The 224,448-nt window shown below is 72.7% G+C and carries 221 protein-coding genes and 1 pseudogene (2 of these 222 cut by a window edge); 99 read left to right on the top strand and 123 right to left on the bottom strand.

Annotation, left to right across the window (positions count from 1 at the left end; all coding sequences use genetic code 11):
* The 10 genes from CLV63_RS06700 to CLV63_RS06660 form a co-directional block, all read right to left on the bottom strand.
* A protein-coding gene (locus CLV63_RS06700; protein ID WP_106581995.1) for a MurT ligase domain-containing protein crosses the window boundary here: on the bottom strand, positions 1–983 show its 5' portion. 274 nt of this gene lie to the left of the window's left edge; the window shows 983 of its 1,257 coding nt (coding positions 1–983); its start codon is at positions 981–983; its stop codon lies beyond the left edge, outside the window.
* A 171-nt stretch (positions 984–1,154) separates the two neighbouring features.
* Complete coding sequence (locus tag CLV63_RS06695) at positions 1,155–3,098, bottom strand: hypothetical protein (RefSeq protein WP_245928619.1); 1,944 nt, start codon at positions 3,096–3,098, stop codon at positions 1,155–1,157.
* Positions 3,099–3,260: 162 nt separating this feature from the next.
* Positions 3,261–4,100 carry a DMT family transporter gene (locus CLV63_RS06690; RefSeq protein ID WP_106581994.1) on the bottom strand — a complete coding sequence of 280 codons (840 nt, stop codon included), beginning with the start codon at positions 4,098–4,100 and terminating at the stop codon, positions 3,261–3,263.
* A 175-nt stretch (positions 4,101–4,275) separates the two neighbouring features.
* Entirely contained in the window at positions 4,276–4,584 is a 309-nt protein-coding gene (locus CLV63_RS06685) for a DUF1416 domain-containing protein (RefSeq protein ID WP_106581993.1), read from the bottom strand.
* Positions 4,581–5,420 (bottom strand): sulfurtransferase, encoded by an 840-nt coding sequence (locus tag CLV63_RS06680; protein WP_106581992.1) that lies wholly within the window; start codon positions 5,418–5,420, stop codon positions 4,581–4,583. The genes CLV63_RS06685 and CLV63_RS06680 overlap by 4 nt, the downstream gene beginning before the upstream one ends.
* Positions 5,421–5,485: 65 nt before the next feature.
* Entirely contained in the window at positions 5,486–5,914 is a 429-nt protein-coding gene (locus CLV63_RS06675; RefSeq protein WP_106581991.1) for a DUF4395 domain-containing protein, read from the bottom strand.
* A gap of 103 nt (positions 5,915–6,017) precedes the next feature.
* The gene (locus CLV63_RS35225) at positions 6,018–6,107 is read right to left on the bottom strand and encodes a putative leader peptide (RefSeq protein ID WP_394339747.1); all 90 of its coding nucleotides are present in this window, start codon (positions 6,105–6,107) and stop codon (positions 6,018–6,020) included.
* Between the two features lie 87 nt (positions 6,108–6,194).
* On the bottom strand, positions 6,195–6,656 hold the full coding sequence (locus CLV63_RS06670; protein WP_394339746.1) for a TlpA family protein disulfide reductase: 462 nt from the start codon (positions 6,654–6,656) through the stop codon (positions 6,195–6,197).
* Positions 6,657–6,662: 6 nt separating this feature from the next.
* Positions 6,663–7,352: an LmeA family phospholipid-binding protein gene (locus CLV63_RS06665; RefSeq protein ID WP_106581990.1), complete on the bottom strand. Its 690-nt coding sequence runs from the start codon at positions 7,350–7,352 to the stop codon at positions 6,663–6,665.
* A 218-nt stretch (positions 7,353–7,570) separates the two neighbouring features.
* Positions 7,571–8,746 carry a putative quinol monooxygenase gene (locus CLV63_RS06660; RefSeq protein WP_106581989.1) on the bottom strand — a complete coding sequence of 392 codons (1,176 nt, stop codon included), beginning with the start codon at positions 8,744–8,746 and terminating at the stop codon, positions 7,571–7,573.
* 228 nt (positions 8,747–8,974) lie between these two features.
* Here CLV63_RS06660 and CLV63_RS06655 point away from each other — a divergent pair, with 228 nt between their 5' ends.
* A complete protein-coding gene (locus CLV63_RS06655) occupies positions 8,975–9,847 on the top strand; it encodes an HAD family hydrolase (protein WP_106582112.1) in 873 nt (290 codons plus the stop codon).
* Positions 9,848–9,865: 18 nt separating this feature from the next.
* Here CLV63_RS06655 and CLV63_RS06650 read toward each other — a convergent pair whose 3' ends face one another.
* The 5 genes from CLV63_RS06650 to hemL all read right to left on the bottom strand — a co-directional run bounded on the left by CLV63_RS06650 (position 9,866) and on the right by hemL (position 14,279).
* Positions 9,866–10,879, bottom strand: coding sequence for an NAD-dependent epimerase/dehydratase family protein (locus CLV63_RS06650; RefSeq protein ID WP_106581988.1), 1,014 nt, complete (start codon positions 10,877–10,879; stop codon positions 9,866–9,868).
* An 87-nt stretch (positions 10,880–10,966) separates the two neighbouring features.
* Positions 10,967–11,065: a 30S ribosomal protein bS22 gene (locus tag CLV63_RS06645; RefSeq protein ID WP_078760640.1), complete on the bottom strand. Its 99-nt coding sequence runs from the start codon at positions 11,063–11,065 to the stop codon at positions 10,967–10,969.
* 219 nt (positions 11,066–11,284) lie between these two features.
* Positions 11,285–11,914, bottom strand: coding sequence for a histidine phosphatase family protein (locus CLV63_RS06640; RefSeq protein ID WP_106581987.1), 630 nt, complete (start codon positions 11,912–11,914; stop codon positions 11,285–11,287).
* 82 nt (positions 11,915–11,996) lie between these two features.
* Positions 11,997–12,932 carry a LysR family transcriptional regulator gene (locus CLV63_RS06635; RefSeq protein WP_106581986.1) on the bottom strand — a complete coding sequence of 312 codons (936 nt, stop codon included), beginning with the start codon at positions 12,930–12,932 and terminating at the stop codon, positions 11,997–11,999.
* A 54-nt stretch (positions 12,933–12,986) separates the two neighbouring features.
* Entirely contained in the window at positions 12,987–14,279 is a 1,293-nt protein-coding gene (hemL, locus tag CLV63_RS06630) for a glutamate-1-semialdehyde 2,1-aminomutase (protein WP_106581985.1), read from the bottom strand.
* A gap of 102 nt (positions 14,280–14,381) precedes the next feature.
* Here hemL and rraA point away from each other — a divergent pair, with 102 nt between their 5' ends.
* Positions 14,382–14,861: a ribonuclease E activity regulator RraA gene (gene rraA, locus CLV63_RS06625; protein ID WP_245928618.1), complete on the top strand. Its 480-nt coding sequence runs from the start codon at positions 14,382–14,384 to the stop codon at positions 14,859–14,861.
* 33 nt (positions 14,862–14,894) lie between these two features.
* On the opposite strand, the gene CLV63_RS06620 is transcribed toward rraA, so the two are convergent.
* From CLV63_RS06620 to CLV63_RS06580, 9 genes are all read right to left on the bottom strand, one after another.
* Positions 14,895–15,095 carry a hypothetical protein gene (locus CLV63_RS06620; protein WP_106582110.1) on the bottom strand — a complete coding sequence of 67 codons (201 nt, stop codon included), beginning with the start codon at positions 15,093–15,095 and terminating at the stop codon, positions 14,895–14,897.
* A 69-nt stretch (positions 15,096–15,164) separates the two neighbouring features.
* On the bottom strand, positions 15,165–15,827 hold the full coding sequence (locus CLV63_RS06615) for a bifunctional DNA primase/polymerase (RefSeq protein WP_106581984.1): 663 nt from the start codon (positions 15,825–15,827) through the stop codon (positions 15,165–15,167).
* Between the two features lie 84 nt (positions 15,828–15,911).
* Entirely contained in the window at positions 15,912–16,895 is a 984-nt protein-coding gene (gene hemB, locus CLV63_RS06610; RefSeq protein WP_106581983.1) for a porphobilinogen synthase, read from the bottom strand.
* A gap of 154 nt (positions 16,896–17,049) precedes the next feature.
* The gene (locus CLV63_RS06605) at positions 17,050–18,717 is read right to left on the bottom strand and encodes a bifunctional uroporphyrinogen-III C-methyltransferase/uroporphyrinogen-III synthase (protein WP_106581982.1); all 1,668 of its coding nucleotides are present in this window, start codon (positions 18,715–18,717) and stop codon (positions 17,050–17,052) included.
* 118 nt (positions 18,718–18,835) lie between these two features.
* On the bottom strand, positions 18,836–19,807 hold the full coding sequence (gene hemC, locus CLV63_RS06600) for a hydroxymethylbilane synthase (protein ID WP_106581981.1): 972 nt from the start codon (positions 19,805–19,807) through the stop codon (positions 18,836–18,838).
* Positions 19,804–21,258, bottom strand: a complete 1,455-nt coding sequence (locus CLV63_RS06595) for a glutamyl-tRNA reductase (protein ID WP_106581980.1) — start codon at positions 21,256–21,258, stop codon at positions 19,804–19,806. The genes hemC and CLV63_RS06595 overlap by 4 nt, the downstream gene beginning before the upstream one ends.
* Before the next feature lie 161 nt (positions 21,259–21,419).
* Positions 21,420–22,136 (bottom strand): redox-sensing transcriptional repressor Rex, encoded by a 717-nt coding sequence (locus tag CLV63_RS06590; RefSeq protein WP_106581979.1) that lies wholly within the window; start codon positions 22,134–22,136, stop codon positions 21,420–21,422.
* A gap of 381 nt (positions 22,137–22,517) precedes the next feature.
* Positions 22,518–22,748: a glutaredoxin family protein gene (locus tag CLV63_RS34440; protein WP_245928632.1), complete on the bottom strand. Its 231-nt coding sequence runs from the start codon at positions 22,746–22,748 to the stop codon at positions 22,518–22,520.
* 143 nt (positions 22,749–22,891) lie between these two features.
* Positions 22,892–23,152 carry a MoaD/ThiS family protein gene (locus CLV63_RS06580; RefSeq protein ID WP_106581978.1) on the bottom strand — a complete coding sequence of 87 codons (261 nt, stop codon included), beginning with the start codon at positions 23,150–23,152 and terminating at the stop codon, positions 22,892–22,894.
* 627 nt (positions 23,153–23,779) lie between these two features.
* Here CLV63_RS06580 and CLV63_RS06575 point away from each other — a divergent pair.
* The 7 genes from CLV63_RS06575 to pstB all read left to right on the top strand — a co-directional run bounded on the left by CLV63_RS06575 (position 23,780) and on the right by pstB (position 31,725).
* Positions 23,780–24,553 carry a winged helix-turn-helix transcriptional regulator gene (locus CLV63_RS06575; protein ID WP_245928616.1) on the top strand — a complete coding sequence of 258 codons (774 nt, stop codon included), beginning with the start codon at positions 23,780–23,782 and terminating at the stop codon, positions 24,551–24,553.
* Between the two features lie 409 nt (positions 24,554–24,962).
* The gene (locus CLV63_RS06570; RefSeq protein ID WP_106581977.1) at positions 24,963–26,024 is read left to right on the top strand and encodes a hypothetical protein; all 1,062 of its coding nucleotides are present in this window, start codon (positions 24,963–24,965) and stop codon (positions 26,022–26,024) included.
* A 77-nt stretch (positions 26,025–26,101) separates the two neighbouring features.
* Positions 26,102–27,061, top strand: a complete 960-nt coding sequence (gene mshD / locus CLV63_RS06565) for a mycothiol synthase (RefSeq protein WP_106581976.1) — start codon at positions 26,102–26,104, stop codon at positions 27,059–27,061.
* Positions 27,062–27,498: 437 nt separating this feature from the next.
* Positions 27,499–28,611: a phosphate ABC transporter substrate-binding protein PstS gene (pstS, locus tag CLV63_RS06560; RefSeq protein ID WP_245928615.1), complete on the top strand. Its 1,113-nt coding sequence runs from the start codon at positions 27,499–27,501 to the stop codon at positions 28,609–28,611.
* A gap of 223 nt (positions 28,612–28,834) precedes the next feature.
* Positions 28,835–29,797 carry a phosphate ABC transporter permease subunit PstC gene (gene pstC / locus CLV63_RS06555; RefSeq protein ID WP_106581974.1) on the top strand — a complete coding sequence of 321 codons (963 nt, stop codon included), beginning with the start codon at positions 28,835–28,837 and terminating at the stop codon, positions 29,795–29,797.
* A complete protein-coding gene (gene pstA / locus CLV63_RS06550) occupies positions 29,798–30,892 on the top strand; it encodes a phosphate ABC transporter permease PstA (RefSeq protein WP_106581973.1) in 1,095 nt (364 codons plus the stop codon).
* 53 nt (positions 30,893–30,945) lie between these two features.
* Positions 30,946–31,725 (top strand): phosphate ABC transporter ATP-binding protein PstB, encoded by a 780-nt coding sequence (gene pstB, locus CLV63_RS06545; protein WP_106581972.1) that lies wholly within the window; start codon positions 30,946–30,948, stop codon positions 31,723–31,725.
* A gap of 27 nt (positions 31,726–31,752) precedes the next feature.
* On the opposite strand, the gene CLV63_RS06540 is transcribed toward pstB, so the two are convergent.
* Together CLV63_RS06540 and CLV63_RS06535 are read right to left on the bottom strand one after the other, a co-directional pair.
* Positions 31,753–32,751: an inorganic phosphate transporter gene (locus CLV63_RS06540; RefSeq protein WP_106581971.1), complete on the bottom strand. Its 999-nt coding sequence runs from the start codon at positions 32,749–32,751 to the stop codon at positions 31,753–31,755.
* A gap of 78 nt (positions 32,752–32,829) precedes the next feature.
* Positions 32,830–33,447, bottom strand: a complete 618-nt coding sequence (locus CLV63_RS06535; RefSeq protein WP_106581970.1) for a DUF47 domain-containing protein — start codon at positions 33,445–33,447, stop codon at positions 32,830–32,832.
* A gap of 303 nt (positions 33,448–33,750) precedes the next feature.
* On the opposite strand from CLV63_RS06535, the gene CLV63_RS06530 reads away from it, so the two are divergent.
* The 3 genes from CLV63_RS06530 to purM all read left to right on the top strand — a co-directional run bounded on the left by CLV63_RS06530 (position 33,751) and on the right by purM (position 36,949).
* On the top strand, positions 33,751–34,224 hold the full coding sequence (locus CLV63_RS06530; RefSeq protein ID WP_106581969.1) for a sterol carrier family protein: 474 nt from the start codon (positions 33,751–33,753) through the stop codon (positions 34,222–34,224).
* Between the two features lie 108 nt (positions 34,225–34,332).
* Positions 34,333–35,781 (top strand): amidophosphoribosyltransferase, encoded by a 1,449-nt coding sequence (gene purF / locus CLV63_RS06525; protein WP_245928631.1) that lies wholly within the window; start codon positions 34,333–34,335, stop codon positions 35,779–35,781.
* 97 nt (positions 35,782–35,878) lie between these two features.
* Entirely contained in the window at positions 35,879–36,949 is a 1,071-nt protein-coding gene (purM, locus tag CLV63_RS06520; RefSeq protein ID WP_245928614.1) for a phosphoribosylformylglycinamidine cyclo-ligase, read from the top strand.
* A gap of 270 nt (positions 36,950–37,219) precedes the next feature.
* On the opposite strand, the gene CLV63_RS06515 is transcribed toward purM, so the two are convergent.
* Positions 37,220–37,477: a DUF3073 domain-containing protein gene (locus tag CLV63_RS06515; RefSeq protein ID WP_106581966.1), complete on the bottom strand. Its 258-nt coding sequence runs from the start codon at positions 37,475–37,477 to the stop codon at positions 37,220–37,222.
* A 238-nt stretch (positions 37,478–37,715) separates the two neighbouring features.
* Between CLV63_RS06515 and CLV63_RS06510 the strand changes: the two genes are divergently transcribed.
* Both CLV63_RS06510 and bldC read left to right on the top strand, forming a co-directional pair.
* Positions 37,716–38,690, top strand: coding sequence for a hypothetical protein (locus CLV63_RS06510; protein WP_245928613.1), 975 nt, complete (start codon positions 37,716–37,718; stop codon positions 38,688–38,690).
* A gap of 682 nt (positions 38,691–39,372) precedes the next feature.
* Positions 39,373–39,576 (top strand): developmental transcriptional regulator BldC, encoded by a 204-nt coding sequence (bldC, locus tag CLV63_RS06505; protein WP_106581964.1) that lies wholly within the window; start codon positions 39,373–39,375, stop codon positions 39,574–39,576.
* 465 nt (positions 39,577–40,041) lie between these two features.
* Here bldC and CLV63_RS06500 read toward each other — a convergent pair whose 3' ends face one another.
* The 7 genes from CLV63_RS06500 to CLV63_RS06470 all read right to left on the bottom strand — a co-directional run bounded on the left by CLV63_RS06500 (position 40,042) and on the right by CLV63_RS06470 (position 46,686).
* Positions 40,042–40,833, bottom strand: a complete 792-nt coding sequence (locus CLV63_RS06500; protein WP_106581963.1) for an ABC transporter ATP-binding protein — start codon at positions 40,831–40,833, stop codon at positions 40,042–40,044.
* Entirely contained in the window at positions 40,830–41,654 is an 825-nt protein-coding gene (locus tag CLV63_RS06495) for an ABC transporter ATP-binding protein (RefSeq protein WP_106581962.1), read from the bottom strand. Before CLV63_RS06495 ends, CLV63_RS06500 begins: the two co-directional genes overlap by 4 nt.
* Entirely contained in the window at positions 41,651–42,568 is a 918-nt protein-coding gene (locus tag CLV63_RS06490) for an ABC transporter permease (protein ID WP_106581961.1), read from the bottom strand. Before CLV63_RS06490 ends, CLV63_RS06495 begins: the two co-directional genes overlap by 4 nt.
* Before the next feature lie 109 nt (positions 42,569–42,677).
* Positions 42,678–43,505, bottom strand: coding sequence for a pentapeptide repeat-containing protein (locus CLV63_RS06485; protein ID WP_245928612.1), 828 nt, complete (start codon positions 43,503–43,505; stop codon positions 42,678–42,680).
* A gap of 128 nt (positions 43,506–43,633) precedes the next feature.
* Entirely contained in the window at positions 43,634–44,611 is a 978-nt protein-coding gene (locus tag CLV63_RS06480) for an ABC transporter permease (RefSeq protein WP_245928611.1), read from the bottom strand.
* Positions 44,612–44,635: 24 nt separating this feature from the next.
* The gene (locus CLV63_RS06475) at positions 44,636–46,228 is read right to left on the bottom strand and encodes an ABC transporter substrate-binding protein (RefSeq protein WP_245928610.1); all 1,593 of its coding nucleotides are present in this window, start codon (positions 46,226–46,228) and stop codon (positions 44,636–44,638) included.
* A gap of 95 nt (positions 46,229–46,323) precedes the next feature.
* Positions 46,324–46,686 carry a YkvA family protein gene (locus CLV63_RS06470; protein ID WP_106581959.1) on the bottom strand — a complete coding sequence of 121 codons (363 nt, stop codon included), beginning with the start codon at positions 46,684–46,686 and terminating at the stop codon, positions 46,324–46,326.
* 272 nt (positions 46,687–46,958) lie between these two features.
* On the opposite strand from CLV63_RS06470, the gene CLV63_RS06465 reads away from it, so the two are divergent.
* The 3 genes from CLV63_RS06465 (at position 46,959) to CLV63_RS06455 (ending at position 48,913) form a co-directional block, all read left to right on the top strand.
* Positions 46,959–47,825, top strand: a complete 867-nt coding sequence (locus CLV63_RS06465; protein WP_245928609.1) for an N-acetylmuramoyl-L-alanine amidase — start codon at positions 46,959–46,961, stop codon at positions 47,823–47,825.
* 75 nt (positions 47,826–47,900) lie between these two features.
* Positions 47,901–48,176 carry a hypothetical protein gene (locus CLV63_RS06460; RefSeq protein WP_106581957.1) on the top strand — a complete coding sequence of 92 codons (276 nt, stop codon included), beginning with the start codon at positions 47,901–47,903 and terminating at the stop codon, positions 48,174–48,176.
* A 59-nt stretch (positions 48,177–48,235) separates the two neighbouring features.
* Positions 48,236–48,913, top strand: a complete 678-nt coding sequence (locus tag CLV63_RS06455) for a DivIVA domain-containing protein (protein WP_106581956.1) — start codon at positions 48,236–48,238, stop codon at positions 48,911–48,913.
* A gap of 13 nt (positions 48,914–48,926) precedes the next feature.
* On the opposite strand, the gene CLV63_RS06450 is transcribed toward CLV63_RS06455, so the two are convergent.
* On the bottom strand, positions 48,927–49,955 hold the full coding sequence (locus CLV63_RS06450) for a DUF418 domain-containing protein (protein WP_211301184.1): 1,029 nt from the start codon (positions 49,953–49,955) through the stop codon (positions 48,927–48,929).
* 170 nt (positions 49,956–50,125) lie between these two features.
* Entirely contained in the window at positions 50,126–50,785 is a 660-nt protein-coding gene (locus tag CLV63_RS06445) for a TetR/AcrR family transcriptional regulator (RefSeq protein WP_106581954.1), read from the bottom strand.
* Between the two features lie 21 nt (positions 50,786–50,806).
* On the opposite strand from CLV63_RS06445, the gene CLV63_RS34970 reads away from it, so the two are divergent.
* From CLV63_RS34970 to CLV63_RS06420, 5 genes are all read left to right on the top strand, one after another.
* Positions 50,807–51,280: a DUF6504 family protein gene (locus CLV63_RS34970; protein ID WP_281260701.1), complete on the top strand. Its 474-nt coding sequence runs from the start codon at positions 50,807–50,809 to the stop codon at positions 51,278–51,280.
* A gap of 258 nt (positions 51,281–51,538) precedes the next feature.
* A complete protein-coding gene (locus tag CLV63_RS06435) occupies positions 51,539–52,186 on the top strand; it encodes an ABC transporter permease (protein WP_106581952.1) in 648 nt (215 codons plus the stop codon).
* Complete coding sequence (locus CLV63_RS06430; protein WP_245928608.1) at positions 52,179–53,384, top strand: ABC transporter ATP-binding protein; 1,206 nt, start codon at positions 52,179–52,181, stop codon at positions 53,382–53,384. The genes CLV63_RS06435 and CLV63_RS06430 overlap by 8 nt, the downstream gene beginning before the upstream one ends.
* Positions 53,385–53,387: 3 nt before the next feature.
* Positions 53,388–54,182: an ABC transporter permease gene (locus CLV63_RS06425; protein WP_106581950.1), complete on the top strand. Its 795-nt coding sequence runs from the start codon at positions 53,388–53,390 to the stop codon at positions 54,180–54,182.
* A 28-nt stretch (positions 54,183–54,210) separates the two neighbouring features.
* Complete coding sequence (locus tag CLV63_RS06420) at positions 54,211–55,215, top strand: glycine betaine ABC transporter substrate-binding protein (protein WP_106581949.1); 1,005 nt, start codon at positions 54,211–54,213, stop codon at positions 55,213–55,215.
* Positions 55,216–55,328: 113 nt separating this feature from the next.
* Here CLV63_RS06420 and CLV63_RS06415 read toward each other — a convergent pair whose 3' ends face one another.
* From CLV63_RS06415 to CLV63_RS06405, 3 genes are all read right to left on the bottom strand, one after another.
* Complete coding sequence (locus CLV63_RS06415) at positions 55,329–56,039, bottom strand: hypothetical protein (protein WP_106581948.1); 711 nt, start codon at positions 56,037–56,039, stop codon at positions 55,329–55,331.
* Positions 56,040–56,205: 166 nt separating this feature from the next.
* Entirely contained in the window at positions 56,206–56,760 is a 555-nt protein-coding gene (locus CLV63_RS06410) for an NUDIX hydrolase (RefSeq protein ID WP_106581947.1), read from the bottom strand.
* 27 nt (positions 56,761–56,787) lie between these two features.
* Positions 56,788–57,615, bottom strand: a complete 828-nt coding sequence (locus tag CLV63_RS06405; protein ID WP_106581946.1) for a DUF11 domain-containing protein — start codon at positions 57,613–57,615, stop codon at positions 56,788–56,790.
* A 413-nt stretch (positions 57,616–58,028) separates the two neighbouring features.
* On the opposite strand from CLV63_RS06405, the gene CLV63_RS06400 reads away from it, so the two are divergent.
* The 12 genes from CLV63_RS06400 (at position 58,029) to CLV63_RS06345 (ending at position 71,035) form a co-directional block, all read left to right on the top strand.
* Complete coding sequence (locus tag CLV63_RS06400) at positions 58,029–58,646, top strand: YigZ family protein (RefSeq protein WP_106581945.1); 618 nt, start codon at positions 58,029–58,031, stop codon at positions 58,644–58,646.
* A gap of 214 nt (positions 58,647–58,860) precedes the next feature.
* The gene (locus CLV63_RS06395) at positions 58,861–59,043 is read left to right on the top strand and encodes a DUF397 domain-containing protein (RefSeq protein WP_106581944.1); all 183 of its coding nucleotides are present in this window, start codon (positions 58,861–58,863) and stop codon (positions 59,041–59,043) included.
* Between the two features lie 58 nt (positions 59,044–59,101).
* The gene (locus tag CLV63_RS06390; protein WP_245928607.1) at positions 59,102–60,130 is read left to right on the top strand and encodes an ADP-ribosylglycohydrolase family protein; all 1,029 of its coding nucleotides are present in this window, start codon (positions 59,102–59,104) and stop codon (positions 60,128–60,130) included.
* On the top strand, positions 60,127–61,068 hold the full coding sequence (locus CLV63_RS06385) for a PfkB family carbohydrate kinase (protein WP_281260698.1): 942 nt from the start codon (positions 60,127–60,129) through the stop codon (positions 61,066–61,068). The genes CLV63_RS06390 and CLV63_RS06385 overlap by 4 nt, the downstream gene beginning before the upstream one ends.
* A gap of 87 nt (positions 61,069–61,155) precedes the next feature.
* Positions 61,156–62,634 carry a hypothetical protein gene (locus tag CLV63_RS06380; RefSeq protein WP_106581942.1) on the top strand — a complete coding sequence of 493 codons (1,479 nt, stop codon included), beginning with the start codon at positions 61,156–61,158 and terminating at the stop codon, positions 62,632–62,634.
* Positions 62,635–62,726: 92 nt separating this feature from the next.
* Positions 62,727–64,634, top strand: coding sequence for a methylmalonyl-CoA mutase family protein (locus tag CLV63_RS06375; RefSeq protein ID WP_106581941.1), 1,908 nt, complete (start codon positions 62,727–62,729; stop codon positions 64,632–64,634).
* Positions 64,631–66,886, top strand: coding sequence for a methylmalonyl-CoA mutase (gene scpA / locus CLV63_RS06370; RefSeq protein WP_394339745.1), 2,256 nt, complete (start codon positions 64,631–64,633; stop codon positions 66,884–66,886). The genes CLV63_RS06375 and scpA overlap by 4 nt, the downstream gene beginning before the upstream one ends.
* Positions 66,887–67,121: 235 nt before the next feature.
* On the top strand, positions 67,122–67,694 hold the full coding sequence (locus tag CLV63_RS06365; RefSeq protein WP_106581940.1) for an HdeD family acid-resistance protein: 573 nt from the start codon (positions 67,122–67,124) through the stop codon (positions 67,692–67,694).
* A 251-nt stretch (positions 67,695–67,945) separates the two neighbouring features.
* A complete protein-coding gene (gene meaB / locus CLV63_RS06360; protein WP_106581939.1) occupies positions 67,946–68,974 on the top strand; it encodes a methylmalonyl Co-A mutase-associated GTPase MeaB in 1,029 nt (342 codons plus the stop codon).
* A gap of 315 nt (positions 68,975–69,289) precedes the next feature.
* Complete coding sequence (locus CLV63_RS06355) at positions 69,290–69,661, top strand: STAS domain-containing protein (protein WP_106581938.1); 372 nt, start codon at positions 69,290–69,292, stop codon at positions 69,659–69,661.
* Positions 69,662–69,780: 119 nt separating this feature from the next.
* Positions 69,781–70,431 carry a class I SAM-dependent methyltransferase gene (locus tag CLV63_RS06350; RefSeq protein ID WP_106581937.1) on the top strand — a complete coding sequence of 217 codons (651 nt, stop codon included), beginning with the start codon at positions 69,781–69,783 and terminating at the stop codon, positions 70,429–70,431.
* Positions 70,424–71,035, top strand: coding sequence for a DUF5956 family protein (locus CLV63_RS06345; protein WP_106581936.1), 612 nt, complete (start codon positions 70,424–70,426; stop codon positions 71,033–71,035). The genes CLV63_RS06350 and CLV63_RS06345 overlap by 8 nt, the downstream gene beginning before the upstream one ends.
* 87 nt (positions 71,036–71,122) lie before the next feature.
* Here CLV63_RS06345 and CLV63_RS06340 read toward each other — a convergent pair whose 3' ends face one another.
* The 5 genes from CLV63_RS06340 to CLV63_RS06320 form a co-directional block, all read right to left on the bottom strand.
* Positions 71,123–72,163 carry an alcohol dehydrogenase catalytic domain-containing protein gene (locus tag CLV63_RS06340; RefSeq protein ID WP_106581935.1) on the bottom strand — a complete coding sequence of 347 codons (1,041 nt, stop codon included), beginning with the start codon at positions 72,161–72,163 and terminating at the stop codon, positions 71,123–71,125.
* A complete protein-coding gene (locus CLV63_RS06335) occupies positions 72,160–72,639 on the bottom strand; it encodes a PTS sugar transporter subunit IIA (RefSeq protein ID WP_245928606.1) in 480 nt (159 codons plus the stop codon). Before CLV63_RS06335 ends, CLV63_RS06340 begins: the two co-directional genes overlap by 4 nt.
* Positions 72,629–72,940 carry a PTS lactose transporter subunit IIB gene (locus CLV63_RS06330; RefSeq protein ID WP_106581933.1) on the bottom strand — a complete coding sequence of 104 codons (312 nt, stop codon included), beginning with the start codon at positions 72,938–72,940 and terminating at the stop codon, positions 72,629–72,631. The genes CLV63_RS06335 and CLV63_RS06330 overlap by 11 nt, the downstream gene beginning before the upstream one ends.
* A 108-nt stretch (positions 72,941–73,048) precedes the next feature.
* Entirely contained in the window at positions 73,049–74,143 is a 1,095-nt protein-coding gene (mtlA, locus tag CLV63_RS06325; protein WP_106581932.1) for a PTS mannitol transporter subunit IICB, read from the bottom strand.
* 156 nt (positions 74,144–74,299) lie between these two features.
* The gene (locus CLV63_RS06320) at positions 74,300–75,061 is read right to left on the bottom strand and encodes a DeoR/GlpR family DNA-binding transcription regulator (RefSeq protein ID WP_106581931.1); all 762 of its coding nucleotides are present in this window, start codon (positions 75,059–75,061) and stop codon (positions 74,300–74,302) included.
* Between the two features lie 201 nt (positions 75,062–75,262).
* Here CLV63_RS06320 and CLV63_RS06315 point away from each other — a divergent pair, with 201 nt between their 5' ends.
* The 3 genes from CLV63_RS06315 (at position 75,263) to CLV63_RS06305 (ending at position 77,282) form a co-directional block, all read left to right on the top strand.
* The gene (locus CLV63_RS06315; protein WP_106581930.1) at positions 75,263–76,015 is read left to right on the top strand and encodes a helix-turn-helix transcriptional regulator; all 753 of its coding nucleotides are present in this window, start codon (positions 75,263–75,265) and stop codon (positions 76,013–76,015) included.
* 22 nt (positions 76,016–76,037) lie between these two features.
* Positions 76,038–76,511 carry a DUF3291 domain-containing protein gene (locus tag CLV63_RS06310; protein ID WP_106581929.1) on the top strand — a complete coding sequence of 158 codons (474 nt, stop codon included), beginning with the start codon at positions 76,038–76,040 and terminating at the stop codon, positions 76,509–76,511.
* Positions 76,512–76,607: 96 nt separating this feature from the next.
* The gene (locus tag CLV63_RS06305; RefSeq protein WP_211301183.1) at positions 76,608–77,282 is read left to right on the top strand and encodes a superoxide dismutase family protein; all 675 of its coding nucleotides are present in this window, start codon (positions 76,608–76,610) and stop codon (positions 77,280–77,282) included.
* 37 nt (positions 77,283–77,319) lie between these two features.
* Here CLV63_RS06305 and CLV63_RS06300 read toward each other — a convergent pair whose 3' ends face one another.
* Together CLV63_RS06300 and CLV63_RS06295 are read right to left on the bottom strand one after the other, a co-directional pair.
* The gene (locus tag CLV63_RS06300; protein ID WP_106581928.1) at positions 77,320–78,051 is read right to left on the bottom strand and encodes a YidC/Oxa1 family membrane protein insertase; all 732 of its coding nucleotides are present in this window, start codon (positions 78,049–78,051) and stop codon (positions 77,320–77,322) included.
* 175 nt (positions 78,052–78,226) lie between these two features.
* On the bottom strand, positions 78,227–78,529 hold the full coding sequence (locus tag CLV63_RS06295) for a DUF6412 domain-containing protein (RefSeq protein WP_245928605.1): 303 nt from the start codon (positions 78,527–78,529) through the stop codon (positions 78,227–78,229).
* 222 nt (positions 78,530–78,751) lie between these two features.
* Between CLV63_RS06295 and CLV63_RS06290 the strand changes: the two genes are divergently transcribed.
* The 4 genes from CLV63_RS06290 (at position 78,752) to CLV63_RS06275 (ending at position 81,431) form a co-directional block, all read left to right on the top strand.
* A complete protein-coding gene (locus CLV63_RS06290) occupies positions 78,752–78,952 on the top strand; it encodes a DUF5957 family protein (protein ID WP_106581927.1) in 201 nt (66 codons plus the stop codon).
* An 89-nt stretch (positions 78,953–79,041) separates the two neighbouring features.
* Positions 79,042–80,226 (top strand): sensor histidine kinase, encoded by a 1,185-nt coding sequence (locus tag CLV63_RS06285; RefSeq protein WP_106581926.1) that lies wholly within the window; start codon positions 79,042–79,044, stop codon positions 80,224–80,226.
* A 46-nt stretch (positions 80,227–80,272) separates the two neighbouring features.
* Positions 80,273–80,938 carry a response regulator gene (locus CLV63_RS06280; protein WP_106581925.1) on the top strand — a complete coding sequence of 222 codons (666 nt, stop codon included), beginning with the start codon at positions 80,273–80,275 and terminating at the stop codon, positions 80,936–80,938.
* 160 nt (positions 80,939–81,098) lie between these two features.
* The gene (locus CLV63_RS06275) at positions 81,099–81,431 is read left to right on the top strand and encodes a hypothetical protein (RefSeq protein ID WP_106581924.1); all 333 of its coding nucleotides are present in this window, start codon (positions 81,099–81,101) and stop codon (positions 81,429–81,431) included.
* Positions 81,432–81,445: 14 nt separating this feature from the next.
* On the opposite strand, the gene CLV63_RS06270 is transcribed toward CLV63_RS06275, so the two are convergent.
* Together CLV63_RS06270 and CLV63_RS06265 are read right to left on the bottom strand one after the other, a co-directional pair.
* A complete protein-coding gene (locus CLV63_RS06270) occupies positions 81,446–82,039 on the bottom strand; it encodes a bifunctional 4-hydroxy-2-oxoglutarate aldolase/2-dehydro-3-deoxy-phosphogluconate aldolase (protein WP_106581923.1) in 594 nt (197 codons plus the stop codon).
* A 61-nt stretch (positions 82,040–82,100) separates the two neighbouring features.
* Positions 82,101–83,108, bottom strand: a complete 1,008-nt coding sequence (locus CLV63_RS06265; RefSeq protein ID WP_106581922.1) for a sugar kinase — start codon at positions 83,106–83,108, stop codon at positions 82,101–82,103.
* Between the two features lie 233 nt (positions 83,109–83,341).
* Here CLV63_RS06265 and CLV63_RS06260 point away from each other — a divergent pair, with 233 nt between their 5' ends.
* Positions 83,342–84,076: an IclR family transcriptional regulator gene (locus CLV63_RS06260; protein WP_106581921.1), complete on the top strand. Its 735-nt coding sequence runs from the start codon at positions 83,342–83,344 to the stop codon at positions 84,074–84,076.
* A 58-nt stretch (positions 84,077–84,134) separates the two neighbouring features.
* Here CLV63_RS06260 and CLV63_RS06255 read toward each other — a convergent pair whose 3' ends face one another.
* Positions 84,135–84,551 carry a C40 family peptidase gene (locus tag CLV63_RS06255; protein WP_106581920.1) on the bottom strand — a complete coding sequence of 139 codons (417 nt, stop codon included), beginning with the start codon at positions 84,549–84,551 and terminating at the stop codon, positions 84,135–84,137.
* Between the two features lie 276 nt (positions 84,552–84,827).
* The gene (locus tag CLV63_RS06250; protein ID WP_245928604.1) at positions 84,828–85,427 is read right to left on the bottom strand and encodes a TetR/AcrR family transcriptional regulator; all 600 of its coding nucleotides are present in this window, start codon (positions 85,425–85,427) and stop codon (positions 84,828–84,830) included.
* Positions 85,428–85,665: 238 nt separating this feature from the next.
* On the opposite strand from CLV63_RS06250, the gene CLV63_RS06245 reads away from it, so the two are divergent.
* On the top strand, positions 85,666–87,339 hold the full coding sequence (locus CLV63_RS06245; protein WP_106581919.1) for an MDR family MFS transporter: 1,674 nt from the start codon (positions 85,666–85,668) through the stop codon (positions 87,337–87,339).
* A gap of 92 nt (positions 87,340–87,431) precedes the next feature.
* Here the strand turns inward: CLV63_RS06245 and CLV63_RS06240 are convergent, their stop codons facing one another.
* A complete protein-coding gene (locus tag CLV63_RS06240) occupies positions 87,432–87,881 on the bottom strand; it encodes a GNAT family N-acetyltransferase (RefSeq protein WP_106581918.1) in 450 nt (149 codons plus the stop codon).
* 163 nt (positions 87,882–88,044) lie between these two features.
* Entirely contained in the window at positions 88,045–89,367 is a 1,323-nt protein-coding gene (locus CLV63_RS06235) for a hypothetical protein (protein ID WP_211301182.1), read from the bottom strand.
* Positions 89,368–89,763: 396 nt separating this feature from the next.
* On the opposite strand from CLV63_RS06235, the gene CLV63_RS06230 reads away from it, so the two are divergent.
* Both CLV63_RS06230 and CLV63_RS06225 read left to right on the top strand, forming a co-directional pair.
* Entirely contained in the window at positions 89,764–90,324 is a 561-nt protein-coding gene (locus CLV63_RS06230) for a gamma carbonic anhydrase family protein (RefSeq protein WP_106581917.1), read from the top strand.
* A gap of 277 nt (positions 90,325–90,601) precedes the next feature.
* A complete protein-coding gene (locus tag CLV63_RS06225) occupies positions 90,602–90,829 on the top strand; it encodes a hypothetical protein (protein ID WP_106581916.1) in 228 nt (75 codons plus the stop codon).
* Positions 90,830–90,895: 66 nt separating this feature from the next.
* Here the strand turns inward: CLV63_RS06225 and CLV63_RS06220 are convergent, their stop codons facing one another.
* Positions 90,896–93,019, bottom strand: coding sequence for a (Fe-S)-binding protein (locus CLV63_RS06220; protein ID WP_106582100.1), 2,124 nt, complete (start codon positions 93,017–93,019; stop codon positions 90,896–90,898).
* A 517-nt stretch (positions 93,020–93,536) separates the two neighbouring features.
* Between CLV63_RS06220 and dnaK the strand changes: the two genes are divergently transcribed.
* The 5 genes from dnaK (at position 93,537) to clpB (ending at position 100,574) form a co-directional block, all read left to right on the top strand.
* The gene (gene dnaK, locus CLV63_RS06215) at positions 93,537–95,399 is read left to right on the top strand and encodes a molecular chaperone DnaK (RefSeq protein ID WP_106581915.1); all 1,863 of its coding nucleotides are present in this window, start codon (positions 93,537–93,539) and stop codon (positions 95,397–95,399) included.
* 31 nt (positions 95,400–95,430) lie between these two features.
* A complete protein-coding gene (gene grpE, locus CLV63_RS06210) occupies positions 95,431–96,189 on the top strand; it encodes a nucleotide exchange factor GrpE (RefSeq protein WP_106581914.1) in 759 nt (252 codons plus the stop codon).
* Between the two features lie 133 nt (positions 96,190–96,322).
* Positions 96,323–97,486, top strand: a complete 1,164-nt coding sequence (dnaJ, locus tag CLV63_RS06205) for a molecular chaperone DnaJ (protein WP_106581913.1) — start codon at positions 96,323–96,325, stop codon at positions 97,484–97,486.
* A 7-nt stretch (positions 97,487–97,493) separates the two neighbouring features.
* Entirely contained in the window at positions 97,494–97,910 is a 417-nt protein-coding gene (locus CLV63_RS06200) for a heat shock protein transcriptional repressor HspR (protein WP_106581912.1), read from the top strand.
* A gap of 48 nt (positions 97,911–97,958) precedes the next feature.
* Positions 97,959–100,574, top strand: coding sequence for an ATP-dependent chaperone ClpB (clpB, locus tag CLV63_RS06195; protein ID WP_106581911.1), 2,616 nt, complete (start codon positions 97,959–97,961; stop codon positions 100,572–100,574).
* Between the two features lie 72 nt (positions 100,575–100,646).
* On the opposite strand, the gene CLV63_RS06190 is transcribed toward clpB, so the two are convergent.
* On the bottom strand, positions 100,647–101,441 hold the full coding sequence (locus CLV63_RS06190) for an ABC transporter ATP-binding protein (RefSeq protein ID WP_106582099.1): 795 nt from the start codon (positions 101,439–101,441) through the stop codon (positions 100,647–100,649).
* Between the two features lie 13 nt (positions 101,442–101,454).
* Positions 101,455–102,366 (bottom strand): ABC transporter permease, encoded by a 912-nt coding sequence (locus CLV63_RS06185; protein ID WP_106581910.1) that lies wholly within the window; start codon positions 102,364–102,366, stop codon positions 101,455–101,457.
* 190 nt (positions 102,367–102,556) lie between these two features.
* On the opposite strand from CLV63_RS06185, the gene CLV63_RS06180 reads away from it, so the two are divergent.
* The 3 genes from CLV63_RS06180 (at position 102,557) to CLV63_RS06170 (ending at position 105,575) form a co-directional block, all read left to right on the top strand.
* Positions 102,557–103,213, top strand: a complete 657-nt coding sequence (locus tag CLV63_RS06180) for a TetR/AcrR family transcriptional regulator (protein ID WP_106581909.1) — start codon at positions 102,557–102,559, stop codon at positions 103,211–103,213.
* A 131-nt stretch (positions 103,214–103,344) separates the two neighbouring features.
* Positions 103,345–105,168: an acyl-CoA dehydrogenase gene (locus CLV63_RS06175; RefSeq protein ID WP_106581908.1), complete on the top strand. Its 1,824-nt coding sequence runs from the start codon at positions 103,345–103,347 to the stop codon at positions 105,166–105,168.
* Positions 105,169–105,359: 191 nt separating this feature from the next.
* Complete coding sequence (locus CLV63_RS06170; protein ID WP_106581907.1) at positions 105,360–105,575, top strand: DUF6458 family protein; 216 nt, start codon at positions 105,360–105,362, stop codon at positions 105,573–105,575.
* Between the two features lie 133 nt (positions 105,576–105,708).
* On the opposite strand, the gene CLV63_RS06165 is transcribed toward CLV63_RS06170, so the two are convergent.
* Together CLV63_RS06165 and CLV63_RS06160 are read right to left on the bottom strand one after the other, a co-directional pair.
* Positions 105,709–107,031 (bottom strand): MFS transporter, encoded by a 1,323-nt coding sequence (locus tag CLV63_RS06165; RefSeq protein ID WP_245928603.1) that lies wholly within the window; start codon positions 107,029–107,031, stop codon positions 105,709–105,711.
* Positions 107,028–107,696, bottom strand: coding sequence for a GntR family transcriptional regulator (locus tag CLV63_RS06160; RefSeq protein WP_106581906.1), 669 nt, complete (start codon positions 107,694–107,696; stop codon positions 107,028–107,030). The genes CLV63_RS06165 and CLV63_RS06160 overlap by 4 nt, the downstream gene beginning before the upstream one ends.
* A gap of 239 nt (positions 107,697–107,935) precedes the next feature.
* On the opposite strand from CLV63_RS06160, the gene CLV63_RS06155 reads away from it, so the two are divergent.
* Entirely contained in the window at positions 107,936–108,385 is a 450-nt protein-coding gene (locus CLV63_RS06155; RefSeq protein WP_245928602.1) for a hypothetical protein, read from the top strand.
* Positions 108,386–108,464: 79 nt separating this feature from the next.
* Here the strand turns inward: CLV63_RS06155 and CLV63_RS06150 are convergent, their stop codons facing one another.
* From CLV63_RS06150 to iolC, 6 genes are all read right to left on the bottom strand, one after another.
* Positions 108,465–110,096, bottom strand: a complete 1,632-nt coding sequence (locus CLV63_RS06150; RefSeq protein ID WP_106581905.1) for an OmpA family protein — start codon at positions 110,094–110,096, stop codon at positions 108,465–108,467.
* 182 nt (positions 110,097–110,278) lie between these two features.
* On the bottom strand, positions 110,279–111,772 hold the full coding sequence (gene mmsA / locus CLV63_RS06145; protein ID WP_106581904.1) for a CoA-acylating methylmalonate-semialdehyde dehydrogenase: 1,494 nt from the start codon (positions 111,770–111,772) through the stop codon (positions 110,279–110,281).
* A gap of 115 nt (positions 111,773–111,887) precedes the next feature.
* Positions 111,888–113,759, bottom strand: coding sequence for a 3D-(3,5/4)-trihydroxycyclohexane-1,2-dione acylhydrolase (decyclizing) (iolD, locus tag CLV63_RS06140; protein ID WP_106581903.1), 1,872 nt, complete (start codon positions 113,757–113,759; stop codon positions 111,888–111,890).
* Positions 113,749–114,669: a 5-deoxy-glucuronate isomerase gene (gene iolB, locus CLV63_RS06135; protein WP_106581902.1), complete on the bottom strand. Its 921-nt coding sequence runs from the start codon at positions 114,667–114,669 to the stop codon at positions 113,749–113,751. Before iolB ends, iolD begins: the two co-directional genes overlap by 11 nt.
* Positions 114,670–114,754: 85 nt before the next feature.
* The gene (locus CLV63_RS06130) at positions 114,755–115,636 is read right to left on the bottom strand and encodes a Cgl0159 family (beta/alpha)8-fold protein (protein WP_106581901.1); all 882 of its coding nucleotides are present in this window, start codon (positions 115,634–115,636) and stop codon (positions 114,755–114,757) included.
* Positions 115,637–115,653: 17 nt separating this feature from the next.
* Complete coding sequence (gene iolC / locus CLV63_RS06125; protein WP_106581900.1) at positions 115,654–116,622, bottom strand: 5-dehydro-2-deoxygluconokinase; 969 nt, start codon at positions 116,620–116,622, stop codon at positions 115,654–115,656.
* 121 nt (positions 116,623–116,743) lie between these two features.
* Between iolC and CLV63_RS06120 the strand changes: the two genes are divergently transcribed.
* Positions 116,744–117,532 carry a GntR family transcriptional regulator gene (locus CLV63_RS06120; RefSeq protein ID WP_342751363.1) on the top strand — a complete coding sequence of 263 codons (789 nt, stop codon included), beginning with the start codon at positions 116,744–116,746 and terminating at the stop codon, positions 117,530–117,532.
* A gap of 40 nt (positions 117,533–117,572) precedes the next feature.
* On the opposite strand, the gene CLV63_RS06115 is transcribed toward CLV63_RS06120, so the two are convergent.
* From CLV63_RS06115 to CLV63_RS06100, 4 genes are all read right to left on the bottom strand, one after another.
* On the bottom strand, positions 117,573–118,952 hold the full coding sequence (locus CLV63_RS06115) for a dihydrolipoamide acetyltransferase family protein (RefSeq protein WP_106581899.1): 1,380 nt from the start codon (positions 118,950–118,952) through the stop codon (positions 117,573–117,575).
* Between the two features lie 181 nt (positions 118,953–119,133).
* Positions 119,134–120,135, bottom strand: coding sequence for an alpha-ketoacid dehydrogenase subunit beta (locus tag CLV63_RS06110; protein ID WP_106581898.1), 1,002 nt, complete (start codon positions 120,133–120,135; stop codon positions 119,134–119,136).
* A 2-nt stretch (positions 120,136–120,137) separates the two neighbouring features.
* On the bottom strand, positions 120,138–121,247 hold the full coding sequence (gene pdhA, locus CLV63_RS06105) for a pyruvate dehydrogenase (acetyl-transferring) E1 component subunit alpha (RefSeq protein WP_106581897.1): 1,110 nt from the start codon (positions 121,245–121,247) through the stop codon (positions 120,138–120,140).
* A 399-nt stretch (positions 121,248–121,646) separates the two neighbouring features.
* Positions 121,647–122,273: a sigma-70 family RNA polymerase sigma factor gene (locus tag CLV63_RS06100; RefSeq protein WP_106581896.1), complete on the bottom strand. Its 627-nt coding sequence runs from the start codon at positions 122,271–122,273 to the stop codon at positions 121,647–121,649.
* 401 nt (positions 122,274–122,674) lie between these two features.
* Here CLV63_RS06100 and purS point away from each other — a divergent pair, with 401 nt between their 5' ends.
* The 6 genes from purS to CLV63_RS06070 all read left to right on the top strand — a co-directional run bounded on the left by purS (position 122,675) and on the right by CLV63_RS06070 (position 128,544).
* Positions 122,675–122,917, top strand: a complete 243-nt coding sequence (purS, locus tag CLV63_RS06095) for a phosphoribosylformylglycinamidine synthase subunit PurS (RefSeq protein ID WP_106581895.1) — start codon at positions 122,675–122,677, stop codon at positions 122,915–122,917.
* A gap of 100 nt (positions 122,918–123,017) precedes the next feature.
* A complete protein-coding gene (locus tag CLV63_RS06090; protein ID WP_106581894.1) occupies positions 123,018–123,461 on the top strand; it encodes an ATP-binding protein in 444 nt (147 codons plus the stop codon).
* 147 nt (positions 123,462–123,608) lie between these two features.
* A complete protein-coding gene (gene purQ / locus CLV63_RS06085) occupies positions 123,609–124,292 on the top strand; it encodes a phosphoribosylformylglycinamidine synthase subunit PurQ (protein ID WP_106581893.1) in 684 nt (227 codons plus the stop codon).
* A gap of 15 nt (positions 124,293–124,307) precedes the next feature.
* Positions 124,308–124,808 (top strand): hypothetical protein, encoded by a 501-nt coding sequence (locus tag CLV63_RS33460; protein ID WP_170134159.1) that lies wholly within the window; start codon positions 124,308–124,310, stop codon positions 124,806–124,808.
* Positions 124,809–124,891: 83 nt separating this feature from the next.
* Positions 124,892–127,210, top strand: a complete 2,319-nt coding sequence (gene purL / locus CLV63_RS06075; protein ID WP_106581892.1) for a phosphoribosylformylglycinamidine synthase subunit PurL — start codon at positions 124,892–124,894, stop codon at positions 127,208–127,210.
* 215 nt (positions 127,211–127,425) lie between these two features.
* Positions 127,426–128,544 (top strand): baeRF2 domain-containing protein, encoded by a 1,119-nt coding sequence (locus CLV63_RS06070; protein ID WP_106581891.1) that lies wholly within the window; start codon positions 127,426–127,428, stop codon positions 128,542–128,544.
* Between the two features lie 117 nt (positions 128,545–128,661).
* Here CLV63_RS06070 and CLV63_RS06065 read toward each other — a convergent pair whose 3' ends face one another.
* The 5 genes from CLV63_RS06065 to CLV63_RS06045 form a co-directional block, all read right to left on the bottom strand.
* A complete protein-coding gene (locus tag CLV63_RS06065) occupies positions 128,662–129,636 on the bottom strand; it encodes a glycine betaine ABC transporter substrate-binding protein (protein ID WP_106581890.1) in 975 nt (324 codons plus the stop codon).
* Positions 129,629–131,599 (bottom strand): ABC transporter permease, encoded by a 1,971-nt coding sequence (locus CLV63_RS06060; protein WP_106581889.1) that lies wholly within the window; start codon positions 131,597–131,599, stop codon positions 129,629–129,631. Before CLV63_RS06060 ends, CLV63_RS06065 begins: the two co-directional genes overlap by 8 nt.
* A gap of 2 nt (positions 131,600–131,601) precedes the next feature.
* Complete coding sequence (locus CLV63_RS06055) at positions 131,602–132,738, bottom strand: quaternary amine ABC transporter ATP-binding protein (protein WP_106581888.1); 1,137 nt, start codon at positions 132,736–132,738, stop codon at positions 131,602–131,604.
* A 51-nt stretch (positions 132,739–132,789) separates the two neighbouring features.
* Positions 132,790–134,331, bottom strand: a complete 1,542-nt coding sequence (locus CLV63_RS06050; RefSeq protein WP_106581887.1) for a GMC family oxidoreductase — start codon at positions 134,329–134,331, stop codon at positions 132,790–132,792.
* Between the two features lie 76 nt (positions 134,332–134,407).
* Positions 134,408–135,931: an aldehyde dehydrogenase family protein gene (locus CLV63_RS06045; protein WP_211301180.1), complete on the bottom strand. Its 1,524-nt coding sequence runs from the start codon at positions 135,929–135,931 to the stop codon at positions 134,408–134,410.
* A 330-nt stretch (positions 135,932–136,261) separates the two neighbouring features.
* Here CLV63_RS06045 and CLV63_RS06040 point away from each other — a divergent pair, with 330 nt between their 5' ends.
* Positions 136,262–136,906, top strand: coding sequence for a class II aldolase/adducin family protein (locus tag CLV63_RS06040; RefSeq protein WP_106581885.1), 645 nt, complete (start codon positions 136,262–136,264; stop codon positions 136,904–136,906).
* 3 nt (positions 136,907–136,909) lie between these two features.
* On the opposite strand, the gene CLV63_RS06035 is transcribed toward CLV63_RS06040, so the two are convergent.
* From CLV63_RS06035 to CLV63_RS06020, 4 genes are all read right to left on the bottom strand, one after another.
* Positions 136,910–137,536 carry a hypothetical protein gene (locus CLV63_RS06035; protein WP_211301179.1) on the bottom strand — a complete coding sequence of 209 codons (627 nt, stop codon included), beginning with the start codon at positions 137,534–137,536 and terminating at the stop codon, positions 136,910–136,912.
* A complete protein-coding gene (locus CLV63_RS06030) occupies positions 137,533–137,733 on the bottom strand; it encodes a helix-turn-helix transcriptional regulator (RefSeq protein ID WP_106582096.1) in 201 nt (66 codons plus the stop codon). Before CLV63_RS06030 ends, CLV63_RS06035 begins: the two co-directional genes overlap by 4 nt.
* A 115-nt stretch (positions 137,734–137,848) precedes the next feature.
* Positions 137,849–138,700: an ABC transporter permease gene (locus CLV63_RS06025; RefSeq protein ID WP_245928601.1), complete on the bottom strand. Its 852-nt coding sequence runs from the start codon at positions 138,698–138,700 to the stop codon at positions 137,849–137,851.
* Positions 138,697–139,668 carry an ABC transporter ATP-binding protein gene (locus CLV63_RS06020; RefSeq protein WP_106581883.1) on the bottom strand — a complete coding sequence of 324 codons (972 nt, stop codon included), beginning with the start codon at positions 139,666–139,668 and terminating at the stop codon, positions 138,697–138,699. Before CLV63_RS06020 ends, CLV63_RS06025 begins: the two co-directional genes overlap by 4 nt.
* A 170-nt stretch (positions 139,669–139,838) precedes the next feature.
* On the opposite strand from CLV63_RS06020, the gene CLV63_RS06015 reads away from it, so the two are divergent.
* Entirely contained in the window at positions 139,839–140,273 is a 435-nt protein-coding gene (locus tag CLV63_RS06015) for a VOC family protein (RefSeq protein ID WP_106581882.1), read from the top strand.
* A 109-nt stretch (positions 140,274–140,382) separates the two neighbouring features.
* Here CLV63_RS06015 and CLV63_RS06010 read toward each other — a convergent pair whose 3' ends face one another.
* Positions 140,383–141,150 (bottom strand): alpha/beta fold hydrolase, encoded by a 768-nt coding sequence (locus CLV63_RS06010; RefSeq protein ID WP_106581881.1) that lies wholly within the window; start codon positions 141,148–141,150, stop codon positions 140,383–140,385.
* 234 nt (positions 141,151–141,384) lie between these two features.
* On the opposite strand from CLV63_RS06010, the gene CLV63_RS06005 reads away from it, so the two are divergent.
* From CLV63_RS06005 to CLV63_RS34965, 3 genes are all read left to right on the top strand, one after another.
* Entirely contained in the window at positions 141,385–141,693 is a 309-nt protein-coding gene (locus CLV63_RS06005) for a type II toxin-antitoxin system prevent-host-death family antitoxin (protein WP_106581880.1), read from the top strand.
* Positions 141,690–142,217, top strand: coding sequence for a type II toxin-antitoxin system RelE family toxin (locus CLV63_RS06000; protein ID WP_245928600.1), 528 nt, complete (start codon positions 141,690–141,692; stop codon positions 142,215–142,217). Before CLV63_RS06005 ends, CLV63_RS06000 begins: the two co-directional genes overlap by 4 nt.
* Before the next feature lie 335 nt (positions 142,218–142,552).
* Positions 142,553–143,590 carry an SURF1 family protein gene (locus tag CLV63_RS34965; RefSeq protein ID WP_106581878.1) on the top strand — a complete coding sequence of 346 codons (1,038 nt, stop codon included), beginning with the start codon at positions 142,553–142,555 and terminating at the stop codon, positions 143,588–143,590.
* On the opposite strand, the gene CLV63_RS05990 is transcribed toward CLV63_RS34965, so the two are convergent.
* Together CLV63_RS05990 and CLV63_RS05985 are read right to left on the bottom strand one after the other, a co-directional pair.
* Positions 143,560–143,970, bottom strand: a complete 411-nt coding sequence (locus tag CLV63_RS05990) for a DUF3817 domain-containing protein (RefSeq protein ID WP_106581877.1) — start codon at positions 143,968–143,970, stop codon at positions 143,560–143,562. The two genes, CLV63_RS34965 and CLV63_RS05990, sit on opposite strands and share 31 nt — an antisense overlap.
* Before the next feature lie 119 nt (positions 143,971–144,089).
* Positions 144,090–145,727, bottom strand: a complete 1,638-nt coding sequence (locus CLV63_RS05985) for a glycosyltransferase family 2 protein (RefSeq protein ID WP_211301177.1) — start codon at positions 145,725–145,727, stop codon at positions 144,090–144,092.
* Between the two features lie 357 nt (positions 145,728–146,084).
* Between CLV63_RS05985 and CLV63_RS05980 the strand changes: the two genes are divergently transcribed.
* The 3 genes from CLV63_RS05980 to CLV63_RS05970 all read left to right on the top strand — a co-directional run bounded on the left by CLV63_RS05980 (position 146,085) and on the right by CLV63_RS05970 (position 148,721).
* Positions 146,085–146,801, top strand: a complete 717-nt coding sequence (locus tag CLV63_RS05980; RefSeq protein ID WP_106581876.1) for a WbqC family protein — start codon at positions 146,085–146,087, stop codon at positions 146,799–146,801.
* 143 nt (positions 146,802–146,944) lie between these two features.
* Entirely contained in the window at positions 146,945–147,658 is a 714-nt protein-coding gene (locus tag CLV63_RS05975) for a PIG-L deacetylase family protein (protein WP_106581875.1), read from the top strand.
* A gap of 73 nt (positions 147,659–147,731) precedes the next feature.
* Entirely contained in the window at positions 147,732–148,721 is a 990-nt protein-coding gene (locus tag CLV63_RS05970) for an NAD-dependent epimerase/dehydratase family protein (RefSeq protein WP_106581874.1), read from the top strand.
* A 32-nt stretch (positions 148,722–148,753) separates the two neighbouring features.
* Here CLV63_RS05970 and CLV63_RS05965 read toward each other — a convergent pair whose 3' ends face one another.
* A complete protein-coding gene (locus CLV63_RS05965; RefSeq protein ID WP_106581873.1) occupies positions 148,754–149,125 on the bottom strand; it encodes a DUF202 domain-containing protein in 372 nt (123 codons plus the stop codon).
* Positions 149,122–149,532, bottom strand: a complete 411-nt coding sequence (locus CLV63_RS05960) for a YidH family protein (protein WP_106581872.1) — start codon at positions 149,530–149,532, stop codon at positions 149,122–149,124. Before CLV63_RS05960 ends, CLV63_RS05965 begins: the two co-directional genes overlap by 4 nt.
* 235 nt (positions 149,533–149,767) lie before the next feature.
* Here CLV63_RS05960 and trxA point away from each other — a divergent pair, with 235 nt between their 5' ends.
* Positions 149,768–150,166, top strand: coding sequence for a thioredoxin (gene trxA / locus CLV63_RS05955; protein WP_106581871.1), 399 nt, complete (start codon positions 149,768–149,770; stop codon positions 150,164–150,166).
* Between the two features lie 43 nt (positions 150,167–150,209).
* Here the strand turns inward: trxA and CLV63_RS05950 are convergent, their stop codons facing one another.
* The 4 genes from CLV63_RS05950 to CLV63_RS05935 all read right to left on the bottom strand — a co-directional run bounded on the left by CLV63_RS05950 (position 150,210) and on the right by CLV63_RS05935 (position 153,148).
* Positions 150,210–150,935, bottom strand: a complete 726-nt coding sequence (locus CLV63_RS05950) for a spermine/spermidine synthase domain-containing protein (protein WP_106581870.1) — start codon at positions 150,933–150,935, stop codon at positions 150,210–150,212.
* A 49-nt stretch (positions 150,936–150,984) separates the two neighbouring features.
* Positions 150,985–151,839, bottom strand: coding sequence for an ATP phosphoribosyltransferase (hisG, locus tag CLV63_RS05945; RefSeq protein WP_106581869.1), 855 nt, complete (start codon positions 151,837–151,839; stop codon positions 150,985–150,987).
* Between the two features lie 111 nt (positions 151,840–151,950).
* A complete protein-coding gene (locus CLV63_RS05940) occupies positions 151,951–152,214 on the bottom strand; it encodes a phosphoribosyl-ATP diphosphatase (protein WP_106581868.1) in 264 nt (87 codons plus the stop codon).
* A gap of 127 nt (positions 152,215–152,341) precedes the next feature.
* Positions 152,342–153,148 (bottom strand): SDR family NAD(P)-dependent oxidoreductase, encoded by an 807-nt coding sequence (locus CLV63_RS05935; RefSeq protein WP_106581867.1) that lies wholly within the window; start codon positions 153,146–153,148, stop codon positions 152,342–152,344.
* 142 nt (positions 153,149–153,290) lie between these two features.
* Between CLV63_RS05935 and CLV63_RS05930 the strand changes: the two genes are divergently transcribed.
* A complete protein-coding gene (locus CLV63_RS05930; RefSeq protein WP_106581866.1) occupies positions 153,291–153,983 on the top strand; it encodes a class I SAM-dependent methyltransferase in 693 nt (230 codons plus the stop codon).
* Positions 153,984–154,127: 144 nt separating this feature from the next.
* On the opposite strand, the gene CLV63_RS05925 is transcribed toward CLV63_RS05930, so the two are convergent.
* The 7 genes from CLV63_RS05925 to CLV63_RS05895 all read right to left on the bottom strand — a co-directional run bounded on the left by CLV63_RS05925 (position 154,128) and on the right by CLV63_RS05895 (position 161,733).
* Positions 154,128–155,831 (bottom strand): ATP-binding cassette domain-containing protein, encoded by a 1,704-nt coding sequence (locus CLV63_RS05925; RefSeq protein ID WP_106581865.1) that lies wholly within the window; start codon positions 155,829–155,831, stop codon positions 154,128–154,130.
* The gene (locus CLV63_RS05920; protein ID WP_245928599.1) at positions 155,828–156,982 is read right to left on the bottom strand and encodes a DUF1611 domain-containing protein; all 1,155 of its coding nucleotides are present in this window, start codon (positions 156,980–156,982) and stop codon (positions 155,828–155,830) included. Before CLV63_RS05920 ends, CLV63_RS05925 begins: the two co-directional genes overlap by 4 nt.
* Positions 156,983–157,290: 308 nt before the next feature.
* The gene (locus CLV63_RS05915) at positions 157,291–157,962 is read right to left on the bottom strand and encodes a response regulator transcription factor (protein WP_106581864.1); all 672 of its coding nucleotides are present in this window, start codon (positions 157,960–157,962) and stop codon (positions 157,291–157,293) included.
* Positions 157,962–159,497: a sensor histidine kinase gene (locus CLV63_RS05910; RefSeq protein WP_394339750.1), complete on the bottom strand. Its 1,536-nt coding sequence runs from the start codon at positions 159,495–159,497 to the stop codon at positions 157,962–157,964. The genes CLV63_RS05915 and CLV63_RS05910 overlap by 1 nt, the downstream gene beginning before the upstream one ends.
* Complete coding sequence (locus CLV63_RS05905; protein ID WP_106582092.1) at positions 159,490–159,804, bottom strand: hypothetical protein; 315 nt, start codon at positions 159,802–159,804, stop codon at positions 159,490–159,492. The genes CLV63_RS05910 and CLV63_RS05905 overlap by 8 nt, the downstream gene beginning before the upstream one ends.
* 235 nt (positions 159,805–160,039) lie before the next feature.
* Positions 160,040–160,873, bottom strand: coding sequence for a class I SAM-dependent methyltransferase (locus CLV63_RS05900; RefSeq protein WP_106581863.1), 834 nt, complete (start codon positions 160,871–160,873; stop codon positions 160,040–160,042).
* Positions 160,870–161,733, bottom strand: a complete 864-nt coding sequence (locus CLV63_RS05895; protein ID WP_281260695.1) for an SURF1 family cytochrome oxidase biogenesis protein — start codon at positions 161,731–161,733, stop codon at positions 160,870–160,872. The genes CLV63_RS05900 and CLV63_RS05895 overlap by 4 nt, the downstream gene beginning before the upstream one ends.
* Before the next feature lie 362 nt (positions 161,734–162,095).
* On the opposite strand from CLV63_RS05895, the gene CLV63_RS05890 reads away from it, so the two are divergent.
* Positions 162,096–162,479, top strand: a complete 384-nt coding sequence (locus tag CLV63_RS05890; protein ID WP_106581862.1) for a hypothetical protein — start codon at positions 162,096–162,098, stop codon at positions 162,477–162,479.
* Between the two features lie 113 nt (positions 162,480–162,592).
* Positions 162,593–164,326, top strand: coding sequence for an ADP-ribosyltransferase (locus CLV63_RS05885; RefSeq protein ID WP_106581861.1), 1,734 nt, complete (start codon positions 162,593–162,595; stop codon positions 164,324–164,326).
* A gap of 571 nt (positions 164,327–164,897) precedes the next feature.
* Here the strand turns inward: CLV63_RS05885 and CLV63_RS05880 are convergent.
* From CLV63_RS05880 to CLV63_RS05855, 6 genes are all read right to left on the bottom strand, one after another.
* Positions 164,898–166,001 carry a chaplin gene (locus CLV63_RS05880; RefSeq protein WP_106581860.1) on the bottom strand — a complete coding sequence of 368 codons (1,104 nt, stop codon included), beginning with the start codon at positions 165,999–166,001 and terminating at the stop codon, positions 164,898–164,900.
* 610 nt (positions 166,002–166,611) lie between these two features.
* The gene (locus CLV63_RS05875; protein ID WP_245928597.1) at positions 166,612–168,066 is read right to left on the bottom strand and encodes a catalase; all 1,455 of its coding nucleotides are present in this window, start codon (positions 168,064–168,066) and stop codon (positions 166,612–166,614) included.
* Between the two features lie 95 nt (positions 168,067–168,161).
* Positions 168,162–168,614: a Fur family transcriptional regulator gene (locus CLV63_RS05870; RefSeq protein WP_106581858.1), complete on the bottom strand. Its 453-nt coding sequence runs from the start codon at positions 168,612–168,614 to the stop codon at positions 168,162–168,164.
* A 138-nt stretch (positions 168,615–168,752) separates the two neighbouring features.
* Positions 168,753–169,814, bottom strand: coding sequence for an adenosine deaminase (gene add, locus CLV63_RS05865; RefSeq protein ID WP_106581857.1), 1,062 nt, complete (start codon positions 169,812–169,814; stop codon positions 168,753–168,755).
* 96 nt (positions 169,815–169,910) lie between these two features.
* On the bottom strand, positions 169,911–171,368 hold the full coding sequence (locus CLV63_RS05860) for an aldehyde dehydrogenase (NADP(+)) (protein WP_106581856.1): 1,458 nt from the start codon (positions 171,366–171,368) through the stop codon (positions 169,911–169,913).
* A 96-nt stretch (positions 171,369–171,464) separates the two neighbouring features.
* Positions 171,465–172,826: a GH1 family beta-glucosidase gene (locus tag CLV63_RS05855; protein WP_245928596.1), complete on the bottom strand. Its 1,362-nt coding sequence runs from the start codon at positions 172,824–172,826 to the stop codon at positions 171,465–171,467.
* Positions 172,827–172,978: 152 nt separating this feature from the next.
* Here CLV63_RS05855 and CLV63_RS05850 point away from each other — a divergent pair, with 152 nt between their 5' ends.
* Positions 172,979–173,725 (top strand): TetR family transcriptional regulator, encoded by a 747-nt coding sequence (locus CLV63_RS05850; protein ID WP_394339744.1) that lies wholly within the window; start codon positions 172,979–172,981, stop codon positions 173,723–173,725.
* A gap of 315 nt (positions 173,726–174,040) precedes the next feature.
* Complete coding sequence (locus CLV63_RS05845; RefSeq protein WP_394339749.1) at positions 174,041–174,919, top strand: prolyl oligopeptidase family serine peptidase; 879 nt, start codon at positions 174,041–174,043, stop codon at positions 174,917–174,919.
* A gap of 9 nt (positions 174,920–174,928) precedes the next feature.
* On the opposite strand, the gene CLV63_RS05840 is transcribed toward CLV63_RS05845, so the two are convergent.
* The gene (locus CLV63_RS05840; protein WP_106581854.1) at positions 174,929–176,293 is read right to left on the bottom strand and encodes an FAD-dependent oxidoreductase; all 1,365 of its coding nucleotides are present in this window, start codon (positions 176,291–176,293) and stop codon (positions 174,929–174,931) included.
* Positions 176,294–176,516: 223 nt separating this feature from the next.
* On the opposite strand from CLV63_RS05840, the gene CLV63_RS05835 reads away from it, so the two are divergent.
* Positions 176,517–177,140, top strand: a complete 624-nt coding sequence (locus CLV63_RS05835; RefSeq protein ID WP_106581853.1) for an HD domain-containing protein — start codon at positions 176,517–176,519, stop codon at positions 177,138–177,140.
* Positions 177,141–177,160: 20 nt separating this feature from the next.
* Here CLV63_RS05835 and CLV63_RS05830 read toward each other — a convergent pair whose 3' ends face one another.
* From CLV63_RS05830 to CLV63_RS05820, 3 genes are all read right to left on the bottom strand, one after another.
* Entirely contained in the window at positions 177,161–177,925 is a 765-nt protein-coding gene (locus tag CLV63_RS05830) for a sulfite exporter TauE/SafE family protein (RefSeq protein WP_106581852.1), read from the bottom strand.
* A gap of 156 nt (positions 177,926–178,081) precedes the next feature.
* Positions 178,082–179,104, bottom strand: coding sequence for an SPFH domain-containing protein (locus CLV63_RS05825; RefSeq protein ID WP_106581851.1), 1,023 nt, complete (start codon positions 179,102–179,104; stop codon positions 178,082–178,084).
* Positions 179,105–179,437: 333 nt separating this feature from the next.
* A complete protein-coding gene (locus CLV63_RS05820) occupies positions 179,438–180,223 on the bottom strand; it encodes an ABC transporter ATP-binding protein (RefSeq protein ID WP_106581850.1) in 786 nt (261 codons plus the stop codon).
* Between the two features lie 328 nt (positions 180,224–180,551).
* On the opposite strand from CLV63_RS05820, the gene CLV63_RS33455 reads away from it, so the two are divergent.
* The 5 genes from CLV63_RS33455 to serB all read left to right on the top strand — a co-directional run bounded on the left by CLV63_RS33455 (position 180,552) and on the right by serB (position 184,633).
* The gene (locus tag CLV63_RS33455) at positions 180,552–180,722 is read left to right on the top strand and encodes a hypothetical protein (RefSeq protein WP_170134158.1); all 171 of its coding nucleotides are present in this window, start codon (positions 180,552–180,554) and stop codon (positions 180,720–180,722) included.
* 356 nt (positions 180,723–181,078) lie between these two features.
* Positions 181,079–181,855 (top strand): hypothetical protein, encoded by a 777-nt coding sequence (locus CLV63_RS05815; protein WP_106581849.1) that lies wholly within the window; start codon positions 181,079–181,081, stop codon positions 181,853–181,855.
* A gap of 112 nt (positions 181,856–181,967) precedes the next feature.
* Positions 181,968–182,627, top strand: a complete 660-nt coding sequence (locus CLV63_RS05810; protein ID WP_245928595.1) for a DUF1707 SHOCT-like domain-containing protein — start codon at positions 181,968–181,970, stop codon at positions 182,625–182,627.
* 86 nt (positions 182,628–182,713) lie between these two features.
* Entirely contained in the window at positions 182,714–183,325 is a 612-nt protein-coding gene (locus CLV63_RS05805) for a DUF1707 SHOCT-like domain-containing protein (RefSeq protein WP_106582087.1), read from the top strand.
* A gap of 84 nt (positions 183,326–183,409) precedes the next feature.
* Complete coding sequence (gene serB / locus CLV63_RS05800) at positions 183,410–184,633, top strand: phosphoserine phosphatase SerB (protein WP_106582086.1); 1,224 nt, start codon at positions 183,410–183,412, stop codon at positions 184,631–184,633.
* Positions 184,634–184,655: 22 nt separating this feature from the next.
* Here serB and CLV63_RS05795 read toward each other — a convergent pair whose 3' ends face one another.
* From CLV63_RS05795 to CLV63_RS05775, 5 genes are all read right to left on the bottom strand, one after another.
* On the bottom strand, positions 184,656–185,129 hold the full coding sequence (locus CLV63_RS05795; protein WP_106581848.1) for a SixA phosphatase family protein: 474 nt from the start codon (positions 185,127–185,129) through the stop codon (positions 184,656–184,658).
* A gap of 194 nt (positions 185,130–185,323) precedes the next feature.
* Entirely contained in the window at positions 185,324–187,771 is a 2,448-nt protein-coding gene (locus tag CLV63_RS05790) for a sodium-translocating pyrophosphatase (RefSeq protein ID WP_106581847.1), read from the bottom strand.
* Between the two features lie 444 nt (positions 187,772–188,215).
* On the bottom strand, positions 188,216–188,719 hold the full coding sequence (locus tag CLV63_RS05785; RefSeq protein ID WP_106581846.1) for a DUF309 domain-containing protein: 504 nt from the start codon (positions 188,717–188,719) through the stop codon (positions 188,216–188,218).
* A 32-nt stretch (positions 188,720–188,751) separates the two neighbouring features.
* The gene (locus CLV63_RS05780; RefSeq protein WP_106582085.1) at positions 188,752–189,651 is read right to left on the bottom strand and encodes an alpha/beta fold hydrolase; all 900 of its coding nucleotides are present in this window, start codon (positions 189,649–189,651) and stop codon (positions 188,752–188,754) included.
* 69 nt (positions 189,652–189,720) lie between these two features.
* Positions 189,721–190,161, bottom strand: coding sequence for a phage holin family protein (locus CLV63_RS05775; RefSeq protein ID WP_211301176.1), 441 nt, complete (start codon positions 190,159–190,161; stop codon positions 189,721–189,723).
* A 179-nt stretch (positions 190,162–190,340) separates the two neighbouring features.
* Here CLV63_RS05775 and CLV63_RS05770 point away from each other — a divergent pair, with 179 nt between their 5' ends.
* Positions 190,341–190,910 (top strand): GNAT family N-acetyltransferase, encoded by a 570-nt coding sequence (locus CLV63_RS05770; RefSeq protein ID WP_106581844.1) that lies wholly within the window; start codon positions 190,341–190,343, stop codon positions 190,908–190,910.
* A 50-nt stretch (positions 190,911–190,960) separates the two neighbouring features.
* Here CLV63_RS05770 and acs read toward each other — a convergent pair whose 3' ends face one another.
* On the bottom strand, positions 190,961–192,937 hold the full coding sequence (gene acs / locus CLV63_RS05765) for an acetate--CoA ligase (RefSeq protein WP_106581843.1): 1,977 nt from the start codon (positions 192,935–192,937) through the stop codon (positions 190,961–190,963).
* 174 nt (positions 192,938–193,111) lie between these two features.
* Between acs and CLV63_RS05760 the strand changes: the two genes are divergently transcribed.
* A complete protein-coding gene (locus CLV63_RS05760; protein WP_106581842.1) occupies positions 193,112–193,912 on the top strand; it encodes an oxidoreductase in 801 nt (266 codons plus the stop codon).
* 776 nt (positions 193,913–194,688) lie between these two features.
* Here the strand turns inward: CLV63_RS05760 and CLV63_RS05755 are convergent.
* The gene (locus CLV63_RS05755; RefSeq protein WP_106581841.1) at positions 194,689–195,435 is read right to left on the bottom strand and encodes a class I SAM-dependent methyltransferase; all 747 of its coding nucleotides are present in this window, start codon (positions 195,433–195,435) and stop codon (positions 194,689–194,691) included.
* 168 nt (positions 195,436–195,603) lie between these two features.
* Between CLV63_RS05755 and ssd the strand changes: the two genes are divergently transcribed.
* The 8 genes from ssd to CLV63_RS05715 all read left to right on the top strand — a co-directional run bounded on the left by ssd (position 195,604) and on the right by CLV63_RS05715 (position 201,567).
* Positions 195,604–196,701, top strand: coding sequence for a septum site-determining protein Ssd (gene ssd, locus CLV63_RS05750; protein WP_106581840.1), 1,098 nt, complete (start codon positions 195,604–195,606; stop codon positions 196,699–196,701).
* A complete protein-coding gene (locus CLV63_RS05745) occupies positions 196,698–197,912 on the top strand; it encodes a TadA family conjugal transfer-associated ATPase (RefSeq protein WP_106581839.1) in 1,215 nt (404 codons plus the stop codon). The genes ssd and CLV63_RS05745 overlap by 4 nt, the downstream gene beginning before the upstream one ends.
* A 166-nt stretch (positions 197,913–198,078) precedes the next feature.
* Positions 198,079–198,816 carry a type II secretion system F family protein gene (locus CLV63_RS05740; RefSeq protein ID WP_106581838.1) on the top strand — a complete coding sequence of 246 codons (738 nt, stop codon included), beginning with the start codon at positions 198,079–198,081 and terminating at the stop codon, positions 198,814–198,816.
* Positions 198,813–199,559, top strand: coding sequence for a type II secretion system F family protein (locus CLV63_RS05735; protein WP_342751360.1), 747 nt, complete (start codon positions 198,813–198,815; stop codon positions 199,557–199,559). The genes CLV63_RS05740 and CLV63_RS05735 overlap by 4 nt, the downstream gene beginning before the upstream one ends.
* A 234-nt stretch (positions 199,560–199,793) precedes the next feature.
* Positions 199,794–200,066, top strand: a complete 273-nt coding sequence (locus CLV63_RS35125) for a DUF4244 domain-containing protein (RefSeq protein WP_342751359.1) — start codon at positions 199,794–199,796, stop codon at positions 200,064–200,066.
* Positions 200,044–200,418: a TadE family type IV pilus minor pilin gene (locus tag CLV63_RS05725; RefSeq protein WP_106581837.1), complete on the top strand. Its 375-nt coding sequence runs from the start codon at positions 200,044–200,046 to the stop codon at positions 200,416–200,418. The genes CLV63_RS35125 and CLV63_RS05725 overlap by 23 nt, the downstream gene beginning before the upstream one ends.
* A complete protein-coding gene (locus CLV63_RS05720) occupies positions 200,415–200,816 on the top strand; it encodes an Rv3654c family TadE-like protein (protein ID WP_106581836.1) in 402 nt (133 codons plus the stop codon). The genes CLV63_RS05725 and CLV63_RS05720 overlap by 4 nt, the downstream gene beginning before the upstream one ends.
* Before the next feature lie 25 nt (positions 200,817–200,841).
* The gene (locus tag CLV63_RS05715; protein ID WP_106581835.1) at positions 200,842–201,567 is read left to right on the top strand and encodes a hypothetical protein; all 726 of its coding nucleotides are present in this window, start codon (positions 200,842–200,844) and stop codon (positions 201,565–201,567) included.
* 506 nt (positions 201,568–202,073) lie between these two features.
* Here the strand turns inward: CLV63_RS05715 and CLV63_RS05710 are convergent.
* A complete protein-coding gene (locus CLV63_RS05710) occupies positions 202,074–204,359 on the bottom strand; it encodes a DEAD/DEAH box helicase (protein WP_394339743.1) in 2,286 nt (761 codons plus the stop codon).
* Positions 204,360–204,579: 220 nt separating this feature from the next.
* Between CLV63_RS05710 and CLV63_RS05705 the strand changes: the two genes are divergently transcribed.
* The 4 genes from CLV63_RS05705 (at position 204,580) to CLV63_RS05690 (ending at position 206,711) form a co-directional block, all read left to right on the top strand.
* Positions 204,580–204,927 carry an STAS domain-containing protein gene (locus CLV63_RS05705; protein WP_106581833.1) on the top strand — a complete coding sequence of 116 codons (348 nt, stop codon included), beginning with the start codon at positions 204,580–204,582 and terminating at the stop codon, positions 204,925–204,927.
* Between the two features lie 18 nt (positions 204,928–204,945).
* The gene (locus tag CLV63_RS05700) at positions 204,946–205,509 is read left to right on the top strand and encodes an ATP-binding protein (protein ID WP_106581832.1); all 564 of its coding nucleotides are present in this window, start codon (positions 204,946–204,948) and stop codon (positions 205,507–205,509) included.
* Between the two features lie 158 nt (positions 205,510–205,667).
* On the top strand, positions 205,668–206,093 hold the full coding sequence (locus CLV63_RS05695) for a DNA-binding protein (protein WP_106581831.1): 426 nt from the start codon (positions 205,668–205,670) through the stop codon (positions 206,091–206,093).
* A gap of 147 nt (positions 206,094–206,240) precedes the next feature.
* On the top strand, positions 206,241–206,711 hold the full coding sequence (locus CLV63_RS05690; RefSeq protein ID WP_106581830.1) for a VOC family protein: 471 nt from the start codon (positions 206,241–206,243) through the stop codon (positions 206,709–206,711).
* 64 nt (positions 206,712–206,775) lie between these two features.
* Here CLV63_RS05690 and CLV63_RS05685 read toward each other — a convergent pair whose 3' ends face one another.
* From CLV63_RS05685 to nth, 3 genes are read right to left on the bottom strand one after another with little or no spacing between them, the layout of a single operon-like run.
* A complete protein-coding gene (locus CLV63_RS05685) occupies positions 206,776–207,954 on the bottom strand; it encodes a MarP family serine protease (RefSeq protein WP_106581829.1) in 1,179 nt (392 codons plus the stop codon).
* 16 nt (positions 207,955–207,970) lie between these two features.
* Positions 207,971–208,654, bottom strand: a complete 684-nt coding sequence (locus CLV63_RS05680) for an NUDIX hydrolase (protein ID WP_106581828.1) — start codon at positions 208,652–208,654, stop codon at positions 207,971–207,973.
* A gap of 22 nt (positions 208,655–208,676) precedes the next feature.
* A complete protein-coding gene (gene nth / locus CLV63_RS05675) occupies positions 208,677–209,447 on the bottom strand; it encodes an endonuclease III (protein WP_106582082.1) in 771 nt (256 codons plus the stop codon).
* Between the two features lie 278 nt (positions 209,448–209,725).
* On the opposite strand from nth, the gene CLV63_RS05670 reads away from it, so the two are divergent.
* A complete protein-coding gene (locus tag CLV63_RS05670) occupies positions 209,726–210,409 on the top strand; it encodes a Crp/Fnr family transcriptional regulator (protein WP_106581827.1) in 684 nt (227 codons plus the stop codon).
* A 63-nt stretch (positions 210,410–210,472) separates the two neighbouring features.
* On the opposite strand, the gene CLV63_RS05665 is transcribed toward CLV63_RS05670, so the two are convergent.
* The 9 genes from CLV63_RS05665 to CLV63_RS05625 all read right to left on the bottom strand — a co-directional run bounded on the left by CLV63_RS05665 (position 210,473) and on the right by CLV63_RS05625 (position 219,163).
* Complete coding sequence (locus CLV63_RS05665; RefSeq protein ID WP_106581826.1) at positions 210,473–211,738, bottom strand: M20 family metallo-hydrolase; 1,266 nt, start codon at positions 211,736–211,738, stop codon at positions 210,473–210,475.
* Positions 211,728–212,837, bottom strand: a complete 1,110-nt coding sequence (locus CLV63_RS05660) for an S-methyl thiohydantoin desulfurase domain-containing protein (RefSeq protein ID WP_106581825.1) — start codon at positions 212,835–212,837, stop codon at positions 211,728–211,730. The genes CLV63_RS05665 and CLV63_RS05660 overlap by 11 nt, the downstream gene beginning before the upstream one ends.
* Positions 212,830–214,497: a urocanate hydratase gene (locus tag CLV63_RS05655; RefSeq protein ID WP_106581824.1), complete on the bottom strand. Its 1,668-nt coding sequence runs from the start codon at positions 214,495–214,497 to the stop codon at positions 212,830–212,832. Before CLV63_RS05655 ends, CLV63_RS05660 begins: the two co-directional genes overlap by 8 nt.
* 11 nt (positions 214,498–214,508) lie before the next feature.
* On the bottom strand, positions 214,509–215,354 hold the full coding sequence (locus CLV63_RS05650) for an IclR family transcriptional regulator (protein WP_106581823.1): 846 nt from the start codon (positions 215,352–215,354) through the stop codon (positions 214,509–214,511).
* On the bottom strand, positions 215,314–216,693 hold the full coding sequence (locus tag CLV63_RS05645; protein WP_106581822.1) for a dihydroorotase: 1,380 nt from the start codon (positions 216,691–216,693) through the stop codon (positions 215,314–215,316). The genes CLV63_RS05650 and CLV63_RS05645 overlap by 41 nt, the downstream gene beginning before the upstream one ends.
* Positions 216,694–216,791: 98 nt before the next feature.
* Positions 216,792–217,604 (bottom strand): MBL fold metallo-hydrolase, encoded by an 813-nt coding sequence (locus CLV63_RS05640; protein WP_106581821.1) that lies wholly within the window; start codon positions 217,602–217,604, stop codon positions 216,792–216,794.
* 47 nt (positions 217,605–217,651) lie between these two features.
* The gene (locus CLV63_RS05635; RefSeq protein WP_211301190.1) at positions 217,652–218,479 is read right to left on the bottom strand and encodes an NUDIX hydrolase; all 828 of its coding nucleotides are present in this window, start codon (positions 218,477–218,479) and stop codon (positions 217,652–217,654) included.
* Positions 218,480–218,528: 49 nt separating this feature from the next.
* The gene (locus CLV63_RS05630; protein WP_106581820.1) at positions 218,529–218,990 is read right to left on the bottom strand and encodes a RidA family protein; all 462 of its coding nucleotides are present in this window, start codon (positions 218,988–218,990) and stop codon (positions 218,529–218,531) included.
* A gap of 2 nt (positions 218,991–218,992) precedes the next feature.
* Positions 218,993–219,163 carry a DUF4177 domain-containing protein gene (locus CLV63_RS05625; protein ID WP_106581819.1) on the bottom strand — a complete coding sequence of 57 codons (171 nt, stop codon included), beginning with the start codon at positions 219,161–219,163 and terminating at the stop codon, positions 218,993–218,995.
* Between the two features lie 44 nt (positions 219,164–219,207).
* Between CLV63_RS05625 and CLV63_RS05620 the strand changes: the two are divergent.
* Together CLV63_RS05620 and CLV63_RS05615 are read left to right on the top strand one after the other, a co-directional pair.
* Positions 219,208–220,284, top strand: a pseudogene (locus CLV63_RS05620) (ArsA-related P-loop ATPase); the annotation flags it as partial.
* Positions 220,281–221,444 carry an ArsA family ATPase gene (locus tag CLV63_RS05615; protein ID WP_106581817.1) on the top strand — a complete coding sequence of 388 codons (1,164 nt, stop codon included), beginning with the start codon at positions 220,281–220,283 and terminating at the stop codon, positions 221,442–221,444. The pseudogene CLV63_RS05620 and the gene CLV63_RS05615, both read left to right, overlap by 4 nt.
* 75 nt (positions 221,445–221,519) lie before the next feature.
* On the opposite strand, the gene CLV63_RS05610 is transcribed toward CLV63_RS05615, so the two are convergent.
* On the bottom strand, positions 221,520–221,861 hold the full coding sequence (locus CLV63_RS05610) for a WhiB family transcriptional regulator (protein ID WP_106581816.1): 342 nt from the start codon (positions 221,859–221,861) through the stop codon (positions 221,520–221,522).
* Between the two features lie 520 nt (positions 221,862–222,381).
* Here CLV63_RS05610 and CLV63_RS05605 point away from each other — a divergent pair.
* Positions 222,382–224,448: the 5' portion of a penicillin-binding protein gene (locus CLV63_RS05605; protein WP_106581815.1), read on the top strand. It continues 318 nt past the right edge of the window; only the first 2,067 of its 2,385 coding nucleotides appear in the window; its start codon is at positions 222,382–222,384; its stop codon lies off the right edge, out of view.

Below are 224,448 nucleotides of genomic sequence, written 5' to 3'. Positions count from 1 at the left end.
ACGGACAGGATCACCGGCACCGGGGCGGGGTCGAGGACGGCGAAGGACTCCAGCCAGCCGGCCGGGTTCTTCGACAGCAGCAGCCGCACCTCGACGCCCTGCGTGTGGACCGAGGTGTAGCGGCCGGCGACGGAGGTGATCTCGCGCAGCCGCGGCAGCGCGACCTCGGGGGTGATGCCGTACGCCGCGGCGGTGGCCAGGGCGATGGCGGCGTTGGCGCGGTTGGCGTCGCCGGGGAGGTTCAGCGCCAGGGTCATGGCCGCGCCGCCGGGGCCGGTGACGGTGTCGCGGGCGTTGTCGACCGCCCAGACGGTCTCGGGGCGGCGGAGCCCGCACTCGGGGCACTCCCAGTACGGGTCGGGCTCGCGCTTGAGGTGCCCGCCGCACTCGGGGCAGCACCAGGAGTCCTCCTTCCAGCGCTGCCCGGCCGACACCCAGGTGGCGTTGCGGGCGCCCAGGCCCGCCCACGCGACCAGCGGGTCGTCGGCGTTGGCGATGACGTGGGTCTCGCTCAACTGGAGCGCTTCGCGCCACTTCTTCGCGAGCAGGTTGATCTCGGAGGCGCGGTCCATCTGGTCGCGGCTGAGGTTCATCAGCACCACGACGGCGGGCCGGGTGTCGCGCAGGACGCCCGGCAGGTACTTCTCGTCGACCTCCAGCACGCCCACGGTCGCCTCGGGGTTGGCGCCGAGCGCCGTGATGTGCCCGGTGGGCATGTTCGCGCCGTGCTCGTTGGTCGCGATGTCGCCGAACTCGCGCAGCGCCGAGGCGATGAGGCGGGTGGTGGTGGTCTTGCCGTTGGTGGCGCTCACCAGCGCGAGACGCTTGCCGCGCGCCAGCTTGGTGAGCAGCTCGGGCTCGACCTTGAGCGCGATCTTGCCGCCGATGACCGACCCGTCGCCGCGCCCGGTGGCGCGTGACAGCGACGCCGCACCCTTGCCGAGGGCCGCGGCGAACTGGGCACGCAGAGGAAGTTCGCTCATGATCTCTCCACACGCAATCCGCTGGGACAGTGCTGCCAGAAAAAACAGTGCTGCCGGAAAAGAAGTGCCGCCAGACTCGCACCCGGAAGCCGCGGCAGGGGGCCGCGGGCCGCTCGGATGGTCGTGGCCCAGCCTATTGCCCTTGTGCCGGTATCGGTACACCGCACGCCGTCACGCGCTGCTGCGCCGCCAGTCGAGCCGCTCCGGCGGCGGCCCGATGTTCGCGGGCGCGCCGTCGTCGGGGCCGGGCCCCGGCGGCGCGGCCGGCGCCTCCTCGCGCTTCTCGGCGACGGTCGCCAGGGTCGCCGTCGGGAGGGTGAGGATGCCGGGGTTGGCGTCGGCGACCACGGCGGTGCCGCCGTCGAGGACGACCATGGCGGTCGGCGGGAGGGAGCGGAGCCCGAGCGCGTCGAGGCGGAGCCCGCGGACCCGGCCGGCGGCGCCGGAGTCGGCGGCGTCGTCGATCTCGGCCGCCTGCGCCGTGGCGCGCCCCCACGTGGAGACCGCGCGCAGGTTGCGGGCGAGGTCGAGCGGGGCCACCGACCGGGCGACGTAGCGGGTGGGGATGGGCATGGTGATGCTGGACGCGGGGTCGCCGACGTAGCTGTCGGCGATGGCGTCGCTGAGCGCCTCGCCGATGACCTCGGTCAGGCGGTGCACCGGCGGCGCGTGCTCCCCGCCGAGCTGGGCCGCCGCACGCTCCGCCGACTCGGTGTCGGGCTGGCGCATCAGCACGGGCATGCGCTCGGCCGAACCCGGCCAGACGGTGCGGTCGTCCGGTATCCGGCGGTACATCAGCACCACGCCGAACCCGGCCCTGCGCGCCGCGCCCTCCAGGAGTTCGAGGTGCCAGTGGGGCAGGGTGTCGGCGCCGCAGATGACGATGGTGTGCCCCCACGACAGGGGCTGGTCGCCGCGCCGCGCGCGCAGCTCCAGCAGCTCGCTGAGCGCGGCCACGGTGTAGGTGCCGTAGGCGCGCCCGGCGACGTCGCCAGCGCTGCGGTCGGTGGCGATCACCTTGACCTGCGCGTACGGCTCGTCCTCTGCGCGGCTGCCGAGGCCCTCGAACGGGGTGAGCCGCTGCTCCAGCCGCCAGGCGCGCTCCAGTACGGCGCGGTCGTCCCCGCACTCGGCCTGCACCCGCGCCCGCTGGTCGGCGCTGAGGAGCAGCAGCGACGGGTCGTCCTGCTCCGCCGCGCCCTCGCCGGACGCCGAGACGAGGGCCCGCAGGGCCCCGATGATCTCGGCGACCCCCGCCTTGGGGCCGAGGATCCGCAGCAGCCGGTCGAACAGCTCGTTGTCGTCGGCAAGGTCGGACTTGGGGTCGAGCGCGGAGATGACCTGCGCGAGGATCGCGGCCCGCTGCCGGGTGTCGAGGTTGAGGCCGAGGTTCATCCGCGGCAGGTCCACGGGCAGCACCCAGATGCGCGGCATGACGCCGCTCTTCTGGGTGAGGGCGACGAGGTCGGCCGCCACCGCGCGGCCGGAGAGGTCGACCACGGTGAGGTCGCCGCCGGAGCGCAGCAGCGAGCCGCCGATCGAGGTGACGGCGGCCGACCAGCCGGCGTCGCTGCCGCCGAACACGTCGACCTGCCCGGTGCCCTTGGGGACGCCCAGGCCGAACCACCGGGGCTGCGCCTCAAAGGTGCGCTTGCGGGTCTGCCACTCGTTGTGCCGCCTGGCGTGCTCCTCCTGGAGCTCGCGCAGCTCGCGGTCCTTCTCGGCGCGCGCGTCGGTGAGCCGGCGCTCCTCGGCCGTGAGCCGTTCGCGGACGACGTGGCGGCCCTGCGACAGCGCGACCAGCACCGGGATGGCGACCAGCAGGCACGCCAGGCTGCCCAGCACAGCGAGGATGCCCGGCAGGATCCGCAGCGGCCACAGCAGCAGGAAGACGGCGGCCAGGACGCCCAGCGCGCCCAGCAGGATGGTCAGCGGGCGGTTGGTGTCGGCCTCGGTGCGACGCTGGGTCTCGATCCACTCGCTGCTGACGCCTTCGCGCTCGGCCGGTGCGGGGCGCCGCGGCGGCGGCCCGGGCTCGGGCACCAGCACCTCGTGCCGCCAGCCGATGAGAGTCGACTCGGAGCGCTTCGGTCCCTGCGACCGCGCGTCGGCCACGACATCTCCTCCTGTCACCCCCGCGCGCCTCGGCGGGGCGGCGCCGCGGGCACCGCCCTCACGTGCGTCATCCGGTACCTGGGCATGTTGTCAGGCGGTAGGCGAGTTGTCACGACTTTGCGGTATTTCCCCAGGTGGCGACGGCCGCCGACGGCGCCCGACTCACAGGCTCAGCAGCACGATCCCCACCGTCACCACGACAGCGGAGACCGCCCTGATCCGGCCGAACCGCTCGTTCAGGAACAGCCAGCCGATCACCGCCCCGAACACGACGCTGGTCTCGCGCAGCGCCGCGATCCCGGCGAGCGCGCCCTGGGTCTGCGCCCACAGCACGAGCCCGTACGCGAGCGTCGACAGCACCCCGCCGGTGACCCCCACCGCGAGCACCGGGCGGACCTGGGACCACAGCGCGCGCCGCCGCACGGCGGCCGCGGCGAGGAGGAAGAACGGGCCTTCCAGCAGCATCAGCCAGGCCGTGTACGCGATCGGGTCATGGGATGACCGCACCCCGAAACCGTCGACCACGGTGTACGTCGCGATGATCAGGCCGGTGGTGACGGCGGCGGCCAGCGCCGGCAGCTGCGCGCGCCCGGGCCGCCCCCCGGCGAAGACCAGCGCGGTCAGCCCGGCGCAGACCACCAGGACCCCGCTGAGCTGCATGGGCGACAGCGACTCGCCGAGGAAGGCCGCCGCCCCCAGCGCCACGGCCCACGGGGCGATGCCGCGCGCCAGCGGATAGACCTGCCCGAAGTCGCCGAGGCGGAAGGACAGCATCAAAAAGCCCTGGTAGAGGATGTGCAGCAGCCCCGACACCAGCAGGTAGGGCCAGGCCGCCGCCGCGGGCAGGCCCGCGAACACGGCGAGCACCGCGCCGCACACCGCCTGCGCCGCACCGATCAGCGCGAACCCCACGAGGCGGTCGGTGATGGCGTGCGCGATGGCGTTCCACACCGCGTGCAGCAGCGCGGCGGTCAGCACCGCACCGAAGATCAGAGTCGTCATTGGGGGCGTTCATGGATCCGGGCGTCCCCGGACGGGCCGGGGCGAACCCGTTCACCCTACGCCGCGCCGAAAAGGGAGTTTCGGGCCGCCCGCCGTACGGCGCGCACGGCGCGCACGGCGCGGCGCCGGTACCGGACCCCCTCCCGGTACCGGCGCCGCATCCCGGCGTCCGGGGTCAGGCCAGCACGGCCAGCTCGGCGATCGCGCCGGTCTGCGCCCGCACCGCGTACTCGCCGGTGAAGCCCTTGGACGCGAGGACCCGCACGGTCCAGTCGCCGTCGGCGGCGAAGAAGCGGAACGTGCCCTCCGCGCCGGTGGCGACCTCGCCGACGAAGTCGCCGGAGTCGTTCAGCAGTCGGGCGTAGGCTCCGCTCAGCGGCTCGCCGTCGCGGGTGACCACGCCCTGGATGACCGCCTGGTCGCCGTCGGCGTCGGCGAGGGCGACCCCGCCGACCGGCGCTCCGCAGCCCGCTCCCGTGCTCATGCGCCCTCCCCGAGCTCCACCGGGACGCCGATGAGCGAGCCGTACTCGGTCCACGAGCCGTCGTAGTTCTTCACGTTCGGGACGCCGATCAGCTCGCGCAGCGCGAACCAGGAGTGCGAGGAGCGCTCGCCGATGCGGCAGTAGGCGATGATGTCCTTGTCGAGGTCGACGCCTGCCTCGCTGTAGAGTCCGCGCAGCTCCTCGTCGGACTTGAACGTGCCGTCCTCGTTGGCGGTCTTGGACCACGGGATGTTGCGCGCGGTCGGGATGTGCCCGGGGCGCTGCGAGGTCTCCTGCGGCAGGTGCGCCGGCGCGAGGAGCTTGCCGGTGAACTCGTCGGGCGAGCGGACGTCGACCAGGTCCTTGGTGCCGATGGCGGCCACCACCTCGTCGCGGAACGCCCGGATCGAGGTGTCCTGCTCCTTGGCGGTGTACTGGGTCGCCGGGCGCTGCGGGACCTCCTCGACCAGCGCGCGGGAGTCGAGTTCCCACTTCTTCCTGCCGCCGTCGAGGAGCTTGACGCTCTCGTGCCCGTACAGCTTGAAGTACCAGTAGGCGTAGGCGGCGAACCAGTTGTTGTTGCCGCCGTAGAGGACGACGGTGTCGCCGTTGGCGATGCCGCGCTCGGAGAGCAGCGCCTCGAATCCGGTCCGGTCGATGAAGTCGCGGCGGACGGGGTCCTGGAGGTCCTTCTTCCAGTCGATCTTGACGGCGTTGCGGATGTGGCCCTTGTCGTATGCCGAGGTGTCCTCGTCGACCTCGACGAGAACCACATTCGCATCGTCCAGGTGAGCCTCCACCCAGTCGGCGTCCACGAGGACGTCGGAGCGGCTCATGGGGAACCTCCTTGATTCGTTCTGCTTCGCAGGGGTTGTTCGATGGACGGGTATGGGGGGCCGGTTCAGGCGGCCGCGGCGCGGTCGCCCGGGAGCGCGCGCCGGAGGAGCAGGTACACCTCGCAGCCCAGGCACAGCCCGAACGCGGCGTTCAGGAAGGCGGCGAAGAGCGCGGCGGCGACCGCTGCGGGGCCCAGCACCGGGACGCCCGCGAGGAGGCCGACGAGGCCCGCGACGCTGAACGCCGCGCCGACCGCCTGCGCGAACCGCGGCGGCCCCGGCGCCTCGGACTCCGGCGGCGGCCCCAGGCGGGGGCGCAGCAGCCGGGCGTACAGGAGGCCGTAGGGCGAGTAGCGGACACCGGCCACCGCCCCGACGAGGAACACCGCGGCCTGCGCGGCGAGCAGCCATGCGCTACCCGTGATCAGTACGGCGGCGAGTACGGCGGAGGTGAGGGCTGCGGCGAAGCGCTGCCCGCGGGGATCGACCTGCATGTGGGTTTCCCAGCGACGAGTCCGTTGTGCGGAATCGGGGACGGCCGCGCGCGTGCGGCGGAAAGGCGTCCGGCGGGGGTCGACGGCGACCCGGCGGTCTGGCCTATCGGGAAACGTGACAGATGGCGCTGGCGACGCGGAGCAGATCGACCGCGCGTCGCTTCGTCAGCAGCTCTTCTGTCGGGTGGGTCACGTGTCCGATGGTACGAGGTCGGCGACCGGATGTCACGGGTGTGCAGACTCACATTCGCCCGGGCCCGCGGCCTGCGGGCCGAGCGGATCAGTCGACGGCGGCGCCGATCGCCGCGATCACGTCGGCCCTGCGGGGTTGGCCCGACGCACGGGTGCGGATGCGGCCGGCGGAGTCGAGGACGAGGACGGTGGGCGTGCGCATGATGTCGAGGGCGCGGACGAGGTCGAGCCGCGCCTCGGCGTCGACCTCGATGTGGGCGACCCCGTCGACCATCGCCGCGACCTCGGCGAGGACCCGCCGGGTCGCGCGGCACGGCTGGCAGAACGCCGAGGAGAACTGCACCAGGGTGGCCCGTTCGCCCAGCGGGGCGCCGAGATCGGTACCGGTCGGCATCGCCGCCTCCTCCCCTTCGTCGGCGGCGCTCCCCGCGGCCCGCCGGAACCGGCCGTTCGCCCGCCGCCACAGCAGACCGGCGGCCGTCGCGGCGACCAGGGTCGCCGCGAGGACGGCCGCCCCCGCGCCCCCGCTGATCGCAGCGCCGTCGAGCACGGTCGGCTACCCCTGCGGTCCGGCCCCGATGAGCGGGACGTCCTTGGCGGTGCCGGAGAGCTGGACGCCGTTGGGCAGCGCCTCGATGTCCTTGACCTGCAAGTCGAAGGGCAGCTCGCCGAGCGGGAACGAGAACTTGAGGCGCTCCTGGGCCTGCTCCGCGCCGATCTGCCCGCCGTCGACCTTGAGCTTGCCCGGTGTGACCGTGACGGTGTCGCCGTCGACCGAGACCTTGAGCTCGCCCTCGATGGGGACGCTGTACCCCAGCACCGCGAGGTCGCCGGAGATGCGCGGGGTGCCGTTCTCCGTCTCGATGACGATGCCCTCGGGCATGCGCTTCTGCAATTCGCTGTAGGGCAGCATGACCTTGGCGTCGAGGGTGCTCGCGGTGGCCTTGGGCTCGGTGAGCAGGTCGCCGAGTGGCGCCTTGACGCCGCGCGCCGTGGCGTCGATGCGCTCCAACTGGATGTCCTGGACGGTGAGGGCGCCCGTGACGACCTGGATCTCGGAGTACTCGCCCGAGAACGCCTGGGTCAGGAACGGGAAGCCGCCGATGACGACCTCGGGCTCGGACGCGGTCTGGTACTGCGCGTCGACCTGCTTCGCGACCTCGCTCTGGGCCGCGTAGAGCAGGAGCCGGTCGGCGGCCACGACGACCAGCAGCAGCAGGATCAGGAAGACGATGAACTTACGCATCGGGCTTGCAGCACACTCCTGTTGGGCACCACTGAGGACTCCGAGCGGTGGTCAGAGCCGTGAGTTGGGTGGCTTCGGCCGCGGTGCGAACCTCCGAGCCGGGCGAACAACTAGGAAGCGTACTGGAAAGTTCCACTTCCGCCGTTTTTCCGCCGACTCTTCCCAGCCAACTTTGAGGAAACGTCCGCACAGCGCGGCAGGACCCGCCGGGTCGTCGGTCAGCGCGGCAGCAGCATGCCGGCCAGCGTCTCGGTCGCCGCGGCGCCCGACACCGCCAGCTCGATCACGTTCGTCGCCGCGACGGCGGGCGCGCTCCTGCGGCCGAACTCCAGCACGTGCGGCTGCTGCTGGTGCTCGTTGTAGGCGAGTTCGTCGCGGTAGATGGCGTAGACGATGCGCTGCGAGGGCGCGCTGGGCACCGTGTGGCAGGCGAAGAGCAGGGTGTCGGGCTCGTAGCGCCCGACCTCGCGCACGATGTCGTCGGCGCACTCGTCGAACAGGTCGGCGCGGCCCTCGGAGAGCGTGTAGATGGTGATGACGCTGCTCATCCGGGCGGCGCCGCCACCGGGCGCGGGCGCTTCGTCGTAGGCGTCGTAGTCGTCGTACTCGGCGGCCCTGCGGCGCTTGCGTCGCACGTCGTCCTCCTCGTCGTCCGGTTCGTCGAAGTCGGTCTCGGGGTCGGCGCCGTGGCCGCCGCGTGCGCGGCGCCCGCCGGACCGGCGGGACCGGCGCTCCTGCGGCGGGTTCGTCGCCTGCATGAACGCGGCCCACATGCAGCCGAGCGCCCCGACGACGGCGATCTGGCCGAGGACGCCCATGCCGAAGCGGGCGACCAGGATCTCCAGCAGCGCCGCAGCGGCGACCAGGCCGAGGACCATGAGCTCGTGCCGCGACGTGCGCGGGGCGTCGCGCATGCGCCGGGCCACCACGATGGCACACGCGGCGAGCGCGATGGCGACGAAGGCGTGCACGAGCCCGGCGCCGAACCGGGGCAGGATGTCGTAGTGGTCGCCGAACGCCGGGTAGCCGCTCGTGAAGCTGCCGCGGAGCCGGTCGAGGGAGAACACCACCAGCGGCACGATCGTCAGCGTGGTGACGACCAGGCGGGTGCCGAACCGGGCGCGCGCGGAGCGGACCGCGTACTCCACCGCGCCCCACGCGATCAGCACCGGGCCGAGCAGCGCCACCCCGATCTGGAAGATGCGGAAGGTCGCGGCGGAGAAGCCGAGGAGCGCACCGGGGAACGCCGCGCTCAGCGCGACGGTGACGCCCACCACCGATGCCACCCAGGCCCACATGGACAGCTGCGGGCTCCGGTAGCAGCGTGCAGTAAGCGCCGCGGTGGCGCTCCAGGCCACCAACGCGCAGACGAATGCCAGTCCTACCTCGACCATCCCGCTAATGATGCTGCACTCCGCACCCCCGCCGTGCACACTCCCCCCATTAGGGGCGCGAATCCGGGCCGGCGGAGGACGCCGCGCGGCACCCTTCACCCTGTCGTAAGCGCGTGATATCGCTGCGTTCGGCCGTTGCGCACCTGCGGCGTGTGAGTTACCTCACGAGCGCCGCGGTACTCACACGACGCGCTCGGCGCGGGGCCGCTGGGCCTTAGGCTCATGGTCATGTGGGGTCATCTCCGTCGTCGCGACCACGGCCGCGCGGTCCTCGCCGGAGAGGCCTCCGCCGCGGTCGCCGAAGCCGCGCTCGCGCCGCTGGAGCGCGGAGCGGGGGCGGGCGCCGCGGCGTTCTTCGACGTCGACAACACGCTGATGCGCGGCGCGTCCATCTACCACTTCGCGCGCGGCCTGGCCTCCCGCGACCTGTTCACCACCCGCGACCTCGCGCGGTTCGCCTGGGGGCAGACCGTCTTCCGCGTCACGGGCAGCGAGCAGGCCGGCCACATCAACGCCGCCCGCGAGGCCGCGCTGGCGTTCGTCGCCGGGCACAAGGTCGCCGACCTGGTGGAACTCTGCGAGGAGATCTACGACGACACGATGGCCGACCGCATCTGGGAGGGCGCCCGCGTCCTCGTCCAGCGCCACCTCGACGCCGGGCAGCGGGTGTGGCTGGTGACCGCCACACCGGTGGAGCTCGCCGACATCATCAAGCGGCGGCTCGGGCTCAGCGGGGCCCTCGGCACGGTGGCCGAGTCCGTCGACGGGGTCTACACCGGCCGCCTCGTGGGCGACCTGCTGCACGGCCCCGCGAAGGCCGAGGCGGTCCGCGCGCTCGCCGCGCACGAGAAGCTCGACCTGGACGCCTGCACGGCCTACAGCGACTCCCACAACGACCTGCCGCTGCTGTCGGCCGTGGGCCACCCCAACGTGGTCAACCCCGACGACCTGCTGCGCGCGCACGCCGTGGCGCGCCGGTGGCCGGTCCACGAGTTCCGCAGGCACCGCAGGGCGCTGCGCGTGGGGGTGCCTGCGGCGGTCGCCGGTGCGCTGGTCGGCGGGGTCGCCGTGGGGATCGCGCGGCGGCGGCGCGGCGGCTGAGGCGCGGGGCGCCCCGGGTCAGCGGCTCGCCGCGGCGCGGAACCGGTGCGTGACCCGGCCCACCATCCGGGCGGGGGCCTTGGCCGGGAACCCGCGTTCGGCGACGAAGGAGTCGAACGCCTCCTCCGAGCTGTGGCGGGGCCGCCACCCCAGCGCGTCCTGCAACTTGGCGGAGTCGAGGACCCGGCCGTAGCACAGCAGCCGGAGCTGCTCCGGCGAGTAGTCGAGCACGGCCCTGCGCGCCAGCCCGCCGAGCATGCGCAGCCCGCGCGCCGGAACGGGCATCTCGGGGCGCCCGGCGCGCCGCAGGCACTGCGACAGCGGCATGGCACCCGGCGCGGCGACGTTGAACACGCCCTCGGCGTCGCCGAGCGCCATGCGGCGGATGACCTCGACGCCGTCGTCCTCGTGGATGAACTGCATCCTGGGGTCGTAGCCGAGGACGGTCGGCACGATCTTCAAGCCGAAGTACCTGGTCAGCGGGGTGTCCACAACGGGGCCCATGAAGCTGGCGAAGCGCAGCACCGCGACCGACAGGTCGGGGCGCCGCCGCGCCAGGCCGCTGGTGTGGCGCTCGACCTCGACGGCGTCCTTGGCGTACCCGGACCTCGGCGCCTCGCGCGCCTCGGACTCCTCGGTGTGGAGGGCGGGGTCGCGCGACGACGAGCCGTACACCGCCGCCGTGGAGCGCACGACGAGCCGCCGCACCGTGGCCGAGCGCTGGCAGGCGGCGAGGAGCTGCATCGTCCCGAGGACGTTGTTCTCCTTCATCGCGGCCCGGCCGCCCGCGCCCGCCGGCGACGCGGCGAGGCTCAGGTGCAGAACGGTGTCGGCACCGGAGTCGCGCACGACGGCGTCGAGGCTGCTGTCGTGCAGCTCCGCGCGGACGAACTCCAGCCGCCCCAGCGGGCGCCGGGGCGGGGCGGAGTCGACGCCGATCACACGATCGACGCCGGGATCCGCGTGGAGAGCGGTCGCGACCCGGGCTCCCAGATAGCGGGAGACACCGGTCACCAGCACGACGCGGCCCATACCGACACGCCTCCTTAGGCGGGTTCGCACGACATAGGGGGTGTGGCTACGCGTCGCGTGGGTCGGCGGCTCCGCGCAGCGGCGGGCCTACTTCTTGTTGCGGCGCGCGATACGGGTCTTCTTGAGCAGCTTGCGGTGCTTCTTCTTGGCCATGCGCTTGCGCCGCTTCTTGATGACAGAACCCACAGGATCACCTTCTCGCACGTACAAAAGAGACACGACGGCCACGCGCCTGGGGTGAAAGCCCGGACCGACCGCCAAAGAGCGGGGCGGCGCCGATGCCGGCGGTAGCCGACGGCACCGTGCGCGCACAGCGCGCCACAAGGGACGCCGCACCCAGAGATCCAGCCTACCGTTACTCGCCTGCCCGGCTGGACGCCCGCGACCCCCGGGCGCCCCCGGCGGTCACCGGTGGGGGCGCCGGTGCGGGTAGAGGCCCCTGGCGGGCTCGCTGTAGCCGACGCTGACGATCTTCTCGTCGGCGAAGGTCAGCGTGGTGACGCTCGCGAGGTTGCACTGGCGGCGGTCGGGCCGGTGCCACAGCCGCTTGCCCTCGGCGGCCCGGCGCGACATCCAGATGGGGAGCTGGTGGCTGACGCACACCGCCTCGCGCCCCCATGCCTGCTTGCGGACCTCCTTGATGACGGCCACCATCCGCCGGACGATGGCGCCGTAGGGTTCGCCCCAGGACGGCGTGAACGGGTCGTAGAGCCGCCCCCAGTAGCGGGGGTCGGCCACCGAATGCGTCCGGAACGCCTTGCCCTGGAACCGGTTGCCCGCCTCGATCAGCCGGTCGTCGAGGCTGACGGACAGCCCGAACCCCGCCGACACCGGCTCGGCGGTCTCGCGGGCCCGCTCCAATGGCGAGGAGTACAGGTGGGCGATGTCGCGCCCGGCGAACCACTTGGCGGACATCTCCGCCATGTTGTGGCCGCGCTCGCTGAGGTGGTATTCGGGGAGCCGCCCGTAGAGGATCCCCGCGGGGTTGTGCACTTCGCCGTGTCTCAGCAAGTGGACGACAGTGGTCGTGGGCATCGTGCGGGTCCGCTTCCCTTCCGATCTCCGCACCGGACGCGCCGCGGGCCCTGCCGTACAGGGCCCCGGCGCACCGGGCCGGTCAACTCACGGCGCCGCTGTGGCCTGCGGGCGCCCCCATTACGGTATCGACTCCCCCGCGCAGTGCCGCGACCATGGCCTGGACGGCGGGCCGGCGCGCCGACTCGCCGCGCCACACCGCGTAGATGTGCCGGACCAGGGCGGGCCGCACCGGGACCGCCACCACACCGGGCGGCAGCGGCCCGCGTCCCAGCCGCGGCAGCACCGCGGCGCCCAGCCCGGCGGCGACGAGGGCGAGCTGGGTGGGGTACTCGCTCGCATAGTGCGCGACCTTCGGCTCGATGCCGGCCCGGCGCAGGGTGTCGGCGAGCCAGGCGTGGCAGATGTCGCCGGGCGGCGCGCCGATCCAGTGGGCGGCGGCGAGCTCGCGCAGCGCCAGCGCGGCGCGGCCCGCCATGGGGTGGCCGGCGGGCAGCGCGATCTCGGCGGCGTCGTCGGCCAGGTGCTGCCGCTGCACACCCTCGGGGAGCGGCAGCGGGGAGTTCGCCCAGTCCTGCACCACGGCGAGGTCGAAGTCGCCGCGCTGCACAAGGGGGACCGCCACCTTGGGGTCGCACTCGTGCAACTGGACCGTGAGCTGGGGGTGCTGGGCGGCGACCGTGCGCAGCACCGAGGGCATGAGCCCGCGCGCGACCGTGGCGAACGCGCCGATGCTCAGCCCGCCGACGACGCAGCCGCGCTGCGCCTCCAGGTCGGCCTCCGCCTCGGTGACCAGGGCGAGGATCTGTTCGGCGTGCCGGACCAGCAGGTGGGCGGCGTCGGTGAGCCGGACGCCGCGCCCGGCGCGTTCGAGCAGCCGGGAACGGGTCTCGCGCTCCAGCTTGGCGATCTGCTGGGAGACGGCCGAGGTGGTGATGCCGAGGGTCTCGGCGGCGGCGCTCACCGAGCCGTGCTCGGAGACGGCGTTGAGCGCGCGCAGCCGATCCAGATCCAGCATGCACCGATCCTAAAGCGTCCGTTAACGGTCCGCCATAGGACCGCGTAGCAGCACTCAGCCGACCTCGGCCGCCGCCCGCGCGGCCTTCGGCAGCGCCGCGACCACGCGGTCGAGCGCCGCGTCGTCGTGCGCGGCGGAGAGGAACCACGCCTCGAACGCCGCGGGCGGCAGGTAGACGCCCTGGTCGAGCATCGTGTGGAAGAAGGCGGTGAACCGGCCGAGGTGCTGGTCGCGGGCGCCGTCGAAGTCGGTGACCGCGGCGTCGGTGAAGAACACCGTGAACAGGCTGCCGCCCTTCTGGATCCGGTGGGCGACCCCCTCCTTCGCCAGCGCGTCGCCGACGGCGGCCGAGACGCGCTCGGCCGCGGCGTCGATGTGCGCGTAGACCTCCGCCGTCGCGTTGCGCAGCGTCGCCAGGCCGGCGGCGGTCGCCAACGGGTTACCGGACAGGGTCCCCGCCTGGTAGACGGGGCCGAGCGGGGCGAGCCGGTCCATCAGGTCGGCCCGGCCGCCGAACGCCGCGGCGGGCAGGCCGCCGCCCATGACCTTGCCGAACGTGACGAGGTCCGCCGCGACGCCGTCGAGCCCGAACCAGCCGGACCCGCTCACCCGGAACCCGGTGAGCACCTCGTCCAGGATCAGCAGCGCCCCGTGCCGCGCCGTGATCTCCTTCAGCCGCGCGTTGAACCCGTCGCGGGGCGGCACGACGCCCATGTTCGCCGGGCACGCCTCGGCGATGACGCAGGCGATCTCGTCGCCGGACGCGGCGAACGCGGCCTCGACCGCCTCGATGTCGTTGTAGGGCAGCACGATCGTGTCGGCCGCGCTCGCGCCGGTGACACCGGGCGAGTCGGGCAGCGCCAGCGTCGCCACCCCCGAACCGGCCGCGGCGAGCAGCGCGTCGACGTGCCCGTGGTAGTTGCCGGCGAACTTCACGACCTTGGCGCGCCCGGTGGCGCCCCGCGCCAGCCGCACGGCGGACATGGTGGCCTCGGTGCCGGAGTTGACCAGCCGCACCTTCTCCGCCGCGGTCCGCGCCACCAGCTCCTCGGCCAGCTCCACCTCGCCGGGGGTGGGCGCGCCGAAGGAGGTGCCGTCGGCAGCGGCGGTGTGCAGCGCGTCGACGACGGCGGGGTGCGCGTGGCCCAGGATCAGCGGCCCCCACGAGCAGACGAGGTCGACGTACTCGCGGCCGTCGGCGTCGGTGAGGTAGGGCCCGCGGCCCTTCGTCATGAACGGCGGTGTGCCGCCGACGGACCCGAACGCCCGCACGGGCGAGTTGACGCCGCCCGGGATCGCGGCGGAGGCGCGCTGGAAGAGTTCGGCGGAGATCTGATGAGTACCCACGGGCCCCAGTGTCGCAGCAGTCCCGGGCCCCCGTCCGCCGCCCCGCGCCGGACCGGACTACCGTTGCGGGTCCGCGCCCAGCACCCGACCGAGGAGCAGCCCGTGCCGGAGTTCGCAACAGCCGACCTGATCGACGACCACGGCGACGCCCTGGTGAGCTGCGAGGTCCAGTTCCGCGACCTCGGCGCGCGCGCCGCGTTCCACGGTCCGGTGCGCACCGTGGCCTGCCGCGAGGACAACGGCCTGGTGAAGGAGCTGCTGAACGGCCCGGGCGGCGGCGCCGTCCTGGTGGTCGACGGCGGCGGTTCGCTGCGCACGGCGCTGATGGGCGACCGGATCGCCGAGGCCGCTGTCGCCAACGGGTGGGCCGGGGTGGTCGTCAACGGCGCGGTCCGCGACACCCGCGCGCTGGCGACGCTCGACCTCGGGATCCGGGCACTCGGCAGCAACCCGCGGAAGTCGGCGAAGGCGGGCGCGGGGTCCGTGGACACCCCGGTGGTCATCGGCGGGGCGCGGTTCGTCCCCGGCCACTGGCTCTACGCCGACCCCGACGGCATCGTCCTCAGCGAAACCGCCCTCTGACCGTCGGAGGGAGGCGGCAGCCGGGCCGGGACATCACCAGGCGTCCGGCTCGTCGGAAAGGTCCTCGTCGCGGAGCCGCACGGAATCGGCGCGGGCCTGTTCGAGCCACGCCTCGCGCTCCAGCAGGCGCAGGGCGCGGCGGATGACGTCGCCGGGACGTTCGCCCGCACGCGTCGCAGCGTTGATGAGCCGCCGGTCCTCCGCCGTAGGGCGGAAGCGGATCGTTGTCGTCACCATTCGACGCTACCGAGGCGGTGGACCCGCTGTCGATGAACCGCCGCACGGGCCGGGGCTTCGGGCGGGTCAGCGGCCGAATTCTTCGCAGGCGTCGGCGAGGATGTCGAGGGCGACGATGGGGTCGGGCAGCTCGACCGGTGCGGATCCGTTGCGGGGCGGGCGGATCCAGGTGGCGGTGGCGCCCGAGGGGAGTCGGGAGGGCGGGGCGAGGACGTAGCTGTTGCGGCAGTGCCAGCGCAGGCCGGGGGTCTCGATGCTGGTCTCGGGGACGCAGTCGAGGTGGCAGGACCACCACTCGTCCTCGTCGGCGGGGGCGCCCCTGGTGGCGACGTAGAACAGGTAGCGGCCGCCCACCGCCGACACCGGCCCGGCGGCGACCCGGGAGCGGCCCATGCGGGCCAGCGCCATGACACCGGCGCCGGCCGGCACGTCGAAGACGTCGAACACCCGGCCGGTGGGCAGGATGATCCCCGCGCCGGGGGTCGCGGCCCACCACAGGGCGATCTTCTCGTGGTCGGTGGTCGCCTCCAGGCCCCATACCGCCGACTGCGGGTGCGCGGCGGGATCGGGACAGCCCATGCGGTCGCACGCGCACGCGCGCTCGCCCTCGCCGCCCGGTTCGACGCCCCGGCACACCGGCCAGCCCAGCGCCGCGTAGTCGAGGGCGGCGTCGAGCATGCCCGTGGCGGAATGGCGGCGGCGTTTGCGCCGGCTGAGTACGTCGGCCATTGGTACCCCCTTGTCGTTCCCGTCCCGCGGATCTGTGTCGGCTTCTCCCCGATCCGCGGTCCAGGCCCGGGGAGGCATTCCCCGTCAGCGCAGCATTCGCGCGGCCTCACACGCCCAGTAGGTGAGGATCTGGCGCGCGCCCGCTCTCCGGTAGGAGGTGAGCGTCTCGATGATGACCCGTTCGCGGTCGAGCCACCCGTTCTGCGCCGCCGCCTCGACCATGGCGTACTCGCCGCTGACCTGGTAGGCCGATACGGGTACCCGGACAGAGTCGGCGACCTTGGCGACGATGTCGAGGTAGGCGAGCCCCGGTTTGACCATGACCATGTCGGCGCCTTCGGCGAGGTCCAGTTCGACCTCGCGCAGCGCCTCCATGGCGTTGGCGGGGTCCTGCTGGTAGCTCGACCGGTCGCCGAACTGCGGCGCGCACTCGGCCGCGTCGCGGAACGGCCCGTAGAACGCCGAGGAGTACTTCGCGGCGTAGGCCAGGATCGCGACGTCGGTGTACCCGGCTTCGTCGAGCGCGGTGCGGATGGCGCCGACCTGGCCGTCCATCATCCCGCTGGGCGCCACGACCTGCACGCCCGCCGCCGCCTGGGCGACGGCGATGGAGGCGTAGCGCGCGAGGGTGGCGTCGTTGTCGACGGCGCCGGTGGGGGTCAGCAGGCCGCAGTGCCCATGCGAGGTGTACTCGTCGAGGCAGAGGTCCGCCATGATCACGATGTCGTCGCCGAACTCGCCGCTGAGATCGCGCAGCGCCTTCTGCACGATGCCCGCGGGGTCGTCGGCGGCGGACCCGGCGGCGTCCTTCGTTTCGGGGATGCCGAACAGGATCAGCCCGCCGACGCCCGCCTCGACCGCCTCGTGGGCCGCCTTGCGGAGGCTCTCCCTGGTGTGCTGGAACACCCCGGGCATGGACGCCACCGGGACCGGTGCGTCGATGCCCTCCTTGACGAACAGCGGCAGGACGAGATCCGCCGGGCGCACGCGCGTCTCGGCGACCAGCCGGCGCATCGCGGCCGTGCCGCGCAGCCTGCGCGGCCGTGCCGCGGGGAAACGGGCGGTCATGGTGGATCACTCCTTGTCGTGGATCCTCGCCGGGTACAGCGGTGCCGCCGCCCTGTGCGCCCGCCCTCCGAAGGGGACGGATCGGACCAATGCGCCAAGTGGTATTCGGACCAGCCTAGACAGGGCATCGGCGGCGTACTGCGGCGGGTGCGGTTCAGACGGTCTTGCGGCGGCGTCCGCGCCGCTTCTGGCTCGGCCGCAGGACCGGTTTGCCCTCGGCGAGGGCGTCGGCCCGTTGGACAGAACCGTACTCGGAAAGCGCGGCCGCCAGGGCCGAAACCGAGGTCTTCGGCGCGACGACGTCGACGCGGAGGCCGAACTCCTCGGCGGTCTTGGCGGTCTCGGGCCCGATGACGGCGATGACGGTCGTCTTGTGCGGTTTGCCCGCGATACCCACCAGGTTACGCACCGTCGAGGACGACGTGAACAGGACGGCGTCGAACCCGCCGCCCTTGATGGCCTCGCGGACGGGCTCGGGCGGCGGCGCGGCGCGCACCGTCCGGTAGGCGGTGACGTCGTCGACCTCCCAGCCCAGGGCGCTGACACCCTCGGAGAGGGTCTCGGTGGCGATGTCGGCGCGCGGCAGCAGGACCCGCTCGATCGGGTCGAGTTCGGCGTCGTAGGGCGGCCAGACCGCCACCAGCCCGGCGCCGGACTGGTCGTCCGCCGCGGGCAGCAGGTCGGGCTGGATGCCGAACGCGCGCAGCGACGCGGCGGTCTGCTCGCCCACGGCCGCGACCTTCACCCCGGCGAACGCACGGGCGTCGAGCCCGTACTCCTCGAACCGCTCGCGGATGGCCTTGACCGCGTTGACGGAGGTGAACGCCACCCACTGGTAGCGGCCGGTGACCAGGCCGCGCACCGCCCGCTCCATCTGCTGCGGTGTCCGCGGCGGCTCGACCGAGATGGTGGGCACCTCCTCGGGCACCGCGCCGTAGCCGCGCAGCTGCTCGGACAGGCTCGCCGCCTGCTCCTTGGTCCGCGGGACGAGCACCCGCCAGCCGAAAAGGGGGCGCGACTCGTACCAGGAGAGCTTCCGCTGCTCGGCGACCCCCGGCCCGACGACCAGCAGCGCGGGGGTGGTCACGTTGTGGCCCTTGGCGTCGGCCGACTTCAGGTCGGCGACGAGGCGCTGGAGGGTGGACACGACGGTGGTCTGCTCGGTGGTGGCACCCATGCGGGTCACCGCGACCGGGGTTGACTGCGGGCGGCCGGCGGCGACGAGGGCCTTGCACACCTGGTCGAACCCCGGCCCGCCGTGCCCGCGGTCGGCGTCGTCGGCGTCGGGGAACAGGACGACCAGTGTGGTGTCGGTGTCGCCGTGGACGCTCCAGTCGACGTCGCGGCCCTTGGCGTCGAGCACGCGGACCTCGGAGACACCCTCGGGCATCAGCGGGATCCCGGCGTACGCGGGCACTGCGGACACCGCCGACAGGCCCGGGACGACCTCGTACTCGACCCCGGCGTCGCGGCAGGCGGCCGCGAGGAGCGCACCGCGGCAGCCGAACATCGGGTCGCCGCTGTACAGGCGGACCACCCGCAGGCCGTCGCGTGCGTGGCCCACGACGACCGCGTCGATCTCGCCGCCGCACTCCGCCGGCTCGATGACCGTGACGTCGGGCCGGCAGTGCGCGAGCAGCGCGGTCCGGTGCTTGGCGAGTTCGGGGCCCGGCTCGCGGATGGTGAGCACGACGTCGGCACGCGCCAGCAGTGCGGCGCCCCGCAGCGTCAGCAGCTCCGCGTCGCCGGGGCCCGCGCCGACCAGCGCCACGTGCCCGTCGGTGCCCGGCCGCGACTCGCGATTCTCACTCTGCGGGTTCAAGATGCCTCGTTTCTTCCTCGGGTTCCGGTCGGCGGCCGGCCCGCCGGTCCGGCGGGCCGCGATGCCTCGTGCGGTCCCTCTCTTCTCCCGGGTCAGCGCTCCTGAGCGCGCGGACCGGCTACTTCTGCGCCGCGGCGTCGGCCACGATCCGGTCGGCGCCCTCGGCGATCATCTCGCGGGCCAGCTCCCGCCCGAGGTCGGCCGCCATCAGCCGCGACTCGTCGGCGCCGGTGGGCCGCTCGGTCTCCAGGCGCACGCTGCGCTCGCGGCGCACGGACTCGGAGCCGTCGACGGCGACGACCGCGGCGCGCAGCCGCAGCAGGTCGTCCTCGATCTCGGCGAGCGCCCCCACGGGGGCGGCGCAGCCCGCTTCGAGCTCCGCGAGCACCGTGCGCTCGGCCGTGACCGCCGCCCGCGTGGCGGCGTGGTCGACGGTGCCGAGGTAGCCCAGGCGGTCGGCGGCGTCCTCGGCGGCGCACTCCACGGCGAGCGCGCCCTGGCCGGGCGCCGGCAGCATCCGGTCGGGGCCGAACACGTCGGTGACGTCGGCGGACCTGCCCACCCGCGCCAGGCCGGCGTAGGCGAGCACGACGGCGTCGAGCTCGCCGCCCGCGACCTTGCCGAGGCGGGTCTCCGCGTTGCCGCGAATGGGGACGTAGACGAGATCGGGGCGCAGCGCCGCGAGCTGGGCGACCCGGCGCGGGGAACCCGTGCCGACGGTCGCGCCCTCGGGCAGGTCGGCGAATGCCAGGCCGTCGCGGGCGCACAGCGCGTCGCGGGGGTCGTCGCGCGCCGGGACGGCGGCGAGGGCCAGCCCTTCGGCCGCCGCAGTGGGCAGGTCCTTGAGGGAGTGCACCGCGAAGTCGATGCTCCCGGCGTGCAGCTCGTCGCGCAGCGCGTTGACGAACACCCCGGTGCCGCCGAGCTGGGTCAGGTGCGCCTTGGTGACGTCGCCGAAGCTGGTGATGAGCACGAGTTCGACGGGCACCCCGGTGCGTTCGGTGACCAGGTCGGCGACCACCTGCGACTGGGTGGTCGCCATGGTGCTCCGGCGGGTGCCGAGCCGTGCTGCCGTTGTTGCAGAGGTCAATTCCGCTCCTTCGCGGCCTCGGGGGGCACCACATCGGCGGTGTGCGGGTCGAGGTCGAACAGTTCGCGCAGGGCTGCCTCGTAGGAGCCGCCGTCGGGGCCCGCCGCGAGCTCCTTCACGCGGACGGTGGGCTGGTGCAGCAGCTTGTCCACGACCCTGCGGATCGTCCGGCCGACCTCGTCCCTGGAGCGGTCGTCGAGTTCGGGCAGCCGCCCGTGCAAGCGGGTCAGCTCGGTGTCGACCACCCGCTGCGCCTTGCTGCGCAGCGCGACGACGGTCGGCGCCACCTGCTCGACGCGGCGCACGGTCCGGTACTCGCCGACCTCCTCCTCGACGATGTCGCGCACGACCGACAGCGCGCCGATGCGCCCGGATGTGTCGTCGGCGCCTTCGGCCGCCGCGCGCCGCAGGTCCTCGATGTCGACCAGGTGCACGCCGGGGACGGCGCGCACGGCCTCGTCGACGTCGCGGGGCAGCGCGAGGTCGAGCAGGACCAGGGGGCGGCCGCCGCGGCGCGCCGCGGCGGCCGCGACGTCCTCGGCGCCGAGCACCAGGTCCTGGGCGCCGGTGCAGGAGATGACCAGGTCGGTCTCTGCGAGCACGTCGGCCGCCTGCTCGATGGGGATCGCGCGGCTGCTGATGGGTTCGTACGCCTCGGTCAGGCACTCGGCGAGCCGCGCGGCGCGCTCGAAGGTCCGGTTGGCGACGACCACGGTGCCCGCCCCCTGCCGGGCCACGGTGTTGGCCGACAGCGCGCTCATCGACCCGGCGCCCAGCACCAGGACGCGCATGCCGGTGAGCGCACGCGGTTCGGGCAGCGCGGCCGCGATGTCCTCGGTCGCCATGGGCGCCGCCATCGCACCGGCGGGGCAGCCTGCGGCGGCGACGACCGCGCCCGCGGCCCCGGCGGGGCGTGCGGCGAGGTGGCGCTCCGCGACGGCGAGGCCGAGGCCCACCATGTCGGCGCCGGCCTGGTCGAGGTGGGTCTCGGTGTGCGCGCGCTTGCCGACGCGCAGGGCGCGCTGCCCGAGGTCGTTCAGCACCCGCCCGATGGACCCGGCGTGCTGGGCGTCCTTCATGGAGTTGCGCACCTGGCCGAGGATCTGCCCCTCGCCGACGACCATCGAGTCGAGCCCGCAGGCGACGGAGAACAGGTGCTGCACGGCGCGCTCGTCGTAGTGGACGTAGAGGTGGCCGGTCAGCTCGGCGAGGGAGACGCCGGTGTTCCACGCCAGGATCTCGGTGATGGCGGCGAGGCCGGGGTGGAACGAGGAGACCTCGGCGTAGACCTCCACCCTGTTGCAGGTGGAGACGATCAGCGCCTCGTTGACCGAAGGCGCGCCGGCCATGTCGGACATGGCTTTGAGCCGGGTCTCACCACTCATCGCGACGCGCTCCAGCAGCGCCACGGGTGAGCTCCGATGGCTCAGTCCAACGGCGAGGACACTCATCTGCACTCCCAAGCAGGAAACACCGCGGCGCGGCGGCCCGCGATGCGCGTTCGGGCCCCGCGCGCACCTGGTCTACGCACGTTCGCGCGGCCAGGGGCCGCGCTCCTCATTCTCGACTCTCTCGACCACCGTCGGGCGGGCCGCTCGCCCGCCGACTGCTTCTACTGTCCCCCGGCCGGACCGGGCGGCGCGTCCAGGGTCCCGATCCGCTCGGGGCCCTCCCGCCCGTCGGCCTTGCGCTGCTCGTGGAAGGCCAGGATCTGCAACTCGATGGACAAATCGACCTTACGCACATCGACCTCCGGAGGCACATTGAGCACCACCGGGGCGAAGTTCAACACACTGGTCACGCCGGCCCCCACGAACCGGTCGCACACCGCCTGCGCCGCCTGCGCCGGGGTCGCGATGACCCCGATGGAGACGTTCTCAGCCTCCACAACACCTTCGAGTGTGTCGATATGCCCCACCGAGAGGCCCGCGACCCGGTCGCCGACCAGCGCCGGCTCGGCGTCGAGCAGGGCGGCGATGCGGAAGCCGCGGGTGCCGAAACCCCCGTAGTTCGCGAGGGCGCGGCCCAGGTTGCCGGCCCCGACGATCGCCACCGACCAGTCCTGGGTGAGACCAAGCTCACGGGAGATCTGGTAGACGAGGTATCCGACGTCGTAGCCGACGCCCCGGGTCCCGTACGACCCCAGGTGCGACAGGTCCTTGCGGAGTTTCGCCGAGTTCACCCCCGCGCGCGAGGCCAGCTCCTCCGACGACACGGTGGGCGTCCCGCTCTCGCTGAGCGCTTGGAGGGCCCGCAGGTAGACCGGGAGCCTCGCGACGGTCGCCTCCGGGATCCCCCTCTCGCGAGGGCGGGGTTCACGACGGGTCACGTGTGCTGGCTCCTGGACCTGGGGGTGTCGGCGGGGGCCGGTCACCCCGAACGCCGCCCCGATCGGTGATCGGTTCGGCGCCGGCCCTGCGCCCGCGCAAAGGAGGGCCCACGGGCCCGCGTTGGGCTTCCCGGAACGAATTCCTCCTCAGGCTACGCCCTTGTGAACACGCGCACAAAGTGGGGCCATGGCAGGCCGGGCGCACACCGTTTCACATGCGGACACACCAGGACCCCGGGACCAGGCGGCAGGCCGGGCCCGCACCGCTTCACACGCCGGCACACCAGGACCCCGGGACCAGGCGGCAGGCCGGGCCCGCCGTTCCACACGCGGGCACGTCGGGACCCCCGGATGCCTACGGCAGCCGGCCGCCGCGGGGCATCACCGCGAGGCGTCCAGGGCGGCCCGGAGCCGCGGCTCGCTGACGCGCCAGTGCGCGTGCTCCTCACCGTCGACGAAGACGACCGGGATCTTCTCCCAGTACTCCAGCTTCTCCTCGTCGTCCGCCATGGTGAGGTCGCGCACCGTGTACTCGGCGCCGTACTCCGCCGCGACCCGCGCGATGACCTGGAGGGCTTCGTCACACAGGTGGCAGCCCGGCTTGCCGAGCATCGTGATCCGGGGCCCGTCGGCAGCGGAGCCCTGCTCCCGCCCCGCGTCCTCGCCGCGCTTCCGCACCGCGCCTTCGCCGTACTGCTGCCCCGCGTCCTCGCCGCGCTGCCCATCGCGTCCGCCGCGCCGCAGCCACATGGTCGTCATCCCCCCGCGAATGGCGGCAGCACCTCGACGCTGCTGCCGTCGGCCAGCATGATCTCCCCGTGGGGTCGGCGCCCCGCCGGGACCTCGTCGACGAGGAACGACGACCGCCGCAGCACGTCGAGGAGGCGCCCGTTGGCGCCGTGCCGGGAGCGGACGGCGTCGAGCGCCTCGGCGAGCGTGGCGCCGTCAACGGTCTCCTCGGCGGTTCCCGCGGCCTCTTTCGCCGCGGCCCAGTACCGGATGGTGGCACTCGCCATCGCACGGCCGCCCTTCGATCGGCGCGGGCCGCCGTCGGCCCGCCAACGCCACGCTAACCCCAGGCCCGCCCGCACCGCGCGCGAGGCCGTACCCAAGCCCCTGATGACCTGAATGCCGGGCTGCCACGTCCCGGCGTCCAGGCGATCGCGGACAGGGGGTGGGCTGCCGCGGCGCGGCACTTTGCGGAGCGGGCGCAGACATCCGGGGGCGAGAGCATCCTTGCCCAGGTCCGCTGTAGGCACGGACGCTCTCGGCATCCGCCCCCGGCATGCAACCGAGGCCACAACCCACACCAAGGCCGAATCCCGCCCCCGAAGTCAACGGCATTGCGCGCCGCTCGCGCTCCGCGCGGAGCGGCAGCCTTCCACGTCGCGCCGGGCTGAGGGGGGTGTTGAATCGCGCCGCCCCGTTGGATCGACGGGGACAGGTGGTGCGGCGCGCCGACCATGCCTCGTATCTACGGCCCTGACCAGCGTGAACGGCATCAATTACCGAGGGTGGCCGGTGAGGGGGCGGCGGCGGTCGATATCCTGGGGTCACTCGGAGGCGATTTCGCAAGATCATTCTTCGCCGGGGGCAAAGGCGCCTTCGACCAGCCGCGTCACGCGGGCGATGGGAAGAGACCCATGAGCCATTTGCTGTTACTCACCAACTCGACCGAGCCGTCCGACCACGTCCTGCCGGCGCTCGGGCTGCTGCTCCACTCGGTGCGGGTCGCACCCGCCGAGGTGGGGGCCCTCCTCGCACCAGGCGGTGAGCGCCCGGCCGCGGCCCCCGTCGACGCCGTCCTGGTCGACGCCCGATCCGACCTCGCCGCGGCCCGCAACTTCTGCCGGCTGCTCAGCACGACGGGATTGGACTGCCCGCTCATCCCCGTCCTCACCGAGGGCGGCGTCGCCGCGCTCACCGGCGACTGGCAGGTCGACGACTTCCTGCTGGCGACGGCCGGGCCCGCCGAGGTCGAGGCCCGCCTGCGGCTGGCCGTCGGGCAGGCCGACACCGGCACCGACGACCCCGACGAGATCCGGCGCGGCGACCTCGTCATCGACGAGGCCACCTACATCGCCCGGCTGCGCAGCCGCATCCTCGACCTCACGTTCAAGGAGTTCGAACTGCTGAAGTTCCTCGCGCAGCACCCCGGCCGGGTCTTCACCCGCGCCCAACTGCTCCAGGAGGTCTGGGGCTACGACTACTTCGGCGGCACGCGCACGATCGACGTCCACGTGCGGCGGCTGCGCGCCAAGCTCGGCAGCGAGCACGAGTCGCTCATCGGGACCGTGCGCAACGTCGGGTACCGCTTCGTCGCCGACACCTCCGGCAAGGGCGCCGCCGCACCGGAGCCCGGCGCCGGGCAGGTGCCCGCAGAGGGGCACGCCCCGAACGCGGCGCTGCGCGCCTGACCCGCGGAGTCGACGGCGGCGCGGCCGACCGGTCGCCCCGCTGACGCGGGGAGTGTTCCGGACGGGCGTTCGGGCGCCCCCTACTGCGCCGCTGCCCGATGGCCGCGCAGTGGGGCCCCGAGCCCGAAACGGCTATGGCACCACGACCCAGCCGCATCCGGTCGGCCGCGCCGCCGAACGCGGGTTTGCCGCGCCGAACCGCCGGTGGGCCGCGTTGCCGCGCGGTGAACGGCGCCGGTCCGCGCCGCGAAAGGGCGGGAATCGCCGCCGCCCGGGGGTCGTGCGATCGCAGCGGAGCGCCTAGGATTTCGAGGGACTTGGTACGGTGCGGACACTGTCCGTTGTGGGCGGGCCCGCGCGAACCGCGGTGGCCGACCGCGAACGACAACGGGGAAGGGTCGGGTCAGAAATGTCGAGCGGCGAGTCCATCTCCCGGCGGGCGCCCCTGAACACCTTCGTCGGATTCGTCGGACTCCCGCTGGGCGCCGCGCTCGGCATCACCCTTGCGGGCACCGTCCTGACCGCCCCCGCCGCCGCCGACACCACGACGTCCGAGCCGCCCACACCGCCGACCGCCGTCATCACCCCCGACGAGGCGTCGGTCGAGAAGGGCGCCACGGCAGGCGCCGAACTCCGTGTCACCAACCCCAACGCCGCCGAGCTCTGCGTGCGCGGCGACCTCTCCGCCTCGCAGGGGATCGAGGGGGCCGCCTTCCCCGCAGGCCAGCGCGTCCCGGTCGGCAAGGCCGTGGAGATCGAGGTCTCCGGCCCCGCCGCGAAGGCGGGCAGCATCGAGTTCACGGCCGCGGTCGAGTACGCCCCGTTCGCCGACGACAAGTGCGGCGACTTCCAGCAGCTGACCGTCGAGCCCGTAGCGACCAAGGTCACCGAGCCCGAGCCCACGGACCCGCCGTCGTCGAAGCCGCCGCCCTCCTCGAAGCCCCCGCCGTCGTCCAAGCCGCCGCCGTCGTCGAAACCGCCCTCCTCGAAGCCCCCGCCGTCGTCGAAGCCGCCGTCCTCCTCGTCGCCCGGCAAGGGCGACAAGGACGAGAAGAAGGGCGGCGACAAGGGCTCCGCCGACCGCGGCGACCGCAGCGACCGCTCCACCGGCGGCCCGTCGCGCGACCGGTTCACGCCGCCGGGCGACACCTCGCTGCGCGACTCCGAGGCCGACCGTCCCAGCCTCCCCGACGACCTCGCCGACCTGCCCGGCGTCGACCCCACCTCGGAGGACGACCTCGCCGCGCTGCCGTCGGTGACCCCCGGCGACGGCGGCGACGACAAGGAGACCGCCACCAACGTGTCCGACGACGCGGCGGCCCCCGCCGTCTCGCCGAGTGTGCTGCTGCTCTTCCTGCTGCTGCTCGCGCTGTTCTCCGCGCCCTTGGCGCCCATGCGCCGCGTCCGCACCGGCGGGCTCTACAAGGGCCGCCGCCGCAGGGCGTGGTGGCGCAGCGGCCCGGCGGAGTGACCGGTCCCGGCGGCCCCGCGCCCGGCGCGGGGGTCCGCACCGCGCTCCGGCGAGGTGCCGCCCGTAGGCTCGAATCCATGAGCCATGTGCAGATCACCGAGTCGCTGTCCCCGCAGCAGGCCGAGGACGTCGCGGCCCTCGCCGAGGAGGCGCGCGGCAGCGACGGCACCGCCCCGATCTCCGAGCAGGGCCTCCTCCGGGTGCGGTACGGCGCCGATCCGGGAGCGGTCCGGTTCCACCTGCTGTACGAGGAGGCGGGCGACGGCCCCGACGTCCTCCGCGGTTTCGGCGGCATCGAGCGCTCCCCGGGCGAGCCCGACTCCGCGGAGCTGGTCGTCGCGCCGGAGCACCGCCGCCGCGGGCTCGGCGGCTGGCTGCTGCGCTCCCTTGTCGAGGACGCCGCCCCTGAGGGCATGCGGGTGTGGGCGCACGGCGACCTGCCGGGCGCCAAGGCGCTGGCGGCCGCAGCGGGCCTGGGCCGGGCGCGCAGCCTGTGGCGGATGGTGCTGCCGCTGCGCCCGTCCGCACCCGTCGCGGAGCCGCCCGTCAGCCCCGAACTGGACCGCCGGGTCGAGATCCGCCCGTTCCGGGTCGGCGCCGACGACCAGGCGTGGCTGACCGTCAACGCGCGCGCGTTCGCCGATCACCCCGAGCAGGGCGGCATCACCCTCGCCGACCTGCGCCAGCGCCAGGCCGAACCGTGGTTCGACCCCGAGGGCTTCTTCGTCGCCGAGGACGTCGAGAGCGGTGCGCTGGCCGGCTACCACTGGACCAAGACGCACGCCGACGGCGCCGGCCTCACCGACGGCGCGCCGGCGGGGGAGGTCTACGCCGTGGGCGTCGACCCCGACTGGCACGGCATGGGGCTCGGCCGGACACTCACCGCGACCGGGCTGCGCCACCTGGAGCGGCAGGGGCTCACCCTCGTCCTGCTGTACGTCGACGAGGACAACCGGGCCGCGGTGCGGCTGTACGAGTCGCTGGGGTTCACCCTCGCCGACGCCGACGTGATGTACCGGACCCCCGGCACTCCGTAGGGCGTGGACTTTCGGCGTTGCGGGCCGGGGTCCGGCGGTCGAGTGGCGGGATGTGCTTCGGCCGTCGCTGCTGCGCAGCAGCGACGGCCGAAGCACACCGGCTCGATGACAGCACGGCCCGACCCGCCACATCGACCACGGACCAACCGAAACTCCACCAGCGCCCCCACCTGCCGATCCGTTCGGATTCGGAGCGTGTTCGGCCGCGATCCGCGGGTGATCCGCGCAGCTCAAGACCGAACATTGCACGCATATCCGACATCGTTCACCGCACCGTCACCAATGGGTCCGATGGTCTTCCGCGAACCACGGTCCGCCGTTCACCACGCGTTCACCCTCACTGGGATGGCTGGACACCTCGCTTCCCTACCGTCGATATCGGCGGGTCCAGCACGGATCCGCCCAAACGTGTCGAAGTCAGAGGAAGGTCCTGGGCTGTGAAGCTCTCAAGGTTCAGCACTTTCGCGGGGGTTGCTCTCGCCGGTGCTCTCGCGCTCTCCGCCTGTGGCAGCGACCAGGCCGTCGACCCTGAGGGCGGCGGCGCCGCGGCGAAGGGCGCGGACTGCGTCGACGGCGGCGGCACGCTCAGCGGAGCGGGCGCCAGCTCGCAGGAGAACGGCATGGCCGCCTGGGTCGCCGCGTACACCGGCGCCTGCGAGGGCACCACGGTCAACTACGACGCCGTGGGTTCCGGCGCGGGCCGCTCGCAGTTCACCGACGGCTCCGTGGCGTTCGCCGGGTCCGACTCCTCGCTCGACGAGGACGAGACCAAGGCGGCGACCGAGCGCTGCGGCTCGGAGGTCGTGAACCTCCCCGCCTACATCAGCCCGATCGCCGTGGCCTTCAACCTCGACGGCGTCGACAAGCTGAATCTCAAGCCCGACGTCATCGCGCAGATCTTCGACCAGAAGATCACCAAGTGGAACGACGAGAAGATCGCGGCGGACAACCCCGACGCCGACCTTCCCGACACCGAGATCGTCCCGGTCAACCGGTCCGACGAGTCCGGCACCACCGAGAACTTCGTCTCCTACCTCTCCGAGGCGGCGGGCGACTCCTGGAAGCACGAGGTCAGCGGCGACTGGCCGGTCAAGGGCGGCGAGGCCGCCCAGGGCTCCAGCGGCGTGGTCTCCGCCATCGAGGGCGGCACCGGCACCATCGGCTACGTCGACGCCTCGCACGCCAAGGACCTGGGCACCGTCGCCGTCGGCGCGGGCGAGGAGTTCGTGGAGTACAGCCCCGAGGCCGCCGCGAAGATCGTGGACGCCTCGCCGGCCCGTGAGGCGAACACCGAGAACGACCACGCGATCGAGCTCGACTACAAGACGGACGAGGCGGGCGCCTACCCGATCGTCCTGGTCAGCTACGAGGTGGCGTGCATGGAGTACGAGGAGCAGAGCGACGCCGACCTGGTGAAGAGCTTCCTCGGCTACGTGATCAGCGAGGAGGGGCAGAAGGTCAGCGCCGACGAGGCGGGCTCGGCCCCGATCTCCGACGCCCTGCGCGAGAAGATCCAGGGGTCGCTCGACAAGATCAAGGCCGGCGCCTGATCGGCACCGCGCCGAAGTCGGCAGGGGTAGGGCCCACACCAGGTGTGGGGGCCCTGCCCCTACCGCCGTTTGCGCACCCGGTGCCCTGGACGGCTGCGAGCCGGGTACTGAGCGCATGCGGACAAGCTTCACAATGTAACCGGCGCCGCCTGCCGGCGGACCCGCGCGAATCGTCGCGCCCTTCACCAGGGCGAAACGTGAATATTCTTGACCGGAGTCTCACATGACCACCACGGACCCGTCTACGACGGCCCGCGAACCACAGGGGAAGCGCCGCCTCGGCGACCTCCTCTTCGCAGGTTCCGCCAAGGGCTCGGGGATCCTGATCCTGCTGATCCTCGCCGGCGTGGCGGCCTTCCTCATCGGGCAGTCCTTCGACTCGCTCAGCGCCAATACCGCGAACTTCTTCACGACGAAGGAGTGGGACGCGAACACCCGCGACGCCCCCGCGTTCGGTGTCGCGGCGCTGGCGTTCGGCACCGTGCTCGCCGCCGCGACAGCGCTGGTCATCGCGACCCCGATCGCCGTGGGGATCGCACTGTTCATCGTCTACTACGCGCCGCGCCGGCTCGCGTCGATCCTCGGCTACGTCGTGGACCTCCTCGCCGCGATCCCCAGCGTGGTCTACGGACTCTGGGGTATCGGCTGGCTGGTCAAACAGCTCGGGCCGTTCTACACGTCCCTTGAGCAGTACCTCGGCTGGATCCCGATGTTCGCCGGCCCGGTCTCGACCACCGGCCGCACCATGCTGAGCGCGAGCATCGTCCTCGCCGTGATGATCCTGCCGATCATCACCGCGATGTCGCGCGACGTCTTCCAGCAGGTCCCCCAGGCGCACCGCGAGGCGTCGCTCGCGCTCGGCGCGACCCGGTGGGAGATGATCCGCATGGCCGTCATCCCCTTCGGCCGCCCCGGCATCATCGGCGGGGCCATGCTCGGCCTGGGCCGCGCGCTCGGCGAGACCATGGCCGTCGCCATGATCCTGTCACCGCAGCTCGTCATCTCCTGGATGGTGCTGCAAAGCGGCAACCAGACCATCGCCGCGCACATCGCGCTCCAGTACCCCGAGGCCACCGGATACGGGGTGTCGGCGCTGATCTCGGCCGGGCTGGTGCTGTTCGCGATCACGCTGGTCGTCAACATGGGCGCCCGGTTCATCGTCGCGCGTCGCAAGGAGTTCGCGTAAATGACCACCACGACTAAGGGATCCGCGACCGAAATGCCCGGCGACGGCCCGCCTCCCTCGCAGAAGTCGCTGCTCACCGGCTCGCTGCCGCGCTACGCGGCCCCCGCGCTGCTCGCGGCGACCGCGGCCCTCGCAGCGGGGGTCCTGCTCGCGTTCGGCGCGCTGGGCATCGCCCAGTTCGCGGTGTTCACCGTGATCGCCTACGCCGTGGTGATCTCCATCGCCTCCCGCGTGGTGGAGAACCGGCGCCAGGCCACCGACCGGCTGGTCACGACCATCGTCTACGCCTGCTTCGGGCTGGCGATGGTGCCGCTGGTCTCACTGCTGTGGACGGTGCTGTCGGAGGGCCTCGCGCGGCTCGACCTGTACTTCCTGACCGTCTCCATGAACGGCGTCACCCCCAGCATGGACGCCGGCGGCGTGTACCACGCCATCGTCGGGACCATCGCCATCACCGGCCTGGCCGCGGTCATCTCGATCCCGATCGGGCTGCTCACCTCCATCTACCTCGTGGAGTACGGGCAGGGGCGCCTCAAGCAGGCGATCACGTTCTTCGTCGACGTCATGACGGGAATCCCCTCGATCGTCGCCGGGTTGTTCGTGGTGGCGCTGTGGATGATGATCTTCGGCCCCGGCAAGACCAACGGCGCCGCCGGTGCCATCGCCCTCTCCGTGCTCATGATCCCGGTCGTGGTGCGCTCCTGCGAGGAGATGCTGCGGCTGGTGCCCAACGAGCTCCGCGAGGCGTCCTACGCTCTGGGGGTGCCCAAGTGGCTGACCGTCGTCAAGGTGGTGCTGCCGACCGCGATCGCGGGCATCACCACGGGCGTCATGCTGGCGCTCGCCCGGGTCATCGGGGAGACCGCCCCGCTGATCCTGACCGCGGGCTCCTCCGCCGTGGCGATCAACTGGAACCTGTTCAACGGGCAGATGATGAGCCTGCCGGTGTTCATCTACTCGCAGGTCCGCATGGGCGGCGCCATCAACTACGAGCGGGCCTGGGCGGCGGCACTCGCACTGATCGTGGTCGTCATGCTGCTGTTCTTCCTCGCCCGGCTCGTGTCCCGGTTCTTCGCACCGAACCTCAGCCGATGACCGCCCGGCCCACCAGAGAACCAGTCAGCGATTCACCAGAGGATGTAAGCCCAGTGGCCAAACGCATTGACGTCTCCGGACTGCACGTCTTCTACGGCGACTTCAAGGCCGTCGAGGACGTGTCGATGACCATCGAGCCCCGGTCGGTGACCGCGTTCATCGGCTCCTCCGGGTGCGGCAAGTCCACCTTCCTGCGCACGCTCAACCGCATGCACGAGGTGACCCCGGGCGCCCGCGTCCAGGGCAAGGTCATGCTGGACGACCAGGACGTCTACGGTCCCGACGTCGACCCGGTCGCGGTGCGCCGCGAGATCGGCATGGTCTTCCAGCGGCCCAACCCGTTCCCGACGATGTCCATCTACGACAACGTGATCGCCGGCGCGAAGCTGAACAACCAGCGCATGCCGAAGGCGAAGGCCGACGACCTCGTCGAGCGGTCCCTGCGCGGGGCGAACCTGTGGGAGGAGGTCAAGGACCGGCTCACCAGGCCGGGAGCGGGCCTCTCAGGCGGCCAGCAGCAGCGGCTGTGCATCGCCCGCGCCATCGCCGTCGAGCCGGCCGTGCTGCTCATGGACGAGCCGTGCTCGGCGCTCGACCCCATCTCCACGCTGGCGATCGAGGACCTGATCGCCAAGCTCAAGGAGAACTACACCATCGTCATCGTCACCCACAACATGCAGCAGGCCGCCCGGGTGAGCGACGTCACGGCGTTCTTCAACCTGGCGGGCACCGGCAAGCCGGGCCGGCTGATCGAGATGGGCGAGACCAACAAGATCTTCACCAAGCCGGAGAAGAAGGAGACGGAGAACTACATCACCGGCCGGTTCGGCTGACCGCCGCGCGGCCCGGCGCCGCGTGGCTCAGCCCACCAGCATGCGCACCAGGCCGTAGGCGATCCCGGCCAGGACCCCCGACGCGGGGATGGTGAGCAGCCACACCAGCACGATGTCGCCCGCGACGCCCCATCGCACGGCCGAGAGGCGGCGGGTGGCGCCCACGCCCACGATCGCCGAGGTGATCGTGTGCGTGCTGGAGATCGGCACGTGCCAGATGAACGACGTCGCCGCCGAGATCACCGCGACGGTGCTCTCGGCGGCGAAGCCCTTGGGGGCGTCCAGCTGGATCACCCGCCGGCCCAGCGTCCGCATGATGCGCCAGCCGCCCGCCGCCGTGCCGAGCGACATCGCCAGCGCCGCCGCGACGACCACCCAGAACGGGACGTCGTAGTCCTGCTGGTAGCCGGTCGTCACCAGGGCCAGGACGACCACGCCCATGGTCTTCTGGGCGTCCTGGAGGCCGTTGCCGAGTGCCATGGCGGCGGCCGAGACGCTCTGCGCCAGCTTGAACCTGCGGTTCACCTGCGCGGGCCGCGCATTGCGGAACAGCCACAGGATGCCCAGCATCACCAGGAAGCCGAGTGCGCCGCCGATCAGCGGCGACAGCAGCATCGGCAGCCCGAAACTCCAGCCGACGCCGGCCCAGTCGACCGTGCTCGCCGACGCGACGGCGGCGCCCACCAGGCCGCCCACGAGCGCGTGGGACGCCGATGAGGGCATGCCCTTGTACCAGGTGACCACATTCCATGCGACGGCCCCCACCAGCGCGGAGAAGAGCACGTAGAGGCCCTCGACGCCCATGGGCGGCACGATGATCTGCTGCCCGATGGTGCGCGCCACGCCCTCGCCGAGGAACGCGCCGACCATGTTCATGAAGGCCGCCATGACCACGGCGGCGCGCGGGGTGAGCGCACGCGTGGTGATGGAGGTGGCGACGGAGTTGGCGGCGTCGTGGAAGCCGTTGGTGTAGGCGAACAGCAGCGCGGCGGCGACGACGGCGATGAGCGCGGGCGTGTCAGGCACGGGAGGTGCGGTCCGGATCGTGAGAAGGGCTGTGGCGGCCCCCGGCCGACCGGGGCCGCTCCGGGAGCACTGCTGCTGTCAGGACTCTTTCACGGCGATGCTCTCGACCGTGTTGGCGACGTGTTCGAACGCGTCGGCCGCGGTCTCCAGCTCCTCGATGACGTCCTTGAGCTTGAGGACGGTCAGCGCGTCGTACTCGCCGCTGAACAGGTGGGCCAGCAGCCGCCGGTAGATCTGGTCGGCCTGGTTCTCCAACTGGTTGATCTCGATCCAGTAGCTGGTGAGATCCTTCATCGAACGCAGGCGCGGCATCGCCTCGGCGGTCAGCTCGGCGGCGCGTTCGAGCACCTCCACCTGGTCGATGATGCCTTTGGGGAGGCGGTCGAGCCGGTAGAGCCCGATGAGGTCGACGGCGGCCTCCATGGAGTCCATCACGTCGTCGAGGCAGGACGCCAGCCGGTAGATGTCCTCCCGGTCGAACGGGGTGACGAAGCTCTCGTTGAGCCGCCGCATGATGGCGTGCGTCCGCTCGTCGCCCGCGTGCTCGCAGGCGTGCATCTTCTCGGTGATGGCCTCCCGGTCGGCGTCCTCACTGATGAGTTCCACCAGCAGACGCGCTGCGATCACGAGATTGTTCGCGGAGTCGGCGAACATCTCGTAGTAGCTGTCATCGCGCGGAGTCAGGCGCAGACGCACATCTCTCTCCCGAAGTGCGGTGATCGTCCGTGAGGATGCTAGTAGCACCATTCGGGCAAACGGGTCGCAGGTCGGCCCGAGGACATCGGACCGCGGCCATGGGGCGAGCAGCGCTGATCGCCGGGACATTTCACTGATTGTTCACCTCTCCACCGGGCCGACTTAAGCCGACATGGCGGTGCATTCATCCTAACCGCCACCCCCGGCGCGGCACATGCCTCCTTCGTCACCTGCGGCGACGGAGGAGTCCCCGCCGCATGCTCCGATCACCCGGCCCCAAGGGTGCCCCACTAGCCTTGCCGTGTGCCGCCCAAACCCTCAGCAGCCCAGCGGCGGCGCGCCGCGCTGCGCGCCGCACTCGACGCCCAGCGCGGTGCGCTCGGCGAGCCGCCCTACGCCGGGCCCGAGCAGGCCGAGCTGACCGGCTGCGCCGAGGCGGTGCTGCGCGCGGCCGAGGCCGGGCTGACCCCGCTGCGGCCCGCCGTCCAGGCCGCCGTCCGCGGGACCCTCGCCGAGCTCGCCCAGAGGGCGCCCGGCCACGCATTGGAGGTCCGCGTGCCGCCCTTCGGCGCCGTGCAGATCCTCGCCGGGCCCCAGCACACGCGCGGCACGCCGCCGGGCGTCGTCGAGACCGCCCCGCTGGTCTGGCTCGCCCTCGCGCTGGGGCACCGGACCTGGGCGGCGGCCCTCGCCGCGCACGAGGTGACCGCCAGCGGGGTCCGGGCCGACCTCGCGCCCCTGCTCCCCCTCTGGCAGCCCCGCTCCGCACGCCCCTGAACTGGCCGCCGGCTGCCGCGCACGGCCGGGACCTGGGGCGCGGTGACCCGACCCCTGCCGCCACCCAGTAGGCTGGCAGGCGTGTCGCAACCCGACGGCCGGCTCAGCATGGACACCGATCCCCACGAGCGCAGTCCGCAGGACGCGTGCGGGGTGTTCGGGGTCTGGGCTCCCGGCGAAGAAGTCAGCAAGCTCTCCTACTTCGGCCTGTACGCACTACAGCACCGCGGGCAGGAGTCCGCGGGCATCGCCCTGAGCGACGGCGAGCGCATCGTCGTCTACAAGGACATGGGACTCGTCTCCCAGGTGTTCAACGAGGCCACCCTCGACTCCCTGCGCGGCTACCTCGCCATCGGGCACTGCCGCTACTCCACCACCGGCGCGCCGGTGTGGGAGAACGCACAGCCCACGTTCTACACGGCACGTGAGGGCGGGCTCGCCCTCGGCCACAACGGCAACCTCATCAACACCCCCGAGCTCGCCGCGATGCTGCCGGACCACCGTTCGGCCGCGACCACCGACACCGAGGTCCTGACCAGCCTCCTCGCGGTCCACCCGGACCAGACCACCGAGGAAGCGGCCATGGCGCTGCTGCCGAAGGTCAAGGGCGCGTTCTCGCTGGTGTTCATGGACGAGACCACCCTGTACGCCGCGCGCGACCCGCAGGGCATCCGCCCGCTCGTGCTGGGCCGGCTGCGCAGCGGCTGGGTGGTCGCCAGCGAGACCGCCGCGCTCGACATCGTCGGCGCCACCGTTGTCCGCGAGATCGAGCCGGGCGAGCTGCTCACCATCGACGAGCGCGGCGTCGCCTCTCACCGCTTCGCCCCGGCCGCGCCCAAGGGCTGCCTGTTCGAGTACGTCTACCTCGCCCGCCCCGACACCTCGATCGCCGGGCGCAACGTCAACAGCACCCGGGTCGAGGTCGGCCGCAGGCTCGCCAAGGAGCACCCCGCCGACGCCGACATCGTCATCCCGGTGCCGGAGTCCGGCACCCCCGCGGCCGTCGGCTACGCCGAGGCCAGCGGCATCCCGTTCGCCCAGGGCCTGGTGAAGAACTCCTACGTCGGGCGCACCTTCATCCAGCCCAGCCAGACTCTGCGCGAACTGGGCATCCGGCTCAAGCTCAACCCGCTGCGCGACGTCATCGAGGGCAAGCGGCTGGTCGTGGTCGACGACACCATCGTGCGCGGCACCACCCAGCGGGCACTGGTGCGGATGCTGCGCGACGCCGGCGCGGCAGAGGTGCACGTGCGCATCTCCAGCCCGCCCGTCCTGTGGCCCTGCTACTACGGGATCGACTTCGCCACCAAGGCCGAGCTCATCGCGGGCAACATGACCGAGGAGCAGGTCCGCGCCTCGATCAACGCCGACTCCCTGGCCTACATCGACCTCGATCAGCTCGTGTCGGCCACCGAGGTCCCCAAGAGCCGGCTGTGCCGGGCCTGCTTCGACGGCGTGTACCCCATCGAGGTCGATGAGGACTCCCGCGGCAAGGACCTGCTGGAGAAGTCCTGCGGGACCCCCCGCGAAAGGCCGCTGTCGGCCGTCCCGCGGTAGCGGCGGCCGCACCCCGGGGCCGCCGTGCCCCGGTCCAGCAACGGGCCCGCCGCGCGCGCGGGCCGAGTCAGCCCACCAGACCCGAGGATCCGCAGCCGTGCCAGAGAACACCGAGACCGATTCGCGCCCCGCGGACGACGCCTACGCCGCCGCGGGGGTCGACATCGGTGCGGGCGAGCGCGCCGTCGACCTGATGAAGAGCCACGTGGCGCGCACCCGCCGCCCGGAGCAGATCCCCGACGCCAGCGGGTTCGCCGGCCTGTTCCAGCTCGACCTCGCCGCGTACCGGGCGCCGGTCCTGGCGACCTCCACCGACGGGGTCGGCACCAAGATCATGCTGGCGCAGGCCCTCGACCGGCACGACACCATCGGCATCGACCTGGTCGGCATGGTCGTGGACGACCTCGTCGTCAGCGGCGCCGAACCGCTGTTCATGACCGACTACATCGCGTGCGGGGCCGTGGTCCCCGAACGCATCGCCGCCATCGTCGGCGGCATCGCCGAAGGCTGCCACCAGGCCGGGTGCGCGCTCATCGGCGGCGAGACCGCCGAGCACCCCGGCGCAATGCGGCCGCACGAGTACGACCTCGCCGGTGCCGGAACCGGCGTCGTCGAGGCCGATTCCGTCCTCGGCCCGCAGCGCGTGCGCGAGGGCGACGCCGTGGTCGCGATCGCGTCGTCCGGGTTGCACTCCAACGGCTTCTCCCTGGTCCGGCGGATCATCGACCGGGCGGGGACCCCGCTCACCTCGCACGTCCCCGAACTGGGCGTGGAGCTCGGCGCCGAACTGCTCACCCCCACGCGGGTCTACGCCAAGGACTGCCTCGCGCTCACCGCGGCGGTCGAGGTGCACGCCTATGCGCACATCACGGGCGGCGGGTTCGCCGCCAACCTGGCCCGCTCGCTGCCGGACCACCTCGACGCCGTACTCGACCGCGGGACGTGGCGTCCGCAGCCGGTGTTCGGCTACCTCGCCGAGCAGGGCGGCATCGGGCGGTCCGACATGGAGGCGACCTTCAACATGGGCGTCGGCATGGCGGCGGTGGTCGCCGGCGGCGACGCCGACCGCGCGGTCGGTTTCCTCGCCGAACGCGGTCTCACCGCCTGGGTCGCCGGCGCGGTCACTCCGGGCTCGGGGCGCGCCGTGCTCAGCGGGGCGCACGCGTGAGAACGCCCGCTGGGGTCCCGCGCGCCGGGGCCGCCCGCGCGGCCCGCGTTCGGCTGCGGGCGCCGGCGCACGTGAAACGGCCGGTGGGGTCCGTGGACCGCACCGGCCGTTGCCGCCTGCTGCTCGCCGACCCGGCTCAGCGGGCCGCGCGAATCACCCTTGGCAGGGTGGGGGAGACTGCGGAGTGTCCCGTGGGCGCCGACCGGCGCCCGCCGCGCACCGCCATGGTGCACGTCGGCCCGGAACGGCCCACAGGATCACGACCTACCGCTACCGACCGTCGCGATCGGCGCGGTCCCCCGGCTCGTCGCCGCCCGCGTACTCGTCCGCGTAGTCCGAGTATCGGTCGACCAGGGTGTCGTAAGGGTCTTCAAAGCCGTCATCAGTGGGCCCAGACGGCTCCGACGACTGCTTCTCCTCAGCGACACCCAGCTCCGACCGCAGCGAATCAAGATCGGTACCACCGGCGTTGTACTTCAACCGCCGGGCGACCTTCTGCTGCTTGGCCTTGGCTCGGCCGCGCCCCATTGGCTCGACCCCCTCAACGATTGGGTTTTGAAAACCCCAGATCACTAGCAAAAACCGCAATGCCGGGCTGACGGCCGCCACCGCACTGACGACAGGCGCCAGCTTACGTACGGATACAACCGTACCTGGTTTGGAACCGACCTGCCTACGCCGCCCGGCGCGGCGGACGGCGCCTGATCGGCCCGGCCCCGCCGGCGGCCGGTTCCGCTCACCCGATCGGCTCCCGTGTGCACGCCGCGTGTGGAACGATTTCCGGGTGCTGCCCTACACCGCCTACCTCCGCGTGTACCTTCCCCTCGACGCCTTCTCCAGCACCGACCGCGCCTACTGGGCGCACTACGCCGACTCCCCGCACCGCCCCAGACGCGTCCACACGATGGCGGCCGAGCACGCCGAGAGCCTGCGGCGGCTGGTCGCCACCCCGCCCGTCGCGGCGCCCCACGAGGAGAGCCGGCACGCCTACGTCCGCCGATCAGGGTCGGAGCTCTTCATCTGCCCGTGGCAGACCCGGCTCCGCTCGTGGCTGGCGTTCCGCGACTTCCACCGGGCGACCTCCGCGCGGCTGCGGTCCGCGTACCTGCCCGACCATGTCGCGGCGTCGGTCGACGCCGACTTCCGGGGGTGGTGCGAGCAGGGCGGCAGCCCGCATCCGCAGACGCTGAGCAGCAACTGGCGCATCCCGCTCGCCTGGTTCGCGCCGTTCGCCGAGCGGGAGCGCTGCCTGGTCCTGCGCTCCGGGCGGCCGCACCGGCCCGGGTCGCCGCCCGCTTCGGCCGGTGACCCGGACCGGGTGCCCGACGACGTGCGGACCGCGCGGCCCCCCGGCGGGGTCCACTACGAGCTCGACGAGCCGAGCCCGGCGGCGACCCGCGTACTGCTCTACGTCACCGACGCGGCGGGTGCCCGCCGCCGGCTGGAGCACGCGGCGGCGGCGATGCGGCGGGGCACCGACGAGGTCTCGCTGCTGCCCGGCCTCACCCGGCTGGAGGACTGGCTGGCGACGGTGGCGCACCCGCGCGCCCTGCTGGAGCTCGACTACGGCGGCCTGGTGCGGCTGTTCGGCGACGACGAGCTCGGCACCGACCATTCCGCGGCGGAGCTCGCGGCCGCCATCCGCGCTGTGGAGAGCGGGCAGGACGAGGTCGTGCTGGCGATGCTCCGGCGGCTGCGGCACCGGTGGAGGTCGGCTCAGGCCCTCGAACGCGCCAACTGACGGTCAAGGTCGGGCCAAGGCGACTCGTCCCGGTTCGGCGCGTTCCGCCCGACCCTCGACGTGAGAGTGTCACATATCACATTCCGACCGAGAGTACTTGGGCGTTCGCTGTGCGTACCTGCGACGGGACGGCCGATGGGCGTCCCGACTGACATCAACTTTACCGAAATTGGGCATAACAGCTGATAGATACCGACATAGACTGTATTCGTCCGGCCACGCAGCGCACGCTGTGTAACCGGAAACCCGCGCCGCGCCGGGGGTGTGCGTGTCGCGCAAGAAAAGACGGCCGATCCGGCGGGTGACATCGGGGTCACCGCACGGAGCCGCGAACGCGCTGGTCGACGCCGTACCAGCCGGGGGAGCGAATCGGGCGAACGCCATTTTCAGGCGCACCCCTCATAGCACTTTCGGTTCGCCGGATCGAGAAAAACAGGGCCGGAGGACGAAGTTTTGACCGAATACGCCACATGCCACTAAACGTGTCGCTAGAATCACTCAGCGTGACGCACTGCATGAGCGACTTTGGGACCTCCTACGCAACAAAGTGGCTTTGAGTGGTCGCACAATCACCTCGGGTGATGCCAATATAGACCTACGAGGGCAATATTGGACATCCGGGAGAAGTCCCAGGATAAGGCTTACGGATCGGCACACAGATCCAGGAGGAGAGGCCGTACACATGTCAACTCGCACGCCCGAGGCGGAGCCACTGTTGACCCCTGCCGAGGTTGCCACCATGTTCCGCGTGGACCCCAAGACCGTCACTCGCTGGGCGAAAGCGGGCAAACTGACCTCGATCCGGACTCTCGGCGGCCACCGCCGCTACCGCGAGACGGAAGTCCGCGCGCTACTGGCAGGGATCCCCGCCCAGCGTTCGGAGTAGCCTCCCCGGCCGGTGCTTTTCTCCGGGGGGATCGAGCGGGGCGACCCGCCGTCAAATAGCACGAGGGCGGGTCGACGGCGACCCGCCCTCGGGGCGTTCACGGCCCGGTGCGGTGCCCTCACCCCTCCGCCGGCGCGATCTCGAGCGTCGCGCCGTGCTGCACGGCGCGGAGCGTGCACAGGAATCCGGGCCCCGGCGTCCGGAAGCGAGGCCGCCCGGGGGCAAGAGCGCCCCACGTAGAGGCCGCCCGGAGGCAAGAGCACCCTTGACCCGAGGGAACGGTGCCTAGGCTGCCGGTTAGCCTTGCCCAGGTCCGCTGGGAAAAGGACGCTCTCGCCCGTCACCTCCGGCATGACGTCAGGGCCACGACCCTCCCCTCTCTGCATCTCTGCACCAGGCCAAGGCCGCGCGGCGGGGGCACCTCCTCCGACGCGGCGGCGGGGCCGCCGGTTGCCGGAGCGGGGTTCAGGGTGTGGCCCGCCGCAGCCGGTCGAGGTGCGGGCCCACGGCCCCCGCGGTGTCGGCGGCGACGTCCTCCACAATGCGCCCCTCGTCCATGACCACGATCCGGCGGGCGAGGCGGTGGGCGACCCGGAGGTCGTGGGTCACCACGACAAGGGCGCGGCCCTCCCCCGTCGCCGCCTCCAGGGCGTCCAGGACCCGCCGCGCGGCGAGGGTGTCCAAGCCGCTGGTGGCCTCGTCGGCGAGCAGCACCGCCGGGCGCACCGCCAGCGCCCTGGCGATCGCGACCCGCTGGCGCTCCCCGCCGGAGAGGGTCACCGGCCGCCGCGGCGCCAGCCCCGGGTCCAGGCCGACGCGCTCGAACAGCTCGGCCACCGCCGCGGCGACGGCGGCCCCGCCGCTCCGGGCGCCGCGGAACCCGCGCGGGGCCCCGGGGAGCGCCTCGGCGACCACCTCGCCGGCGGTGAAGCGCGGATCGAACGAGCTGAGGGCGTCCTGCGGGACCCACCCCACACGGCGCCGCAGCTCCCGGCGCCGCCGTTCGGGTGCCGCCCACACGTCGGTGCCGTCGAGCAGGACGGTCCCCCGGTCCGGGCGGTCGAGCGCGGCGAGCACGCCGACGAGGGTCGACTTGCCCGCGCCGCTGCGCCCCACGACGGCGACGGCCTCCCCCGCGCCGATGGCGAGGCCGACCCCTCGCAGCGCCGCTGTGCGCCGCCGCCCGGCGCCCAGGGTGCGTTCCACCCCGCTGCACGACAGCAGCGGCGCGCCGTTCCGCGTGCGGCCCGCGCTCATGCCCCGGCCCCCTCGTCGCCGCCGACCAGGGCGCGGGTGAACGGGTGGGCCGGCGCGGCGAGCAGCGCGGCGGCGCGGCCGTGCTCGACGATCCGGCCGCCGTCGAGCACGGCGATGCGGTCGGCCCAGCGTCCCGCCACGTCCAGGTCGTGGGTGACGAGCAGCAGCGCGCACCCGGCGGCGACCGTTTGCCCGCGCAGCAGGTCGAGGACCTCGGCGCGGGTCACCGCGTCGAGCGCCGAGGTGATCTCGTCGGCGATCAGCAGGCGCGGCGCGAGCACCGTCGCCAGCGCGATGGCGACGCGCTGCGCCTGCCCGCCCGACAGTTCGAACGGGTAGGCCGTCCACAGCCCTGTGGACGGAACCAGGCCGACACGGGCCAGCGCCGCGGCACCGGCGGCCCTGCGCTCGGACCGCGGCACACCGTGCGCCGCCAAGGTCTCGGTGAAGTGGCCGCCGACCCGCACCGTCGGGTTCAGCCCGGCCTGCGCCTCCTGGAAGACGGCGCCGACACGGGCGCCCCGCACCGCGCGCAGCCGCCGCCGCGAGAGCGCCAGCAGGTCCACCGGGGCGCCGTCGCCGGTGTCGAGGAGGGCGCTGCCGCGCGCCAGCACCCCGCGCGGCGCCAAGCCGATCAGGCTGCGCGCGGTCAGGGTCTTGCCGCTGCCGCTGCGCCCGACCAGGGCCGTGACCTCGCCAGGGTGGAGGTCGAGGTCGAGTCCGTCGACGATACGCCGGACGGCTCCGCCGCCCGTGGCGGCCTCGACCACCAGGCCGCCGACCCGCAGCAGTGGCGCCCCCGGCGCCGCGCGGCGGCTCACCACGTCCGGCCGGCCGCGGCCGCGTGCCGGTCGAACGCGGTGGCGAGCACGTTGACGGCGATGATGGCCGCGACGATCGCCGCGGCGGGGACCGCGACGGCGTACCACTGCCCGCTCAGCATCTGCGAGCGGGCGTCGGCGAGCAGCCCGCCCCAACTCGGCCGGTTCGCCGGGACCCCGATGCCGAGGAAGCTCAGCGTCGACTCGGTGAGGACCGCGTGGCCGACCTCGAACGCCGCGATCGCGGCGATGGGCGGCAGCGCGCCCGGCAAGAGGTGCCGGGTGAGGACCCGGGTACGGGAGAGCCCCAGTCCGCGGGCCGCGCGCACGAACGGGCGCTCGCGCAGCGCCCCGACCTCCGCCCTGGCGATGAGGGCGACGGGCATCCACGCCGTTGCGGCGATCGCGGCGACCACCGTGCCGAAGGACGACCCCGCCACGGCGGCGATCGCCATGGCGACCAGCACGAGCGGGAGGGCGAGGAGGGCGTCGGCCGTGCGGGTGATGAGGGCGTCGACGGGACGCGGCGCGACGGCGGCCAGCCCGCCGAGGAGGGTCCCCAGCACGACCGTCGCCGCGCCCGCGACGACCCCGACCAGCAGCGAGGACCGCGCACCGAAGAGCATCCGCGCCGCGAGGTCGCGGCCCAGCGCGTCGGTGCCGAGCGGGTGCCCCGGCGTCCCCGGCGGCAGGGACACCGCACTGGTGTCGGTCGCAACGGGGTCGTGCGCCGTGAGCCACGGCGCGAGCAGCGCGGCCGCCGCCATGAGCGCGAGCGCCGCGCATGCCGCCGCGATGGCGGCACCGCCCGCGCGCCCTGCCGCGGGCAGGCGCACCGCGAGCAGCCCGCGGGGGCCGCCGCGCACCGTTGCGGCGGCGGTGCCCCGTTGGCGCGGCGGTTCGCGTCCGACCATCGGCGCCGGCGACCTCCTCTGTTCGGCACACCGGCCCGCGGCCACCGGTACGGCGAGCGCCACTCTACGCGTGGGCCGGGCGCCGCCTCGTGCACGGGACCGCGCCGCGCTACCAGTGCGCGGGGCGGGCGAGCGCGGGCGGCAGCCGCGTCGCGGCGTCGCCCTTCGCGGCGTTGACCTGGGACTGGGTGAGGAACATGCTCGCGGTGAGGTCGGCGCCGCTCAGATCGGCGTCGCGGAGGTCGGCACCGATCAGGTCGGCCGACCTGAGGTCGGCACCCGTCAGGTCGGCGGCGATGAGCAGCGCGCCGCGCAGGTTCGCGCCGCGCAGATCGGCCCTGCGCAGGCGGGCGCCGAGCAGGTCGGCGCCCCGGTGGTCGCGTTTGCGGCCCGGCACCCCGGCGCGGGCGAGTTCGCTGCTGCGCAGCAGCAGGACGTTGACGTCCGCCCGCTCCGCGGCGACGGCCGCATCGGCGACGTCGTCGGCGCTCCCCCTGGCGATGCCGTCGATGCGGGCGAAGGCGCTGCGGAGCTCCCCGTGGACAGGGCGCGCCTGCGGCAGCTCCAGCGCCTCGGCGAGGTAGTAGAGGAGCTCGTGGAGCTGCCGCATGAGCGGGAACACCGCGAACATCCGCCCTGCGGTGCCGGGGGCGCCGCGCCAGTCCGTCCCGTGGAAGGTGACCTGCGAGACGCGCTGCCCGGCGCCGAAGCAGTCGAACACCGCGCAGCCGCGGAACCCCTCCTCGCGCAGCCGCGCGTGGATGCCGCAGCCGAAGCCGTCGGTGAGGTTCCCGCACGGCCGCCCGGTGTCCTTGTCGACGGCGAAGTCCGCCGAGGCGGCGAAGGGCAGCGCGACGCAGCACAGCCCGAAGCAGCTGCCGCAGTCGGCCCGCAGCTCGGGGGCTCCGGGGGCGGGAACAGGGTGGTCGTGGGACAACGTCGGTGCTCTCCTGCTTTCCACTGGACCGGTGGACCACCCCATTCTCCTCACGGCCGCACCCGCCGGGACCGGCACCCCGGCGCGGGCGCGCACGCTCCCGGCCCTCGGGACCCGAAGCCGCCCTGCTAGCCCTTGCCGCCGAGGTGGATGCGGGGGTCGAGGCGGGCGGTGGCGACCTCTCCCGCGAACGTCGCCAGCACGATGAGGCCCCCGGTGACCATCACCACCGCGACCAGGACCGGCAGGTCGTGCCCGCGTGCGGCGTCGAGCGCGAGCCGGCCCATCCCCGGCCAGGCGAACACCAGCTCCACCGTGTAGGCCCCGGCGATGAGGTGCGCCGCTCCGGCCCCGAAGCGGGCGGCGAACGGCACGAGGCCGGGGCGCAGGATGTGCCGGGTCCGCACCCGCCACGCGGGGAGCCCGCGCGCCTCGGCCGCCGCGACGTGCACCGAGTCGCGCACCCGCGCGACCCCGGTCTGCACGAGGCGCACGTACACGCCGAAGTGGTGGCCGAACGCGAGGGCCGCCGCCGGGAGGACGAGGGCGCGCAGGACGTCCCCCGGCGCGGGGTCCGCGCCCGGCCGGCCGAGCCCGCCGGAGGGCAGCCAGCCGAGCCAGACGGAGAACACGAAGAGCAGCGCCAGCGCCCCGACGAACCCGGGGAGCCCGCCGAGGGCGAACATCGCGAGCTCGATGCAGCGGCGCAGCGCGGTACTGCGGGTGAGCCCTGCGGTCAGCCCCAAGGCGATGGCGCCGCCGCAGGCCAGGACCAGTGCGGCGCCGGTCAGCAGCAGGGTCCACGGCAGGGCCGCGGCGATCTCATCGGCGACGGGGCGCCCGCTCGCGTACGACAGGCCGAGGTCGCCCCGCACCAGCCCGCCGACCCAGGACGCGTAGCGGGCGGGCAGCGGCGCGTCGACGCCCATCGCCGCCCGCTGTTCGCGCACCGCGGCCTCCGGCACCGGCCGCCCGCCGGAGCGGGCCTCCAGCACCGCTCTGGCCGGGTCGCCCGGCGCGAGTTCGAGCAGCACGAAGCTGCCGACGGACAGGGCCGCGACGACGAGCAGCGCCGCACCGGCGCGGCGCAGGGCGAAGATCGCCACGTCGAACTCCTCACCTGCGGCCGGTCAGTCGGCGCGGGTCCAGTCGTGGACGTTCCAGAAGAAGCCGTAGCCGTGGTGCGCGAGTGTGCGTTCGCGCGGCCCTTCGAGGTCGGCCGGGACCGCGTTGACCGCGTCGAGGTAGGACACCCAGACGTAGGGCGGGTCGTCCACCAGCTCCCGCTGGAGGTCGGCGTAGGCGTCCCGCCGCTCCTCGGTGCCGCCGGTGCGGCGGCCGCGGTCGAGGGCGCCGTCGACCTTCTTGTTCGCGTAGCTCCCGTAGTTCGACCCGCCCTTGCCGAGCGCCTCGGTGGAGTGGAACGGCCCGTACAGGGAGCCATCGGGGTCGTAGGGGGTCCCCCATCCGATGAGGAACGCCTGGACCTCCGCCCAGTCGACGGAGTCGCGCGGGGTGGGCTCCGCCGTCACGTCGAAGCCCTGCTCGCGGAGCTGGGTGGCGAGCACCTCGATCATCGCCGCCCGCAGGCCGTCCTCGGCGAAGGTGGTGAGCTCGAACTCGACGGGGCCGTCGTCGCCCGTCCAGATCCCGTCGCCGTTCCGCCGGTACCCCGCGTCCGCCATGATCGACTCGACCCGGTCGGGGTCGAAGCCGTACCCGTCGCCGCCGGTGTGGAAGGCGCTGCGGTCGAGCGGCCCGGACGCGGGCGCGCCGTAGCCGTGCAGCACCGTCGTGACGACGGCCTCGCGGTCGACGGCGTGGTTCATGGCCCGGCGCGGCGCCGGGTCGTCGAACATCCCGTCGGCCATGTTGAACAGGATGCCGCGGTAGTCGGCGGTCGGGTAGACCGCCAGCCGGGTGCCGTCGTCCCCGGCGGCCTGGGCGGCCTGGGCGGCCTGGCGGGGTTCGAGGGAGGCGGCGTCGACCTCGCCGTTGCGCAGCCGGATGAGGCGGGTCGCGGCGTCGGGGACGTAGGCGACGACCACCTCGTCGAGACCGGGCGGGCCCTCGTGGTAGTCGGCGAAGGCGCGGAGCTCGGCGTACTCCCGGTGCTCCCAGCGCTCCAGACGGAACGGCCCGGTGCCCACGGGGGCGCGGCCGAACTCCGGGTCGTCGATCCCCTTGTCCGCCAGCAGGTGCTCGGGGAGGATCCCGTTGGACAGGCTGTCGAGCAGTGCGGGAGCGGGTTCGGCGAGCTCGATCACCACGGTGCGGTCGTCGGGCGCCGTGACCTTCTCGACGCCGGCGAACTTGTGGCTGGTGGGCAGTCCGCCGTCGCGGACCTCCCGCACGGTGAACACGACGTCGTCGGCGCCGAACTCCGCCCCGTCGTGCCAGGTGACGTCGTCGCGCAGGGTGAAGTTGTAGGTCCGGCCGCCGTCGCCGACGTCCCAGCTCTCGGCGAGCGACGGCACGATCCTGTTGTCGGCGTCGTGCGCGGTCAGGCCGCGGAACACCATTTCGGTCACGGGGTCGAGGTGCTCGTCGACGAGCACGGGGTTGAGCTGCTCGGGTTCGTCGCCGAGCGCGTAGGTGAGCGAGGCGCCGGCCCCGTCGTCCGATGCGCCGCCGGTGCAGCCGGCCGCGGCGGCGAGCACGGCGGCACCGGCGGCAGCGGCGGCCCATGGGCGGATCCGGCTGCTGCGGCGTTGTTCGCTCAACGGGTCTCCCGGGGGTCGGAGGGCGGCGCCGCCCGCCGTCCGACCTTACGCACCGGACCCGGGGGAGTGCCTCCCCCGGGTCCGGTGTGCGGCGCTCAGCCGACCACGTTGCCCTTGACGTATTGGGGGCCGTGCTGCTCCCAGGCGAGGAAGCGCTCGGTCTCGCCCATGAGCCCCCCGGCCAGCCACACGGCGACCACGATGTCGTCGCCGAACCCGAGGAACGGAACGAACAGCTCCGGTACGAGGTCGATGGGCGACGCGATGTAGAGGACAGCGACCAGGTACATCAGCAGCCGCGACGTGGTCAGTTCCGGGTAGTGCCCCCGGAACCGCGAACCCAGCATCCGCGGGAGGGCCCCGGCGCGCGCCGCGAGCGAGGGGCGCCCGGGCTTGGTGCTGTCGTGCACGACGTTCCAGGCAGCGGCGCCGGCCGCGGCGCGGTTGGTCTTGCGCATGGTCTCACCTCGAAAGGAGTTCTCGTGGAACGGCGGCCGGTCCCGCCGTCTTGAGATATGACGCGTTTCCTGCCTGATTCGTTCCCCGGATCCGCCGCCGCACACCGCGACCCGTTCCGGGCGAGGCAACGGGGACCGCCGCACTGCGGTGCCGCGCCGCCCCGTGGCGTAGGTTGTGGTGACCCCGCCCCCGACGAGCCGAGGACGTCGACCCGCCCATGTTCTTTGGCAGTGCAGGCGAAGGCAGTGCAGGCACAGACGCACGCGGTCCGGTGCCGCGCACGGCGGCGGTCCTCGCGGCGGCGGCGGCCCTCGCCCTGTGCGCGGCCTGCGCCGGCGCCGGCGCCGAGGGCGGCCCCGCGCCGCCGTCGCCCGCACCGGGCGCCGACCCCGACGACAACCGGGGCGCCTCCCGGCCCGGCCCCAGCCCGCAGGGCGGCGGCGCGCCCGGCAGCGGCGGCACGAAGAGCGAGGGCCCCCTCGCGGGGACGACCGTCGCCATCGACCCGGGCCACAACGGCGGCAACGCCGACGCCGCCGAGGAGATCGCCGAGCCCGTTCCCGCCGGACCCGCCGAGAAGGAGTGCGACACGGTCGGCGCGAGCACCAATGACGGATACCCGGAACACCGCTTCACCTGGGACTTCGCAAAGAAGCTCGGAAAGCGGCTGGAAGCCGAGGGGGTGAAGGTCGTCTACACCCGCACGGACGACAAGGGCGTCGGCCCGTGCATCGACGAACGGGCCGAGATCGGCAACCGCGCCGAGGCCGACGCCGCCATCTCCATCCACGCCGACGGCTCATCCGCCGACGGCAGCGGCTTCCACGTCATCGCCCCGGGCCGCATCGACGGCCACACCGAGGACATCGTGAAGCCGTCGCGGACCCTCGCCGAGGACGTCCGCGACCAGTTCCACGAGCTGTCCGGCCAGCCCTACTCCGACTACCTCGGCGAGGACGGCATCGACGTCCGCACCGACCTCGGCGGGCTCAACCTGTCGACCGTCCCCAAGGTGTTCCTCGAAGTCGGCAACATGCGCAACGCCGAGGACGCCGCGAAACTCACCGACCCCGAGTGGCGCGTCCGCGCCGCCGACGCCACCGCGGCCGGCGTCATCCGCTACCTCGTAGGCGACTGATCCGACCGCTTCGGGCCCCATATGGGCCCCCGCGGTCCTTTCGCACGGTATGCGCCCAGTGCCAGACTCCCGCCTATGGCACCTCCCCTGAACGACTTCTTCCCCGAGGAGAACGCCCCGGCGGCCTTCGACGTCGTCCTGCGCGGCTACGACCGCGAACAGGTCGACATCCTGATGGCGGACATCCAGGCCGCGCGCGACCCCGCGCCGGACGAGGCCCCCGCCGCGCCCGCCGTCACCGCCGAGGAGGCCCTCCGGCGGCTGGCGGCGCTCGACGTCGTCATGCGCGGCTACGACCGGCGCCAGGTGGCGCAGCTCGTCGAGCGGTTCGCCGCCGGGCGCCCGCACTGAAGGTCCCCCAACGGCGCGTGGAGTGCGGCGTTCGGTCCCGTTCCAGGCACAATGGGCACATGCCACTGACGCCCGAGGACATCCGCGCCACGCGGTTCCGCTCGGCCCGCATGCGCCGCGGCTACAACCAGGAGGACGTCGACCTCCTCCTCGAACGCGTCGAGGCGACCCTGCGCGCCCTCGACCGCGGAGAGGACCCGGGTCGGCGGGGCGTCACCGCCGCCGCCATCGAGAGCTCCTCGTTCCGGTCGACGTTCATGACGACGGGCTACGACGAAGGCCAGGTGGACGACCTCCTCGACGAGATCGCCGCCGAGCTGCGCGCCCGCGAGTCCGGTGAGCGGGGCGCAGCCGATCCCGCGCACGGCGACGGCCCGGACCCGGCGCGCGGCGACCGGCCCCGCACCGCGACCACCACCAGCGGCGCCGACGAGGCCCGGCCGACCGGTATGACACCCGCCGACGTGCGCAACAGGTACTTCGACACGACACGGATGCACACCGGGTACGACGAGGAGGAGGTCGACTCCTTCCTCGACCACGTCGAGGCCACCCTGGTGACGCTGCGGGACGGCAAGGACGCGCCCGGCGCGACCGAAAGCGGCATGCTGACGGCGGCGCGGGTCCGCGCCGAGCGGTTCACCACGACCCGGCTGCGCCCCGGCTACGCGCCCGACCAGGTCGACGCGTTCCTCGACGAGGTCGCGGCGGAACTGGAGCGGCACGGGCTGAACTGAACGCGCGGCGCGCTCACCCGCGCTCCGGCGGGGTACCCCACCAGGTGACCCTGCGCAGGACCCATTCCAGCGGCCCGTAGCGGTTGGACCCCAGCCACCAGGCGCTGTACAGCGCCTGCACCGCGAGGATCCCGGCGCAGAGCAGCGCCATGAGCAGGTAGTCGTGCGAACCGGCCAGCCCGACCAGTGGGACGGCGACCAGCAGCAGCAGGGTCGCCGCGATGTAGTTGGTGAGGGCCATGCGGCCCAAGGGCTCCAGGACCGCCGAGAGCGCACCGCCGAGCACCGGCACCTTCAGCAGCAGGATCAGCAGCCCGCTCAGCGCGATCGCCAGGAGCAGGCCCGCTGCCGGCTGGATGTCGTAGAACACGGGGGCCATCGGATCGCGGCCGTAGCGGGCCAGCAGCACGGCCGCCCCCGCGCCGCCCGCGACCAGCCCGACCCACGCCGGCCACGCCTTTTCGGCCAGTTCGCGCACGACGCCGTAGCGGACCACCGCCATGCCGAGCAGGAACAGGCCGGGGATCAGCCCGACCCCGCCGTGGACGGCCGTCACCCCCAGCACGGTCCCGACGACGCCGGCCCCCAGGACCAGCCATCGGGGGATGAACGACGCGGGGAGGAGGACGACGATGCCGACGATCGCGTACGGCAGCAGCGCCTCGCCCGGCTGGAGCAGCTGGTGCGCCGCGCCGAGGAGGCCCAGGGCGACCAGCCTGCGCAGCAGCACCAGGCGGGGGCGCGCGGAGCGCCCCTCGGCGTTCGCCAGGATGACGGCGAACCCGATTCCGAACAGGAAGCTGAAGATCGGAAAGAAGCGGCCCTGGACGGCGAGGTCGACGACGGTCCGCCCGATCGCGCGCTGCCCGGCGTCGTCCCGGTACGCCATGGCCGCCATCGCCGGGGCGTTGGCGAAGATGATCCCGCACAGGGCGAACCCGCGCAGCGCGTCGAGGGCGCGCACCCGGCCGGTGCCCGCGCGCTCCCCGCCGGACCCGTCCGGCTCAGCAGCGCCGCCCGCGTCCTCCGTATGCGCTCGCACACCGCCCTGACCTGCCACGTCTCCCCCGATCCCCGGATCCCCCATCAATCGACCATAACGGGACCGGGGGCCGTGCTCCGCGACGGCGCGGCGTCCGCGGGAATGTTCTGCACGTGCGTCGGGGACCGCGGGAATGTTCTGCACGTGCGTCGGGGACCGCGCACGCGGATCTACCGCCCGGCGTCCGGAACCGCGCCGCCCCCGCCGGGCTGCTGCGGGCGCAGCGCGGCGAGCAGCAGGTCGGCGTAGTAGCGGCCGACGTCGTCCCCGCTCAGCTCGCCGTCGGCGCGGAACCACATGCCGAGGTGGTGGACCGCGCCGAAGAACTGGTTCACGACGATGTCGGCGGGGATGTCGGAGCGCAGGCGCCCGCTGCTCCGGCCCTCCTCGACCATGGCGCGGAACCGCTCGTGGTAGGCGCGCCGCTCCTTCCGGACCATGGCCTGCCGGTCGGCGGAGAGCATGTGCAGGGAGCGGAAGAAGATCAGGGCGTCGTCGAGGTGCTCGACGGTGGTGCGGACGACGTCGGCCGCCGCGCCGTGCAGCCGCTCCTCCAGCGGGGCGCCGGAGTCGGCGTAGGCGGCGAGCCGGTCCATCTGCTTGGCGAGGACTCGCTGGTAGATCGCGAACAGCAGGTCGTCCTTCGAGCTGAAGTAGTGGTACATCGCACCCTTGGTGACGCCGGCGGCGCCGACCAGGTCCTGGACCGATGTGCGCTCGAAGCCCCGCTCGGCGAAGAGCCGGGTGGCAGCGGCGAGCAGGCGCTCGGGCACGGGGGCCGAGAGCACGGGGGCGCCCGGGACGTGCTCGCCCCGATCCGGTTCGGCCATGGCCCGCGCTCCTCACCTGCGATGCGGCGGGTCCTCTCCCGTGGACCGGCCGTCCCGCGCAGGATAGTGCACCCGTCGCGGCCGGCCCGTCGGCTCCGGCGCGCCGCGCGCGCCCGCCGGCGCCGGGACCCTAGGGTGGTGCCGCGTTCCGGCGGGGACGAGGGGCGCATCCGCATCGGAGCGCACGGTCGGCGCGGTCGCTGGATAATCGAACACGAGTTCGATTACACTGTTCGTGTGAGCCTCTTCAACGAACGGATCGACGTCCGATCGACCACCGGCGGGCACCCCGCACTCTTCGCCTGGCGCGGGCACATGTACCGGGTCCGCCGGGTCATCGGCACCTGGCACGACCCCGGCGCCCGCACCGCACGCGACACCCCTGTCACCCTCGTCCGGGTGGCCGCGGAGTCCGACCACGGCGAGAGCAACATCGCCGACATCACGCTCGACTCCGCCACCGAGAAGTGGACCCTGCGCCGCGTGTGGACCTGACCCCCGTCCCGTGATCCGCGGCCCGCCGCAGCGCACCGCGGTATCACGGGACGGTCACCATTTGGCCGATTCCCGCCCACAAGCCGCGCCGGGCCCCCTGTCCGACCCGTCCGGGCATGTCATGCTGACGCGCATGGAACCGTGCACAGCGCGTCCGGACCCCGCAGGCCCCGCCGCACCCCGTGGCGGCGCCGCGCACCGCGCGCCGCACGGCAGGCGCCCCGCCGCGCTGCCCGCCCTTGCCGTGGGGGCCCTCCGGTGAACTTCTTCGGCTACCTGGCGGGCAACTACACCGAGGTGCTGGGCCTCACCGGGCAGCACGTGCTCCTCGTCCTCACGGGCCTGGCCCTGGCGACCCTCATCGGCGTCCCCCTGGCGGTCCTCACCTACCGCACGGCGGCACCGCGCACCGCGGTCGTCGCTGCGGCGGGAATCCTGCTGACCATCCCGTCCTACGCCCTGTTCGGCCTGCTCATCACGCCGCTGGGATTGGGCACCGCGCCTTCGGTCACGGCGCTCACCATGTACGCCCTGCTGCCCGTCATCCGCAACACCATCGTGGGGCTGCGCGAGGTCGACCCCGCCGTGGTCGAGTCGGCGCGGGGCATGGGGATGAGCCGCCGGCAGGTCATGCGCGAGATCGAGCTGCCAATCGCCTGGCCGGTGATCATCACCGGGCTGCGGGTCGCCACCCAGCTCCTGCTCGGCATCGCCGCCATCGCGGCCGCGGTCAACGGCCCGGGGCTGGGCCGCCTCATCCTCCAGGGGCTCGACAGCGCCGGCACCCCGTTCGCCGTCTACCTCGCACTCGAAGGCATCCTCGGCATCGTCGTCCTCGCGATCGCCCTCGACCTGTGCTTCGCTGCGCTCAACCGCTTCACCACCTCCAGGGGGATCCGTGCCTAGTGCAGCAGCAGCCGACCACCCGATGATCCGCCTGGAGCGGCTGACCAAGCGCTACCCCGGCCAGGACGCCGCCGCCGTCGACGAGCTCACCCTCGACGTCCCCCGCGGCGAGATCGTCTGCCTGGTCGGCCCGTCCGGCTGCGGCAAGACCACCACGATGAAGCTGATCAACCGCCTCATCGAACCCACCTCCGGGCGCATCTACCTCGACGGCGAGGACGTCACCGAGGCAGACCCCGACCAGTTGCGCCGCACCATCGGCTACGCCATCCAGCAGACCGGCCTGTTCCCGCACCGCACCGTCGCCGAGAACATCGCCACCGTCCCCCGCCTGCTCGGCTGGGACAAGGCGCGCACCACGGCACGGGTCGAGGAGCTCCTCGACCTCGTCGGGCTCGACCCCGACACCTACCGCGGCCGCTACCCCAAGCAGCTCTCCGGCGGCCAGCAGCAGCGGATCGGGGTGGCGCGCGCCCTCGCGGGCGACCCCGCGGTGATGCTCATGGACGAACCGTTCGGCGCCATCGACCCGCTCACCCGCGAGGCGTTGCAGAACGAGTTCCTGCGGATCCAGTCCGAGATCAAGAAGACCATCGTCTTCGTCACCCACGACATCGACGAAGCCGTGAAGATGGGCGACCGCATCGCGATCTTCGCGGGCGACGGCCGGGTGGTGCAGTACGACACCCCCGAGAAGGTCCTCAGCGAACCCGTCGACGACTTCGTCGCCGACTTCATCGGCTCCGGCGCCTTCGTCAAGCGCCTCACCCTGACCCGGATCGGCGACATCGACCCGGCGGCCGACTGGCCGGTCGTCACCGCCTCCGACGACGCCGAGGCCCGCCTCTCCGTCCTGGCGGCGGCCGAGTCCGGCTTCGCCGTGGTGCTCGACGCCGAGCGGCGCCCCACCGGGTGGCTGGCCGCCTCACTGAACCGCGGTGACGACCGCCTCCTCGGCACCGGCCTGCCCCTGCTGGGCCCCGCGGGGCCGGACCACACCCTCTTCGACGCACTGAACGGCATGCTCGCCAACAGCACCGACGTCGCCGTTGTCGTCGACGACGACGGGCGCTACCGCGGCACCCTCACCCTGGCCGCCATCCAGACCCTGATCCACGCCGCGCCCGCGCGCACCGGCGCCGCCGGGCCGGGCGGCGGCACGGCCGGGCGCACCCCGTCCGAGCGGGAGGTGCGCTGAGCGATGGCACTCGTCGCGCCCCTGCCCGAGACCGCCCCGAGCGCCGCCGACACCACGGCGGCGTCCCGCGCGGGGCGGTGGCTGCGCTACGCGGGCACACCCGCCGCGCTGCTGCTGGTCCTCGGCGCGCTCGCCCTCTACGTCGGCGGCCAGGACCTCGACCGCATCGAGGAGCGCAGCCTCAACGCCGAGTACCTGCTCAGCCGCTTCACCCAGCACCTCGCCCTGACCGCCGTCGTGGTGGTGCTGATCCTCGCCGTCGCCATCCCGCTGGGGGTGCTGCTCACCCGCCCGGGCGCGCGGCGCTACGCCGGAGGGGTCCTCGCCGTCGCCAACGTCGGGCAGGCCACCCCCACCCTCGGGCTCATCGTGCTGTTCGCCGTGGCGTTCGTGAGCTGGGGCGTCCACACCATCGCCGTCGTCGCCATCCTCGTCTACGGCATCCTGCCGGTGCTGCGCAACACCATGGTCGGCCTGGACCAGGTCGACCGCGCCGTCATCGAGTCGGCCCGGGGCATGGGGCTCACCCGGCGCCAGGTGCTCTGGGCGGTCGAACTGCCCCTGGCGGTGCCGGTGATGCTGGCCGGCATCCGCACCGCCCTGGTGATCACCGTCGGCACCGTCGCCCTCGCGACCTTCATCGGCGCGGGCGGGCTCGGCGACGTCATCTCCAACGGCATCGCCTCCTACCGCGACCTCGTGCTGCTCTCCGGCAGCGTGCTCGTCGCGGTGCTGGCCCTTGCCGTCGACTGGGTGGCCGGCATCGTCGAGGACGTCCTGCGCCCGCGGGGCGTGTGACATCCGACCGGACCGAAAAGGAACCGCGATGACCGTCCTGCCCCTCGCTCCGCGCCACCGCGCCGCAGCAGCGGCGGGCGCAACGGTGCTGGCCCTGGCCCTGCTCGCGGGCTGCGGCGCCGACCCCGCCGAGCGCCTGCCCGACGCCGCGGACGTCGACCTTGAGGGCGGTTCGATCGCCGCGGACGTCGACCTGTCGGGCGCCTCGCTGACCGTGTCGTCCAAGGAGTTCACCGAGAACGTCATCCTCGGCAAGATCACCCTGTACGCGCTGCGGGCCGCCGGCGCCGAAGCCGAGGACAAGACCGGCCTCATGGGCTCGACCATCGTCCGAAAGGCGCAGCTCGACGGGGAGATCGACCTCTACTGGGACTACGCCGGCACCGGGTGGACCCAGTACCTGAAGGAGGACGAGGTCATCACCGACGGCACGGAGCAGTTCGAGCTCACAGCGAAGCGCGACCTCGCCGAGAACAGCGTCGAATGGCTCGGCCCGGCGAGGTTCGGCAACCAGTACGCCATCGCCCGCGCCTCCGACGCCCCCGGCCCCGTGGGCGAGGTCGACGACCTCGCCCGGCTCGGCCGGCTCGCCAGGGAGCAGCCCGACCACGCGACCTTCTGCGGCGCGGCCGAGTTCATGGACCGCGAATGGGAGAGGTTCCAGGCGTCCTACGACGCGCCGTTCGACGTCGCGAACGTCTACCAGATGAGCCTGTCGCTGAACTACGTCAACGTCGCCAAGGGCAGCCCGTGCACCTTCGCCGAGGTGACCACCACAGACGCCCGGCTGGAGTCGCTCGACCTGAAGGTGCTCGACGACCCCGAGGGGTACTTCACCACCCAGCTCGCCGCCATGACCGCGCGCGGCGAGACCGTCGAGGAGCACCCCGAGCTGCGCACGCTCGCCAAGGACCTCGGCGACGCGCTCACCGAGGACGCCATCATCGAGCTCAACGGGATGGTCGACCTCGACGGCGCGACCCACGACCAGGCGGCGCTGTACTTCCTGGCGGAGAACGGCTTCATCGGCTGAGCGGCGCCGCCGGGACCGGGGCGGCGCCGCGGGCCACGGTGCGCAGGCTGCGGTGCGCGGTTCGCAGGTCGCGGGCCGCAGACCGCGATCCGTCAGGGCGGTTCGGGGCTCCGTCAGGACGGTTCGGGCTCCGGGCTCCCCGACCCGCCGCCCTCGCCCATGCAGCCGGCCGCGGTGTCCCCTTCCTCCTGCGGGTCGATGGAGAACGAACCGCTGGTCCACGTGCCGTCGTCGCCCTTCTCGAAGATGCCGCTCGCGGCGACGATCCCGGGCTTCAGCATGTCGGGCTCCCAGTCGGTCGGCCCGCCGACCTCGACCTCCTTGCCCGTCTCGGCGTCCTGGACCTTGAACATCCGCTGGTCCACGCAGAAATCGACCTGCACGGTGTCCTGGGTGTAGGCGCCCACCAGGCCGTTGTAGAAGCGCACCTCGCCCTTCGGCACCGCCCCGGCCTCGACGAACGTCTGCACGGACGCGCCCAGCGTCTCGGGCGAGGGCGCGTCGTTGCTGAACCGCTCCTTGAGGAACGCCGGGTCGGCGTCCTTCTCGTAGACGGCGGTGAACAGGTCGCCGTAGAGGGCGAAGAACTCGCCGAGCGCCTCCTCCTGGGTCTTCCCCCCGGGCTTGTCGATCTCGATGATGGGGGTCACCCCCTTGGGGAACTCCTTCTCCCACCCCGCTCCGGCGCCGCCCTGCGCGCCTGCCCCGGCCTCCTTCTGCCCGCCGGAATCGCCCCCGCCGCCGCCCGGCAGCGCCCCGCACGCCGCCAGCACCGCACTCGAACCCACCGCTGCCGCCGCCAGCGCCAGCCCCCGCTTGCTCATATCCTTTTCCAGTCTTCCCGTCGTGGACGGCATGCGCCGCTGCTGTTCCGGACCGCGATGGCATGCATCCCGTACGTCATCGCCGCCCGCAGATCCTGTGACTCGTGGGGCCCATGTACGGTTCCGCACGGCGCCCAAATCGCGCGGGGCGCGGAAAGGACGCAGGTCAGCCGCCGGACCCGCCGGGGCGCGCAACGGGCGGGGCGGGAGCGGGAGCGGCCTCAGGGACGGCCCTTGGGGCGGGATCGGCGTCGGGGGCGGCGAACCAGGCCGCGCCCTCGGCGAAGGCGCACCGGATCCGGCGCAGGACCGTGCCGCTCAACGGGGGCAGGCCGTCGAGCGGGAACCAGCCGACGTCGAGGCTCTCGTCGCCGTCCACCCTGGCCTCCCCGCCGACTGGGCGGCAGCGGAACGCGATGTCCATGAACTGCACCCGGTCGCCGTTGGCATAGGTGAACGGCTCCTCGCTGGAGACGCCGCCGATCCGCTCGCACACCACCAGCACACCGGTCTCCTCCTCGACCTCGCGGACCAGCGCCGCGGCGGGCTGCTCGCCGGGTTCCACGATGCCGCCGGGGGTCGACCATGCGCCGTCGTCGGCGCGCCGGTGCAGCAGCACGCGCCGCTCCGCGTCGACGACGACCGCAGTCACGCCGATAAGCCAGAGGAGGTCCTGCCCGATGTGCGCGCGGAGGCGGCGGATGAAGTCCGGGGTCGGCATGGTCCCGACGCTACCGAGGCCGGCGGGTCACCTGCGCCGCGAACCGAACAGCATCCGGATGGTGGCGCCCGCGACGAGCAGGCCGAAGGCGAGCGCGACCAGTCCGAGGAGGGTCCCACCGGTCAGCGGCAGGGTACGGGTGCCGTCCGGAGCCGTGTGCCCCGCGGCGCCGGGGAACACCGCCGGGGCGGGGGACGAGTGGGACGCCGCGGGCGGGGCGGGCACGGCGGCCGCGCCGTGCGGGGCCGCCGTGCCCGACACGGCCGGGCTCGGCGACGCGACGGGCAGCGACGCGTCCACGATGGTGGCGACCTCCGCGGTGCCGCGCGCGGTACCGCGCCCCTGCTCCCCCGTGTGCGGGTCGTCCTTGGACGCGGCCGTGAACTGGGCGAAGGCGGCACGCACGCTGCCGGACGCCGCGTGGTCGATGTCGCCGTAGACGGTCCAGGACGCGGTGGCCCCGGGGTTCAGCTCCGACCGCGTGCACACGTACCCGCCGCGCTGCACCGTGCAGGCGGGGTCGGATTCGGCGGCGGCGATGGACAGGCCGGGCGAAACGTCCTCCAGGCGGACGGCGGCGTCGACCGCCCGGCGGCCGGTGTTGTGCGCCTGGACGGTGTAGCCGACGCGCGCACCGCGCGCCGCGTGCACGGGGGTTCCGGTCGCCTCGATGCGCAACGCCGAAGTGGTGGCCTCCGCGGAGGCAGGAGACCCGGCCGCCGCGACCGAGAAGCGCGCGGCACCCGCCGTCGACGCGGCTGAGGAGGTCACGGCGCTCGCCGCCGACGCGTTGCAGTAGACGAGCAGCGCGGGCCCGACCAGCAGGACCGCCCAGTTGCGCGCGCGTATGCCCACAGCTCCCGAACCTCCGCGGCGGCACCGGTTGCAGTGGTGTGCGGCACGGGACCGGTGGATTTTCGGTCGACCCACCGCCAGGTTTTCCCCGTCTCCGCTTCCGGGCGCCCGATGTGAATGTAAAGCCGCCTCCGTGTCCGGTTCATGAATTGACGCGCAGAGGGCGCCAGATTTTACGCACCCTTGGGGCTCCGGCTGCTCGTGCAGCCGGAAGGGCTCGACGCGGCGTGACCGGTGGACCGGACCGAGACGGGACCGGGGTCGACGAAATGGGGTGGAACTGAGTCGGTAGGCCGGGGTGAGACCGGGGTCGGTGGGTCAGGGTGGGACCGGGGACCGGGGGCCGGGTGAGGCGGACCAGGGAGAGCGGGGCGGACCGGTACCGGCGGGGCGGCATACGATCGGTGGCGGTTATGAGGACGATCAGCCGCGACGGCGAACACGAGACCGAGATCCGCAAGTCGCGCTTCCTGTGCGCCGTGGCACGCGTGGACAGCGAAGCGGCCGCCCGCGCCTTCATCGCCGAGCGGCGGCGGCTGCACTGGGACGCCAACCACAACTGCACGGCCTACGTCCTCGGCGACAACGGCGACGTCCAGCGGTCCAGCGATGACGGCGAGCCGGGCGGCACGGCCGGGGTCCCGATGCTGGAGGTGCTGCGGCACCGCGGGATCACCAACACCGCCGCCGTCGTCACCCGCTACTTCGGCGGGGTGAAGCTGGGAGCGGGCGGCCTGATCCGCGCGTACGGCGGAGCGGTCGCCGCCGCGATCGACGCGGTCGGCGTGCTGGAGCGGCGCACCATGCTGCTCGTCACCGTCCACGCCGGTCACGAGCAGGCAGGCAGGATCGAGAACGCGCTGCGGGGGTCGCGGTTCGCCGTCCGCTCGGTCACCTACGGCGACCGGGTCCACATCGAGGTCGGGGTCGCGGAACCCGACCTCGCCGACCTGACCCGCTCGATCGCGGAACTCAGCGGCGGCGAGGCCGACCACGAGGTGACCGGCACCATGATCACCGAAGTTCGCTGAACTTGAGGATCGGAATCGGTCTACCGCAGGTGGAGTCCTGGTTTTTCAAGGGGCGGCCCCTCCGCGGTGCGGCCTTGTCACCGAGCCGCGTTCCGGTGACCTGGGGAAAGTAGCACCAACGGCGGGCGGAGGGCCCGCCCCCACCTGCCGTTGGTACTGGCCCTACCCGAGGCTGGAACACTGGACGTGCTGCACACGCTCAGGAGGGAATCCAATGGAACTTGACTGGCACAAGTCGAGCCATAGCGGTGCCAACGGCGGTGACTGCGTCGAGATCGCCGAGACTCCGGACATCGTCCACATGCGTGACACGCGGCACCGCGAACTCGGTCACCTGGCGTTCCACACCGATGCGTTCACCGCATTCATCGCGGACGTACGGGCCGAGCACCGGTAGTGCGCCTCTCCCAGGCCACCGGCGCCCTCCGGTCGCGTTGCGAAATCGGACCGCGCCGGTGACCTCTGCCGACACTCGGGACCGTGCGCTGGGCGCCCTCTACGGGCTCGCTGTCGGCGACGCCCTCGGCATGCCCACCCAGTCCTTCGGCCGCGCCGACATCGCGCGCCGCTTCGGCCCCATCGAGGGCTTCGAGGACGGCCCCGCCGACCAGCCCATCGCCCCAGGGCTCCCGGCCGGCACGATCACCGACGACACCGAGCAGGCCGTGCTCGTCGCCGAACTGCTCATCGAAGGGTGCGGCCGGATCGACGCGCACCGGTTCGCCGAACGGCTGACCGCGTGGGAGCGGGGCATGGCCGCCAAGGGCTCGGCCGACCTCCTCGGCCCTTCCACCAAGCGCGCCATCGACGCCATCGCGGCGGGCACGCCGCCGGAGGAGGCCGGCCGCTCCGGCACCACCAACGGCGCGGCCATGCGCGTCGCCCCCGTCGGGGTCGCCACACCGTGCGAACCGATCGACGGCCTCATCGCACGCGTCCGCGACGCCGGGCTCGTCACCCACAACACGACGCTGGGCACCGCGTCGGCCGCCGCTGTCGCCGCGGCCGTGAGCACCGGTGTCGCGGGCGGCGGGCCCGCCGCGGCGCTTGACGCGGCCGAACGCGCCGCAGAGGCGGGTGCCCGTTACGGGCACCCGGTCGCCGACGACGACATCGCCGCCCGGATCCGCCACGCGCGCGCGGACGTCGCAGGCCGCAGCGAGGCCGACGCGCTGGACCACGTCCATGCCGCCATCGGCACCGGAGTCGCCTCCCAGGAATCCGTGGTCGCCGCCTTCGCCCTTGCCGAACTCCGCGCCGACGACCCGTGGGCCGCCGTCCGGCTCGCCGCGGGAATCGGCGGCGACACCGACACCATCGCCGCCATCGTCGGCGCCGTCCTCGGCGCCTGCCACGGCACCGCCGCGTTCCCCGCCGACGCCGTCGCCACGGTCCGCCGCGTCAACGACCTCGACCTCCGGCCGCTCGCCGACGCCCTGCTCGCCCTCCGCGACGCCCTACCGGACGCAGGAGGCGCACCGTGAGCCGCCTGGTGCACTGCGGTGCGGTCATCACCGACCTCGTCATGACCGTCGACGCCGTGCCTCCCGTCGGCGGCGACGTGTTCGCCCGCTCGGCGACGGCGACACCGGGCGCCGGGTTCAACGTCATGGCGGCCGCCGCCCGCAGCGGCATGCGGGTCCTCTACGCCGGAGCCCACGGCACGGGCCGCAACGGGGACATGGCCCGCGCCGCGATGGCGGCCGAGGGGATCGGTGTGGCACACCCCCGGCGCACCGACATGGACACCGGGTTCTGCGTGGCGCTGGTCGACGCCGACGCCGAGCGGACCTTCGTCACCAGCCTCGGCGCGGAGGGGCACCTGGCGGCCGGCGACCTCGCGCGGGTCGCGACCGCGCCCGGCGACTTCGTCTACCTGGTCGGTTACTCCCTGGTGGCCGGCCCGTACCGCACCGACCTCGTCGAATGGGCCGAGGCGCTGCCCGAAGGCGTCCGGCTGGTGTTCGATCCGGCCCCGGTCGTGGCGGACATCCCGGCCGACCTGTGGGGGCGGGTGCTCGGCCGGGTGGACCTCCTCACCCTGAACGCGCGCGAGGCCCGCCTCATCACGGGGCTCGCCGACACCGGCGACGCCCTCGCCGCCCTGGTCGGCGACGCGCCGCGCGGCGCCATCGTGGTGCTGCGCGACGCCGCGGCGGGCTGCCTTGTCGCCGCACCGGGGCGGGAGCCGGTCCGCGTGCCGGGCCGCGCCGTCGCACCGGTGGACACCAACGGGGCCGGCGACGCCCACGTAGGCGCGTTCCTCGCGGCCCTCGCCCGCGGCGCCGACCCGGTGGCGGCGGCGCGGCGCGCGAACGCCGCGGCGGCGATCTCCGTCACCCGCACCGGCCCGGCGACGGCGCCGGACACGGGCGAGATCGACCGGTTCCTCACCGAGCGCGCCGGTCCCGTGCCGTTCTAAACCCGACTGCTCTGAAGTGCGTATCCAGGTACCTGCCGTGCGTTCTAGGATGCGCGTACACATAGTCGGCTGAGGGAGAGACGGGCCATGCGCACCTGGCGTCGGGCCCCACTGGTGCTCGCCAGCGCGCTCGCGCTGCTGCTCGGCGCCGCGGCGTGCACCGGCGACCCCGCCCCCGACCCGCCCGACGAGTCCCCGCGCCCGCTGCCGACCCGGTACGAGGGCACCGCACCCCCCGGCATCGGCCCCCGCCCCGTGCGCTTCCTGCACGGCCCGGGCGGTGAGGGGCCCGACCTGCTCGACGACCCCATGGGCGTGCGCGTGCAGTCGGTGGGCGACGCCTTCCTGATCAGCTCCAACAGCGAGGACCGGCACGTACTCCAGCGCGCGGCCGACGGCGGCACGCTGTGGGAGGGCGACCGGCAGGTCGAGCGGTTCAGCACCGCTCCCGACGGCGGCGACGCCCTGGTCCTCAGCGAGCACACCGCGAAGAAGGACGCCGAGAAGCAGCGCACCACCACGACCGTCATCGACACCGGCGGCGAGACCGTGTGGCGCGGTTCCGACCCCCGCGACACCTACCTCGACGGCGTCGTCGTCCGCCGGCCTAAGGGATGGAGCGCCGAAAAGCCCTACGGGGCGTTCACGGTGTCCGCGGCCGACGGCGCGGAACTGGCGGACTTCGAGTTCACCGAGCCGCCCGACGAGGAGGCCGAGGAGGGCGCCGAGGAGGAGCCCCCCGGCGACGTGCCTGCGGAGGACCGGTTCGGCGTGCCGGTCGGCGCGCACGGCGACGTGCTGTTCCTCGCCGATGGCGCGGGCCGCCTCCAGGCCAGGGACCTCGCCGACGACGGCGCACTGCTCTGGGAGGGTTCCGCCGCCGATCCCGACATCGCCGCGGCCCCGCAGGCCGCACCGAGACTCGTCGGCTTCTACGACCTTCCCGGCGACGGCCCGGGCACCGGCACCCCGTCGGCGTCCGGCACCCCCGCCGAGGACGGCGGCGGCGACCCCGCCGCACGGGCCGTGCTGGTCCGCTGGGCCGGGGCCGAGGACCCGTCCGTGCTGTCACTGCACGACCTGCGCAGCGGCGACCTCCTCTGGTCGCTCGCGGAACCCGGCGCCAACCCCTCGGGCGCGGAGATCTCCCCCGGGCCGGTGCCCGGCACCATCGAGGACCCCGCTACCGGCACCGTGCTGCTGCCGCAGGGCAGCGGCGAGACCCCGATGATCGCGCTCGACGTCGCGGCGGGCGAGATCCGCTGGCAGTTCGACGACGACGCCGAACGCGCCCTCTCCCCGGCGTTCTCCCTCGACGGCAATCTGTACGGCGACACCCGCGGCGCAGAGGACGGCGACTCCCAGACGGTCCTCGACACGGTCACCAAGGACGTCGTGTCCGACGACCTCCCCGGCTACGTCGAGGCCGCCACCGACGACGGCTACGCGCTCGTCATCCAGGACCGGCAGCGCTTCGTGTTCCCGCCGCCCGGCGCCCCCGGCGAAACCCCCGCCACGCCCGGCGGAACCCCCGGCGGCACGCCCGGCACGACGACGGGCCGGTAGCCGCGGCGTCCGCTGCGCGGCGGCAGGACCCGGCCTGCTTCTCCGCACCCTGGTGTCGACGGAACCGAACGCCGTTCTCTACGATCGCGGTTATGAGGCTGCCGGAGGACGACGAGGCCACTGCGGGCGACGTGCCGGACCTCGGATCGGGGTTCGCCGGTGCCGACATCGGCGCGTGGCGCGCGCTGGTCGCCGGCGTGCTGCGCAAGAGCGGCGTCGACCCCGACGCGGCGGAGCACCCGGAGGAGCTGCTCGCGCACACCACCTACGACGGCATTCGCATCGACCCGCTCTACACCCGCGACAGCGAGGCGGGCGAGTCGGGGATGCCGGGGCTGAGTCCGTTCACCAGGGGCGGCCGCGCGCAGGGCGCCGGGCCCTACGGCTGGGACGTCCGGGCCGAGCACCGCGACCCCGATCCCGCCGCGACCCGCACCGCGGTCCTCGCCGACCTGGAGAACGGCGCCACGTCGCTGTGGCTGCACGCCGGGGCGGCGGGCCTGCCGGAGTCCGCCCTCGCCGCGGCGCTGACGGACGTCCACCTCGGGCTGGCGCCGGTCGTGCTCGACGCCGGGGCCGACTACGCCGGCGCCGCCGGCGCACTGCTCACCGCGCATGACGACGCCGGTGTGCCGCCCGGCGAGGTCCGCGCCCACCTCGGGATCGACCCTCTCTCCGCGGCGCTGCGCACGGGGGACGCCCCCGACGTCGCCCTCGCGGCGCGCGTCGCAGCGGGCCACGCCGACCGCTACCCGAACGCCACGCTGATGACCGCGGACGCCACCCCCGTCCACGACGCCGGCGGGTCGGAGGCGCAGGAGCTGGGCGCGTCGATGGCGGCCGGTGTCTGCTACCTGCGCGCGCTGACAGCGGCCGGGCTGGGCCTCGGCGACGCGGCGGCCCGCGTGGAGTTCCGCTACGCGGCGAGCGCCGACCAGTTCCTCACGATCGCCAAGCTGCGGGCGGCCCGCGCCATGTGGGCGCGGGTCGCGTCGGCGTGCGGCCTGACCGGGTCGGCGGCCGCCATGCGGCAGCACGCCGTGACCTCGGCGGCGATGATGAGCCGCCGCTCGCCCTACGTCAACATGCTGCGCACGACGCTCGCGTGCTTCGGCGCGGGGGTCGGCGGCGCCGACGCGGTGACCGTGCGGCCCTTCGACCACGCGCTCGGCCTGCCCGACGCGTTCTCCCGGCGCATCGCGCGCAACACCCAGTCGCTGCTGGTGGAGGAGGCGCACCTGGCGCGCGTCATCGACCCGGTGGGCGGGTCGTTCTACGGCGAACGCCTGACCGCCGACCTGTACGCGCAGGGCTGGGCGTTCTTCCAGGCGCTGGAGGCCGCCGGCGGGCTCGCGGCCGCCGAGGGCCGGGCGCTGCTCGGCGCCCGCGTCGAGGACGTGTGGCGGGACCGCCGCGCCCGCCTCGCCGACCGCACCGACCCGCTGACGGGTGTCAGCGAGTTCCCCGACGCCGCCGAGGCGCCGCTGCGGCGCCGCCCGGCGCCGAAGCCGCCCGAGGGGCCCGGCGGGCTGCCGCGCCGCCGCTACGCCGAGGAGTTCGAGGCGCTGCGCGACCGCTGCGACGCCCACGGCGCGTCGACCGGGGCACGGCCCCGCGTCTTCCTGGCGACGCTCGGCCCGGTCGCGGCGCACAACGCGCGCGCGATGTTCACGGCGAACCTGCTCCAGTCCGGCGGGATCGAGCCCGTTCCCGCGGGGGCGACCGAGGACGCCGGCCAGGTGGCCGCGGCGTTCGCCGAGAGCGGCACCGGCGTCGCCGTCCTCTGCGGCAGCGACCGGCTGTACACCGAACGCGCCGCCGAGACGGTCGCGGCGCTGCGGGCGGCGGGCGCGCGGCGGGTCCTGCTCGCGGGCGACCCGGATACCGTGCCCGATGCGGGGAACGACCGTCCACAGGCTGTGGACGGCGCCGTCGCCGCCGGCGGCGACGCGATCGGCCTGCTGACGGAACTCTGCGACTCCCTGGGGGTGGCCACGTGACCGCCGAGACCACCGGGTCCGCGCGCGCGCCGCGCACCGCCGACCCCGCCATTCCCGACTTCGCCGGTGTCGCGCCCGGATCGCCGTTCGCGGCGGCCGACCGCGCCGCGTGGCACGCCGCCGTCGAGGACGCCACCGGCAAGGGGCCCGACGCCCGCGGCTGGGAGACCCCCGAGGGCATCGAGGTCGCCCCGCTGTACACCGCCGCCGACCGCGCGGGCCTCGGCTTCGTCGACGGCTACCCCGGCCTCGCGCCCTACCTGCGCGGCCCGTACCCCACCATGTACGTCAACCAGCCGTGGACCATCCGCCAGTACGCCGGGTTCTCCACGGCCGCCGACTCCAACGCGTTCTACCGCCGCAACCTCGCCGCCGGGCAGAAGGGCCTGTCGGTGGCGTTCGACCTCGCCACCCACCGCGGCTACGACTCCGACCACCCCCGCGTGGCCGGCGACGTCGGCATGGCGGGGGTCGCCATCGACTCCATCTACGACATGCGCCAGCTCTTCGACGGCATCCCGCTCGACCGCATGAGCGTGTCGATGACCATGAACGGCGCGGTGCTGCCCGTCCTCGCGCTGTACATCGTGGCAGCGGAGGAGCAGGGGGTGCCGCCGGAGAAGCTCGCGGGGACCATCCAGAACGACATCCTCAAGGAGTTCATGGTCCGCAACACCTACATCTACCCGCCGCGGCCCTCGATGCGGATCATCTCCGACATCTTCGCCTACACCTCCCAGCGCATGCCGCGGTTCAACTCCATCTCCATCTCCGGCTACCACATGCAGGAGGCCGGGGCGACGGCCGACCTCGAACTCGCCTACACCCTCGCCGATGGCGTCGAGTACATCCGCGCGGGGCGCGGGGCGGGCCTCGATGTCGACACGTTCGCGCCGCGCCTGTCGTTCTTCTGGGCGATCGGGATGAACTTCTTCATGGAGGTCGCCAAGCTGCGCGCCGCCCGGCTGCTGTGGGCCCGGCTCGTCAAGGAGTTCGCGCCTGCCAATGCCAAGTCGCTGAGCCTGCGCACCCACAGCCAGACGTCCGGCTGGTCGCTCACCGCCCAGGACGTCTACAACAACGTCGTGCGCACCTGCGTCGAGGCCATGGCCGCCACCCAGGGGCACACCCAGTCGCTGCACACCAACGCCCTGGACGAGGCGCTCGCGCTGCCCACCGACTTCTCCGCGCGCATCGCCCGCGACACCCAACTCGTGCTGCAACAGGAGTCCGGCACCACCCGCGTCATCGACCCGTGGGGCGGCAGCCACTTCGTCGAACGCCTCACCCAGCAGCTCGCCGGGCGCGCGTGGGCGCACATCCGCGAGGTCGAGGACGCCGGCGGCATGGCCCGCGCCATCGAGGCCGGCATCCCCAAGATGCGCATCGAGGAGGCGGCGGCACGCACCCAGGCCCGCATCGACTCCGGCCGCCAGCCGGTCATCGGCGTCAACAAGTACCGCCCCGACGCCGCCGACGACATCGACGTCCTCAAGGTCGACAACACCCGGGTGCGCACCGAGCAGCTCGACAAGCTGCGGCGGCTGCGCGAAGAGCGCGACGACACCGCCGTGCGGGACGCGCTCGACCGGCTCGGCGCCGCCGCCGCGGCCGAGTCCGACGGCGCGACACTGGAGCACAACCTGCTCGCAGCGGCGGTCGACGCCGCACGCGCCAAGGCCACCGTCGGCGAGATCTCCGACGCCATGGAGCGGGTGTTCGGGCGCCACTCCGGGCAGATCCGTACCATCCAAGGCGTGTACCGCGACGAAGCAGGGGCCTCCGCCGACACCGCCGCGGCCCTGACCGGCATCGCCGAGCGGGTCGACCGGTTCGAGGACGACGAGGGCCGCCGCCCCCGGATCCTCATCGCCAAGATGGGCCAGGACGGCCACGACCGCGGGCAGAAGGTCATCGCCACCGCGTTCGCCGACCTCGGCTTCGACGTCGACGTCGGCCCGCTGTTCCAGACCCCCGAGGAGGTCGCGGCGCAGGCTGCGGAGTCCGATGTGCACATCGTGGGTGTGTCGTCGCTGGCCGCGGGGCACCTCACCCTCGTGCCCGCGCTGCGCGACGCCCTCGCCGAGCTCGGCCGCCCCGACATCATGGTGGTGGTGGGCGGGGTCATCCCGCCGGGCGACTTCGCGGCGCTGCGCGAGGCCGGCGCGGCCGCCATCTTCCCGCCGGGCACCGTCATCGCCGAGGCGGCGGTCGGCCTGCTCGACACCCTCGCCGAACGGCTCGCGCACTGAGGTGACCGGCGGGCGCCCGCTGAGCGGCGCCGATCCCCGCCCGGCGGGCCGCGGCCGGGCGCCCGGTGCGTCCCGTGCTCTCCGGGCGCCCGGTGCGCCCCGGCGGCGGTCCGTCCCTTCGGCGCGCGGAGCCTTTACCTGCCGCTGCCGTTTCCATACCCGGCGCCGACGACATCCGCCCGGCAGCAGGGTAGGCCACCGCGCAGGTTCCTATTCCGAAGCCGAAGGTGGCCCTATGCTCGCCGTCCTCGCCCGCCACTGGTGGGCGCTCGTCATCAGGGGCGCCGCCGCCGTACTGTTCGGCGTGCTCGCCCTGGTCTGGCCGGACCTGACCCTCATCGCCCTGGTCATCCTCGTGGGCGCGTTCGCCCTGGTCGACGGGGTGTTCCTGCTGGTGCACACGTTCAGCGGCGAACGGTCCGGGTCGCGGTGGCTGCCCGCCGTGCAGGCCGTCGTCAGCATCGTCTTCGGCCTGCTCGTGCTGTTCTGGCCGGAGCTGTCGGCGCTCACCCTCGCGCTGCTCATCGGCGCGTGGGCGCTGGTCGGCGGCGTCGTCCAGATCGCGTCCGGCATCCGGCTGCGCAAGGAGATCACCAACGAGTGGCTGCTCGTCCTCAGCGGCGCGCTGTCGGTCCTGTTCGGCCTGGTGATGCTCGTCGCGCCGGGCGCGGGGGCGCTCGCGCTGGTCTGGGTCATCGGCATCTACGCGATCATCCTCGGCATCGCACTGATCATCCTGGGTGTGCGCCTGCGCGGCCGGGTCGGCACACAGGACGCCGCGGCCACCACGGACACCACGCCCGTCTGAGCCCGCGTCCCGCTCATGGGAGCCGGAGGGCCGCGCACCGATCGGTGCGCGGCCCTCCGGCGTTCCGCGTGCGCCCGGTCGGCGGCCCGGTCGGGCGATGCGGTCGGCGACCCGGTCGGGCGATGCGGTCGGCGACCCGGTCGGACGGTGCGGTCGGGCGGTGCGGATGGTGCCGCGCGGACGATCGGGTTGGATGATGGGGGCGGACGGGGAGACGCCGCCTCCGCAGCCGCACCGACCGGAAAGCAGCGATGACACGCAGCATCGACATCGACGCCTACGCCGAAGGGGTCCTCGCCGGCCACCGGCCGACGTTGGCGCGCGCGATCACCCTGGTGGAGTCGCGCCGACCGGACCACGCCGAACTCGCCCAGCGGCTGCTCGTCGCACTGCTCCCGCACAGCGGCACGGCGCACCGGGTCGGCATCACGGGCGTGCCCGGTGTGGGCAAGTCCACGTTCATCGACGCCCTCGGCGGCCGGCTGACCGCGGCGGGGCACCGGGTGGCCGTCCTCGCGGTCGACCCGTCGTCGACCCGCACGGGGGGCAGCATCCTCGGCGACAAGACCCGCATGGCGCACCTGGCGGTCGACCCGAACGCGTTCATCCGCCCCTCGCCGACCGCCGGCACCCTGGGCGGGGTCGCCCGCGCCACCAGGGAGACCATCATCCTGATGGAGGCGGCGGGGTTCGACGTCGTGCTCGTGGAGACCGTGGGGGTGGGGCAGTCCGAGGTCGCCGTCGCCAACATGGTCGACTGCTTCTGCTTCCTGACCCTGGCCCGCACGGGCGACCAACTCCAGGGGATCAAGAAGGGCGTGCTCGAACTCGTGGACGTGGTGGCGGTCAACAAGTCCGACGGCCCCCACGAGGCCGACGCCCGAGGCGCGGCCCGCGAGCTGTCCCGCGCGCTCCGCCTCCTGCAACCCCTCAGCCCGTCGTGGACGCCCCCGGTGCTCACGTGCAGCGGCCTGACCGGCAGCGGGCTGGACGACGTGTGGGCGGCGGTCCTCGACCACCGCGCCGCCCTGTCGGCCGACGGCGAGCTCGCCGAGAAGCGCAGCGGCCAGCAGGTCGACTGGATGTGGGCCCGCGTCCGCGACACCCTCATGGCGCGCCTCACCGCCCACCCCGGGGTCCGGGCGGGCACCGCTGCGGTCGAGGAGGCGGTGCGCTCCGGCGAACTCACGGCTACCCTGGGCGCCGAACGACTGCTCGCCGAATTCTCCGCCGCCGATGGCGATCGGCCGCCGCGGAGCCGACCCGACCGCGCACCCTAGGAGGGTGTGCAGCAGACCACACGCCCAAGTCGGCCTGAAATGACCGGCACGGGAGAAAATAACTGGCGCATTGGCATTCCCGTGCGTCTGATCGGCTAATACCGTGTGTGTTCAGAGCCTTACGGGACACAGCAGCAACCGCCGCAGGGCGCCCGGCACAGGGCGCTCAGGCCCGTCCCAGCTTGTGCTGGCACAGTACTGGTGGCTGCCGCGCGGCACGCCGGAGGCGGCCGGGCACCCGAGCCGGGTGTGCCGACGGTTCGGGCTGATAGAAGGGGACCCCTCAACATCCAGGTGGGGCTGGGAGGAGTTAACGTGCACAGGCTTGGGCTGAACACCCGGGTCGAGAACCACAGCGTGATCGTGCAGGTCGAGGGCGAACTCGACATCGCGACCGCTGAGGACCTCCAGATCAATGTCCAGGACGCGGTCGAGAAGCACGGGCCGTGGCTGATCCTCGACCTGTCGGGGCTGGCCTTCATGGACTCCAGCGGATTGAACGCCATCATCACCGCCTATCGGGACGTGACCGAGCGCGGCGGCAGCCTTTCGCTGGCCGCGCCGAACGAGCGCGTCACGAAGGTCGTCCGGCTCGTCGGGCTGCACCGCCAGGTCCCCGTGCACGGCACGGTGGCCGCCGCGGTGATCGCCATGGAGGCGCTGGAGGCGAAGAAAGAGGCGGGCTGACCCCCCGCGGGACCGACCGAATCGACACCGGGATGGCAGTGCGCCGCACATCTGGCGCACTGCCATCCCGGTGTCGCATCCGCCCCCACCCGTCCGGCCCCCTGACGAGAGAGCCGCCCATGCCCCTCGACCTGTCCTGGAACCACAACACGCACTACCACCCCTGGCTGCTGCGGCAGGTGCCCGCCGGCGCCGAGCGCGCACTGGACGTCGGCTGCGGTTCGGGGCGGTTCGCGCGTGTCCTCGCCGGGCAGGTGGCCCAGGTCGACGCGTTCGACCCAGCCCCGGCGATGATCGAGGACGCCACCGAGCGGACCCCCACCCGACTGGGGATCGACTACACCGTCGCGCGGCTGGCGGAGATGGACCTCGAACCGGGGCGCTACCACTTCATCTCGGCGGTCTCCAGCCTGCACCACATGCCCTGCACGGAGTCCCTCGACGCCCTCGTCAAGGCGCTCGCCCCGGGCGGCGTCCTCGCCGTCGTCGGGCTCTACCGCCCCGAGGGCCCGGTCGACGCCGCGACCACCGCAGCGGCCCTCCTCCCGCAGTGGACGATCGGCGCGGGGCTGGCCGCGGCGCGGGCGGTCACGGGGGTGCGCGACCCGTCGCACGCGACGAAGTCGGGCATGCCCGTGCGCGACCCCGACATGAGCCTGCGCGAGATCGGCGTGGCCGCCGCACTGGCCCTCCCCGGCGCCGTACTGCGCCGCCGCCTCTTCTGGCGCTACACGCTGTCCTGGCGCTCTCCGGGCGGCACCGATGCCTGACCGCCGCACCCCGTGGCACCCGCCGCAGGCGGTCCCCCGCGTCGGACACCGCACATGCGACCACGACCCCGATCCGTCCTGGTCCGACTGCGCCGTCCTCGACGGCCCGCCGGAGCGCTGGTGCCCCAAGGACGCCGACGATCGGGCCGACGACGGCTCGTGCGCGCGCGAGGAGGCCCGCTACCTGGAGTACAGCGAGTCGGGCTGGTCGATGATGATCCTCTGGGCCGCCGGCACCGAGCACATCGTCCGCTGCCTGGAGACCCGGCCGCCCCCGCCCGTTCGCGTCACCCACGTGCGCGAGGACGGCACGGAGCAGCGCTGGGAACTGGAGCGGACCCGGCACGACCAGGCCGACATCGACCTCTTCGTCGACACCGTCCTCGGCGAGGCCGGCGTCCCCGCGCAGCCGAGCGGGTACCGCTGGTTCCTGCGCCTGCCCGACTCCTGCCGGGGAGCGGACGACTTCGCCGCGCGCCTGCGCGCGGCGCTCGGGCCCGGCAGGCTCCAGACGGGCCCGCCGAGCGAGGACCTCGCCGCGTTCCGCCGGGCGTTCGCCGTCCTCTACGGCGGCGCGCCGCCGGATCCGGGCGGCGCGGGCTGAACGGCAGCGGCCCCGGTGCCGGAGGGGGTCCCTCCGGCACCGGGGCCGCGGCGCTCGAACCGATCGGGGCGCGATACGGCGGCCGGTTCAGGGTTCGATCGTGACCTTGATGGCGCTGCCCGCGATGACCGTGTCGATCGCCGTCAGGACCTCGTCCAGCGGCAGCCGCTCGGTGATCAGGTCGGTCACCGGCACCTCGCCCGAGGCGATGAGGTCGAGCGCGCGCCGGTTGTGCGCGGGGCTCGACCCGTTCGCGCCCACGATGGTCAGCTCCCGGTAGTGCACCAGGTTGGAGTCGCAGGCGATGACGGGGTTGTCCTTGGGCAGCCCGCCGAAGAAGCTGATGCGGCCGCGGCGCGCCGCCATTTGCAGCGCCTGCTCCTGCGCCGCACCTGCCGCGGCGGCGGTGATGACGACATCGGCGCCGCGCCCCTCGGTGAGCTTCTCGATCTCCGCCACCGGGTCGGTCTCCGCCGCGCACACAGCGGCGTCGGGACGGACGCGGTCGGCCGCCATGTCGAGCCGGCCCCGGTTCAGCTCCACCAGGAACACCCGCGCGGCCCCCTTGGCGCGGGCCATGCGGACGTGCAGGCAGCCGATCGGACCGGCGCCGACCACGACCACGTCGTCGCCCGGCCCGACCCCCGCCAGCTCCTGCCCGTTCAGGACGCAGGCCAGCGGTTCGGCCACCGACGCCTCGGCGTGGCCGACCCCCGCGGGGATCCGGTTCACGCCGTCGACGGCCAGCACCTTGGCCGGCACGATCATGTACTCGGCGAAGCCGCCGTCGTAGTGGTAGCCCATCGACTCCTGGTTCGGGCAAATGGTCTGCCACCCGCGCACGCAGTCCGGGCAGGTCCCGCACGGGATCGCGGCGATCACCTGCGCGCCGTCGCCCGCGGCCCAGCCCTCGACGCCGTCGCCGACACCCACGACCTCGCCCGCGATCTCGTGGCCGATGACACGGGGCGGCGCGATGTGGTGGTGCCCGAACCTGCTGATCTTGGCGTCGGTGCCGCACGTGGAGCAGGCGCGCACCCGCAGCTTCAGCTCGCCGGGGCCCGCTTCGGGCTCGGGAGCGTCCTCGATACGGATGTCGCCGGGTGCGTAGAACCGCGCGACCTTCATCGGCTTGCCTCATTCCTGGGTTCCGCCGGATCGTTCTCCGGCGCTGGCGTGAGCAGTTGGATCACGGCGTCGACGCTGGTCGTCGTGCGCAGCAGGGCTGCCTGCTCCGGGACGGAGAGCGTCGTGGCGAGCGCCGACAGGACACCGATGTGCTCCTCGCCGCTCGCGGCGATGCCGATGGCGACCCGCACGTCGGAGCCGTCCCAGTCGACCCCGTCGGGGAACTGGACGACGGCGAGCGCGGTGCGCCGGACCAGCGACCGCGCCTCGTTCGTGCCGTGCGGGATGGCGACGCCTTCGCCGATGTAGGTGGCGATGGTGTGCTCACGCTCGTGCATGGCGGGGAGGTAGCCCTCCTCGACGGCGCCGAGCTCCAGCAGGAGCCGCCCGCACTGGTCGATGGCGTCGGCCTTGTCGGCCGCCGCGGCGCCGAGGCGGACGGCCTCGGCGCTCAGCCGCAGCCTCTCAGCCGTCAATGTCGGCACCGTCCCTGATCGCGGCTTCGAGCTTGGTGAACGCGGGGTCGCCGAGGAACATCTGGAAGGTCACGACGGGGGTGTCGGGCGCGCTCTTGCGCGCCCGCCCGGCGAGTCCGGCCTGGGTGACCACGACGTCGGCGTCAATGGGGATGGCGTTGACCGCCGTGTGCTCCACGGTGACCCCGTAGGGCTTGAGGGACTGCGCGAGCTGGGTCTTCAGCAGCGCGCTGCTGCCCATGCCCGCGTCGCAGGCGATGACGACCTTCCGCACGTCCGAACCGTTGATCGTGTTACTCATGGCTGGGCCTCCCGGAGTGGTGGGCCCCGCCCGGCGGTCGGGCGGAGCGTAGGTGGGTACGAGGGGTGGGATGGGATCGCGGCGGGTCCGGTTCGCCGCTGCGTCGGATCATGTCTCGGCGCTCTCCCGCTCCTTCGCCTGCTCCTCCTTGCGGGCCTGCCGGCCGAAGCCCAGCAGCAGCGACGCCACGAGGAAGGACACCGTGGCCGCGGCGATGACGCCCGCGACCACCGGGACGAACCCGCCCCTCGGCGTGACCGCCAGGACGGCGATGATGCTGCCCGGCGAGGCCGGTCCGACCAGGCCGGCGCCGGTGAGCATGAAGACGGTGACACCGGTCATCCCGCCGGCGATGGCGGCGAGGATCAGTTTCGGCTGCGCCAGGAGGTACGGGAAGTAGATCTCGTGGATGCCGCCGAAGAAGTGGATGATGATCGCGCCCGGTGCGGTGGCGCGGGAGATCTTCGGGCCGAAGAACCAGCAGGCGAGCAGGATCCCCAGGCCGGGGCCGGGGTTCGCCTCGAACAGGAACGTGATGGCCTTGCCGGTCTCCTCGGCGCTCTGCACGCCCAGCGGGCTGAGGACGCCGTGGTTGATGGCGTTGTTCAGGAACAGCACCTTGGCCGGTTCGATGATGAGCGACACGAGCGGGATGAGCCGCATGTCGACCAGCCAGGCGACGCCGGTGCCCAGTCCGCCGGTGATCGCGGCGACGACCGGGCCGACGACCTTCAGGCCGAACAGCGCCATGATCCCGCCGAGGATCCCGGCGCTGAAGTTGTTGACCAGCATCTCGAAGCCGGCCCGGATCTTCGGCTGCACGGCCGCGTCGAAGAGCTTCATCAGCAGCGCGGACAGCGGGCCGATGACCATCGCGCCGAGGAACATCGGGCTGTCCGAGGCGACGATGACGCCCATGGTGGCGATCGAGCCGACCACGCCGCCCCGCTGGCCGTGGACCAGGGTGCCGCCGGTGTAGCCGATCAGCAGCGGCAGCAGGAACCGGATCAGCGGGTCGACCAGCTCGGCCATGGACTCGTTCGGCAGCCAGCCGGTCGGGATGAACAGCGCTGTGATCAGACCGAACGCGAGGAACGCCCCGATGTTGGGCATCACCATGGCGGCGAGGTACCCGCCGAACCGCTGGATCGAGGCGCGGGCCCGTTCCTTGAAGGCCGGGCGCGGCTCGTCGGTGGTGGTCATGTGCTCTCTCCTCAGGGGAGGTCCGCGGTGCCCGGCCGGGGAGCCGGGGTACCGCGAAGGGGGTGGTGGCCGTGCCCTGGGGTCGTTGCCGCGGGGCCGGGCGGGAGGGAAGGGGAGAGGACGGCGACGCTGCGAAGCCGGGGGCCGACCGTCCGATCAGACGGTGACCACCCGGGGTCCTCGCGCTCGGAGGTCCTCCGCGAGCTCGGGGGCGAGCCCGTTGTCGGTGATCAGGCAGTCGACGTCCTCGACCGAGGCGAAGCGGGTGAAATGGTCGTTGCCGACCTTGGTGTGGTCGGCGAGCAGCACCGCACGGCGCGAGGACCGCATCATGGCGCGCTTGACCATCGCCTCGGCGCTGTCCGGGGTGGTCAGCCCCCGTTCGGCCGAGACGCCGTTGGTGGCCATGAAGGCGACGTCGATGTAGGTCTCCTCCAGCGCCTGGAGCGCCCACGCGTCGACGGTGGCCTGGGTGCGGGCCCGGAGTCGACCGCCGAGCAGCATCAGGTTGATGTTGGTGCGCGGGGTGAGCGTGAAGGCGATGGAGAGGGAGTTGGTGACCACGGTGAGGTCGCGGTCGGTCGGCAGGCGTTCGGCGAGCCGGCCGGTCGTCGACCCGGCGTCGAGCAGCACCGAGCCGTCCTCGGGCAGTTCGAGCAGCGCGGCCTTCGCGATGCGCTCCTTCTCCGCTGTCATCACGGAGTCGCGAACGGTCAGGGTCGGTTCGAAGCCGAGCCGTTCGACGGTGATCGCCCCGCCGTGGACGCGGCGCAGGACGCCGTGCCGTTCGAGGGTGGTCAGGTCGCGGCGGACGGTCTCGTAGGTGACCTCGAACTCGGCTGCCAGCGCCGCGACGTCGACACGGCCCTCGGCACGGGCGCGTTCGAGGATGGACCTCTGGCGCTCCTCCGCGTACATGTTGCATCACCTGTGTTTCACGTGGTTTTGGTTGATATTAAGAGAGTGATCCAGTCCACACAAGACCTTTGACCACATTTCTCTTTGTTTTGATTGGCTTCTGTTGGTAAGTGAGTCGGACCTGGGGTTTTCCGGCGCTCCAGAGACGCGTGGGGAGCCGCCGCACGACGCGCCGACACGGCACGTCGGCACAATAGGCCCATGACCGAATCCGGGATCAGTGCGGTGGGCGCACTGGCCGACCCGCTGCGCCGGGCCCTGTACGAGCACATCGCCTCCCAGGGCAGCGAGGTGAGCCGCGCCGAGGCGGCCCGCGCCACGGGCGCCGCGCGCAACCTCGTCGGCTTCCACCTGGACAAGCTGGTCGAAGCGGGCCTGCTCGACGTGGCGCTGCGCAAGGTCTCGGGACGGGACGGGCCGGGCTCCGGCCGCCCCGCGAAGCTGTATCGGCGTGCGGACCGCCAGCTCAGCGTGCACCTGCCGCCGCGCGACTACGAGACGGCCGCGCATCTGATGGCGGCGGCGGTCGAGCGGCACGGCGCCGATACCGCCCTGTACGCGAGCGCCCGCGAGGAGGGCGTGCGACGCGGCCGCGCCCTCCCCGCCGAAAGCGGTCGGGCGGCCGTCGCCGACGCGGCGGCGTATCTGGCGGCACACGGCTACGAACCCGCCGCCGATCCGGCCGAGGACCCGGCCGGCAACCGGGCCGGCGACACGCCAGGCGACCCCGTCCCGCCCGCCGAGATCCGATTGCGCAACTGCCCCTTCCACACCCTTGCCACGGCGTTCCCGCCGCTTGCGTGCGGGATGAACCTGGAGCTGATCCGGGGCCTTTTCGAAGGAGCGGGGATCACCGACGCGACCGCGCGCATGGACGCGGCACCGGGCCGGTGCTGCGTCCTGGTCTCACCTACCGGCGGGCCTTCCAAAACAAAAAATATTGACATGGAATGACCGCCATGATGAGCTGCCGTCCATGACAGGACACCACCTCGCCCAGATCAACATCGGACGGTTGATCGGACCCCTCGACGACCCCCGCCTCGCCGGGTTCGTCGCCCTGCTGGAACCCGTCAACGCCCTCGCCGACTCCAGCGACGGGTTCGTCTGGCGCTACCGGAGCGAAGGGCTGCCCGACGCCACGACCGAGCGCCCTTTCGGCCCCGACCTGCTGCTCAACTTCTCGGTCTGGGAGTCGCCGGATGCCCTCTGGGAGTTCACCTACCGCAGCGGCCACCTCGACGTCCTGCGCAGGCGGCGCGACTGGTTCGCGAACCTGACCGAGGCCTACGCGGCACTGTGGTGGATCCCGGCCGGGCACATCCCGACCGTCGCCGAGGCCGGCGAGCGGCTGCGCCTGCTGCGCGAGAACGGTCCGACCCCGGCGGCGTTCACGTTCCGGGACCGGTTCCCCGCGCCGGGCCCGACCGAGGCGACGCTCTCGTCCTGACACGGATTCCGCCCGGCTGCCCGTCCGCAGGCGATTGGTGACGTAGAGTCATGGTTCGATGACGTGAGGTACCCGAGCTACGCCATGAGGACGCCTGTGTCGAACCGAGCCCTGCCCCGCCTTCTGCTGATCCTGCTGGCCGCGGCACCGCTGCTGCTCGGCGGCACCGCCTCCGCCGCGGTGGGGCCGGCCCCCGCTGCGCCGCCGAACCCCGTCCTGGTCGCGGGGACCTTCACGGCCTACTCCGCCGGCGCCACCGCGGTCACCTACGACAAGGCGGTCCCCGAAGGCGCGCGGGCCTCGGTCCTCGTCGCCACCGACCTGCCGCAGTGGGCGGAGCGCGAGTCCGGGCGCCCGGGCGCCGAGGGCGCAGAGGAGCACGAGGCGATGCGCGAACTCGCCCGGCACAAGGGCAGCGGCACCGGCTTCGTGCTGCACGTCGGCGGGCTCGAACCCGACCGCGACTACGGCGCGCACCTGCACACGAAGCCGTGCGGTCCCACCGGCGACGACGCCGGGCCGCACTACCAGCACGAGGTCGATCCCGTTCAGCCCTCGACCGACCCCGAGTACGCCAACGCCGAGAACGAGGCGTGGCTCGACTTCCACACCAGCCCGTTCGGCGACGCCATCACGGGCACCGCCGTCGAGTGGACGCCGCGCCCCGGCCAGGCCGGCTCCGTCGTGATCCACGAGGAGCACACGCACACCCAGCCCGGCCACGCCGGCATGGCGGGCGCCCGGCTGGCCTGCATCAACGTGCCGCTCTGAGCGGCCGGGCCGGCCGCGCGGCCGGCCCGGAACGGCGTCACCCGGGAACGAGGCTCCGCAGCGCCGTGTTCTCGGCGAGCGTCCAGGCCGTCGACGCCGCCAGGTACAGCCCGGCCGCCAGCGGGACGAACGCGGCGACCGCCACGGTCAGGAACGGCAGGTAGCCGATCACCCGGGAACCGGGCACCTCGGGGCCGCCGGCCGCGCGCGCCCGCGCCATGGCCGGGAGGGTCAGCACCCGCCGCGACAGCGCCGCCACCCCCGCGAGCACCGCCATGAGCAGCACGAACACCAGGGCCTCCGGCCCGGCGCCCGCGCCGAGGACGTCCCCGAGCGACGACCCGAGCGGGACCCCGGCGAGCGTGTGGGCGAGCAGCGTGTTCGGTTCGCCCGCGACGGTGGTGCTGATGAAGACCCCGTAGACCGCCACGAACACCGGCGTCTGGGCGAGCATCGGCAGGCAGCCGGCGAGCGGCGAGGTGCCCTCGCTCAGGTAGAGCTTCTGCTGCTCGGCGGCGAGCCGCTGCGGGTCGGCGCCGTGCTCGCGCCGCAGCGCGTCGAGCCGCGGCGCCAGCCGTGCGCGCGCCTTCTCCCCTTTGACCCGCGCCCAGCTCAGTGGGAGCAGGACCAGGCGCACGGCGACGGTCAGGCCCACAACGGCCAGCGCGGCCGCCGCCGGCCCGGCCGCCGGGGTGAGGAGGGCGGTGATCGAGGTGACGACGGCATAGGCGAGCGCGACCGCCGCGGCGATCGGTCCGAATGTGTACATGGCAGGACCCCTGATCCGGTGGTGGACTGTCCGGTACCGGACGGCCCGGGTGAACCGTTGACACCGAAGAGGCGGCCGCGAGGCCTGGACTGCCGGGCACGGGCGTGCCGGTACCGCGCTGCGCGTGGGGGAACGCGCGAACCGCGGAATGGGGGTGCGGGGGGCGGCGCCCGTGCTACGCGGCCGCCGGGGCGGCACCGGGCGCTCGGGGCCGCGGACGGCCGGGGGCGCCGGGATCGCACAGCAGGACCGGCCCGGTGCGCTCGGAGCGGCGCAGCATGGCCAGACCGTTGCAGGGGACCGCACCGTCGGCCGGTGTCCGCGCCGCGCAGGCGCGCACCGCCAGCCGGCCGAGGACCGCGCCGATGGCGACCGCGGCGAGGAACGCGAACGCTCCGGGCGCGGGGGCCGACGCCAGGACCTCCGCGGCGTCGACGGCGGCGGAGAGCGCGTAGGCCATGCCGTAGCCGGCGATCACGGCGCCCTCCCTCCCGTCGCGGAACCCGCCTGGCCCCTACGGTACCCGGCGGCCCGGGCCGCCGCCCGGGCCCTCCACCCGCGGCCGTAGGCGGCGCCGCGGGAGTACGACCGCCGGTGTACGCCAAGTGCCATCCGCCGCCGGATTCGGGCCGCGGTACCCCGCCCCTAGCGTCGTGGCACGCGGGTCGGTCCCGCACTCACCGGAAAGGCAGGTCATGTCATGCGCACAGTGGGCATCGTCGCCGTCTCGGCCCTCATCGGCCTCGTCGTCGGCTTCCTCCTCGGCGAGGTGATCGCCATCGTCGCCTACCTCGGGTTCGGCGCCCGGCCGACGATGGTCCGGTTCCTCGCCCCCGCCATGGCGGTGCTCTTCGCGGTCGCCGTCCCTTTCGTCAGGAGCAGGACCAAGGACACGGACTGACTCCGGCCCCTGGGGCGGTCCCGGCGGTACCGCATCATGGGGGTACGGGGCGGCGGACGGACCGGCGGCCCCCGCGAGGAGGCCGGACGATGGCGCACAGCGCACTGCGGCTGCGCCCGGCGACCGCCGACCTCGTCCTCGCCGGCGCCGTCACGGCCGGCCTGGTGGCACTCGACCTGCTGTTCGCGACCCTGCGCACGGCCGGCTTCCACGGCGACGCCTTCGCCATGCTGGCCTTCGGCGGCCTGTCCCTCGCCGCGACCACGCGGATGCCGATGTTCACCGCCGTCATCGTCGGCGCCACCACGCCGCTCTACTACATGCTCGGCCCGGTCGACGGGGCGTGGGGCTGGCTGGCGTTCCTCGTCGGGATCTTCCGCCTCGCCGCAGCGGGGCAGCGGTTCGCGGCGGTCTCCGGAACCGCCGTGGCGCTGCTGCTCTTCACCGCGGGCGAGGTGTTCGGCCCGTTCAACCTCGGCCGCGCACTCAGCCTCATCGCCTGGATCCTCGTCGTGGTCTCCGCCGGGGAGATCACCCGCAACCGGCGCGCGTACCTGCGCGAGGTCGAGCACCGCGCCGCCGAAGCCGAGCGGACCCGCGAGGAGGAGGCCCGGCGCCGCGCCACCGAGGAGCGCCTGCGCATCGCCCGCGAACTGCACGACGTCCTCGCCCACCAGATCTCGCTGATCAACGTGCAGGCCGGGGCCGCGCTGCACCGCCGCGACCCGGAGCAGGCGTACGCGGCTCTGGACGCCATCAAGCACGCCAGCAAGGACACGCTGCGCGAGCTCCGCTCGACCCTCGGGGTGCTGCGGCAGGTCGACGCGGCCGACGAGGCCGCGCCCGTCGCCCCGGCCCCGTCGCTGGAGCGGATCGGGGAACTGGTGCGGCACACCGGGCAGGCGGGGCTCCCGGTCCGGTTGACCGTCGAGGGCGACCCCGTTCCGTTGCCCGCGAAGACCGACCTCGCCGGGTACCGCATCGTCCAGGAGGCGCTGACCAACACCCTGCGCCACGCCGCGGACGCGCAGGCGTCGGTGCTGGTCCGCTACGACCCCGACGGGGTTGCGGTGTGGATCGACGACAACGGTCCGGCCTCGCCGGACGCGCCCCCGGCCGACGGCAACGGCCTGCGCGGCATGCGCGAGCGCGCGGCGGCAGCGGGCGGCGAGCTGACCGCCGGGCCGCGGCCGGGCGGCGGGTTCGCGGTGCGCGCGCGGCTTCCGCTCGACGCCGGGCCCGCGCACGGCCCGGCCACCGGACCGCACCCGTGAGCCGCCGCACTGGACGGCGGCACCGGGCCCCACGACGAGGAGGACGATGATCCGGGTACTCCTGGCCGACGACCAGACCCTGGTCCGCGCCGGCTTCCGGTCGATGCTCGACGGCGAGGACGACATCGAGGTCGTGGCCGAGGCCGGCGACGGCGCGCAGGCCCTCGAGCTCGCCCGCGCCGAGCGCCCCGATGTGGTGCTGATGGACGTGCGGATGCCGGGCGTCGACGGGCTGGCCGCGACCCGGCACATCGCCGCCGACCCGCGGCTGTCCGACGTGCGCGTCGTCATCCTGACGACCTTCGACCTCGACGACTACGTCTACGGCGCGCTGCGCGCGGGCGCCAGCGGCTTCCTGGTGAAGGACACCGAACCGACCGAGCTGATCCACGGTGTGCGGGTGGTGGCGCGCGGCGACGCGCTCCTCGCGCCGTCGGTCACCCGCCGGCTGATCGGCGAGTTCGCGGCGCGCATCAGGGAGCCCGTCGCGGCGCCGGAGCTGAACGCCCTCACCGCACGGGAGCGCGAGGTCCTCGGCCTGGTCGCGGGCGGCCTGTCGAACGAGGAGATCGCCGACCGCCTGGTCCTCAGCCCGGCCACCGCGAAAACGCACGTCAGCCGGGTGCTGACCAAGCTCGGGGCGCGCGACCGCGCGCAGCTCGTCGTGCTCGCCTACGAGTCGGGCATGATCCGGCCGGGCTGGCTCGACTGAGGCGCCGCCGTGCAGCAGGGCCGCGGCGGGAGTGCCGAGCGGAACGGAACAACGACACACCGGCGTGGATTGCAGCCGAATCCGGCACGGCTGTAGCTAAATGGCTATAGCTGAATGACAGAGAGTGACCACTCCGCCGCGCTGCCAGAGGATGCCTGCCGTGCCGATCCGCCCTGCGAACCTCGCCACCATGTCCGCCACCATCGCCGCAGTCGTGCGTCCCGAGGCCGGGGCCGACGCCGTCGCGCCGACAGCCCTCGGCCCGGTGACCATCACCTACGAGTCGGGATACCGCCAGGTCGTCGAGGCGGCCGGCGCCACTGAGCTGGCCGACGGGCACGGCGGGATCGTCGAACTGGAGGCCGGTACACGCACGGGCTATGAGCTGTACGCCGACGCGGCGTGCAGCCGGGCGAAGCGGCTGCGCGCCGGCAACGGCCCGGCGCGCTTCCTCGCCCCGCTGCACGCCCACACCATCGTCCTGGGCGACTAGACCGCCATGGCCTGCTAGCGCTCGACCAGGCCCGCGAGCAGGTCGATCTGGGCGGGGTCCGCCAGCGCCGAACCGACGGCGGCGACCTTCGCGCCCGCGGCGAGGTAGTCGGGCGCGCTGTGCGCGTCGATCCCCCCGGTCGCGACCAGGTTGACCTGCGGGAACGGTCCGGCCATGCCCGCGAACCAGGCGGTGCCGAGCGAGGTGGCGGGGAACGCCTTCAGCCAGGTCAGGCCGTGCCGCAGGGCCTGCTGGACCTCACTGGCCGTCGCGACACCGGGCAGGTGCGGCATTCCCGCCGCGGCGGAGGCCGCGGCGACGGCCGGGTCGAAGCCCGGCGCGACGGTGAACGAGGCGCCCGCCTCGGCGACGGCCCGGACCTGCTCGACCGTGATGACGGTGCCCGCGCCGACGGTGCGGCCGCGCTCGGCGCCCGCGGCGATCGCGGCGCGCAGGGACGGCACGGCGTCGGGCGTCTGGACGGGCACCTCCACCAGCTCCATGCCCAGGTCCCAGGCGCGGGTGGCGAGCTCGACCGTCTCGCGTTCGGGCATCCCCCGCAGGATCGCCATGACCTGCTGCGTCCCGAAGATCTCGTCGAATCCCATGATCACGTCCTTAGAGTCTCAAAGCGGTCGGCGGCGCTTTCCGGCCGCCGTACCCGGCCGGTCAGGCCGCGGGGCCGGGCAGCGCGAGCCCCGGCCAGTCGGCGTCGGCGGCGGCGATCAGCCGCTCGCGTTCCGCCGACGGGGGCAGCACGGCGAGGTCGCTGACGCTTTGGAGCGTTGCGGCGGCCGCGATGTGCCCGAGGCGCAGCCGGTCGCGCGCCGGCCGGCCGTCGAGCAGGCCCGAGAGGAACCCCGCGGCGAAGGCGTCGCCCGCGCCGACCGGCTCGACGACGTCGACGGCCAGCGCGGGCACGAAGGTCCGCTGCTCGCCCTCGTAGCACGTGGCGCCGATATCGGCGTCCTTGACGACGAGGCAGCCGACGTCGGGCAGCAGCGCCCGGACGGCGTCGTCGGTCGCCGTGCCCCACAGCGCCTCGGCCTCGTCGCGGCCGATGAACACGATGTCGGCGGCGCGGGCGAGCGGCAGCAGCGCCGTCCCCGCCGGGCCGGCGGCCCAGAGCGCCGGCCGGTGGTTGACGTCGAAGCTGATCGGGCCGGCGTCCGGGGCGCGCTCGGTGAGCAGGGACTCGACCAGCGCGGCGCAGTCGGCGGAGAGGACCGGCGTGATTCCGGAGAGGTGGGTGATGCGCGCGCCCGCGGCCCGGATGCCGTGCGCCAGGTCCGGCGCCATCGCCGACGCCGCCGACCCCGCCCGGTAGTAGTGGACCCGGGTCCGTTCGCGGCCGGGGTCCTTGAGGTACAGGCCGGTCGGCCGGTCGGGGTCGACCGTGACCGCGCCGGTGTCGACGCCGCGCCGGGCGAGCTCCGCTGTGATGATGCGGCCGAACGGGTCGTCGCCGACGCGGCTCAGCCACGCGGCGCGGTGGCCGAGCTGGGCGACGCCGCAGGCCACATTGGATTCGGCGCCGCCGATCTCGATGTCGAGCGCGGGGCGGTCGACGAGCGGCGCTCCCGATGGGGGTGCGAGCAGCACCATGGTCTCGCCGACGCTGAGAACGTCGGGACGGGTCGCCGGGCCGCCGTGCCCGGGTCCACCGCTGCCCGCCATACCGCCTCCCGATCCTGTGCACATGTTGCAACGTAAGATGCAATTATTACACAGAAGGGGCGCCGCCTCCGAGGGGCCCTGACGTCCGCGGCAGCCGATGCCGCCGGGGAAAGCGGTCCGCACGACGGCGGTCCCGAGTATTTCATGCAATCAAAAATGCAGCATGTGCAACGATTGGGCGTGCGCGCGGCGGCCGCCGCGCACCCGGCCGCCGACCTTCTACTGGGGATGTCATGTCGCAGACCGTGCAGCGGGCGATCGTCATCATCGAAACGCTCGCCGAGGACCCACGCACCCTCTCCGAAATGGCCGACGTCCTCGGTGTGCACCGGTCGACGGCGCTGCGGCTGCTCCAGACCCTTGAGGGCAGCGGTTTCGCCCGGCGGCGCGGCGACGGTCGCTACACGGTGGGCACCCGGCTGATCTCCATCGCCCAGCAGACCCTGGAGGGGCTGGACCTGCGCGGGCTCGCGCACCCGCACCTGCGGCGGCTGAACTCCGCCTGCGGGCACACCGTCCACCTCGCGCAGCTCATCGGCGACGAGGTCATCTACGTCGACAAGATCGACGGGACGGAGGGGGTGCGCATGTACTCGCGGGTCGGCCGCCCCGCCTCCTTGCACGCCAGCGGGGTCGGCAAGTCGATCCTCGCGCAGCTGCCCCCCGAGCGCGCCGCCGGCCTGCTCGACGGCGCCGAGCTCACCGCCCACACCGAGTCCACGTTCACCGACCGCGCCGCGCTGGAGGCCGAGCTCGACGCGATCCGGCGCCGCGGGTGGGCGGTCGACGACGGGGAGTTCGAGGACTTCATGAACTGCGTGTCGGCCCCCATCGCCGACAGCACCGGGCAGGTCGTGGCGGCCCTGTCGATCACATCGCTGCGGGTCATCGCCCCGCTGGAGACGCTGCGCGCCCTGGTCCCCGACCTGCTGCACACGGCCGAGGCGATCTCGGCGGAGCTGGGGTGAGGTACGCGGCGGCACCGCGCCGGCACCACCGCGTACCCGAGCTGTCAGGTCAGTAGCGCTAGGCCACCCGGCGGGCGCCGACCATGCTGCCGTTGTAGTGCCCGGCCATCCGCTCGACCTTGATCCGCTTCCCCGAGCTCGGCGCGTGCACCATCTTGCCGCCGCCGACGTACATCCCGACGTGGCTCGGGCCGCGGTAGAAGAACACCAGGTCGCCGGGCCGCAGGTGCGACCGCGCCACGGAGCGGCCCTGGCGGTACTGCGCCTGCGTGGTCCGGGAGAGCGACACTCCCGCCGACCGGTACGACCGCTTGACCAGCCCGGAGCAGTCGTAGGACGACGGCCCGTTGCCGCCGTACCGGTAGGGCTTGCCCAACTGCGCCTTCGCGAAGTCGACGGCCTTCGTGGCCTTCGCCTGGGCGGCCGCCGCCGGTGCGGCGCCGCCCAGGCCCGCGACCGAAAGGGCCGCGCACATGGTTAAGGCGAGCGCCGCTCGGCGTATCCGCCAAAGTCTGTCCCCTACGCCGCCATTCGCGAATTCCGGCAATGTTCTCATGATCATTCCCCCGTTGATGTCAAATCCGGAGCCCAATAAATGGTCGGCTCGGATATTCCTGAACAGGGAAGCACAACTCCAGCCCGGAAAAGAAAAAAAACCGGGGAAGCGGCGTGTCGAGGGGAAAATAAAAGTCACGTAATGGAAATGTGCCCACCAACGGGGCGCACCGGGTCCGCCGCCCGGCCGCGGACGCTACCGGGCGGGCCCGCCCTCCAGGCAGGCGGCGATTACGGCGGTCAGGCGGTCCACGAGGTCCGCCGGGTCGTGGTCGAGCAGCGCGCCACCGCTCTCGACGCGCTTGAGCGTGCCGACACCGAGCAGCAGCGAGACCACCAGCGACGCCCGCGTCCCCGCGTCGGGGCCGCCGATGAAGGCGGCCAGCGGCTCCAATATCGCGCTCTTCACCCGCTCCTTGTGGACCTGCCGCAGGTCGGGGTCGCTCGCCGAGTGCTCCAGCGCGCGCTGCAACGGGGTCCCCTCGCCGAGCGAGCGGTACACCACGTGCTCCGCGAGGCGGCGCGGCAGCCCCGCGCGGTCGCCCTCGAAGATCTTGGGGAACACCGCCTCCTCGGCGATGACCTCGGCGAGGAGGCCGCGCTTCGCGCCGAAGTAGCGGTTGATGAGCGCGACGTTCACGCCGGCGGCGGCGGCGATCCGGCGGGACGACACCTGGGCGTACCCCTCGGCGGTGAAGAGTTCGCGGGCGCTGTCGAGGATGCGCTTCCTGGTGGCCTCCCGGTCGCGGCCCCGGGCGCGGTCGGGTCCCGGACCGGCGTCCACCTCGTTCGTCACTGCCGCCCCCTGGGTCGTGTCGTGTCGCCCTGCCGAATGCCGCCGCTCCCCGGCGCCTGCCGTCGGCGCCTCCCATGGTTCGCGGTCCCCGAACTATAGCCCCCCGATTTGACAAGTCAACACTGTTTACTTATACCGGTAGTAGTCCTGATTTCCCCACTCCGCACCAAATGTGCGGGGCGGTGTGTCCGGGTACGAGTGTTATGGGGGTTCAGTGACCGAGCCGGGGGAGCCGACAATGCGTCGAGAGGGCCGGACACCGCCGGAAGCAGAAAGCGCCGCCGACGGCGGCGCCGTCGCGGCCGTGCCGCAGCCGCCCGCAGAGCAGGCGGACGGGCATGCAAACGGGCGGACCGACGCGCAGGCCGACGCGCAGGCCGACGCGGCGGCGGACGCGGCGGCGGACGCGCCCGCCGAACGGCGGTACACGCACCGCCAGATCATCGAGATCCTCGTCGGCCTCATGCTGGCGATGCTCACGTCGATGCTCACGACGTCGATCGTCGGCACGGCGCTGCCGACGATCATCGGGGAGCTCGGCGGCCAGGACAAGCTCTCCTGGGTGGCGAGCGCCACCCTGCTCACCATGACCGCGTCCACCCCCCTGTGGGGCAAGCTCTCCGATATCTGGGGGCGCAAGCTGCTCTTCCAGATCGCGCTGGTCATCTTCATCACGTCGTCGGTCGCCGCCGGGTTCGCCACCGACATCTACTGGCTCATCGGCGCGCGGGCGATCCAGGGCATCGGCGCCGGCGGGCTCGCGGCGCTGCCGCAGATCATCCTCGGCGACGTGGTGGAGCCCAGGGAGCGCGGGCGCTACTCCGGCTTCCTCGGCGCGGTCTTCGGCGTGTCGACGGTCGCGGGCCCGCTGCTCGGCGGCTTCCTGGTCGACAGCCCGCTCGGCTGGCGCTGGTGCTTCTTCATCACCGTGCCGCTCGCCGTGGTGGCCTTCATCGTGATCCAGCGGATGCTGAAGCTGCCGCAGCGCCCGCGCGGCGACGCCCGCCTCGACTGGTGGGGCGCCACCTGCATCGTCGGCGCGGCGAGCGCGCTCATGCTGGTCCTCAGCCTCGGCGGCAAGGAGTTCGCCTGGAACTCGGTGCCGACCTACCTGTTCTTCGCCGCGGCCGCCGTCCTCGCCGCACTCGCCGTCGCCGCCGAGATCCGCGCGCACGACCCGATCCTGCCGCCCCGGCTGTTCCGCAACCGGACCTTCATCTTCGCGTCGCTGACGTCGATGGCGATCGGCATGTCGATGTTCGGCGTGATGATCTACTTCCCGCAGTACCTCCAGATCGTGCGCGGGATGAGCCCCACCGCGTCGGGCCTGATGACACTGCCGATGGTGCTCGGCCTGCTCGCGGCGTCGATCTCGTCGGGGTTCCTGGTGAGCCGCACCGGGCACTGGAAGGTGTTCCCCGTCGTCGGGACGCTGCTGGTCGCCGCCGGCTACCTCACCCTCACCCGGGTCGAGGAGGACTCCGGCCTGGCGCTGGTCGGCGCCGGGGTGTGCGTCATCGGGCTGGGGCTGGGCCTGTCGATGCAGATCCTCATCCTCGCCACGCAGAACGCACTGGAGCGGGCCGACATGGCCGCGGCGACGTCAGCGGTGTCGTTCTTCCGCAACCTGGGCGGCGCGGTGGGGGTCGCGGCGTTCGGCGCGATCATGACCCACGAGCTGCGCACCGGGCTGGCGCCGCTGATGGCGAAGGCCGGCCCCGGTGCGGCGGACGCCGCCGCGGGGTCGCCCGAGGCGATCCAGGCGCTCCCCCCGCAGACGCAGCAGCTGATCGTCGGGGTCTACGGCGACGCGATGCACGCCGTGTTCATCGCGGGCATCCCGATCGCGCTGGTGGGGTTCGTCATGGTGCTGTTCCTCAAGCAGGTCCCGCTGCGCTCCGGCCGGGACTGAGGGCCGGGGCGGCCGGGACTGAGGGCCGGGGCGGCCGGGACTGAGGGCCGGGGCGGCCGGGCGCGCGGCCTCGTGCGGCGTGTCCGGCCGGTTCACAGGTGCCTGCGGAACCCCTCGGCGGTGTTGTCGAAGCCCAGCGCGCGGTAGAACGCGTGGGCGGCGTGCCGTCCGTCGTGGGAGATGAGCTCCACCCGGTAGCAGCCGGCCTGCGCCGCGCGGTCGACGGCCTCGTCCATCAGCGCGCGGCCCACGCCGGCCCGGCGGCAGGCTGCGTCGACCACCACGTTGTCGATGACCGCCCAGGGCTGGGCGTCGTGGGTGAGGTTCGCGAGCACGATCAGGTCGAGCGTGCCGATGATCTGGCCGCGGCGCTCGGCCACCAGGACGGAGCGGTCGGGATCGGTCTCGATCCGGGTCCAGGCGCGGACCGCCGCGGAGGACATGCGGACCGTGCCACTCTGCGCGGGGGTGGTATCGCCCAGATCGCGCAGGAGTCGCAGGATCGCACCGAGGTCAGACCGTATGGCCGAGCGGATAATCATGGCTTTCGGCATCGTAGCCGACCGGGTCGGGCGGCGGCCGACAAGGGCGCCATGACTGGTCAGGACGCCACAAAACACCGGCATGGCCGACGCGCGGCCGGGGGCCGGACACGGGGTCCGGCCCCCGGCGCACCGAACAGGCAGCACCCGGGAGTGGCGCGGATCAGGGTTTGATGATGCGCACGCCTTCCTTCTCCTTGTCGGCCGCGTCGGCGGCGGCGTTCGGCCCTTCGGATTCCGGCCGCTGGTACATGCCGGTGATCCCGGGGTCGTTCGCGATGGTCGGGTCCTCATCGGCGGCCGGGCCGTTGTAGTGGAATCCCTGCGGCCGGTTCGGCGCCGGACGGCCCTGCTGCTGCGGGGTGTCGGACGCCCGTGCCTGCTCGGCGGTGATCTGGCCGGGTTCGAGGTTGACGGTGGTGTCGTCGACCTCGGGCGCGGCACCCTTGGCCGGGGCCGGCTTCGCGGGCCCCTGCTTCGGCTGCTCCGGCTTTGCCGCGGCCGGCTTGGGCTGCTGCTCCGGCTTCGCGGCGGCGGGCTTGGGCTGCGGGCCCTTGGCGGGGCCCGCTGCGTTGCCGCCCCGTGCGGGAGCCTGCGCACCCTGCTGCGGCCCGCCGCCGGTCTGCGCCGCGTGCGGCCCGGTACCGGCGTGCTGCGGCGCCTGCGGACCCGTGCCGTTCTGCGGCGGCTGCGGCGGCTGCGGGCCGGTGCCCGCGGGTGCCTGCTGGGCCGGCCGTGCCTGCCGCCCGGCCGACGGTGCCGACGCGGCCGGCTTGGCCGGGGTCCCCGGCTGCGCCGGTGCGGCGTTGTCCTCCGGGATCGGTGCCGGGCCGGGGTCGAGCGGACCGGAGTTGGTCTCGGCCTCCAGCAGCTCGGCGAGCGTCACGCGCATGTCGGTGAGCCGGCGGACCGCTTCGTTGTGGGTCGCGGTCAGCGTTGCGAGCCGGCGGTCGGCCGTGGTGTTGATCTTCTTGGCCCGGGCGTCGGCGTCGGCAACGCGGCGCTCCGACTCCTCCTTGGCCTGGTTGCGCACCTGGTCGGACTCTGTCTTGGAGGTGCTGAGCATCTCCTGGGCCTCGTTGCGCGCACTCTTGATGACGCGCTCGGCGTGCTCCTCGGCGTCCTTCATCCGCTTCTGGGCGTCGCCTTGGGCCTTGTTGCGGATCTCCTCGGCCTCGCGGCCGACCTTGGAGCGCTTGTCCTTGGCCTCTTCCTCCGCGATGCGCAGGATCTCGGCCATCCGCTCACTGATCTGCTCGTGCTCGGGCTTGACCGCGGCCTGCTCCTTGGCGTTGGCGAGGTCGCGGCGCAGCTGCTCCAGCTCGTCGTGCGCGCGCGCCAGCCTCTCCTGGAGGTCGCGGATCTGGTTGTGGTTGCGGACGACGTACTCGTCCACCTGGTCCTTGTCGTAACCACCCTTGCGCACGGTCGTGAAGGCGTCGCGGCGCAGGAGGTTCGGCAGTATCTCTGGGCTGTGCTCGTTCATATCCTAATCAACCAGGTCGGCTGCTGTTCGGACGGGTGCCTCGATCCCCTGCCTATCATTCCAATAACGCCCCGAAAACACATGTGTGACATGCATTTCGACTGAAGTCACCGTGTGAGCGGCAACATCCGGTTCCGTCCGGCAGGTTTGCGAGTTCGCGTGCGAAGTGTGACGCACTGACTACGTTGTGCTGAATAACGCTAGTACTCCCCCGCTCGCGCCTCAATAGTCCTCGTCGCAGCGGGGAGCGCACCGGTCCCTCGACGGTCGCACGACACGCCTCTACTAAGGTATGCGCGTCATCGCACAGGTGTGGGCGGTATAGGCCATTCGATGGTTCGGACACGGGGCCGTCCGGCGTCCGCCGCCGGCACCGCCCCGAGGGGAAGGACGGCCATGGACGGCCCTTACATCGGCGACGCGCCGTTCGGCACCCCCGACATCAGCGCCGATGCGTGGATCGCGCCGGGCGCCGTCGTGGTGGGGCGGGTGCGCATCGGGGCCGGGAGCAGCGTCTGGTACGGCGCCGTGCTGCGCGCCGACACCGAGGAGATCGTCGTCGGCGAGCACTGCAACATCCAGGACCAGTGCGGCCTGCACTGCGACCCCGGTGTCCCCACCGTACTCGGCGACCGGGTGAGTCTCGGCCACAAGGCCATGGTGCACGGCGCGGTGGTGGAGGACGGCGCGCTCATCGGCATCGGCGCGGTGGTCCTCAATGGGGCGCGGGTCGAGAAGGGCGCGCTGGTCGCCGCGGGGGCGCTGGTCCCGCCCGGCAAGACCGTCCCGGCGGGCACCATGTGGGCGGGGATCCCCGGCGCGGTGGTGCGCGAACTCACCGACCGCGACCGCGCGTCCTTCGCCGACACCCCGGAGAAGTACGCCGGTTTCGCGCGGCTGCACCGGGACGTCCGGCCGCGCGCGGCGGGCCCGGGCGAATCCGAGAACGGCAAATAACCATTCATGGCCCGGCAATGGCGGGGCCATGGCCTATTCGCCCGAGCTGACCAGTCATGCTTCCGTAATGTCATGAATGGGACCGACCGCAGAACTAGAACGTCGGATGGCTCCAGAATGGTCCCTATGGGTCATGCGCTTTCCGTGTCCCGCCCGTAGCCTGATATTCGGACGGTCCGTCGACCATTGCCGCCCCTCAGGTCGGCACCGCCCTCGTTTCCCATGACCAGGTTCCGCGACGCCGTCCCACCGGCTCCGCGCGCAATTCGCGAAGGGGGTGTGCCACCTGGAGACCTACGCCGGCGCATTCCAGCACGACCACGTCGCCCTCGCAGAGATCGAGCTGTACGTCGAGGTCCTCACCGCCGTCGCGACCGCCGATGAGCGCCTGAGCGCCGAGGAGCTCGACCGCGTCCTGGGGGTGCCGCCCCGCCCGCCGCTGCGCGAGACGCACACCCCGAGCGGCCGCGTCATCCGCCGCCGCCGCGCACTCCAGCAGCTCTGACGGCCGACACGCGGCAGGGGGGCGCCCGCCGTGCACGGCGGGCGCCCCCCTGCCGTCGTCCGGCGGCTACTCCTCGGCAGCGGGGGCGGCGGGGGCGGCAGGCGTCTTCATCGAGCGGAGCAGCAGCTGGGAGACGTCGACCACCTCCAGCGACTCCTTCGCGAGCCCCTGGGACTTCTTCTCGTTGATGGCGTCGCCCAGCATCACCTGGCAGAACGGGCACGCGGTCGACACGGTGTCGGGGTCGGTCCCCAGCGCCTCGTCCACCCGCTCGGTGTTGATGCGCTTGCCCAGCCGCTCCTCCATCCACATCCGGGCGCCGCCGGCACCGCAGCAGAACCCGCGCTCCTTGTGGCGGTGCATCTCCTTCGTGGTCACGCCGGGCACCTGCGCCATGATCTCGCGCGGCGGCGTGTAGACCTTGTTGTGCCGGCCGAGGAAGCACGGGTCGTGGTAGGTGATGTTCTCCTCGATGCGCTGCACCGGGGTGAGCCGGCCCTCGTCGACCAGCCGGGCCAGCAGCTGGCTGTGGTGGACCACCTCGTACTCGCCGCCCAGTTGCGGGTACTCCTTGCCGAGCGTGTTGAAGCAGTGCGGGCACGAGGCGACGATCTTGGTGACGCCCGCGTCGTTCAGCGTCTCGACGTTCTGCTGGGCGAGCATCTGGAAGACGTACTCCATGCCCAGGCGGCGGGCCGGGTCGCCGGTGCACGCCTCCATGCCGCCCAGGACCGCGAACCGGACCCCCGCCATGTCGAGGAGCTCGGCGATGGCCTTCGTGGTCTTCTTCGCGCGGTCCTCCAGCGCACCGGCGCAGCCGACCCAGAAGAGGTACTCGGTGCCTTCGGGGAGGGTGTCCTCGACCACGGTGACCTCGACCGGGTCGTCCTGCGCGGCGAGCTCGGCCACCCAGTCCAGCCGCCGCTCCTCGGCCATGCCCCAGGGGTTGCCCTTGTTCTCCAGGTTCTTCAGCAGCGTCCCGGCCTCGGACGGGAAGCTCGACTCGATCATCACCTGGTAGCGGCGCATGTCGGTGATGTGGTCGATGTGCTCGATGTCCACCGGGCACTGCTCGACGCACGCGCCGCAGTTGGTGCAGGACCAGAGGACGTCGGGGTGGATGACGCCGTTCTCCTCCTCCGTGCCGACCAGCGGGCGGCTCAGCAGGGCGAGGACGTCGTCGTGGATGCCGGGGGTCTCGGCCGTGGTGCCGGCCATGGCGTAGGGCGCGGTGGCGTAGGCGTGGTCGCGCAGGTCCATGACGAGCTTCTTGGGCGACAGCGGCTTGCCGGTGTTCCACGCGGGGCACTGGGACTGGCAGCGTCCGCACTCGGTGCAGGTGCTGAAGTCGAGCAGGCCCTTCCAGGTGAAGTCCTGGACCTTGCCCGCGCCGAAGGGGTCCTCGTCGGGGTCGGCCTCTTCGAAGTCGAGCGGTTCGCGGCCGGTCTTGTCCATCATCGGCTTGAGCGGCCCCAGCGCGGGGCCGCCGGCGGGGTCGCGCTTGAAGTAGATGTTGAAGAACGCCGCGAACCGGTGCCAGGCCACGCCCATGGTGAGGTTGCGGGCCAGCACGATCATCCACACCATCGAGATGATGATCTTCAGTGCCGCGGCGACGAGGATCCCGGTCGCGAGCGCGGCGGCCCCCATGCCGGAGAACGCGAGCACCAGCGGGTAGGTCAGCAGGTAGTGGGCATTGTAGGAGTCGATCCCCTGGAGCACGCCCTCCATGCCGCGCAGGCACAGCACCAGCACGGGGATCGCCACGATGACGGCCTCGACGAAGTAGGCGCGGGGCATGTTCGACCCCTCGAAGCGCGAGGCGCGGCCGAGGCGCCGCGGGTGCGCCAGCTGCCGGATGGCGACCAGGACGGCGATGCCGATCAGGGTCGCGATGGAGAACAGGTCGATCACGAACTCGAACGGCGCGAAGTGCCCGATGAGGGGCAGCACGAACGCCGGATCGAACAACTGGCCGTATGCCTGGGCCAGCGTCGGGATCAGCAGCAGGAAGCCGAAGGCCACCCACCAGTGCGCCGCGCCGACGATGCCCCATTTCAGCATCCGGGTGTGCCCGACGGCCTCGACGACCGTGGTCCGCAGCCGCGGCCAGAACGGCCCGAACCGCTCGGGTGCCGGGCGGCCGGTCCGGATGCGGCGGACGATGCCCGCCACCGCGTGGACGAACATGCCCCACCCGGCCACGGACACGGCCAGGGTGATGATCACCAGGCCCCATTTCACAGCATCCACGAGCCGCGGCCTCCCTGTTTCGATCTCGACGTCGGCCGTCCGGTGCGCCGCACCGGCGTGACTCGACATGTTACTAGTGGGTAATCACGCCGCGGAAACCGCCTCGGCCGGGGAGCGGCACCCCGGGCCGCTCGCCGCCCCGGTCCGCACACCGGCCGGTGAGGGCGCCGGCCCCGCCCCGCCATCATGCAGCCCCGCCACCGCGCCCGCGACCTCCCACCCCGGCGCCGCGATCCCCGCCCCTAAGGGACGGGTCAATGCTTCCCCCGAGATCACCCCCGATTCGCGGAAATCCGGGCAACGCCCCTCGCCCACCGGGAACAACGCCTGCGATCCTTTCGTTATCGGAGAGTGTCAGCAGCATTGAGTCGGGTCGACTCAAGTGATTTGACAGAACAGCGGACCCGAAGCAATATTGCGCGTGAACGACTCAACCTTGACGGAGGACTAACTCATGGCACGTGCGGTCGGTATCGACCTGGGGACCACCAACTCGGTCGTCACGGTCCTGGAGGGCGGCGAGCCCGCGGTCATCGCCAACGCCGAGGGCGCGCGGACCACCCCGTCCGTCGTCGCCTTCGCCAAGAACGGCGAGGTGCTCGTCGGCGAGGTCGCCAAGCGCCAGGCCGTCACCAACGTCGACCGGACCATCCGGTCGGTCAAGCGTCACATCGGTCTCGACTGGAAGACCGAGATCGACGGCAAGACCTTCAACCCGCAGCAGATCAGCGCCTTCGTGCTCCAGAAGCTCAAGCGCGACGCAGAGGCCTACCTCGGCGAAGAGGTCACCGACGCCGTCATCACGGTGCCGGCCTACTTCAGCGACGCCCAGCGCCAGGCCACCAAGGAGGCCGGGACGATCGCCGGGATGAACGTCCTGCGCATCATCAACGAGCCCACCTCCGCCGCGCTCGCCTACCACCTGGAGAAAGAGGGCGAGGCGACCATCCTCGTCTACGACCTCGGTGGCGGCACCTTCGACGTCTCCCTGCTCGAAGTCGGCGACGGCGTGGTCGAGGTCAAGGCCACCAACGGCGACAACCACCTCGGCGGCGACGACTGGGACCAGGCCGTCGTCGACTGGCTGGTGGAGCGCTTCAAGAACAGCAACGGCGTCGACCTCGCCAAGGACAAGATGGCGCTCCAGCGCCTGCGCGAGGCCGCCGAGAAGGCCAAGATCGAGCTGTCGAGCTCCAGCGAGTCGGCCATCAACCTGCCCTACATCACGGCATCGGCCGAGGGCCCGCTGCACCTCGACGAGAAGCTCAGCCGCGCCGAGTTCCAGCGCCTGACCTCCTCGCTGCTGGAGCGCACCAAGGCGCCGTTCCAGCAGGTCATCAAGGACGCCAGCATCGGCGTCGACAAGATCGACCACGTCGTCATGGTGGGCGGCTCGACCCGCATGCCCGCGGTGGTCGACCTGGTCAAGGAGCTCACCGGCGGCAAGGAGCCCAACAAGGGCGTCAACCCCGACGAGGTCGTTGCCATCGGCGCCGCGCTCCAGGCCGGCGTGCTCAAGGGCGAGGTCAAGGACGTCCTGCTGCTCGACGTCACCCCGCTGTCGCTGGGCATCGAGACCAAGGGCGGCGTGTTCACCAAGCTCATCGACAAGAACACGACCATCCCGACCAAGCGGTCCGAGACCTTCACCACGGCCGACGACAACCAGCCGTCCGTGCAGATCCAGGTCTACCAGGGCGAGCGCGAGATCGCGCAGTACAACAAGAAACTCGGCGTCTTCGACCTCACCGGTCTGCCGCCGTCGCCGCGCGGGGTCCCGCAGATCGAGGTCACCTTCGACATCGACGCCAACGGCATCGTGAACGTCACGGCCAAGGACCTCGGCACCGGCAAGGAGCAGTCGGTGACCATCTCCGGCGGCTCGGCCATGAGCAAGGACGACATCGACAAGATGGTCCGCGACGCCGAGCAGTACGCCGAGGAGGACCGCAAGCGCCGCGAAGAGGCCGAGGTCCGCAACAACGCCGAGTCCCTCGTCTACCAGACCGAGAAGGTCATCCAGGACAACGACGAAAAGATCCCGGCCGACGTCAAGACCGAGACCCAGGACGCCGTCGGCGAGCTCAAGGCCGCCCTTGAGGGCACCGACATCGAGGCCATCCGCTCGGCGAGCGAGAAGGTCGCGCTGGCGAGCCAGAAGATCGGCTCCGCCATCTACGGCCAGGCCGGCGACGCCGCGGGCGGCGCGGGTGCCCAGCCCGGACCCGACGACACCGCCGGTGCGCAGGCCGACGACGACGTGGTCGACGCCGAGATCGTCGACGACGAGAACGGCAAGCGCGACGGCCAGTCCTGAGCCGGTTGACTGAGGCGAGGAGGCAGAGCGCATGCCGGAGAACGAGAACGGCGAGTCGAAGGAGGGGCCGGTGATCCGCGACAAGCGGCGGGTCGACCCCGAGACCGGCGAGCTGCGCCAGGACGCCCAAGCGGCGCCCGAGGCGGCGGCCGAGGACGCCGGCGGTCCCGGCGCGGCCGCCGACCCCGACACCGGGGAGCTCGCCGAGGCGCTGACCCAGCTCAACGAGCGGACCAGCGACCTCAAGCGGCTCCAGGCCGAGTACGCCAACTACCGCAAGCGGGTCGACCGCGACCGGGTGGCTGTACGCGAGCAGGCGGTCGGGCAGGTCCTCAGCGAGCTGCTCCCCGTGCTCGACGACATCGGCCGGGCGCGGGAGCACGGCGAGCTCAACGGCGGGTTCAAGTCCGTCGGCGAGTCGCTGGAGGCCGTCGTCACGAAGCTGGGGCTGAAGCGGTACGCCGACAAGGGCGACCTCTTCGACCCCAACGTGCACGAGGCCCTCACGATGATGCCCACTCCCGGAGTGGAGGCGTCGACCGTCATCGAGGTCTTCCAGCCGGGCTACCAGATCGGCGAGCGGGTGATCCGCCCGGCCCGCGTGGTCGTCAGCGCACCGGCCGACGACGACCCCGCCGAGGACGTCGCCGCCGGCGCCGAGGACGTCGCGGACGCACCGGCCGGCGAGCCGGGTCCCGCCGAAGGCGCGGCCGACACCGCGCCCCCGGCGTCCGAGGCCGCCGAGCCCCGGGCGGCCGAGCCGCCCGGCCCGGCGGAGCAGGACAGGTAGCGGCAGTCCGGGCCCCGGGCGCGCCCATACCGCGCCCGGGGCCCTCCACAGGTACGCGGGACACCTGGCGGGGTAACCCGTATGCACGACCCGCTGACGAGACCGAGCGCGAACCGGGAGAAGGCATCCGTCGATGAGCACCAAGGACTACCTGGAGAAGGACTACTACAAGGTCCTCGGAGTCTCGAAGACGGCCGCCCAGGACGAGATCAAGTCGTCCTACCGCAAACTCGCGCGCAAGTACCACCCCGACGCCAACACCTCCGACCCCGGCGCCGAGGACCGCTTCAAGGAGATCTCCGAGGCGTACAACGTCCTCTCCGACGAGAAGCGGCGCAAGGAGTACGACGACGCCCGTTCGCTGTTCGGCGGGTCCTACCGGCCCGGCGGCGGCACCGGCGCGGGCGGCTTCGACCTCGGCGACCTGTTCGGGCACAGTGGCGGGCAGACCGGCACCGCCGGGGGCGGCGAGCGGCTCAGCGACCTGTTCGGGGGGCTGTTCGGCAGCCGCGGCGGGCGCGGCACCACCACCGCGCGGCGCGGCGCCGACGTCGAGACCGAGACCACCCTGAACTTCACCCAGGCGGCGAACGGCGTCACCCAGTCGTTCCACCTCACCAGCGACGCCGCCTGCCCCACGTGCCGCGGCACCGGGGCCAAGGCCGGCAGCACCCCGCGCGTCTGCCCCAAGTGCTCCGGCACCGGGCACGAGAACAAGAACCTCGGCGGCTTCTCACTGTCGGAGCCGTGCACCGAGTGCAAGGGGCGCGGGCTCGTCGTCGACGACCCCTGCGCCACCTGCCAGGGCAGTGGGCGCGGCAAGAGCACGCGCACGATCCAGGCGCGGATCCCGGCCGGCGTCAGCGACGGCCAGCGGATCCGGCTGAAGGGCAAGGGGGCACCCGGCGAACGGGGCGGCCCCGCCGGCGACCTCTTTGTGGTGGTACATGTGCAGCCGCACCCCCTGTTCGGCAAGTCGGGCGACAACCTCACCATCACCGTCCCGGTGACCTTCCCCGAGGCGACGCTGGGCGCCGACGTCCGCGTCCCGACCCTGAACGGGACGCCGATCACCGTGAAGATCCCGCCGGGCACCCCCAACGGGCGCACGCTGCGGGTCCGCGGCAAGGGGTCGCAGCGCCGCGACGGGACGCTCGGCGACCTGCTGGTCACCGTCGAGGTCGACGTCCCGCGGAACCTGAGCGGCGAGGCGCGCGAGGCGCTGGAGAAGTTCCGCGCGGCGACCTCCGACCACGACCCGCGCAGCGACCTGAATGCACGGGCGAAGGGAATGTGAGGATCCGATGACCACCCCGGCCTTCGGCGAGGACACCCCGGTCTACGTCATCTCCGTTGCGGCCGAACTGTCCGGGCTGCACCCGCAGACCCTGCGCCAGTACGACCGGCTCGGGCTGGTCTCGCCGGGGCGTGCGACCGGGCGCGGCCGGCGCTACTCGCTGCGCGACATCCACATGTTGCGCGAGGTCCAGCGCCTCTCCCAGGAGGAGGGCATCAACCTCGCCGGCATCAAGCGCATCCTCGAACTCCAGCGCGAGGTCCACGACCTGCGCGACCAGGTCTTCCACCTGCACAACGAACTTTCGGCCGCGCGCAGCGCGGTCAGCCGCCGCATGTCGGGGACGTCCCACGGCGGTGAGCTGCTGCCGGTCCGCAGCACCCGGGTCACGATCTTCCGCAGTACCAACCCTCCCGAGCAGTAGACCGGTGGCGGCACGGCCACCACGATGAACCGAGCCTGAGGGGGGCACATGGACTACAAGTTCACCCGCAAGAGCCAGGAGGCGCTCACCGCCGCGATGCGCCGCGCCACCAGCGGCGGCAGCCCGCAGGTCGAGCCCGTGCACCTGCTCGCCGCGCTGCTCGCGCAGAGCGAGGGCATCATCCGCCCCCTGCTCAAGGAGGTGGGGGTCGCCCCGGAGGCCGTCGACCGGGCGGTCGAGGAGGCGCTCGCCGCGCTGCCCAAGGTGTCGGGGACGGCCGCAGCCGCCCCGTCGAGCGCGCGCCAGCTCGTCATGTCGCTGAACACCGCGGCGCAGCGCGCCAAGCAGATGGAGGACGAGTACGTCTCGACCGAGCACCTGCTGGTGGGCCTGGCCGCCGACGGCGGCGCGGCCGCCACGATCCTGAACGAGGCCGGCGCCACCCCCAAGGCGCTGCTCGACGCGTTCGAGCGGGTGCGCGGGCACGGCAAGGTCACCTCGGAGAACCCCGAGGAGACCTACCAGTCGCTGGAGAAGTACGGCGTCGACCTCACCGACGCCGCGCGCGACGGCCGCCTCGACCCGGTGATCGGCCGCGACTCCGAGATCCGCCGCGTCATCCAGGTCCTGTCGCGGCGCACCAAGAACAACCCCGTCCTCATCGGCGAGCCCGGCGTGGGCAAGACCGCCGTCGTCGAGGGCCTGGCCCAGCGGATCGTTGCGGGCGACGTGCCCGAGTCGCTGCGCGGCAAGCGGCTGATCGCGCTCGACCTGTCGGCGATGGTCGCCGGCGCCAAGTACCGGGGCGAGTTCGAGGAGCGCCTCAAGGCGGTGCTCACCGAGATCAAGGAGAGTGACGGCCAGGTCGTCACCTTCATCGACGAGCTGCACACCATGGTCGGCGCCGGCGCCGCCGAGGGCGCCATGGACGCCGGCAACATGCTCAAGCCCATGCTGGCGCGCGGCGAGCTGCGCATGGTGGGCGCCACGACCCTCGACGAGTACCGCGAGCGCATCGAGAAGGACTCCGCTCTGGAGCGGCGCTTCCAGCAGGTCCTCGTCGGCGAGCCGTCCGCGGCCGACACCATCGCGATCCTGCGCGGCCTCAAGGGGCGCTACGAGGCGCACCACAAGGTGCAGATCGCCGACGCCGCGCTGGTCGCCGCCGCCACGCTGTCCGACCGCTACATCACCGCGCGGTTCCTGCCCGACAAGGCCATCGACCTCATCGACGAGGCGGCGTCGCGGCTCCGCATGGAGATCGACTCCCGCCCGGTGCAGATCGACGAGCTCCAGCGCGCCGTCGACCGGCTGAAGATGGAGGAGATGGCGCTCTCCAAGGAGTCCGACCCCGCCAGCGTGCAGCGCCTGGAGCGGCTGCGCGCCGACCTCGCCGACAAGCAGGAGCAGCTCACCGGCCTGGTCGCGCGCTGGGAACAGGAGAAGGCCGGGCTGAACCGGGTCGGCGAGCTCAAGGAGCGCCTGGACGAGCTGCGCACCACCGCCGAGCGCGCGCAGCGCGACGGCGACTTCGCGGCGGCGTCCCGGCTGATGTACGGCGAGATCCCGCAGCTGGAGATCCAGCTGGAGGAGGCGTCCTCCGCCGAGGAGGCCGCCGACGCCCCCGAGCCCACCATGGTCAAGGAGGAGGTGGGCGCCGACGACGTCGCCGATGTCGTGTCGTCGTGGACCGGCATCCCCGTCGGCCGCCTGATGGAGGGCGAGACCGCCAAGCTGCTGCGCATGGAGGACGAGCTCGGCCGCAGGCTCATCGGGCAGGGCCGCGCCGTCACCGCGGTGTCCGACGCCGTGCGGCGCGCCCGCGCCGGGATCTCCGATCCCGACCGCCCCACCGGTTCGTTCCTGTTCCTCGGGCCCACCGGTGTCGGCAAGACCGAGCTCGCCAAGGCCCTCGCCGAGTTCCTGTTCGACGACGAGCGCGCGATCGTGCGCATCGACATGAGCGAGTACTCGGAGAAGCACACGGTCTCGCGGCTGGTCGGCGCGCCGCCCGGGTACGTGGGCTACGAGGAGGGCGGCCAGCTCACCGAGGCGGTCCGCCGCCGGCCCTACACCGTGGTGCTGCTGGACGAGGTGGAGAAGGCGCACATCGAGGTCTTCGACACGCTGCTCCAGGTGCTCGACGACGGCCGGCTCACCGACGGCCAGGGCCGGATCGTCGACTTCCGCAACACGCTGCTGATCCTCACGTCGAACCTCGGTTCGCAGTTCCTGGTCGACTCGTCGCTGGAGAACGCCGACCGGCACGCCCGGGTCATGCAGGTGGTGCGCAACACCTTCAAGCCGGAGTTCCTGAACCGCCTGGACGACGTCATCATGTTCGACGCGCTGTCCACCGAGGAGCTCACCCGCATCGTCGACCTCCAGGTCGACAAGTTGGCCGAGCGGCTGGCCGACCGCAGGCTGCACCTGGAGGTCACCCCCGCGGCGCGGGAGTGGCTGGCGCTCACGGGCTTCGACCCGGTCTACGGCGCGCGCCCGCTGCGGCGGCTGGTGCAGGCCGCCATCGGCGACCCGCTCGCCAAGGCGCTGCTGTCGGGCGAGTTCACCGAGGGCAGCGCGGTAGTGGTCGACCTGGACGAGAGCGCCGACGCTCTCAGCGTCCGGCCGCGCGCCCCGGAGCCGTCGGCGCTCACCGCCTGACCGGCCCCGCGGCACGCGGCGGGCGCGGACCCCGGGGTCCGCGCCCGCCGCGCCGCGTGCCTGCTTTCGGCGCTACTTCTTGGTGAACGCCTCGTACTCCTTGATGACGTCGTCGGTGGGGCCGTCCATGCGCAGCTCGCCGCTCTCCAGCCACAGCACCCGGTCGCAGGTGTCCCTGATGGACTTGTTGTTGTGGCTGACCAGGAACACCGTGCCGGCGTCCTTGCGGAGTTCGCGGATGCGCTCCTCGGAGCGCTTCTGGAAGCGGCGGTCGCCGGTCGCGAGCGCCTCGTCGATCATCATCACGTCGTGCTTCTTCGCCGCGGCGATGGAGAAGCGCAGCCGGGCCGCCATACCGGAGGAGTAGGTGCGCATCGGCAGCGAGATGAAGTCGCCCTTGTCGTTGATGCCGGAGAACTCGACGATCCCGTCGTAGCGCTCCCGGATCTCCTCGGGGGTCATGCCCATGGCGAGCCCGCCGAGGACGACGTTGCGCTCGCCGGTGAGGTCGTTCATGAGGGCGGCGTTGACGCCCAGCAGCGACGGCTGGCCGTCGCTGTAGACCTTGCCGCGCTCGGGCGGGATGAGGCCGGCGATGGTGCGCAGCATGGTCGATTTGCCGGAGCCGTTGGAGCCGATCAGCCCGATGGCCTCGCCGCGGTAGGCGGTGAAGCTGACGCCCTTGATGGCGTGCACCGTGCGGACGTTCGGCGACGGCTTGCGGGAGATGATCCGGCGCAGCGCCGCCGGTGCGCCGCCCTTGCCGCTGCCGGCGGTGTGCACCCGGTAGACGATGTGGACGTCGTCGGCGATGACCGTGGGCCTGGTGTCGCCGCGCACCGTGTCGGCGCCGGTGCTCCGCTGGATCTCGGTCTCGGTCTCAGTCACGGCCGTACTGCTCCTCAGCCTTCCAGAAGTACAGGAATCCGCCGATGCCGGCGACGAGCGCCCACCCCAGTGCGAGGGCCCACACGTGCGGGGGCAGCTGCGCGGAGGTGAAGCTGTCGATGAGCGCGAAGCGCATCAGGTCGATGTAGATGGCGGCCGGGTTGAGGTCGAGCAGCAGCTTGATGGCGAACGGGGCGTCCTGGGCCATGATGGCGATGCTGTACATCACCCCCGACGCGTACATCCACGTGCGCAGCACGAACGGCAGGAGCTGTGCGAGGTCGGTGACCTTGCTGCCGAGCCGGGCCACGATCAGCGCGAGTCCGGCGTTGAAGACCGCCTGGAGGAACAGCGCGGGGATCGCGAGCAGCCACGACCACGACGGCACCTGCCCCATGATCATCACGATGGCCAGCAGCACGCCCATCGACATGAGCAGCTGGCGCACCTGCACCAGGGTGAACGCCAGCGGCAGCGCGGCCCGCGGGAAGTGCAGTGCGCGGATGAGGCCGCGGTTGCCGGCGATCGCCTTCACCCCGGCGAGCACGGAGGTCTGGGTGAACGTGAAGATGAACACCCCGGTGACGAGGAACGGGATGTAGTCGGGCACACCGCGGCTGGTCCCGAGGAGCAGCCCGAAGATCAGGTAGTACACCAGCGCGTTCAGCAGTGGTGTGGCGACCTGCCAGAGCTGGCCCAGGCGGGCCTGGGTGTAGCGCGACTGGCTCTTGGCGCGTGCGAACTCGTTGATGAAGAACCGGTGCCGCCACAATTGGCGGATGTACTGGACCAGGGTGGGGCGCGCGCCGCTCACCTTCAGTCCGTACCGTGCCGCGATCTCCGCCGCGCTGGGCTGCGAGTCCGGTGCGGGGGCCGGTGCGCCGTCCACGACTTGTCTGCTCACTTCAGAGGCTCTCTGCCGGAAAAGGAGAATGGGGGAGGAACCGGGGCGGTCTGACCGCAACCGTTCGGGCCCTGCGGCCGACTACGGGCGGGTCGCCGGTACGCGGCCCGCAGTGTCGTGTCGCCGTGTGCCAAAGTAGGCCACCTAACGTCAGAACGCAACCGTTTCGTCGTCACGGTACTATGCTCGCATGGCACCCTCCGAAAAGTCGGCCGAACCGCGGCGGCAGGCACGTCGCCGCGCTCCGGCCGGTGCGGCCCTCCAGCGGGAGGACGTCACCGAGGCCATCCGCGCCGCGGTGTTCACCGAGCTCGCCAGGGTGGGCTACGGCCGCATGTCCATCGAGGCGGTCGCCCGCCGCGCCGGGGTCGGCAAGACGGCGGTGTACCGGCGCTGGCGCTCCAAACTGCACATGGTCATCGACCTGGTCTCGGCCATCGCGACCAACGTCACACTGGCCCCCGACACCGGCAGCCTGCGCGGCGACGTCCGCGACGTGCTCGACGCGGCGGCCCAGGCGCTGCGCCACCCGCTGGCCTCGCAGATCGTTCCCGACCTGCTCGCCGAGGCGGCCCGCAATCCCGAGATCGCCGTGACCTTGGAGTCGGCGCTGCGGCACGCCCAGCAGAGCACGAGCACCGCCATGATCGGCAACGCTATCGCGCGCGGCGAACTTCCCGGCGACACGGACGCGGATCTCGCCTTCGACATGGTCATCGGCCCGCTCTACTGGCGCATGGCCGTCACCCGCGCCGCACTGCCGCCGGGCCATCTCGACCGGCTCACCGACGCCGTGGTCCGCGGCCTGACCTCGGCCCGCGCCGCCGACACCGGCACCGCCCTGTAGTCCCAGCGGCCCCGACTCTGGCGAAACTACCGTACTGAGTAGTAACATAAACTTGTTACCAGTCGGTATCACTGCCCTGCCAACAGATCGCGTGTGCACACACCGCGGCGAGGACTACAGCGGAGCGCGCCATGACGCACTACAAGAGCAACCTCCGTGACCTCGAATTCAACCTCTTCGAGGTCTTCAGGCGCCAGGACGTGCTGGGGACCGGGCCATTCGAGGAGCTGGACGAGGACACGGCTCGCACCATTCTCACCGAGGTCGACCGCCTCGCCTCCGGGGTCGTCGCGGAGTCGTTCGCCGAGGCCGACCGCAACCCGCCGGTGTTCGACGCGAAGACGCACAGCGTGGCCATGCCCGAGGGCTTCAAGCGCTCCTACCACGCGTACATGGACGCCGGCTGGTACAACCTCGACCTGCCCACCCACCTGGGCGGCATCGGCGCCCCCCGGTCCCTCGTCTGGGCGGCCTCCGAGATGGTCCTCGGCGCCAACCCGGCCCTGCACATGTACTCCGGCGGCCCCGGGTTCGCCAGCATCCTGTGGCACGAGGGCAACGACGCGCAGAAGCACTTCGCCGAGCTCGCCATCGAGCGCGGCTGGGGCGCCACCATGGTCCTCACCGAGCCCGACGCCGGCTCCGATGTCGGCGCCGGCCGCACCAAGGCCGTCCGGCAGGACGACGGCACCTGGCACATCGAGGGCGTGAAGCGGTTCATCACCTCAGCCGAGCACGACATGGCCGAGAACATCTTCCACCTCGTGCTCGCCCGCCCCGAGGGCGCCAAGTCGGGCACCAAGGGCCTCTCGCTGTTCCTCGTGCCGAAGTTCCTGGTGAACGAGGACGACTCCCTCGGTGAGCGCAACGGCGCCCACGTCACCAACGTCGAGCACAAGATGGGCCTCAAGGCGTCCACCACCTGCGAACTCACCTTCGGCGCCGACCACCCGGCCATCGGCTACCTGGTGGGCGACCGGCACGACGGCATCCGGCAGATGTTCCTCGTCATCGAGTACGCCCGGATGATGGTCGGCACCAAGGCCATCGCCACGCTGTCGACCGGCTACCTCAACGCGCTGGCCTACGCCAAGGAGCGGGTGCAGGGCGCCGACCTCACCCAGATGACCGACAAGTCCGCGCCCCGGGTCACCATCACCCACCACCCCGACGTGCGGCGCAGCCTCATGACCCAGAAGGCGTACGCCGAGGGCCTGCGCGCGCTGGTCGTCTACACGGCCAGCCAGCAGGACGCGGTGCAGATCGCCGAGCACGAGGGCGCCGACCACAGCGATGTCGAGGCGCTCAACGACCTCCTGCTCCCGCTGGTCAAGGGTGTGGGCTCCGAGCGCTCCTACGCGCTGCTCGCGGAGTCGCTGCAAACCCTGGGCGGCTCCGGGTACCTCCAGGACTACCCGATCGAGCAGTACATCCGCGACGCCAAGATCGACACCCTCTACGAGGGGACCACCGCGATCCAGGCGCAGGACCTGTTCTTCCGCAAGATCGTGCGCAACAACGGCCAGGCGTTCGGCGCGCTCATGGGCGAGATCAAGGAGTTCGCCGGGAGCGAGGCCGGCAACGGCCGGCTGAAGGAGGAGCGCGCCGCCCTCACCGACGCCGTCGCCGACGTGGAGCGGATCGTCGAGGTCATGGTCGGCCACGCCATGGCGTCCGCCGAGGACCCCCAGTCGCTGTACAAGGTCGGGCTGAACAGCACGCGGCTGCTGCTGGGCCTCGGCGACGTGGTGCTCGGCTGGCTGCTGCTGCGCCAGGCCGAGGTCGCGCTGGCGCGGGTCGACGGCGCGGGCGCCGCCGACACCGACTTCTACACCGGCAAGATCGCCGCCGCGCGGTTCTTCGCCGACCAGGTGCTGCCGAAACTGGCGGCCGAGCGGCGCATCGCCGAGCGGGTCACCCTGGACATCATGGAGCTGCCCGAGTCGGCCTTCTGACGCCCCTGCGCCCCGTTCGGCGGGCGGGACCCCCGTTTCGGCGGTCCCGCCCGCCGTCGTGGTCATACCGCCGCCAAGACACCCCCGTTTTTCGGTAATGTGCCCCGAACGAGCGGGTAAGAGCAGCGAGTAAGAGCGAAGAAGTGTCCGATTGATTTCCGTCCGGCTGAAGTGATCGCGGAGGTAGGCACATGGGCATCGGGCTCGGGATTTTTCTGGTGGTCATCGGGGCCGTGCTCAGGTTCGGCATCACCGCCGACATCCAGGGCATCGACCTCGCCGCCATCGGCATGATCCTGATGGCGGCCGGCGCCGCGGTCGTGGTACTGACGCTGCTCCTCATGGTGCTGCGCAGCAACAAGGAGAACGAGGAGCGGCTCCCCGGAGGCAACGACCACCGGCTCTGATCCCCGGCGCCCCGCCGCGGCCGCGCGCCGTGCGGCCGGGTGCGTTCCGGCCGCCCCCAAATGACCCGCCGCGCCCCCTGCCGTACGGCAGGGGGCGCTCACGCGGCGCCCGGGGCGGTCAGCGGGGCACGGCTCAGCGGGGCCGTCGCAGCACCAGGACGAGCAGGGCGCACGTCGCCGCGAGCATCATCGCGGTCATCGGCAGGAAGGCGAGCTGGAAGTCGGTCATCCCGCGCGGCTCCGGAGCGGTCTCCAGGATCGCCCCTGCGAGCACGGTGCCGATCAGGGTCACGCTGAATCCCGACATGTTCACCAGGCCCGACGCCACCCCGGTGCGATGCGCCGGCATGCCGTCGCGCGCGAAGTCGAAGGACAGCGCCGGCGCGACCACCGCACCCGTGGCGCTCACCGCGAGCACGGCCACCACCACTCCCGCGGGGGCGCCGCCCGGCCACAGCGTGAGCAGCAGCCAGCCCAGGGTGAGCACCGGCGCGAACACCGCGGCGAACGGGAAGCGGATGCCCGGCCACCGGCCGGCGAGGGCGCCCAGCAGCGGCGACATCCACAACGTGCCGGCGCCGAGGACGGTCAGCAGCAGCGCCGCCGTGCCGGGGCCCAGCCCCATGCCCTCGACGAGGAACGGGTAGCCCCACAGCAGCGCGAGCATCGTGTAGGGCGACATCGCGACGGCGTGGTAGGCCATGCCGACCCGCGGCCCGCGCGTGCGCAGCGCCTCCATGATGCTCGCCGCCACCGAGATCCGCGGGTGGCCGGTCGCAGCGGGCGTCCCCGCGGGCCGGTCGCGGACGACCAGCACGACCAGCAGGGTCATGAGCACCGTGAGCGCGCCCGCGCCGAGGAACGCCGGGGTCCAGCCCACGCGCTCCAGCGCGGCCGACAGCGGCGCGACGCTGGCGATCTGCCCGAGCCCGCCGGTGACGCCCGTGAGGGCGCTCACGAGCGCGTAGCGGGAGCGGGGGAACCACAGTGCGGCGAGGCGGATGACGTTCAGGAAGGTGAGCGCGTCGCCGAGCCCGATGAACAGCCGCCCCGCGATCGCGACCGGCGCGTTGGGGGCGACGGCGAACAGCACCACGCCGAACGCCATGGCGGCCATGCCCATGAGCAGTGAGCGCCGCGGGCCGATCCGGTCGGCCAACAGTCCCGCGGGGACCTGGAGGGCCACGTAGACCACGAGCTGGAGCATGGGCAGGACGGCGAGCAGCGCCGGGCCGACGCCGAACCGCTCCTGGGCCTCCAGCGCGGCGACGCCGAGCCCGTTGCGGTGGAACATGGCGAGGAAGTAGACGGCGACGCCGACTCCCCACACCAGCCAGGCCCGGCCGCCGCCCGCGGGCCCGGCGGGGTGGGTGGGACGAGGGGACGTCCTATCAGCGGAGGACTCGGGGCGTGCGGGCGCGCCGTTGGCGCGCTCGCCGTCTGCGCGCAGGCTCACGGGCGGCCGCCGATGGACGCCGCCGCGTGGTCGAGGTGGGTCCGCACCGCTGCGGCGGCGTCCTCGGCGACGCCGCGCCGGACGGCGTCGAGGATCGCCGCGTGCTCGGCGATGTTGCGCCGCATCAGGTCGGCGTCGCGGGACCCGGCCCGCATCATGCGGTACTGGCGGTCGCGCAGCGATTCGTAGAGGGCGTTGAGGATGTCGTTGCCCGCCGCGGCGACGATCGTCCGGTGGAACTCCCTGTCGGCGTGGACGAAGGCGGTGGTGTCGCCGGCCGCCAGACCGTCCTCCATGGCCTCCAGGAGGCCCGTGAGGCGCCCGGCGAGGGCCGCGCGCCCGGCGAGGTCCCCCGCCGCCGCGCGCTCGACCGTGTAGCCCTCGACGAGCCGGCGGGTCTCGATGACGTCGTCGACCTCCTGCCGGGACACGGGGACGATGAGCGCGCCGCGCTTCGGGTAGAGCCGCACGAGGCCCTCGGCCTGCAAGCGGAGGAGGGCCTCGCGCACAGGGGTGCGCGACACCCCTACGTCGGCGGCGATGTCGCCCTCGCTGACGATGGCGCCGCCTTCGTAGCGGCGGCCGAGGATGGCGTCCTTGGTGTGCGTGTAGGCCCGGTCGGTCGCTGAGGCCTTAGGGGCGGCACTGGGGGCACTTAAATTCATGTTGTATCTATGCTAGATCCCCGCAGGTGGACCACTGCATGGCAAACCGCCCGATTCATGTGTGATGACCGACATCAAACTGACTCGCCCCTTAGGGGGAAAATCCTGCTAGCATCCGGACTCGTAAACATAACCGCGAGGTAACGCCCCACGCCCCACCTCGTTGCCTCAACGTTCCTCGTGCAGGAACCGCAGGTCGCAGCCCTCACCGGCTGCGGTGCCCCACGATGGAGATGTTCTTGAGTCATCCTCGCCTGAACAACCCCCGTGCCTCGCGCGTCAAATCGGCCGAGGCGGCACGCGTCAAGCGACCGCCGCGTCACGCCTTCAACGCCGAACGCGCCATCGAGGCCCTTTGGGAGAAGCTGACCCACCCGGCGGCGGCCCCCATCCACCGGGGCGGCTGCTCGGCCGTTGCCATGATGTCGGTGCGCCACGGCATCAACATCTGGTGCCGGAACAACCAGTTCATCTGGAACGACATCTTCGGCAGCACCTTCACGCACCCCGCGGCCGACCCCGAGGGCGCAGCGGCCGAGATCATGCGGCCCTTCACCCCGGCGCCCCCCGCGCCGGCCGCGACCCAGGCGAGCTGCTGCGACCTGCTCATGTCGCCGCCCGAGGGAGTCGCCTCGCTGCCCGCGCGGGCCCCCGCCGCGCCCGGTGTCCTCAGCCTCAGTTTCGCCTGAGCCCTCCCCCACCGCGCGCCCCGGCGGGGCGGCCCCTCCCGGGCCGCCCCGCCGCCGCTTTCCTCCGCCGCCCCGCGGGTCATGACACGGGGACGTCCTCGATCTCGCCGAACGGCCCCGCGTGCAGGCTCAGCTCCGTGACCTTCGACGCCGGCGCGGGGAACACCGCGATCGCCCGGTACGCCTCGCCCGGCTGGAGCGCCTGCAACTCCTCGGCGAGCCCCGCGTACTCGTCCTCGCCGACCCGCATCTGCGCCACATAGCGCACCAGGTCGGTCTCGGGCTCGATGAGCTGGAACCCGCCCAGCGTGCCCTTGCCGAACTTGGTCGGCCCGCCCTTGCGCCGGCCCTCGCCGCCGCTGAGGTCGAGCTCCACCGGGTCCTCGCCGGTGTTGGTGAGCGAGACGGTGCCGATCAGGTACGCGCCGTCGCGCACCAGGGGGTGCACGTCGAGGCGGACGTCGCCCTCTGTCGCCGTGCCCGCGACGTCGCCGTCCTCGGCCTCGAACGGCGCCGGACTGCCGACGTTGCGCGCCGCCGAACCGAGGGCGCCCTCGGCCTCGCTGCGGCCGTCGCGCGCGCCGCCCTTGGCGGAGTCGCGGGAGACCTTGTAGGAGAACTCCACCCGGCGGTTGCGGGCGCGCGCCTCCTCGTCGTCGGCGCCGCCCTCCTCCGCGACGGGGTCGGTGGCGCCGCGGCCCTCGGTGCTGAACCGGTAGTCGCCGCCGAGCTCCTTCTTCAGGATCCTGCTGACGGTGTCGGCCCGCTGCTCCGACAGCTTGGCGTTGTAGCCGTCGCCGCCCTTGCCGTCGCTGTGGCCGATGACGGTGATCCGCGACTCCTCGGGGTCGACGTTCGCCTTCAGCGACTCGGCCGCCTTCCGCACGATCTCGGTCGCCTCGCCGGTGAGCTCCGACTTGTCGAACTCGAACATGACGTCGGAGTGCAGCGCGATGGTCTCGGTGTCGCCCTCGCGGGTGGTGGACGCCTCCTTGGAGTCGACGAAGCTCTCCAGGTCGGTGACCCCGCTCTTGGCGTCCTCTGCGGGGCGCTCGACGGGGAAGGTGATCGACGTGCCCTCGGGGGGTTCGGTGTTCTCGTACTCGTCGACGTTGGGCGATGCGGGCGCCGGCTGCTCCTTCTCGACGTCCTGGACCGGGATGCCGGTCATCGCGCCCATTCCGGACCCGACGAAGGTCAGCTGCCGGACGTCGGCGGGCACCCGCGGGAAGTAGTAGCGGAACTCCCGGGGGACGCCCTCGTAGATGGGGAACTTCCCGCTGTCGGTGTAGGAGCCGTAGGTGTCCTCGCCGTCGGGTGTCCGCAGCATCGGGTAGACCCGCCCGCTGACGGGGTCGATCAGGGTCGGCGGCGTCGACATGCGCTGGACCGAGCCGCTCACGTCGTCGAGGTAGGTGTGGTCGACGTAGAGGACGGTGTGGTCGTCGGTGCGTTCGAGCGCGGTGATCGACATCTCGGTCTGGGTGTCGTCGCCGGTGTCGAGGAAGAGCCGGCCCTGCTTGGTGTAGGGGAAGTCCTCTTCGACGGTCGGCATGGCCGACGGTTCGGTGGGGCGGCCCGTGGGGTCGGTCCGCGTGCCGTCGAGGATCCGGTCGCGGAGCTCGCCGACCGCGCCGCACCCGGAGAGCACGAGGGCTCCGGCGGTGAGCAGGCCGATCGATGCCAGGGTGGTGCGCTTGTGATGGGTCATCGTGGGGGATCTCCGATGTGCGGCGGCGCCGCTGGGGGATTGTTCACGGATATCGACGCACTCCGGCCCGCATGTGTTTCGCACGTGCGCCGATTGGCCGGATGCGGACAGCCGGGAACCGATGCCGGGTCCGCCGCGGGCGGGGCGGCACCCCCTGCCGCTGCGGCGGACCCGGCCGGCGCTCAGGTGTTCTTGGGGAACCCCAGGTCGACCCCTGCGTCCTCGGGGTCGGGCCAACGGGTGGTGATGACCTTGCCGCGCGTGTAGAAGCGGATCCCGTCGGCGCCGTAGACGTGGTGCTCGCCGAACAGCGAGTCCTTCCAGCCGCCGAAGGAGTGGTAGCCCACCGGGACGGGCACGGGGACGTTCACGCCCACCATCCCGGCCTGCACCTCCAACTGGAAGCGCCGCGCCGCCCCGCCGTCGCGGGTGAACACCGCGGTGCCGTTGCCCCAGCGCGAGGCGTTGACCAGCGCGATGGCGTCCTCGTAGGTCGCGGCGCGCACCACGGCGAGCACCGGCCCGAAGATCTCGTCGCGGTAGGCGTCCATGTCCGTGGTGACGTGGTCGAGGAGGCTGACCCCCGTGAAGAAGCCGTTCTCGTGCCCGGCGACCTTCAGCCCGGTGCCGTCCACGACGACGGTGGCGCCCTGCTCGCGCGCCCGCGGGACGTAGGACGCGACCCGGTCGCGGTGCTCGCGGGTGATGAGCGGGCCCATCTCCGAGGCGGGGTCGCCGCCGGGGCCGATGGTGAGGGCGCGCGCCCGGTCGGCGATCCGCTCGACCAGGGCGTCGGCGACGTCGCCGACGGCGACCACGACGGAGACCGCCATGCACCGCTCCCCCGCCGAGCCGTAGGCCGCGGAGACGGCGGCGTCGGCGGCGAGGTCGAGGTCGGCGTCCGGCAGCACCATCATGTGGTTCTTCGCTCCGCCGAGCGCCTGGACGCGCTTGCCGGCCGCCGAGGCCGCCGCGTGGACGTGCCGCGCGACGGGGGTCGAGCCGACGAAGCTGACCGCGTCGACACCGGGGTGCTCCAGCAGCCGGTCGACCGCCTCCTTGTCGCCGTTGACGAGGTTCAGCACGCCGTCGGGCAGGCCGGCCTCCGTCGCCAGGCGCACCAGCAGCCCGGTCGCCGAGGGGTCCTTCTCGCTGGGCTTGACCACCACCGTGTTGCCGCAGGCGATCGCCAGGGGGATCATCCAGAGCGGCACCATCGCGGGGAAGTTGAACGGGGTGATCGCGGCGACGACGCCCACCGGCTGGCGGATGGACTCGACGTCCACCCCTTTCGAGACCCCGGTGGAGCTCTCGCCCTTCAGCAGGTGCGCGATCCCGCACGCCAGCTCCACGATCTCCATGCCGCGGGCGACCTCGCCGAGCGCGTCGGAGTGGACCTTGCCGTGCTCGGCGGTGATCAGGGCCGCGATCTCCGCGCGGTTGGCGTTGAGGACCTCGCGGTAGGCGAAGAGGATCCGGGTCCGCTGCGCCAGGGACGTCGCGGCCCAGGCGGGGGCGGCTCCGGCCGCCGCTGCGACGGCGGCGTCGACGTCGGCGGCGCCCGCGAGGGCGACCCGCGCGGTGACCTCGCCGGTGGCGGGGTCGGTGACGTCGGCGAAGCGGCCGGAGCCGCCCGGTTCGGCGCGGCCGCCGATCCAGTGCTGGATGGTGGTCATCGTGCTGTCCTGCCTTTCTCGGGGCGTGCCGGCGGCGGCGCGGCCGGGGCCGCGCCGCTCACCGTGCGCCGGGGGCGCGGGGTGTCGCCGCCGTGCGCTGCCGCATGCGGCGCCGTCACAGGTAGTGCCGGCGCGCACCCGCCTGATTCTCGTAGGCGTCGCGGTCGCGGACGGCCTGCGGCCGGGTGGCGACCTCGGCGACGGGGACGTCCCACCACGCCTCGTCGCCGAGGCCGGCGGCATCGGGGTCGGTCTCCACGTAGACGGCCGCCGGGCGGTCGGCGGAGCGGGCGCTGCGCAGCGCGGTCCGCAGCTCCTCGACCGTGTCGGCGCGGTAGACGTCGAGGCCGAGGCTCGCGGCGTTCGCCGCGAGGTCCAGCGGCAGCGGGTCGCCGGTGAAGGTGCCGTCGGGCGCGCGGAACCGGTAGGCGGTGCCGAAGCGCTCCCCGCCGCTGCGCGCGGAGAGCCCGCCGATGGACGCGTACCCGTGGTTCTGCACGATCACCACCGTGATCTTGACGCCCTCCTGCACCGCCGTGACCGCCTCGGTCGGCATCATCAGGTAGGTGCCGTCGCCCACCAGGGCGAACACCTCGCGGTCGGGGGCGGCGAGCCGCACCCCGATCGCCGCGGGGATCTCATAGCCCATGCAGGAGTAGCCGTACTCGACGTGGTACTGGCGGACGTCGCGGGCGCGCCACAGCTTGTTCAGGTCGCCCGGCAGCGATCCGGCCGCGTTGATGACGACGTCGGTGTCCTCGGCGACCTCCTCCAGCACCCCCACCACCTGTGCCTGGCCCGGCCGGGCGGCGGGGTCGGGCGCCGCGGTCGCCGCGGCGGCGACGGCGGCCCACCCGCGTGCGGCGTCGGTGTAGGACGCGCGGTAGGCGTCGGCCACCCGGTAGGACGCGAGTGCGCCGGTGAGGGCGGTCAGCGCGGCGCGGGCGTCGGCCACCACCGGGTCGGCCGCCAGCTTCGCGGCGTCGGACCCGGTGATGTTGACGTTCAGGAACCGCACGCCGGGGTCGGCGAACAGGGTGTTGGACGCGGTGCTGAAGTCGGTGTAGCGGGTGCCCACCCCGATCACCAGGTCGGCGTCGCGCGCTGCGGCGTTGGCGGCCGCGTTGCCCTGGTGGCCGACCGCGCCGAGCGCCTGCGGGTGGTCGTGGCGCAGCGAGCCGCGGCCCGCCTGGGTCTCGGTGACGGGGACGCCGGTCGCCGCGGCGAAGTCCGCCAGCGCCTCCTCGGCGCCGCTGTGGTGCACGCCGCCGCCGGCGATCACAACGGGGCGGCGGGCGGCGCGGACGGCGGCAGCGGCGCGATCGACGGCGCGCGGGTCGGGCGCCGGCCGGTCGATGGCCCAGACCCGCTCGGCGAAGAACTCCTCGGGCCAGTCGTGGGCCTCGGTCTGCACGTCCTGCGGCAGCGCGAGGGTGACCGCGCCGGTCTGCGCGGGGTCGGCGAGCACGCGCATGGCCCGCAGCGCCGACGGGATCAGCGCTTCGGGGCGCCAGATCCGGTCGAAGTAGCGCGACACCGGGCGCAGGCAGTCGTTGACGCTGATGTCGGCGGCGTGCGGCAGTTCGAGTTGCTGGAGGACCGGCTCCGCCGGCCGGGTGGCGAAGACGTCGCCGGGGAGCAGCAGCACCGGGAGGTGGTTGATCGTCGCCAGCGCGGCACCGGTGACGAGGTTGGTGGCCCCGGGGCCGATGGACGTGGTGACGGCCTGCGTGCCGCGCCTGTTGCGCTGGCGGGCGTAGCCCACGGCGGCGTGCACCATGGACTGCTCGTTGCGCCCCTGGAGGTAGGGCATCTCCGCACCGGACTCCAGCAGCGCCTGGCCGACCCCCGCGACGTTGCCGTGGCCGAAGATCCCCCAGCAGCCGCCGATCAGCCGCTCGCGTTCGCCGTCGCGCTCGGTGTACTGGTGCGCGAGGAAGCGCAGCAGCGCCTGGGCAACGGTCAGCCGCACGGTCTCACCGCTCATCGGTGTCCTCCAGGTCCCCGGCCCGCGGGGCGGGCGCCGTGTACAGGGGCAGCCGGGGGTCGACCGGCTGCCCGTCCCAGGTGCCGCGCACCCAGGCGTGCGCCGGGTCGTCGCAGATGAGCCAGGCCCGTTCCGGCGAGGGCCCGGCCATGACGTTGAGGTAGTACATGTCGTAGCCGGGGACCGCCATCGACGGCCCGTGCCACCCGTCGGGGATCAGCACCATGTCGCCGGTGCGCACCTCGGCGAGGACGTCGCTGCCGCCCGCTGCGGCCGAGGGGTAGACCCGCTGGTAGCCCATTCCGGCGCCGGCCGGCCCGGCGCCGATCTCGAAGTAGTAGATCTCCTCCAGCGCGCTCTCGCCGGGCCGCTCGGTGTCGTGCTTGTGCGGCGGGAAGGAGGACCAGTTGCCCGCGGGGGTGACCACCTCGACGGCGATCAGCTTGTCCGCCTCGAACACCCCGGCCGCGCAGAAGTTGTTGACCTGCCGGCTCGCCTGCCCTGCGCCGCGCAGCTCCACGGGGACCCCTGACGCGGGGCCGTAGCGGAACGGCAGCCGGGCGGTGCAGCGGGCGCCGGTGAGCGCGAACCGGCCGCCCCGCTCCGAGGCGATCTCGGCGGCGGCGTCGCGCGGGACGTAGGCGAAGTCGGTGACGCCGGCGAAGACGCCGTCGCGCCCGTCCAGGGCGAAGGCGGTGCCGTCGCAGGCCACCGTGCAGGACCCGGTGAGTGGGAGCACGACCCACTCGCTGTCGCCGCTGTCGAACGCGTGCCGTTCGCCGGGCGCGAGTTCCAGCACGCGCAGCGAGGAGTACCCCCAGCCGGCGTCTTCGGGGTCGACGGCGGCCGTGTAGGCCCCGGACGCGGTGGAGCCCGCCGGGCGGTGCAGTGCCGGACTCGCTGGACTCATGGGGTCGCCCTTTCCGTTGAGCGGTGCGGGCCCGGGGCACCGGGCGCGCGGGGGACGGGGCCGGTACGGCGCGGGGCGCCGCCGGTCACAGCAGCCCCACCGCGGTGTCGACGGCGCCGGCCACGTCGCCGTCGCGCGGGTAGAGCAGGGACCTCCCGACGACCAGGCCGTACACCGACGGCAGCGCGAGCGCCTTGCGCCAGCGCGCGTAGGCGGCGTCGGGGTCGTCGCTGACCTCGCCGCCCAGCAGCACCAGGGGCAGGGTGGTCGCCTCGGCGACGCGCGCCATGTCGTCCACGTCGTCGGTGATCGGCACCTTCAGCCAGGTGTAGGCGGAGGTCGGACCGAGTGCGGACGCCATGGCGATCGACCGGATCACCGCGTCGCCGGAGAGGTCGTTGACGACCCTGCCGCCCGCGCGGCGCGAGATGAACGGTTCGACGATCGCGGTGAGGCGGTGCTCGGCGAGCTCGGCGACGGCCTGCGCCGCGCCGGCCATGGTGTCGAGGGTGCCGGGGTCCTCGGTGTCGAAGCGCATCAGCAGCTTGCCCGCGTCGAACCGGGCCTTCGCGATGTCGGCGGCCCGGTAGGCGGTGAAGCGGTCGTCGATCTCGAACGAGGCCCCGGCGAGGCCGCCGCGGTTCATCGAGCCCACGACGATCTTGTGCTCCAGCGCCCCGAGCAGCAGCAGGTCCTCGGCGATGTCGGGGGTCGCGAGGACGCCGTCGACGCCGGGCCGGGCCAGCGCGGTGCACAGCCGCTCCAGCAGGTCCAGCCGGTTCGCCATGGCGTCGGGGCGGCCGCCGACGCCGAGCGCGCCGCGCGCCGGATGGTCGGCGGCGATGACCATCATCCGGCCGGTGCCGCCCAGCAGCGGCCGCCGGGCGCGGCGCCGGGCCGCCTCGGCGACGGCCTCGGGGCGGGTGGCGCGCAGCCGGGTCAGGTCGCTCACGGCGATCGGCGGCATGAGATCACCCTTCCAGGTCAAGCGGAGGCGTTGGCGCCGCCGCGGGCGGCGGCCACCGCGGAGTCGATCTCCGCCGTGGTCGGCATGGCCGAGGAGCAGGCGAGCCGCCCCGCGACGATGGCGCCGGCGGCGTTGGCGTAGTGCATCGTCGCCGCGAGGTCCCACCCGGCGAGCAGCCCGTGGCAGAGCGCGCCGCCGAACGCGTCGCCGGCGCCGAGCCCGTTGACGACGTCGACGGGGACCGGCGGCGAGACGACGCTCTCGGCCGCGGTCGCCGCGAGCACGCCCTCGGGGCCCTGCTTGACGATGGCGAGCTCCACTCCGGCGGCGAGCAGCCGGCGCGCCGCCTCGCCGGGGTCGCGGGTGCCGACGGCCCGCTCGCATTCGTCGATGTTGCCGACCGCGACGGTCGCGTGCCGCAGGGCCCGGCGGTACTGCTCGGTGGCGTCGGCCGTGTCGTCCCAGAACATGGGCCGCCAGTCCATGTCGAAGACGGTGTGGCCGCGCTTGGCCCGGTGCTCCAGCGCGGCGAGGGTCGCGGTGCGGCTCGGCTCCTGGCACAGCCCGGTGCCGGTGATCCAGAAGACCTTCGCGGCGGCGATCGCGCCGAGGTCCAGCTCGTGGGGGTGGATCTCCAGGTCGGGGGCCTTGGGCCGCCGGTAGAAGTACAGCGGGAAGTCGTCGGGCGGGAACAGCTCGCAGAAGGTGACGGGGGTGGGGTACTGCGGCACGGGGGTCACCCACCGGTCGTCGACCCCGAATCCGGCCAGCGCCTCGTGCAGGTAGTCGCCGAAGGGGTCGGCCCCGGTGCGGGTGACGACGGCGGCCGCGCGGCCGAGCCGCGAGGCGGCGACCGCGACATTCGCGGCGGATCCGCCGAGGTACTTGCCGAACGTCTCGACCTTCGCCAGGGAGACGCCGGTTTGCAGCGGGTAGATGTCCACCCCGATGCGGCCCATGGTGATGACGTCGAATGGGGTCGTCATGTCGCGCCCTCCGCCGATGCGAACTGCCGCACCCATCTCTACTATCCCGCCGAACGCCTGTCAATAGTTTGTCTTGACATACTGACTTCACGACTTCCTGAGTAATTGGTATGGTACGTACGTGACGACACCGCAGAGTTCCGCGTCCGGCGAGCCCGCGACCTGGGACCCCGGCTCCGAGATCGTGGTCGACCACGCCAGCCCGATGCCGCTGTACTTCCAGATCGCCACCCAGCTGGAGGCCGCCATCGACTCCGGTGCGCTGCCCCCCGGCACCCGGCTCGACAACGAGGTGCAGCTCGCCGGGCGCATCGGGCTGTCGCGGCCCACCGTACGCCAGGCCATCCAGACCCTCGTCGACAAGGGTCTCGTCGTGCGCAAGCGCGGCGTGGGCAGCCAGGTCGTGCACAACAAGGTGAAGCGGTCGCTGGAGCTGACCAGCCTGTTCGAGGACCTCGCTGCCATCGACCAGCACCCGACGACCCGGGTCCTCGGCAACACCGTCGAACCGGCGAGCGCCGCGGTGGCCCGCGCGCTCGACGTCCCCGAGAAGACCGAGGTGTGGCACCTCGAACGGGTGCGGTTCGCCCGCGGCGAGCCCATCGCGCGCATGCGCAACTACCTGCCCGCCGACCTCATCGCGCCCCCCGGCGACGACCAGCTCGCCGCGAAGGGCCTCTACCAGCTCCTGCGCGCAGCGGGGGTGCGGCTGCACGCGGCCAACCAGACCATCGGCGCCCGCGCGGCCACCCGCACCGAGGCCGAGCTCCTGGGCGAGCCCGAAGGCGCCCCGGTGCTGACCATGGAGCGCACGGCGTTCGACACCGGCGGCAGGGTCCTGGAGCACGGGTCGCACCTGTACCGCGCCTCGCGCTACTCCTTCGACCTCTCCCTCCGCGGCCCGGCCTGACCCCGCTGCGGCCGGGGCGCCGCCCCGGCCGCAGCACGGACTAGCCCCAGGCCAGGGCGGTGATCTCCGGTTCGGTGAGCATCGCCCCGATGTCGCGGAGCACCATGGAGCCCAGCTCCCCGTCGACCACCCGGTGGTCGAACGAGAGCGACAGCGTGGTGACCTTGCGGACGGCCAGCTGCCCCTCGTGGACCCACGGCAGGTCGCGGATCTGGCCGAACGCCAGGATCGCCGACTCGCCGGGGTTGAGGATGGGGGTCCCGGCGTCCACACCGAACACGCCGACGTTGGTGATGGTGATGGTGCCGCCGCTCATGTCGGCCGGCGTGGTGCGCCCGGCGCGGGCGGTGTCGGTGAGCGCCTGGAGCGAGCCCGCCAGCTCCGGCAGCGCCTGGCGGTCGGCGTCCTTGATGTTGGGCACCACGAGCCCCCGCTCGGTGGCTGCGGCGATGCCGAGGTTCACGTAGTGCTTGACCACGATCTCCTGTGCGGCGTCGTCCCACGAGGCGTTGACACCGGGATGGCGGCGCACCGCTGTGAGCAGCGCCCGCGCGACCAGCAGCAGCGGCGACACCTTCACCTCGGCGAACTCCGCGCGCTCCCGCAGCCGGCGGATGGCCGCCATGGTCTCGGTGACGTCGACCTGGAGGAACTCGGTGACGTGCGGGGCGGTGAACGCGCTCGACACCATGGCGGCGGCCGTGTGCTTGCGCACCCCCTTCACCGGGATGCGCTCCTCGCGCCCGGACCGGTCGGCCGCCGGCGCCGCGACCGGCGCCGCGGGCCCTGCGGCGGGCACCGCCGCCCGGCCGTTGCGCGCGTGGCCGTGGACGTCGTCGCGGGTCACCACGCCGCCGGGCCCGCTGGGGGCGACCTCGCCGAGGTCGACACCGAGGTCCTTGGCGAGCTTGCGCACCGGCGGCTTCGCCAGCGCCCTCGGCCGGCCCGGCGGCGCGGGCGCCGCCTCGGGAGGCGCGGCGGCGGCCGGGGCGGGCCCCGTGTCGGCCGGCCCGGCGCCGGGCCGGCGGCGGGGCCGGCGCCGCGTGGCCCCGGCCTTCTCGCCGTACCCCACCAGCGGCTTCTCCCGCGCCTCCTGCTCCGGTTCGGGTTCGGGCTCGGTGGCGTCCTGCGGGCCCCCGAGCGCCTGCTGCGGCGCCGGAGCGGCCGCGCCGCCGGTGTCGAGCGCGATGATCGGCGTGCCGACGTCGACGGTCGCACCGGCCTCGACCAGGAGTTCGCTGACCACCCCGGCGTAGGGGCTCGGCAGCTCGACGGCGGCCTTCGCGGTCTCGATCTCGCAGATGATCTGGTTGACCTTCACCTCGTCGCCCGGCTGGACGGTCCATTGCAGGATCTCGGCCTCGACCAGGCCCTCGCCCACGTCGGGGAGGCGGAACTGCTGTACACCTTGCTGGGTCATGTGCGGCGCACCCGGCCCTTCTCGGTCGTGTTTCTAGGATCATTCCGGGCTCGCGACCACCAGGACGATGCTCGCGGCGCCGATCAGCTCGAACAGCCAACCAGGATGAACTTCGCGGATCGTCTTGCGAGCCCCGCCCTGGAGGCCGCTCGCTGATCCGGAAGCATCCGAGAAACACTCCCTAGTACGCGAAGGCGCGGTCGACACCGTCGAGCACCCGGTCGAGGTCGGGAAGGTAGTGCTCCTCCAGACGGGACGGCGGGTAGGGGGTGTCGAACCCGCCGACCCGGATGACCGGGGCCTCCAGGGCGTAGAAGCAGTCCTCGGTGACGCGCGCGGCGATCTCGGCGCCGAGGCCGCTGCTCAACGGCGCCTCGTGCGCGACGACCAGGCGTCCGGTGCGGCGCACCGAGGCGCACACCGTCGCGAAGTCGACCGGCGAGATCGAGCGGAGGTCGACGACCTCGATGGAGTGGTCGGTGTCGGCCTCGGCCGCCTGGAGCGCGGTCTTCACCATCGGGCCGTAGGCGAGCAGGGTGAGGTCGGTCCCCGCGCGCGCCACGCGGGCGGCGCCCATGGGGGTCGCGGCCTCCAAGGGAGCCGAGGTGTCGACCTCGGCCTTCTCGTAGTAGCGCCGCTTCGGCTCGAAGAACACGACCGGGTCGTCGGAGGCGATGGCCTGCTGGATCATCCAGTAGGAGTCGACGGGGTTGGCGACCGTGACGACCCGCAGCCCCGGCGTGTGCGCGAAGTACGCCTCGGGCGACTCGCTGTGGTGCTCGACGGCGCCGATGCCGCCGCCGTAGGGGATGCGCAGCACCACCGGCAGCCGCAGCCGGCCGCCCGACCGCGCCCGCATCTTGGCGAGCTGGGTGAACGTCTGGTTCGCGGCGGGGAAGAAGAACCCGTCGAACTGGATCTCGCACACGGGCCGGTAGCCGCGCATCGCCAGGCCGATCGCCGTGCCGACGATGCCCGACTCCGCGAGCGGGGTGTCGATGACCCGGTCGGCCCCGAAGTCCTTGTAGAGGCCGTCGGTGACCCGGAACACGCCGCCCAGCCGGCCGACGTCCTCGCCCATGATGATGACCTTGGGATCGGCCTCCATGGCCCGGCGCAGGCCGGCGTTGACGGCCTTGCCGATGGTGAGTTTCGCTGCGTTCGCGCTGGTCGTTCCGCTCATGGTCAGCGCCCCCCTTCGGCGCCGACACCGTCGAACGACGCCAGGTAGTCGGCGTACCCGGCCCGCTGCTCTTCAAGGCGGACGTGGGGATCGGCGTAGACGTTGTCGAACAGGTCCAGCGGCTCGGGGTCGGGCAGCGCGCGGCAGTCGGCGCGGACGCGCTCGCCGAGCTCCTCGGCCTCGGCCTCCACCGCCGCGAAGAACGCGTCGTCGGCGCGGCCGGTGCGGCTGAGGTGGCTGTGCAGCCGGGCGATGGGGTCCTTGCGCCGCCACTCCTCCAGTTCGGCCGACACCCGGTACCGGGTGGGGTCGTCGTTGGTGGTGTGCGCGCCCATGCGGTAGGTGAACGCCTCGATGAGGGTCGGCCCCTGGCCTTCGCGCGCGTTCTGGAGGGCCGCGCGGGTGACCGCCAGGCACGCGAGGACGTCGTTGCCGTCGACCCGGATGCCGGGGAAGCCGAACCCGGCCGCCCGCTGGTAGATGGGCACCCGGGACTGGCGCTCCATCGGCTCCGAGATGGCCCACTGGTTGTTCTGGCAGAAGAACACCACGGGGGCGTTGTTGACCGCCGCGAAGTTGAACGCCTCGTTGGTGTCGCCCTGGCTGGTGGCGCCGTCGCCGAAGTAGGTGATGACGGCGGTGCCGTCGTCGCCGAGGGCGCCATCGCGCTGGACGCCCATGGCGTACCCGGCGGCGTGCAGCGCCTGGCTGCCGATGACGATGGTGTACAGGTGGAAGCCGTGATCGGCGGGGTCCCAGCCGCCGTTGGTGACCCCCCGGTACAGGCCCAGCAGCGCCTTGTGGTCGACCCCCCGGCACCACGCGACGCCGTGGTCGCGGTAGGAGGGGAACGCCATGTCCTGGGGGCGCAGCGCCCGGCCGGAGCCGATCTGGGCGGCCTCCTGCCCCAGCAGCGAGGCCCACAACCCGAGCTCGCCGACCCTTTGCAGGGCGACCGCCTCGGTGTCGATCCGCCGGACCAGGACGAGGTCGCGGTACATGCCGCGCAGTTCTTCGGCGCTGAGGTCCAGCGGGTAGTCGGGGTGCTCGACGAGCTCCCCTTCAGGTGTCAGGAGCTGGATGAGTTCCGGCTCCTCGTGCGTGACCGACACAGTCGTCGCTCCTCGGGTTCTCGGGGCCGGTGCCGCGGGGTACCGCAGGATCGGCCGTCACTTCCGCCCGCTTACCCGGGGTAACGGGTCTGTACGGGCGTCCCTACCGCCATCGTGACAGACCTCACCACGGGCGGCGCAAGTCCCCTACGCCACCTTTTAGCCAAACGAGTTCATGATGTCCGAGAACTGAAAAAGCGCAACTACCAGGGCTTCCAAGTAAGTGCAATGGGATCCGAGGAAATAATCGGATGTCCTCGCAACCGCATGCGGGCGCGCCGAAAAACGCGTCGGAAACCGGCGAAATCGGCGCGGAATCACCGGATCAGCAGAGAAACACTACAGAGGGTCACGATACCGGGGGTCGGGGGGAGCGGTCCCCGCGCCGGGTCCCGCCGGTCAGGCCGCGGTCTGGAGCCCGCGGTCCCTGGCGTAGTCGGCGAGCATGGCGCGGAGCTGGCGGCGGGCCCGGTGCAGCCGCGACATGACGGTGCCGAGCGGGGTGCCCATGCGCGCGGCGACCTCCTTGTAGGAGAAGCCTTCGATGTCGATCAAGTACACGACCAGGCGGAACTCCTCGGGCAGCCGGGCGAGCGCCTGCCGGATGGCGGAGTCGGGCAGGTGGTCGAGGACCTCGGCCTCGGCCGACCGCGAGCCCGTGGACGCGTGCGCGTCGGCCGCGGCGAGCTGCCAGTCCTTGATCTCGTCGGTGGAGTCCTGGCGCGGCTCCCGCTGCTTCTTGCGGTAGCCGTTGATGAACGTGTTGGTCAGAATGCGGTACAGCCAGGCGCGCAGATTGGTGCCGGCCCGGAACTGGTGGAAGTTCGCGAACGCCTTGGTGAACGTCTCCTGGACGAGGTCCTCGGCGTCGGCGGAATTGCGGGTCATGCGCAGCGCCGCCGGATAGAGCTGGTCGGCGAACGGCGTGACCGCCGTCGCGAAGTCGAGGCCCTCCGGAGCGGCCGCTGCGGCCTCCCCTGTGCTCTCCGCGCTCACATCGGCGCGCTGGAGTTCGATGGTCGCCAAATCTCCCCCTCGGTAGACGACCTTGATCCCTTGATCCCTACACCCCTTAGACGCGTGGAACGGTCCTCCATGATGACAGGGACCCCGGTGATACGTGTCACGAACCGGCCGGATCGGTCCGCGACGCCGCCCCCGTACGGTAATGCACACCCGTCGGCGGCCCTTCGGGTACCCCGCGGCGTCCGAGGGGCGCGCCCCGCCGCGACGGCACGGGAGCGGCGCCGACCGCCCGATGCCGTACGCTGCGGGGCGGGGATCACCTGCGCAGCCGTTCAGCGCCGACCGGTGCCGTGGGGTACCGGCCACCGCCCCCGGCGCGCGCCGGATCCGGCCGTCCCCGCCCCCTGCCAGCAAACCGCGCGGCCCGGCGCCGGGCCGCGGTACACCGTGTGGAGGACCCTTTGGCACGCGTCGTCGTTGACGTCATGCTCAAGCCGGAGATCCTGGACCCCCAGGGCCAGGCCATCGTGGGCGCGTGCGGCCGCCTCGGCTTCGACGGGGTGACCCAGGTCCGCCAGGGCAAGCGCTTCGAGGTCGAGATCGACGGCGAGGCCGACGACGCCGGCCTGGCCGCCGTCCGGCGCCTCGCCGAGACCCTGCTCGCGAACCCGGTCATCGAGGACTTCGAACTGCGCGTCGAATAGGCACGCGGGCGGCCGCGCCCGTTTCACCGCCGCCCGCACGGGAAGTTGCCTTAGTAGGAGCGAAAGGGCCGTCGAGCGGGGATGTGGGGGAGCACAGCCCATGGACGTCAGATTCTCGATCGCACTGCCGCGCGAGGCCTACACGGTCGCCGTGGTCCGCGTTTCACTGGGTCAGGCGCTGCGCGCCGGCGGCATCTGCGCCGACTGCCGGTCCGACATCCTCACGGCCGCGTCCGAGGCGTGCGCCAACGTCATCGACCACGGCCACCCCGCCACCTCCTACGAGGTCGCGGCATGGCTGCGCGGCGACACCTGCGTGCTGGAGGTCGGCAGCATGGGCCCCGCGTTCGATCCCGGGTCGGTGCGGCCGCCCGGCCCCGACGCCGAGTCGGGTCGCGGCCTGCTGCTCATGCACACGCTCGTCGACACGGTCGAGTTCGGCCGCTCGCCCTCGGGCCTGGCGGTGGTCCGGATGCGCCGCCGGTTCGACCCCGCCTGCCGGTGCGGCGCCCGCGCGCCGCGGCCGCGGTCCGCCAAGGTGTGAGCGCCCGCACCGGGCCCCGATCCCGCCGCTGCGCGGGCCCGCACGTGAGCCGCACGCCGCACCAGCGGGTACGCTCGTGACCGGCCGATCCGTTCGCCGATCCCCGCGTCTCACGACCGCCGACCCATACGCCATCGGAGTGTGCCCATGACAGCCCGTGTGGGCGTCGTCACCTTCCCCGGTTCCCTGGACGACAGGGACGCCGCCCGCGCGCTGCGCATCGCCGGCGCCGAGCCCGTCGCCCTGTGGCACGCCGATCCCGACCTCAAGGGCGTCGACGCGGTCGTGCTGCCCGGCGGCTTCTCCTACGGCGACTACCTCCGCTGCGGTGCCATCGCCCGGTTCGCGCCGATCATGTCGGAGCTCGTCCCGGCGGCGCGGTCGGGGCGGCTGCCGGTCCTCGGCATCTGCAACGGCTTCCAGATCCTGTGCGAGAGCCACCTGCTGCCCGGCGCGCTGACCCGCAACGCCTCCCGGCACTTCCTCAACCGCGACCAGCGGCTGCGGATCGAGTCGACCGCGACCGCGTGGACCGGCGCCTACACGCCGGGCGAGGAGGTCCTGGTCGTGCTGAAGAGCGGCGAGGGCAACTACGTCGCCGACCCCGCGACCCTCGACGACCTCGAACGCGGCGGCCGGGTCGTGGCGCGCTACGCCGGCGGGGCGCCCAACGGCTCACAGCGCGACATCGCCGGCATCGCCAACGAGCACGGCAACGTCGTCGGCCTCATGCCGCACCCCGAACACGCGGTGGAGGCGCTCACCGGGCCGTCGGTCGACGGCCTGGGCTTCTTCACCTCGATCCTGGCACCCCTCGCGCACTCGACCTGAAGGAGGCGCCGGCCGATGATGGCGCTGCTGCGTTCCCGCACGGCGATGTACGTGCTGGTCGGCCTGACCGTCCTCGGTCTGGTCGCCACCGGCGCCGTCGGACTGTTCAACGCCCTGAGCGCGCCGGCCCCCGCCGAGGGCCCGGGCGCCGGGCAGGGCGCGGCGACGCCCGACGTCCCCGCCCTCGACACCCTCGGATCGGCGCCCGACGGCTTCGTCTACAGCGACCTCGGCCCCCAGTGCGACCCCGGCACCGGCGAGTGCTTCCGCGCGGTCGGCGTCACCGCCGCCGACGACGCCGACGGCGCGGCGACCGTCGAGGCCGTCTACGGCCACCTGATCGACCGCGGCTGGGGCCGGATGCTGCCCAAGGGCGCGAAGGACCCCGACGACGTCCCGCTGGAGGACACCGTTCTGACAAAGGACGACCTCGTCGTCAAGGGCAGCGTCGAGCCCTACGACAAGGAGACCACCGCCGGCCTGATCATCGCCGACGCCAAGGGGGCCGGCCAGTGAGCCCGCCGGCCGGCCCGACCGCAGGAAGCGCCGCGCGCCGCCCCGGCCCAGCACCCGTCCCGACCCCGGAGAAGCAGACCAGCATGCCCGACGCACCCCGTCCCGACACCGTCGCCACGGCCCTGGCGGCCCCCGAGACCGCGCAGCCCTACGCCGAACTGGGCATGCGGGACGACGAGTACGCGCGCGTGCGCGAGATCCTCGGCCGCCGCCCCACGGCGGCCGAGCTCGCCATCTACTCGGTCATGTGGAGCGAGCACTGCTCCTACAAGAGCTCCAAGGTGCACCTGCGGCAGTTCGGCGAGAAGGCGCCCGAGAGCGACGCCCTGCTGGTGGGCATGGGCGAGAACGCCGGCGTCGTCGACGTCGGCGACGGCATGGCCGTCACCTTCAAGATCGAGTCGCACAACCACCCGTCCTACGTCGAACCGCACCAGGGCGCGGCGACCGGTGTCGGCGGGATCGTCCGCGACATCCTCACGATGGGCGCCCGCCCGGTGGCGGTCATGGACGCGCTGCGCTTCGGCCCGGCCGACGCCGCCGACACCGCGCGGGTGCTGCCCGGCGTGGTGTCGGGCATCTCCTTCTACGGCAACTGCCTCGGCCTGCCCAACATCGGGGGCGAACTCGGCTTCGGCGCGGGCTACGCCGGGAACCCCCTGGTGAACGCGCTGTGCGTGGGCGTGCTCAAGCACGAGGACATCAAGCTGGCGCAGGCGCCAGGGCCCGGCAACCACGTCGTGCTCTTCGGCGCCACCACCGGCCCCGACGGCATCGGCGGGGCGTCGGTGCTCGCGAGCGCCACCTTCGACGACGAGAGCCACGCCAAGCGGCCGAGCGTCCAGGTCGGCGACCCGTTCATGGAGAAGCTGCTGATCGAGTGCAGCCTGGAGCTGTTCCGCGAGGACCTCGTGGTCGGCATCCAGGACCTCGGCGCCGCGGGGGTGTCCTGCGCGACGACCGAGCTCGCGGCGGGCGGCACCGGCGGCATGCGCATCCGGCTCGACCAGGTCCCGCTGCGCGACTCCCGGCTCACGCCCGAGGAGATCCTCATGAGCGAGTCGCAGGAGCGCATGATGGCGATCGTCGCGCCCGAGCGCCTCGACGCGTTCCTCGCGGTGTGCGCCAAGTGGGACATCCTGGCCTCGGTCATCGGCGAGGTCACCGACGTCACACCCGAGGAGCGCGACCGCGGCGGCCGGCTGGTCATGACCTGGCACGGCGAGACCATCGTCGACATGCCGCCGCGCACCGCGTCCGACGAAGGCCCCGTCTACCAGCGGCCGATCGCCCGCCCGGCCGACCAGGACGCGCTGATCGGCGACGACCCCGCCCGCCTCGAACGCCCCAAGTCCGACGACGCGCTGCGCTCCCAGGTCCTCCAGGTGCTGGGCGCCCCCGGCATCGCCGACCCCGAGTGGGTCACCCAGCAGTACGACCGCTACGTCATGGGCAACACCGTGCTGGCCGTCCCGCACGACAGCGGCATGGTGCGCATCAGCGACGGCGGCGACCGCGGGGTGGCGCTCTCCACAGACGGCAACGGCCGCTACACCCGGCTCGACCCCTACACCGGCACGCAACTCGGCTACGCCGAGGCGTACCGCAACGTCGCCGCCACCGGCGCGCGCCCGCTCGCCGTGACCAACTGCCTGAACTTCGGTTCGCCCGAGGACCCCGCCGTCATGTGGCAGTTCGCCGAGTCGACCCGCGGCCTCGCCGACGCCTGCCAGTCGCTGGGCACGCCGGTGACCGGCGGCAACGTCAGCTTCTACAACCAGACCGGCACGACCGCCATCAATCCGACACCGGTCGTCGGCGTGCTCGGCGTGATCGACGACGTCCATGACCGCCTCACCAGCGGTTTCAGCGCCGCCGACGACGGAGCGAAGGTCTTCCTGCTGGGCGCCACCGCCGACGAACTCGGCGGTTCGGCGTGGGCCGAGGTCGTCCACGGGCACCTGGGCGGCCTGCCGCCGCGGGTCGACCTGCCCGCCGAGGCGGCGCTCGCCGAGGTGCTGATCGACGCGGCCGGCTACGGCACCGCCGCGGCGGCGCACGACCTCTCCGACGGCGGGCTGGCCGTGGCGCTGGCGGAGTCCTGCGTGCGGGGCGGCACCGGCTGCCAGATCGAGCTGTCCGACGGCCCGCTCGACCCGTTCACGGCCCTGTTCAGCGAGTCGTCCGCGCGCGCCGTCGCCGCGGTGCGGCACGGCGACGAAGCGGCGTTCGTCGAGCTGTGCCGGCGCCATGGCGTCCCCGCGAAGGGCATCGGGACGCTCGGCGGCGACTCCCTGTCGGTGCGCTACCCCGGGGGCGGCTTCGACATCCCGATCGCCGAACTCCGCACGGCCCACGGCCGGGCGCTGCCGGAGATCTTCGGGCACGACGGCGCGGCGTAGCCCGGCCCTCCTGAGGGGGACGTGCGGCGCGCGCAGCGGCCTACCCGGCGGGGGCGGCGCCGAAACGCGGTCCACGGCCGGGGCGTACGTGATCCAGCCGACCGGCGCGGCATGTATGAGCTGGGCGTTCCCGGGCAGCGGCGGGAGGCACGACACGGTCTCCTAGTCATCGGGGAGGTGACGCGGCCGCGCCTTGACGAGGCGGCCCGATCAGCATGGACCTAGGATTTCTCGACCCGTTGTACCGCCGCGGCGGTCCCGTCGCCTCGGCCTACCTCGACACCACCCTGGCGGTGGAGGACGCGGCGAAGCAGATCGAACTCCGGTGGCGGGACCTGCGCGCGGGCCTCGCCGAGGAGGGCGCCGACGAACCGACCCTGAAGGCGATGGACGACGCCGCCGGCGGGGTGGCGGGGATCCCGGGGCCGCAGGGCGAGGCGCTGTTCGCCGCCGGCGGCGAACTCCTCGGCGCCTACAGCCTGTCGCGCCCGCCCGTGCGCGACCGCGCGACGTTCTCGGCGCTGCCCGACGTCCGGGAGCTGGCGGCGGACCGCGAGAACGGGATGCCGTACGTGGTGGTGGCGACCGACCGGGTCGGGGCCGACGTGTACGCCTACGCAGCCAACGGCGGGGAGCCCACGGAGCGCTCCTTCAACGGGGCGACGCTGCACATCCAGAAGGTGCGCGGCGGCGGCTACGCCCACAAGCACTACCAGCGCACGTCGGAGGAGCTGTGGTCGGCGAACGCCGCGGCGGTCGCCGAGGACGTGACGGCGGCGATCGAGGACGTCGGCGCCGCAGCGGTGTTCGTCGGCGGGGACGAGCGCGCCATCGGCAAGCTCCGCGAGCATCTCGGCAAGCACGCGAACGGCCTGCTCGTCGAGGTGGCGGGCGGCGGCCGGGCCGACGAGTCCGCGCTGGCGTCCCTGCGCGACTCCGTCGACTCCGCGCTGCGCCAGGTGGCCGAGGCCCGGCACGAGGAAGTGATCAGCCAGTTCGACGCGGAGGTGCAGCGGCAGGGGCGGGCGGTCGAGGGGGCCGGCCGCACGGTCGAGGCGCTGCGGTCCGGCCAGGTCGGCACGCTGCTGCTCGCGGACCCGGGCGGGCAGCGGTCGGTCCTGTGGACGGCGCCGGGGGACCCCGTCGACTCGGCGACCGACCGCGGTCGGCTGGCAGACCCCGAGCAGGCGGTCACGGCGCCGGTCGACGCGGTCCTGCTGCGCGCGGCGCACGCCACCGACGCGGCCTTCGCGACGCTCAGCGAGGGCGACATCGCCCGCATCGCGACGGCCCCGAGCGTGGGCGCGATCCTGAGGTTCACCATGGAGCTGTGAACCCCGGCACAGACGGCGACGCCCGTTCAGCCGCGGCGGTCCTGCACCGACCCCCGCGGGGGCCCGGTGGGCGCGGGCACCGGGCGGGCGGCGCCGCCCGCCCGGCGTCCGGTCGCGCTACTTCGCGGCGTCCTCGGGGATCCAGGGCCGCCACACGTCCTTGTTGTCGGCGGCCCACTTCGCCGCGGCGTCCTCGCGTTCGAGGCCGTCGCGCGCGATGAGGCCGGCGACGACGTTCTGATCGGTGTTGCGCCACTTCCAGGCGTCGATGAGCCGGAAGGCCGCGCTGTCCTCCGTTGCGAAGCCCTTGCGGTAGATCTTGTTCAGGTCGTACTTCGGGTAGTCGCAGGAGACGTCGGCCGGGTCGGCGTCGCAGCCCTCGGTCCACTCGGGGAACTTCACCCGCACCAGGTCGAGGTCCTCCATGATCCAGCTCGGCTCCTGGGAGTAGAACAGGATCGGCTGCTCGTCCTCGTAGGCGTCGCGCACGGCGGTGAGCTGCGCCGCCTCGGATCCGGCGTAGACGATCGAGAGCGGCAGGCCGTAATGGTCGATCATCCCCTGGTCGCTGGTGACGAAGCCGGGGGCGCCCGCAAGGAACTGGCCCTTGTCGCCGCTCTCGTCGGTGCGGAAGACGTCGGCGTGCTCCTTGAGGCCCTCCGGCGTGTCGATGCCGGGGTACTCCTCGGTGAGGTAGCGCGGCATGTACCAGCCGATGTGCCCGATGTTGCCGTTGGGGCCGCCGTCGACAACGGTGTCGTTGCCGTTGGGGCCGTAGGTCTCCATCAGGTCCTCGTGGCCCCAGTTCTCCAGGATCACGTCGACGGCGCCCTGGTCGAGGGCCTGCCAGGCCGGCTGCTCGTCGATCTGCATGATCTGCACCTGGTAGTCCAGCTCGTGTTCCAACAGGTGCTCGATGACTGCGGCGTCGGCCTCGTAGCCGACCCAGCCGTTCAGCGCGATGCGCACCGTGTCGGGGTCGCGCAGCATGGACGTCGTGCGCACCGCGCACGACGCGGTCATGAGCACCGCGAGGACCACGACAGCGGCTTTGGCCGGCAACGAGCGTGTCAGTGTGCTCCGGTCACGCATGTGCTGTCCTCTCCTGTCTGGCGGCGCCCTGGGTGACCCGGTCGAGGAACAGGCCCAGGCCGACGATTGCGAGCCCGGAGGTCAGGCCCAGCCCGAGCAGGTTCTGCGCCATGCCGAACACGACGCCGTAGCCGAGTGCGCCCGCGCCGACCAGCGCGCCGATGACGACCATGGCGAGGACCATCATGATCCCCTGGTTCACGGCGAGCAGCAGCGACGATCGGGCCAGCGGGAGCTGCACCTTGGTCAGCAGCTGCCACCGGCTGGACCCCTGGGCGACCGCGGCCTCGACCGCGCTCGGCGAGCAGCCGCGGATGCCGTCGTCGACCAGCCGGATCACGGGCGGGAGCGCGTAGATGACGGCGGCGGCGAGCGCGGGGATGCGGCCGACGCCGAACAGTGCGACCGCGGGGATCAGGTAGACGAACGGGGGGAGGGTCTGCATGGCGTCCAGGAGCGGCCGCAGCAGCGCGGCGAAGGTGTCGCTGCGTGAGGCGAGGATCCCCACGGCGAACCCGATGACCACGGTCGCCAGCGCCGCCACCAGCACCTGCGACAAGGTGTCCATGCTGAACTCCCACGCGCCGAGCAGCCCGCAGGCCAGGATGGCGAACCCGCCGGTGAGCGCGGTCCCCCAACTGCCGAAGAGGCGGCCGAGGACGAACGCGGCGATGACGACCAGCCACCACGGCGAGTCGGTGAGCACGGCGCGGAGGGGGTCGAGCACCCAGTTCAGGGTGGCCCCCGCCAGCGCCTTGGTGGCGTCGCCGACCAGGTCTTGCAGTGCCTCGTTCAGCCAGTTCACCCCGCCGGCGATGGAGAGCTCCCAGCCGGCCGGCCAGGCGGTGGCACCGGCGAGCCGCGCGGCGAGCGCCGCGACCGCTGCGGCGAGCACCCCGGCGCCCAGCACCGGCAGGCGCAGCCGCTCGGGGATGGCGGGCGTGCGCGTGCCGTCGCCCGCGGCGGCCGTCACCCGGTCGAGCGCGATCGCCATCAGCACGATGGCGAGGCCCGCCTCCATGGCCTGGCCGACGTTCGCCTTGCTGAGGGCCTGGTAGATGGCGTCGCCGAGGCCGCCGGCGCCGATGACGGAGGCGATGACGACCATCGACATCGCGAGCATGATCGTCTGGTTGACGCCGAGCAGGATGGTGCGCTTGGCGAGCGGCAGCTGCACCTTCGTGAGCAGCTGCCACGGTGTCGAGCCGAGCGAGGTCGTGGCCTCGACCGCGCCGGGGTCGACGTTGCGGATCGCCATGGCGGTGATCCGCACCGCGGGCGGGATGGCGTACACCGTGGTCACCACGGCCGCCGACGGGTTGCCGATGCCGAAGAGCAGCAGCGCGGGCATCAGGTAGGCGAACGCCGGCATGATCTGCATGAAGTCCAGTACCGGCCGGATCAGCCGGTAGAACCGTTGGCTGCGCCCCGCCGCGATGCCCAGCGGGATCCCGGCGAGCAGCGCCAGCAGCACCGAGGTGGTGATCAGCGCCAGCGTGGTCATCGCCTGCTCCCACAGGCCGAGCACGCCGAAGACCGCGAAGGTCACCGCGACGTAGGCGGCGACCCGCCACCCCGCGACCCGCCATGCGGTGAACACGCCGAGGACCACCACACCGGGCCAGGTGAGCAGGGTGAGCCCCTGGTCGATGAGGATGACGGCGGAGCCCAGCCCCACGGAGAGGTAGTTGAAGCCGTACAGGAACAGCGGGCTGGCGTTGCGGTTCGCGACGACCCAGGCGTAGAGCCGGTCGAGCTGCGCGCCGAGGCCGAGGTCCAGCCCGGTGCGCGTCGGGAGCGAGCCGAAGGCCGCGTAGGCCCCGAAGACCACGGCGAACAGCAGGACCGTGAGGAGGGCCGCCTGGACGGGGCGGGCGCGCAGCAGCGCGGTGGCCGGCCCCGCCGGCGGCGGCGCGGGGGCGGCGGGCGTCGCCCGCTGCGGGGTGCCGGTGTCGGTCGCCATGGTCAGGACCTGCCGTCGCCGGTGGGGCCGCCGGCCGCTGCGGCGGAGTCGGCCGCCGCCTTGGTGGCGTCCTCGGTCTGGTCCTCGGCGATGGCGCGCAGGGCGTCGGCCCGCCCGACGACGCCGAGCAGCGTGTCGCCGTCGACGACCCGGACGGGGGCGCTGCCCGCCGCCAGGAGCGGCACGACGTCGCGGACGACGGTGCGCGGCGCGGCGACGGGGCCGTCGAGCGGTTCGCCGTCGCGCGGGGGCCGCATGAGCCAGCGCACGGTCAGCACATCGGTGCGGTTGACGTCCTCGACGAAGTCGCGCACGTAGTCGTCCGCCGGGCGGCCGACGAGCTCCTCGGCCGTGCCGACCTGCACGAGTTCGCCGTCGCGCATGATGGCGATCCGGTCGCCGAGCTTCAGCGCCTCCGACAGGTCGTGCGTGATGAACACGGCGGTCTTGCGCAGCTCCTGTTGCAGCCGCAGCACCTCTTGCTGCATGTCGCGGCGGATGAGGGGGTCGAGCGCGCTGAACGGTTCGTCGAACAGCAGGACCTCGGGGTCGACGGCGAGCGCGCGGGCGAGTCCGACCCGCTGCTGCATGCCGCCGGAGAGCTGGTCCGGGCGCGCGTTCTCGTTGCCGGACAGGCCGACCATGTCGATCATCTCGCGGGCCCGCGCGTAGCGCTCGGTCCGCCCCATGCCGCGGACCTCCAGCCCGTAGGCGACGTTGTCGATGGCCTTGCGGTGCGCGAGCAGGCCGAAGTGCTGGAAGACCATGGCGACCTGGTGCCTGCGGAGTTCGCGCAGGCGCTGCGGCCCGTAGCCGCCGATGTCCGCGCCGTCGAGCAGCACCTCGCCGCCGGAGGGCTCGATGAGCCGGGTGAGGCAGCGGATCAGGGTGGACTTCCCCGACCCGGACAGGCCCATGACCACGAAGATCTCGCCGGGGAGCACGTCGAAGGAGACGTCGCGGACGGCGACGGTGCACCCGGTCCGCTCGCGGATGGCGTCGCGGTCGAGGTCCTGGAGCTCGGTGCCGAGCACGGAGGAGGCGTTCCTGCCGAAGATCTTCCACAGCTTGTGGACGGCGATCTTCGGGTCGCCGTCGGAGCGGTCGCTCGGCGGATGTTCTGTTGTCGGGGAGTTCATACTGACGGGTTCTCCTCTCGCTCCGCTGCCGGCCGGCAGCGGAGCGCGGTTTCAGCGCTGGTCGGCGCGGATGAGGTCGGCGGCGCGTTCACCGACCGCCAAGACGGTGACCATCGGGTTCGGCGACGGCATGGTCGGGAAGACCGACGCGTCGGCGATGCGCAGGCCGGTGCGGCCGCGGACCCGCAGGCGGGGGTCGACGACGGCCATGGGGTCGTCGGCGGCACCCATCTTGCAGGTGCCCGCGGGGTGGTAGACGGTGCAGGCGGCGCGGCGGCCGTACTCCGACAGCGCCTCGTCGGTGGTGATGTCGGGGCCCGGTGCGACCTCGCGCTTCAGCCAGGACGCGAACGGCTCAGTTGCCGCGATCCGGCGGGCGATCTTCAGTCCGTCCACGATCGTCCGGGCGTCGTAGTCGTCGGGGTCGGTGAAGTAGCGGAAGTCCAGCGCGGGCTTGACCGACGGGTCGGCACTGGTCAGCCAGAGCTTGCCGCGCGAGCGCGACCGCGGGATGTTCGGCGTCATGCAGATCGCGTGCTCGGGCACGTCGTAGCCGAGCCGGGCCGTGTGGTCGGCGAACGGGATCTGGTACACGTGGAACATCAGGTCGGGGCGCGGGTCGCCGGTGTCGCGCCGGATGAACAGGCCGCCGTCGGAGTCCATCACGGTGTTCTCCGGCACCGGGCCGTTGGTCTCCCACATGATGATCGACTCCGGGTGGTCGAGCAGGTGCTCGCCGACCCCCGGCAGGTCGTGGCGCACGTCGATCCCCACCGCCGCCAGGTCGGCGGCGGGACCCACCCCGGAGTGCAGCAGCAGCCGCGGGGTGTCGATCGCCCCCGCGCACAGGATGACCTCGCGGGCGGCGCGCACCGTCAGCCGCTCCCCTGACACCGGGGTCGCCTCGACGCCGGTGGCGCGGTCGCCGTCGAAGAGCACCCGGTCGGCCCGGGTCTCCAGCATCAGGGTGAGGTTCGTCCGCTCGTCCATGACGGGGTGCAGGTAGGCGACCGACGCCGAGGAACGGCGTCCCGTGTGGGGGTCGTAGGCGATGGACAGGAAGCCCACCCCGTCGTGGAACCCCCCGCCGTGCGAGGTGAGCGCGTTGAAGTCGGACACGACGGGCACGCCGGTCGCCTTCGCCGAAGCGGTCACCCAATCCTTGACCAGGGCGTTGCGGTCCTTCTCCGCGACGGGGACGATGTTGCACTTGATCCGGTCGGCGTAGGACTGGACGGTGGCGTTGTCCCAGCCGGCCGCGCCCGCCGCCACCCAGTCGTCCATGTCGCGGGCGAACGGGCGGAAGCTGATCAGGGTGTTGTGCGACGAGCAGCCGCCGAGGACCCGGGCGCGCGAGTGGCGGATGTGGGAGTTGCCGCGCGGCTGCTCGACGGTGGGGTAGTCGTAGTCGAGGTCGCCGCCGAGCAGCCCGAGCCATTCGCGGAGGTTCAGCACCCGGTCGAGCCCGACGTCGGAGGGGCCGCCCTCGATGACGCAGACCGTGGTGGCCGGGTCCTCCGACAGCCGGTTGGCGAGGACCGATCCGGCGGTGCCGCCGCCGACGATCACATAGTCGAACTCCGCTGGACGCACGGAGCGCTCCCTTCTCGGACGGGGCGGGGCGCCCCGGGGGCGCGCCCGCGACACGGAAACGGGGGGTGAGCGGCTGTCAGCCGAACCAGCGCTGCGGCTCGGGGGCGAGGTTGCGGTAGACGTGCTTCGCCTCGCGGTACTCCGCGAGGCCGTCCTGGCCGAGTTCGCGCCCGACCCCGGACCGCTTGAAACCGCCCCACTCGGCCGCGGGGATGTAGGGCCCATAGTCGTTGATCCACACGGTGCCGTGCCGCAGCGCCGCGGCGACCCGCTCACCGCGCCCGGTGTCGCCGGTCCACACGCCGCCCGACAGGCCGTAGTCGGTGTCGTTGCCGAGTTCGACGGCCTCGGCCTCGGTGCGGAAGGTCTCCACGGTGACGACGGGGCCGAACACCTCGGTCTGCACGATGTCCATGCCCCGCTCGCAGCCGACGAACACGGTCGGCCGGTAGAAGAAGCCGTCGGCGAGTTCGGGGTCGGCGGGGCGGGCGCCGCCCGCGATGATGCGGGCGCCCTCCTCGACGCCGCGCGCCACGGCGGCCTCGACCTTGGCGCGGTGCTCGGCGGACACCAGCGGCCCGCAGCGGACACCGTCGGCCTGGCCGCGGCCGATGGCGATCGCGTCGGCGCGGCGGGCGAGTTCGGCGGTGAAGGCGTCGTGGACGTCCTCGTGCACGATGAGCCGCGCGCCGGCGGAGCACACCTGGCCGGAGTGGAAGAACGCGGCGCTCAGCGCGTAGTCGACGGCGGTGTCGAGGTCGACGTCGGGGAAGATGATGTTGGGGTTCTTCCCGCCGAGTTCCAGCGCGACCTTCTTCACGGTCGCCGCGGCGCTCGCCATGATGCGCCGGCCCGTGGCGAGCCCGCCGGTGAAGGACACCAGGTCGACATCGGGGCTCTCGACCAGGGCCGCGCCGACCTCGCCGCCGGTGCCGAGGACCAGGTTCACCACGCCGCCGGGGACCCCGGCCTCGACGGCGAGTTCCACCAGTTTGCAGGTCGTGACGGGGGTGATCTCGCTGGGCTTGATGACCATGGTGGCGCCGGCCGCGATGGCGGGGGCCATCTTCCAGGACAGCTGCAACAGCGGGTAGTTCCAGGGGGTGATCATCGCGCAGACGCCGACTGGCTCGTAGACGACCTTGCTGGAGACCCCCTCGGGCGCGGCGACGACGCGCCCGGCGTCCTTGTCGGCCGCGCCGGCGTAGTGCAGGAAGACGGCGGTGACGTCGTCGACGTCGATGCGGCCCTCTTCGAGGGTCTTGCCGGTGTCGAGCGACTCCATGACCGCGATCTCCTCGCGGTCGCGGCGCAGCAGTTCGGCGATGCGGTACAGCACGGCCCCGCGGTCGGCGGCGGGGCCGCGGCTCCACGCGCCGGCGTCGAACGCCGCGCGGGCCGCCGCGACGGCCGCCGCGGCGTCGGCCGCGCCGCCCTCGCTGACGACGGTCAGCACGGAGGCGTCGGCGGGGTCGATGACCTCCCGGACGGCGCGGTCGGCGGAGGGACGCCATTCGCCCGCGACGAAGTGGCTGGCGGCTTCGGCCGAACCCGGCCGGGACAGATAGGACTTCTCGGGGAGTGTCACGTAGGGTCGCATCACTGCACCTCTGTTCCCGCGAAGATTCGTGCACAAACGGACAATCAACGTTCTTTACCCTACTGATACCGCCCGACGTGAACCCTCCCCACCTGGGCCGATACTCGCACGATCGGGCCGTGCGACCCCGCATCTTGCGGCCGCGACCGGCAACGGAGTGTGATTACACACTGTGACTTGTCGCACATGGGTGGACGTATCCCTTTACCGTGCGGTTATCGTGGCTTAGGTGTGCCTTACCGAATCCGCGCGCGAAAGCGCCGCCGGCAGGCGCCACCGGACCACAGCGGCCTCCCCCCGGCCGCCCGCGAACACCCACGTTGAGGAACCATGCTGCTGGAGCAGGAACGCAGGGACATCTGCCTGACCGCGCGGCGACTCGTCGAGCGGGGCCTCGCCGTCGGCGAGGCCGGCACGGTCAGCGCACGCTCGGGCGACCTCGTCGCCGTCACCCCCGCCGGTGTCGCGCTCGACCGCATCGAGCCGGCCGACTGCCCCGTCCTCTCGGTCGACGGCGGCGCGCTGGAGGGCCGCCGCCCGCCGGCCGCCGAGACCACCCTGCACATCGGGGTGTACCGCACCACGGGCGCCGCCGCCGTGGTGCACACCCAGTCCGAGAACGCCGCCGCGGTGTCGGCCGTCCTCGCCGAGCTGCCGCCCATCCACCACGCCGCGGCGCGCCTGGGCGGCGCCGTGCCGGTCGCCGACTACGCCACCTACGGCACCGGCGAGCTGTCCGACCACGCGGCGAAGGCCCTCAAGGGCAAGCGCGCGGCCCTGCTCGCCAACCACGGCGCGGTCGCCTACGGCGACGACCTCGCCCAGGCGTTCGAGCGCGTCCGGCTGCTGGAGTGGCTGAGCGGCATCTACCTCCGCAGCGCCACCATCGGCGGCCCGCGCGTGCTGTCGGAGGACGAGCTCGCCGAGGTCCGCCACCGCGACACCTACGGCTGGGCCGGCCCCGACCCGCTGTGACCGCTACCGGTCGGCCGCTGCCCCGTCGTCCTCGTCGTCCTCGGTGACCTCATCGGGCTGGGTCCAGGCGAGGACCACCCCTGGCAGCGACACATGCAGCATCAGCAGCGCCCACGCGCAGGCCGCGGCCACCGTCGACGGCACCGGGGTGCCGCTGCCGTAGAGCACCAGCGCGGCGAGGAGCACGGCGGCGAGCAGCCAGGTGGTCGCCTGGTGCCCGGTGCGGGCGGCCGCCTCCTGCTCGGCGCGCTGCCGCTCGTCCAGGGAGCCGCTGATCGCCGGCACACTGCGCGTCGCGGCGTTGAGCTGGGTCGAGAGCACCAGGCCCAGCGCCATGAGCGCCAGGAACAGGATCAGCCCCACCAGGCCGGCGCCGCGCCCGGCGCCGAGCAGCACGAGCCCGGCCGAACCGGCCGGCACGGTCGCCAGGAACGCCACGGCCAGCCCCCTGCGCCGCGCCCGCGACGCCCAGCGCCGCCGGATCCGCCGCCCCTCCACGTAGGCGCGCAGCTGCTCCTGCGAGCGCGCCCGGCGCTCGGCGTGCGCCGCCGCTTTGGCGGCCCGCCGGTCGACCCGCTCTCCGGCCCGCCGCTCTCGAGCGCCGTCCTTCCCGTCCGTCACCATGCTCACTCCCCGCTCCCGATCCGGGGGAACGGGGCGGTCGCGAACACGACCTCCACCGGCACCTCGAAGTACTGCGCGATCCGCAGCGCGAGATACAGGCTGGGGCTGTACTCGCCCCGCTCCAGATAACCGACCGTCTGATAATGGACTCCGAGGGCCTCGGCGAGCTGGCGGCGGGAGATGCCCCGCTCGGCGCGCAGCATCGCGATCCGGTTGTAGATGCTCTCGCACGCCGGGCTCCCCGTCCGCGCCGCGTCATTGGCGCGCTGCGATCCTGCCAACGGTGCTCCGTCCTCGATCCTGCGATGCGGCCGGGTGTCAGTTCACCCGCTGCATCGCCTTCAGCTTGCGGGCCTGCACCGACGACCCCGACTCGCGGCGCGCCATGCGGCGCAGCACCATCGGCGCGACGATCACCCCGACGACGGCCCAGACGCCGAGGACGCCGAGGGTCTCCAGGTGCCGCCACGACGCGCCGATCTCGACCGCGGCCAGGGCCTCGGGCAGCATCGCCGAGCGCATGCCGAGCCCGAGCCAGTACATGGGGAACACCTGGGCGATCCACTGCAACCAGTCGGGCATATCGCCGATCGGGTAGAAGATGCCGGAGATGCCGATGAGCCCCATCATCGGGAACATGACCAGCCCGATCTGGCGCGGGCTGGAGAACAGCGAACCGATGATCGCGCCGAGCGGCATGGTCGCGGCGAGGCCGACGACCATGACCCACGCCAGGGTGGCCCACGCGCCCACCGAGCCGAGCGCCAACCCGTCGAACATGAACAGGCCGGGGACCAGGATGATCAGCATGCTGACGACCGTCATGCCCGACACGGTGACGATCTTGCCCACCAAATAGCCCTGCATCCCGTTGGGGACGGCCTTGGCGCGCAGCAGCGTGCCGTCCTCGCGCTCCACGATGAGGAGCTGGGCCACCGTCATCAGCCCGGCGAACATCACGGTCATGCCGAGGACGCTGGGCAGCACCATGGCGCCCATCGAGAAATCGGTGCCCTCGACGGTCCGGTCGCGCATGAGGTACATGACGACGAGGAACACCAGCGACGGGAAGACGTAGCCCATCAGGTCCTGGGAGTTGGTGAGGGTCTGGCGGCACTCGATGGCGCCGCGCGCGAGGCCCGCGCGCAGCCCGGCGGAAAGGGGGGTCACTGCGCCGCCTCCTCGAACTCGCGCACGGCGGCCTCGCGCTGCCCGGTCTCGAACTGCTGCACCATGGTCATATAGGTCTCCTCCAGGGTGGCCCGGCGGACCTCCAGGTCGCCGACCGCCTCGCCGTGCTCCTCGAACAGCCTGCGGACGAATGCGGTCGCGTCGAGGGTGGCGTGGACGTGGCGCTCGCTGCCGAGGGTCCACTTGACCTCCGACTCGGTCGACACCTGGCGCGACAGCTCGTCGGCCGAACCGTCGGCGACGATGCGGCCGCCCGCGAGGATCAGGATCCGGTCGGCCAGCTTCTCGGCCTCGGCGAGGTCGTGGGTGGTCAGCAGGATGGTGGTGTCCTCGTCGTCGGCGAGCCGGTGCACCAGGTCGTGGAAGTCGCGCCGCGCCTCGGGGTCGAACCCGACCGTCGGCTCGTCGAGGAACAGCACCTCGGGGCGGCCGACGATGCCGATGGCGACGTCCAACCGCCGCCGCTGGCCGCCGGAGAGTTGGCCGATCTTCTTCCCGGCGTGCGCGGTGAGGCCGACGGTCTCCATGAGCTCGCCGACATCGCGCGGCCGGGCGATGCTCCGAGTGGAGTACCCCTTGTAGTAGACCGCCAGGTGGGACAGGAGTTCGCTGACCCGCCACTTGGCGTGGTCGCGCCATGACTGGAGCACCACCCCGAGGCCCGCGCGCCAGCGTTCGTCGCCGTGCGCGGGATCGGTGCCCAGCACCGCCACCTCGCCGGCCGAGCGCATGCGGAAGCCTTCGAGGATCTCGATCGTCGTGGTCTTCCCCGCACCGTTGGGGCCGAGCAGGCCCAGCACCTCGCCGCGCCGCACCGTGAAGTCGACTCCGTTGAGGACGTCGACACTGCCGTAGCGCATGCGCAGGCCGCTGACGCTGATGACGGCGTCACCACCGGCGCCGGGGTCGGCCCCCGGCTTCCCTTCCACCTCACCCAGCACCGTCATACCTCTCCAACCGTTGATAATCCTATTGCGGTAGAAGATAGCACATGTACTACATCCTGTTCATCGGTCGGCGGCGCAGACCGGCCAGAATCCCGGTGGCGGCTGGGGATCCCCCGGCGGCACCGGCACTATGGACGTACGAGGACCGTCCGCGCTCTCAAGGGGGATCGATGCGTTGCAGTTACATCCGGCTCCTGGTCGACGACTACGAAGCCTGCTTCCGCTTCTACCGCGACGTACTCAAGCTCCCGGTGCTGTGGGGCGGAGAGGACACCCGCTACGCCGAGTTCGACGTCGGCACGGCGACCCGGCTGGCGCTGAACCAGCGCGAGGTCATCGCCGAGGCCCTCGGGACCGACATCGTCGAGGCCGACACCACACTGCCGGAGCAGGACCGGTTCTCGGTGATCTTCGAGGTCGAGGACGTCGACGCCGCGGCGGCCGGCCTCGTGGCGTCGGGCGCCCGCCAGGTCTCCGCGCCCAAGGACTGGACCGCGTGGGGCATCCGCGCGGCGCACTTCCGCGACCCCGACGGCTACCTCATCGAGATCAACCGCCCGATCATCCCCGAAGACCACGCGGCCGACCGGTCCCAGCGCACGTAGCAGCGGCCGGGCGGACCGACATCCCGCCCACCGGCAGGCACCGGGGCACCGGGAGGATGGGCGCCCGTCACACCGGCAGGTACCGGGACACCGGGCGGACCGGCGTCCGTCACACCGGCAGGTACCGGACCAGCAGGTCGTTCACGCGCGCAGCGCGCTCGACGGTGAGCAGGTGCGCGGCCCCCGCGACCACCTCGAACCGCGCGCGCGGCAGGGCCGCAGCGAGCCGCCTGCCGTGGCCGGGCGGCAGGAACGGATCGTGGGCCGCCGAGACGACCAGGACCGGGCCCGGCACGCGGGCCAGCAGCCGGCGCTGGTCGAGCCCCGCGGCGGTCTCGCACAGCGCGGCGAACCCGCCCGGGTCGGTCTCGCCGAACTCCCGCACGAACCGCGCGACCACGTCAGGGCGGCGGTCCCGGAAGTCCGGTGTGAACCACGGGAGGGTGGCCTCCGGTGCCACCGCGGCCGTACCCTCGGCCCGCGCCGCGGCCGCGATCCGGCGCACCCGCCGCACTTGCGACACCCGCGCCGTTCCGGCGAGCAGCGCCACACGGCGCACCCTGCGTGGTTCCATCGCGGCGACACGCGACGCGAGCATCGCGCCGAACCCGAGCCCGACCAGCGAATACCGGTCGACACCGGCGCGGTCGAAGAGGGCGAACAGGTCGGCGGCGAGGTCGTCGGCCGCGTAGCGCCCGGCCGGGGCGGGGCTCTTGCCGTGACCGCGCAGATCGACGCGGAGGACACGGGCGCCGCGGGTGAGCTCCGGCATCTGCGGCTCCCACACCGACCACCGGGTGCCGATGGTCGGCAGCAGCACCGCCACCGGCGCGTGCCGAGGGCCGTCGAACCGGTACTGAAGGGGAACGACGGTCATGCACGACCTCCTGGGACACCCCCGCAGAGTACCCGCCCCAGCCCTCGCGCCCCGGTGCGGCCCGAAACAGGGACCACATGGGCACTGCGGACAGCCCTCAGGCGCCCCCGAGCCGCCGACCGGCCACCTCCCGGAGCACCGATCGCCCTCCCCTCGGCCACGGAACAACCCCGGCCCGGCGTGCTGGGACGCCGGTCGGCTTAAAATCTATATAGATTCCTATACATTTAAACCATGGCCGTATTGAACGACAGCAACGACGTCTCCGTCACCGAAGCGTCCAGGTTGGGGGTCGCCCGTCTGGTCGCCGACGCGGAGCAGGGAACGGACCAGATCGTCACACGGCGCAATCAGCCCGTTGCCGCCGTGGTCGGCATCCGCAGGCTCGGCGAACTGGAGGAGGCCACTGCCGACCTCCGGGACCTCGCCCTGGTACTCGCGCGTTCCGTGTCCGACAGCGGCCGTCGCGCCTCCCTCGACGATGTGATCGCGGAGTTCGGGCACACGCGCGAGTCCCTGGCCGCACTGCCCGAAGACGAATGATGCCGGAACCCCGGATCACCTTCACCGACGCCGCCATCGACGATCTCCGCAGGCTCGGTCCCGACGCGGTTCCCAAGGTCCTGAAGAAGACACTCCTGCTCCTGGACAACGTCGAGGCGGGCTATCCGCTGGGCGGCGACCGCACCGGTTTCCGGAAACTGGTCGTCGGCCGGAACACTTGGCGGATCGTCTACCGGGTCACCGACGACAAGACCGTGGAGATCTGTGAGGTGTGGGCCGTCGGCGAGCGCGCCGACTCGGAGATCTACGCGGAGGCCAGTGCCCGTGTCAAGGCCACTGGAGCGAGCAGCCCGGACCTCGTCCGGCTGGTGACTGTGATCGAACGCCTGGGCGGCCTCGCCGGTGGCGTCGAACCCCCCGCCGAAGAGGTCCGCGAACCGGTCCCCCAGTGGCTGGCGGATCGGCTGGTGTACACGGTGGGGATGCGCCCGGAAGCCGTCGCCGCGCTCGACCTCCGACAGGCAGTGGACGTCTGGACCGAGCACACGGCAAGACCGCACTGAGCTCGTCGGCTCGGCCACAAGAACGCGAGGACCGCCACCGTGTCCCCCCTCGAAATCACGGTGGCGGCCCTCGCTTGGGAACGGTCGCCGACTCCTCCCCCCTGGAGTCGCGACCTGGAAAAGCTCGCGCCGCGCGGTAGAGGGTGATTCTCCCTCTCGCGCTGATCTACACATTACCCGCGGCGACGTGCCTTAACAACCCTCTGTCACGACTATTAACGTAAAGTAGTTGTCAGTCGCGGTTCTCCTCCTTGCCAAGTCCCGCGTTCCGGCGCACACCGGCGGGCGGGCGGGGGCGGGAGGGGGTCCCGCCGGGGCGGACATAGCCTGGGGGAGTGCGATCTCCGCTTCTCGCGCCGCGCTGGCTCGGCGTCCACCTCCTCGCCGTACTGGTCGTCTGCGCATGCACCGGCCTCGGGTACTGGCAGTACCTCCGCGCGCAGGAACCCGCCCGCGAGGTGGTCACCAACCCCGTCGAGGACCTCGACCGCGCGGGCGACATCGGCGCGCTGCTCGAACCCGGCGAGTACCTGCGCCAGGACCTCGCCAACGAGGCGGTCACCGCGACCGGCACCTTCGACCCCGACGCCCAGCTGCTGGCACCGGCGCTCTCGCCAGAGGGCGACGAGGGCTACTACGTCATCGCCCCCCTGGTCACCTCCGACGGCGCGGCCGTCACGGTGAGCCGGGGATGGCTGCCCCGCTCCGAGGCGGAGGCCGCCGACACACTGCCGGAGCCCCCCAAGGGCGAGGTGACGGTCGCGGGCTGGCTGGCGATGCCGCAGAAGGAGAACAGCAAGGGCTACTCGGCGGTGTCGATGCCCTCAGGGCAGGTCGAGCGGATCGCGTCGGCGCTGCTCGTCAACGAATGGCCCTACCCGCTGTACGAGGGGTACGTCGTCCAGGGACGCGAGCCCGCGGGGGCCGCCGGCGACTCCCCCGCTGCGGGTGGCGCGCCCGTGCTCCGCGAGATCCCGCCGCCCGATCCGCCCACCGGGGTCACCTGGGACCTCAAGAACCTCAGCTACGCCGCCCAGTGGTGGGTGTTCGGCGTCGCGGCCGGGGTGTTCTGGATCTCACTGGTGCGCCGCGAAGCGGCCGAGCAGCGCGACGGCGGCGATGCCGGGTCCGGGACCGGGAACGGCGGCGGTACCCCCGGGGCCGGTGGCGGTTCCGGTGACGGCGCCCCCGAGGGGGACGACGGTGCCGGATCCGGGGACCGGGCGGACGGAGCCGCCCCCGGAGTCGGGGACGGCGGCGGCGCCCATGGGGACGGCGCTACCCCTGAGGACGACGGCGCCACCCCCGAGGACGGCGCCGGTGCCCTCGATAGCGGCGGGGGTCAGCCGGCCGTGCGCGCGGGGGCCGACTGAGCGTCGGCCGCGTCCATCGCGTCCTGCTCGCGCCGCGCCACCTTGCGCTCGACGAAGAACCCGAGCAGCGGGATGGTGCCGGCCAGCGCCACGCCGACCGTGCGGCCGGCGCTCCACCGGCGGCCGATCGCCAGCCACAGCACGACCAGCACGTAGGCCATGTAGATGTAGCCGTGCGGGACGGCGATGTACAACATCAGCGGGCTCTCGGGGCCGAACCAGTGCTCGGCCCCCGCCGGCGCCGCCACGACGGAGAACATGGCGTCGTCCCCGACGAGGTACTTCGCCGGCATCGCGACGAACATCAGGAGCAGCAGCCAGACGCCCGTCACGTAGGCGAGTACGCGGTACAGCGAGAGCGGCAGACGCTTGTTTTGCACGAGAACCCCGAGGTGAGACGTTGGACCGCGGGCCATGGTCGGCGGCCCGCGTCTCCTCCGAGCCTAAGCGCCCCGCCCGGCCGTGCTCACCGGGGTCGCACCGGCGGCCCCGGTGCTGCTCACAGCGACTTGGTCGCGCGGTCGGGGCTCTGCCAGCGGCCGTCGGACCGCGCGGTCCACGCCTGGGGGATGGTCCGCAGGGTCAGGTAGGAGTCGACGATCCGCATCGGCAGGAAGAACAGGCCGTACACCAGGTAGCTGGGCCGGCGCCGGATCATCGCCATGATGCAGGTCAGCATGTAGTCGGGCACGAACAGGCCGACGGCGACGACCGTGAGCGGCAGCACGGCCGAGACCGCGTCGTAGCCCGTGGCGTACCAGCCGAATTCGAGGACGGCACCGCTGGTGACGACGGGCAGCAGGGTGAAGACCCCGAGCGCTGCGGTCACGAGCAGCAGCACCGCGACCAGCAGGACCTCCATGATGTAGCCGAACAGCACGAACCAGAACAGGCTGGGCCACACGCCGTGGCGGCGGACGGTCTGCCAGAACCCGAGGGTCCAGCGGCGCACCTGGCTGACGTAGTCGGCCAGCGTGAAGGGGTCCTGGCAGTACGCCTTCGTGCCGGGCCGCATCGAGATGCGGCCGAGCTTGCGGTGGTGGACCTCGAAGGTCATGTTGAAGTCCTCGATCACCAGCCCCTTGGGGTTGATGTCGATGTCCTTCAGCACGCTCGTGCGGTAGGTGCTGGCGAAGCCGGGGACGATGAAGGTCACGCTGGTGTGCCGCCAGGTCTGGCCGAAGCGGATGAGGTACTGGAGCATCCAGTACAGGCGGTCGCGGTAGGCGGAGATGAGCCGGCCGACGAGCGTGCGCTCCTCGGGCTTCCACTCGGCCACGACGAAGCCGGCGACCGCTGCGACGCCCGGTTCGGCGAGCTGGCGGCGGGCCCCCTCGACGTAGCCTTCGTCGAGTTCGGTGTCGGCGTCGAGAATGACGACGCCGTCGTAGTTCTCGGTGAGGTCGAACTCCTGGATGACGGCTTCGAGCGCGCCGGCCTTGCCGCGGTTGGCGAGCAGTTCCAGCACGTTGACGCCGGTCTCGGCCGCGATGTCGGCGGTGGCGTCGTGCGAGCTGTCCGACACCACGTAGATGTCCCATCGGTTGAACAGCCGCAGCGCCGAGGCGATCGCGCCGTCGATGACGGGCGCTTCGTTGTGCGCGGGGATGATGACGGCGAGCGACAGCGCCTGGGGGCCGGCGGATCCCGGCGCGGCGCCGCCCTCGCGGCCCGAGGAGCCGGACGAGACGGTGAGCCGCCGCAGCGGGATGGTCGCCGTGGTGGCGGCCCCGCCGGTGTCGTCGTCGGCCCCGATTCCGTCGACCCCGCCGCCGGATGGGCCGGTGCCGCCGGAGGCCCCACCGCCGGTACCGCCGGAGCCGCCCACCGGGGCCGCGGCGTGCTTGGCCCGGACCAGGACGCGGTCGGCGTCGGCGGCGGCCGCCGCCGGGTCGGTGCGGCCGCTGCCGCGCCCCGCGAGCGCCCTGATGGAGTCGTCGCCCAGGCGGACCAGCCCGACCAGCGACCAGACCAGCAGGTTGACCCCGAAGGCCATCCACAGGAACAGGGCGGGCGGCGCGCCGGACGAGCCGCCGGCGCCGAGGGCGAACCCGATCCACTGCACGAACAGGGTGACGGCGAGCGCCAGCGCGATCAGGCCCGCGACCCAACTTCCGATGAAACGTGCTGTGCGCACTTGGCGGCCTCCGGGGGGTGGCGGGATGCGAGCAGGGTGTGACCACTAGGTCAGGCACTAAAGGGGACGTCTTGCCGATGTCGGAAGTTCACCGGGCTTCGCGACCTAAGTAGGCCAGCGGAATCTTATGCGCGGACTTGCCACCCGAAGGCACCATTGGTGCAATACGGAAGAGGGAAGCCGCCCGCCGGTACGGTTGCGAATAGTGTTCGCAATGGGGATCGGATCGCGACAAACGCAATATTGATCAAGAAAAAGCGGTCGGATCACGGGCAGCCGGAGCGCAACGGCGCCGAAAGCCCACTGCGCGATTGAACGCGGAGCGTGACTCACACACTCCGGAGAGGATCGGACAACGTGCGTGTAGCCATGCACCAGCCGCACTACCTGCCCTGGTTGGGTCTTATCGACAAGATCGACCGGAGCGACCTGTTCGTGGTTCTCGATCATGTCCAGTTCGAGCGCAAAGGATGGCAGAACCGGAATTACGTGGCATCCAAGAACGGCCCGGTACTGCTCACCGTGCCCGTCGTACAGCGGAGCCATCGCGAGCGGATCTGCGACAAGCAGATCGACAACTCCCAGACGTGGCGGGAGAAACACCGCCGCAGCATCACCGAGCACTGCTATCGCGGCGCCCCTTATTTCGCGGATTTCGGACCCGAAATACTCGGGATTTACGATTCCGAATGGCCGAACCTGGCCGAGCTGTCGCTCGCGACCACCCATTCGATCCTGCGCTGCTTCGGGATCACGACCCCCGTCGTCCGCGCCAGTGAACTCGGCGAGTTCCCCGCTCAGAAGAGCGAGCTGCTCGCCCAGATCGCCGCCAAGGCGGGTGCCACCGTGATGCTCTCCGGCGACGGCGCGCGCGGCTACGTCGACAAGGGGGTGTTCGACCGCTACGGCATCGAGGTCGAGTGGCAGGACTTCCGGCACCCCGAGTACCCGCAGCACTCGCGCGCGAACCGGGAGTTCCTGCCGCGCATGGCGGCACTGGACCTCCTCCTCAACCTCGGCCCCGAATCCATGCCGGCCCTCCGCAGCGCCCGCACCGCCGAATCCGGAGGCTGATCCCCGCACACGACAACCGCTTCACCCCCGCAGGCGTCTGCCGAGCACACGTCGATCTCCTGCCTCGCACACAGGAGCCGCGACGCCCGACCGTGCCCGGCGCGTCGGCAATCCCCTGAGTGCCCACTGCGTTAGGACAGCCAATGACGATCGACTGGTCGCGCGAGCGCATCCTCATCTTCGCCCCGCACCCCGACGACGAGACCTTGGGCTGCGGCGGTCTCATGAGCAAGGCGAAAGAGGCCGGAGCACAGGTCTACATCCAGTTCCTGACGGTGGGCGACACGAAGGACCACTCCCCGAAGGGGGTCTCGACCGCAACGGAGCGCTTCGGCGAGATCAAGGAGGTCGCCGACTTCTACCGGTGGGACGACTGGCACATCGCCTTCCCCGGCGACGAGTACCACCTCAGGCTCGACGCCGTCCCCCGGTTCGACCTCGCGAACGCCATCGAGAACGACAGCCCGCTCTCCATCGCCGAGATCGCGCCGACCGTCGTCGTCGCGCCGCACCGCAGCAGCTACAACCAGGACCACCAGGTGACCGCCGAGGCCGTGCACACCGCGCTGCGGCCGTCCAACGCCCGGCTGCGCCACCACCCCCGCATCGTCCTCGCCTACGAGGAGGCCGCCGACCAGTGGCGGTACGGCGAGGCGGCCTCGCCCGACCTCCTCGTCGAACTGGACGACCGCCACATCGACGCCAAGATCGCCGCCATGCGGCTGTACGGCACCCAGGTACACGACCACCCCCACACGCGCTCCGAGCAGACCCTGCGGAGCCTCGCGACCCTGCGCGGGATGCAGGCGGGCGTGGTCGCGGCCGAGGGCTTCCACGCGATGCGCATCGTCGCTTGACCTGCTACCGGCCGAAGGCCGCCGACTGCCGAATGAGGGCAGCGTTCATGAGAACCCATGGAGGGGATCCAAGTTGAAAGCTGTGGTGACCGGCGGCGCCGGTTTCATTGGCTCACACCTGTGCGACTACCTGATCGCCCACGGGCACCAGGTCGTCGTCCTCGACGACCTGTCCACCGGATCGGAGTCCAACCTCGAACAGCTCCGCGGGAACCCCGCATTCGAGCTGGTCAAGGGCACGATTCTGGACAAGCGGCTGGTGAGCGACCTCATCGGCGAAAGCGACACCGTGTTCCACCTGGCAGCGGCGGTCGGTGTGCACAACATCGTCGACAAACCGCTGGAGTCGCTGCGGACCAACCTGCACGGCACGGAGAACGTCGTGGAGGCCGCGGCGGCGCACGGCGCGCGGTTCGCCGTCGCCTCGACCAGTGAGGTCTACGGCAAGAACGACTCCGACGGCCTCACCGAGGACGCCGACCGCATTCTGGGTTCTCCGCTGAAGAGCCGCTGGTCCTACGCCGCGGCCAAGGGCCTCGACGAACTGGTGGCCTACGTCTACGGCACCGAGACCGGGCTCCCCTGCGTCATCACCCGGTTCTTCAACATCGTGGGGCCGCGCCAGACCGGGCGCTACGGCATGGTGGTGCCCCGCTTCGTGAGCCAGGCCCTCGCCGGGGAGCCCATCACCGTCTACGGCACCGGCGACCAGCGCCGCTGCTTCGGTTCGGTGTTCGACGTCATCCCCGCCCTGGTGCGGCTGCTCGACACCCCCGAGGCCTACAACACCGCCGTCAACCTCGGCGGGAAGGAGGAGATCTCCATCAGGGGTCTCGCCGACCGGGTGATCGAGCTGACCGGGTCGAGCAGCGAGGTCCGGTTCGTCTCCTACTCCGACGCCTACGGCGCCGGCTACGAGGACATGCAGCGCCGGATGCCCGACACCGGCCTGGCGCGCGAGCTGATCGGCTACGAGCCCACGCGCACCCTCGACGACATCATCACCTCGCTGGTCGAGCACCGGCGCGTCGGCGCGCCGCACCCGCGGGTCGCCGTGGGCTGACCGGGCGGCCGGTGCCCTGGCGTGGAGGGATGTCAGGGCACCGGCTCCAGCAGCGCGGTCGCCCCCGCGGCGACCGCGAGGACCAGCACCGCCGCCGAGAGCAGCACCAGCGCCCACGGCCGGGCCAGCGGTGCCGGCGGGGCGCCGCTGCCAGGATCGCGGTACCCGTTGCCGGAGCGCCGCCAGCGGCGCCGCAGGTGTGCCATCAGCGCACCGGCGAGCCCGGCCACGGCGAGTGCGGGCAGCAGCCGCAGCAGCACGGCGCCGTCGGAACCGGGCGGCCCGCCGGGGAACGGCCCCCGCATGAACAGCAGGGTGACCGCGATCAGCACGATGAGCGTGCGCTGCCACGAGAGCAGGGTCCGTTCGGGCTGCAACCCGGGGTCGCGGGTCGGGCGGCTCACGTCCAGAAGTTCCCTGCGAGCACCGCGATGCAGACGAGCGCCACCCCGACCGTGGTGACCAGCGGCAGCGCGCTCGTGGTCAGCGGGCGGTCGCGCCGCATCGCGTGCTGCACGCGCAGCCAGCGCACCGGCGCGTACACGGTGATGACCATCGCGAGGGCCGTCAGCGCCAGGCCCACGGTCAACCGGGGGCCGGTGCTCCATTGCAGCGGGACGAGGTGCAGGACGGCCACCGCGCCGGCGATCAGCGCGAGGGCCGTGCGGATCCAGGCGAGGAAGGTCCGCTCGTTGGCGAGGGTGAACCGGTAGTCGGGTTCGGTTCCGGGCCGGCCGCTCCGCGGCTCCGCGGAGTCCGGTTCCTCGTCGCCGGCGCCGGGCCCCTGCTCCGATGGCATGATCGTGCTCATCGTCCACTTCCCCCCGGCCTGCTTCGACAGCGTTCGCACTTGACCCTAGTGACCAGCGTGTTTTCCGCCCAAACAGGTATTCACCAGGTGTTTTGTCGAGAACCCTGCTCTGGGCCGTTCGCGGGGTGCGGCGTGTGACCGAGGTCTCCCCGAGGGCGTACCGGCGCTTGTGGAACAAACGAGCGGGCAGTACCGCTCTACGGGTGGACGAGAAGACGAATCCGGAGGGAGCCTCGTGGCGACCATCGAACTGACCAAGGACAACTTCAACGAGACCGTGACTGAGAACGATCTCGTTCTGATCGACTTCTGGGCGTCCTGGTGCGGTCCGTGCCGGATGTTCGGGCCGGTCTATGAGAAGGCGGCGGAGAAGAACCCGGACCTCGTGTTCGGCAAGGTCGACACCGAGGCCCAGCAGGAGCTGGCCGCCGGGTTCGACATCCAGTCGATCCCGACCCTCATGGTGGTCCGCGAGAAGACCGTCATCTTCTCCCAGCCCGGCGCACTGCCCGAGGAGAGCCTGAACGACCTGATCAAGCAGGCGCGCGAGCTCGACATGGAGGCCGTGCGCGCGGAGATCGAGAAGCAGCAGGCCGACGGCGCCGCCAAGGACGGCGAATCGGCCGACGCCTGATCCGGCGGCGCGGGACGGTGCCGCGGCACCGTCCCGCGGCCGGTCAGTGCCGCCCGGTCCCGGGCGGCCGCACCAGGTAGACGAGGTCGGGCCCGCCCCGTTCGGCGGGCACCTCGACCGTGTCGACCCGCCCGTAGCGCTCGCCCAGCAGTCCGGCGAACGCGGGGGCCGGCATGGCGCTCCAGAACGCCAGCACCCCGCCGGGTCGCACGCGCCGGTCCAACCGCGCCAGTCCCGCGGGTCCGTACAGCGCGCCGTTGCCGTCGACCACGGTCCATTCGGGGCCGTTGTCGATGTCGAGGCAGACCGCGTCGAAGACATGCTCCGTCGCGCCGATCCACCGGACCAGGTCGGCGCGGACCACCGTGCAGCGCGGGTCGCCCACGACCCGCCCGGCGGCCGCGCCGAGTGGGCCGGAGTGCCACTCCACGATCAGCGGCTCCAACTCGACCACGCACACCTCGGCGACGGCGGGGTGGTCGAGCGCCTCGCGCGCGGAGAACCCCGCGCCCAGCCCCCCGATGAGCACGCTGACACCGTCGGCCGCGGTCAGGGCGTCGAGGGACGCCCGGACCATGGCGCGCTCCGAACGCCCGGAACGGGTGTCCATCAGGAACACGCCGTTGCTGATGATCTCGAAGTGCGCGCCGACCCGCCGCAGCACCAGTTCGCCGCCCGTCGCCCCGATGGTGCGCGACAGCACGACGGGATCGCCTTCCGGGGGCTCGCCGTCGGGGGAGGCGCCGCCGATGGACGCGGTGTTCGTCATTGCGACCTTGGCCCGATTGCGTATCGTTTCGTAGCGTTGTCCGGTTTCGTCACAATCGGCAGGCGTAGATGTCGGTGACGAGGATGGCCCGCGCCCCGATGGCCCACAGGTCGTCCATGATCCGCTGCGCCGCTGAGCGCGGCACCATGGCGCGGACGGCGACCCAGCCCTCCCGATGCAGCGGCGACACCGTGGGCCCCTCCATGCCGGGGGTCAGCGCGACCGCGTCGTCCAGGCGCTCGGCCCGCATGTCGTAGTCCATCATCACGTAGTCGCGCGCCACCAGCACGCCGCGCAGCCTGCGCAGCAGCGGTTCGAGTTCGGCGGTCTCGGCGGTGTCGCGCTGCCGGATGACGACGGCCTCGGACTCCAGGATGGGCTCGCCGAAGGTCTCCAGCCCGGCCTGGCGCAGCGTGGTCCCGGTGGACACCACGTCGGCCACGGCGTCGGCGACGCCGAGTTGCACGGAGCTTTCGACGGCGCCGTCGAGCTGCATGACCCGCGCGTCGACGCCGTGCTCGGCCAGGTAGCCGCGGAGCAGCCCGGCGAGCGAGGTGGCGACGCGCTTGCCGTCGAGGTCGGCGAGGGTCATGGCGCCCCCGCCCGGCGCCGCGAAGCGGAACGTCGACCCGCCGAACCCCAGCGGCAGGACCTCCTCGACGGGCGCACCGGAGTCGAGCAGCATGTCGCGGCCGGTGATACCGGCCTGGAGGATGCCCTCGCCGACGTACACGGCGATGTCGCGGGGGCGGAGGAAGAAGAACTCCGTCCCGTTCTCGGGGTCGATCAGGACGAGGTCGCGGGAGTCCTTGCGCTGGCGGTACCCGGCCTCGCGGAGCATGGCGCTGGCGGGTTCGGCGAGCTGGCCCTTGTTGGGCACGGCGATACGGAGCTGGTCGGGCATCGGGTGTCATCCCCTGTCGGGTGGATCGGCTGGAACGGGCGTCGGACAGGCATCCGGGCAGGCGGGATCGCGGCCGGGTCTCGGCGGTCGGCGGGCGGCTCCGAGACCGGCCTACAGATGCTTGTAGACGTCCTCCAGCCGCAGGCCGCGCGCCAGCATCAGCACCTGGAGGTGGTAGAGGAGCTGCGAGATCTCTTCGGCGGTCTCGGCGTCCGACTGGTACTCGGCCGCCATCCACACCTCTGCGGCCTCCTCGACGACCTTCTTGCCGATGGAATGCACCCCGGCGTCGAGGGCCGCGACGGTGCCCGACCCCTCGGGGCGGGCGTCCGCCTTCGCGGACAGCTCGGCGAACAGTTCGTCGAAGGTCTTCATGATCACTTTCCTAGAGGGCGTGCCCCTCCAGGGTAGGCGCTCGACCACGGCCGACGCGCCCAGGTGCGCGAACCCGCCCGCCGCGCGGCCGCCCCGGCGCGGCGGCCGGCCGGCTGCCCGGCGGCGCTCACCGCCCCATGACCCTGCGGTACACCCCGCGCGGCAGCACCTTCAGCAGCCCGCCGGCCACCTTGTACTGGGCGCCGGGGGTGACCAGCACCCTGCCGCCCGCCCAGGCCCGCAGCGAATCCCTGACGACGCGCTCCTTGGGCACGAACGCGATGTCGGGCGCGCCGCGCTCCTGGAGCCCCGCTGTCATGTCGGTGCGCACGAAGCCGGAGACCACCGCCGAGACGTGCACCCCGTGCTTGCGGACCTCCATCGCGGTGCTCTCGGTGAACGACAGCACGAACGCCTTGCTCGCGGCGTAGGCGGCGCTGGACGCGTAGCCCGGCAGCAGCCCGGCGACCGAGGCGACGTTGACGACCCCGAGCGGGCCCGCTGCGCCCGCCTCCGCGCGCGCGATCTGCACCGGCAGGACAGTGCGGGTGAGGCGCATCAGGACGCGCACGTTCAGCTCCACCACGGCGTCGAGCTCTTCGATGGCCTGCCGGCTGAACCGGCCGCCGTCGCCCCGGCCCGCGTTGTTGACGAGCAGGTCGACCGGTGCCTCGGCGCCGCCGTCCCCGGCCTCGAGCCGCTCCTCGACCGCCGCGAGCCCTTCGGGGGCGGCGAGGTCGGCGGGCAGCGGGGTGACGCCGACGCCGTAGCGGGCGCTGAGCCCGGCGGCGGACTCCGCGAGCAGGTCGGCCCGGCGGGCGACCAGGACCAGGGAGAAGCCGCGTTCGGCGAGCTGGCGGGCGTACTCGGCGCCGATACCGCCGGACGCGCCGGTGATCAGTGCGGTACGGGCCGGGGTCCTCTGCGCGCTCATAGCGGTGCATGTTACCCGCCGGTCGCCCGCGAGGGGCGAACCGGCGCGGCCGCGCGGCGCCGCGGGTCGCGTGCGCCGGAGGGCGGTCGGCGGGCGGCCCTGTTGACGCGGGTCCGACAGCGGACGCAGTACCGTGCTTGCCATGGCAGCCACACCCAATCACGCCGACTCCGCCGACCTCGCCAAGCCGCTGCGCTACGCCGGGTTCTTCGTCACCGAGGCCGTCCGGACGTTCCGGGCCACGGGATCCGTCATCCCGAGCAGCCCCGCGCTCGCCGAGCGGCTGACCCGCTACATCGACCAGCGCGACGACCCGTCCGCGCCCATCAGCATCCTCGAAGCGGGCTCCGGCACCGGTCCCGTCTCCCGCGCCATCGCGGCGCACATGCACGACGGCGACACGCTCGACATGGTCGAACCCCACGGCCCGTTCGTCGAGTACGCCCGCGGTCTCATGCAGACGGACCCCGACCTGGCGCGGGTCGCCGACCGGGCGACCCTGCACCAGGCCCTCGTGACCGACCTCGGCACCGACCGCAGGTTCGACGTCATCGTCTCCGGCCTGCCCTTCGCCAACTTCACGGCGGAGGAGGTGCGGGAGATCATGGAGTACTACTTCACGGTCCTGCGCCCGGGCGGCCGCCTGTCGTTCTTCGGCTACCTCTACACGAAGCAGGTGAAGTCGGTCATCGCCCGGCGCGAGGACTACCTGCGCCAGGCGCGGTCGAGCTGGGTCGTCGACGAGTACGTGCACCGTTTCGGCGTCGACACCGAGCGCGTCCTCGCCAACTTCCCGCCGGCCTGGGTGCACCACCTCCGCAAGCCCGCCGACTAGCCGCCCTCGGCGGCCTCGGCCGGGCGGGATTGCCGCCGGGCGCGCTCCCCGCGCCGACTGTGCGGGAACGGGGCCCATCCCGATCGGGAGACCCGTTTCCGCGCGGTCGCCGCGGGGAGCGCGCCCGGGTCCCCCGGTCCCCGCTCACGCCTCCAGGCGCGTCCGCGCCGCGGCCTCGGCGGCGCGCGGCGCCTCCTCGACCCGCAGGACCCCGTTGCCGAGCCGCCACACCACGTCCGCCGCTGCGAGCCGCTCCGGCCGGTGCGTCACCACGACAACGGTCCCGTCGAACCCCGCGATGACCCGGTCCACGACCGCCGCCGCTGCGGGGTCGAGATGGGCGTCGGCCTCGTCGAGCAGCAGCAGCCGGGGGCGGGTCAGCAGCGCCCGCGCGAGCGCGATCCGCTGCTGCTGGCCTGCGGAGAGCCCCGCCCCGTTCTCGCGCACGGGGGTGCGCAGCCCCAGCGGCAGCTCCGCGATCAGCTCCGCCAGCCCACTGGCGTGGACGGCCTCGTTCAACCGCATCCCGTCGGCCTTGGGGTCGGCGTACCGGACGTTCTCCCCGATCGTCCCGCGCAGCAGCGGCAGGTGCGGGCCGACCGAACCGATCGCCGCGCGCACCGACGCCGGGCGCGCCCGCGCGATGTCGGCGCCGTCGAGCAGCACCTCCCCCTCGTCCGGGCCGACCAGCCCGGAGACCGCCGCGAGCAGCGTGGACTTCCCGCTGCCGTTCGGCCCCACCACCGCCACCACAGCACCGGCGGGGACGCCGACCGTGGTGGGCGTGAGGAGCCCGGTGAACGCCACCCCCCGCAGTTCGAGCGCGCCCCCTCCGTCGGGCAGCGCCGGCGCCCCCGAGGCGGCGCCGTTGCGGCCCGGCCGCGCCAGTTCGGCGCGGATCTGCTCCAGCGACACCGAGCACGCCGACCGGTACTCCGCCACCCGGGCGAGTTCGCGCACCGGGGTCGCCATGATCCCGACCACCGCGATCGCGGCGGCGGCCTGCGCCGGCCCCGCACCGCTCGCCGCCGTCGCGATGAGCACCGCCGCCGTGGTCAGCAGCGCCGTCGACTCGGCGATGGCGCGCACGGTGCCGACAGCGCGCGCACGGCGCACCGACGCCTCGGCGAGGCGGCGGCCCCTCCGCGCGAGCACGCGCCGCTCGCCCCGCTCACGGCCGAACGCCTGGACGACCTGGGTGTTGCCGACCCGCTCGACCACGTGGGACGCGACCCTGGCCTGGCGGCGGCGGGCGGCCCGGTTCGCCGAACGCAGCCACGGCGACAGCGCTGCCGCGGTCGCCAGCCCGGCGCCCATGACCGCTGCCGCGGCGAGCGCCAGCACCGGGGCGATCACCGCGAACGCGACCAGGCAGCCGACCAGCAGTGGCACCGCCACGGCGAGTTTCGCCAGGCCCAGGCTGGCCCACCGCCGCAGCGCGCTGAGGTCGCCCATCATCCGCAACGAGGTGCCGCCCGTCGACCTGCCCCTGCCGGTACCGCGCGACGGCGCGTCGGTCACCCGCCGGAAGAGGACCGTGCGGACCTCCGACACCCACGCCTGCCCGAGCCGCTCGGCGAGGACCTTCTCCGTGTAGAGCAGCACACCGCTGACCACCGCCAACGCCACCAGCCACTGGACGCCGCCCAGCGGGCCGCCCGCGCCGGGCACCGCACCCGCCGGTGCGCTCAGCGCCGTGATGACCCTGGCGACGAGGACCGACCACAGGACGGCCGCGACAGCGAGGCCGAGCCCGACCGCGACCAGCGCGGCGAAGATCCACCGGCGCCGACCGGTGAGCAGTCCCGGCACCTGCGGCACGCCGCGGCCCGGGTCGGCGGCGCTCATGCCGAACGTTCCGAGGCGCCCTGCGCGGCGGCGACGGGCTCCCCAGCCAGCCGCAGCGCGTCGCCCGCGTCGTGGAAGTAGCCGGCCGGCTCGACCGCCGGGCGCAGCAGCCGCACCGCGACCTCGGGGTCGGCCAGGCCGGTGAGCCCGTGGACGCCGACGTCGAGGACCCCGGCCACCTCCCGGATCGCGAGCGGGGACGCGGTGAGGCGGCCGCTGACGGCGACGACGGGAAGCCCGATCGCGCGCAGCCGGTCGACGCCGTAGAGCGCCCCGGGCGCGTCGCCCGCGGCGAACACGCAGCTCCCGACCATGGCCTGGAAGTCGTCGCGCGCCAGGAGCCGCGCCGTCTCCGGCTGCATCACGCCGTCGGCGATCTCCAGCACAACGGCGTCGGCGCCGTCGAGGACGAGCCGGTCGCGGAGGTCGCGGGCCCCTTCCATGATGCGGTCGAGCGGCATGCGGTAAGTGGTGGCCATACCGGCGTCGGTGAAGTCGAGGACCCCGGCCGCACCGGAGTCGGCGAACAGCCAGCGGTCGCCGCCGGCCCCCGTCCCGGTGATCTTGGCCGCGCCCACGCGGTAGCCGGCCGCGGTCAGGCCGCGCACCAGGGCGGCGCCGGTGCTGGTCTTCCCCGCGTTCATGGCGGTCCCCACGACCGCGATGGTCGGGACGCCGCGCATGGGCCGGGCCGGGGTGGGCGCCGCCAGGCCCTCCATAGTCACCCGGGTCCCCGCCGCCGTGGCGGCGATCCCGATCGGGGTGATGCGGGTGGGCGCCGCCATGGCGTCGTGCGCGGTGCGGACCTCCGCCGCGATGCCGCCGGCCGCGACCAGGTGGCACGGCCCGAGGTCGAGCGGCAGCTCGGCCTCGAACTGGTCGGGGGCGTAGCGCGCGGCGTAGGCGAGCAGCAGCACGTCGCCGGGGAACAGGTGGGCGCGCCGCCCGTTCGCGAGCTCCACTCTGGTGTGGCGCCCGACCTCGGTCACCTCGGCGGCCACCACGTCACCCGGGTTCGGCCGGATGTCGGGGCCCGACAGGAGGTGGGTAGGGCGGTCGACGTCGAGTGCGCGCACCGTGTAGGAGACCTTCAGCGCGGCACGCTGGAATTCGGTCAGCGCGGTCGGCTGGCACACAGTGGGGGCGGTCATTCAGGCTCCTCAGCTCAGTGGGCGGGCGGGCCAGTGCCCGCCACGAACACGACAAGCATCGACACCCCGCATGAGGCACCCCTGAGCGGAAGATGAGAAGGCCTTCATGGTCGCCGCGGCCGTACGGCGCCACCGACGGCCGTCCGGTGTTGTTCGCCCACCTCACGGCCGTGAACGGCCGCCACCACCGGCCGAGGTCGGACACCGCTGGCCGCCGCACACGTGACCAGGCATGCGGCGGCCCCGGATACGGGCGGCGGCCCGATCCCGCAGGTGACGGCCGTACGCTCCGGCCGTATGCCCCAGCCCTACGCCGCTTTGCTCGGGCTCAGGCGGTAGCCCATTCCGCGGACTGTTTCGATGTGCTGGTCACCGATCTTCTTGCGCAGTGCGCGGATGTAGACGTCGACCACGTTGGACCCGGGGTCGTAGCCGTAGCCCCACACGTGCGACAGGATCTGCTCCCGCGAGAGCACCTGGTCGGGGTGGCGCAGGAGCAGCTCCAGCAGCGCGAACTCGCGCGCCGTGAGATCGATGGTGGCCGTGCCGGTGTCGGCGCGGCGCGTGCGCAGGTCCAGGGCGAGCCCACCGGCGCGCAGCACGGTGAGGTCGCCGCCGCGGTCGGCGCGCATGCGCAGCCGGACCCGCGCCAGCAGCTCCTCGAAGCGGAACGGCTTGGTCATGTAGTCGTCGGCGCCGATCTCCAGACCGGTGACGGTGTCGCGGACGCCGTCGCGCGCGGTGAGGATGATGACGGGCAGCACCGCGCCCATCTGGCGCATGCGGCGCAGCACGGCGAACCCGTCCTCGTCGGGCAGGCCGAGGTCGAGCAGCAGCAGGTCGAAGTCGCCGGTCAGCGCGCAGTCGACCGCGTCGCGCCCGGAGTCGACCACCGTAACGGCGAACCCGTTGGACGACAGCCCCTTGCGGACGAACGACGCTATGCGCTCCTCGTCCTCCACCACCAGGATCCTGCTCATCAGCGCACACCCCCCTGCCCCAGCGGGAACCGCAGGGTGAACGCCGCGCCGCGGCCCGGAGCGGAGTCGATGTCGACCCGCCCGCGGTGCGCCTCGACGATCGCCCGGACGATGGCCAGCCCCAGCCCCGCGCCGCTGCGGTCACGGGAGGATCCGGTGCCGCGGGAGAAGCGGTCGAAGATCCGCTCTTGGTCCGCTGAGGAGATCCCCGGGCCGGAGTCGCATACCCAGAAGTCCACCGTTGTGCCGTCCTCCGATAACGCCGAGCCGACCCGGATGAGGTCGCCCGGCTCCGTGTGCCGTACCGCGTTGTGCGCCAATTGCACCATGGCCTGCGTGACCCGCTGCGGATCGAGCCGGGCGGTTCCCTCACCGATGGACTCCAGCCGCCAGTCGCGCTCGCCCAGCGCGCGCACCTTCGCGTCGATGTCGCTGGTCAACTCCGCGATGGAGGTCTTGGACCAGTGGAGGAAGTCGGGCCGCTGCGCCTTGGCGAGCAGCAGCAGGTCCTCGACGATGCGGGTCATGCGGTCCAGCTCGTCGGTGACCAGGCGGACGACCTCGCGCCGCTCCTCCGGCGAGTCGCCCATCACCTCCAGGTGGCCGCGCACGATGGTGATGGGCGTCCGCAGCTCGTGGCTCGCGTCGTCGACGAAGCGCCGCTGCCCGGAGAACGCCTCCTCCAGCCGGTCGAGCATCGCGTTGAACTGCTCGGCGAGGGCGGCGACGTCGTCGTTGCCCGGCACGTCGATGCGCTGGGTCAGGTCCTCCTCGGTGATGTGCGCCGCCGTCTGGCGGACCAGGCGGATGGGCGCGAGGATGCGGCCGGCCACCCACCACGCCGAGGCGCCGGTGAGCACGAGACCGATCAGACTGACCAGGAGCAGGGTCCGCACCGTCTGGTCGACGCCCTCGCGGTCGACGTCGGCGAAGAACCCGATGATGAACCAGCCGCCGGGGTTGTCGGAGCCCCGGGGCGGCTCGACCCGGACCTTCTCCCAGCGCAGCTCCCCTTCGGGGGTCTCGGCGGAACCGCGGCTGTGCGTGGAGTCGAGGATGGTCGTACGCACCGCCGAGTCGGTGGACACGTCGACCAGCGGCTCCTGGCCCTGGCGGATGCGGCCGGTGGGCACCTGCGCGCCGGGGACGTCGTCGACGTGGGCGAAGATGATCTCGTGGCGGTCGGGGTGCTGGCGCACCAGGTAGGTCTCCAGCAGGCTGGAGACGTCGGTGAAGCCGCTGCCGGTCTCGGGGTTGACGCCTACGGCGGCGAACTCCTGGAACTCGTCGATCTCCTGGGTGAGAGCCCGGTCGATCCGGCCGTCGACCTCGCTGCCGAGCGCCTGCCAGGTGACCACGTTGACCAGCACGAGCAGGGCCGTCATGAGCAGCACGACCCACGCCATGATCCGGACCCGCGCGGGCATGCGGCGCGGCCCGGTGTGCGCGGAGTCGCGGGGGCCGCCTGTGGTGTCTTCCAATTGCAGATCGGGGATCGTGTCGTCATCGGGGCGGTCGCTGCCGCGCTCAGTCATCATCGCCATCATCATCGCCGCCGTCGTCGTCATCGTCATCATCGTCCCCGGTCACGGCCGGTGGAGGGTCGACGACACCGTCATCGGGCGAACCTGATGTGGGGGACGGGTCAGGGGACGGGCTCGGGGAGGGGGAGGCGGGGCCCTGCGGCTTCGGGCGCTTCTCGGGGTTGGACTCGCCCACGACCACCTCTTCGGGTGGTTTCGACGGGGTCGTGTCGCGGTTCAGCGCCCACACCGCGGAGACCCCGCCCACGACGATTGCCGCAACCGCTATGAGCAGCGCGAAACGGTGCATTGGTCTCATGGGCGCCCAGTGTGCCCGGTCCGCCCGCATTCGCCCATGAAACGAAAGTGAGGAACTTTTCATCTTCAGCCGAGCACACCGGCAGGAGCGGACGTCCGGCCGCCGGGACGGCGGGGGGTGACGTCGGGACGCCCGACTGACGGCGCAGCGCAGCGGCGGGCAGTGCACGGCGGGGAACGCAACGGCTCCGCTGAACCACCCCCAAACCACCCTCGGACGCCGGGCCGCCCTGGGCTCAGCGGGGGCTGCGGCAGGCGAAGATCGCGGTCCCCGGCAGCAGCCGGCCCCTCAGCGGGCTCCAGCCGCCCCACACCTGGGAGTTGCGCTCGGGCCACTCCGGTTCGACCAGGTCGCGCAGCTCCAATCCGGCGGCGGCGATGGCGCGCACCCAGTCGCCGACCGTGCGGTGGTGCTCGACGTACACCGCGCGGCCCCGGGCGTCCTCCTCGACGTAGGGCCTGCGGTCGAAGTAGGACTCGCGCGCGGTCAGCCCGTTCTTGCCGGGGTCGTCGGGGAAGCCCCAGCGGACGGGGTGCGACACCGAGAACACCAGCCGCCCGCCTGGGCGCATGACCCGCGCCGCCTCGCGCAGCGCCGCAGGGGCGTCGGGAACGAACGGGTAGCCGCCGTAGGACGAGAACACGACGTCGAAGGAGGAGTCGGCGAACGGCAGCCGCTGCGCGTCGCCCTGCACGGTGTCCAGCGCGTGGCCGGTCGCCGCGTCGATCCGCGCGGCGTGCTGCAACTGGCGGTGCGACACGTCGCACCCGACGACCGCGCGCACCCCTTGGTCGCGCAGCCACCGGCCGCACTGCCCGGCGCCGCAGCCGACCTCCAGGATCCGCGCGCCCCGCAGATCGGCGGGGTCGCCGAGCAGCCGTGCCGCCGACTCGGTGAGCCCTTCGGGACCCCAGACGAACCCGGCGTCGCCCAGGAACTCGCCGTGTTCGGCCTGGTAGTCGTCTGCCTCGCGCTCCCACCACAGGCGGCTGGCGCGGGCGCTCTCCTCGGGCCCCGAGGGGCGGCGTGCGATCCGTGCGACGCGGCCGGGATCCGCCGGGCCGGTCACCGACCGCCGCCGTCGGACCCGTGCGCTGCGCCGACGGGCGAGGCAGAGACCGGCGCGCCGCCCGACGGATCGCCGTCCGGCCCGTCGTCCGATCCGCCGTCCGGCCCGCTGTCGGAACCGCCGGCGGCGTCCTGGATCTCGCGGCGCACCAGGAACACCCAGCCGACGACGGCGACCACCGTGAAGACCCACCATTGAACGGCGTACGACAGGTGCATCCCGGTGTCGACCTCGGGAACGGGCACCATCTCCGGTGCGGGGTCGGACTCCGGATCCTGCCCCGTGAGCTCGACGAAACCGCCGTACACGGGGTAGTCCAGCGCCCCGGCGATCCTGCCGACGTCGATGACCATGATCTGGGACTCGGGCAGGCCCCCGCGCTCGCGGATGCCGGTGTTCGCCTCGGACTCGCTGAACTGGGCCCGGCCGGTGACCGTGACCTCGCCCGTGGGGGCAGGGGGGACGTCGGGCCTGCTGGTGGCGGTCGGCGGCTGCGGCACCCAGCCGCGGTTCACCAGCAGACCGGTGCCGTCGGCGGTGACGAGCGGGGTCAGCACGTAGAGCCCGACGCCGTTCTCGCCGTCGCGATTGCGGACCAGCAGCTCATGGTCGGTGTCGTAGCGTCCGGTCGCGGTGACCTGCTTCCAGCGGTCGGCGCGCGCGACGTCGTCCCCTGGCGCCATGAGCTCGGCGACGGGCACCGGGGCGGAGTCGAGGTTCGCCTCCGCCAGATCGGCGGCCGCGGCCTTGCCCTCCCAGCGGTGGAACTGCCACTGCCCGAGCATGATGAAGGAGGGCACCACGAGCAGCACCAGCGCGTGGAACGCCAGCATGCGCGGCGACAGCAATACCCTCAGCACGCCTCCGAGGCTATGAGACCCCACCACCACCCGCACACGGCCCCACCCAATCCCACCCACCCGACGCCCCAACCCGTGTCCGAAAACGGTCAGCAGTGGAACCGTCTGCCACCGTGCGCTGGACCTGGGGATACGCCACCGCTCCCGACCGAACCGCGCAGCGGAGCCGCCCTGGCCGCACACGCCGCACGCTAACCCGGTGACACTCCGGCGACACCGGGTTAGCGTGAGGCGCATACATCCCCCTATATCGCGCGGAGGCACCCCCATGCCACGCAACAACACCGGGATCGCGCAGGTCCCGCCCCGCCTTGAGCAGACCACATGTGCCGGCGACACATTCAGCTCGGCGGGTGAATGACATGACCGCGACCCGCGTTCCATTCCGCCACCTGCACCGCGACGTCCGGGTGCTGAGCATCGTCCTGTACGTCTTCGCGGCGATGTCCCTCCTCGGGACCGCCGGGACGCTGGTGCTGTACGCCACCAACGTGCTGGCGTTCCTCTTCATCATCGGATTCGTGTTCGTACCGGGCGCGGTGGCGTTCCTGCTCGCGATGCTGCTGCCACAAGGCGGGGTCGCCCTGTTCAGCATCATCGTCCTCTACGGCATCGGCGGCGCGCTCACAGCGCTGGTCTCCATCGCCGCCGGGGTCGACTCCGGGATCCTGCCGATGACCTTCCCCGTACTGATCCTGATCTTCGCCCTCAAGAAGGGGACCCGCGCACACCTCCTCGGCGCGTAGCACCGCCCCTTTTCCTCCCGCGACCGAGCGGAACCCAGGAGAGCGCGCGCCCTGCCCCCGCCTGACCTTTCCTCATCGCTTGTAGCTACCCCCGACTACGAAGCGGTTCATTCATGCTGCGCAGAATCCACGACCCCGAACGCGGCGCGAGCCTGATCGAATACGCGGCCACCATCGTCCTGGCCGCCGCGATCCTGGCCGGCCTCATCAACTCCGGCATCACCACGTCCATTACCGGCGGCGTCACCGGCGCCCTGGAGAAACTGACCGTGCCGGACGAAGGCGACCCGGTCGGCCAGCAGCCCGGCGCGACCCGCGACGATCCGGGACTCGGCCCACAGCCTCCCGGCACGGGAGCCGACCCGCAGCCCCAAGGCGGAAAACCATCCAAGGGCGATCCGCAGCCCGGCGGCGCAGCCGCGTCCAAAGACGCGGGGAAGGGCGGCGGCGGAAGCGGCGGCGCCCTCCGCGGTCTCAACATGACCTCCATAGGCGTCGGAGGCCCTTTCAACCCGGGCGTCAACATCTTGGAGGGACTCGGCGGCAAGAACTGGTTCGACGACCTGTCGAACCACGACGTCTGGCTCGACCCGGACAAGCACCTTCCCGAGGTCTACGGCACCGATATGTTTCCGGGCAACCTCGCGCTCCGGCTGGGATTGCAGCAGGCCGGGCTGAGTGGTGACGACTTCGGCTGGTTCGGAGAGCAGTATACGCAGAGCAACAAAATGCTCGGCGATCTGTGGAAGGACATGCTCGCCGGCAGCGTGAACACGGCGCTGCACCCACAGCAGATGGCCCAGGCGGCGTGGGACTCGTCAAAGAAGGCCGTTCGCGCACACGCCGACGGACTGACAGAGATCGTTGCCAAGAACCTCAAGGAAAGCAACGGAAGCCTCTTCAAGGCGGGCCTGGGAACGATAAACGACTCCATATCCTACAGCGTGTGGGATGGGCCACTGAGCCCCAGCCGATTACTCGTCAACCAGGCCGCACGCAACGATTGCGCCAAGGGCGATTACGGAAAGTGCATATCCAGAGTCGGAATGTCGGTCCTGGAAATGATGCCGATCGCCAAGGGCCCAAGCATCGCAGGAAAACTCAGCAAGGGACTGTCGAAGCCAGAACCCCCCAAACCCAGCACCCTTGCTTCAAAGAATATTCCGGGTCGTGTAGATTCCAATGGAACTCGTAGATTCACTTCGAATCCTGATGGGGAGGAATACGGTGAAAATGTACTAGGCCATCAGTACAAAGACCTTGATCCAGATCTCAAAAATGCCGTAAAGAGCTACACTCATAGGTCATGGCCTTATCAGCGAATTCTCCGATCCCCAAACAGAAAGGAACGAATTGAAGAAATAAAAAGATTGATAAATACGAGCGGGGGTGAATTTGAAGCTTGGCACCAACGATGGATAAAGGGCCCGAAACCGACGGCCAGCAATGCACCCGAAACCCTCGATAGTATCGAGGACCAGATTTCGAAGATCGATAACGGACTGAAGAACCCCCTTCCGGAGGGCGTTGATTTAAAGCGAGGGGTATCCGAGCTGGATTTCTTCTCCGGATACAATGGGGATCCCACAAGCCTCAAGGGAAAAACCCATCAGGAAGCAGGGTACACATCTGGATCACTAGGATCCGAGCCAGCCTTCAAACATCACCCATACCATATCGAAATAAACGTCCCCAAGGGAAGTCATGGGACATGGATTGGAAAAAATAGCGAATACGATGACCAGCGAGAAATGATTCTTCCGAGAAACACAAAATACAGGTTCACTGACGTATACCAGGATCCCAGTACAGGAATATGGATCCTCAAAGCGGAGGTAATTCCATAGCAATAAATTAATTCATGGATTCCAAAAGAACAAGTCCTAATCATGAACACGAACAGAGGTCAATTCGTTGAATCGAGAATCCGAATTTCCGTGGGATCGCGCAATAGAATGGGATCCCCCCAAATGGGATCTAGTCCAATCGGATCCCAGATACGCTTACACCACCACAACCGCCGTGCGATACCTTCCCGTTCTCTTGCGCGGCGTCCTAATCGGCTATCTCTGGGCATCGACGAGCGAGGATGCCGCGAGATTCCTACACCGTGCCGATTCCGGATTCGACGGAGTCAATGCCAGGTCTCCGTGGGTCGACCGCGAGCTTGAGGCGAAGGCGGATGGGCTGCCTCCAGTTGAGTTTCTCCGGCGGTGGATCGGTCAGGCCGAGCACCCGCGTGCCGGTGCGATCCCTGCTGGTTCCGCAGAGAAGGAGGCAGCCTCACTTCACGATCTCAAAGTGGTCGCTGGCTGGCCCGATGGACAGGTCATCCTCCAAGGAATCGGTCCGATCGACTGAACAGCGCGGCCCCGGTCCCATGGGACCGGGGCCGCGCTGTTTCGTGGGGACCGCCTATTACTCCTCGGTGGCGCGCGACTTGCGCTTGCGGGCGAAGTACATCGCTGCTGCGCCGCCGCCGACCGCTGCGATGGCGGCGGTCACGAGGCCGCCGAGGGCCGCGCCGGTGACGGGGAGGCCGCCCGCGGGCTTCTTGGCGTCGGCTTCGGGGGCCGCGCTCGGGTCGGGGCTCGCGGTGCGCTCATCCTGCGACGGGCTCGCGCTGGGCTTGGCGGTGGCGTCCGGCTTCCGCTCGTCCTGCGGCCCCTTGCCGCCGGGGTCGGTGGTGGGCTTCGGGTGGGGCTTCTCGCCGGAGCTGATCTTCTTCATGCACTGGGCGTTGGAGAGGCCGAGGACCGCGACGGAGTTGCCGCAGATGTCGGCCGCGGCGTCGGCCGGGACGTTCACCTGGTTGCCGCCCCCGACGCTGCCGGACCCGCTGGTGTCCTGCCCGCCGCCCTTGTTCCCGGCGTCGGACTCGTTGGACTCCCTGCCGCGCTCGGACTGCTTGTTCTCCGGCGCCTTCTCGATGACCTTGATCACCTTCGTGCACTGGGCGTTGGAGACGCCGAGCACCGCGATGGAGTTGCCGCAGGCGTCGACGGCAGCGTCGATGGGGACGTTGATCTGGTTGCCGCCCGCGACGCTGCCCGAGCCGTCGGTCTCCTGCCCGCCGCCCTTGTTCTTCTCGGACCGCGCGATCTTCTTGACGATCTTGGTGCACTGGGCGTTGGAGACCCCGGCGACCGCGACGGAGTTGCCGCAGAGGTCGACGGCGGCGTCCACCGGAATGTTGATCTGGTTGCCGCCCGCGACGCTGCCCGAGCCGTCGGTCTCCTGCCCGCCGTCCTCCTTCTCGGCGTCCTGCTGTGCCTGCTTGCCCTTGTCGCTGGACGCCCACAGCACCTCGGCGACCTTCGTGCACTGGGCGTTGGAGATGCCGAGCACGGCGATGGAGTTGCCGCACAGGTCGGCCTTGACATCGACGGGGACGTTGACCTGGTTCCCGCTCGCCACGCCGCCGGAGCCGTCGGTCGTCTGGTCTGCGTGGGCCGCCGGCCCGCCGAGCAGCCCTGCCGCGAGCAGGATGGCGGATGCGGACGTATATAGCGTCTTGCGCATGATTAGGGGAGGACCTTTCGCTGACTGCGTTACCAGATGTGGCCACGTGCGGGCGCAGTGTCACGTTCGGTGGGATCAGTGACGCTCCGGTCCCATCGGGATCGCGGGAATTGGAGTACTGAGCGCGTGACGATCGCGGCCGGGGCCTGGGTCGTTTTGTGCGGTTCATTCCGGCTCGCGGCCCAGCCGATAAGGCAGTGAGCGCCCGCGAGTTCAACGGTCGGACACGCATCGCCGTGCCGACGGATCGACACGCTACCAGCAAGCCGCAGACACGGGGGGCGCTTTGCAGCGAATTACCGAATTCGATCGAATACCAGTCGTGAAATGCCCGACTTTGCGTCGTATGGCCAGCTCAGGGCGGCACCAAAGCGACACGCGGAACACCGATCCCGCTCACTCCCCTGCGCGCGCACGTGCCGGGAGTACCGCGAAAACGGGCCCGCGGCAACCGAATGTCAATTACTACTAATTTACTAAGTTGTTCCGTTACGACGCCGATATCCGGGGCGCGGCCGGACAAAAAGCGATGGCCCCGGCGGGGAGCATTGCTCCCCGCCGGGGCCATCGGCGAACGGGTCCTACGGGGTCCGCCCCGGGCGGGTCGTCGTCAGCCCTGGACGCCCAGGCCCTTGGCGACACCGGCGCCGAGGTCGGGGTGGATGTTGGTCCAGTACTCGACGACGCGCTTCTTCATGTCGCCGGTGACCTCGGGGGCCGAGGCGTGGCCGACGATGTTGCCGACCATGGCGGTGCGCTCGTCCTCGGTCAGGACCTTCTCCCAGAGGGCGCGCGGCTGGCTGAAGTCGTCGTCCTCCTTGTGCAGCGCGTAGTCGGAGCGCACGATGTCGCCCGAGACGTGGTAGCCGGCACCGTCGTAGCGCTCCGGCTGGGCCACCGGCCCGCCGGCGGTGTTGGGCGCGTACACCGGGTCGGACTTCGCCTCGAAGTTCATCGGGCCGTCGAAGTTGTAGCTGTTGACCGGCGCCTTCGGCTGGTTCACCGGGAGCTGGAGGTAGTTCGGCCCGATGCGGTAGCGGTGGGCGTCGGGGTAGGAGAACAGCCGCCCCTGGAGCATCTTGTCCGGGCTCATGGCGATGCCGGGCACCAGGTTCGAGGGCTCGAACCCGGCCTGCTCGATCTCGGAGAAGTAGTTGCGGGGGTTCCGGTTCAGGGTGAACTTCCCGATGGTGATCTCGGGGTAGTCCTCGTGCGGCCACACCTTGGTGAGGTCGAACGGGTTGACCCGGTACTCCGCGGCGTCCTCGAACGGCATGATCTGCACGTTGACGGTCCAGGACGGGAAGTCGCCGTTCTCGATGGCGGTCCACAGGTCGCGGCGGTGGGCGTCGGGGTCGGCGGCCTCGATGCCCTTGGCCTCGTCGGCGGAGAGGTTCTGCACGCCCTGGTCGGTCTTGAAGTGGTACTTCACCCAGAACTTGGCGCCGTCGGCGTTGTACCACATGAAGGTGTGGCTGCCGAAGCCGTGCATGTGCCGCCACGACTTGGGGGTGCCGCGGTCGGTCATCAGGAACGAGACCTGGTGCGACGAGGCGGGGGTCTGGGTCCAGAAGTCCCACTGCATGTTGTGGTCGCGCAGCTGGTTGTCGGCGCGGCGCTTCTGCGAGTGGATGAAGTCGGAGAACTGGGAGGGGTCGCGGATGAAGAAGATCGGCGTGTTGTTGCCGACGATGTCGTAGTTGCCCTCGTCGGTGTAGAACTTCAGCGCGAAGCCGCGCGGGTCGCGCGCGGTGTCGGCGCTGCCCAGCTCGCCCGCGACCGTGGAGAAGCGGATCAGCAGCGGGGTCTTCGCGCCCTTCTGGAACAGCGACGCCTTGGTGTAGGCGCTGACGTCCTCGGTGATCTCCAGTTCGCCGAAGGCGCCGCCGCCCTTGGCGTGCACCACGCGCTCGGGCACCCGTTCGCGGTTGAAGTGCGCCATCTTCTGGATCACGTAGTGGTCCTGCATCAGCAGGGGGCCGTTGGCGCCGACCGACTCGGAGAACCGGTCACTCGGCGCAGGGAGGCCGGCATCGTCCGTGGTGTAGGGAACCCGTTCGCTCAACTGCTCGCACCTTTCGAATTTCGGGATGGGGCGCACCCGGACACTCGTGCGGAATCCGGGCCGATGGCCGTCGCGCACAGCGGAGACTGTCTGGATCACGGCGCGCGCTTGGCGGCGCCGTCCCCCCGCGGATCTCCGCTCCCCACCTGGCATTGCGGACAGACGCCCCAGAAGACCACTTCCGCCTCGTCGACGGTGAAGCCGTGCGTATCGGACGGGACCAGGCACGGGGCCAGGCCCACAACGCAGTCGGTGTCGGCGACCGCGCCGCATCGGCGGCAGACGAGGTGGTGGTGGTTGTCGCCGACCCGGGCCTCGTAGCGCGCCGCCGAACCGGCCGGCTCGATACGCCGCAGCAGGCGGGCTCCCGTCAGCGCGTGCAGCGCGTCGTAGACCGCCTGGGTCGACACGTGCCCGACCTTGGCCCGCACATCGCGCGCGATGTGCTCGGCGTCGGAGTGGTCGCCGGCGCGCACGGCTTCGAGGATCGCGAGCCGCGCCGCGGTGACCCGCAGCCCGGCTTCGCGAAGGTCAGTGGCGTCGTCCATGTGATCGCAGTTTAGTACACAAACTGGAGTGACTCAAGAAAAGGAGTCATTCCAGTCTTGCCGGGGGGCGGCGGAGGCCGCGGCTCCCGGACCGGAGTCCGCGCCTCCCGCAGGGGAGCGGCGCACACCGCCGCCTCCTCAGGTGGTGTGCGCGGCGAGCACGGCGTCGATCTCGGCGGTGATCTCCCGCTTGCCCCGCGCGTCCAGGAACGACGCCGCGACCCCGTTGCGCGCCAGCTGCGCCAGCGCGCCGAGGTCCAGTCCCAGCCGGTGCGCCGTGCGGTACTCGTTCGTCAGGTCGGTGCCGAACATGGGCGGGTCGTCGGTGTTGAGGGTCACCAGCAGCCCGGCGGCCAGCATGTGCGGCAGCGGGTGCTCGGCCGCCCGCGCCACCGAGCGTGTGCGCAGGTTGGACGTGATGGAGACGTCCACCGGCAGCTGCGTCTCGCGCAGATGCGCCATGAGCCGCGGGTCGGCGACGCTCCTGATGCCGTGCCCGATGCGCTCGGCGCGCAGCGCCCGGACCGCCGACCAGACCTGGTCGGCGGTCGTGCTCTCGCCCGCGTGGGGCAGGCTGTGCAGGCCGTCGGCGACCGCCCGGCCGAACACCCCGGCGAACGGGGTGAGGTCGACCTCCATCCCGCCCACGCCGAAGCCCAGCACGCTGTCCGGCCGCGCCGCCAGCACGGAGTCGAGGGTGCTCTCGGCGGCGTCGAGCCCGTAGTCGCCGGGGAAGTCGGGGATCCAGCGCAGCCGGATCCCGTGGTCGCGCTCCGCCGCGCGGCGGCCGTGTTCGAGCCCGGCCCACACCACGTGCGCGGGGATGCCGCGCATCAGGTGGCCGTACAGGCTGACGTGCACCTCGGCGTAGCGGACGCGCTGCGCCGCGAGGCGCTCGGCGACGTCGGCGGTCAGCAGGGCGAAGTCGGACTCCTCCCGCAGCACCTGGACCGAGGCGAGGTACACCTCGACGAAGTGCGGGAAGTCGCGGAACGTGTACCACGACCGGAGGTCGGCGAGCGTCGCGGGGATCCCGTCGACCCGGTGCTTGCGGGCCAGCGCGAACAGTGTCTCGGGCTGCATCGACCCTTCCAGGTGGACGTGCAGCTCGACCTTTGGGAGGGCGCGGATGAAGGCGTCGGCCCCGGGGGCCGCGCCGGGATCGGGGGCTGGATCGGGGGCGGGTGTGTCGCTGTCCATACACCGAACGCTATGGGTGGCGCCCGCCCCGCGGAAGGCGCGCACCGCGAACCTGACGGCCGATTGTCCGATCGGCCGCCAGGCCCGCTGCGGCCGCTACTCCGGCCGGCCGTTCCTGCGCCGCGGCAGGTCCAGCGGGTTGGCGTCGCGCAGCGCCTCGGGCAGCAGCGCCTGCGGCACCGACTGGTAGGACACCGGGCGCAGGAAGCGCCCGATCGCCGTGCTGCCCACCGAGGTGGACGCCGACGTGCTCGCCGGGTACGGCCCGCCGTGCGTCATGGCGTGCGTGACGGACACCCCGGTGGGCCAGCCGTTCCACAGCAGGCGCCCCGCCTTCTGGGCGAGGATCGCCAGCAGCGCCGGCACCACGGTGTCGTCCTCCCGCCCGTGGACGGTCGCGGTGAGCTGGCCGTGCAGCGACGCGGCGATGTCGAGGAGCTGCTGCTCGTCGGTGTAGTCCACGACGATCGAGGTCGGGCCGAAGCACTCGGCGAGCAGCGTGTCGCCGTGGTCGAGCAGCGCGGCGGCGTCGGTGCGGAGCAGGGTGGGGGTCCACTCGCCGGCCGTGGCCCGGCCGTGCACGAGCACCTCGACGGAGGGGTGCTCGACCAGCGACGCCAGCCCCGACTCGAAGCCGCTCTGCACGCGCTCGTTCAGCAGCGCCGCGGGGCCCCGCCCGGCGATGGTGTCGACCAGCGCGTCGAGCTTGGTCCCCTCAGGGACGAGCAGTACGCCGGGCTTGGTGCAGAACTGCCCCGAACCCAGCGTGAAGGAGTCGGCGTAGCCGGCCAGGATCTCGTCGCCGCGCTCGGCGACGGCGGCGCTGGTGGCGAACACCGGGTTCAGGCTGCCGAGCTCGCCGAAGAACGGGATCGGGTCGGGCCGCGACGCGGCGAGGTCGAACAGGGCGCGGCCGCCGGGGATGGAGCCGGTGAACCCCACCGCCTTGGTGTGCGGGTGGCGCACGGCCCGCGCACCGGTCTCGACGCCGTACACGACGGCGAAGGTCCCCGCCGGCGCGCCGGCCTCCGCGAGCGCCGCGGTCAGGACCTCGGCGGTGCGCCGGGTGAGCCGGGGGTGGCCGGGGTGGCCCTTGACGACCACGGGGCACCCCGCCGCGAGCGCCGACGCGGTGTCGCCGCCCGCGGTGCTGAACGCGAACGGGAAGTTGCTCGCCCCGAACACCACAACGGGCCCGAGCGGGACGAGGACGCGGCGCAGGTCGGGGCGCGGGCCCATGCCCCAATCGGGGTCGGCGGTGTCGATGGCGGCTTCGAGGTAGGCGCCCTCGTCGAGGACGTCGGCGAACAGCCGGAGCTGGAACGTCGTCCGGGCGAGTTCGCCGCGGCACCGCGCCTCGGGCAGGTGGCTCTCGGCCTGCGCCAGCGGCACCAGGTCCTCGGCGGCGGCGTCGAGCGCGCCGGCCGCCCGGCGCAGCAGCACCGCCCGCTCGCCGGGGCGCATCGCGGCCAGGTGGGGGGCCGCGAGGGCGGCCCGCTGCATCACCTCGTCGAGCTCCGCCTCGGTGGTATCGGTGATCGGACTCTCGGCCATGCCGTCTTCCTCCCGGGTCGCGTCGGTACGGTCCCAGCCAACCGGACGGGCATCGCGGACGCCACCCCGGCCCCCTTGAACTGCGCGGGCCGGTGCTCAGCGTGCGGCGGCCCGGATCCAGTCGCGGTACCAGTGGAAGGACGCGCGGGGTGTGCGCCGCTGGGTGGCGAAGTCGACGTGGACCAGGCCGAAGCGCTGGGTGTAGCCCTCGGCCCACTCGAAGTTGTCGATGAGCGACCACGTGTAGTAGCCGCGCACGTCGGCGCCGTCGGCGATGGCCGCGGCGAGGGCGCGGAGGTGGCCGTCGAGGTAGGCGATGCGCTCCCGGTCGGTGAACGCGCCGCCCGCATCAGGGCGGTCGGGGTAGGAGCAGCCGTTCTCGGTGATGCGGAGTGGCGGCAGCGCGGCGCCGTACCGGTCGCGCAGCCGCGCCAGCAGGTCGGGCAGGCCGTCGGGGACCACCGGCCAGCCGAACCCGGTGACCGGGGTGCCCTCGACGTGCGCGGCGTAGTCGGGCAGCGCGAAGGGCAGGCCGTCGCCGGGGCCGGGCGCAGCGACGAGGGTGGGGTTGTAGTAGTTGACGCCGAGCCCGTCGGCCGACCCCTCGATGGCGGCGAGGTCCTCGCCCGGGAACTCCGGGACGGACGCCCCGTAGGCGCTCAGGTCGGGCGGCCGCCCCAGCAGGACGGGGTCGAGGAACAGCCGGTTGTGCAGGTTGTCGTATGCCGCGGCGGCGGCGACGTCGTCGGGGGAGTCGCTCGCCGGGACGACGGGCGTGCAGTTGTTGGCGAGCAGCGCCTCGGCGCCGCCGGCGCGCAGCACCGCCGCTGCGCGCGCGTGGGCGAGGAGCTGGTGGTGCGCCGCCGGCAGCGCGTCCAGGAGCAGGGCCCGGCCCGGGGCGTGCACCCCGAACGCGTACCCGTACGCCATGTGCACGAACGGCTCGTTGAGGGTGATCCAGCGCGGTACCCGGTCGCCCAGCCGGTCCAGGGCGATGCGGGTGTAGTCGGCGAACCGCTCGGCGGTGTCGCGCTCCAGCCAGCCCCCGGCGTCCTCCAACTCCTGCGGGAGGTCGAAGTGGTAGAGGGTCGGCAGCGGCGCGATTCCGGCGCCCAGCAGCGAATCGACCAGCCGGTCGTAGAAATCGAGTCCGGCGGGGTCGGGCGCGCCGGTGCCGCCCGGTTGAATTCGCGGCCAGGACAGGGAGAACCGGAACCCGGAAAGCCCGAGGCGCGCCATGAGCCCGACGTCCTCGGGGTAGCGGTGGTAGAAGTCGCACGCGACCTCTCCGGAACCGCCGTCCTTTACCCGCCCGGGCTGCGCGCAGAAACCATCCCATATCGACCGCCCCCGCGCCGCGGAGGCGCCCTCGACCTGGTACGCGGCGGTCGCCGCGCCCCATTCGAAACCGTGCGGGAATTCCGGGACATCGCGGGTCGCCTGCACAGGGGTGGTCACCGGGCATTCTCCTCAGCGGGGCGGCGGGAGTGCGGGGCACGGACGCGGCTCTTCGGGCCGGAAGTGGCCAAAACCGCTGCTTTCGGCCGACCTGGAGCACGAAATCGGAATTTTACGGGAACCCCGCGAATCGGAAAAGGCATCATAGAGGCGTGACCACTACCTCTCGAAACACCGCGTCATCCGCGCCCCCGCAGCGAGCCGGTGGCACCGGCGCGCAGCGGGGTTCCGGTAGCGGCGAGGGCCCTCTCCCCGCTGAGGATCGGTGCGCACAGGCCCCGCCGCCGCACGCACCGCTGCGCCGGCTCCCGGCCCAGCAGCGCTCCATCGCACGGGTCCAGCGGATGCTCGACGCCTGCGCCGAACTGCTCGACGAGAACGGCTACGCCGAGCTCACCACCACCCGCATCGCCGAACGCGCCAGCGTCGCCATCGGGTCGGTCTACCAGTTCTTCCCCGACAAGAGGGCCGTCACCCAGGCGCTCGGGCTCCGCTACCTGGAGATGTTCAGCGCCAGGGTGAGCGCCCGGCTGGCGCAGGAGTCCTTCGGCCACTGGCCCGACGCCGTCGACGCGATCATCGACGAGTACATCGTCATGCACCGCACCGTGCCGGGGTTCCGCAGCCTGCACTTCGGCGACGTCGTCGACGTCAACCTGCTCGACGCCGGTGTCGACAACAACACCGTCATCGCCGACCGGCTGCGCGAACTCGTCGTCAACGGCGCCGGTGCCCGCCGCGGCGAGCGGCTCGACCGCACCGTGACCGTGGCGGTCGAGGCCGCCGACTCCGTGCTCAAACTGGCGTTCCGCGACGACCCCGACGGCGACCGGCTGTTCATCGAAGAGGCCAAGGTCCTGGTGCGCAGCTACCTCAGCCGCCATTTCGGCGCACGCTGAGCCCTGACCGGAACCGGCACGGCCCTCGATCGGCACCCCGCATGGGGGATAGGGTGACTTCCGCCCGGGGGGCCGAACCCGACGCCATCGATGGCAGGATGGCACCCTGGGCGCAGCGCCGGTCCGGTACGCGCCACCGAGACCACCCCGGCACCTGCCCCACCGCCGGGCCGCTGCGGCGGGGACCACAGATGTCAGCTGCCACCTCGACCGTGCACCCCATGGGGAGGCGATGAGATGGGTCCGCTCCAGACTTCGCACAACGCCCCGCCGGACGCCGAGCAGGCGCCACCGGCACAAGAGAGGCAGCGCCCGGTGCCCACCGACGCCGCACCCGCACAACCCCTCACCGGCGTCGCCGCCGATGTGCCGTTCCTCGCGATTCCGCCGGCCATCGGCACCGACACCGCGGCGCCGCTGGTGATCTGCCTGCACGCCTTCGAGCCGCCGCGCAGCGAGGCCGCCCTCGCCGGCACGCTCCCGCTGGCCGCGCTGCCGGCCTGGCGGTGCTACCTCGGCCTGCCCATGTTCGGCGAGCGGCTCCCCGAGGGCGGCGTCGCCGAGATCAACCGGCTCGGCCAGGCCGACTACCTGCTGCGGCTGTTCGGGCCCGTCGTCGACCGCGCGGCGGCCGAGCTGCCGGCCGCGATCGCCGAGCTGCGCCGCCGCCTTCCCGTCGCCGACGGCCCCGTCGGCATCATGGGCGTCGGCGCCGGGGGCGCAGCGGCCCTCCTGGCGCTGCTGGAGACCGACCTCGACATCGGCGCCATGGGCGTCGTCAACGCCATCGTCTCGCCCACCCCGGTCATCGAGGCCCGCGACCGGCGGCTCGGCACCGGCTACGCGTGGACCGACGACGCCCGCAAGGCCGTCGCCTGGCTCGACCTCACCGCCCGGGCCGGCGAGCTCGCCGCGCGCGCCCAGCCGCCGCTGCTGATCGCCACCGGCGAGCACGACGACGTCATCGCCCCCGACCTCGGCGCCGACCTGTACGCGGCGCTCGAACCCCACTACCGGCCCGGCGCCCTGCGGCACCTGGTGGTCCCCGACCTCGGCCACGCCATGGGCCCCGAGCCCGGCCTGGCGCCGGGCCCGCCCGCGCCCGGCAACGTCCTCGCCGACCGCGCGCTGACCGAGTGGTTCCACCTGCACCTGACCTCCGCCACCGAGGACACCATGAAGTTCTCCCGGTAGCCGGTCGCCTCAGCGCACCTTGTCGGCGAGCTTGCGCGCGGTGATCAGCACGGGGTCCCACACCGGCGCGAACGGCGGCGCGTAGCTGAGGTCCATCGAGGCGATCTCCCCCACCGGCATCGCGTTCCACAGCGCCGTCGCGATCACGTCGATCCGCTTGCCTGCGTTCTCCGCGCCGACGATCTGGCCGCCCAGCAGCCGCCCGGTGCCCAGCTCGGCGATCATCTTGGTCGCCATCGTCTTCGCGCCGGGGTAGTACCCGGCCCGGGTGCTCGACTCCACGGTGACCGTCTCGAACGCGAACCCCGCCTGCTCGGCCTCGCGCTCGTTCAGCCCGGTGCGCGCCACCTCCAGGCCGCAGATCTTGGTGATGGCGGTGCCCAGCACCCCGGCGAAGCGCGCGTAGCCGCCGCCGATGTCGGTGCCTGCCACCCTCCCCTGCTTGTTGGCGTGCGTGCCCAGGGCGATCGACACCGGGGCGCGCGAGACCCGGTGGAAGGACTCCACGCAGTCGCCGGCCGCCCAGACCCCCTCGGCGGAGGTGCGCATCCTGGCGTCGGTGGCGATCCCGCCCGACGGCCCGATGTCCAGGCCGGCACCGCGCGCGAGGTCGACATTGGGCCGCACCCCCAGGCCGAGCACGACGACGTCGGCCTCGTGGCGGGCGTTCTCGGTCAGGACCGCGCGCACCCTGCCGTCGTCGCCGGTCTCGAAGCCGGTCACGGGCGCGTTGGGGAAGAACTCCGCGCCCATGCCGCACACCGCCTCGCGGACCCGCCGCCCCATGTCGGGGTCGAGCGTGCCCATGGGTTCGGCCGCCGCCTCGACCAGCGCGACCTCCGCCCCGCGGCGCAGGAGTGCCTCGGCCATCTCCAGGCCGATGTAGCCGCCGCCCACCACGACCGCGCGCCGCGGCGGGTGATCGGCCAGGTAGCGGCGCAGGGCGACTCCGTCGGGCAGGGTCTGGATCCCGAAGACCCCCTCGGCGTCCGAACCGGGCAGGTCGGGCCGGATCGGGACCGCGCCGGTGCCGATCACCAGGCGGTCGAACCGCTCCTCACCCTGGCGCCCGTCGGCGCCGACGGTGGCGACGGCCCCGCGCTTCAGGTCGATCCCGACCGCCTCGGTCCCCATGCGGAGCTCGATGTCCCGCTCCGCGAACTCCTCCGGTGTGCGCGCCACCAGGTCGTCGGCGTGGGCGACCTCGCCACTGACGTAGTACGGCAGCCCGCACGCCGAGTACGACGCGTACTCGCCCCGTTCGAGCGCGACGATCTCCAGGTCGTCGGCGCCGCGGAGGCGCCGCGCCTGCGACGCCGCGGACATGCCCGCGGCGTCACCGCCGATGATCAGCAGGCGTGTCCGGTCGTTCATGCGGTGCTCCTCGTCTACTTCCCCGATGGACCGCCCGGTGTCGGGCCGCCCTGCTTCGATGGGATCATCCCCCGTGCGGGCCGGGCATCCCGCATCGCGGTTCGTTAACGTGGAGACCGATCACGCTTCCGCTGCCGCGCCGCGCACCGCCCGCCCAGAGCGGCGTCCTTACCCGGCGGCCGGCGGACCCGCGTGCGACGAGTATTCCTAGGAGGGCACGTACGTGACGCAGCCGGCACCGGTCCACGCCAGCGGGGTCGACAACGACCGCTTGTCCGCTCAGCTCCGGTTCGTCCTGGAGACCGACAAGCTGAAGCGGATCCTGCGCCGCAATCTGCTGGTCGACGGGTCGCGCCGGGAGAACGACGCCGAGCACTCCTGGCACCTGGCGCTGACGGCGCGGGTCTTCGCCGAGTACGCCCCCGAGGGCACCGACATCGACCGGGTGACGGAGCTGCTGCTGGTCCACGACATCGTGGAGATCGACGCCGGCGACACCTTCATCTACGACAGTGCCGCCGTCCAGGACCAGGTCGAGCGCGAGCGCCTCGCTGCCGACCGCATCTTCGCGCTGCTCCCCGCCGACCAGGCCGAGCGTGTGCGCACCCTGTGGGACGAGTTCGAGGCCAGGGAGACCCCTGAGGCGCGGTTCGCCAAGGCCGTCGACCGCCTCGCCCCGATGCTCGCCAACTGGCACACCGACGGCGGCACCTGGGTGCAGCTCGGGGTGTCGAAGGGTCAGGTGCTGGAGAAGGTGAAGATCATCGCCGAGGGGTCCCAGGCGCTGGGCGCCTACGCGGCATCGCTCATCGAGGACTCCGAGCGCCGCGGCTACTTCGCCGGCTGACGCCCGGGCCCGCGGCGCGGTCAGCCGCCGAACGTCGACCAGAGGATCTGCACGGCCGCGCTCAGGCCGATGAGGACGACCAGCAGGCGCAGTGCCCGCGGGCTTAGCCTGCGGCCGTACAGGGAGCCCAGGTAGCCGCCGACCACCGCGCCCGCTGCGACCAGCGCCACCACCGTCCACTGCGGCGACGCGAAGGCGATGTAGAACACGGCGGCGGTGGAGTTCACGATGAACGTCAGCGCGTTCTTCAGCGCGTTGATCCGCTGCAACTCGTCGTCCAGCGAGCTGCCCATCAGGCCGATGAGGACCACGCCCTGGGCCGCGGCGAAGTACCCGCCGTAGACGCCGGCGCCGTAGATCCCCAGCGGCAGCAGCGGGCCCCCGTCGGGCCGCCCGGCGCGGCGGCGGCGCAGCCGGGCGTTGATCCGGGGTTGCAGCAGCACCAGCACGCACGCGCCCGCGATGAGCACGGGGACGACGAGGGTGAACACGTCCTCGGGCAGCCGCAGCAGCGCCACGGCGCCGGTGAGCGCGCCGAGGAAGGACATCACTCCGAACCGGATCACCCGCCGCCGCTGCCCTCGGAGCTCCCGCCGGTAGCCGATGGCGCTCGTGAGGGAGCCGGGCGCGAGCCCGATGCTGTTGGACACGGTGGCGACGACCGGCGGGTAGCCCAGGGCGATCAGCACCGGGAAGGTGAACAGGGTGCCCGACCCGACGACAGCGTTGATCCCGCCCGCGCCGATACCCGCCACCAGGATGGCGAGCGCCTCCCACAGACCCATCCGCGAAAACCCCGAAACTCACAGCGTGCCCGCCGCCTCCCGCGCCGCGGGCGCTCCACGCCCGCGGCGGCGGCAATGACACTAAGACCCCCGCAAGACTACGGACGAGAGCCAGGTCACAGCCCTACCAGGGGTCCGGTTGCCGGAGCGGCGCCGCTACTCCTCGTCGCGGTACAGGGGGCGCTCGCCCTCTTCGCGCGGCGGGGCGACCGGCGTGCGTCCCTGGGACTGCCCCGCGCCAGAGCCGCGCACGGACTCGGCGATGTCGGCCAGGTTCTCCATGCCCTCTTGCATCGTGGGCCACCACGGGGCATTGCTGCCCATGTCCGAGGGGACGATCCACAGCTTGTTGGCGTCGCCCTGGGCGATCTGCGGCAGCTTCTGCAAGTACTGGTAGGCCAGCAGCTCCTTGCTGAGCTGGCCGGAGTGCAGCGCCTTGAACACCATGGCGATGGCGTCGGCCTCGCCGCGGGCGCGCAGGGTCATGGCCTCGGATTCGGCCTTGGCCTGCACGGTCTCGGCCTCGGCCGCACCCTTGGCGCGCAGCACAGCCGCCGACTGCTCACCTTCGGCGCGCAGAATGGCCGACGCCTTCTCACCCTCGGCCCGCAGGATCTCCGCGCGCTTGTCGCGGTTGGCCCGCATCTGCTTCTCCATGGCCTCCTGGATGGACTCCGAGGGGTCGATGGCCTTCAGCTCGACGCGGCTGACCTTGATTCCCCACTCGGCGGTGGCCTCGTCGAGGACCGACCGCAGCTCGCGGTTGATCTGGTCGCGGGAGGTGAGGGTGTCCTCGAGGTCCATGCCGCCGATGACGTTGCGCAGCGTTGCGGAGGCGAGCTGCTCGACGGCGGTGATGAAGTTGGCGACCTTGTAGGTGGCGTCGTAGACGTTGGTCACCCGGTAGTAGACGACGGTCTCGACGTTGACCGCCAGGTTGTCCTGCGTGATGGCGGACTGCGGCGGGAAGCTGACCACCTGGTCGCGCATGTCGATGCGCTCGCGGATGGCGTCGACGAACGGGACGACGATGTTGAACCCGGACTTCAGGGTGCGGTGGTAGCGCCCGAAGCGCTCCACGACGTCCTGCTCGGCCTGCGGCACGATGCGGATGCTGCGGAACGCTATGGCGAGCAGGATCGCCACGAATACGAGGACTATGACGACGGCGGTGAGCATCGGGGCGGCTCCGGCTCCTACGAATTCGGGGGCGGGAGGTGGGGGTCCGTCCCCACCGGGGCGTCGCGAGAGGCCGTGGGCCGCTGCGCGGCGGGGTACCGCACGGCCCACGCCGCGATCATAGATCCCTTCACACGGTGACGTTCCACTGTTTACCCATGTGCTTGCCGCGGAATCGCATATTTCGCCCGGCCTGCGCCGTGCGCCCCGGTCTCCGATGCGGCGAAGTACACCCGATCGTTGCCCGGACCCGCGCGGCGATTCCGGTTATGGACGACCGAATGGATCGATCAAACCGGTCCGTGACCGGCGGATCGGCGATCCGGCGCGCCCTCACACGGCCCGCGCGCTCCAGCGCTCGCCGTCGTACTCGACCTTCAGGTTCAGCCCGAACGCCGCGCTGAGGTTCGCGGGGGTCATGACGTCCTCCAGCGGCCCGGCGTCGACCACGGCGCCCGCGCGCATCAGCATGGCGTGCGTGAAGCCCGGGGGAATCTCCTCCACGTGGTGGGTGACCACCACCAGTGCGGGGGCGTCGATGTCGTTCGCCAGCCGGCGCAGCCGGTTCAGCAGGTCCTCGCGGCCCGCCAGGTCGAGCCCTGCCGCCGGCTCGTCCAGGAGGAGCAGCTCCGGGTCGGACATGAGCGACCGGGCGATCAGCACCCGCTTGCGCTCCCCCTCCGACAGCGTGCCGAACGCCCGCTCCGCCAGGTGCGCGACCCCCCACCGGCTCAGCAGCGCGCGGGCCCTGCTGTGGTCGGGGACCCCGTACTCCTCGCCCCAGCGCCCCAGCAGCCCGTAGGCCGCGCTGATCACGAGGTCCAGCACGAGCTGCCGGTCGGGGACCTGCGCGGCGACCGACGACCCCGCGAACCCGATCAGCGGGCGCAGCTCGAAGACGTCGCCCTCGCCCTCCGGCTCGCCGAGCAGCTCCACGGTCCCCTCGGACGGGCCGAGCTGGGTCCCCGCGACGCGCAGCAGCGTCGTCTTGCCCGCGCCGTTGGGGCCGATCACCACCCAGCGGTCGTCCTCCTCGACCACCCAGTCGATGCCGTGCAGCAGCCGTGAATCGCCGCGCCGCACACCAACGCCGCTCATGCGCAGCACATGCCCGTTCATCGCTCTCCTCGTCGCCCGACAACGGACCCAGTGGGCCCGTGTCCGTCTCACACGTATCGGCCAATGCTTGCAGAACCGGCTTGGACCCGTCCCCACCCGGCCCGGATCCGGCCCACCGGACGCCCCGCGGACGGCGGGGTGCGCCCGCCCTGCCGCAGCCGCCGCCGGAACCGGCGCCGTGCGCCCCGTGCCATGCCCGGCGACGCGGGATCGGGCTGTGACCGGGGGTTTTCGACCCTGATCGCAAGGCATTGCCGCTGTGGTGGGCCGGTGCGGATACTGCGTGCTTCGGGCACCCAACGGGGGTGCCCGGGACGGGGAGGAACGTATGAGGGCCATCAAGCGGGCCATCGTGGTGGCCGCGATCGCCGCGGCCGGAATCGCCGCCGCGGCGGGGTCGGCGTCGGCGGCTGACTGGGCCGGCGGCGCGGCCGCCGCGGAGTCGGCGGCGGGAACCTCCGGCAACATCGAGGCCACCAGCAACATCGAAGCCACCTAGGTCGCGTTCCGGGCCGACGCCCGGCAACAACGGGTACCGCGCCCCGCCGCCTCTTCCGAAGAGGCGGCGGGGCGCGTCCGTTGTGCGCGGGCGCCGCTGTTCGGGCCGCCTGCTCGTGAGGCCGTGCGGGGGCGGTCGGCATAGGCTCGGAGGGCGGGTCCCGCCCGTCCTCGGGGCGGGGTCACGGCCCCTGCCGGTGGTCGCCCGCCGGCCGGGACCATACGCCGGTCCGCGCCGGGTGCACATCCGGTGCGCTCGCGGGTACGTTCCGGCGTACCGCGATGAACAGCGTCAAGCCGGTGTTCGAGCAGGCCGAAGAACCCGCGAGGGCACCGGCGCCGGTAGGGGGATCACGCGTGCCAGATCTTGCAGAACTGTCGTCAGCACCGCTCGTCGCCTGGGGGAGCGCCTGGCTGGCCGGGCTGGCCGGGCTCGACGACGCCGTCGACGCCGTCGAACGGCGCACGGGTCCGCACGTCATCGCGGGCGACTGCGACGCACCGCTGTTCGAGGCGGGCGCCCCGCTGCGCACCACGCTGGCCCGGCTGCGCACCAGCGGGCTGCGCGCCATGCACCTGTCCCTGCCCGTGCCCGGCGACCCGCTGGGGCTCATCGGCAGCGCCGAACTCAACTCCGCCGCCATCGAGGCGCGCGAGGCGGTGCTGCTGACCCTCGCCGACCACCAGATCGGCCTGGTCCCCTCCGAGGACCGCCGCGGCTCCTCCTACGTCGGCGTGGCCTGGACCCCCTACCCCGCCGCCGACACCGCACCGCAGCCGGTGCGGCTCGCGGAGGCCGAGCACCGCCTGAACCGCGCCATCACCGAGTCCACCGCGGTGTTCGGCCGGGTCGACGACGTCGCCGCGTGGGGGCCCGAGGTCGGCCGGGCACTGGCCGACCTGCGCGACCCCGGGTCGGCGCCCACTGACGGCCTGGCGCCGGGCTACCCGCAGCGGGCCCACCGGCTCGCCGCGCTCGCCGACCGCCTCGCGGTGGTGGTCCGCCTGGCGGGCCGCGACGACGGGCGCGGCCTGAGCGCCACCCAGATGGCGGCGCGCGGCGAGGCCCTCCGCAGCCTCGACGCCGCGGTGCGGCGGGCCCGCGTGGCCGCCTACAACGCCGTGCACGCCTGAGAACCCCGAGCCGCGCCCCGGCGGAGTCAGGGTCGCCCAGGGCGGCGGCTCCGGGACACATCAGGGTCGCCGCCTGATCCCGCGCGGCCCCCACCGGCGGATACTCGAAAGCATGACGAACACCATGGACCAGCGCTCCGTCCCGCCCACTGCCGGCCTCCGCGCCTCCGACGCCGACCGCGACCGGACGGCGGCGCTCCTCACCGACGCACTCGCCGAAGGCCGGATCACCCAGGACGAGCACAGCGAACGGCTCGAATCGGCCTACGGCGCCAAGACGCGCGGCGAACTCGCCGCCCTCACGGACGACCTGCCCGGCAACGCGCCCGCGCCCGCCTACGGCGACGGTCCCGAGGCCGTCGCCGCGCCGGGCGGGTCGGCGGCCTCCGACGCCGACCGCGCGCTCATCGCCACCGGCATCGGCTACGAGAACATCACCGCCGTCTTCGGCGCCGCCGAGCGCAAGGGCCGCTGGCTGGTCGAGCCGCGCACCAACGTCTCGTCGATGTTCGGCGGCATCGAGCTGGACCTGCGCGACGCCGTGTTCTCCCAGGTCGAAGTGACCGTGCAGTGCGCGATCGTCTTCGGCAGCCTGGAGGTCGTGGTCCCGCCGGGTGTGCGGGTCGTCAACGAGACCTCCACCGTCATGGGCGGGGTCGACGTCGAGGGGACCGCCCCCGGCGGGCACGGCGGTCCGACCGTGCGCCTCACCGGGCTGTGCCTGCTCGGCGGCATCACCGTGAAGACCCGCCTGCCCGGTGCCGCGAAGTAGGCTCGGCAGCGCACCGAGACCCGCACTACCGATCCCCCACCAGGCACAGCCGACAGGAGGCCACGGTGTCCACGGAGCCCGAGCACATGCGCGCGTCGGACGCCGATCGCGACCGCGTCACGGAGCGGCTCCGCGAAGCGCTCGCCGAAGGGCGCCTCTCTCCCGACGAGTACGCCGAGCGCATCGACTCCGTGCTCCGCGCCAAGACCATCGGCGAACTCGCCCCCATCACGCACGACCTGCCGCTGAACGCCCCCGGCCGCCACAACGACGAATCCGTCGGCCTCACCGTCTCCACCGAGGAGGCGCGCAGGCTCGCGTCGGAGAGCCAGGGGCGCGAGAACATCGTCGCGATCTTCGGCGGCGCCGAGCGGGGCGGGCGCTGGCTCGTGGAGCCCCGCACCAACGCCTCGGTCCTGTTCGGCAGTATCAGCCTCGACTTCCGCGAGGCGGTCCTGACCCAGCGCGAGGTGATCCTCCAGTGCGCGGTGATCTTCGGCGGCCTCGACATCGTCGTCCCGCACGGGGTGCGCGTCATCAACGACACCACCGGGATCCTCGGCGGTACCAACCTCAGCGGCACCGACTCCAACGTCGACCCCAACGCCCCCACGATCCGCCTGTCGGGCACGGTGCTGTTCGGCGGGATCGACGCGAAGGCGCGGCCGCCCAAGAAGAAGCGCAAGTGGCACCGGTGAGGCACCGGGCGGCCCTGTGGTTTTCGGCACTGTGCGGCCCTGCGCGCGCCGCGGCGCACCGGGCCGAGTACCTTGGTGCACGTCATGGCAACGGACTCCACACTCCTGGTCACGATCACCGGGCGCGACCGGCCCGGCGTTAGCGCCAGGCTCCTCAGCACCCTGTCGGTCTTCCCCATCACACTCACCGATCTCGAACAGGTCGTCATCGGCGGGCGCCTGGTCCTCGGCGCGCTCCTCGCCGTCGACGACCGCGTGGCACCCGGCGTACGGCACCGCCAGGTCTTCGAGGAGGTGCGCGCGGCACTCGACAAGACGGCCGTCGACCTCGGCATGCACGTCGATTTCGGCGACAGCGGCGACAACGGCCGGGTGGGCGCCTCCTCGACCGAGCGGCTGCACGTGACCGTCCTGGCGCACCCGCTGCGCCCCGGGGCGCTCGGCGCCGTCGCATCGTGCGTCGCGCGGGCCGGCGCGAACATCGACCGCATCGAACGGCTCGCGAGCTACCCGGTGACCTCCATCGAACTGGAGGTGTCCGGCGCCGACCCCGCCACGCTGCGCGCCGGCCTGGCCATGGAGGCCGCCACCCAGTCCATCGACATCGCCGTGCAGCCCAGCGGGCTGCACCGCCGGGGCAAGCACCTGGTCGTCATGGACGTCGACTCCACGCTCATCCAGGGCGAGGTGATCGAGCACCTCGCCGAGCACGCCGGCTGCGCCGAGGAGGTCGGCCGCGTCACCGAGGCCGCCATGCGCGGCGAACTCGACTTCGAGGAGTCGCTGCGCCGCCGGGTGGGCCTGCTCAAGGGGCTCGACGCGAGCGCGCTCGACGCCGTCCGCGACAGGATCGAGCTGACCCCGGGAGCGCGCACCCTGGTGCGCACCCTGAAGCGGCTCGGCTACGCGTGCGCCATCGTCAGCGGCGGCTTCACCCAGGTCACCGATGCGCTGGTCGAGCGGCTCGGCATCGACTACTCGGCGGCGAACACCCTTGAGGTGGTCGACGGCGTGCTCACCGGCCGCCTGGTCGGCCCGGTGATCGACCGCCCCGAGAAGGCGGCCGTGCTGCGGCGCTTCGCCGCCGAGGCCGGGGTGCCACTGAACCAGACCGTGGCGATCGGCGACGGCGCCAACGACCTCGACATGCTCCAGGCGGCCGGGCTGGGTGTGGCGTTCAACGCCAAACCGGTGGTCCGCGAGCAGGCCGACACCTCGGTGAACTTCCCCTACCTCGACGCCATCGTGTTCCTCCTCGGGATCTCCCGCGAGGAGGTCGACGCCGCCGACCTCGACGCCGCCGACTGATCGACGGCCGTGCGGCCGGTTGTCAGCCGAGCAGCCGGCCGGTGCCGGTGCCCGGGGCGGCGTACAGCCATTCGACGTCGAGCTCGGCCACCGCCGCCGCGGCGGGCGGGAACGCCAGGAGCGTGCCGTCGCCGGTGAACGCCGCGGCGAGTTGCGCGACCGTGGGATTGTGGCCCACGACGAGCAGGGTCGACACGTCGGGGTCGACCGCCGAGACGAGCGCGAAGATGTCGTCGACACCGGCGGAGTACGCGGCGTCGGAGTAGTCGACCGAGGGGGTCGCGGGCAGTTCGCCGAGCGCGAGGTCGAGGGTCTGGCGGGTGCGCCGCGCGCTGGAGCAGATGACGTGGTCGGGGACGAGCCCGGCGCGCGCCAGCGAGGCGCCGGCCTCCGCCGCCTGCGACCGGCCGGTGCCGGTCAGCGCGCGCTCGTGGTCGGGGCGGCCGACGCCGAGCTCCGCCTGCGCGTGCCGCAGCACGACCAGCCGGCGCGTCATGGCGACAGCACCGTGGCGACCACTGCGATTACCGCCATGAACGCGACCATCACCCCGAGGATGACGGCGAGCCCTTTCAACCCCGACATCTGGCCCCCTCGACCACGGTTGGCACCGACGCGACCAGCCTAGGGCCATCAACGCAGCGGCGGCGCCCGGGCCGGTAGCCCGAGCGCCGCCGTCCAGGGGGAGGGTCAGTCGGCCGAGCTGCGCTCGCCCAGGCCCGCCTCCTCCTTCTTCTTCGCACCGTTGGACGCCGGGTCGACGGGGTCGGCGTCCTCGGCCGGCTCCACCGCCTCGGGGGACTCGGCGGGGTCGGCGCCGGCCGGGGCGGAATCGCCGGCGGTGTCGACCGGGCCGCCGCCGGCGGCGGCCGGAACGCCCCGTGCGGGGGTCTCGCTGCCCTGGCGCTTGGACCAGATCACGGCACCGACGATCAGCCCGGCCGCGACGACGGTGACCACTGTCCGCAGTACGTAGTTGTCGACGTACAGGACGACGCTGGGCGCGATGATGAGCGCGACCAGGTTCATCACCTTGAGCAGCGGGTTGATGGCCGGGCCGGCGGTGTCCTTGAACGGGTCGCCGACGGTGTCGCCGATGATCGTGGCCTCGTGGGCGTCGGAGCCCTTGCCGCCGTGGTGGCCGTCCTCGACCAGCTTCTTGGCGTTGTCCCAGGCGCCGCCGCTGTTGGCGAGGAAGACCGCCATGAGCGTGCCCGCGGCGATGGCGCCGCCGAGGAACGCGCCGAGCGGCGCGTAGCCCAGCGCGAAGCCGACCAGGATGGGCGTGAGCACGGCGAGCATGCCCGGGGTGATGAGCTCGCGCAGGGAGTCGCGGGTGCAGATGTCGACGACCCTGCCGTACTCGGGCTTCTCGGTGTAGTTCATGATGCCGGGCCGGGTGCGGAACTGCTCGCGCACTTCCAGCACGACCCGCCCGGCGGCGCGGCCGACGGCCATGATCGCCAGGCCGGAGAACATGAACACGACCGCGGCGCCGATGATGACGCCGACCAGGACGTTCGGCTGGTCGATGGAGAGGCTGAACGTATCTGCCCGGTCGCCGAGCGCCCCCTCGACCGAGGTGCGGAACGCGCCGAACAGCGCGGTCGCCGCGAGCACCGCTGTGGCGATGGCGATGCCCTTGGTGATGGCCTTGGTGGTGTTGCCGACCGCGTCGAGGCTGGTGAGGACGTCGGCGCCCTTGCCTTCGACGTCGCCGGACATCTCGGCGATGCCCTGGGCGTTGTCGGCGACCGGCCCGAAGGTGTCCATGGCGACGATGACGCCGACCGTGGTGAGCAGGCCGGTGCCCGCCAGCGCCACCGCGAACAGGCTCATGGTGATGTTGCCGGCGCCGAGCAGGAACGCGCCGTAGACCGCGCCCGCGATGAGCAGCGCGGAGTACACCGCCGACTCCAGGCCGACCGAGATGCCGGACAGGATGACGGTCGCGGCGCCGGTCTCGGAGCTCTCGCCGATGTCCTTGACCGGGCGCCGGTTGGTCTCGGTGAAGTAGCCGGTGAGGAGTTGGATGGCGGCCGCGAGGACCAGGCCGATGAGCACCGCGCCGATGGCGAGGTAGCGGGGGTTCCCGTCGAGTGCCTGGATGGCCTGGTCGGCGGTGTCGAGGCCGGCGAAGGTCGGCGGCAGGTACGCGAACGACACGATGACGACGAGGATCGCGGAGAACACCGCGGAGATGAAGAAGCCGCGGTTGATGGCCGCCATGGCGTTCTTGTCCTTGGCGCGGGGCGCCACGACGAAGATGCCGATGATGGCGGTCAGGACGCCGAGCATCGGGACGAGCAGCGGGAAGACCAGCCCCTCGACGCCGAAGGCGACCCGGCCGAGGATCAGCGAGGCGACGAGGACCACCGCGTAGGACTCGAACAGGTCGGCCGCCATGCCGGCGCAGTCGCCGACGTTGTCGCCCACGTTGTCGGCGATGGTGGCGGCGTTGCGGGGGTCGTCCTCGGGGATGCCCTGCTCGACCTTGCCCACGAGGTCGGCGCCGACGTCGGCGGCCTTGGTGAAGATGCCGCCGCCGACGCGCATGAACATGGCGAGCAGCGCCGCGCCGAAGCCGAAGCCTTCGAGGACGGTCGGGGCGTCGCCGCGGTAGAGCAGCACGACGATGGCGGCCCCGAGCAGGCCGAGGCCCACGGTGAACATCCCGGCCACGCCGCCGGTGCGGAACGCGATGCGCATCGCGGCATGCTCGCCGGATTCGCTCGCGGCGGCGGCGACGCGGACGTTGCCGCGCACGGCCAACCACATCCCGATGAACCCGGTGAGTGCGGAGAACACCGCGCCGAGCGCGAAGAACACCGACCGGCCGGCCTGGACCCACAGCGATTCCGCGGGGAGGAACCAGAGCAGCACTGGAATCAGGACGACGAAGACGATGAGCGTGCGGAACTGGCGTTTGAGATACGCCCCCGCACCTTCTTGGACCGCGAGAGCGATCTCCTGCATCCGCTCGGTCCCCTGGCCCGCCGCCAGAACTTCCCTGACCAGCCATCCCGCAACGGCGAGCGCGAGAAGCGCCACCGCCACGACAACGACCACCAGTGTGAAGTTCACGCCGTCCAGGGCCAGAGCCGGGCCGCTCTCAGCGGCCAGGTCAAACCCAGACAATCCGTCCTCCTTGAGAAGGCACGTCCGGCCCCGCATGCCGACACGCCCCCGTGAGGATCGCCCGTTAGGGGTGTCCCGAGGGCGCGTGAAGCAGGGTCATTGGGGGTGCCACCACTGACCTGTTCGATGTACCAGGGCCGAAATGTGAGCGGTTCCCGAATGTGGGGAACCCGACACACCTCAGTCCAGGCGTGCCGGGGATTCTACGCAGGACGGGAAGCGAACGTGAGAGCGGATCACAGTTTTCCCCAGGCGCACGCCGATATGTGACCGCATGGTGATCTAAAAAAGGCGACAGAAAACAACAAAAGCCGCAATTCACCCAGAAAATGGTGGACGATGGCAAACCGTACGCGCGCCTACCATAGGGACGCGGCTGAACGGGACCGATCCGCGGCACAGGAATTCACACCGCCGCCCGGTGTCGCCGCAGGCCGGAGCCTGTCAGCCGGCGCGGCGCAGCCGGATCCGCGCCGGGTCGACGGCCGCGCCCGGTGCGCCCTCGACCGCAGCGGCGGCCTCCCGGCCGGCAGCGGCGACCCCGAGCACGTCCACCCCGTGGGGGGCGCCCGCACCGTAGTCGGAGATCCGGTCGGCCCCGCGGCGCAGCAGCCGGGCGGCGCCCTCGGCGTTGCCGCGCTGGGCGTGGGTGAGGCCCACGGCGACCTGGGCGAGCCCGCGCCACATCTCCCGCTCCGACTCCGGCGCCGCCTTCCACACCGCCTCCAGGACCTCGTGGGCGTGGAAGGCGTAGCCGTCGTCCAGCAGCTCCTGCGCCCTGGCGAGCCCCTCCTGCGGCGTGAACACGGCGTCGTCGGGGATGCGCGGCACACCCTCCGCGCCGTGCGGCAGCGGGCGGCCGAGGCGGTCGCGCGGCCGCTGGTTCTGCGCTCGACCACTCGGGTCGCGGTCCCTTGCGGCGCTGCCCGCCGCACCCTCAGCGTCCACGGTGCCCCACTCTCACGTCGTCCGGTCGGCTCTCATGACCCATCCTCGTGCAACCAGTCCAGCAGCAGCGCGGCCACCCTCTCCGGCCGCTCCTCGTGCGGGAAGTGCCCGGCGCCCTCGACCGGCTCCCAGCGGTACGGGCCCCGCGCGTAGCGGCCCGACCCGCGCGCCGCTGCGGGCGGCAGCAGCGGGTCGAGCCCGCCGTGCAGGTGCAGCACCGGCTGGGTGAGCGCGCCGCTCATCCGCAGCATGTAGCGGTGCCCGTCGGGGCGCGCCTGGGAGCGCACCAGCCAGCGGAGGTACTCCAGGGAGCAGTGGGCGGTCCCGGGGACGCTGAAGGCGTCGCGGAAGGTCTGTTCCGTCTCGGGGTCGGGCCACCCCGGCGCCGACCACGCCCGCAGCAGCCCGCCGACGCGCGCCGCGCCGTCGGCCAGCAGCCGGCGCTCCGGCAGTACCGGCACCTGCGCCCCCGCCAGGTGCGCGAGAGCGGTGCCCCTGCCGAGCACCGCCGAGCGCAACCGCAGCGGATGCGGCATCGAGAGCACCGCCAGGCGCCGCACCGCGCCGGGGAAGTACCGGGCCGCCGTCCAGCCGACCAGGCCGCCGACCCCGTGCCCCACGATGGTCGCGCGGGCCTCGCCCAGCGCCCGGATCAGGCCCGCGGTGTCGCCGGCGAGCGTGATGAGGTCGTACCCGCGCGGGGGCTTGTCGCTCGCGCCGTAGCCGCGCAGGTCGACGGCCACCGCGCGGTACCCGGCGCGCGCCAGCACGGGCAGCTGGTGCCGCCACGCCCACCAGAACTGCGGGAACCCGTGCAGCAGGAGGACCAGCGGGCCCTCACCGGCCTCGGCGACGTGGAACCGGGTGCCCGCCGCGCTCACCGAGCGGTGCGCCCACGGGCCGGGGATCAGCGCCTCGCGGTCCTCCGGCATCGCCGCCCCGTTCGGGCCGCCGCCCCCGAGGAGCACCTCGGGGACCGCGGGGGTCACCCGAGCCGCCACCTAAGGCGTGGTGTCGACCGCGGATCCCGGCTCGTCGCGGCGCAGTACGGCGAGGGACGAGGAGACGGTCTGGTTGGTGCGCGGCAGGCCCTGCAACTTCCGGAACTGGCGGCGGCCGAGCAGCGCCAGGACGAGCGCGATGAGCAGGTAGAAGACCGTGACGATCAGGAAGGAGAGCCAATGCGACAGGCCGAGGGCGACCAGGCCGAACCCGATGGTGACCGAGGCGAGGATCAGCACCAGGTGCCCGACGACAGCGGCGCCCACGAGCATCCCCGAGCCCTTGGCGACCTGCTTCGCATCGTGCGCGAGCTCCAGCTTGGCGAGCTCCAGCTCCAAGCGGACCAGGCGCGACATATCGCCGGTGGCTTCGGCGACGAGTTGGCCGAGTGAGTGCTCGACGTCCTCGAACCGCCGGCCACCCGATTCCGTCTCAGGCATCGAGGTGGCTCCCTTCAATTCGGGCAGTGGTTTCCGCAGTCTGACGCATCCTTCCACATTCACCCCGGAAGGGGCCGCCGACCCGGCGGGGCGCACAGCGGCGCGGCGGCGGCGGAGCGGGCCGCGAACCGGACCGGCCCCGTGTGGCAGGCCGGCCGCCCGGGTGCTTGACTGCGCGCATGACGCCTCCCGACGCCTTCCGCGACCAGCCCGAACTGCACGGGACCGCGATCCGCCTCGAACCCATGGCGGAGCGCCACTTCGCGGGCCTCTGGCCGCTGTTCGCCGACGAGGACGTCCGCCGGCTGACGGGGACGCACCAGCGGTTCACAGAGGACGAGGTGCGGCGCTTCACGGCCACCCGGCGGGACCTGCACGACCGCGCCGACTGGACGGTCGTCCGCGCCGCCGACGGCGCGGTGCTCGGCGACGCCGCCGTCAACGACTTCGACCACCACAACGCCTCGGCGGGCTTCCGGATCGCGCTCGCGGGGCCCGCGCTCGGGCGCGGCCACGGCACCGAGGCCTTGCGGCTCGTGGTCGACCACGTCTTCGACACGGTCGGGCTGCACCGGCTGGAACTGGAGGTGTACGCGTTCAACCCGCGCGCCCGGCGCTGCTACGAGAAGGCCGGGTTCACGGCCGAGGGGGTGCGGCGCGACGCTCTGTACTGGGACGGCGCCTGGCACGACGCGGTCACCATGGCCGTCCTCGCGGGCGACCCGCGCCCCTGGCGCGAACACCAGTGAACGCGGTGGGGCGGGTGCCGGCTCCGGCACCCGCCCCACCGCGGGGTCCGCTACTCGTCGCCCTTGGCGTCGGGCAGCTTCGCCGAGATGACGTCCATGACCGAGGAGTCGGTCAGGGTGGAGACGTCGCCGAGGGCGCGGTGCTCGGCGACGTCGCGCAGCAGGCGGCGCATGATCTTGCCGGACCGGGTCTTCGGCAGTTCCGGGACGACCATGATCTGGCGCGGCTTGGCGATGGCGCCGAGCGAGCCGGCGACGTGGTCGCGCAGCTCCTTGACGAGATCAGCGCCGCCGTCGCCCGCTGATCCGCGCAGGATCACGAAGGCGACGATGGCCTGGCCGGTGACCGGGTCGGTGGCGCCCACGACCGCCGACTCGGCGATCTTGGGGTGCGACACCAGGGCGGACTCCACCTCGGTGGTGGAGATGTTGTGCCCCGACACCAGCATCACGTCGTCGACCCGGCCGAGCAGCCAGAGGTCGCCGTCCTGGTCGCGCTTTGCGCCGTCGCCGGCGAAGTACAGGTCGGCAAAGCGCGACCAGTAGGTGTCCTTGTAGCGCTGGGGGTCGCCCCAGATGCCGCGCAGCATCGACGGCCACGGCTCGCGGACGACCATGAACCCGCCCCCGCCGTCGGGCACGGACACGCCTTCGTCGTCGACGACGTCGGCGCCGATGCCGGGGAGGGGCCGCATGGCCGCCCCGGGCTTGCCCGCGGTGACGCCCGGCAGCGGCGAGACCATGATGGCGCCGGTCTCCGTCTGCCACCAGGTGTCGACCACCGCGGCCCGGTCGCCGCCGATGTGCTTGCGGTACCACATGTACGCCTCGGGGTTGATCGGCTCACCGACCGATCCGAGGATCCGCAGGGTCGACATGTCGTACTGGGCGGGGATGTCGTCGCCCCACTTCATGAAGGTGCGGATGGCGGTGGGCGCCATGTAGGCGATGGTCACCCCGTACTTCTGCACGACCTCCCAGAACCGCCCCTTGTGCGGGGTGTCGGGGGTGCCCTCGTACATGACGGAGGTGGCGCCGTTGGAGAGCGGCCCGTACACGATGTAGGAGTGCCCGGTGACCCAGCCGATGTCGGCCGCCGTCCAGAACACGTCGGTCTCGGCCTTGAGGTCGAACACCGCCCAGTGCGTGTAGGAGACCTGGGTGAGGTAGCCGCCGGTGGTGTGCAGGATGCCCTTGGGCTTGGCCGTGGTGCCGCTGGTGTACATGATGTACAGCGGGTGCTCGGCGTCGTGCGGCTCGGCCTCGTGCTCGGGGCTCTGGGCGTCGACGGCCTCGTGCCACCACACGTCGCGGCCCTCGGTCCACTCGACCTCCTGGCCGGTGCGCCGGACCACCAGGACGTGCTCGACCGCGGGGCGGTCGCGCACGGCTTCGTCCACAGCGGACTTCAGCCCGCTGGCCTTGCCTCGGCGGTACCCGCCGTCGGCCGTGACGACCACCTTCGCCGCGCTGTCGTCGAGCCGGCTGCCCAGCGCGTCGACGGAGAACCCGCCGAACACCACCATGTGCGGCGCGCCGATGCGGGCGCACGCGAGCATGGCGATGACCGTCTCGGGGATCATCGGCATGTAGATGGCGACGCGGTCGCCCTTGGTGACACCGAGTTGCAGGAGGGCGTTCGCCGTCTTGCAGACCTCGTCCTTGAGCTGGGCGTAGGTGATGGTCCGGGTGTCGCCCGGCTCGCCCTCCCAGTAGTAGGCCACCTTGTCGCCGCGGCCGGCGGCGACGTGCCGGTCGACGCAGTTGACCGACGCGTTCAGGGTGCCGCCGTCGAACCACTTGGCGAACGGGGGCTTCCATTCGAGGACGCTGTCCCACTGGCGGGACCAGTCGAGCCGGTGCGCCTGCTTCTCCCAGAACGCCTGCGGGTCGGCCGCCGCCTCGTCGTACGCATCGGCCGTGACGTTGGCGTTGGCGGCCAGATCAGCAGGAGGGGGGAAACTACGCGACTCCTGAAGAAGGTTGGACAATGCCTCGTGTCCCGGCTCCTGGGGAGTCTCAGCCACTGTGTGCTCCTTAACTCGATCTGCTCCGCGACGTGGTCCGCGCCCTGGGGGCGGGTCGCGTGCATCGCCACCGGATCGTTCCTGTGCTCGGAAACACTCCATCAGGCGGATGGCACTGGTCACAAGTGGGGGTTGCGCTCCGCACGGTGTTACCCGCGCGTAGTGTCGGGGGGTGTGAACGCCGTGACCTCTGATCCGCTGCGCCGGATCGCCGAACTCCCCGGTGTCGGCGACGCCGTCGAGGAGACGCGCACCATCGTCGACCGCCTGCTCGGGCACCGCGTCCTGCGGCGGCGCAGCTCCGACGTCTCGATGGAGTCGGCGCTGCGCGGGGCGAGCGCCTCGGCCGTCCTGGAAGGCGCCGACGCCTCCCTTGAGCAGGTCCGCTCCGCGCACTCCGACGACCCCCGCATCTCGGGCGCGCTGCGCGTCTCCGGTGAGATCGGGACCCTGGTGCCCATCTGGGCGTCGGCGCCCCGCCAGGTGCTCGCGCGGCTGCACGCGCTGGCGGCCGCCGACGCAGTGCCGGCGGAGTCCCTCGGACGGCCGCGCTCCGACGGCGAACCGGCGGCGGACCCGCTCAATATCGGGGCGCCGCCGGAGCCCGGGGTGGTCGCGGCGCGGCTCGGGGCGCTCGACACCCTGCTCGGCGCCGAGGGGACCGTGCCGGCGCTGGTCGTGAGCGCCATCGTGCACGGTGAACTGCTCGCCCTGCGTCCGTTCGGATGGGGCGACGGCCTCATCGCGCGTGCCGCGGCGCGGCTGACCCTCGTCGACCGCGGGCTCGACCCCAAGGGCCTGGTGCCCGTCGAGCTCGGGCACGAGGCCGCGCGCGACGAGTACGGACGCGCGCTGCGCGGCTACCTCAGCGGCACTCCTGAGGGAGTGGCCCACTGGGTGCTGCACTGCTGCCGCGCGGTGACGGCGGGCGCCCGCGACTCGCTCGCGACCTGCGAGGCGCTGAAGCGCGGGTGAACTCCGCCATTCCGGAGAATGGCCGCGGCAGCGGGAGAGCGCGCGGGCGCCGCCGCCCGCCATTGGGGCCCGCCACATCCGGACGAACGTTTCATTTCAGATAATTTTCGGACATCCGAATGCCGACGCCATGCGAATGGAGTGATTGGCGCGGCAAAGAGAACAGCGCCCCGGCACGGCCCTCAAGGGGTCGTGCCGGGGCGCCGCCGCGGACACGTCGCACCGGGCTATCATGCGTGCAATTCGTATGTCCGACCAGGGGATACCTGGCCTGGACGGGCCTCCCGAGGCTCACTGCCGCGTGGGTACCCGATTGCCGTGTCCAGTGGGCTCACCCACTTACTTCTTCTTTTGTACGCCTGATCGGTGGACTTGAAAAGGGGGGCCGAGGCCACCAATTTCGACTTGACCCGCAAATCACCATGGTAACGTTGCGTATTAGCCGAGTTACCTCGACCCGGCGCGCCTTGGGCTCAGGCCGAGCTCCTCCCCCGGAGCTGCACAGGCGGGCGCGATCCCCGTAGTGTTCCCCTGGTACTCCGTCGAACGCCGCCCCCGAGACTCGCAGGTGCGCCTACTCAGAACCCCTAATGGAAAACGAGCCGGCTCTACCCCCCCGGAGCCGGAACGTAAGACGGCCCCCGCCATCCCCCCGGCGGGGGCCGTCGTTCCTTTCCCGCCCTCTCGGCGCCGCGTCCGCCTGCGGCGACCGGCGCCGAGAGGCCCGGCGGGCCCGGCCCGCCCACGCGCCGCGGCGCCCGCTCCGGCGGCGCCGTTCACCCCCGGAGCACCAGAACCGCGATGTAGGCGCCCCCGTCGTGCTCGACGTGACCCACCCGCCACGCGGTGCCGTCGGTGATCGCCGCGAGATCGGCCGATGACGCCATCAGGTAGTCGAACCAGGGCGAGGCCAGCGCGCGGTCGCGCACCCGCAAGCGCAGCTGGCCCGGCATCCGCCCCCGTTGCCGGTTCCACTCGTGGTAGGTGCGGTGGAGGCCGTCTTCACCCTCGGGGTCGGCCGAGGCCGCGATGATCCGCGCCCCGGGGCGCGCGAACGGGCGCAGGCCGTCGAGCAGGCCGGGCGCGGCGTCGGCGTTCCGGAGCAGGCCGAGGTTGTTGCCGAGCAGCAGGAAGGTGTCGAACCCGCCCAGGTCGCCGGGCGGCTCCTCCAGTGTTCCCGGCACGGCGTCGACACCGCGCTCGCGGGCGACCCGCACCGCGCCGGGCGAGGGGTCGAGCCCCACGACCTCGCAGCCGCGGACGCGCACGGCGACCGCGTGGCGGCCCGCGCCGCACCCGATGTCCAGCACCCGGCCGTGCGCCCGCGCGCACGCCCAGCGCTCCAGTGGCGCCATCTCCTGCTCGGTGTGGAAGTAGCGGACCGCGTCGCCCGCCGCCATCATCCCGTCGTCGCGCTCGATGATCTCGAAGGACGCGCCGGGCCGCAGCCCGCTGTCCCAGCAGCGGGCCGGCATCTCACCGAAGGCGTCGCCGACACGCGGCTCGCGGATGTCTTCTGCCATACGTCGAAGCTCGCACAGGACTGGCGGCCGCGCACCGGGATTCTCCGCCGCCAGGCCCATTTCCGCGGCGCCGGAACCGGTTGTCCACAGGCCGGCGGATCGCGCTTTCGCCGGGGCTCCCGGCCGGGCGACCGTGGACGCACGACCCCGGTTCCGGAAGGCGAGCCCATGGCAAGCACCGCCCGTCCCCTCATCGTCACCGACGACCCCGACCTGCTCGACGACCTCCTCCGCCTCGCCGCCGCCGCCGACGTCGAGGTCACCGTCGCGGGCACCGCCGCGCAGGCCGGGCGCGAGTGGCCGCGCGCACCCCTCGCCGTCGTCGGCGCCGACCTCCTGGCCCGGCTGGCAGCCCTCGAACCCGACCGCCATCCGAACGCCGTCGTCATCGGTGGCGGCGCCGACGCCGAGCCGGCCGACGGGCGGGGCGGCATCTGGGACGCCGCCCTGCGCATCGGGGCGCGCGAGGTCCTCGCCCTGCCCGAGTCCGAGGCCCACCTCGCCGAACTGTTCGCCGAGGCCACCGAGGAACGCCGAGCGCGGGCCGCCGTCATCTCGGTCGTCGGCGGCAAAGGCGGCGCGGGGGCCAGCCTGTTCGCCGTCGCCTTCGCCCTCGCCGGCGAGCGCTCCGGCAGGCGCACCGCGCTGGTCGACATCGATCCCCTCGGCGGCGGCCTCGACCTCCTCATCGGCGGCGACCACATCGGCGGCGCGCGCTGGGGCGATTTCGCCGGGCGCGCGGGCCGCATGCACTGGCCCGCGCTGCGCCGGGCGTTCCCGCGCGTCAACGACCTCACCGTGGTCACATGGGCGCGCGAGGCCGCCGCGCCGCTGCCCGCCCCCGCCGTACGCGCCGTGCTGGCCTCCGCCGCCCGCGGGACCGACCTCGTCGTCTGCGACCTCCCGCGCACACTCGACCCATGCGCGGAGGAGGCGCTGCTCCGCAGCACCCGCACGCTGCTGGTCGTCCCGGCCGACGTGCACGCGGTCATGGCCGCGCGCAGGATCACGCCCGGCCTGCGCCGCCGCGTCGCCGACCTCCGTGTGGCGGTCCGCGCCCCGCACGAGGAGCTCCCCGCCGAGACCGTCGCGACGGCGCTCGACCTCCCGCTCGCGGGCAGCTTCGCCGCCGAACCGCGGCTCGCCGCCTGCCTCGACCGCGGCCGCACCCCCGCCACCGACCCCGAATCCCCACTCGCGTCGTTCTGCACCGCCCTACTGACCACCCTCGACGCACCGCCCGTACGAGACGACCAGCAGCCATGAACCCCGGCCCCGAACCCCCGGCCCTCGCGCCCGACCCCGCGCTCCTCGACGCCGTGCGCGCCCGCCTCGCGCGCGACTCCGCTGCGCCCACCCCCGCCAAGGTCGCCGCCGCGCTGCGGGCCGAGCGCGGCGTCATGGGCGACGCCGAGGTGCTGTCGATCGTCCGGTTGCTCCGCGCCGACCTCGCGGGCGCCGGTCCGCTCGACCCGCTTCTCGCCGACCCCCTCATCACCGACATCCTCGTCAACGCGCCGGACCAGGTGTGGATCGAGGACGGCGCGGGCCTGCGCAGGCTCCCCGAGATCCGGTTCCCCGACACCGAATCGGTCGTCCGCCTCGCTCAGCGCCTCGCCGCCCAGGCCGGACGGCGGTTGGACGCCGCCGCGCCCTGGGTCGACGCCCGGCTGCCGTCGGGCGCGCGCCTGCACGCCGTGCTGCCGCCCATCGCCCCCGAAGGCGCCTGCCTCTCCCTGCGGCTCACCCGGCGCCGGGTGTTCACACTGGCCGAACTGGTCGAATGCGGCGGTGTCGTCCCCATCGGCGCCCGGCTGCTGCGCTCCCTCATCGCCTCACGCGCCGCCTTCCTCATCTGCGGCGGAACCGGCACCGGCAAGACCACCCTGCTCTCCGCGCTGCTCTCGTTGTGCGCTCACGACGAACGTCTGCTGCTCGTCGAGGACTCCGCTGAGCTGCGACCGGAGCACCCCCACGTCGTCCGGTTGCAGACCCGGCCGCCCAACATCGAGGGCAGCGGCGGCGTCGACCTGCACCACCTCGTCCGGCAGGCCCTGCGCATGCGCCCCGACCGGCTCGTCGTCGGAGAGGTCCGGGGCAAAGAGGTCGCCACCATGCTCGCCGCCTTCAACACCGGCCACGAAGGAGGCACCGGCACTCTGCACGCCAACGCCGCGACCGACGTCCCGGCGCGGATCGAGGCGCTGGGCTGCGCCGCGGGGCTGAGCCGCGACGCCGTCCACAGCCAGTTGGCCGCCACTCGCGCGCTGGTCGTCCATGTCGTCCGCGAGCCTGGCGGTGTGCGCCGCGTCGCCGAGGTGTGCGTGCTGCGCCGGTCCGGTTCAGGGCTTGTCGAGGCCGTCCCCGCGGTCGAGTTCCGGCCGAACGGCGAGACCGTCCGGCACGCGGGCGCCGCCGACCTCACCGCCCGGATCGGCGTCGCCTGGCTCGGCCGCGAACCCCCACCCGCCGGTTGACCTCTGCCGATGCCCCGCGCCGCGGCCCCGAGCCGACCCCCAGGCCGCACCGGCGCGGCTCCCACGGCCCGGCACGGCGCGCACCCGCACCGACCGGTCGGCCCGCCCACGAACCGCCCGCGAACCCCCGGGCGCCGCGGCGCCCGTCCCCGCGAATGGAGCGGCGATGATCCCCGCAATCCTGCTCATCACCGGCCTGGTCGGCACCGTCGTCCTCCAGTCGCTGCCCTCCGCTGCGCAGATCCGCATCCGCCTGCTGTGCGCGCCCCCCGCGGATCCTGCCGGAACCGCCGTCCACCGCCTGTGGACGGCCGTCCGGCGCCGGGCCGCCGCACTCCGCCGCCGCGAACCCCACCTCTGGCGCGAATCGACCATCGAGCTCTGCCGGGTCCTGGCCGCCGAACTGCGTGCCGGACGCCCACCGCCCGAAGCACTCGGCGCGGCCGCCCGTGAACTCCCCCCGGCACTCGCACCGGCGTTCACCCCGGTCCTCGCCGCAGCACGCGGCGGCGACCCCGTCGCCGCCATGCGCGCTCTCGCCGACCGCCCCGGATGCGCCGGGATCGGCTACCTCTCCGGCTGCTGGCGGGTCGCCTCGCAGACCGGCGGCAGCCTCGCCGAGGTGGTCGACCGGTTGGCGCACGGGCTCGCCGAGGAGCAGTCGCGCCGCAGCGAACTCTCCGCGCAGCTCGCCGGGCCCCGTGCCACCGCCGCCCTGCTCAGCGCGCTGCCCGTCGCCGGGCTCGCCATGTCATCGGGCATGGGCGGACGGCCCCTGCTCTTCCTGTGCACCACCCCCGTCGGATTGGGCTGCCTCGTCGGCGGGGTGGCGCTCGACCTCCTCGGCCTCTGGTGGACGCACCGCATGACCCGCCGCGCCCTGGACGCCGGAGAGCCGCGGTGATCATCCTCGGCGCCGCCGTCGCGGTCCTCGCCACCGCCGCGGCCTGGCTGCTCACAGCGCCCCGGCCCACACCGGCCGACCGGCTGGCGGCCCTATGCGCCCCGCCCCGGCCGCCGGTACCGGCGGCGCGCGCCCCGCGCCAGGCGGGCACCCCGTTGCGCGTCCTCGCCGCCTGCGCTCCGGCCTGCACCCTGGCGTTCACGCTCGGAGTACCGGCGGCGGTCCTGATCGGACTGCCCGCCGGCGGCGCACTGTGGTGGCGGCTCGGCCGCACCGACATCGGCGGCGCCCGGCAGCGCGCCGCGGGCATCGTCGCCGCCCTGCCCCTGACCGTCGAACTCCTGGCGGCGGCGCTGCGCGCGGGCAGCACGATGCCCGCGGCGCTCGACGCCGTGACCGGCGCCGTGCGGGGCCCGCTCGGTGCCGAACTCGTCGCCGTCGCCGAACGCCTCCGGCTGGGCGCCGACCCCGCTGCGGCGTGGCGGTCCCTCGACCACCCCGAGGAGCTCGCCGCACTGGGCAGGGCATTGGCCAGGGCGTCCACCACCGGGGCGCCGGTCGCCGACGTCCTTCAGCGCCACGCCGACGACCTCCGCTCCCAGGCCCGGTCCCGGACCGTCGCCACCGCGCAGCGCACGGGGGGCCTCGCGGTGCTGCCGCTCGGCTTGTGCTTCCTCCCCGCCTTCGTGCTCATCGGCGTCGTCCCCATGGCGGCCGAACTCCTCACCGGCGCCTCGCCGTAGCCGGTCCCGCGTCGACGGTCGTTGAGTGCCCGGCCGCTCCGCGACCTGGGGCTTCTCGGCTCGACGGCGGTGCACAGCGCCCCATCGCCGATACGCCCCGCCGGGCGCTGCGGGGTACGGGGCGGTCGGTGCGGTCGGGGGCTCCTTTCCTGGCGGGGGCGGACTTGTCCACAGGGTCGGAATCCGGCTTTCCCCGTCGATCCGCGGCGGGGATTCTGGAGTCAGGCCGCATCGATGGACTCCGCCTCCGGCCCCACGCATCCGCCCCTTTCGCAGGAGGCCGTCATGCCGTCCCTGTCGTCCGCGCCCACCGCCGTGCTGCGAGCCGCCGCCAGGCGGGCCGCGGCACCCACCCGCACTGATTACGCCATGTCAACAGCTGAGTACGCTTTGGGAACAGTAGCCGCCTGTGCTTTCGCGGCGGTGTTGTACGCGATTCTGACCAGTGGGGCGGTACGCAGCGCCCTCACCAGTATGGTCACCGATGCGCTCTCGGTCGGCGGCTGAGATGTCCTCCGCCGCCGATCATGGCACCGTCACCGCCGAGACCGCTGTGGCGCTGCCCAGCCTCATGCTGCTGCTCGGTATCGCGCTCGCCGCCATCCACGCCGCCACCACGCACCTGTCCTGTGTCGACGCCGCCCGTGTCGGCGCCAGGGCGCTCGCGCGCGGCGAGGAGCCCGACGCCGTCCACACGCTCATCGACCAGGTCGCGCCGCCACAGGCCCGCGCGCGGATCAGCACCGATTCCCGGTTCGCCAGGGTCCGGCTGAGCGCGCCCGTGCCGATCGCACCCGGGCTCCCCGGCCCGTTCGAGGTCCATGCCGAGGCGGCCACTCCGGTGGAGGAGTCGCCATGAGCCCGCCCGCCCCTGCCCTGGCCCGCCGCAGCCGCACACCGCTCCGGTTCCGCGGCGACACCGGGTCGGGCACCGTCTGGGTGCTCTCCGTCTGCGCGATCGTCTGGTTCACGGCGACGGCCATGGTGCTGGTCGCGAGCGTCCGCGCCGATCGCCAGCGCGCCTCCTCTGCGGCCGACCTCGCCGCGCTCGCCGGCGCACGCGACGCCGCGCAGGGCGCCGCCCCGGCCTGTGCGAGCGCCCGCGCCACCGCCTCGGCCAACGGCGCGCGGCTCACCGCGTGCCGCCTGAACGGGACGGTCATCGACACCACGGTCGAACTCCCGGCGCGGCTCGGCGCCGGCTCATTGTCGGCCGCCGCCCGCGCGGGCCCCGCCGATCACCCGCCCGCCCCCTGATCCCGCCGCGCCCCCGGAGCCGTCCATGGTCCCGCCGCACCTGCCCGCCGCCCGCTCGCTGCGCCTGCTCCTCGCTGTGGGCACCGCACTGCTGTGCTGCGCCGCCGCCGACACCACCGGCGGCGAGCCGCGGCTCCGTGCGCGCCACGACAACGCAACCGCTGCGTCGCCCGGGGGACCGGCCGCGATCCCCGACACCGCTCCGCCGCCCGGTACCGGTGCGACCGCGCCGTCGCCGCTGATCTCGCCCGACCCCTCCGTCCCGGCGCCGCCGCAGCCCTCGGTCGAACCGCCGCCACAGGTCCCCGAACCCCCCGTCACCACCCCGGCCCCGGCGCCCCCGACTCCCCCGCCGCGACGGCCGGAATCGGCGGCCACGACCACCTCCCGAGGTGACGGTGTGGGCGTCCGACACCCCGCGCCCACACCGTCACCGCCCTCTGAGCCCTCCCCAGGGGCCTCGCCGTCGCCGCCACCGCCGCCGTCCCGCGACTCCCCCCGCGCCAAGTCCGCCCGCCTGGCACCGTCCACACCCGAGCCGTCGGGCACTCCCACCGCACCGGCCGACCTCTCCGTCCGGTACGGCCACGACCCGGTGGCCCCCGCACGATCGCCGGGCCTGCTGCGCTACGCGCCGTCCTGCGCGCTCGGACTGCTGGCGGCAGTGGTCCTCGTCCTGCGGCTCAGCGTGGGCTGGCCGCGCTTCCCACCCCGCTACCGCGGCCGCCGCCGGACCACCGGGCCGGACTAGCACCCACTCAGGAAAGGACACCCCCATGAGTCCGAGCGACGGCGGCACCCGGCCCCGCTGTCCACTGCACGCGGCGCGGCACCGGCCGCAGCGCCCCCGCCCCGTCCACTCGTGCGCGGTGCGGCCCCAGGCCCGGTGCCCCGGCCGCGGCCCGGCCCCCGATCCGCACCGCCCGCCGCCGTCCGCACCCACCGACCCGCCCGACCCGCCAGAGCAGCCGCCCGGCGGCCCGACCGCTCAGTGACCCCCGCCCGAGCCCACCGGAAAGGCACGGAACCCATGAGCCCATTGCGCGAACTGCTCGCCGCCGCCCCGAAACCGCGCACCACCCCAATACGGCCCGCCCGCCGACACGTCGTCCGGCTCCGCCGCGGCGCGCCGCGCCGCGCCGCCGACCCCTTCGTGGGTCACCGTGTCCCCCGGGGTCTTCCGGCCCGCGGTGCCCGGTGAGCGGCACCGCCCCGGGCGGCCTCCGCACCGGCGACCCTCCCCCGGCGGTTCCGCGCTCAGCCGCTCAGGACCTCCCCGAGCAGCCGCAGCGCCCCGTCCTTGTCCAACGGGTCGTTGCCGCTGCCGCACTTGGGCGACTGGATGCACGACGGGCACCCGTCCCGGCACTCGCAGTTGGCGATCGCCTCGCGGGTCGCCGCGAGCCACTCCCGCGCCGCCGCGAAGCCGCGCTCCGCGAACCCCGCCCCGCCCTCGTGGCCGTCGTAGACGAACACGGTCAGCCGCCCGGTGTCCGCGTGCAGCGCGGTCGACACCCCGCCGATGTCCCAGCGGTCGCAGGTCGCGAACAGCGGCAGCAGGCCGATCGCCGCATGTTCGGCGGCGTGCGCCGCACCGCGCAGTTCCACCGCGTCGGCGAGCAGGCGCTTCTCCGCGTCGGGCGAGAGCGTCCACCACACGGCGCGCGTGTGCAGCGTGCGCTCTGGCAGGTCGAGCGGCTGCTCGCCCAGCACCGCGCCCGTGCGCACATCCCGTTTGAGGTAGCCCACGACCTGCCGGGTCACCCGCACCTCACCGAAGTGGACGGTCGCCGCCGCGCCCCACTCCTCCTCGCGCAGCGCCGACCGCACCTCGATCTCGGTCACCTCGCGCGACCACGTGCTGTACGGGGGGTCCTCCGCGTGCACCAGGGCCACTTCGTCGTCCAGGTCCAGCCGGTCCACGACGTAGGTCTGGCCCTGGTGCAGGTACACCGCCCCTTCGTGGACCGCTCCGTGCGCCGCCGCGTCGTCGATGGTGCCGAGGAGCTGCCCGCTTCCGGCGTCGACGATCTGCACCGGCGCGCCGCCCGCACCGCGGATGTCGGCGAGGTCGGCGGCCGGCTCCTTGTGCGCCCAGAACCAGCCGCGGGGCCGGCGGCGCAGCAGGCCGCGGCGCACCAGGTCGGCGAGCACGCCTTCGGCCGCCGGTCCGAACACCGGGAGGTCGTCCTCAGTCAGGGCGATCTCCTCGGCGGCCGCGCACAGGTGCGGCCCGAGGACGTACGGGTTGTCGGGGTCGAGGACCACCGCCTCCATCGGCCGCCCGAAGATCGCGTCGGGGTGATGCGCCAAGTAGGTGTCGAGCGGGTCGTCGCGCGCGATGAACACCGCCAGGGCGTGGTCGCCCCTGCGCCCGGCCCGCCCCGCCTGCTGCCACAGCGACGCCAGCGTCCCCGGCCAGCCGGTGATCAGCACCGCGTCGAGCCCGGTGATGTCGACCCCGAGCTCCAGCGCGTTGGTCGCGGCGAGGGCCCGCAGCTCGCCCGTTCGCAGCGCCTCCTCCAGTTCGCGCCGCTCGCCCGCCAGGTACCCGCCGCGGTACGCCGCCACCCTGCGCGCCAAGTCGTGCGACCTCGTGTCGGCGAGGATCCGCTGCGCCGACATCGCGATGACCTCGGCACCCTGGCGCGAGCGCGCGAACGCCAGCGTCCGCACCCCGTCGGCGGCGAGGGCGGCGAGCAGGTCGGCCGCCTCGGCGGTGGCGGTCCTGCGCACCGGGGCGCCGCGCTCTCCGCGCGCCTCCGTCAGGTCCGGCTCGACCAGGGCGAAGCTGAGCGCGGGGCGGGGCGACCGGTCGACCGAGACCGCCCGCACCGGCAGCCCGGTGAGCCGCTCGGCGCTCTCCTCCGGTGTGCCGGTCGTGGCCGAGGCCAGGATGAACACCGGTTCGCCGCGGTGCCGCGCGCACACCCGCCGGAGCCGCCGCACGATCTGCGCCACGTGCGAGCCGAACACCCCCCGGTAGCGGTGCGCCTCGTCGATGACCACGTAGCGGAGCCGCCGCAGGAACCCCGCCCAGGCCGCGTGCCTGCGCAGGATGCCGCGATGCAGCATGTCGGGGTTGGTGAGCACGTAGTTGGCGTGCGAGCGGATCCAGGTGCGCTCGTCGCGCGGGGTGTCGCCGTCGTAGGTGGCGGCGCGCAGCCCGGGCAGGGCGAGTTCCCGCACGCTCCGCAGCTGATCGGCGGCGAGCGCCTTGGTGGGGGAGAGGTAGAGGACCGTTCCGCCGTCCTCGACGGCCTCGGCGCACGGCAGCAGGAAGGCGAGCGACTTCCCGGAGGCCGTGCCAGTCGATATGATCACGTTGCCGCCGGCACGCGCGAGGTCGGCGGCGGCGACCTGGTGCGACCACGGAGCGGAGATCCCGGCTGCGGCCAAGCTCTCCACCAGTGCGGACGGCGTCCAATCCGGCCACTCTTCACTTACCCCGTCGCTAGGAGCCACGCGCTCCACATGGGTGACAGTCGAGGTCCGGGTATTCTCACGCCACAGCCGTTGGAGGGTCGACTCCCATTCGTGCACCCCTACTGTCCTCCCGGCCTCGCACGGCATTGATCACAAGGAACGACTGATGACTAGCGGTTTCAGTGTGTCACCAGTGGGAAGAGACGCGCGTTGTCGGGGTTTTTCTCGCTCGTTGCGAGCAGATACGGCGGCCAGGCGTGGTTGAATGCCGCCCTGTGGGGATAACGCAGGGCACAGATCACTCGCGGAAACATCGCAGTTCGGCGCTGGAGGACTTGTGGATTTGAAGCTTGACCACCACACCCAAGACGACACCGAGATCGTCATCGTCGAGGGTGAGATCGACGTCTACACGGCGCCCCGCCTGCGTGAGCTCCTCATCGACCTCGTCAACAAGGGCAACTTCCATCTCGTGGTGAACATGGAGAAGGTGGAGTTCCTCGACTCGACGGGGCTCGGCGTGCTCGTAGGCGGCCTGAAGCGCGTGCGCGCCCACGACGGCACCCTCGACCTGGTGTGCACCCAGGAGCGGATCCTGAAAATCTTCCGCATCACGGGTCTCACCAAGGTCTTCGGGATTTACGAGTCGGTGCAGGAAGCCATCGACAAGCGTAAGTCGAAGTAGTTACGTAACGAGCGAGCGATGGCAATTGTCCAGCTCACGATAAGTGCGCTGCCTGCCCATGTGCGAACCGCGCGGCTCATGGCCACTGCCGTGGCCCGCCGGGCGGGCATCGCCGAATCCGCCCTCGACGAGGTCAGGTTGGCGGTCGGTGAGGCGTGTTCCCGCGCGGTCGAGGCACACCGCGTCTACTGCCCTGAGCAGCCGATCCAGCTCAAGCTGATCGACAGCGCGGGGCCGCCGGGCGCCTCGTCGGCGCGGGGGCGGACGGTCCCGTCCCGTGTCAACGGCGGCGACCCCGGACGCTTCCAGGTCGTCATCTCCGACCGGGCCCCGGCGAAGGAGCCCTCGGACGGCGCGCCGTTCGAGCCCTTCCCCGTCGATCCCGACCTCGCCCATCTGGAGATGGGCAGCATCACCCCTCCTGGCGGCGTCTCGGGCATGTCGCCCGACGTCGGGCTCGCCGTCATCGTCGGCCTCGCCGACGAGGTGAACATCGAGCCGAAGACCGACGGCACCGTGGTCACCATGAGCTGGCCGCTGAACCGCGGCGGTTCCGATGACGAGGCGGCCGCGGCCGGCTGACCGGGGATCCGCGTACGAACCGGGCGCCGCCCCACTCATCGGGGACGGCGCCCGCCCTGTTCCACCACCCCCTGCCGGGGTTCGTGCGCTCTATCGATTGAACAAAATGTTCAACCAACAATGTTGACGCATGGGTGCTTCAATATTATATTGAATGCATGACCGATGACCCCTTCACCCGACCCGACCCCGACGCCGAGCGCCAGAAGCGCGTCTACACCGCCCTGTTCCGCATCACCGAGCGCCACGCGTCCGGCGAGGCCAAGGCGCGCTGGGACGAGCGGCACATGCCCATGGAGCCGCTCGACGCCATCCGGCGCGTCGCGAACCTCGCGGGCGGCAGCGGCGACCCGGAGCCCGGCGCGCCGCCGGTCGACACCGCCGACCTCACCGCGGCACTCAGCCTCGCCCCGCGCGCCCGCGCCGAAGTCGAGGCGTTGGAGGCCGGCCTCATCGACACCGCCCGCGGCCGCGGCATGACCTGGCAGGAGATCGCGTTCGGCCTGGGCCTGAACTCCGCGCAGGCCGCCCGCCAGCGCTACGAGCGGCTGACCGAGCGCACCGCGGGCGAGATCGTGTCCTGACAGCCGTTCCGGCCCCGAAAGCCGTTCCCGAACACGTCCCGAATCACCGCCGCCCGGCCCGATCATCGAGGACGTTTTCTGACCTACATCGTTCCTACCGTGGTCGTATCAGGGCGCGCAGAGCACCCTCGGACCGAAGGGTCGGACATGCAGACGGTTCCCACCGGATACCACACCGTGACCCCGTGGATGATCTCGCCGAACGGCACGGCCGCGCTGATCGAGTTCGTCGTCGGCGTCTTCGACGCCGAAGAGCTGGGCCGGGTCGAGGCCGAGGGGGTCATCGGCCACGCGGAGGTCCGCATCGGCGACTCCGTGGTGATGATGTTCGACAATCCCCACTGGCCGCGGACACCCGCGTTCCTGCGCCTCTACGTCGCCGACGACGCCGAGGTGCTGCGCCGGGCGGTGGCGCGCGGGGCCGCGATCGTCACCGAGCCCACCGAGCTCTTCTGGGGCGACCGCGTCAGCCGTTTCCGCGACCCGTTCGGCAACCTGTGGTGGATCCACACGCGCGTGGCCGAGCCCACCGAGGAGGAGATGGGCCGCCGCATGAACGAACCGGAGTTCGTCCGCGCAATGGCGTACGTCCAGAGCGCCGAATTCCTCCCGCAGTGAGGGTGCGCCGGGCCCGCCCGGCCGGCCCGCGCCGCGGCGGGTACCCGCCGCGGCGCGGGCCGGCTCAGTCGCACTGCATGGTGTCGACGGGGGCCGAGGACGACCGCCCGGTCGCCGCGTTCTCGGCCACCTCGTCGGCGGTCAGCACGTACCCGGTGTCGTCGTCGTTGGTGGCCGCGGCGAAGACCACCCCGTACACCTCGCCCCTGGGCGACAGCAGCGGCCCGCCGGAGTTGCCCGGCAGGACCTTGGCGCGCACCTGGTAGATGTCGCGGCTGACCTGCTGCGAGTGGTAGAAGTCGGGGCCCTGCGCGGTCTGCTGCGCGCGGATCCGCGCCGGGACCACGGTGAAGCCCTGGTTGCGGGGGAACCCGGCGACGACGGCGTTGCCGCCCTTCTCCGCGTCCTGCTGGAACCGCAGCGGTTCGAGGTCCAGGCCGGGCACGTCGAGCACCGCGATGTCCTGCTGGGGGTCGTAGAGGACGACGGTGGCGGTGAGCTGCTGCCCCGAGCGGGTGACCACCCGCAGCTCCTCGGTGACGCCCGCGACGACGTGCGCATTGGTCATGATCCGGTCGGGCCCGTAGGCGAACCCGGTCCCCTCGACCCTGCGCTGGCACGACGGGGCGGTGCCGAGCACCTTGACGATGCTCTTGCTGGCCTCGCGGAGCTTCGGCGTGGAGAGGACGTCGGGGTCGGGCGCGTCGACCTCGGCCGGCTGGCCGGACCCCAGGCCGCTGAACACCTGCGGGAACGCGCTCTGGTCGACGATGCGGCGGAACGTGGAGAACCAGGTGTGGGCCACGTCGGGCACGGCGCGGTCGACGGCCTGGAGCACCCGGGAGTCCTGCACCTGGCCGGTCACGATCGGGATGGCGGAGTTCGCGACCGCGCTGCCGATGAGCCAGGTCACCAGCAGCACCGACAGGCCGCTGACGAGCGCGCCGCCCAGAGCGTCGAGCACCCGGGCGGAGTCCCATGTGACCTTGTTGCGCACGAGCGCGCCGACGTAGGAGGCGGCGAACTGGCCCATGGCGGCGCACAGGAAGACCACCGCGATGGCGAGCAGCGCCTGCCGCCCGGGGTCGTCGATGAGCCGCTGGATGAGGGACGGCGCGCCCAGTGCCGCGACCACCCCGCCGCCGATGAACCCGCCGAAGCTCATCACGCCCACGATGAAGCCCTGCCGGTACCCCGATGCCGCGAAGACCAGCACCAGCACAATGAGGATCACGTCCAGCACTGCGTCCCCCTTCGCCTCACGGTGTGCCGTCGTGGTCGCCGCTCGCGCGCAGCACGCCGAGGACGTCGATGGTCTCGGCGGCCGGCCCGAGCCAGGGCCGCTCCCACCGGCCCAGGACCAGGAGCTGGTTCAGTATCGCCGCCGTGAACCCCCACACCAGCATGCCGCGTACCCGGAACGCCGGACCGGTGGACCCGTCCGGGTGCCGTGTCCGGACCCGGTTCGCGGGGTCGGCCAGCTCGGCGACCGGCACCCGCGCCACCGAGGCCACCTCGGCGGGGTCGGCCGGGCCGACCTCCGAGGGGGTGTGCCACCACGCGAGGACGGGGGTGACCCGGAAGTCGGTGCGGGAGATGTAGAGCTCCGGCAGGGCGCACAGCACCTCGACGCCCGCGGGCAGCAGCCCGGTCTCCTCGCCGGCCTCGCGCAGGGCGCAGCCGATCGCGCCGGCGTCGCCGGGTTCGATGGAGCCGCCGGGGAACGCCGGCTGGCCGGAGTGACGCCGCAGCCCGTTGTTGCGCTGGATCAGCAGGACGTCGGGTCCGCCCTCGGGCGACTCGCCGAACAGCACCAGCACGGCGGAGTGCCGCCCGCCGTCGGACGGCGGCCGCAGGACGCGCGGCACGGGCGCGCGCGCCGCGGCCTCGGCGAGCGCGCCGAGCCACTCGGGGACGGGGACGGGCCGGTGGTCGCCGTTCACCGGCGGCCGCCGGGCGTACCGGTCATGAGAACGGCCCCGCGCGCAGCAGCTTGCGCGCAGTGTCGGGGTCGGTCGGCCCCTCGCCGAAGGAGGGGCAGTCGTGCGCCAGCGTGCACGCCCCGCACGCGGGGCGCCGGGAGTGGCAGACCCTGCGGCCGTGCCAGATGATGCGGTGCGACAGCAGGGTCCACTCCTTGGGCGGGAACAGCGCGCCGATGTCGTGCTCGGCCTTCACGGGGTCGGTGGCGCCGGTCCAGCGCAGGCGCCGCGCCAGCCGCCCGAAGTGGGTGTCGACGGTGATACCGGGCACCCCGAACGCGTTGCCGAGGACGACGTTGGCGGTCTTGCGCCCCACACCGGACAGCTTCACGAGCCGGTCGAGCCGGTCGGGCACCTCGCCGCCGTGCCGCTCGCACAGCTCCTGGCCGAGCTTGATGATGTTGTTCGCCTTCGAGCGGAAGAAGCCGGTCGACCGGATCAGGGTTTCGAGCTCGCCGCGATCGGCGGCCGCGTAGTCGGCTGCGGTGCGGTAGCGCGCGAACAGCGAGGGGGTCACCGCGTTGACGCGCTTGTCGGTGCACTGGGCCGAGAGGATCGTGGCGACGGTCAGTTCGAGCGGCGTGGTGAAATCAAGCTCACAGTGGGCATCGGGGTAGAGCCGGACCAGCTCCCGGTTGATCCGCCGGGCCCGGCGCACCAGGGCGAGGCGCGACTCACCCGAGGGTGTGTCGGAACCGGCCGCTGTGCTGGGTTTCGCGGCGGCCGGGGCGGTGGCGGCAGTATGGCGGGGCACGCCCAAAGCCTACGGACCGCGGGCGGTGCGCGCTGCATCACGGTGGGCGCCGTCCGGCGGCCCCCGGGCGGGCCGCGGCACGAATTCCGGTCGGCATCGAGGTGAATGGGGCGGGGCACGCCCGCCTCCGGGCGTTCGTGCCTCTAAGATCATTGATGTCCGTGTCGGCTGTGACGGGCTGGTCCGAACCATCGCGACAAGCCGAGATAACGACCTGGTTTCACACCCGGGTGCGATATGCGTCACACTGGTGGCGGTCAGGTTTCAAGGAGGAAGCGGTGGACGAGACCAACGAGGTGCTGCGCAAGGCCCCTCTGTTCGAAGCGCTGGACGACGATGCTGCCGCGGCGCTGCGCGCTTCGGTGAGCGAGGTCCGGCTCGGCCGGGGGCAGACGCTGTTCTCGGAGGGCGACGAAGGAGACCGCCTTTACGTCATCCTCAGCGGCAAGGTCAAGCTGACCCGCACCGCTGTGGACGGCCGCGAGAACCTCCTGGGCGTGCTCGGCCCCAGCGAGATGTTCGGTGAGCTGTCCCTGTTCGACCCCCGCCCGCGCACGGCAAGCGCCATCGCGGTCACCGACGCCGTCCTGGCGGGCCTGGGCCACGACGACCTCCGCCCGTTCATCGGCAGCCAGCCCCAGGTGGGCCTGCAACTGCTCAAGGCGCTGGCGGCAAGGCTGCGGCGCACCAACGACACCATGGCCGACCTCGTCTTCACCGACGTCCCCGGCCGGGTCGCCAAGCAGCTCCTCGACCTCGCCGAGCGGTTCGGCAAGGAGGGCGAGGACGGCCTGCACGTCCACCACGACCTCACGCAGGAGGAACTCGCCCAGCTCGTGGGCGCTTCCCGCGAGACCGTCAACAAGGCGCTGGCGGAGTTCGCGCTGCGCGGCTGGTTGCGCATCGAGGCCAAGGCGGTCGTGCTGCTCGACATCGAGCGCATGCGCCGCCGCGCGCGCTAGGCGTAGGGCACCGCGCCGGGGCCGCGCCGCCGGGGGACTCCCTGGCGGCGCGGCCCCGGCCGTTCAGCGCACGTGGTCGAGCGCGTCGAGCCGGACGATGGTGTCGCCCAGGACGTGCACCCCCGTTGCGATCTGCGCGGGGTCGGTCCACTCCTCGGGGCAGTGGCTGCGGCCGCCGCGCGAGGGGATGAAGACCATCCCCATGGGCCCGAGCCGGGCCAGGTGCGCCGCGTCGTGCCCCGCCCCGCTGGGCACCGGCGCCCATGATGCGCCCAGGCCGTCGGCAGCCCCGCCGATGACGTCCTGGACCGCCCGGTCCGCCGGCACGGGCGGCTGGTCGTTCAGCCACTCGATGCCGGTCTCGACGCCGCGCCGGGCCGCGTCGGCGGCGATGCGCTCGGCCACCCGCCGCCGCACGCCGCCCAGCCACCCCGGGTCGACGCTGCGCAACTCCGCCCAGATGCGGGCGCGGTCGGGGACGATGTTGAACGCGCCCGTGGCCCCCTCGATGCGGCCGGTGGTCGCGACCCCGTGGACGGGGGCGCCGCAGCCTTCCCGTTCCACGGTGAGGACCGCCTCGGCCGCCGCTGTCAGCGCGTCGGCGCGCTCGCCCATGGGGGTGGTCCCGGCGTGGTCGGACCGCCCCGCGAAGGTCGCGAGCAGCCGCTCGATCCCCGCGATGGCGGTCACCACGCCCACCTCGGCACCCTCGCGCTCCAGCAGCGGCCCCTGCTCCACGTGCAGCTCCACGAAGGCGTGGACGCCGCCCCGCCACGCGATGCCGAGGGACGCGGCGGGGTCGGCGCCGAAGCGCGCCATGGCGTCGCCCAGGCGGTCCCCTGCCGCGTCGCGCCGGTCGAGGTGGGCGGCGGTGAGGGTGCCGGCGAGCGCGCGGCTGCCCATGCAGCTGATCCCGTACCCGTTCGCCTCCTCGCCGAGGAAGTCGACGACGACGAGGTCGCGGCGCAGGCGGGTGCCCGTCTCGCGCAGCCGCCGCGCCACCTCGATGCCGCCGAGGACGCCGACGATGCCGTCGAACCGGCCGCCGCCGCGCACGGTGTCGGTGTGCGAACCGGTGACGATCGGCGGTCCCCCGCCGTGGGTGCCGGGCAGCCGGCCGGTGATGTTGCCGACCGCGTCGACCGAGGTCGCCAGGCCGGCGTCCGCCATCAGCGCGCGCACCCACGCCCGCGCGGCACGGTAGGGGTCGGTGAAGACCTCGCGGCTCCACCCCGCGAGATCCGGGTCGGCGTACGCCGCCAGCGCGGTGAGGTCGGCCCAGAGGCGGTCGGCGTCGGGCGCCGGCCCCGCCCTGGCGTCAGCGCGCACCGCCGCCTCCCGCGGGGGCGTGCAGCCCGTCGGGCAGGTACGCCACGAGGTCGATCCCCATGATCTCCTCGACCTCCCGCAGCGCGCCGACGTCGCAGGCGCTGGCGGACGTCGGCAGCGCGGCCGCCGGCGCGGCGACCACCGCCACCTCCATGCCCTCGACCGCGTCCTTGACCGCCAGCGGCAGCCCGGTGTCGACGGCGAGCAGCGCGATCATGTCCGGGTAGCTCGCCAGCCGCGCGCCCCCGGCGTCGACGGCCATGAACTCGTTGAGGTAGGGCACGGTGTGGTCGGCGACCCGGAACACGCCGTGGTCCCAGCCGCCCTTGGTGATCGTCGGGGCCGCGTGCGCGAGCGGGCCGCGGGCCAGCTCGGCGCCGCCGATGGCGGCGGTCACCGCCTCGATGACGGCCGCGCCGCCGCCGGGCGCGGCGTCGGCCATGGTGCGGCCGAGGTCGATCGCCGCGGTGATCGCGCCGAGCGCGGCGTTGCGGCGGACCCAGTCGAGCTCCACCGGATTGCGCGCCGACGCGATGAAGCCCCCGGTGCGCACCGAGATGTCGCGGAGCACGTCGTCGCAGGTCACCGAGGAGCCGCGGGTGACGGCCTGGAAGTGGCCGTGCAGTGCGCGGTTGCCGCCGGAGACCGACTGGACCGACATGTAGCCGGGCCGGGTGGTGAGGCCGAGCGCGCCGAGCTTGCCGGTCGGGTGCGCCCGGATATCGCCCGCTGCGTCCAGGACCTTGACCCCGAGCACAGCGGACTGGATCCAGCCGTTCAGCGTCGTCGAGTAGCCGTTCTGCGCGGTCATCACCGCCGCGATGGGGTGGTCGGCCGCCGCCATGAGGGCCTTGAGCGCGTCGACGTAGTCGACCGGCCGGATCTCCCAGTCCTTGGCCGCGGGCGCCCCGATGGCGGTGACGGTCGCCACCCAGCTGTCGGCGGGGAGCTCGGCGACGGACGCCAGCACGGGGCGGCCCATCGTCGTCGCCGCGCCGCCCATCAGCTCGCCGTGGTGCAGCCAGCCGCCGCCTCCCGCGGCGAACACACCACCGCCGAGCACGGCGTATCGGGCGTCGTCGGCGGTCAGTTCACGCATCGTCAGCGCTCCTCGTAGCGGGGTCGTTGGTCCAGGTCACATCGGCGGCGCCGCGAACGGCGGCCGCGGCGTCGCCGTAGCCGGCCTCGGCGTAGCGGAGGATCCCGAGCCCGGTGTCGGCGTCCAGGGCCCGCCGCAGCCGTTCGGCGCACTCGGCGCCGCCGTCGGCGACGATGGAGACGCCGGCCGACTGCATGAAGCCGGAGTAGCCGCCGCCTCCGGCGTGCACCGCGACCAGGTCGGCGCCGGTGGCCGACATCAGCATCGCGTCCAGGAGCGGCCAGTCGCTGACCCCGTCGGAGCCGTCGGGCATGCCCTCGGTGCCGATCAGCGGGTGCGTCATCGCGGCGGCGTCCAGGTGGTCGCGGGTGAACAGGACGGGTGCGCTCAGGCGGCCGTCGCGCACCGCGTCGTTCGCCGCGACCGCCATGCGGGAGCGCTCGTTGTGGCCGAGCCAGCAGCTGCGCGCCGGGAGCCCTTGGACGGGGACGTTGGCGCGGGCGAGCGCGATCCAGGCCGCCACCTCGGGGCGTTCGGGGAACAGCGACGCGGCGAGGTTGTCGAGGACGGCGAGGTCGGCGGGGTCGCCGCTCACCGCCACCCAGCGGAACGGGCCGATCCCCCGGCAGAACAGCGGGCGCAGGTAGCGCTCCATGAACCCGGGGATGTCGAACGCGTCGGCGGCGCCCGCCCGCTCCGCCTGCACCCGCAGGTTGTTGCCGTTCTCGAACACCACGGCACCGGACCCCGCCAGCGCGAGCATCGCCCCGACCTGCGCCGCCATGCCCGCGCGGGCGGCGCGCTCGACCTCCTCCGGCGCGGTCTCGCGCAGCAGCGCCCACTGGTCGAGGCCCATGCCGGGCGGCAGGTAGCCGTAGCGGGCGTCGTGCGCGGCCGTCTGGTCGGTGACGATGTCCGGCCGCACCGCCTGGGCGGCGACCGCGGGGAACACCTCGGCGGCGTTGCCGCGCAGGCCCACCGCTGCGACCGCGCCGGAGCGGCGGGCCGCCTCGACGGCGGCCAGTGCGGCGCCGAGGTCCTCGACCACCAGGTCCAGCGCGCCCGCCGCACCGGCGGCGGCGAGCCGGGCGGGGTCGGCCTCGACGGTCACGCTCGACAGGCCCAGCATGGACGCCGCGAGGGGCTGCGCCGACCCCATGCCGCCGAGCCCCGCTGTGAGCAGCCAGCGGCCCGCCACAGCGCCGCCGAAGTGCCGCTCCGCCGCGGTGCGGAGCAGTTCGTAGGTGCCCTGGAGGACGCCCTGGCGCCCGATGTACTGCCACGCCGCGGCGGTGAGGCCGCCCCACATGGTCATGCCCTTGTCGGCCATCGCGTAGAAGCGCTCGGGGGTCTGCCAACTCCCGACCATGTTGTTCACCGCGCTGAGGACCCGCGGGGCGCCGGGGAAGGTGCGCACCACCCCCACGGGGCGCCCCGATTGCAGGATCAGGGTCTCGTCGCCGCGCAGCGTCCGCAGTGTTGCCGTGATGCGGTCGAACGACGGCCAGTCGCGCGCGGCCTTGCCCAGAGCGGCGTAGACCACCAGGTCCTCGGGCCGCTGGCCGACCTCGAGGACGTTCTCCAGCATGCGCAGCAGCGCCTCCTGCCGCCACTGCGCGCACCGCAGCACCGTGCCGCGCTGCGCCCGGACGCCGCGCATCCCGCTCCCCCTCACCATTCCTCGCCCGCCGTCCACGCGACCGCGCCGTCGGCGCTGTTCAGCCGCGCCCCCAGCGCGGCGCCCGCCTCGCGGGCGGCCCGCACGGCGTTCTCCAACCGGTCCTCCGCCATCGAGTGCTCCGAGCCGACGACGCTCACCGCGCAGATGCAGCCGCGCCCGCGGAACACCGGGACGCCCACCGCCACCATCCCCGGGTCGACCTCGCCGCGGCTCACCGCGAACCCGTGCTCGCGCACCTGCGCCACCTCGCGCTTGAGCGCCTCGCGGTCGGGGGTGCGCGCGGTGATGCGCCGCATGGGGCCTGCCAATACGTCGTCGACGACATCGGGCGTCGCGAACGCCAGCAGCGGCAGCACGCTCGCCCCGGCGTACAGCGGCCGGACGGTGCCGCGCTGGAACGACAGCAGGTAGCGGCGCTGCGGCATCAGCCGGTCGAGGCACAGCGCCGCCGTCCGCACCCGGACGGTGAGCACGACCGCTTCGCCGGTGGAGTCGCGCAGTCCGCGCAGGACCGGCTCTGCCAGCCGCACGAGGTGGCCGGTGTCGCGGCGCCGCTCGCTGAAGTCGACGCCCAGCGTGTAGTGGCCGTCGACCTCGTACAGGTAGCCCATGTCGCGCAGTTGGCGCACGTAGCGGTACACCGTGGACAGGGGGAGGTCGACGCGCGCGGCGAGATCGTCGACCCGCGCCCGGCCCAACTCCGCCACGCAGTCGAGGATGCGCAGGCCGCGCACCAGCGACGCGTTCGCCGGGGCGGCGCCGGGGCCCGGTCCGGCGGGCGGCGCCGGGCGCCGCTCATCCGGCGCGGCGTCCGGCGCCCTGCGGTTCGATGACATGTCCGTGCCCCCTCGCCCCGGCTAGCTTGTCGCCGTCCCATACGACCGCGCCGCGCGAGAGCGTGGCCGCCACCCGGCCGCGGACCCGCCGCCCCTCGTAGGGGGTCCACCCGGCGTTGGAGTGCATGGCCGCGGCGCGCAGGACGGTGTCGGCCGCGGGGTCGAACACGGCGATGTCGGCGTCGCGGCCGACCTCCAGCGCGCCTTTGCGGTGCGCCAGCCCGAAGCGGTGCGCCGGCGCCCGGGTCAGCGCGTCCACGGCCGCGTTCAGCGCGTCCGGGCCCCGCTCCAGCGCGCCCGAGAGGGCGATGGGCAGCAGGGTCTCCACCCCCGGCACCCCCGAATGGTTGGCGAAGACGTCCTCGTGGTCCTTGAAGCGGGCCGGCCAGGGCGCGTGGTCGGAGCCGATGATGTCGACCGCGCCGGCCTCCAGGCGCCGCCACAGCCCTTCGCGGGCCCGCTCGTCGCGCAGCGGCGGGTTGATCTTCAACCTGCCCCGCTGGGCGGCCATGTCGTCCTCGGTGCAGGCGAGGTAGTGCGGGCAGGTCTCCAGGGTGACGTCGAGCCCCTGCTCGGCGTAGTAGCGCACCAGGTCGACCGAGCGCGGCAGGCTCAGGTGGCACAGGTGCAGGGACGCGCCGCGGTCCAGGGCGCTCTCCAGGGCCGTCAGCACCCCGAGCGTCTCGCTGACCGGCGGCCTGCTGCGGCCGTGCGCGCGCGGGTCGTCCGGCGCCGCTGCGCGCTCGCGCCCGATCAGGGACTTCACGATCTCGTTGTTCTCGGCGTGGACGCACAGGACCCGGTCGGCCCCCGCGACCGCGGCGAGGACCTCCAGCAGTTCCGCGTCGTCGATGCGCGGGAACCGGACCGGGTCGGTGTCGAACAGCGACGCCTTGAAACCGCACGCCCCCAGGCCGGCCAGCTCCTCGGCGGCGCGCCACCCGCCGCCGGGCGCGAGCGTCGCGAGCAGGGCGACGTCGACGTGCGCCGCCTCCTCGGCGCGGTCGCGCTTGCGCCGGAGCCGGTCGGGGGTGTTGACGGGCCCGTCGGCGTCGAACGGCATCTCCACGATCGTGGTGACGCCGCCCGCTGCGGCCGCCGCCGTCGCCGCGGCGATGCCCTCGCCCGGGTGCGACAGCGAGTGGACGTGCGCGTCGACGAGCCCGGGAAGGACGAGCGCCGCGCCGAAGTCCATGCGGGCCGCAGCGGGCACCCGCCCGATGTCGGCGGAGCGGCCGGCGATTCGCCCGCCGCTGATGAGGAGTTCGCCCCTCTCGTAGGCGCCGGAGGCCGTACGCAGCCGGCCGGCGACAGCGAGGTCGGCGTGGTTCGCGTCCATGCGCCCATGGTGCCGACCGGCCCGGCACCGCGACAGGGTGTTCTCACCCCGCGGGAATACCGCCCCCGTGCTGCGGGATCCGGGCTCCCGCGGCGCGGTCAGCCGCCGTCGCCGAACTCCGACGGGACGTCGCCGCGCTTGGCGAGGTAGCGCAACTGCGCGCGGACCGACAGCTCGGCCGCGCCGCGCAGCACCGCATCGACGTCGGCGTACACCTGGTCGACGACGGCGCCCGGGGTCGCGGCGCCGCCGCGCACCGCGGCGGTGATCTGCGCGAGCCGCTCCTCGCGGTGCTCGATGTAGGAGTCGACCTTCGACAGCGGCTCGGTGCAGATGGGCCCGTGACCCGGCAGCAGGGCGCGGACGTCGCCGACGCCCACCAGGTCGCGCAGCCGGTTCAGGGTGTCGAGGTAGTCGGCGAGGTCGCCGTCCTCGGCGATGACGGCCGTGCCGCGGCCGAGCACGGTGTCGCCCGTGAGCACGATGTCGTCGGCCGGCAGGTGGAAGGCGACGGAGTCGGCGGTGTGCCCGGGCGCCGCGAGGACCCGGATCTCCAGGCCGTCGACGTCGATGACCTCGCCGTCGGTCAGGCCGTCGTCGCCGATCCGCACCTCGGCCTGCACGGCGCGCACCGGGGACCCGGTGAGTTCGGAGAAGTACCGCGCGCCTTCGGCGTGGTCGAAGTGGTGGTGGGTGAGCAGGGTGACCGCGACCTGGGCGCCCTGCTCCTGCACCGTGCGCGCCACCCGCTCCAGGTGGCGTTCGTCGTGCGGGCCGGGGTCGACGACGGCCACCCATCGGGCACCCGGCTCGCGGAGGATCCAGGTGTTGGTGCCGTCGAGCGTCATCGGGCCGGGGTTGGGGCACAGGATGCAGTTCGCGCGCAGTGTCCCGGAACCGTCGATCCTCATCGAACCTCGCTTAGCGATGTCGCGGCGGGAACCCGTCACCGGGCCCGTTACAAGGGATAGTCGATGCCGTCGGGGACCACCAGCCGGTAGCGCCCATTCTTGACGCGCAATTCGGGCTCAATGGGGATGATCTCACGCTCGGCCGCCATGACCCCCTCCAACGAGCCGCATGCGGCCAATTCCCGCAGGGTCGCCACCGTCGGCGGGAGCATGCGCAGCTCCGAACGGTCCCACCCCGCGACGGCGTCCTCGGGGCGCAGCCAGGCGACGCGGTCGGCCTCGCCGCCGACATCGCGGGTCTGCTGGCCCTCGGGGAGGGCCGCGGCGAAGAACCGGGTGTCGTACCGCCGCGGCTCGACCAGCGGGGTGATCCACTGCGACCACGGCCGCAGCAGGTCGGTCCGCAGCACCAGGCCGCGGCGGTCGAGGAACTCCGCGAAGGACAGCGAGCGGTCGATCAGGGCCGCGCGGTCGGCCTCCCAATCGGCGCCGCGGGTATCGGCCACCACCTCGTGCGCCGAGGGGCCCGCCAGCAGCACGCCCGACTCCTCGAAGGTCTCGCGCACCGCCGCGCACACCAGGGCGCGCGCCAGCGGCTCCGGCACGGCGAACCGGCGCGCCCAGTAGTCCGGGGCAGGGCCGGACCAGCGCACGGCGTGATCGGCGTCGCGGTCGTCGACCCGGCCGCCGGGGAACACGAACGCGCCGGGCGCGAACTCCATGGTCGGCACCCGGCGCAGGAGGTAGACCTGGACGCCGGGCCCGGCCGGCACCGCGGGGCGCACCAGCATGACCGTTGCGGCATGCCGCGGCACCGCGGGCTCGGCCCGGCCGTCGAGGACATCGCGGACCCATGAGGCGGTCGTCTCGGACATCGGAATGTTCGTTGCCACAGCCGTCCTCCTCCGGGCGCGCGGGACGCGGTCAGGCGAGTTCGACGATCATCTCGACCTCGACCGGCGCGTCCAGCGGCAGCACGGCCACGCCGACCGCGCTGCGGGCGTGCACGCCGGCGTCGCCGAACACGGCGCCGAGCAGCTCACTCGCGCCGTTGACCACCTGCGGCTGGCCGGTGAACGAGGGGTCGCTGGCGACGAACCCGAGCACCTTGACCACGCGGCGCACCCGCGACAGCTCGCCCACCTCGGCCTTGATCGCCGCGAGGGCGTTCAGCACGCAGATCGCGGCCTGCGCCTTCGCGGTGTCGAGGCTGACCTCGGCGCCGACCTTGCCGGTGTGCTCCAGCTTGCCGCCGACCAGCGGGACCTGGCCGGACGTGTACACGTAGGCGCCACTGGGGACCGCCGGAACGTAGGCGCCGGCCGGGGCCGCCACGGGGGGCAGCTCGTAGCCGAGTTCGGCGATGCGCTCCTCGGGCGTTGCCATTGCTACCTCTCCCGCTTCATGTAGGCGACGAGCTGCTGGTTGCGGGGGTCCCCGTCAACCGAGGGCCCGGGGATGACCGACACCAGCTCCCAGCCGTCCTGACCCCAATTGTCCAGAATCTGCTTCGTCGCGTGCGACAACAACGGCACGGTCGCGTACTCCCACTTCGTCATAGGCGCAACCTTACTCACCCGGCGCCGCGCGGTGTCGCCGTCGGGGCGGGTCCACCCGCGCCTGCGGGGCCGACCATAGAATTCCTCAGGTGAGCGCACGCGACAGCGATTGGGACGGCGTCCGCCTGCACGTCGTCACGGGCAAGGGGGGCACGGGCAAGACCACCCTGGCGGCGTCCCTGGCACTGGCACTGGCCGGGGGCGGCCGCACGGTCCTGCTGGTCGAGGTCGAAGGACGCCAGGGCATCGCCCAGCTGTTCGACTGCCCGCCGCTGCCCTACGAGGAGCGCCGGGTCGCCGGCGCGCCCGACGGCGGCGACGTCTACGCGCTGGCCGTCGACGCCGAAGCCGCGCTGATGGACTACCTGGAGCTGTTCTACGGCATGCGGCGCGCGGGGCAGGCGCTCACCCGGTTCGGCGTCGTGGACTTCGCCACCACCATCGCGCCGGGCGCCCGCGACGTCCTGCTCACCGGCAAGGCCACCGAGGCGGTCCGCCGCCGAGTGGGGCGCGAACGCAGGCGGGGCGCCCCGCGCGACCCGGCGGAGTCCGCACCGCACGTCTACGACGCCGTGGTGCTCGACGCCCCGCCCACCGGGCGCATCGCCCAGTTCCTCAACGTCAACGCCGAGGTCGCCGGGCTCGCCCGCGTCGGCCCGATCCGCAACCACGCCGACCGGGTCATGGAGGTGATCCGCTCGCCCGAGACCGCGGTGCACTTCGCGACGGTCCTGGAGGAGATGCCCGTCCAGGAGACCCTCGACGGCGTGGCCGAGATCGGCTCCGTTGGCCTCGGAGTCGGCGCGGTGCTGGTGAACATGGTGCGCCCCCCGGTCCTGTATGCCGAGGCGCTCTCGGCGGCCGCCGAGGGCGACGTCGACCTGGCGGCGATCGCCGGGGGGCTGAAGGCCGCCGGGTTCGAGGACGCGGAGGCGGCAGCCGCCGACCTGCGCGGCGAGGTCGTCGACCACGCGCGGCGGGTGCGGGTCGAGGCGGGCATGAGCGAGCGGCTCGCTGCCGCCGACCGGCCGACCTACCTGCTGCCCTTCATCGGCGAAGGCATCGACCTGGCGGCGCTGCACACACTGGCGGCCGCGCTGCGCGAACAAGGGGGCGCATGAGCACCGCACCCGGAACCGCCCGCCCCGGCGCGCCGCGGCTGCGCGTCGACGCGCTGCTCGACGACCGCGGCACCCGCATCATCGTGTGCTGCGGGTCGGGCGGGGTCGGCAAGACCACAACGGCCGCGGCGCTGGGACTGCGCGCGGCCGAGCGGGGCCGCGACGCCGTCGTCATCACGGTCGACCCGGCGCGGCGGCTCGCGCAGTCGATGGGCCTGACCGAGCTCGACAACACCCCGCGGCCGGTGCCGGTCGCGGACAACGGGTCCGGCGGCTCGCTGCACGCCATGATGCTCGACATGAAGCGCACCTTCGACGAGATCGTCGAGGCGCACGCCGACCCCGAACGGGCCCGGCAGATACTCGCCAACCCCTTCTACCAGACCCTGTCGTCCAGCTTCTCCGGCACGCAGGAGTACATGGCCATGGAGAAGCTCGGCCAGCTCCGGCGCTCCGGCGAGTGGGACCTCATCATCGTCGACACCCCGCCGAGCCGCTCCGCACTGGACTTCCTCGACGCGCCGAAACGCCTCGGCCGGTTCCTCGACGGCCGGCTCATCAAGATCCTCAGCGCACCCGCGAAGACCGGGGCGTTCCGCCTACTGGGCGCGGGATTCGGCATGGTCACCGGCGTGATCGCGAAGGTCGTCGGCGCCCAGCTGCTCACGGACGTGCAGACCTTCGTCACGGCGTTCGACGCGGTGTTCGGCGGCTTCCAGGAACGCGCCGAGCAGACCTACCGCCTGCTCCAGGCGCCGGGGACCGCCTTCCTGGTGATCGCGGCGCCCGAGTCCGACGCGCTGCGCGAGGCGTCGTACTTCGTCGAACGGCTCGACGCCGACCGGATGCCGGTCGCCGGGCTGGTGCTGAACCGCACCCACCGCAGTGAGGTGCCGCACCTCTCGGCGGCCCGCAGCACAGCGGCGGCGGAGTCGCTCGACGCGTCGGGCGACCATCCGCTCGCTGCCGCGGTCCTGCGTCTGCACGCCGAGCGCGTCCACCTCCAGGAACGCGAGCTGCGGCTGCGGGCGCACTTCTGCTCGGCGCATCCGGCGATCGCGCTCGCCGAGGTGCCGGCCCAGCCCGAGGACGTCCACGACCTCGACGGCCTGCGCCGGATCGGGCGCGCGCTCGCCGACCCGGAGCGGTCCGAACGGTGACGGCACCGCCGTCCGGTGCGGCGATGGGGGGCCGCACGCCGCGCGGGGGCGGCATGCGGCGATGGAATCGCGGCCTCAGCGGACCAGCAGCGGTGTACCGGTCTCGTCGATGAACTCGTCAGTGTCGGGGGCGCCGTCGTTGCAGCGTTCGTACTCGCGGCGTGCGGTGTCGAGCAGTTCGGCCCACGACCCGACATCGGGCCGGCGCCGCAGCAGGGCCCGCCGTTCGCGTTCGGTCATACCGCCCCAGACACCGAACTCGATCCGGTTGTCGAGTGCGTCGGCGAGGCATTCGGTGCGCACCGGGCAGCCCCGGCAGATCAGCTTGGCGCGGTTCTGCGCCGCTCCCTGGACGAACAGAGCGTCCGGATCGGTTTCCCTACAGACCGCCTTGACGGTCCAATCCTTGATCCACATGTGCCCACTCCCAAGATCATCATGTGTGGTTCCAACAGGAGCCGACGGGCGCGACGTCGGCTCGATGTGCACCGCGCGCACAGCACCGAAACAGGGTCCACAAGCCCGAAATGGGGATCCGGTCGTCATGGGGGTCGGCGGTTCGCGGTGCGCGGCTCTCCTCCCTGGCCGCTGCTGTTGAACCTACGGATCGGGGCTCGGGACCAACAGGCCCCATTAGGCCCATTTCTGATATAGCCCGGGTGGGCCATCTCCACGGAAAAAACTAGTCATGTTTCATACACGCAGAGTAACGAAGTGCTAGTGGGAGGTATGGCGGTGACCACGCGTTGGTCAAGAAACGACATGGGGTCGTCATCGCGTTAAGGTTGGGCCGAAACCCAGGGGGCGGAGCGCGGCGCTGAGCCGGGCGCTCCCCGAACATGGCCGATACCGGGCCCCGCCAAGGGTCGGATTGCCGCACTCGGCGACCCGGAGTCCGTTTTCCACACGTAGGCTGGTAGCCGTGGGCCAGGGGATAATGCTGCAACGAATCGGACGTCTCGTCGGCGTGAGCATGGTCGCGGGGATACTCGTGGCCGCGCTGACAGCGCCTTTCGTCATCGGGCTCGGGATCACCGCGCGCAACGGCGCCAACAGCTTCCTGAGCATGCCCAGCAACTTCGAGAACATCGCTCCACCGGAGCGATCGGTCATCCTCGACCGCGAAGGCGGCACGATCGCCGAGATCTACGACCGCAACCGCGAGCTCGTCGAACTCGACGACATGGCGCCGGTCATGCAGGACGCCATGATCGCCATCGAGGACAGCCGGTTCTACGAGCACGGCGGCCTCGACATCTCCGGCACGTTCCGGGCCGCGCTGCGCACCGCCAGCGGCAGCACCCAGGGCGGGTCCTCGCTGACCCAGCAATACGTGAAGAACTCCTTGATCGAGAGCGCCTCGTCAAAGGAGGAGCAGGAGGAGGCCCGCGAGACCACGCTGGCCCGCAAACTCCGCGAACTCCGCTACGCCATCACGCTCGAGCAGAAGCAGAGCAAGAAGGACATCCTCCAGGGCTACCTGAACATCGCCTACTTCGGCGACGGCGCCTACGGCGTCGAGTCCGCCGCCCAGCACTTCTACGGCGTCAAGGCCAAGGACCTGAACCTGTCGCAGGCCGCCACCCTCGCCGGCCAGGTCCGGTACCCGTACCTGTACAACCCGGTCCAGAACCCCGAGAAGGCGCAGAACCGGCGCGACGTCGTCCTCGACCGCATGGTGCAGAACAAGATGGTCACCAAGGGCGAAGCCGCGGAGGTCAAGAAGAAGGACCTCGACCTCGACGTCAAATCGCAGAGCAACGGCTGCGTGCCCAGCGACCAGCCCTTCTTCTGCGACTACGTCGTGCAGGAGATCGAGAAGGACAAGCGGTTCGGCGAGGACGCCACCAAGCGCGCCCGCTGGCTGCGGACCGCCGGGCTGCGCATCCACACCACACTCGACCCGACGGCGCAGAAGGCCGGCCAGAAGGCCGTCGACAAGTGGGTGCCGCGCAAGAACAAGTCCAAGAAGGTCGCGGCCGAGGTGCTCATCGAACCCGGCAGCGGCGAGATCCGCGGCATGGTGCAGAGCCGCAACTACGGGCCCGACGAAAGCAAGCTCGGCGAGACCTCCGTCAACTTCGCCACCGACTACAACCGCGGCGGCAGCACCGGCTTCCAGGCGGGCTCGACCTTCAAGGCGTTCACCCTCGCCACGGCGCTCGACCAGGGCAAGGGCTACGGCACCTCGTTCAGCTCCGGCAGCAGCACCACCGTCACCGGGCAGCGCAACTGCGAAGGCGGCACCCTCGCGCCCTGGCCGGTGAAGAACTCCTCCGAGTCCAAGGGCACCAGCTCCAACAGCATGGTCTCGGGCACCAAGGGGTCCGTGAACACCTATTTCGCGCAGTTGCAGAAGAGCGTCGGGCTGTGCAACGTCATCAAGATGTCCGAGAAGCTCGGCGTGCACCGGGCCGACGGCGAGAGCTTCGACAACAAGCGCACCCAAGGCAACAACTCCTTCACCCTCGGCAGTGAGGAGGTGTCGCCGATGACGGTCGCCAACGCCTACGCCACCTTCGCCGCGCGCGGCAAGTTCTGCGAGCCGCAGGCCATCACCAAGATCGAGGACCGCCAGGCCGGCAAGACCATCAAGATCGACAACAAGTGCGAGAAGGCCATCGACAAGGACGTCGCCGACGGCGTCAGCTACCTCCTCCAGCAGACCTTCAAGGGCGGCACGACGGCCGGCCTGGGCATCGGCCGCCCCGCCGCGGCGAAGACCGGCACCACCGACGGCTCGGCCAGCGCGTGGTTCGCCGGGTTCACCCCGAACCTCGCGGGGGCCGTGTTCGTCGGCGACCCGCGCGGCCCGCAGAACCACCCGCTGCGCGGCGTCAACATCGGCGGGCGGTACTACGGCCAGGTCTACGGCGCCGACATCCCCGGCCCCATCTGGAAAGAGACCATGCAGAAGGCGACGGAGAAGCTGCCGGCCAAGGGCTTCCCCTCATCGCCTGGCAAGTTCGGCGGTGGCGGCGGAGGCAGCCGCGACCGCGGGGCC

Source organism: Murinocardiopsis flavida, from assembly GCF_003014485.1.
GTDB lineage: Bacteria > Actinomycetota > Actinomycetes > Streptosporangiales > Streptosporangiaceae > Murinocardiopsis > Murinocardiopsis flavida.
The sequence above is the reverse complement of the archived record's forward strand: the minus strand, read 5'-3'. Positions and strand labels throughout refer to the sequence as shown.

Excerpts from the sequence above, each read along its gene's own strand:
- CLV63_RS06690 (WP_106581994.1), bottom strand. The coding sequence starts at position 4,100 with ATGACGACTCTGATCTTCGGTGCGGTGCTGACCGCCGCGCTGCTGCAC.
- CLV63_RS06685 (WP_106581993.1), bottom strand. The coding sequence starts at position 4,584 with ATGAGCACGGGAGCGGGCTGCGGAGCGCCGGTCGGCGGGGTCGCCCTC.
- CLV63_RS06680 (WP_106581992.1), bottom strand. The coding sequence starts at position 5,420 with ATGAGCCGCTCCGACGTCCTCGTGGACGCCGACTGGGTGGAGGCTCAC.
- CLV63_RS06675 (WP_106581991.1), bottom strand. The coding sequence starts at position 5,914 with ATGCAGGTCGATCCCCGCGGGCAGCGCTTCGCCGCAGCCCTCACCTCC.
- CLV63_RS06665 (WP_106581990.1), bottom strand. The coding sequence starts at position 7,352 with ATGCGTAAGTTCATCGTCTTCCTGATCCTGCTGCTGCTGGTCGTCGTG.
- CLV63_RS06660 (WP_106581989.1), bottom strand. The coding sequence starts at position 8,746 with ATGGTCGAGGTAGGACTGGCATTCGTCTGCGCGTTGGTGGCCTGGAGC.
- CLV63_RS06655 (WP_106582112.1), top strand. The coding sequence starts at position 8,975 with ATGTGGGGTCATCTCCGTCGTCGCGACCACGGCCGCGCGGTCCTCGCC.
- CLV63_RS06650 (WP_106581988.1), bottom strand. The coding sequence starts at position 10,879 with ATGGGCCGCGTCGTGCTGGTGACCGGTGTCTCCCGCTATCTGGGAGCC.
- CLV63_RS06640 (WP_106581987.1), bottom strand. The coding sequence starts at position 11,914 with ATGCCCACGACCACTGTCGTCCACTTGCTGAGACACGGCGAAGTGCAC.
- CLV63_RS06635 (WP_106581986.1), bottom strand. The coding sequence starts at position 12,932 with ATGCTGGATCTGGATCGGCTGCGCGCGCTCAACGCCGTCTCCGAGCAC.
- CLV63_RS06615 (WP_106581984.1), bottom strand. The coding sequence starts at position 15,827 with ATGGCCGACGTACTCAGCCGGCGCAAACGCCGCCGCCATTCCGCCACG.
- hemB (WP_106581983.1), bottom strand. The coding sequence starts at position 16,895 with ATGACCGCCCGTTTCCCCGCGGCACGGCCGCGCAGGCTGCGCGGCACG.
- CLV63_RS06595 (WP_106581980.1), bottom strand. The coding sequence starts at position 21,258 with ATGAGTGTCCTCGCCGTTGGACTGAGCCATCGGAGCTCACCCGTGGCG.
- CLV63_RS34440 (WP_245928632.1), bottom strand. The coding sequence starts at position 22,748 with ATGCTCGGCAAGCCGGGCTGCCACCTGTGTGACGAAGCCCTCCAGGTC.
- CLV63_RS06580 (WP_106581978.1), bottom strand. The coding sequence starts at position 23,152 with ATGGCGAGTGCCACCATCCGGTACTGGGCCGCGGCGAAAGAGGCCGCG.
- CLV63_RS06575 (WP_245928616.1), top strand. The coding sequence starts at position 23,780 with ATGAGCCATTTGCTGTTACTCACCAACTCGACCGAGCCGTCCGACCAC.
- CLV63_RS06570 (WP_106581977.1), top strand. The coding sequence starts at position 24,963 with ATGTCGAGCGGCGAGTCCATCTCCCGGCGGGCGCCCCTGAACACCTTC.
- mshD (WP_106581976.1), top strand. The coding sequence starts at position 26,102 with ATGAGCCATGTGCAGATCACCGAGTCGCTGTCCCCGCAGCAGGCCGAG.
- pstC (WP_106581974.1), top strand. The coding sequence starts at position 28,835 with ATGACCACCACGGACCCGTCTACGACGGCCCGCGAACCACAGGGGAAG.
- pstA (WP_106581973.1), top strand. The coding sequence starts at position 29,798 with ATGACCACCACGACTAAGGGATCCGCGACCGAAATGCCCGGCGACGGC.
- purF (WP_245928631.1), top strand. The coding sequence starts at position 34,333 with ATGGACACCGATCCCCACGAGCGCAGTCCGCAGGACGCGTGCGGGGTG.
- CLV63_RS06515 (WP_106581966.1), bottom strand. The coding sequence starts at position 37,477 with ATGGGGCGCGGCCGAGCCAAGGCCAAGCAGCAGAAGGTCGCCCGGCGG.
- bldC (WP_106581964.1), top strand. The coding sequence starts at position 39,373 with ATGTCAACTCGCACGCCCGAGGCGGAGCCACTGTTGACCCCTGCCGAG.
- CLV63_RS06500 (WP_106581963.1), bottom strand. The coding sequence starts at position 40,833 with ATGAGCGCGGGCCGCACGCGGAACGGCGCGCCGCTGCTGTCGTGCAGC.
- CLV63_RS06490 (WP_106581961.1), bottom strand. The coding sequence starts at position 42,568 with ATGGTCGGACGCGAACCGCCGCGCCAACGGGGCACCGCCGCCGCAACG.
- CLV63_RS06470 (WP_106581959.1), bottom strand. The coding sequence starts at position 46,686 with ATGCGCAAGACCAACCGCGCCGCGGCCGGCGCCGCTGCCTGGAACGTC.
- CLV63_RS06460 (WP_106581957.1), top strand. The coding sequence starts at position 47,901 with ATGGCACCTCCCCTGAACGACTTCTTCCCCGAGGAGAACGCCCCGGCG.
- CLV63_RS06455 (WP_106581956.1), top strand. The coding sequence starts at position 48,236 with ATGCCACTGACGCCCGAGGACATCCGCGCCACGCGGTTCCGCTCGGCC.
- CLV63_RS06445 (WP_106581954.1), bottom strand. The coding sequence starts at position 50,785 with ATGGCCGAACCGGATCGGGGCGAGCACGTCCCGGGCGCCCCCGTGCTC.
- CLV63_RS34970 (WP_281260701.1), top strand. The coding sequence starts at position 50,807 with ATGCGGCGGGTCCTCTCCCGTGGACCGGCCGTCCCGCGCAGGATAGTG.
- CLV63_RS06425 (WP_106581950.1), top strand. The coding sequence starts at position 53,388 with ATGGCACTCGTCGCGCCCCTGCCCGAGACCGCCCCGAGCGCCGCCGAC.
- CLV63_RS06420 (WP_106581949.1), top strand. The coding sequence starts at position 54,211 with ATGACCGTCCTGCCCCTCGCTCCGCGCCACCGCGCCGCAGCAGCGGCG.
- CLV63_RS06415 (WP_106581948.1), bottom strand. The coding sequence starts at position 56,039 with ATGAGCAAGCGGGGGCTGGCGCTGGCGGCGGCAGCGGTGGGTTCGAGT.
- CLV63_RS06410 (WP_106581947.1), bottom strand. The coding sequence starts at position 56,760 with ATGCCGACCCCGGACTTCATCCGCCGCCTCCGCGCGCACATCGGGCAG.
- CLV63_RS06400 (WP_106581945.1), top strand. The coding sequence starts at position 58,029 with ATGAGGACGATCAGCCGCGACGGCGAACACGAGACCGAGATCCGCAAG.
- CLV63_RS06395 (WP_106581944.1), top strand. The coding sequence starts at position 58,861 with ATGGAACTTGACTGGCACAAGTCGAGCCATAGCGGTGCCAACGGCGGT.
- CLV63_RS06380 (WP_106581942.1), top strand. The coding sequence starts at position 61,156 with ATGCGCACCTGGCGTCGGGCCCCACTGGTGCTCGCCAGCGCGCTCGCG.
- CLV63_RS06375 (WP_106581941.1), top strand. The coding sequence starts at position 62,727 with ATGAGGCTGCCGGAGGACGACGAGGCCACTGCGGGCGACGTGCCGGAC.
- CLV63_RS06365 (WP_106581940.1), top strand. The coding sequence starts at position 67,122 with ATGCTCGCCGTCCTCGCCCGCCACTGGTGGGCGCTCGTCATCAGGGGC.
- meaB (WP_106581939.1), top strand. The coding sequence starts at position 67,946 with ATGACACGCAGCATCGACATCGACGCCTACGCCGAAGGGGTCCTCGCC.
- CLV63_RS06350 (WP_106581937.1), top strand. The coding sequence starts at position 69,781 with ATGCCCCTCGACCTGTCCTGGAACCACAACACGCACTACCACCCCTGG.
- CLV63_RS06345 (WP_106581936.1), top strand. The coding sequence starts at position 70,424 with ATGCCTGACCGCCGCACCCCGTGGCACCCGCCGCAGGCGGTCCCCCGC.
- CLV63_RS06340 (WP_106581935.1), bottom strand. The coding sequence starts at position 72,163 with ATGAAGGTCGCGCGGTTCTACGCACCCGGCGACATCCGTATCGAGGAC.
- CLV63_RS06330 (WP_106581933.1), bottom strand. The coding sequence starts at position 72,940 with ATGAGTAACACGATCAACGGTTCGGACGTGCGGAAGGTCGTCATCGCC.
- mtlA (WP_106581932.1), bottom strand. The coding sequence starts at position 74,143 with ATGACCACCACCGACGAGCCGCGCCCGGCCTTCAAGGAACGGGCCCGC.
- CLV63_RS06320 (WP_106581931.1), bottom strand. The coding sequence starts at position 75,061 with ATGTACGCGGAGGAGCGCCAGAGGTCCATCCTCGAACGCGCCCGTGCC.
- CLV63_RS06315 (WP_106581930.1), top strand. The coding sequence starts at position 75,263 with ATGACCGAATCCGGGATCAGTGCGGTGGGCGCACTGGCCGACCCGCTG.
- CLV63_RS06310 (WP_106581929.1), top strand. The coding sequence starts at position 76,038 with ATGACAGGACACCACCTCGCCCAGATCAACATCGGACGGTTGATCGGA.
- CLV63_RS06300 (WP_106581928.1), bottom strand. The coding sequence starts at position 78,051 with ATGTACACATTCGGACCGATCGCCGCGGCGGTCGCGCTCGCCTATGCC.
- CLV63_RS06290 (WP_106581927.1), top strand. The coding sequence starts at position 78,752 with ATGCGCACAGTGGGCATCGTCGCCGTCTCGGCCCTCATCGGCCTCGTC.
- CLV63_RS06285 (WP_106581926.1), top strand. The coding sequence starts at position 79,042 with ATGGCGCACAGCGCACTGCGGCTGCGCCCGGCGACCGCCGACCTCGTC.
- CLV63_RS06280 (WP_106581925.1), top strand. The coding sequence starts at position 80,273 with ATGATCCGGGTACTCCTGGCCGACGACCAGACCCTGGTCCGCGCCGGC.
- CLV63_RS06270 (WP_106581923.1), bottom strand. The coding sequence starts at position 82,039 with ATGGGATTCGACGAGATCTTCGGGACGCAGCAGGTCATGGCGATCCTG.
- CLV63_RS06265 (WP_106581922.1), bottom strand. The coding sequence starts at position 83,108 with ATGGCGGGCAGCGGTGGACCCGGGCACGGCGGCCCGGCGACCCGTCCC.
- CLV63_RS06260 (WP_106581921.1), top strand. The coding sequence starts at position 83,342 with ATGTCGCAGACCGTGCAGCGGGCGATCGTCATCATCGAAACGCTCGCC.
- CLV63_RS06255 (WP_106581920.1), bottom strand. The coding sequence starts at position 84,551 with ATGTGCGCGGCCCTTTCGGTCGCGGGCCTGGGCGGCGCCGCACCGGCG.
- CLV63_RS06245 (WP_106581919.1), top strand. The coding sequence starts at position 85,666 with ATGCGTCGAGAGGGCCGGACACCGCCGGAAGCAGAAAGCGCCGCCGAC.
- CLV63_RS06240 (WP_106581918.1), bottom strand. The coding sequence starts at position 87,881 with ATGATTATCCGCTCGGCCATACGGTCTGACCTCGGTGCGATCCTGCGA.
- CLV63_RS06235 (WP_211301182.1), bottom strand. The coding sequence starts at position 89,367 with ATGAACGAGCACAGCCCAGAGATACTGCCGAACCTCCTGCGCCGCGAC.
- CLV63_RS06230 (WP_106581917.1), top strand. The coding sequence starts at position 89,764 with ATGGACGGCCCTTACATCGGCGACGCGCCGTTCGGCACCCCCGACATC.
- CLV63_RS06220 (WP_106582100.1), bottom strand. The coding sequence starts at position 93,019 with ATGTTCGTCCACGCGGTGGCGGGCATCGTCCGCCGCATCCGGACCGGC.
- dnaK (WP_106581915.1), top strand. The coding sequence starts at position 93,537 with ATGGCACGTGCGGTCGGTATCGACCTGGGGACCACCAACTCGGTCGTC.
- grpE (WP_106581914.1), top strand. The coding sequence starts at position 95,431 with ATGCCGGAGAACGAGAACGGCGAGTCGAAGGAGGGGCCGGTGATCCGC.
- dnaJ (WP_106581913.1), top strand. The coding sequence starts at position 96,323 with ATGAGCACCAAGGACTACCTGGAGAAGGACTACTACAAGGTCCTCGGA.
- CLV63_RS06200 (WP_106581912.1), top strand. The coding sequence starts at position 97,494 with ATGACCACCCCGGCCTTCGGCGAGGACACCCCGGTCTACGTCATCTCC.
- clpB (WP_106581911.1), top strand. The coding sequence starts at position 97,959 with ATGGACTACAAGTTCACCCGCAAGAGCCAGGAGGCGCTCACCGCCGCG.
- CLV63_RS06180 (WP_106581909.1), top strand. The coding sequence starts at position 102,557 with ATGGCACCCTCCGAAAAGTCGGCCGAACCGCGGCGGCAGGCACGTCGC.
- CLV63_RS06175 (WP_106581908.1), top strand. The coding sequence starts at position 103,345 with ATGACGCACTACAAGAGCAACCTCCGTGACCTCGAATTCAACCTCTTC.
- CLV63_RS06170 (WP_106581907.1), top strand. The coding sequence starts at position 105,360 with ATGGGCATCGGGCTCGGGATTTTTCTGGTGGTCATCGGGGCCGTGCTC.
- CLV63_RS06160 (WP_106581906.1), bottom strand. The coding sequence starts at position 107,696 with ATGAATTTAAGTGCCCCCAGTGCCGCCCCTAAGGCCTCAGCGACCGAC.
- CLV63_RS06150 (WP_106581905.1), bottom strand. The coding sequence starts at position 110,096 with ATGACCCATCACAAGCGCACCACCCTGGCATCGATCGGCCTGCTCACC.
- mmsA (WP_106581904.1), bottom strand. The coding sequence starts at position 111,772 with ATGACCACCATCCAGCACTGGATCGGCGGCCGCGCCGAACCGGGCGGC.
- iolD (WP_106581903.1), bottom strand. The coding sequence starts at position 113,759 with ATGAGCGGTGAGACCGTGCGGCTGACCGTTGCCCAGGCGCTGCTGCGC.
- iolB (WP_106581902.1), bottom strand. The coding sequence starts at position 114,669 with ATGAGTCCAGCGAGTCCGGCACTGCACCGCCCGGCGGGCTCCACCGCG.
- CLV63_RS06130 (WP_106581901.1), bottom strand. The coding sequence starts at position 115,636 with ATGCCGCCGATCGCCGTGAGCGACCTGACCCGGCTGCGCGCCACCCGC.
- iolC (WP_106581900.1), bottom strand. The coding sequence starts at position 116,622 with ATGACGACCCCATTCGACGTCATCACCATGGGCCGCATCGGGGTGGAC.
- CLV63_RS06115 (WP_106581899.1), bottom strand. The coding sequence starts at position 118,952 with ATGACCCAGCAAGGTGTACAGCAGTTCCGCCTCCCCGACGTGGGCGAG.
- CLV63_RS06110 (WP_106581898.1), bottom strand. The coding sequence starts at position 120,135 with ATGAGCGGAACGACCAGCGCGAACGCAGCGAAACTCACCATCGGCAAG.
- CLV63_RS06090 (WP_106581894.1), top strand. The coding sequence starts at position 123,018 with ATGGACGTCAGATTCTCGATCGCACTGCCGCGCGAGGCCTACACGGTC.
- purQ (WP_106581893.1), top strand. The coding sequence starts at position 123,609 with ATGACAGCCCGTGTGGGCGTCGTCACCTTCCCCGGTTCCCTGGACGAC.
- CLV63_RS33460 (WP_170134159.1), top strand. The coding sequence starts at position 124,308 with ATGATGGCGCTGCTGCGTTCCCGCACGGCGATGTACGTGCTGGTCGGC.
- purL (WP_106581892.1), top strand. The coding sequence starts at position 124,892 with ATGCCCGACGCACCCCGTCCCGACACCGTCGCCACGGCCCTGGCGGCC.
- CLV63_RS06070 (WP_106581891.1), top strand. The coding sequence starts at position 127,426 with ATGGACCTAGGATTTCTCGACCCGTTGTACCGCCGCGGCGGTCCCGTC.
- CLV63_RS06065 (WP_106581890.1), bottom strand. The coding sequence starts at position 129,636 with ATGCGTGACCGGAGCACACTGACACGCTCGTTGCCGGCCAAAGCCGCT.
- CLV63_RS06060 (WP_106581889.1), bottom strand. The coding sequence starts at position 131,599 with ATGGCGACCGACACCGGCACCCCGCAGCGGGCGACGCCCGCCGCCCCC.
- CLV63_RS06055 (WP_106581888.1), bottom strand. The coding sequence starts at position 132,738 with ATGAACTCCCCGACAACAGAACATCCGCCGAGCGACCGCTCCGACGGC.
- CLV63_RS06045 (WP_211301180.1), bottom strand. The coding sequence starts at position 135,931 with ATGCGACCCTACGTGACACTCCCCGAGAAGTCCTATCTGTCCCGGCCG.
- CLV63_RS06040 (WP_106581885.1), top strand. The coding sequence starts at position 136,262 with ATGCTGCTGGAGCAGGAACGCAGGGACATCTGCCTGACCGCGCGGCGA.
- CLV63_RS06030 (WP_106582096.1), bottom strand. The coding sequence starts at position 137,733 with ATGCTGCGCGCCGAGCGGGGCATCTCCCGCCGCCAGCTCGCCGAGGCC.
- CLV63_RS06020 (WP_106581883.1), bottom strand. The coding sequence starts at position 139,668 with ATGACGGTGCTGGGTGAGGTGGAAGGGAAGCCGGGGGCCGACCCCGGC.
- CLV63_RS06015 (WP_106581882.1), top strand. The coding sequence starts at position 139,839 with ATGCGTTGCAGTTACATCCGGCTCCTGGTCGACGACTACGAAGCCTGC.
- CLV63_RS06010 (WP_106581881.1), bottom strand. The coding sequence starts at position 141,150 with ATGACCGTCGTTCCCCTTCAGTACCGGTTCGACGGCCCTCGGCACGCG.
- CLV63_RS06005 (WP_106581880.1), top strand. The coding sequence starts at position 141,385 with ATGGCCGTATTGAACGACAGCAACGACGTCTCCGTCACCGAAGCGTCC.
- CLV63_RS06000 (WP_245928600.1), top strand. The coding sequence starts at position 141,690 with ATGATGCCGGAACCCCGGATCACCTTCACCGACGCCGCCATCGACGAT.
- CLV63_RS05975 (WP_106581875.1), top strand. The coding sequence starts at position 146,945 with ATGACGATCGACTGGTCGCGCGAGCGCATCCTCATCTTCGCCCCGCAC.
- CLV63_RS05960 (WP_106581872.1), bottom strand. The coding sequence starts at position 149,532 with ATGAGCACGATCATGCCATCGGAGCAGGGGCCCGGCGCCGGCGACGAG.
- CLV63_RS05950 (WP_106581870.1), bottom strand. The coding sequence starts at position 150,935 with ATGACGAACACCGCGTCCATCGGCGGCGCCTCCCCCGACGGCGAGCCC.
- hisG (WP_106581869.1), bottom strand. The coding sequence starts at position 151,839 with ATGCCCGACCAGCTCCGTATCGCCGTGCCCAACAAGGGCCAGCTCGCC.
- CLV63_RS05940 (WP_106581868.1), bottom strand. The coding sequence starts at position 152,214 with ATGAAGACCTTCGACGAACTGTTCGCCGAGCTGTCCGCGAAGGCGGAC.
- CLV63_RS05935 (WP_106581867.1), bottom strand. The coding sequence starts at position 153,148 with ATGAGCGCGCAGAGGACCCCGGCCCGTACCGCACTGATCACCGGCGCG.
- CLV63_RS05930 (WP_106581866.1), top strand. The coding sequence starts at position 153,291 with ATGGCAGCCACACCCAATCACGCCGACTCCGCCGACCTCGCCAAGCCG.
- CLV63_RS05925 (WP_106581865.1), bottom strand. The coding sequence starts at position 155,831 with ATGAGCGCCGCCGACCCGGGCCGCGGCGTGCCGCAGGTGCCGGGACTG.
- CLV63_RS05920 (WP_245928599.1), bottom strand. The coding sequence starts at position 156,982 with ATGACCGCCCCCACTGTGTGCCAGCCGACCGCGCTGACCGAATTCCAG.
- CLV63_RS05915 (WP_106581864.1), bottom strand. The coding sequence starts at position 157,962 with ATGAGCAGGATCCTGGTGGTGGAGGACGAGGAGCGCATAGCGTCGTTC.
- CLV63_RS05910 (WP_394339750.1), bottom strand. The coding sequence starts at position 159,497 with ATGACTGAGCGCGGCAGCGACCGCCCCGATGACGACACGATCCCCGAT.
- CLV63_RS05905 (WP_106582092.1), bottom strand. The coding sequence starts at position 159,804 with ATGAGACCAATGCACCGTTTCGCGCTGCTCATAGCGGTTGCGGCAATC.
- CLV63_RS05890 (WP_106581862.1), top strand. The coding sequence starts at position 162,096 with ATGACCGCGACCCGCGTTCCATTCCGCCACCTGCACCGCGACGTCCGG.
- CLV63_RS05885 (WP_106581861.1), top strand. The coding sequence starts at position 162,593 with ATGCTGCGCAGAATCCACGACCCCGAACGCGGCGCGAGCCTGATCGAA.
- CLV63_RS05880 (WP_106581860.1), bottom strand. The coding sequence starts at position 166,001 with ATGCGCAAGACGCTATATACGTCCGCATCCGCCATCCTGCTCGCGGCA.
- CLV63_RS05870 (WP_106581858.1), bottom strand. The coding sequence starts at position 168,614 with ATGGACGACGCCACTGACCTTCGCGAAGCCGGGCTGCGGGTCACCGCG.
- add (WP_106581857.1), bottom strand. The coding sequence starts at position 169,814 with ATGGACAGCGACACACCCGCCCCCGATCCAGCCCCCGATCCCGGCGCG.
- CLV63_RS05860 (WP_106581856.1), bottom strand. The coding sequence starts at position 171,368 with ATGGCCGAGAGTCCGATCACCGATACCACCGAGGCGGAGCTCGACGAG.
- CLV63_RS05840 (WP_106581854.1), bottom strand. The coding sequence starts at position 176,293 with ATGAACGACCGGACACGCCTGCTGATCATCGGCGGTGACGCCGCGGGC.
- CLV63_RS05830 (WP_106581852.1), bottom strand. The coding sequence starts at position 177,925 with ATGGGTCTGTGGGAGGCGCTCGCCATCCTGGTGGCGGGTATCGGCGCG.
- CLV63_RS05825 (WP_106581851.1), bottom strand. The coding sequence starts at position 179,104 with ATGCTCACCGCCGTCGTCATAGTCCTCGTATTCGTGGCGATCCTGCTC.
- CLV63_RS05820 (WP_106581850.1), bottom strand. The coding sequence starts at position 180,223 with ATGAACGGGCATGTGCTGCGCATGAGCGGCGTTGGTGTGCGGCGCGGC.
- CLV63_RS33455 (WP_170134158.1), top strand. The coding sequence starts at position 180,552 with ATGAGGGCCATCAAGCGGGCCATCGTGGTGGCCGCGATCGCCGCGGCC.
- CLV63_RS05810 (WP_245928595.1), top strand. The coding sequence starts at position 181,968 with ATGACGAACACCATGGACCAGCGCTCCGTCCCGCCCACTGCCGGCCTC.
- CLV63_RS05805 (WP_106582087.1), top strand. The coding sequence starts at position 182,714 with ATGCGCGCGTCGGACGCCGATCGCGACCGCGTCACGGAGCGGCTCCGC.
- serB (WP_106582086.1), top strand. The coding sequence starts at position 183,410 with ATGGCAACGGACTCCACACTCCTGGTCACGATCACCGGGCGCGACCGG.
- CLV63_RS05795 (WP_106581848.1), bottom strand. The coding sequence starts at position 185,129 with ATGACGCGCCGGCTGGTCGTGCTGCGGCACGCGCAGGCGGAGCTCGGC.
- CLV63_RS05780 (WP_106582085.1), bottom strand. The coding sequence starts at position 189,651 with ATGCCGGAGGACCGCGAGGCGCTGATCCCCGGCCCGTGGGCGCACCGC.
- CLV63_RS05775 (WP_211301176.1), bottom strand. The coding sequence starts at position 190,161 with ATGCCTGAGACGGAATCGGGTGGCCGGCGGTTCGAGGACGTCGAGCAC.
- CLV63_RS05770 (WP_106581844.1), top strand. The coding sequence starts at position 190,341 with ATGACGCCTCCCGACGCCTTCCGCGACCAGCCCGAACTGCACGGGACC.
- CLV63_RS05755 (WP_106581841.1), bottom strand. The coding sequence starts at position 195,435 with ATGGCAGAAGACATCCGCGAGCCGCGTGTCGGCGACGCCTTCGGTGAG.
- ssd (WP_106581840.1), top strand. The coding sequence starts at position 195,604 with ATGGCAAGCACCGCCCGTCCCCTCATCGTCACCGACGACCCCGACCTG.
- CLV63_RS05745 (WP_106581839.1), top strand. The coding sequence starts at position 196,698 with ATGAACCCCGGCCCCGAACCCCCGGCCCTCGCGCCCGACCCCGCGCTC.
- CLV63_RS05740 (WP_106581838.1), top strand. The coding sequence starts at position 198,079 with ATGATCCCCGCAATCCTGCTCATCACCGGCCTGGTCGGCACCGTCGTC.
- CLV63_RS35125 (WP_342751359.1), top strand. The coding sequence starts at position 199,794 with ATGGACTCCGCCTCCGGCCCCACGCATCCGCCCCTTTCGCAGGAGGCC.
- CLV63_RS05725 (WP_106581837.1), top strand. The coding sequence starts at position 200,044 with ATGCGCTCTCGGTCGGCGGCTGAGATGTCCTCCGCCGCCGATCATGGC.
- CLV63_RS05720 (WP_106581836.1), top strand. The coding sequence starts at position 200,415 with ATGAGCCCGCCCGCCCCTGCCCTGGCCCGCCGCAGCCGCACACCGCTC.
- CLV63_RS05715 (WP_106581835.1), top strand. The coding sequence starts at position 200,842 with ATGGTCCCGCCGCACCTGCCCGCCGCCCGCTCGCTGCGCCTGCTCCTC.
- CLV63_RS05700 (WP_106581832.1), top strand. The coding sequence starts at position 204,946 with ATGGCAATTGTCCAGCTCACGATAAGTGCGCTGCCTGCCCATGTGCGA.
- CLV63_RS05695 (WP_106581831.1), top strand. The coding sequence starts at position 205,668 with ATGACCGATGACCCCTTCACCCGACCCGACCCCGACGCCGAGCGCCAG.
- CLV63_RS05690 (WP_106581830.1), top strand. The coding sequence starts at position 206,241 with ATGCAGACGGTTCCCACCGGATACCACACCGTGACCCCGTGGATGATC.
- CLV63_RS05660 (WP_106581825.1), bottom strand. The coding sequence starts at position 212,837 with ATGCGTGAACTGACCGCCGACGACGCCCGATACGCCGTGCTCGGCGGT.
- CLV63_RS05655 (WP_106581824.1), bottom strand. The coding sequence starts at position 214,497 with ATGCGCGGCGTCCGGGCGCAGCGCGGCACGGTGCTGCGGTGCGCGCAG.
- CLV63_RS05650 (WP_106581823.1), bottom strand. The coding sequence starts at position 215,354 with ATGTCATCGAACCGCAGGGCGCCGGACGCCGCGCCGGATGAGCGGCGC.
- CLV63_RS05645 (WP_106581822.1), bottom strand. The coding sequence starts at position 216,693 with ATGGACGCGAACCACGCCGACCTCGCTGTCGCCGGCCGGCTGCGTACG.
- CLV63_RS05640 (WP_106581821.1), bottom strand. The coding sequence starts at position 217,604 with ATGAGGATCGACGGTTCCGGGACACTGCGCGCGAACTGCATCCTGTGC.
- CLV63_RS05635 (WP_211301190.1), bottom strand. The coding sequence starts at position 218,479 with ATGTCCGAGACGACCGCCTCATGGGTCCGCGATGTCCTCGACGGCCGG.
- CLV63_RS05630 (WP_106581820.1), bottom strand. The coding sequence starts at position 218,990 with ATGGCAACGCCCGAGGAGCGCATCGCCGAACTCGGCTACGAGCTGCCC.
- CLV63_RS05625 (WP_106581819.1), bottom strand. The coding sequence starts at position 219,163 with ATGACGAAGTGGGAGTACGCGACCGTGCCGTTGTTGTCGCACGCGACG.
- CLV63_RS05615 (WP_106581817.1), top strand. The coding sequence starts at position 220,281 with ATGAGCACCGCACCCGGAACCGCCCGCCCCGGCGCGCCGCGGCTGCGC.
- CLV63_RS05610 (WP_106581816.1), bottom strand. The coding sequence starts at position 221,861 with ATGTGGATCAAGGATTGGACCGTCAAGGCGGTCTGTAGGGAAACCGAT.